The sequence below is a fragment of the Microbacterium sp. che218 genome, assembly GCF_040436305.1.
GTDB classification, from domain to species: domain Bacteria; phylum Actinomycetota; class Actinomycetes; order Actinomycetales; family Microbacteriaceae; genus Microbacterium; species Microbacterium algihabitans.
On the sequence record NZ_AP031501.1, the window covers coordinates 682,688 to 908,124 of the forward strand.

Below are 225,437 nucleotides of genomic sequence, written 5' to 3' on the forward strand. Positions count from 1 at the left end.
CTGGCGGCCGCCGTCGCGAAGGGCGATCGCGCAGCGTTCGCCCGGCTGTACGACCTCACCTCCGCCCGGGTGTTCGGAGTGGTGCTGCGGGTGGTCGTGAATCGCGCTCTGGCCGAAGAGGTGCTCCAGGAGGTGTACGTCTACGTCTGGCAGAACGCGTCGAAGTTCGTCGCCGCGAAGGGCAGTCTGCAGGCGTGGATCAGCACGATCGCGTATCGCCGAGCCGTCGACTGCGTGAGGGCGTCGCAGGCGTCTCACGATCGGGACCGGCACGTGGGATCGAGATCCCTCGTCTGGGACGCCGACGTGGCCTCGGATGCCGTCGACCACTACCTCGAACGCGCGCACCTTCGCGCCGCTCTGGCTCTCCTCTCCCCCGACCAGCGGCTCTGCGTGGAGCTCGCCTATACCGCCGGCCTCACTCAGTCGCAGATCGCGGCCCGCCTGGGCCAGCCCTTGGGGACGGTGAAATCCCGCACGCGAACCGCGCTGAGAGAGCTGCGTCGCGCCCTTCAGGGACGCGCCGGCCTGGGCATGGGCGCGGTGGCGTGACTCCGTCGGTCGGCGTTCTCCGTCAGCGCCGCGTCAGGTTGCCTTCGGCCCACTCGCCGAGCTGACCCAGGATCGGAACCAGTCGGCATCCGGCATCCGTCAGCGCGTACGTCACGGCGACGGGCGGCCCGGCATCGACGCGGCGGTCGACCAGGCCGGTGTCGGCGAGCTCGGTGAGGCGATCCGACAGCACGGCGTCGCTGATGCCGCCCACCGCTCGCCGCAGGCCTGAGAACGACAACTCCCCCTGGCCGAGCACGTCGAGGATCATGCCGTTCCACCGCTTGCCGAGCACCGAGAACGCGTGCGAGACAGCGGCGTCGCACTGTCGCGCGTCATGTTCTTCGGCCATGACTCCATCCTACGTGTGCTAGCTTTCCCGAAGCCACTTTGTTTTTCATAGTCACTCTGATCGGAGAAGCGTATGACCCTGTTCCGTCTCGATGCCAGCATCCTGCCCGCCACCTCTGCCAGCCGCGAGCTCGGCGACCTCGTCGAGGCCGAATGGCTCGCCGCGCACCCGTCGTCGACGGTCGTCCGCCGCGATGTCGCCGCCGACCCGATGCCCGCCACCGCCTGGCGCGACGCGGTGACCTCGGGCTTCACCCCCGCCGACCAGCACACCGAGGGCCAGCGTGAGGCCATCGCCCTGCGCACGCGCCTCGCCGACGAGCTGATCGACGCCGACGCCCTGCTCTTCACCGTTCCGCTGTACAACTACGGCGTCTCGCAGCACGTGAAGACCTGGTTCGACCTGGCCTACACCGACCCGCGTATCGACCCGCAGGGCACCGCGCTCCGCGGCAAGCCGGCCACCCTCGTCACCGTCCTGGGCGGCAACTACGAGCCCGGAAGCCCCAAAGAGGGCTGGGACCACTCGACCGGCTGGCTCCGGCGCGTCTTCGCCGACGTGTGGGGACTCGACCTCACCGTCGTGCACCGCCCCTTCACCCTCGTCGGCGTGAACCCCGCGCTCGACGCCTTCGCCGACGTGGCGGCTGGACTGAAGACGGATGCCGAGCAGGCCGCCGTCACCGCCGGACGCACCCTCGCCGCGTCCCGCGCCGCCTGACGCCTGCACGTCGCGCTTCGCCCGCCACGAACCGCTCGTACGCACCGTGGCGGGCGTGCGCCTGACCTCTCACGCATGAACGCGCTTTCCACGTGCATAAACACGTGGAGAGCGCGTTCATGCACGTAGAGCGCGTTGATGCGTGAGATTCGGGCCCACACCTGAGCGCGATGCGCGCGGTACGCCCCGGCACCGCGGCCTCGCACAAGGGCGCGCCGCGGTCACGCGCGGGGTTCGAACACCTCCGCGAGGAACGCCTTCATCGCGGCCCAGCTGCGCCGCTCGGCGGTCGCCTGGAACTGCGCGCCCTGCGCGGGGGCGTCGGCATCCGGAAGCGTGAAGGCGTGCATCGCATTCGCGTACGACACGAGCTGCCAGTCGACAGCCGGCGCGGTGCGCAGGTCGTTCTCGAAGGCGAGCATCGCGTCATCGGGCGCGACCGGATCGGCGGCTCCGTGCAGCACGAGCAGCTTCGCGGTGATCTGCTGCGCCTCGCCTTCGGGTCCGGTGAGCAGGCCGCCGTGGAAGCTGACGACCGCGTCGACGTCCGCGCCGGTGCGCGCGAGTTCGAGCACCGACGACCCGCCGAAGCAGTAGCCGATCGCCGCGGTCCGGTCGGCGTCGACCGACGGCTGCTCGCGCATGTACGCGAAGGCCTCGGTCAGGCGCTTCCTCCACAGCGGGCGATCCTGGTAGAAACCGCCGACCACACCGGCCGCGTCCTGCGGCGCCGGGCGCACGTCGGCGCCGTAGACATCCGCTGCGAAGGCCGTGTAGCCGAGGCGGGCGAGCATGTCGCAGCGCATGCGCACGTAGTCGGTGACGCCGAGCCAGTCGTGCACGACCATGATCCCCGGATGCCGCCCCTCCCCCGCCGGGCGCGCGAGGTAGCCGCGATAGGCGACGCCGTCGGCTTCGTAGTCGACGTCGCCGGATTCGATTCCGGGTGCCGGGAGGGGTTCGCGATCGAGGATCTCGGTGAGGTTCGGGGCGTAGGTCGTCATTCCGTGGACGCTAGACCGGAGAGGTATGGACCGGCCGGGTCTTGCGCGCGGATCGCACAGCATGTCCGGTCGTCTCGCTCTCCATCGCTACTCGATACCCCTAGGGGGTATACCATCGTCGGTACCGATCGATGAGGAGCCGACCTGTGAACACCCGATACGCGGCCGCGGCCGCACTCCCCCTGGCGGCGATCCTGGCTCTGGCCGGCTGCTCCGCCGGCTCCGGTTCCATGCCCGGCATGGACCACGGCGCCGCGCCCATGTCCAGCGCGACGACGGCCGCATCGGCATCCGAGGCCGACATCATGTTCGTCACGATGATGATCCCGCACCACGAGCAGGCCATCGAGATGTCGGACACCCTGCTATCGAAGTCCGGTGTCGACGAGCGCGTCACCGCCCTCGCCGAGAAGATCAAGGCCGCCCAGCAGCCCGAGATCGACACGATGAAGGGCTGGTTGTCGGACTGGGGCGTCTCGATGAGCGAGGGCATGAGCGGCATGGATCACGGCGGCATGATGTCGGAGTCCGACATGCAGGCCCTCGAATCCGCCGACGGCGGCGACGCCGCCCGTCTCTACCTCGAGCAGATGATCGAGCACCACCAGGGCGCGATCGACAGGGCGAAGGAGGAGATCGACGGCGGCACCGACGCCGAGGTCGTCTCCCTCGCGCAGTCGATCGTCGACAGCCAGACCGCCGAGATCAGCACGATGAAGGATCTGATGGGCTCGCTATGAGGGCGCGGGGGTCGGCTCGCCTGCGGTCGGCCCCCGAACTCTGCGCCCTACACTCGGCCCTGACGGCGATCGCCGTCGCCTCCGGCCGGAGAGGAGCGCCAGGTGCGCGAACGGGTGATGGATCTCGTCTTCCTCATCGGCGTCGCCCTGAAGGGCATCGACGGTCTGATGGAGCTGGTCGGCGCGATCGTGCTGCTCGTGACGACCCCCGGCCAGTTGCTGCACGTCGCCCAGCGGCTGACCGCGCATGAGCTGGCGCAGGACCCGAACGACTTCGTCGCCAACGCGCTGCTGCACAGCATCAAGCAGCTCGGATCGGGCACGGTCGTCTTCCTCGCCGTGTACCTCTTGCTGCACGGCGTCGTGAAGCTGGCCATCGTCGTCGCCCTGATGCTCGGGACCCGGCGCGTGTATCCGTGGGCGATCGCCGCGATCGGCGCCTTCCTCGTCTACCAGGTGTACGAGTTGTTCGTCTCGCCGAGCATCGGGCTCGTGCTGCTCACGGTGTTCGACCTGATCATCCTGCTGCTCACCTGGCGCGAATGGCGGCGCGGCCGACCCCTGCGCCAGACCTGGCATTCGACGCTCGACTGGATCCTGCGCCGCCCCCAGCCGCAGCACTAGGCGTCGTGCCCCGGCGTCAGCGCCCGCTCTCGCTCGCATTCCGCTGCGAGGCACGCTTGAGTCGGCTGTCGACGAAGAGGTACGCGAGCGCCCAGGCCGACAGGCCCAGACCCCACAGCGCGGGCCCGCGCTGGTCGGTCAGAAGCGCCCACAATCCGCCAGACAGCAGCACGACCGCGACGACGCTGTAGACGACCAGGCTGATCCGCCGAGCCGTGTCCATCTCGTGCCATCTCCGGCGCACCGTCACTCCCGTCTCCGCGTGCCACACGCTCCCTGCGACGCTGTTCACCCACGATCGCAGTTTGCAGCGTTTCACAGCGCGCCCTTGCGCCGCGATCCCCGGCGCACCTCCGCGGCATCCGCCCCCGTCATTCCCACCCCTGCTCCCCCGCTACGCTCGAACCGATGACTCCCTACAGCGCTCCCCCGAAACGGCCGAGCGCGTGAGCGGGATCTTCACCGGCTTCGCGGTCGTCGGCCTCGCCGTGGTGGTGGGCTACATCATCGCCCGCATCGACCTGCTCGGGCCCCACGCGCGCCATGTGCTGAGCCGCCTGACGTTCTTCGTGCTGTCGCCGTTCCTGCTGTTCACGGTGCTGGCGAAAGCCGATGTGGCGACGCTGTTCTCGGCGCTGCTGCCGGTGTCGATGATCACCGCGGCGGGCGTCATCCTGGTCTCGGTCCTGGTGTCCGGGCTGATCCTGCGCCGGCCCGTGGGCGAGACCGTGATCGGCGCACTGTCGGCCGGGCAGGTCAACAGCAACAACATCGGCATCCCGATCTCGCTCTACATGCTCGGCAACGCCGCCTACTCCGCGCCCGTGATCCTGTTCCAGCTGCTGATCCTCATGCCGATCGCCCTGTCGATCCTGGATGCCGCGACGTCTGGCTCGCGCAACATCGGACGCATCCTGCTGCAGACGGCGAAGAACCCGATGCTCATCGGCTCGGCCCTCGGCGTGCTGGTGGCGCTGCTGGGCATCGACCTGCCGCCGATCGTCTTCGACCCGCTCCAGTTGATCGCGGGCGCCTGCGTGCCGGTGCTGCTGATGTCGTACGGCATGTCGCTGTACGGCCAGCGGGTGCTCACCGAACCGGGGCGCCGCGTCGACGTCGTCATCGCCTCGGCTCTCAAGCTCGTGGCGATGCCCGCACTGGCGTGGCTCGTCGCGACGCTGTTCGGTCTGCCGGCCGACCAGGTGTTCATCGTCGTGGTGCTCGCGGCGCTGCCGACCGCGCAGAACGTGTTCAACTTCGCCCAGCGGTACGGGGTGGGCGAGATCCTCTCGCGCGACGTCGTGTTCATTTCGACCATCGGCTGCCTGCCGGTGCTGTTCGCGGTCGCGTTGCTGCTCGAGCACTCCCCCGCCTGACGTCCGCGCGGGGCGTGACGGCGTGCGTCGACCGACCCGCGAAGTTTCACCTTCGGGTCTAAGGTGAGCACTGTTCCCAGCGTTCGCACAGAAAGGCTCGCCATGTCGCCCTCGTCAACGACCAACCCCGCCGTCGGAGCCGTGCGCACCGCGCTCGCCGTCAGCGGAGCCCTCTCGCTCGTGATCGGCCTGATCATCCTCATCTGGCCGGGTCGCACCGCCCAGGTGGCCGTCGGCATCATCGCCGTGTACGTCATCATCGCCGGCCTCGTGAACATCGGCATCGGCCTGTTCTGGCGCTCGGGCTGGGCGCGCATCGGCTACATCGTGCTCGGCGTGCTGTTCATCGTCGCGGGCATCTTCTCGTTCGCGAACCTCCCCGCGACCACCGCGTGGCTCGGGGTCTTCATCGGCACGCTCGTCGGCATCCTGTGGATCATCGAGGGCGTCGTCTCGCTCACCACCGCGAGCCACCAGTCGAAGGCCCGGGCGTGGACGATCTTCTTCGCGATCATCAGCATCGTCGCCGGCATCGTGCTGCTGTTCTCGCCGCTGCTCGGCGCCGTCACGCTGTTCATCCTGATCGGCTTCTCGCTGATCGTGCTCGGCGTCTTCCAGATCGTCCGGGCGATCCAGTTCGGCAAAGCGGTCTGACGCGGAACGACGAGGGCCCGGATGCCATGGCATCCGGGCCCTTCCCGATTCACGCGACCGGCAGGTACCGCCGCCACCAGTCGAGCACCGCATCGAAGCGCTGCACGCGGTGCTGCGGGCGACCGGAGCGCGTGAGCTCGTGGTCTTCGCCGGGGAAGACGAGCATCTCGGCGTCGACGCCGTTGCGCTTCAGCGCCGCGTAGTAGCGCGTCGCCTGATCGAGCGGGCACCGGTAGTCGAGCTCGGAATGCAACACCAGCGTGGGCGTGCGCACCCGGTCGACCACGGCCATGGGGCTCTGCGCCGCGATGAGCTGCGGGTCGGTGCCGACGTACTCGTCGCCGAAGAACGAGCCGATGTCGCTCGAGCCCGGGAAGGCCGCCGGGTCGAGGAAGCCGCGCTCGACGATCGAGGCCGCGAAGCGGTGCTCGTGCGCGATGATCCAGGCGGTGAGGTATCCGCCGTACGAGCCGCCCATGACCCCGACGCGGTCCGCGTCGAGGCGCGGGTCGGCCGCGATCACGCCGTCGAAGAAGTCCATGACGTCGAAGAAGTCGAGCGTTCCCATGCGGCGGCGGATCGCGCGCCCGTGTGCGCGACCGTAGCCGGCGCTGCCACGGGGATTGCTGTAGACGACGGCGTATCCAGCGTCGACGAGCACCTGCGTCTCGTCGAACAGGTGCACGCCGTACGAGGCGTAGGGCCCGCCGTGGATCTGTAGGATCACGGGGAACGGCCCCTCACCCTCGGGAACGGCGACCCAGCCGTGCACGGGAGAACCGTCGCGGCCCGTGACCTCGTGCTCGACGGGCACGACGACTCCGCGTTCGGCGGCGCCCGCGCCGAAGCGAGTCAGCGCCCGCACCTCGCGTCCCTCGACGAGCACCAGTTCGCCCGCCGACTCGGGGGAGGCGACGGATGCCACGACCCGGCCGTGCGCGACGGCGTGGCCGTTCACCTCGAGGTCTCCGCCCAGCACCTCGGTCACCGCGCCGGTGCGCGTGACGCGCAGCAGGCGGACCCGACCGCGGGTGCGATCCTGCACGAGCACGTCGTCGCCGTCGAACGAGAGGTGGCTGCCCACCTCGCCGAGGTCGATTGACTCGGCATCCGTCAGCGCGCGGGGTCCGTCGGGCTCGATGACGAAGAGGGCGACGCCGGGTGCCACGAAGTCGGCCCCGCTCTCCCCCACGTCGTGCGCGAGCAGGAACACCGCTCCGTCCGGAGCGACCGACACCTCCGACACCGACAGGTTCTCGGCCGTGCTGAGCACCTCGCGCTGCTCTCCGCTGTCGACGGCCACGGCGACCACGCGGTCGCGCAGGTCGCGCCGCGCGGTCTCGATCACGTCGGGGACGCTCAGCAGCTCCGCACCGTCGGCGCTCCACGCCACACCGCCCCAGCTCGTCTCGCCGTGGGTGAGCTGCGCCGCGGGCTCGGGCACGATGCGCTTCTCGGGCGTCTCGAGGGTCGGCGCCGGCGGGTAGAACGGCTCGGCGTCGGTCGCGGGCACGTCGACGACGAACAGCTGCGCGGGACGATCGAGGTAGCCGAGCCCGTTGGCGTGCCAGCGGATGCCGGTGATGCGGCGCGGCGGCTCGGCCGCGGCATCCCGCCCCTCCACCGTGCCGTAGCGGCCCGGTTCGGGCACGCGCGCGGTGAAGGCGAGGCGGCTGCCGTCGGGCGAGAACGCGAGAGCGGTCACTCCCCCGGGCTGATCGGTGACCTGCAGGGGCTCGCCCCCGGTCGCGGCGACCACGAAGACCTGCGCGCGGCCCTTGTCGTCGGCGCGCAGGAACGCGATCGTCGCGTCGTCGGGCGACAGGTGCGGAGCCTTGTCGGCGACACCGCGCGTGAGACGGCGGGGCGAGCCGGCGGGCAGGTCGACCCGCCAGAGCTGCCCGACCGTGCGGTCGGCGGCGAGGTCGGGGCGCGAGGTCGCGAAGACCGCGAAGGCCCCGGAGGCGGCGATCGTGGGCCGACCGACCCCGATCAGTGTCTCGATGTCGGTCGGCCGCATGCTTACTCGCCTCCGAACGAACCCGTGTCTCCGACGAGGCGGGTGTTGTCGGCGGGCACCGGGTCGACGGCGGCGCGGGCCACCTCGGCAGCGAACTCCGACACGTTGTAGAGCTTGCCGGCGTCTTCGCGGCGCGCCGAGATGGCACCGGGGTTCGCCCGCTCGAGCAGGGTGGCCGTGATGGTGCCCTCGATCATGTCGCCCGAAACGACGGTGAAGCCGATGCCGCGCTCTTCGAGGGCGGGGATCTTCTCGCGCAGGGCGTCTTCGCCGGCGCGCTTCGACAGGGCGACCGGCTCGTACTCGGGCATGGTCGGGGTGGTGCGGATGAAGTGCGCCTGGTGGCTGGTGACGAAGACCACGCGCGCGTCGTCCTTCAACAGCGGCAGGGCCGTCTCGAGCACGTTCACCTGCGCATCGCGGTTGAGCAGCAGCGCGTAGTCCTCGGCCATGCCCGATTCCATGCCGCCCGAGGCGTTGAGCACGAGGATGTCGAGGCCGCCGAAGGTGCGCTCGACCTCGTCGAACATCGCCTTCACCGATTCGGGATCGGTCAGGTCGGCGCCGACCACCAGGGCCTCGACGCCGAGCTCGCGCAGCTGCGTGGCGAGCTTCTCGGCGCGGGGCGCCTTGTTGCGGAAGTTGATGACGACGTTCGCGCCGGCCTCCGCGAAGTAGCGGACGGTGTCGGCGCCGATGCCGCGCGACGAACCGGTGACGAGGGCGGTCTTGCCGCTCAGCGAGCCGGACGGGAGGGTCTGAGACACGGAAGTACTCCTGACGATTCGAAAGATCGACTCCCCAGCCTACCGACCGCCTCGCCACCGTTTCGGGTGACGCAGTCTGTGGGGTGGTTGAGAAGCGGCCCCGGTGTCGTACCCCGGTGCTACGTTCGGGCTCAGGAGGTGCGACATGGACGTTCTCTCCACTTTCGACACGTGGGCCTGGATCGCCTGGCTCGTGTTGATCCTGGTCTTCCTGGTCGTCGAGATGCTCACCGGTGAGCTGACGTTCCTCATGCTGTCCGTGGGCAGCGTGGTGGGTCTGGCCGCCGACCTGGTGGGCGCACCGCTGTGGCTCCAGGTGGTTCTGGCCGCCCTCGCCGCCGGTGCGCTGCTGACGTTCCTGCGGCCGCCGCTGCTGCGACGCCTGCACCGCGGCGCCGACACCCGCCCGTCCAACGTCGAGGCCCTGCTCGGCCTCGAGGGTCTCGTGCTCTCGCGTATGTCACCGTCGGTCGCGGGGCAGGTCAAGCTCGCCAACGGCGACGTCTGGACCGCGCGGGCCGAGACCGACACCCGGATCGACCCCGCCACGCGCGTCGAGGTCGTCCGCATCGACGGCGCCACCGCCGTCGTGCGCCCCAAGGATCAGCGCTCCCACGACACCGCCAGCGACTAGGAGGCCGCGATGAACATCGACACTCTCATCCCCGTCACGATCGGCTGGGTGCTCGCGATCGTGGTGGCGGTCTTCGTCATCGTGGTGCTCTTCCGCTCGATCCGCATCATCCCGCAGGCCCGCGCGGGGGTGGTCGAGCGCCTCGGCAAATACCACAAGACGCTCTCGCCCGGCCTGAACCTCGTCGTCCCCCTCGTCGACCGCGTGCGGCCGCTTCTCGACATGCGCGAGCAGGTCGTGTCGTTCCCGCCGCAGCCGGTGATCACCGAAGACAACCTGGTCGTTTCGATCGACACGGTCGTCTACTTCCAGGTCACCGATGCGCGCGCGGCGACCTACGAGATCGCCAACTACCTCGGCGCGGTCGAGCAGCTGACCACCACGACGCTGCGCAATGTCGTGGGTGGCCTCAACCTCGAGCAGGCGTTGACCAGCCGTGACAACATCAACGGCCAGTTGCGCGTCGTCCTCGACGAAGCCACGGGAAAATGGGGCATCCGGGTAGGACGCGTCGAGCTCAAGGCGATCGATCCTCCCCTCTCGATCCAGGACTCGATGGAGAAGCAGATGAGGGCCGAACGCGACCGCCGTGCCGCGATCCTGACCGCCGAGGGCTCGAAGCAGTCTCAGATCCTCGAGGCCGAGGGCCGGCGTCAAGCCGCGATCCTCGAGGCCGAGGGCGACAAGCAGGCCGCGGTCCTGCGCGCGCAGGGTGAGGCCGAGGCCATCCACTCGGTGTTCACGGCGATCCACGAGGGGCGGCCCGACGACAAGCTGCTCGCTTATCAGTACCTTCAGACGCTGCCGAAGATCAGCGACAGCGCCTCGAGCAAGCTGTGGATCATCCCGAGCGAGTTCACCGAGGCCCTCAAGGGCATCTCGGGGGCGTTCGCCTCGCGCACCGGTGACGGCGACTCCCCCGCGGTCGGCCCGCGCCCCTCCGCACCCTGATGACGCGGCATCCCTACCTCTCCCCCGACGCTCCGCGCGTGCTGGCCCACCGCGGTCTGGTGACTCCGGATGCCGCCGCCCTCGGCATCGCCGAAAACTCCTTCGCGGCGGTGGCCGAGGCGCACGCCGCCGGCGCGGTGTACGTCGAGTCGGACTGCCACCTGACCGCGGATGGCGTGGTCGTGCTGTTCCACGACGACGACCTGCAGCGCGTCGCGGGCGACCCGCGGGCGATCGCCGACGTGCGGGTGTACGAGCTCGAGGAGCTGATGGCCGACCGCGGCGGCTTGATCACCCTGGCGCAGGCGCTCGAGGCGTTCCCCGACGTGAGGTTCAACCTCGACGTGAAGGCTGCGGCGGCGGCCGAGGGCGTCGGTCGACTCGTCGCCCCTCACGCGGAGCGCGTGCTCGTCACGAGTTTCTCCGACGAGCGACGCCTCGAGGCACTGCGCGCCGCCGCCACGGCCGGAGCCGCCCGCCGCCCGGCCACCTCCCCCGGTTCGGCGACGGTCGCGCGCCTGGTCGCGGCACGCGCACTGCACCAGACCCGCCGTGTGCGGGCACTGCTGGCCGATGTCGACGCCCTGCAGATCCCCGAGAAACAGGGGCCGCTGCGGCTCGTGACACCGGGTCTGCTGCGCGACGCGCACGCGTCCGGCGTCGAGGTGCACGTGTGGACGGTCAATGACGAGTCCGACATGGCGCGGCTGCTCGACGCGGGTGTCGACGGCCTCGTGACCGACCGCGCCGACGCTGCTCTGGCGCTGGTGAACGAACGAGGAACGGCGACTGTCTGAGCATCCTCTGTGAAAGCTGCCACGACGCCCGCTCTTCGAATAAAGCGCACAGGTGCGAACGTTATACATGGGGACCGACGAGAGGACCACAAAATGGCAGACCGCAGTCTCCGCGGCATCCGACTCGGCGCCCAAAGCCTCCAGAGCGAAGACGGCGTCGTGTTCCACGACCGTGCACAACACACCTATGTCTGCAGCACCTGCGGACGCGAGACCGTCCTGACCTTCGCGGCTGACGCCGAGGTTCCCGACGCCTGGGAATGCCGCACGTGCGGCGCCGAGGCGCTTCTGCGTGTCGGCGACAACATCGCGACCGTCGACCACTCGGGCGACAAGGCCGCCCGCACGCACTGGGACATGCTCCTGGAGCGTCGTACGCTGCCCGAGCTCGAGGAGCTGCTCGAAGAGCGCCTCGCCTTCGTGCGCGCCCGACGTGGCGCAGGCAACGAGAAGCTCAGCGCGTAACCCGCTGCGCGACGAAGATTCAGACGCCGGTCCCCTCGGGGGCCGGCGTCTTCGTCGTTGCACGGTGGCGGGCACGCGAGCGCCGCAACGGCGACGTCCGACGTCGTTCCCGGATGCGTGCTGCTCAGGCCTGCGGGCGACGGCGACGCACCGCGACCACGAGGCCCGCCGCGAGCAACGCGACGATGCTCCCCCAGCCGACCACGATCTTCACGGCGGGACCGATGACGACCGCGGGGGTGAGGCCGGTGCGCAGCGGCACCTCGGTGAGCATGTGCCCGGCGGTGTCGATGGGCAGGGCGTCGAGGGTCGCCCCATCGGGAGCGATCACCTGGCTCGTGCCGACGGTCGAGAGGTTGACCACCGAGCGCCCGGTCTCGATCGCGCGCATCTGCGCGAAGGCCAGCTGCTGCAGGTTCTCGTCGGTGCCGCGGAAGTCGGCGTTATTCGTCTGGAACATGTAGACCTCGGCGCCCTCGTTCGCGCCGTCCCACACGACGTCGTCGTAGATGACGTCGAAGCAGATCGCGAGGCCCACGCCGATGCCGTTCAGGTCGATCAGCGGGCGCGCGGTGCCGGGCGTGTACTCGCGCCCGATGAGGCCGATGAGGTCGGGCGCGAAGGGCTCCCAGAACGCGCGATCGGGCACGTACTCGCCGAACGGCACCGGGTGCCTCTTGTCGTAGGTCTCACCGGTCTGCCCGTCGGCGGTCCACAGCAGCGAGGAGTTGAACAGCTCCGACCCGCGCTCGGTCACCGCCGAGACCAGCAGCGGCGCATCGAGGCGGCGCGACAGCTCGGACAGCGCCGCGGAGGTCTGCGCGTTCGCGGTCGGGTCGGAGTCGACCCCGCCCTCCGGCCACAGCACGACGTCCATGTCTTCACCGAAGAGGGGGGCGGATGCCGCGAGCTGCGCATTCAGCACCGCGTTGCGCGCGCGCTGGTCGAAGTACCCCGCCGGGCCGTTGCCCTGCACCGATCCGACGCGCAGCGACCCCGCGGCGGTCGTGGGGAACTGCGGCAGCACGAGCAGCACGGCCAAGAGCGCCGCGACCGGGATCGCGCGCACCGCGCAACGCACGCGCCCGCCCCGCACGACCTCGATGAGCATCGCGCACGCGAGCACGACGAGGAACGACAGCCCCGACATGCCCACCCACGACGCGACCTCGGCGAACGGTCCGTTGACCTGCGAGACGCCGATGCGCCCCCAGGGGAACCCGCCGTAGGGCCACGAGCCCACGATCTGCTCGCGCAGGGTCCACAGCCCCGCCACGAGCGCCGGGAGCAGCAGTAGGCGCCCCGCACGCCCCGGGACCACCCGCGGTATCCACCGGTACGCGAGGGCGATCGGCGCCGCGAGCACCGCCGTGAGCAGCGCCTCGAGCACCGACAGGGCGAGCCACGGGATCGGGCCGAGGTAGCGCGCCGTGAACAGCAGGTTGACCGAGAAGAACGCCGCCCCGAAGAGGAAGCCGATCAGCACGGCCGACCAGAAGCGCCGTCCGATCAGCACGACGAGGGCGAGCACGACCGCGGGGAAGGCCATCGGCCACCACGCCAGGGCGGGGAAGGCGGTGACGAGCAGGAGGCCGGCGACGACCGACAGCGGCGCGGCGAACGCGAGCCGCACCAACGGCGCCCGGGTCGGGGCCACCGCGGCGGCGGTGGTCGTCGATGCCGCGCTCACGCCGACGTGTAGGCGACGATGCCGCGGCGCACCGCGTCGAGCGCGGTGCGGGCGGTTCCGGCCAGCTTGGGCTCGGCCACGAGCGAGATCTGGTCGAGAAGGTCGATCGTCTGCTTCGCCCAGCGCACGAAGTCTCCGGCGGCCATGTCGGCGAGGGTCAGCACGCTGTCGAGTGGGAGCCCCTTCGCCCACGCGTGCATCGCCGGTGCGAGGCCGGAGGCGGGCGACTCCGAGCCCGGCAGCCGGTGGTCTCGTTCGAGGTCGTCGAGCTCCTGCCAAAGCGTCTGCGTGGCGTCCAGGGCCCCCCGGAAGGCACCACGCGGCAGACCGCGCTCCCCCGGACCCGCCTCGTCGCGCCGCGGTTCGTACACGAGACAGCACGCGAGGGCGGCGAGCGAGGGGGCGTCCAGCCCCTCCCACAGCCCCTGACGCAGCGACTCGGCCACGAGCAGGTCGCGCTCGCCGTAAATGCGGCGCATCGTGCGCCCGGCGCGCGTGAGCACCGTGGCGCCGTCGTCTTCGATGGCCACGTACTCCAGCGCCGCGAGCACCTCGACCACGCGGTCGAACACGCGCGCGACGGTGCCGGTGCGCTGGTCGATCTGCTGGCGGGTCTTGTCGGTGCTGCGCTTCAGCTTCCAATAGCGCTCCGCCCAGCGGGCGTGGGCCTCGCGGTCGGGGCACGACTGGCACGGGTGCCGCTGCATGCGCTTGCGCAGCGACTGGATCTGCTGCTGCCGCTCATCGCGCAGACGGCGGGGCGCCGTGGCATCCCGTCGATTGATCTTCTCGAGATCGCTCAACTCGCGGCGGATGGTGGAGTACTCGCGGAAGTCGCCGCGGTCGCACGTCATGGCCTTCTCGTAGCCGGCGAGCGATTCCTCGGCCTCTTTCACCTGGCGGGCGAGGCCCACCACCGAGCGGTCGGCCTGGAACTGCGCGAACGACGACTCGAGGATCTCGCGCGCCCGCGCCCGACCGAACTGGTCGATGAGGTTCACGGCCATGTTGTACGTGGGCCGGAAGCTCGAGTTGAGCGGGTACGTGCGGCGCGAGGCGAGGGCGGCGACCGACTGCGGGTCGAGCCCCTCGGTGAACTGCACGACGGCGTGGCCCTCGACGTCGATGCCGCGGCGACCGGCGCGGCCGGTCAGCTGCGTGTACTCCCCCGACGTGATCGCGACGCGGGCCTCACCGTTGAACTTCTCGAGCTTCTCGAGCACGACGGTGCGCGCCGGCATGTTGATGCCGAGCGCGAGCGTCTCGGTCGCGAAGACGACCTTGACCAGCTTGCGGCGGAACAGCTCTTCGACGACCTCTTTGAACGCCGGCAGCAGACCCGCGTGGTGTGCGGCTACCCCGCGCTCGAGGTTCTCCCGCCACTCCCAGAAGTGCAGCACGGCGAGGTCTTCGTCTTTGAGGGTGAAGGTCAGCTCGTCGACGATCTGGCGGATCTCGACGCGCTCCTCGGCGGAGGTGAGCCGCACGTTCGCCCGGCGCAGCTGCTGCACGGCGGCGTCGCAGCCGGCCCGGCTGAAGATGAAGAAGATCGCGGGCAGCAGGTGGTTGCGCTGCAGCAGCTCGACGACCTCGGGTCGGTCGATGCGCTCGATGCGCGGGCCCTGCTGGGCGCGCAGCGGCTTGTGCCCGCCGCGCCGCTGGTGCGCGTGACGCGGGCCGCCCGCGTGACGCTGCGAGCGGTACTCCTGCGCGCGCCGGTTGTTCTCGTACCCGCCGGCGTTGCCGCCGCGGATGCGCAGCAGCTCCTGGTTGACCTGCGCGGTGGCGACTCCGGCCCGGTCGTCGAACAGCGGCAGCAGGTCGCCGCGCACGAGCACGTGCTGCTCGAGCGGCACCGGCCGAGTCTCCGACACGATCACCTCGGTGTCGCCGCGCACGGTGTCGAGCCAGTCGCCGAACTCCTCGGCGTTCGACACGGTCGCCGATAGCGACACGAGCTTGACCGACGGCGGGAGGTGGATGATCACTTCCTCCCACACCGCCCCGCGGAAGCGGTCGGCGAGGTAGTGCACCTCGTCCATCACGACGAACCGCAGTCCGCGCAGCGCCGGGGAGTCGGCGTAGAGCATGTTGCGCAGCACTTCGGTGGTCATCACGACGATGCGCGCCGAGGCGTTGATGTTGGTGTCGCCGGTGAGCAGGCCGACCTCGTCGTCGCCGTAGATCTCCTGCAGCTCGTGGAACTTCTGGTTCGACAGCGCCTTGATGGGCGTGGTGTAGAACGCCTTGTCGCCGGGCTCGAGCATCGCGAGGTGGATCGCGAACTCGCCGACGATCGTCTTGCCGGCACCGGTGGGAGCAGCCACCAGCACGCTCCTGCCGTCCTCGAGGGCGTGGCATCCGGCGATCTGGAAATCATCGAGCTCGAAGCGCTGCATCTCGGCGAAATCCGCCGTGTGCGGGTGCGTGGAACGGGCGGAGGCGCGCGCGAAACGCTCGGCCGGACTCGGCGAACTCACGCGAGAGGCCCCGTGGGCATCTCGGCTGCGGCGAGTCGGCGAGCCTTTCGCCGGTCGAACAGCATCGAGACGCCGGCGGCCGCGAAGAACAGCACGGTGAGGATGCCGGCGAGCAGGAACATGCTGATGATGTCGGCCGCGGGGGTGGCGAGGGCCGAGAACAGGGTCGCGATGAGGATGGCCACGCGCCAGCCCTTGAGGATCGCCTTGCCGCTCATGACGCCGGCCACGTTGAGGGCGACGAGGAACACCGGCAGCACGAACGCGACGCCCACCACGATCAGCAGCTTGAACACGAAGTCGTAGTAATCGACGGCGTTGTAGAAGTTGACGCCGCCCTCGGGGGTGAAGCCCCACATGAGTTCGATCACGTGCGGGACGATCAGCAGGCCCACCCAGCAGCCCAGGAAGAAGAGCGGGACGGCGGATGCCACGAACCCGACCGTGTAGCGGATCTCTTTGCGCGTGAGCCCGGGCATGATGAACGCCCAGATCTGCCAGAGCCAGACCGGCGCCGAGAGGAAGATGCCGATCGTGAAGGCGATGCGCATGCGCAGATCGAACGCCGAGGTTACCGAGGTGAAGTTCAGCGCCGAGAAGTCGTCACCACGCCTCTCGGCGATCACGCGGATCGGCTCGGTGATGAGGTGGATGATCGGGTCGGTGATGACGAAGGCCACCACCATGCCGACGACGAGCGCCAGCGCCGCGATCATGAGCCGCTTGCGCAGCTCGACCAGGTGCGCCCCGATCGACATGCGCTTGTCACGCCGCGGCCCTTCGGGCACGTCGATGCGCGGCGGACCTGCCGTCACCACGGGTTAGACGGTGGGGTCGGTCGACCTGCGCGGCTCGGGGGCGACGGACGGCGCAGTGCCGGCGTCGGTGGCGCGCGGGGCTTCGGGGGCGGCAGCGACCTCGTCGTCGCGCTTCATCTCTTTCATCTCGCTCTTGAACACGCGGGCCGACTGGCCCATGCTCTTCGCGAGCGCCGGCAGCTTGGCAGCACCGAAAAGAAGGAGGATCACAGCGAGAACGGCGAGCAGGTGCCATCCGGTCAGACCTTGCAACATGAGGACTCCTCGACTCGTTCGTGCGGAGCTTCAGTCTAACCCGCGTGGTTGCAGCGGGCTTCAGCCACGGCGCGCGGTCGGAAAACGGCCGCGATCAGCGGTACTGGGCCAGACCGGCCGCGGCCCAGGCGGCCGCCGCGCGGCGTGCTCCGGCCGGTTCGAGCAGTTCCACCTCTCCCCCGCGGCGGGCGGCGAGGCGTTTGAGGCTCTGCTCGTCGGCGAGGCGGAGGGATGCCACGGCGGTGCCGTCGTCATCGTCGTCGACCTCGGCGCGCTCGAGGTAGTCGGCCAACAGCGGCGCGACCGCGCGGGGGAACCGGAAACGCGCGACCACCTCGTCGTCGCTCGGGGCGAACAGCTCGGGCACCGGGTCGGCGCCGTGGACCGCCGGAGTGTCGGTCACGCTCGGCGCGCTCACGCGGTCGAGGTGGAACGTGCGCACCGCCTGCCGCAGGTGGTCCCAGCCCTGCAGGTACCACTGGTCGTTGGCGATGTGCACCTTGATCGGATCCACCGTGCGGGTGGTCGGCTCGGCCCCCGGCGCGCGGTAGGTGAAGGTCACGGCCACGCGGGCGCGCAGCGCGCGGTCGACCACGTCGCGCACGCCGTCGACCGGTCCGGGCGCCACGATCACCGGCGGCGGCGCGGTGGCGGCCCCTCGCGCGAGCTTGGCGAGCAGCGCCGTGACGAGCTCGCTGTCGCCGAAGCCCGGCAGGCTGCGCGCCAGCTGGAGCCCGGCGAGCAGAGCAGCGGCCTCGCGGGCCGTCAGCCGCGGCGACCGCTCGAGGCCCACGGTGTTGGTGATGGCGATGACGTCGTCGCGGTCGAGCAGGTCCCAGTCGATGTCGAACAGGTCGTGCGGCAGCTGCCAGTAGCCGCGTTCTCCGGGAAGACCGATCACGGTGAGCCGCTCGACCATCGCGCGCATCTCGTCGGGGGTCACGTCAAAGTCGGCCGCGGCCTCGGCCACGGGCACCTCGCCCTTGCCGAGCAGGTAGGGCACGAGCTGCAGCAGCAGGGCCGCCCGGTCGAGGGCGGCGACGGGGCGCTCGGGGATCACGCGGCACCCCCGTGCAGCACGACGGTCGCCTCGAGGCGGCCGATGACCTCGGCCCGCAGGTCGGCGGGCTCGACCACGCGCACCTCCGGTCCGTACGAGGCGAGTTCGTCGGCGAAGACGTGCAGGTCGACGTAGGGCACGACGATCCCCTGCGGGACGTCCTGCGGCGCCTCCTGGGCACGACGCGCGAGACGCAGCGAGGCCTCCGTGCCGGGGTGCACCTCCAGCAGGGCCCGCTGACGGGCGGCGACCGCACGGAGCCCCGCCACCGCGCGCTCGCCCGCGCCCTCGAGCAGCTCGGGGGCGAACTTCTCGCGGCGCACGGTCACGTCGCCGACGATGCGCGAGAGCAGGAACGTGCGATCGGCGTCCATGTTGAGGTCGAACCCGTACACGTGCCAGCGCGCCTCGTACTCGACGAGGGCGAGGGGGCGGATGCGCCGCTCCCGCGGCTGCGCCTCGCCCGGGCGCAGGTAGGTGAAGGTGACGACGCGGTTCTGCTCGATCGCGCGCTGCAACGTCGGGAACGAGGCATCGCGCACGCGGATGCGCGGGGCGTAGCCGATGATCGGCTCGTCGACGGCGATGCCGAGCGCGCGGATCTTGCGCAGGCCGCTGCGGGCGTCGGCCGAGAGCGACTCGCTCCCCCACACCCCGCCGGCGATGTTCAGCAGCGCGACCTCGACCGGGCTGAACACGATGTCGTCGGGGAGCGCGTACTCCGCCGTGGGCACGCGGTAGCGCGCCTCGCGCAGGTCGTCGGGGTCGGCGCGGTTGCCGATCGTCTCGATCGGGACGCCGAGTCCGCGGAGGTTCTCTTTGTCGCGCTCGAACATCTTCTCGAGCGCGTCCTTGGAGGCTCCGGCCTCGAGCTGCTCGCGATACCCGGTGACCGACGACAGGATCGTGTCCTTCGTGAGCCCCTGCTCGGTCGCCATGAGCGCGACCACGAGGTTCACCAGGCGCTCCTCGGGAGCGCTACGAGACGCAGTGGCGGACACTCGCCCATCCTAGGCGCGGTTGCGCGACCCGCCGCGGTGCCGCGGCAGGCGGATCGTCCGGCTCAGCCGACGGTGCCGAGGATGTCGACCACGTAGACCAGCGCGCTGCCGGCCGGCGCCTTGAGGATCTGCTGATCCTGGTCGGTCTGATCTGCGGGGACGACGACGAGCACCTGGGAGCCGACGGTCTGACCCTCGAGGGCGCTCGCGAGCGCCGGCGGCAGGCCCGAGACCCTCGCCTGCCCGGGCGCGCCGTTCTTCCAGGTCGACGCGAACGTCGTCTTGGCGCCCCACGCGACACCCTGCAGGTGGATGATCACCGAGGAGTCGGCGGTGACGGTCTCGCCGTCGCCCTCCTCGATCGTCTGCGAGCGCTCCTGGGTGGGCGCGTCTCCTGCGGGCATGACCACACCGGGCGTGCCGTCGGGTGCGCGCACGACCGAGGGCATGCCCGAATCGGCGTTGTACTGGTCGGCGCCGTCGGCGGCGGGCAGGAACACCTTACGCACGTCGAAGACGAAGATCGCGCTGTCGCCCTCGTTGATGCCGAGCGCCTGCGCCCCCTGCGCGCCGAGCTGGTCGCCCGGGAGGGCCACGGCCACGCGGGAGCCCTCGGCAACGCACTTCAGCATCGGGGACAGCGAGGGGATCGCCTGCGTGAGACGCACGATCGGCGTCGCCGAGGCCACGTCGGAGGGGTACTGCGTCGCGATGACCTGCGCGCCGGTGGTCGCGTCGAGCACGGTCACGTCGACGAACGCCAGCTGGTTCTCGGTCGTGATGCGCTGCCCGTCACCCTCGATGAGGGTCTGCGTCCCGGCCTGCGAGGGGACGAAGGGCGAGCGCACCGAGACGGTGGGCGCGGAGCCGAAGTCGCCACTGGCGTCGACCACCGAGGCGATCGAGCTGTCGGTGGGGGTCGGGCACGACGAGGCGGCGGATGCCGAGCACCCGACGAGGCCCATTCCGGCCAGGGCGGTCACGGCAACGAGAGCGGGGAGTCTGCGCACCGGAACAGTTTAGGCGGTCGAACCTGTGTCCTCCGACGCAGCCCCCGCGACGGACTGCCGCACGCCCTCGGCCGACTTCTGCGCCTCGCGCACGCGCTTGCGCAGGTTCTTGTCGGTGATCTCGCGATCGCCCACCGCGCCGGGGGTCCACAGCTCCACGTCTTCGTCGCCGTAGCTCGACTTCGACGCGCGGCGCTTGACCTCGGGCGGGATCGCTCCGGGCGCGAGGCGCCGGGCCGTGATGAGGAAGCCCGTGTGCGCGACCATGCGGTGGTCGGGGCGCACCGCGAGACCCTCGACGTGCCATCCGCGCACCATCGTCTCGCTGGCATCCGGTTCGGTGAACAGCCCCGTCGCGCGGATGTACTCCGCCACGCGGCTGAGCTGCGTCGCGGTGGCGATGTAGCAGAGCACGACGCCGCCGGGGGTGAGCGCGTCGGCGACGGCGTCGATGCACTCCCACGGGGCGAGCATGTCGAGCACGACACGATCGACGGATGCCGGCTCCACAGCATCCGGAAGGCTCTGCACCAGGTCGCCCACGACGACCTCCCACGTGGCCGGGGCCTCTCCGTGGAACGTCTCGACGTTGGCCCGGGCGACCTCGGCGAACTCCTCTCGGCGCTCGAACGACAGCAGGCGGCCGGCCGGTCCGATCGCGCGCAGCAGCCACAGCGAGAGGGCGCCGGAGCCGACGCCGGCCTCGACGACCGTGGCCCCGGGAAAGATGTCGGCCTGCGCGAGGATCTGCGCGGCGTCCTTGGGGTAGACGATCGCCGCCCCGCGCGGCATCGACATCACGAAGTCGCGCAGCAGCGGGCGCACGGCGAGGTAGTCGTGGCCCGAGCTGTTGGTGACGACGCTGCCGTCGGGCTGGCCGACGAGCAGCTCGTGCTTCAGCACGCCGTTGTGGGTGTGCAGCTCGCCCGCCTCGCGCAGGGTGATGGTGTGCATGCGGCCCTTGGGGCCGGTCAGCTGCACCCGGTCGCCGACCCGGAAGGGGCCGCTCAGGTGGGGGGTCTCGCTCATCGGGTGGTCCGCGTCTCGTCGGGGTGGGTGGGGGTGCGCGCGGCGTGCAGCGCGCGGAGGTCGGAGGTGGTGCGTCCGGAGAGGCTGGGCCACAGCTGCGCGGCCCCGACGCCCTCGAGCGACACCATGTGCGGCACGCCGAGGCTCACGGCGCCGCTGGCGATGGCCGAGCGCAGTCCGTTGGGCGAGTCCTCGATCGCGACGGTGTCGGCGATGTCGACGCCGAGCGCCGCGGCCGCCTGCAGGTAGGGGTCGGGGAAGGGCTTGGGGCGTTCGACGTCATCGCCGGCGACCACGACGTCGAACGCCGGGAAGTCGATCAGGTCGGCGACCGTCAGCGCCATGCGGCGCATCGACATGGTCACCAGCCCCGTCTTCACGCCCGCCGCGCGCAGGTCGGCAAGCAGTTCGTACGCGCCCGGGCGGAACGGCACACCGACGGTCGCGAGCTGGCGCAGCACCTCGTCGGTCAGGTACGCGATGATCTCGTCGACGCTCCACGGCACTCCGGCGTTCTGCAGGAGCCCGGCCGAGTCTTCGAGTGCGAGGCCGACCATGCCGAGGGCCTGTTCGTGCGACCACGTGCCGCCGAAGCGCTCCACGAGCGGGGTCTCCGCGGCCATCCAGTACGGCTCGGTGTCGACGAGCGTGCCGTCCATGTCCCACAGGACCGCGGCGAGGGCGGGAGAAGTCATCGTTCCATCGTATCGAGCGCGGGTGTCGCGCCCGCACCCGCTCCCCACCGCCGTCGGCGCCGGAGGTCGGCCCCTCCGGCCGCCGTCTCGCCCGTACGCCTATCCTGGAAGTCAGCCCCGACGGGGCAGAGGAGGTTGCGTGGACGCACTGGGTCGCCGGATCATCGTCGCCGCTTTCGACGGCTGGAACGACGCCGGAGAAGCCGCGTCGGCCGCCGCCGCGATGCTGCGGGCGGATGCCGAGTACGAGGTCGTGCACACGGTCGACCCCGAGCTCTACTTCGACTACCAGTACACGCGCCCGCAGGTCGGACTCGACGCCGAGGGGCGTCGCACCCTGACCTGGCCGGAGGCGAAACTGCTGCGCCCCGTCGAACGCTCCGACGACGCCGAGATCTGGCTGCTCGTCGGAGTGGAGCCCGCCCGCGCGTGGCAGGCCTTCGCCGCCGAGTTCATCGACGTCGCGCTGCGTGAAGACGTCACCGGCTTCGTCGCGCTCGGCTCGATGATGTCCGACGTGCCGCACACCCGGCCCATCTCGGTCTTCGCCGGCAGCGACAACGAGGTGGTCCGGCAGGAGCTCGGCCTGGAGCGGAGCCTGTACGAAGGGCCCGTCGGCATCCTGAGCGCCATCGGCGTGGTCTCCGAGACCGTGGGCATTCCCACCGCCAGCCTCTGGGCGAGCGTGCCGCACTACGTCGCCGGTCACACCCCTTCACCCAAGGCCACTCTCGCCCTTCTCGAGAAGCTCGAGGCGGTCACCGGCATCACCGTGCCGCGCGGCGATCTCGAGGTCGAGTCGCGGGCGTGGGAGGCCTCGATCGACGCCGCCGCCGCGGACGACGAGGAGATGACCGAGTACATCCACCAGCTCGAGCAGACCCGCGACACGTGGGACTCCCCCGAGGCCTCGGGAGACGCGATCGCCCAGGAGTTCGAGCGGTACCTGCGCCGGGGCGGCGACGGCCCGACCAAGCCCGGCCGCGACGACCCGCCGCGTCGCTGAACGCCTGGTCCCGGCCCTTCGACAAGCTCAGGGACCTCGCGCTGCAAGGTGGCTGAACCTGTCGAAGCCACCGCAACCCGCCGCCCCGCCCGGCCCCTTCGACAAGCTCAGGGACCCCTCCACCGCACACGACGACGGCGCCGCCCCGATCGGGACGGCGCCGTCGTGGCATCCGGGATCAACTCGCGATGATCGTCGATTCCGCGGGGATGACGCCGAGCACCAGCAGCACCATGATCAGCACGCCGAGCGCGACGCGGTAGATCACGAACGGCAGGAAGCTGCCGCGCTTGAGGTACTGCATGAGGAACGCGATGACGACGTAGCCCACGACGAACGCGATGATCGTCGCGATGGCCGTCTCGCCGAGCGTGTACGGGCCCGTGCCCTCGTCGAAGCTCTTGTAGAGCTCGAACAGACCGCTGGCGAACACCGCGGGCACGGCGAGCAGGAACGAGTACTCCGCGGCGGCGGTGCGCTTGTATCCGAGCGCGCGGCCGAGCGTCGTGGTGGCACCCGAGCGCGAGACGCCGGGCACGAGCGCGAGGGCCTGGGCGAAGCCGTAGGCGATGCCGTGCGGGTAGGTGAGGTCGTCGAGCTCGCGGCGACGCTTTCCGTAGTGGTCGGCGAGGCCGAGCAGGATGCCGAAGACGATGAGCACGACGGCTGTGATCCACAGGCTCCGGAAGTTGTCGCGGATGAGGCTCTGCAGCAGCACGCCCAGGAGGGCGATGGGGATCGTGCCGATGATCACGAGCCAGCCCATGCGGGCGTCGGGGTCGTTGCGCGGCACCTTCCCGGTGAGGGAGCCGAACCACCGCGAGATCACGCGGGCGATCTTCTTGCGGAAGTAGATCAGCACGGCGAGCTCGGTGCCGATCTGGGTGATGGCGGTGAAGGTCGCACCCGGGTCGGTCTGCGACGGGAGGAACTCGCCCACGATGCGCAGGTGCGCACTGGAGGAGATGGGGAGGAACTCGGTCAGGCCCTGGACGAGCCCGAGGATGATCACCTCGAAGATGTGCATTCGGTCCTTCAGTACGTTCGGAGGAGGTCGGCGAGAACTCGTCGACCGAACTCGAGCGCGTCGACGGGGACGCGCTCATCAACACCGTGGAACATCCCGGTGAAGTCGAGGTCGGCGGGGAGTCGCAGTGGCGCGAATCCGTAGCCGGCGATGCCGAGGGCCGACAGTGCCTTGTTGTCGGTGCCGCCGCCCATCAGGTACGGCAGCACGGGCACGCCGGGGTCGTGGCGGCCGAGCTGGGCGACCATGGCGTCGACGAGGTCGCCCGAGAAGGGCACCTCGAGCCCGATGTCCTGGTGCACGATCTCGATGTCGACGTCGGGTCCGACGATGCGGCGGATGTCGGCGAGGGCGGCCTCTTCGGTCCCCGGCAGCACGCGCACGTCGATCAGCGCCTCGGCGCGGTCGGGGATGACGTTGTGCTTGTAACCGGCGGTGAGCCCGGTGGGGTTGGTGGTGGTCCGCAGCGTGGAGCGGATGAACGCGGATGCCGCGCCCGTGCGCAACGCGAGGGCGTCGGGGTCGCCCGCGTCGTCGCCGGTGATGTCGGCGAGGCCCGCCAGCAGCTGGGAGGTCGTGTCGGTGAGGCGGACCGGCCACTCGGTGCGGCCGAGGGCGGCGACGGCCTCGGCGAGCTTCGTCACGGCGTTGTCGGGGTGCAGGCCGCTGCCGTGGCCGGCGCGACCGCGGGCGACGAGCTTGAGCCACACGAGGGCCTTCTCCCCGACCTGCAGCAGGTAGGCACGGCGACCGCCGACGGCGATCGAGTAGCCGCCGACCTCGCTGATGGCCTCGGTCGCTCCCGCGAACCACTCGGGGCGGTCGCGGATGACCAGGGCCGAACCTTCGACCCCGCCGTTCTCCTCGTCGGCGAAGAAGGTCACGATGATGTCGCGCTCGGGCTGCTCCCCCGCGCGCACGAGGTCGGCCACCGCGGTGAGGATCATGGCGTCCATGTCCTTCATGTCGACCGCGCCGCGGCCCCACAGCACGCCGTCGCGGATCTCTCCCGCGAACGGGTCGACGCTCCAGTCCTCGGCGACGGCGGGCACGACGTCGAGGTGCCCGTGCAGCACGAGGGCCGGCTTGTCGCGGTTGCGCCCCGGGATGCGCGCGCACACGTTGGTGCGGCGCTCGATCGGCTCGTAGTACTCGGTCTTGAGGCCGAGGTTCTCGAGGTAGGCCCCGACGTACTCGGCGGCTTCGCGTTCGCCGTTCGCCCGCCCCCCGCCGTAGTTGGAGGTGTCGAACCGGATGAGGTCGGATGCGACGTGCGCGACCTCGGGCAGGTAGGGGACGACCGTGGGCATGGCCACTACGGTACCTGCGGCGGGGCCGCTCCCCCGACGAGTGACGCTCCGCGACGCGCTCCGTCGGTGCGCGGGACGCGCCCGGGCTGCTCCACCGGTTCGAGGCGCGGCTCCGCGCGTGGTAATGTCGTTCCTCGTTGCGAAAGCGACAAATCACCCAGATGCGCGGGTGGCGGAATAGGTAGACGCGCTAGCTTGAGGTGCTAGTGCCCTTTAACGGGCGTGGGGGTTCAAGTCCCCCCTCGCGCACACATGAGAAAGACCCCCGGGTTCATCCCGGGGGTCTTTCTCATTTCTGCGCGAGGGGAGGGCTCGGACCCATGCGGGGTTGGGCCCCTGGCGCCCGAGAGGCTCCGCTCGGCTCAGGCCATGCGCCCGAAGGTCGCGTCGATGTCGGCCATCTCCATCGCGGCGGTGGCCTCGATCAGCTCACGCAGGTCGGCGTCGGCTCCGGGAGAGAACTCCTCGAGGCGTTCGGGCGAGATCGTCATCGGCGCTCCCGCGGGAGCCTGCTCGCTGGCGTCCAGCTGCGTCCCGTCGTTCGAGGGCGAAGCGCCCTGGAAGATCCTGCCGGCTTCGGACTGGTTGCCGAGGTCGAACGAGTACTGCTTGCTCTGGAGTCCCAGATCAACCAGCCGCTTGACCTCCGGGAATCGCTCGGCGTTGGTCTTCGGGATCGGCAGCGAGGTGCGCCAATTGACCCCGAGTGTCTCGAGCGCCTTGGCGTAGGCGTTCTCGTGAGCCTGATCGCGGACGATGAGGTACGAGATCGTGCTGCGCGCCATCTTGTTGTCGGTCATCTCGTAGAGGCGGCACTTCTGCAGACGGCCGGTCGATTCGAGCATCAGGTTGTACAGCAGGTCGAGGACGAGATTGCCCGAGTTGTACACGTAGCTCCCCGACCAGGGGTTGCCGACGGAGTCGACCGGAAGCGCGCCCTGCGCCCCGACCAGGTAGTGGTGGATGTTGCCGTGGTCCACGGCGATGCTCAGCGGGGTGGCTCCGCCCGCCCCGGGCTGGTCGACGGGGTCGGCGGGCGTGCCGTGGTAGCCGGGCGAACCGTCGAGAAGGCGCGAGATCGTGGTGCCGATCAACTCGACGTGGCTGATCTCCTCCGTGCCGATCCCCTGGATGAGGTCCTTGTAGGCCTTTCCCGACGGACCGCGGAAGTTCATGCTCTGGAAGAGGTACTGCATCATGGTGCGCATCTCGCCGAACTGTCCGCCGAGCCCTTCCTGAAGCGCGTTCGCGGCGGCCGGGTCCGGCTCGTCCTGAGCGATGTCGTTGATGAATTCCTGCAGGTGAAAGTACATGTTTCCTCCAAGGGGGTGGGTGGCCGACAGTGCGCCCGAAACGCTCCGTCGCCGAGCCCGTAGCCATGGCGGGCGTCGGCGACTACCCTGCCCGGTGGCCAGCGGCGCCATCCGCTCCCCCACCCCCGCGGCATCCGGAACCCCCGCCCCCGATCCCGTGACGCTGCGGAAACACCGATGTGACATCACGCACTTAGCGTCGAGCCATGGCTTCTTTCCACGTGCCCACGATCGACATCTCGGCGTGGGTGGGTCCCGGTCCTGACCATGCCCGCGCGGCGGTGGTCGCGGCGGTCGACCACGCGTGCCGCACCGTGGGATTCATGCAGATCGTGGGGCACGGGGTTCCGGATGCCGTGATGCACGACCTCGAGGAGGCACTGGATGAGTTCTTCGGCCTCCCGCTCGAGGCGAAGAAGGCGTACGTGCGGCCGGCGGGCGAGAACCGCGGGTACAGCCCGCCCAAGAGCGAGTCACTGAGCTACAGCCTCGGGGTGGATCCGGTGACGCGGATGAACGACTTCTTCGAGGCGTTCAACGTCGGCACGTCGTGGCAGGAGTATCCGGCGGCGTCGGTCTCGCCCGACGATTACGCGATGAATACCTGGCCGATCGAGACGGCGCTGTTCGAGCCGGCCGTGCGCACGTACTACGACGAGGCGCGACGGGTCGCCCACACGCTCACCCGCATCTTCGCGGCGGCGTTGCGCGTGCGCGACGACTTCTTCGACGGGCTCACCGACCACTCCATCGACGTGCTGCGGATGAACAACTACGCCCTGCCGCCGGGGTCGATCGAGCTCGGCGCCGAATTGACGGGCATGGGCGAGCACACCGACTTCGGACTGGTCACGGTGCTGTGGGCCGATCAGGTCGCAGGCCTTCAGGTGCTCGGGCTCGACGGCTCGTGGAACGACGTCGCGCCCGCCGACGGCGCGCTGCTGGTCAATCTCGGCGACGTCGCCGCGCGACTCACCAACGACAAGTGGCTCTCGACCCTGCACCGCGTGAAGCCGCCGGTGATCGACGGCACGATCGAGCGGCGGCGCTCGGCGGCGTTCTTCCACGACGGCAACGCGGATGCCGTGGTGGGACCCCTGCCGCACTTCGTCACCGCCGAGGCTCCCGCGCTGTATGAGCCGGTCACGGTGAGCGAGCACATCGCCGCGAAGTTGGCGGGCTCGCGCGCGGGACGCAAGAACGTCTCGGCCGTGCGCGAGGCCGCGAGAGTGGCCGCGGCGAGCCGGGCCTGAGCGCGGGAGCCGTGCCGGGCGGCGTCTCAGCAAATCGCCGCAGCGCGGGGGCTCCTCACGCATAAACGCTTTTCACGCGCAGAAACGCGATCTGCTCGCGTTCATGCGCGCAGATGGCGTTTATGCGTGAGTCAGCCCGGCCGGACCGGCACGAGCGCTACCCGAGGGCAGCGCTTCTCCCCCCGCGTCAGGCCGACACGCCGAACAGCAGACCGAGCACGTAGGTGACGGCGGCGGCGCCGAAGCCGATCGCGAGCTGGCGCAGACCCCGCTTCAGCGGCGAGGCACCCGAGAGCAGGCCGACCATGGCGCCGGTGCCGAGCAGCGCGATGCCGACGAGCCCCAGCGCGAGGGCGACGGCCGGGAAGCCGGCCATGCCGAAGATCCACGGCAGCACCGGGATGATCGCGCCCGACGCGAAGAACAGGAAGCTCGACAGGGCCGCTCCCCAGGCGCTGCCGACCACGTCGTGCGAGTTCTCGCCCGGGGCGGCGGCGACCGGCGCCGAGCCCGCCTGCGCGGCCGTGACGACCTCGCGGGCCTTGTCGAACGCGGCATCCGGATCCATTCCGCGCGTGCGGTAGACCAGGGCGAGCTCGTTGGCGTCGAGGTCGAGGTGCGGCAGGGCCGAGTCGGCGAAGTCGCTCTCTTCGGTGGCCTCGAGCAGTTCGCGCTGCGAACGCACCGAGACGAACTCCCCCGCGCCCATCGACAGGGCGCCGGCGAGCAGGCCGGCGATCCCGCTGAAGAGCACGAAGCTCGGCGCGACGCCGGTCGCCCCGACCCCCATCACGAGGGCGAGGTTCGAAACGAGTCCGTCGTTGGCGCCGAACACGGCGGCGCGGAAGGTTCCCGACAGTCGGCGGCGGCCGCGCGCGGCGAGTCCGCGGACGACCTCGTGGTGCACGCGCTCGTCGGCGGCCATCGCGGCCGTGGCGTAGGGCTCGTCGGCGTAGGGCGAGCGCGCTTCGGCGTTCTGCGCGAGGGCGAGCACGAAGATCGAGCCGAAACGGCGGGCCATCCAGGAGAGCAGGCGTGTTCCGATGCCGGGCGACGGCAGGCGCTTCGGCGTCTCGCCGAGGAGGTCGATCCAGTGCTGCTCGTGCCGGCCTTCGGCTTCGGCGAGTTCGAGCAGGATGTCGCGCTCCTCGCCGGTGCGGCGCGACGCGAGCTCGCGGTACACGCGCGCTTCGGCGCGTTCGTCGACGAGATAGCGCGCCCAGCGGCGACGATCGCGGGCGGTGGGTGTGGCGAGGTTCGTCACGAGGCTCCTTCAGGTCGTCCCCCACCGTAATGAGGGCGATCCGGGCCTCCGGGCGCGTCGGTCGATACTGACAGCATTTCGGCTCCCCGAAGCCCGGAAAGACGCGGATGCCGAGGGCCCGATGCCAGCATTTCGGGGTCGCGAAACCCGGGGTCGCGAGCGGGAGGCAGACCGCCCCGACGAGACCCGCAACCCGCCAGGATCAGGAGTGCACGCGCCGGCGCAGCACGTCGATGCGCGCCTGCAGCTGCGCGACGGTGGCGTGCGAGACGGCGGGGCCCCCGCAGATGCGGCGGAGCTCGGCGTGCACGAGGCCGTGCGGCTCGCCGGTCTGGCGGGCGTAGAGCCCGACCATGGTGTTCAGCAGCTGACGCTGCTCCTTGAGCGTGCGGTGGAGAGGGGCCGGGAGCCCGCCCTCATCGACCGAGGCCGGTTCGACGCCGCTCTCCTTCTCGGTCGCCTCGCGGGTCGAGCGGTGGCGCGACTGCCGCGTCGCGCGCGACATGAGCACCTCGTGCACCTGCTCGGGTTCGAGAAGGCCCGGGATGCCGAGGAACTCCTCCTCCTCGATGGTTCCCGGAACGGCGAGCTGGCCGAACTCCTGCCCGTCGAACAGCACACGGTCGAAGTGCGCGAGCGAGCCGAGCGCCTGGTACTCGAACTCCTGCTCGAGCGCGTCGGAGGCTTTGTCCTCGCGCTCGGCAGCGTCCATCATGTCTTCTTCGGCGTTCCACTGGTCTTCCGCGTCGCTGTCGCGGTCGAGGGCGTGGTCGCGCTGCGCCTCCATCTCGCCGGCGAGGGCGAGCAGCTGCGGCACGTTCGGCAGGAAGACGCTCGCGGTCTCACCGCGACGACGCGCGCGCACGAAACGGCCGATCGCCTGGGCGAAGAACAGCGGGGTCGAGGCGCTCGTGGCGTACACGCCGACGGCGAGGCGCGGCACGTCGACGCCCTCCGACACCATGCGCACGGCGACCATCCAACGGGTCGTCCCCTTCGAGAACGTCTCGATGCGTCCCGAGGCCTCCGCCTCGTCGGAGAGCACGACGGTGACCTTCTCGCCGCTGATGTCCTCGAGGATGGCGGCGTAGGCGCGCGCGGCGGTCTGATCGGTCGCGATGACCAGGCCACCGGCATCCGGAACCGTCTCGCGCACCTCGGTGAGACGGCGATCGGCGGAACGGAGCACCGCGGGGATCCAGTCGCCGTTGGGGTCGAGCGCGGTGCGCCACGCCTGCGAGGTGATGTCCTTGGTGTTGTCCTGCCCGAGCTGAGCCTCCATCTCCTCGCCCGCCTTGGTGCGCCAGCGCATCTGACCGGCGTAGACGAGGAAGAAGACGGGGCGCACGACGCCGTCGTCGAGGGCGCGGCGGTAGCCGTAGGCGTAGTCGGTGCGCGAGAGGCGGATGCCCTTCGAGTTCGGGTGGTACTCCACGAACGGGATGGGCGCGGTGTCGCTGCGGAACGGGGTACCCGACAGCAGCAGGCGGCGCGTCGCGCGGTTGTACGCCTCGCGGAGGGCGTCTCCCCAGCTGAGGGCGTCACCGCCGTGGTGCACCTCGTCGAGGATCACGAGGGTCCGGGCATCCATCGTCAGGCGCTGGTGCACCTCGGCCTTCACCGCGACCTGCGCGTAGGTCACCGCGACGCCGTGGTACTGCCGCGAGGGCGTGGCGTGCCGGTTGGAGAAGAAGGGATCGAGACGGATGCCGACGCGCGCGGCCGCCTCCGCCCACTGGGTCTTCAAGTGCTCGGTGGGAGCGACGACGACGATGCGTTCGATCACGCGACGACGCATGAGCTCGGAGGCGAGGCGGAGGGCGAATGTCGTCTTGCCTGCGCCGGGGGTGGCCGCCGCCAGGAAGTCGCGCGGACCCTTGCCGACGCCGTCGGGCCCGTCGGAGCCGAAGTACTGATCCAGCGCTTCGGCCTGCCATGCGCGCAGGCGCTGGGCGGTTCCCCACGGGGCGCGCTGCGGGAACGACGGCGACAGATGCTCGGCGGCGAACGAACCGAAGTGCGGCTCGGTGCCGTCGAGCGATCCGTCGATCTGCGGGTCGGCGATCGCCCCGGGCGCCGGTTCGTCGGCGACGGGCGCGGTGGCGTGCGCCGGGTCGACGGGGGCGTCGGGGGCGGATGCCGGGGACGCGGCATCCGGATTCGTTCGGGGAGCCGCGGGGGCGGCGGGGGCGGGGGTCGCGAGAGGGCCGGGGCTGGCGACCGGGCCGGGACTCGCGACCGGGCCGGGACTCGCGACCGGGCCGGGACTCGCGACCGGGCCGCGGCTCGCGACCGGGCTGGGACTCGCGACCTGCCCGGGACTCGCAACCTGCCCGGGACTTGCGATCGGGCCGGGACTTGCGATCGGGCCGGGAGAGGCGATGCGGGGAGTCGCCGTTTCGGCGGCGGGGCTCGTGTGCGGGAGGGCCGAGGTGCGGGCTTCTTCTTCCAGCATCGAACCTCCATCCTTCGCGAGCGCGAACATCCACGATAGGCGACGACGGAGCCCGCCACGCCCGGGCCGTGGACGGATACATCACGCCACCGGCCATAAACGCGATCCGCGATCGGAAACGCGAGCAGCACGCGTTTCTGCGAGCAGATCGCGTTTATACCCGACGACCGGCGGCGGATGCCGCGGCCTCCGACTCCGCCTCGCTCGCAGTGTCGGAGGCCGGGGGTACCGTGGAAGACGGAGGTTTCGATGACACTCGATCCGCACTCGCCCCGCACCTCGCCCACGCCCGACAACCCCGGCCCCCACCCGTGGCGCCGCTTCGTCGCCCTAGGCGACTCGTTCACTGAGGGCATCGGCGATCCGCTGCCCGACGGCGGCCATCGCGGGTGGGCCGATCGCGTCGCCGAGGTGCTCGGTGCGCAGGTCGACGACTTCGCCTACGCCAACCTCGCCGTGCGCGGAAAGCTCATCGCGCAGATCGTGGCCGACCAGATCGAGCCCGCGCTCGCGCTCAAGCCCGACCTGATCACCATCTCGGCGGGCGGAAACGACGTCATCCGGCCCGGCAGCGACCCCGACGCGGTGTCGCGGCAGTTCGAAGACGCCATCGCGCGCCTCAGCACCAGCGGGGCGACCGTCGTCGTGTTCACCGCGATCGACACGGAGTTCACGCCGGTGTTCCGCGGCATCCGGGGCAAGGTCGCGATCTACAACGAGAACATCCGCTCGATCGCCGACCGTTACGACTGCGTCGTCGCCGATCAGTGGGGCCTGAAAGAGGTGCAGGACATGCGCTTCTTCGACGACGACCGCCTGCACTACAACTCCCTCGGTCACCACGAGGTCGCCCGCATGGTGTTGCGGGCGCTCAACGTGCCGAACGACCTCGAGCCGATGAAGGCCGAGACCATGGCCATCACCACCTGGCGCGCCGCTCGCGAGAAAGACTTCGTGTGGGCGCGCGAGTACCTCGTTCCGTGGGTGCTGCGGCGCCTGCGTCACCAGTCGTCGGGCGATCACATCCAGGCCAAGCGACCCGAGCCGCTCCCGATGGTGACGCTCGCCCCGGGTCCGGATGCCGCGGGCTCCCGCGAGACGCAGGTCTGACGCCCGTGCGCGCCCTTCCCGACGAGGTTGCCGCTCTGCTGCGAGCGGCTGACGCCGACACCCTGCTGCCCGACGCCGACGCGCTCGCCGAGGCTCTCGCCGACGCCGGCTGGGCTCCCGAGGTCGAGAGCGGTCGCTTCAGCGCCGACGGATGGGACGTCGTGTCGTCGGCCTGGCCGCCGAACCTGTCGGTGTTCCGCGACGGCGACCTGCTCGACGTGCGTCGAGACGCGCTCGCGATCGCCGCGGCATTGAACGCCGAGCCGCAGCGGTGGGCCTTCGAGACCGAGGGACCCGACTGGTCGGGCTTCACCGCCGACGACGCGCGGTGGGACGACGAGCAGATCGACTGGCTTCTCTGGCACGGGCAGGGCGTCGTCGTCGAGCTGTTCACCGCGCCCGCGGTTCCGGGTGAGGTGCCCGCACACCTGCACCTCGCGATCGAGCGTGCCGACTCCCCGCCCGAGGGGCTGCCGCGAGACGATGCGCGCGACCTCCGCGTGGCATCCGAGGGGAGCATCGTCGAACGGTGGTTCCTCGTGGGTGAAAGCGACCTGCCCGACGAACTGCTTGCCACGCTCGAGGCCGACCCCGACCAGCGCGTCAGCGCCGCCGCCGCCTCGGAGCGTCGGATGCGCGAGGGCGGGTTCGACGACCCGACCGGCTGAGCCGGTACGCGGGTCTCCGACTCAGACCCGTCGCCCCCGCCCGAGCTCCCACAGTGCCACCGCGCTGGCCGCGGCGACGTTGAGCGAGTCCACTCCCCCGGCCATCGGGATCGTCACGACGGTGTCGGCCGCGGCGAGCGCGTGACGGCTGAGTCCATCGCCCTCGGATCCCATCAGCAGGGCGACGCGTTCGTGCCCGGCGGCCGAGAAGGTGTCGAGGGTGACGGCGTCGTCCGACAGGGCGAGGGCCGCGAGGTGGAATCCGGCGTCGTGCAGCAGGGGGGCGGCATCCGTCCATTCCGGAAGGCGCGTCCACGGCACCTGGAAGACGGTGCCCATGCTCACGCGGACGCTCCGCCGGTAGAGCGGATCGGCGCAGCGCGGCGTGACGAGCACCGCGTCGGCGCCGAGTGCGGCTGCGGAGCGGAACGCCGCGCCGATGTTGGTGTGGTCGACGATGTCTTCGAGCACGACGACGAGTCGCGCATCGCGCACGATGTCTTCGACGGATGCCAGGGCGGGGCGATGCATGGAGGCGAGGAGCCCGCGGTGCACGGTGTATCCGGTCACCTGCTCGGCGATCTCGGCCGCGACCACGTAGACCTCGGCGTCGTCGCCGACCAGGGCGAGGGCGTCGGCGAGGAACTTCTCCTGCACGAGCACCGATCGCGGGCGGTGCCCGGCACGCAGCGCGCGGTCGAGCACCTTGGCGGACTCGGCGATGTACAGCCCACCCGCGGGCTCGCTCACCCGGCGCAGCGAGACATCGGTGAGGTCGCGATAGTCGGCGAGGCGCGGGTCGTCGGCGGAGTCGAGCGGGATCACGGGCATCCCCCCATCCTCCCAGCACGCCCCGTCCGCGCGTTGAGCGTCCACAACACCCTGACGGATCCCGAGGACATCCGGGTGTCTTGGACACTCAACAGAGCCCGCACACCGCCCAGAACACTGAGCGTCCACAACACCCGAACCGATCCCGAAACCGGCCGGGGGTCATGGACACTCAGCACGGAAACCCCGCCCCGCGCGGACGACATCCTCACGCGACGTGCAGCGCGCGGCCTCCCGCGATCACCAGCGCGCGTTCGGGTTGACGCACGAGTGCGTCCATGGGGTTCTCGGCATCCACCAGCACGATGTCGGCGCGAGCGCCCTCGACGAGGTCGTGCACCTCGCGACCGACCGCCCACGCTCCCGCGCTCGTGGCCAGCTTCACCACGCGCAGCAGGTCGTCGTCGCGCACGAGTCCTCCGGCGCGGGCGTACTGCCAGGCGATGCCGAGCGTGTCTCCGGTGCCGTAGGGGCTCCACAGATCGCGGATGCCGTCGGTGCCGAGCCCCAGCGCGACTCCGGCCGCGTCGAGTTCGGCGAGGGGCAGCTGCACGTTCCGCAGCGGCGCGACGGTGGTCATGCTGACTCCCGCCTCACCCATCGCCGCGAGGAGGTCGCGGCGGCGGGCGGGCGCGAGGTCGGCGACGGCGAATCCGTGCGCGATGTTCACGCGTCCGCCGAGCCCGTGCCGCTGGGTGCGTTCGACGAGCAGCTCGATCTGGAACGCCCCGAGCTCGGCGGGGTCGTGGAGGTGGATGTCGATGCCGACGCCCGTGTCGGCGGCGAGCGCGACGAGGGCGTCGATCTGGCCCACGGGGTCGCGGTCGATCGTGGCGGGGTCGAGTCCGCCCACCCAGTTCACGCTGTCTCGCCCCGCGGCCTGGCGCAGCAGGTCGAGCACTCCCGGGCGGCGCAGGATCCCGTCTTGGGGGAACGCGACGATCTGCACGTCGAGTGCGCCCTCGTATCGCGCGGCCGCCTGCTCGACCGCCTCGATCCCGCGCAGGCCCACGCCGAGGTCGACGTCGACGTGCGAGCGGATCGCCGTGGTGCCGTGACGCACGAGTTCGCGCAGCACGACGGCCGAGCGCTCGATCGACGGGATGCCGAGGGCGTCGCGCTGAGCGCGCTCGTGGCGGATGCGTCCGTCGGTGCCGCCCTCTCCCCCGTACGACTGCCACGGCAGGCCCCACCACGACTTGTCGAGGTGCGCGTGCGCGTTCACGATGCCCGGGAGGGCGAGCAGCCCACGTCCGTCGAACTCGCGCACACCGATCGGATCGGTCGCCGCGGGCCGAATCGCGGTGATGCGACCGTCGACGATGTCGATGTCGACGGCATCCGCTCCCCACGGCCGTACGCGGCGGAGACAGGTGACGTCGAGCATGGCCGGAGGCGACAGGGGGGTCATGGCCCCAGTATCCGTGGGCGAGCGTGCGGCTCGGGGGTGCCGCGCTCGACGAGCGGTGATCCGGATGCCACGACCCCCGGGCACCCCGCTGACCCCTCGCCGCGCGAGCCGGGGTCGGCGGCCCGCCATAGACTCGATACGACGGAGGTGCGCATGACCGACACGGTGCAGGATGCCGAGTTCTCGGCATCCGTCGATCGTGCCGTCGAGGTTCTGGCCGGCCGCCGCGTGGCCGTGCTGACGGGCGCAGGGGTGTCGACCGATTCGGGGATCCCCGACTATCGCGGCAAGGGTGCCCCCACGCGCACCCCGATGACGGCGCAGCAGTTCCTCTCGAACGCCGACGCGCGTCGGCGGTACTGGGTGGGCAGCCACCTCGGCTGGAAGGTGTTCGCCGCCGCCGAGCCGAACGACGGCCACCGCGCGCTCGCCGCGCTCGAGACGGCCGGTGTCGCCAACGGCGTCATCACGCAGAACGTCGACGGACTCCACGTGCGCGCCGGCAGCGGACGCGTCGTCGAGCTGCACGGCACGATGCGCCGCGTCGGGTGCCTGCAGTGCGGGCAGGTGTTCGACCGCCGCGACCTGGCCGAGCGCGTCGAGGCCGACAACCCCTGGATCTCGCTCCCCGAGAACGTCGAGCTCGGCCCCGACGGCGATGTCACCCCGGCGAGCGCCGACGGGTTCGTCGTTCCCGTGTGCTCGGTGTGCGGGGGCACGCTCAAGCCCGACGTCGTGTTCTTCGGCGAGTACATCCCGGTCGAGAAGTTCCGCGAGGCCGAGCAGCTGGTGCACGCCAGTGATGCGCTCGTCGTGGCGGGGTCGTCGCTGGTGGTCAATTCCGGCATCCGGCTCGTCGAGCGGGCACGGCGCAAGCGTCTTCCGGTCGTGATCGTCAACCGCGGGGCCACGCGCGCCGATCAACGCGCGGCCGTGAAGATCGACGGCGGCACGAGCGACGTGCTGAAGGCCTTCGCCGAGCGGCTGCCCGGACTGCTCTGACGTCAACGATGCCTGCGGCGGCACGCGCGACGTGCTCCGCGCGTTCGCCGATCGGCTGCCCGGACTCCTCTGACGGCCCGATGCCTCTCGGCATCCGGTCATCCCGCGCCGGTTAGGCTCGAACCGTGACGATTCTGACTCTGGTGCGGCATGGCGAGACGGCGTGGAACTACGAGGGACGCATCCAGGGGTCGACCGACATCCCCCTGAACGACACGGGTCGTCTGCAGGCGCGCGGCATCGCCGACACCCTCGCCGCGGAGTACGCCGGCCGTGAGGTCGTCGTCGTCTCGAGCGACCTGGGCCGTGCCGCCGAGACGGCCGACATCATCGCCGCCGCCCTCGGCACCGAGGTCGCGCGCCGTTTCCCCGGCCTGCAGGAGCGCTCGTACGGAGAGGCCGAGGGCATGGACGCGCCCACCTTCTACGACACCTACGGCCCGTGGCACGCGGCCGATGTGCCCGGCGCCGAGACCTGGCCGGTCGTGCGCGAGCGTGCGCTGGCCGCGCTCGCCGAGGCCGTGGCATCCGCGCCGGACGGCGTCGACGTGATCGCCGTCGCGCACGGAGCGCTCATCCGCGAGGTCATCATGTTCGCCACCGACGGCGAGTTCCCCCGCGAGGGCGAGCGTCTGCCGAACTGCTCGGCGACGACGTTCCGCCTCGACGGCGACCGTTGGGAGATGCTGGCCTACGCCGGCGTCGCGAGCTGACCCGAATCCAGGTCCCTGAGCCCGTCGAAGGGACCGGAACCCGCGGACACCCCGAAACCCAGGCCCCTGAGCCCGTCGAAGGGACCGGAACCCGCGGACACCCCGAAACCCAGGCCCCTGAGCCCGTCGAAGGGACCGGAACCCGCGGACACCCCGAAACCCAGGCCCCTGAGCCCGTCGAAGGGACCGGAACCCGCGGACACCCCGAAACCCAGGCCCCTGAGCCCGTCGAAGGGACCGGAACCCGCGGACACCCCGGTGGCTTCGACAAGCTCAGCCACCTCGCACGCGCGAATCCCGGCCGCTGACCGCGGTGGCTTCGACAAGCTCAGCCACCTCGCGCACGAAACCAGGCCGCTGGCCCCGGTGGCTTCGACAAGCTCAGCCACCTCGCGCACGAAACCAGGCCGCTGGCCCCGGTGGCTTCGACAAGCTCAGCCACCTCGCACGCGCGAATCCCGGTCGCTGGCCCCGGTGGCTTCGACAAGCTCAGCCACCTCACCCGCTTACCCCGCCCGTGCGATGAGCGAGCGGGCGTGGCGCAGGATCGGCTCGTCGATCATTCGCCCCTCGTGGCGGAACACTCCCCGCTCGCCCTTTGCCGCGGCGAGCACTCCGCGCGCCCACTCCACCTGCTCGGGGGGCGGGGCGTACGCCTCGCGGATCGTCGCAACCTGCCCGGGGTGGATGCACGCGGTGGCCGTAAATCCGGATGCCACGGCATCCCGCGCCTCGTCCGAGAGTCCATCCAGGTCGGCGATGTCGACGTGCACGGCGTCGATCGCCCTCTTGCCGAAGGCCCCGGCGGCGAGCAGCACCCGAGCCCGTGACGCGCGTGCGATGTCGCGGTACGAGCCGTCGTCGTGGCGGCTCGAGGTTCCGCCGAGGCTCGCCACGAGGTCTTCGGCACCCCACATGAGCGCGACGACCTGCGGGAGCGCGGCGATCCGCGGGGCGAAGAGCACTCCCTTCGCGGTCTCGCACAGGGCGATGACCTCGTACCCCTCGAGAGGGGCGAGCGCGGCCGGGTCCTCGGCCTTCGCGACCATCACGCGCCGCACGCGGGTCTGCGCGAGGGAGTCGAGGTCGAGCGCGAAGTCCGGCGTCTCGGGTCCGTTGACCCGCACGATGACGCGTTCGGGGTCGGGATCGGCGGCGATCAGCTGCGCGCGGGCGTCGGCCTTGGCATCCGGGGCCACGGCGTCTTCGAGGTCGAGGATCGCGGCATCCGCCCTCTCGAGCGCTTTCGACAGCCGCTCCGGCCGGTCGCCGGGCACGAACAGAAGGGCGGGACCGAGCGAGAATGACCCGCTCACGCCGCCCACCCCCGCAGCACCGCGGAGATCCCCGCCGGACCAAGCGAGAACGACGCGCTCACGCGGAACCCCTGTCGAACGCGCCGCGCATCTCCGGACACGACCCGCTCACGCCGCCGCCTCCTGCGCCCACACCAGCACCGTGCGGGTCGCGGTGGCGACCACCTCGTCGTTCTGCGAGCGTCCGGTGTGCTCCATGACGACGATCCCCTGCCCGGGGCGCGACGCCGACGGCCGCACCGAGACGATCCCGGTCTCGGCGATCAGCGTGTCGCCGACGAACAGCGGGGCCGGAAAGCTCACGTCGGCCAGCCCGAGCTGCGCGACGAGCGTGCCCTGGGTGAGCTGCGCCACCGACAGGCCCACGAGGGTCGACAGCGTCCACATCGAATTCACCAGCGGGCGCCCGAACGGCTGGGTCGCCGCGTAGGCGGCATCGAGGTGCAGCGCCTGCGGATTCATCGTCAGGGTCGTGAACACGACGTTGTCGGCATCCGTCACCGTCCGCCCGGGCCGGTGCGCGTACCTCTCACCGACGACGAACTCCTCCAGATACAGGCCGCGCTGCTCGATCATGCCGCCACGGTACCCGTGAGCCCCAGCGCGCGCGAGATCACCATGAGCTGCACCTCGGTCGTGCCCTCACCGATCTCGAGGATCTTCGAGTCGCGGTAATGACGCGCCACGGAGTACTCGTTGATGAACCCGTTGCCGCCGAACACCTGTGTCGCATCGCGAGCGTTCGCCATGGCGGCGTCGCTCGCCGTCATCTTCGCGACGGCGGCATCGACGGTGAACGGCTTCCCGGCGTCGCATAGGCGCGCGGCGTGCACCCACGCGAGGCGGGCGGTGTGCACGCGGGCGTGCATGCGCGCGAGCAGGAACTGCATGTTCTGGCGCGTCGACAAGCGTTCGCCGAAGACGGTGCGGCTGCGGGCGTAGTCGACGGCGGCCTCGAGGCAGCCCTCGGCGGCTCCGGTGGCGAGGGCGGCGATCGCGACGCGTCCTTCGTCGAGCGTGCGGAGGAAGTTCTTGAACCCGTGCCCGCGCTGGCCCAGAAGGTTCACCTCGGGAACCCGCACGCCGTCGAAGGTGAGCGGATGCGTGTCGGAGGCGTTCCAGCCGACCTTGTCGTACGCGGGACCCACGGTGAAGCCCGGTGTGCCGTTGGGCACGATGATCGTCGAGATCTCGGGGCGGCCCGCGTCGGTTCGCCCGGTGACCGCGGTGACGGTTACGAAGCGGGTGATGTCGGTGCCGGAGTTGGTGATGAACTGCTTCGACCCGTCGATCACCCACTCGCCGCCCTCGAGCCACGCGGTCGTGCGAGTGGCGCCGGCGTCGCTGCCGGCCTCGGCCTCGGTGAGCCCGAATCCGGCGAGCGCGCGACCGGCCACGAGGTCGGGCAGGTACTCCGCCTTCTGCGCGTCGGTGCCGTAGCGGTAGATCGGCATGGCGCCCAGGCCCACGCCCGCTTCGAGGGTGATGGCCATCGACTGGTCGACGCGCGCGACGCCCTCGATCGCGACGCACAGGCTCGCGTAGTCGCCGCCCTGCCCGCCGACCTCCTCGGGGAACGGCAGGCCGAAGAGCCCCAGGTCGCCCATCTGCTCGACCAGGTCGAGGGGCAGCTGGTGGGCGCGGTCGGCTTCGTACGAGCGCGGCGCGATGACCTCGTCGGCGAACTCGCGCACCATCGCGCTCAGTTCGCGCTCGTCGTCGGTGAAGGCCTGCTGGCTGTCGATGCTCACGAGAGGGACTCCTTGTGGGAAGGGATGGGGGCGGATGCCGGGATGCCGGCGGAATCGTGCGGTTCGGGGTGGGAGGAGGGTGAGGTGGCCGGGCCAGCGACGGTGGCTGAGCCTGTCGAAGCCTCCGGCGCGGGAGTGCTGCGGGTTCCGGGCCCTTCGACAAGCTCAGGGACCTCGGCACCACCGGTGGCTGAACCTGTCGAAGCCTCCGGTGCGGGAGCACTGCGGGTCCCGGGCCCTTCGGCAAGCTCAAGGACCTGGGCACCACCGGTGGCTGAGCCTGTCGAAGCCTCCGGCGCGGGAGCACTGCGGGTCCCGGGCCCTTCGACAAGCTCAGGGACCTGGGCACCACCGGTGGCTGAGCCTGTCGAAGCCTCCGGCGCGGGAGTGCTGCGGGTCCCGGGCCCTTCGACAAGCTCAGGGACCTGGGCAGCACCGGTGGCTGAACCTGTCGAAGCCTCCGGCGCGGGAGTGCTGCGGGTCCCGGGCCCTTCGACAAGCTCAGGGACCTGGGCAGCACCGGTGGCTGAGCCCGTCGAAGCCTCCGGCGCGGGAGTGCTGCGGGTTCCGGGCCCTTCGACAAGCTCAGGGACCTGCGTTACGGGCGTCACCGTCGCCACCACCGCGTCTCGCGCGACCTGCGCGCCGGCCGCGGTACGCAGCCGCACCGTCCCCGCGTGCGGGCTCACGACCGTGTGCTCCATCTTCATCGCCTCGATCGTGACGAGCCGGGCGCCCGCGTCGACGGCGTCTCCGTCGGCGACGTGCACGGCGACCACGGTGCCGGGAAGGGGTGCGACGAGGTCGGGGTCGACGGCTCCGGGCGCGCGGCCGGCGGCGGTTCGGCGACGCTCGGCGGCATCCCGCCGCGACACCACTCGCAACCGGTGCGCTCCCCCGTCGGCGTGCACCCAGTACTCGACCGGTCCGCCCGTCACGACCGCCTCCCCAGCGGTACCCGGCGCGACAGCGTGCACCTGCCCGGCGTCGTCTTCCAGCGACACCGTGCGAGCAGCCACCGCTCCGCCGGCACGCCACGCCCCGACGCGTCCCCAGACCGAGCCGTCGGCCGGGGTCCCGGCATCCGCGACTCTCTGCGCCACGGCGGCGAGCGCGGCCTGCGACGGTTCCGGAGCCTCCGGAGTCCCCCGCCGATCGAGCAGCCTCGTGTCGAGGTCGCCCGCGCGCACGGCCGGATCGGCGAGCAGGGCCCGCAGGTCGGCGATGTTCGTGTCGACGCCGAGCACTATCGTGTCGGCGAGCGCGGCGTCGAGTCGCGCGAGGGCCGTCTCGCGGTCGGGTCCGTGCGCGATGACCTTGGCGATCATCGGGTCGTACAGCGAGCTGATGACGCTGCCGGTCTCGACGGCGCTGTCGACGCGGGCGGATCCCGGACGCCACAGGCTCACGGTCCCGGTCGCCGGAAGGTATCCGCGGGCGGGCGTCTCGGCGTACACGCGCGCCTCGATCGCGTGTCCGTCGAGGCGGATCTCGCCGAGCTCGAGCGCGAAGCCCGCCGCGACCCGCAGCTGCTGCTCGACGAGGTCGATGCCGGTGACCATCTCGGTCACGGGGTGCTCGACCTGCAGGCGCGTGTTCATCTCGATGAAGAACGGCTCGTCGAGCCGGTCGCCCGCGACGAGGAACTCCACGGTTCCCGCACCGAGGTAGCCGACGCTGCGGGCGGCGGCGACGGCGGCCTCGCCCAGGCGGGCACGGGCGGCTGGATCGACGACGGGTGAGGGGGCCTCTTCGATCACCTTCTGGTGCCGCCGCTGCAGGGTGCACTCGCGCTCGCCGAGCGAGAGGGTCGTGCCGTGCGCGTCGGCGAGCACCTGCACCTCGATGTGGCGCGGGCGCTCCAGCAGCCGCTCGAGCAGCAGGGTGTCGTCGCCGAAGGCCGCGGCGGCGACGCGGCGGGCGGTCGCGAGGGCCTCGGTGAGGTCGTCGGGTCCGGTGGCCACGGTCATGCCCTTGCCGCCCCCACCGGCGGAGGGCTTCACGAGCAGGGGGTATCCGGCGCGGTCGGCCTCGGCGGCGATCTCGGCGTCGGAGAGACCGGTCGCCGAGAACCCCGGCACGGTCGGCACGTCGTGGGCCGCGACGTGCTCCTTGGCGCGGATCTTGTCGCCCATCACCTCGAGCGCCTCGACGCCCGGGCCGACGAACACGATCCCGGCCGCGGCGCACGCGCGGGCGAAGCCGGCGTTCTCGCTGAGGAAGCCGTAGCCCGGGTGCACGGCATCCGCCCCCGACGACACCGCGGCGGCGACCACGGCGTCGATGTCGAGGTACGAGGGCACGCGCACGGCGTGATCGGCTTCGCGGGTGTGGGGCGCATCGGCATCCGCGTCGGTGAAGACGGCGACCGATCGGATGCCGAGACGCCGCAGCGTCCGGAACACGCGACGCGCGATCTCGCCGCGGTTGGCGACGAGAACGGTGGAGAAGGGGGGAATGCTCATGTTCACATCCGGAAGAGGCCGAAGCCCCGGTCGGCCAGGGGCGCGCGGCTGACGACGTCGAGCGCGAGCCCGAGCATCGTGCGGGTGTCGGCGGGGTCGATGACGCCGTCGTCCCAGAGCCGGGCGGTGGCGTAGTACGGGCTGCCCTGCTCGTCGTAACGGTCGCGTATGGGCTTCTGGAAGGCCTGCTCATCGGCATCCGTCCACTGCTCTCCGCGCGCGGCGCGCTGGTCGCGCGTGACGGTCGAGAGGACGGATGCCGCTTGCGCCCCGCCCATGACCGAAATGCGGCTCGAGGGCCAGGTCCAGAGGAACCGCGGGTCGTACGCGCGACCGCACATGGCGTAATTGCCGGCGCCGTACGAGCCGCCGACGAGCACCGTCAGCTTGGGGACGCGCGTGGTGGCGACGGCGGTGACCATCTTGGCGCCGTCTTTCGCGATGCCTCCGGCCTCGGCATCCCGACCCACCATGAACCCGGTGATGTTCTGCAGGAAGAGCAGGGGGATGCCGCGCTGATCGGCGAGCTCGATGAAGTGCGCGGCCTTGAGCGCCGACTCGCTGAAGAGCACGCCGTCGTTCGCGACGATCGCGACCGGGTGACCGTGCAGGCGCGCGAAGGTCGTGATGACGCTCTCGCCGTACAGCGCCTTGAACTCGTGCAGGGTGCCGGCGTCGACGAGGGTGTCGATGATCGCGCGCATGTCGACGGGCTGGGCGACGTCGGCGGGGACGATGTCGTAGAGCTCCTGCGGGTCACGTGCGGGGTCGGTGGGCGCCTCGACCTGCCAGATGGGCGCGGGGGTCGGCGGGAGGGTCGCGACGATGTCGCGGACGATCTCGAGCGCGTGCTCGTCGTCGTCGGCGAGGTGGTCGACGACTCCCGAGCGGCGGGCGTGCAGGTCGCCGCCGCCGAGCTGTTCGGCGGTGACGTCTTCGCCGATCGCGGCCTTGACCAGGGGCGGTCCGCCGAGGAACACCGTTCCCTGGTTGCGCACGATCACGCTCTCGTCGCTCATCGCGGGGACGTAGGCCCCACCCGCGGTGCACGAGCCCATGACGGCGGCGATCTGCGGGATGCCGCGGGCCGACAGCTGCGCCTGATTGCGGAAGATCCGGCCGAAGTGCTCGCGGTCGGGGAACACCTCGTCCTGCATCGGCAGGAACGCCCCGCCCGAGTCGACGAGGTAGACGCAGGGCAGGCGGTTGTCGAGGGCGATCTCCTGCGCGCGCAGGTGCTTCTTCACCGTCAGGGGGAAGTACGCGCCGCCCTTCACGGTGGCGTCGTTGGCGACGACCATCACGTGGCGCCCGTGCACGAGGCCGATCCCGGCGACGACCCCGGCCCCGGGAGCCCCGCCGTCGTACAGGCCGTGGGCGGCGAGGGGCGCGACCTCGAGGAAGGGACTGCCCTCGTCGAGCAGCCGGTCGACGCGGTCGCGGGCGAGGAGCTTGCCGCGCGCGGTGTGGCGCTCTCGCGCGGCGTCGGAACCTCCGCGGGCGGCCGTGGCGAGCGTGCTGCGGAGCTGTTCCGCGAGGTCGCGCTGGGTGGGCGGCGCGGGGGTGGCGTGCGCGGCGTTCGGTGACGTCTTGGGCGCTGGCGCGGTGACCGGTGCTGTGCTCATGGCGGCTCCGTCTCGGGGCCGCATCGTCGACGGCACCGTCGTTCCGGTCGGGGTCGTTCCCGCCGGAGGGGTTTTCAGTTAATGTTGGCTAACTGAGATTCCAGGCTAGCCCGAGCGGATGCCGATGACAAGAGCGAACGACGAGCCTCCAGGGGCCGACGGCGAGACGCGCGCTCACGCGGCGACCGCAGTCGCCCCCGCTCGCGTCGACGTCTCGCCGGACGACGCCTCCGGCACGGCCCGCGACCGCGCGACGGGCCCGACGCCTGACCCCACGTTGCGCCCGACGCCTGACCCCGCTTCCGGCACCGCTCGCGACCGCGCGAAGGCCGACCGCCGCACCGCCCTGCTTGCCGCCGCCGCCCGCCTGTTCGCCGAGCGCGGGTTCGACGGCGTGACCCTCGGCGACATCGGCGAAGCGGCCGGAGTGAGCGGACCCGCGGTGTACCGCCACGTCTCGGGCAAGCAGGCGTTGCTGGGCGCGATCCTCGTCGACGTCAGCGAACGGTTGCTCGAGGGCGGGCGCCGGGTCGCCGGGTCGTCCGTCGCGCCCACAACCGCGGAGATCCCGCCCAACACGCCATCCCCCCGCGATCGTGCACACACGGCATCCGCCCCCGACCGTCCTGCGGATCGCAGCGCCGACGCGCCGATTCCCGCAGCGTCGCGCCCGCGTGTCGCCTCCGACGTCCGCACGACGGCGACACCCGCCGACACGCTCCGCGCGCTCGTCGACTTCCACGTCGCGTTCGCGCTCGCCGAGGCCGATGTGATCCGCGTGCAGGACCGTGACCTCGACCGCCTCTCCCCCGACGACCGCCGCACGGTGCGCCGCCTGCAGAACGCGTACGTCGCGGTGTGGACCGAGGCACTCGCCGCCGCGCATCCGGATGCCGAGACCCCCGCCGAGCGGCGCGTGCGAGCGCTGGCGTGCTTCGGTCTGATCAACTCGACGCCTCACAGCGTGCGCGGCGTGCCTGCGGCTCGCGTGCGCCCGACGCTGACCCGCATGGCGCTGGCGGCCTTGACGGCCTGAGTCCCCGGCATCCGCCCCGCAGCCGGCGCCCAGCGAGGCGCCCGCCCCGCGACCGCGGCAGAACAAAGGTGCCGAGGGCGACCACTCCCCCGGCACCCCGTCCGTTCACCGCGCGACGACAACGGCGCCGCGGGTCGCTCAGCGCAGCAGCATCGCGCGCCCGGGCTCGCGCAGCACGCCGGCGACGTCGGTGAGGAATCGCGCCGCCTCGGCCCCGTCGACCAGCCGGTGGTCGAACGAGAGGCTGAGGGTGAGCACGTCGCGCAGGGCGATCTCGCCGTGGTGTTCCCACGGCGTTCGCCGCAGAGCGCCGACCGCGAGGATGCCCGCTTCGCCGGGATTCAGGATGGGCGTTCCGGCATCGACGCCGAACACGCCGACGTTGGTGATCGAGAACGTTCCGCCGGTCATCGCGGCAGGAGCAGTGCGTCCGACGCGGGCCGTCGCGGCGAGCTCGGCGATCGCGTCGGCGAGGTCGACGAGGTCGAGCCGGTCGGCATCCGGGATCACGGGAACCACGAGACCGCGGTCGGTCGCGGCGGCGATCCCCAGGTTCACGTAGTGGTGCTCGACGATCTCACCCGCCGCTTCGTCCCACTTGGCGTTGAGCGCGCGAGTGCGCCCGAGCGCGAGGCACACGGCCTTCGCGACGATCGCGAGCACGCCGATACGGTGCCCGTCGAGCGCGCGGTCGGTTTTGAGCGACGCGAGCAACTCCGTGGTCGCGGTGACGTCGAGGGTGAGGAACGTCGTCGCGTGCGGGGCCGTGAACGCGCTCTGCACCATCGCCGCGGCCGTGTGCTTGCGCACCCCGCGGATCGGCGTGCGTGTCACCCGGTCGCCGGACCGGCCGGCCGGGGAAACCGTCGACGTCGGAGCAGGGGCGGATGCCGTGACCTCAGGCATCGCCGGAGTGCGCGCGGCGAACTCCTCGACGTGGCCGCGCGTGACCATCTCACCCGGGTGGGCTGCGGCGACCAGCACGAGGTCGACCCCGAGGTCTTTCGCGAGCTTGCGCACCGGCGGGGTCGAGCGCGGACGCTCGAGGGGCAGGTCGATCGGACCGGTCTTGACGACGTCGTGGGGAGCGGCCTCGCGCACGGCGTGGTCGGAGTCGATCACCGCGGTCCCACCGCCTCGGGCCCGTCGCTTCGGACGGTTGCCGGATGCCGGGGCGGCGCCGTACCCGACGAGGTTCGGGGTCGCGCGGGCGGCGATGTCGTCGGCGGGGGCCTCGAGCGGCGCCTCGGCGATCGTCTCGACGGCGACGCCGGCCCCGGCCTCTCGAGTCGCCTCAGCAGAGGGGGCCGCCGGGGTGCCGGCATCCGTTCCGCCGAGGTCGAACGACACCAGGGGTGAGCCGACCTCGACGACGTCTCCGGCCGCCGCGTGCAGACCCTGCACGGTGCCGGCGTACGGCGAGGGGATCTCGACGATCGCCTTCGCCGTCTCGACCTCGGCGATCGTCTGGTTGAGGGTGACGGTGTCACCCTCGGCCACATGCCACTGCACGATCTCGGCCTCGGGAAGCCCCTCGCCGAGGTCGGGAAGCAGGAACTCGGCGATCATCTCTGGGCCCCCTCTGCGGTCGACGCGCTCGCGCTCCCGACCGCACCACTCGTGACATCTCGATCCAGCACCAGATCCACCGCGTGCAGGATCCGGTCCAGATCGGGCACGTGGTGCTTCTCGAGCTTCGAGGGCGGATAGGGGATGTCGTGCCCGGTGACGCGCCGCGGCGGCGTCTCGAGGTAGTGGAAGCACTCCTCGGTGATGCTCGCGATGAGCTCCGCGCCGACTCCCGCTTCGCGCGCGGCCTCGTGCGTGACGACGACGCGTCCGGTCTTGCGGACGGATGCCGCGACGGTGTTCATGTCGATCGGCGAGAGCGAGCGCAGGTCGATGACCTCGAGCGAGATCCCGTCGTCTTCGGCGGCGACGGCGGCGTCGAGGGCCGTGCGCACCTGGGCGCCGTAGGTGACGATCGTGGCATCCGTGCCCTCACGGGCAACGCGCGCGAGATGCATCGGCGGAGCGTCGGCGAGGTCGGCGTCGAGATCGACCTCGCCCTTCGAGTGGTACAGGCGCTTGGGCTCGAAGAAGATCACCGGGTCGTCGGAGGCGATCGCCTGCTGCAGCATGACGTACGCGTCCTGCGGGTTCGAGGCCGCGATCACGCGGAGTCCGGCGGTGTGCACGAAGTACGCCTCGGGCGACTCGGAGTGGTGCTCGGCCGCGCCCACGCCCCCGGCCCACGGGATGCGGATGACCAGCGGCATCCGGATGCGACCATTGCTGCGGTAGTGCAGCTTGGCGACCTGGCAGACGATCTGGTCGAACGCGGGGTAGACGAAGCCGTCGAACTGGATCTCGACGACGGGCCGGTAGCCGCGCAGGGCGAGACCCACCGCGGTGCCGACGATGCCGGCCTCGGCGAGCGGGGTGTCGACGACGCGCTGCGCGCCGAAGCGCTTCTGCAGGCCGTCGGTGACGCGGAAGACGCCGCCGAGCTTGCCGATGTCCTCGCCCATGAGCAGGACTTTGTCGTCGTTCTCGAGTGCCTTCGACAGGCCCGCGTTGATCGCGGAACCGAGAGTGAGGGCGGTCATCGCGACATCTCGTTCTCGTCGCTGTGGGGAGCTTCGGGCACTGCCGCGTTGATCGCGGAGCCGAGAGTGAGGGCGGTCATTTCTCGAACCCCGCCAGGTACTCGCTGTACTCCGCCTTCTGCCGGGCGAGGCCGGCGTGCGGCTCCGCGTAGACGTTGTCGAAGATCGTCTCGGGAGCACGCGTGGTCGCGCCGATGCACGCGGCGCGCACGTCGGCGGCGAGGGCGTCGGCGGCCCGAGCCACCTCGTCGAGCCCTCCGTCGTCGAGCATGCCCTCGGCCCGCAGGTACGCCTCAAGGCGCGCGATCGGGTCGCGACCGGCCCACCGCTCGACCTCGTCGGCGTCGCGGTAGCGGGTGGGGTCGTCGCTCGTGGTGTGCGGACCCATGCGGTAGGTCACGGCCTCGATGAACGAGGGTCCTTCGCCGCGGCGGGCACGGTCGAGGGCCCAGCGCATGGCGGCGACGCAGGTGAGGGCGTCGTTGCCGTCGATGCGGAGGCTCGGGATGCCGAACCCCGGCGCACGGCCCGCGATGGGGTACTTGGCCTGCACGGTGACGGGCTCGGAGATGGCCCACTGGTTGTTCGAGCACACGAACACCACGGGGGCGCCGTACGACGAGGCGAACACCATCGCCTCGTTGACGTCGCCCTGGCTGGTGGCGCCGTCGCCGAAATAGGCGACGGCCACATCGGTCGAGCCGTCGCGCTGAGCACCCATGGCCCAGCCCGTCGCGTGCAGAGAGTGGGCGCCGATGATGATCTGGGGCGGGGCGACGTTGATCGAGGCGTGGTCGTAGGCGGAGTGCTCTTCGCCGCGCCAGGCGAGCACGTAGCCCTCGGGCTTGGCGCCGCGGGCGAGCAGCACGCCGTGCTCGCGGTAGCTGGGGAAGGCGAAGTCACCGGGAGCCATCGCCTGGGCGGTGCCGACCTGCACGGCCTCCTGGCCGCGGCAGGGCGCCCACAGGGCGAGCTGGCCCTGGCGCTGCAGGGCGACGCCCTCGGCGTCGAGACGACGGGTGAGCACCATGTCGCGGTGGAGGGCGCGGAGTTCGTGCGGCGAGAGGTCGGCGATCCAGGGATCGAGCTCGGCGTCGGCGACACGAGTGCCGTCCGGCTCGAGCAGGCGGAGGACGTCGTCGACGTCGTCCTGGGAGTCGTGGTCGTCGGCTCTTCCGGTCGAAGAGTCTCGCGTCTGGGTGTACGTCATCGTCATCCCTCCAGGTGCGGCCCGTGGCTCCTCGTGAGAGCCGGGGCGATCCGGGTGTCGGCAACAGCGCCGACGTGGCCGACCGTACGCGCGGAATGCACCCCGCTCAAGACCTCGTCGTCATATTGAGCACAGTGCGCATTGCGGACGACCCCGGCGCTGCTAATGTTTCGCAGCATGAGCAAGCTCGACGCGGTCGACCTCGACCTCCTCCGCGCCCTGTCCGCCGATCCGCGCGCCACCGTCGTCGCGCTCGCCGAGAAGCTCGGCCTCTCGCGCAACACCGTTCAGGCGCGAATGAGCCGCCTCGAACGCGGTGGGGTGTTCCTGTCGTACGAGCGGACGCTGTCGGCGGAGGCGCTGGGCTTTCCGATCGAGGCGTTCCTGCAGGTGACCGTGCGCCAGGCCGAGCTGCCGATCATCCGCGAAGAACTGGCCCAGGTTCCCGAGGTGCTGCAGGCGCACGGGCTGAGCGGTCAGGTCGACCTGCTCGTGCGCGTCGCGTGCCGTGACACTCAGCACCTGTTCGACACCGATGCGCGCATCCTCGCGATCGAGGGCGTCGAGCGCACCGAGACGTCGCTGGTGATGGGCGAAGTGATCGGCTACCGCGTGGGCCCGCTGATGCAGCTGGCGCGCGAGGAGAACTAGCCCGCGAGGTCCCTGAGCCTGTCGAAGGGACCGGAACCCCTGAGAGACCGGTGGCTTCGACAGGCTCAGCCACCTGCGAACCGAAAGCCCCAGAGCCCGCGAGGTCCCTGAGCCTGCCGAAGGGACCGGAACCCGCGCCGGCCTACGGCGCCGGCACCACCGGGATGCTCGCCGTCTCGGTCTTCTCCTCGACCGCGCCGCCGGCGTCGAGCCGCACGAGCACCACGCCGACCAGGATCAGCGCACCGCCGACGAACTGCACGGGGGCGGGCGTCTCGCCGAGCAGCAGCCAGGCGAACCCGAGGGCGAACAGCACTTCGCTGAGCCCGACGAACGACGCGAGGCGCGAGCCGATGAGCGGCACCGCGATCACCCCGAGCGCGTAACCGACGGTGGTGGCGACGCCGCCCACCCAGAGTAGGGGCAGGATGCCGGGAACCTCGAGCCCCGCGAGCGACACCGTGATCGAGGGCGCGGCGAAGGGCAGGATCCCGGTGGCGACGAGGATGCCCATCAGCACGGTTCCGGTGATCAGGCCTCCCGCGGCGAGAGCGAGCGGCGGGAGGTCGTCGCCCGCGCGCCCGGCGATGACGAAGTAGGCGGCCGCGCACACGGCGGCGCACAGCGCGAAGATCGTCCCCAACAGGTCGAAGCGCGCCCCGCTGATATCGACCACGAGCACGAGGCCGACCATCGCCACGACGGAGCCGATCAGCACCGCCTTCGACGGAGCCGTGCGGGTGCGCACCCAGACCGCGAGCACGAGCAGCACCGGCGCGATGTACTGGATGAGCAGGGCGACGGCCACCGGCATCCGCTGCATCGCGGCGAAGTAGAACAACTGGCATCCGGCGACGGCCGTGAGGCCGAAGGCGAGGATGAGCAGTCCGTGTCGGCGGATGAAGCCGCGCTGCCGGCGGATCGCGAGGATCAGCGCGGGCGACAGCAGGATCGCCGCGACCCCCATCCGCACGAGCAGGACCGCACCGAGCGACCAGCCCCCGTCGAGCAGGGGCTTCACGAACGGGCCGCTCGACGAGAACGCCAGGGCGGAGGCGACGGCGATCACGAGCCCGGTGACGGCTCCGGAGCCGGGTCGGGTGGGGCGCGGAAGGGTGACGGACGACGTGGTCATACGGGCCTGCTGTCAGGAGTGAAGAACGTTTACACTCGTGACAGTACGACCCGCACCTGTCAGGAGTCAACATGGTCTTCATCCGTGACACCGAACTGGTGCTGCGCGCTGCCGTCGAGCTGGTCAACACCCTGCCGCAGACCGATGTCAGCGGCGTCGACACCCTCGAGGAAGTCGAGGCCCTCGAGGCCTTCACCGAGCGTCACGGCTACACCGGGTCGCGCACGCGCGACGCGCGTGAACTCGCGGCGGTCCGCGGCATCCGCCCCCGCCTTCTCGAGCTGTGGAGCACGGATCGCGACGGGGCGGTGCCCCTCGTGAACGCCATGCTCGCCGACGGTCGGGCGCTCCCCCAGTTGGTGCGGCACGACGGGCTCGACTGGCACATCCACGCGAGCGATCCGGCCGACCCGTTGGCGACGCGCATCCTCGTCGAGTCGGCATTGGCGTTCGTCGACGTCATCCGTGCGGACGAATACGCGCGCGTTCGCGTCTGCGAAGCGGACGACTGCGCGGGCGTCTACGTCGACTTCTCGAAGAACGGCTCGAAACGCTACTGCGACGCCGGCAACTGCGGAAACCGCATGAACGTCAACGCCTATCGTCGTCGCAAGGCCGAGGCTCCGGCCTCGGGATCTTTCCCCTCTCGTGCGGCGTTGACACCTGCCGGTGGGTGACTCGCCGACCTGATACCGATCGCGTGCGGACCGACGTTCGCCGTATGGATCGCCGCGCCGTGGTGTGTGAATCGTGGGCGGATGCCGAGAACCCGCCCGACCTTCCCCTCGGGCGCTCCGTCTCGACGCCGTCGGCGCCCGGCCGTCGCGCGCTCTCGTCTACGGTCGAGTCATGAGCAGCACCGCGACGGTCCGTCCGGCCACCCTCGACGATGCGGACGCGATCGCCGCGGTCCATGTCGACACGTGGCGTGAGACCTACACGGGTCTCATGCCCGACGAGATGTTCGACGACGCCGCCCTCGAGCGCCGGCGTGGGGCGTGGGCCTTCATGCTCGGATCCGACGCGCCCCCGCTGACCATCGTGGTCGCCGAACGCGACGCGCGGATCGTCGGATTCGCCCTCGCCGGAGCCTCGAAGGGCGCCGACGCGACGAAGGGATTCGAGCCGGCGCGCGATCTCACCCTCTTCGCGATCTACCTGCTGGCCGCGGAGCACGGCTCCGGTGTCGGCCACGCCCTGCTCACGGGGGCCATCGCCGACCGTCCCGCTCAGCTGTGGGTCGCGAGCGCGAATCAGCGCGCGCGGACGTTCTACGAACGGCACGGCTTCCGCGAAGACGGGGTGTCGTTCGAGGATGCCCACATCGGCGGCATCGTCGAACTGCGCATGGCGCGGTAGCGAGCCGAAAGCCCGCTTCTGCCCGCACGCCGGCGGGTTCTCGCCGGCGCCCGAGCACCCCTCCGGCACAAGTCGCCGCGCCGACTCCCCGGCCCGACTCCCGCCCCAACTGCCCGCGCCGACTGCCCGGCCCAAGTCCCCGCGCCGACTCCCCGGCCCGGCTCCCGCCCCAACTGCCCGGCCCAAGTCCCCGCGCCGACTCCCCGGCCCGACTCCCGCCCCAACTGCCCGCGCCGACTGCCCGGCCCAAGTCCCCGCGCCGACTGCCCGGCCCGGCTCTCCGCCCCCACTCACTCCGCTCCCACGAACCCCCGAATCGCCGCCGCCGCCGCCTGCGGCGTCTCGTAATGGATGAGGTGCCCGACGTCGGGGATCTCGACGAGCTCGGCCCGCGGGAACAGCGTCGCGAGCTGTCGTTCCGCTTCGATCGGCGTGATGTCGTCTTTCTGCGCGGCGATGAGCAGCGTGGGTTGCGCGATGCGCGGCGCGAACTCGCGCACGTCGTGCGAGACGCTCGTCACGAAGGCCTCGTGCAGCACGTCGCGGTCGGCGAACCGCGAGAAGTACTCGTCGTGCTGCTCGTGCACGAACCGTCGCAGCTGCGGGTCGCGCGTCTTCGCCATGGCGTTGCTCATGACTCGGACGATGAGTCCGTTGCGCAGAAGCCCTTCGCCGATCGCGCGCGGCAGCTTCGCCCCGGCCAGGTAGTAGAAGACGGCGAGCCGGGTCAGAATGCCTCGCGGTCCCTCGAGGGCGGGCGCTCCGATCGGGTTGACGAGAATCAGCCTGGGCGTCGAGAGACCTCCGGCGACAGCGGCCGCCGACACGATCGAGCCGAACGAGTGCCCGAGGATCACGGGATCCGGAGCGACGTCTTCGACGAAGGCACGCAGCCACGCGGCGTAGGTGTCGAGGTCGTGCGGGCGTCCGACGAGAGGGGCCGTCTCGCCGAACCCGGGAAGATCGGGCGAGATGACCCGGATGCCGGGAAGGTGCGCCACGACGGGATCGAGCCCGTGGTGCTCGCCGCGGAAGCCGTGCACCGCGACGATCGTCGTCGCTGCGGAGTCGTCACCGTAGACCCAGTACGCGGTCGTGCCGCCGAGCACGTGCGCCTCGCGTCGCGTGACGGGGATCGCGGCGAGCAGTTCGGCGTACGGATTCGGCATGGGTCGAGTCTAGGAGGGGGTTCCGACATCGACCTGGACGCTGCGACGAGACCCGTTCCGCACCCCGCGCGAACGCGTCCGGCCCGCACCCCCACGTCCGCGCACCCGCGCGCCGCAAAGACCCGCTCCGCACTCCCGCGCGAGCGCGGGTCCGGCCCCCGACCGAGCCGCGGCATCCGCCTGTGTCCTCCCCCATCGACCCCGGTGCCTGCGCGCCTGGGCGCCCATGTCGGAACCCCGCTCTACCGTGATCGCATGACCACGTGGCAGGCCGAGCCGCTCCCCTTGTTCCAGACGCCCGAGTGGGCGCGCCTCATCGGCGTGTTCGACCTCGAGACCACCGGGATCGACGTCGAGAACGACCGCATCGTCACCGCGCACGTCGGCGTGCTCGACGTCGACGGACACGTCGTCGACGCCCGAGACTGGCTGGCCGATCCGGGTGTCGAGATCCCACCCGGGGCGGCCGCCATCCACGGCATCAGCACGGAACGCGCTCGCGCCGAGGGCGCCCCGGCGCCGCGCGTGGTGAGCGAGGTCGTCGAGGCGCTGTCAGCGCTGTTCGCGGCGGGGATCCCGGTCGTCGCCTACAACGCGCCGTTCGACTTCTCGCTGTTGAAGAACGAGGCAATCCGGCACGGCGTCGAGCCAATCGCCGCCCCGTCGCCGGTCATCGATCCGCTGGTCGTCGACAAGACGTACGACCGCTATCGGCGCGGAAAGCGCACGCTGTCGGTCGTCGCCGAGCACTATTCGGTGCCGCTCGAGTCGGCGCACGAGGCCTGTGCCGATGCCGTCGCGGCGGGTCGGCTCGCCCTCGCGCTGGCCGAGAAGTTCGGCCCCTGGATGCCGTCCACTCTCGACGAACTCCACACCCGCCAGATCGGGTGGGCCCGCGCGCAGGCGGCGAGCCTCACCGAGTACTTCATCAAGATCGGGCGCTTGGATGCCACGGCTCCCCCGGTCGACGGAGCGTGGCCGATCCGCTGAGTGGTGCTGGCCGGGATTTCTGCGACGCGAGCAGTTGCCTCATGCGCTGAGCGGGACCACGACGGACCTGCCCACCGCTCCCTTCTCGATGAAGCGTCAGTGGCGCCGTGAGCGGTCAGGGCCCTGATCTCGTGAGGCTGCCCAGTCGACGGTGTCTGGCGGAGCTCCTGCGCGACCTCGACTCGACTCCCCCGGTTGGCCGCGTCGAGTAGACCACTACGCGACCCCGAATCAACTCCCCCGTGGACCGCGTCCGGCCGATCCAGAACGCGACCCCGACTCGACCCGCCGGTCGACCGCGTCGGGCCGACCCCTCCCGCGATCGTCCGGGCCTGTCCGACCCTGCCGAGCGTCCCTGCCGCTGATTCAGCCTGACTCTCAAGGTCGGTGGCTCATGGCCACTTCCCGTCCCCGATACCGCTTCTGGCCTGGACTTCTCCCGACCACGAACCCAATGTCGGAGGTCCCCGATACCGTTCTTCCATGACCAGCACCGCCCCTTCCGAAGACCGGCCGCGACCGGTGTTCCGCGAGAGCGACGGTGCGCCCTGGCCCAGCGACGACGAGCTCGAGGTCGAGGCCCGATGGGCGGCGATACGTGAGTCCGCAGACGTCGACTGGTGGCCCTACGATCAGCCCACGCACCTCGCTGACGCGCTCAGCGCAGCACCCGAGGTCGAATGGTGGGCGGATGCCGACGACGACGCCCCCTGCGCCGTGAACGGTGTGGTCATTCCGCTCCTCGTCGGCGGCTCGCCCGCGTCCGAGTGGGCGGATATCGCGGACGCTCTGTCGGAAGTCCCCGGCGAGGCGTCGAGCGAGACCGCCCGGCAGAACGCCGTCGATCCGTTCGACGAGTTTCTGTCCGCTGATGCCGATGACGGCGACGTCGATGCCCCTCTCCATCGGCTGAAGGCCGTCGCGCTGCTGCGCCAACGGGCGACCGCAGAGGAGTACCGGCTCATCGCGTCCATCCTGCAGGCGGCTGCCGAAGACCCCACTCACTGGGCGGGACCCGATCCGACCCGAGACCCCTCGTGGAACGACGCACGTCGGCGCACCATTCGCGCCGTTCGTCGCGATCGCGCGGACATGGCCGAACGCGCCGCCGTCGCCGAGATCGCCGTGCGTCTCCGTCTGTCCGAGCAGACCGTCCGCACGCGCGCGGCGCACGCCCGCACCCTCGACGAGCGCACGCCTGCCGTCTGGCGGGAGTTCAGCGAAGGGCGGATCTCGGAGCGCCACGCGGTCGAGGTCGCTCGACTGGCGTCGTCCCTGCCCGACGAGCCCGAGCCGTTGCAGCGTTTCGATGAGCAGGTCTGCGAGCGAGCCGTGGTGCTCACACCCGCGAAGTTCGCCGTCGCGGCGCGCGTCATCCGCGAGCGCGTCCACGCGGAGTCCCTCGAAGAGCGCCATCGTCGCGCCGCGGCAGATCGCGGCGTCTGGATGTCCGCTGAACTCGACGGCATGGCCTCGCTCAGCGCCCTCCTCCCTGCCGATCGGGCTCGTGCCGTCATGGCGCGCCTTGACGGAGTGGCTCGCTCTCTCCGCAATCTCCCCGACGAAGACCGCACTCTCGCTCAGCTGCGCGCCGATGCTCTGGCCGATCTCGTCGCGACGGTCTCCTCCGACGCACCCGATCCGGCGCGAGCGGAGGCCGCCACCCCGGACTCCCCGTCGACAGGGGCCTCGATGTCGCCCCAGCCCGCGGTCTCTTCGCCGCACGTCGCTTGGTCCCCGGTCGATGCACCGCCGGTCGATTCGCCCCCGGTCGATTCGCCCCCGGTTTCTTCGGGCCCGGTCTCTTCGCCCCGGGTCGCTTCGCCACCCGCCACCACCGCACCGCGTTCCACGCCTCCCGCAACGGTGATCGTCACCGTCCCCGCGCTGACGCTGCTCGGCGCATCCGACGAACCCGCCACTTTGGAGGGTTACGGCCCCATCGATCTCGACACGGCCCGGCGCCTCGCCGGCAATGCGACCTCGTGGATCCGTCTGCTCACCGACCCCGTAACCGGCGCGCCCCTCGCTCTCGACCGCAAGACCTACCGAGTGCCGCTCGCGCTTCGTCGTTGGCTCGGCGTGACGCGCCCCACGTGCGTCTTCCCCGGATGCAATCGCGCCGCGCGCGAATGCGACATCGATCACCGCACGGCGTGGGCCGAAGGCGGAACGACCGACGAAGACAACCTCGACCCGAAGTGCCGCCATCACCATCGACTAAGACACGAAACGCTGTGGGAGCCGTCCGCAGCACCCGACGGTGACCTGACCTGGCGTTCGCCCCGGGGCGAGATCTTCGACGCGGATCCGCCGCCGTTCTAGGACTCACGGCCGGATCCGGGGAAAGCTCACGCCCGCGGTCGAGCCCGGTGCGTCGGGTCCACCCGGTGGAGCCCACACGGGCGAGCCCACAGCGTCGAGCCCACCCGGTCGAGCCGACAGTGTCGAGCCCACAGCGTCGTGCCCACAGCGTCGTGCCCACAGCGCCGAGCCCACAGCGCCGAGTTCGAAGGGGCATGTCCGACATATGCACCACGCCCCATCGAGCACTCCCGCACTCATGATCGGACCCTGCACCCGCATCCCTACGCGTGCACCACGGCCCCGATCGAGCACTCCCGCACTCATGGTGGGGCCCGCACCGGCATCCGTCTCCAAACCCGCCAGGTCGGCTCATTCCGCCTGCAGCGACCGCCGCCAGGCGACTTCCCGCTCCAATTGCCCCGTCCGACGGAACATCTGCACCTGATGCGTATCCGCGAGAACGCTCGCGAGCTCGTCCCGATCCGCGGGCACGAACCCGAGGTTCTGCCAGAAGCCTCCCGACCGACGGCTGAAGAGCCAGGCCGTGTGCGCACCCTCGGCGGCTGCGCGCTCGAGAGCGAAGACGGCCAATGCGCGGCCGTGGCCCATCGATCGTCGCTCCGGGGCGACGGCGACGCTCCTTATCAACACATGCCTCCCGTCCGCGCTGACTTCCCATCCCGTGCTGCCGAGAATCCGACCGGCACCAGCCCGATCGGCGCCAGCTCGACCAGCACCAACACGACCAAAGCCAACCTCCTCGGCGCCAGCCTGACCGGCACCGACCTGACCCGCGCCGACCCCACCGGCGCCGACCCCACCTCCGCCAGTCCGACCAGCACCAACCCGAACAGCGCCAACCTGACCCGCACCAACGGCACCGGTCCCCTCCCCGTCGACGCCCTCGCGCTCGACCCAGAGGCGTACCGTCGGCGCAGCGAGGCCGGCCACGGTCAGATCCGCCTCGCGCAGAAAGGCCTCGACCTCCGCGATCTCCTCCGCCGTCCGGCACCGCTGCAACTCCACCGCTCCAGCTAACCAGTCCGGCGCAGACGCCGACCACACGCCCCACCACCCACCTCCGACCACTCGCCCCACCACCCACCTACGGCCTCACGCCCCTGCCCGATGCCCTGCCACAATGATCCGGTGACCGTCCGCATCGCCACCGTGCAGGCCGAAGCCCGCCCCGGAGCCCTGCTCCACAACGTCTCGCGAGCGACGCACCTCATCGCCGAAGCGGCGGACGCGGATGCCGATGTGGTGGTGTTCCCCGAAGCGTTCCTCACCGGCTACACCGACGAGGTTTTCGCGGCGCCCCTTCCCGACCTCGACGACCCGCAGTGGCAGGATCCTCTCCGACGCATCGTCGACGAGACCGGTGTCATCGCCATCGTGAACACCGCCCTGCAGTCGAGCGGCAGACGGACCCTCACCGACGTGGTGTTCGCTCCCGGACGTGCTCCGTTCGCCGCCTACGCCAAACAGCACCTCCACGCCCCCGAACGCGAGATCTTCGACGCCGGCGAGCGGGGCTTCTCGTTCGAGGTGAAGGGCGTCCGCGTGGCGTTATCGGTCTGTTACGACGCGAACTTCCCGGAGCATGCGGCCGCCGCCGCGGCATCCGGCGCTCTCGTGTACGTGAACAGCGGCGCCTACTTCCCCGGGGGCGCGCGGCGACGCGACCTGCACTACGCCTCGCGAGCCCTCGACAACGGCATGTACGTCGTCTTCAGCGGACTCGTGGGCGCGCCCAGCGATTTCATCGGCGGTTCCGCCGTCTTCGACCCGCTCGGCCGCCGCATCGCGCACGTCGAAGGTCGCGAGGGGATCGCGATCGCCGACATCGACCCTGCCGTCGTCGCCGACGCGCGCGCCGAGCAGCGCATGTGGCGAGACCGTCGCGATGACCTCGGAAAATGCGAGAGCGCGGGAAAGCTCACGCCAAGGGTGTGAGGGCGGAAGCGCATTCATTTCGCCACACACGCGGCGACGGGGCAGCGGGCGCAGTCGATCATGACCGGCGCTCATCGCCAGGACGGACCCTGAAGGATGCGAGACCGCGCCACCCCGCGCCCTCCGTCAGCTGCACCGCGCCGCCGAGCCCGACGCCCCGCGCGCACCCGACGCACCCACCAACCCGGAAAAGCGAAAGCCCCCCGTCCCGAAGGACGAGGGGCTTTCGCTGCGAGAACCGCTGCGGATCAACGACCGCCGAAGTTCTTGAAGCGCTGGTTGAACTTCTCGACGCGACCGGCGGAGTCCATGATGCGCTGCTTGCCCGTGTAGAAGGGGTGCGAAGCGGACGAGATCTCCACGTCGATGACGGGGTACTCCACGCCGTCGAGCTCGATCGTCTTGTCGCTCGAGACGGTCGAACGGGTGAGGAAGGTGTCGCCCGAACCGAGGTCGCGGAAGACGACGGCCTTGTACGTGGGGTGAATGTCAGTCTGCATGGGAGGTCCTTTGAGAAGTGGTGTCCTGGATTCTGCCAGGACGTCAAAGTCTGCGGCGCCGAAGGCACCAACGTCAGAGTCTATCAGGCCGAAGCACTGCCCTGACACGAGGGCGCCGACTCGCCCGACGCCTCGAGGCGAAGCGCCTCAGACCGCGCGCGCCGCGTACCGCCCGGCTTCGCGCGACAGCGAGATCTCGAGCCCGAACGTCTTCGTGAGGTTCTCGGCCGTGAGGGCCTCCTCGAGAGGACCGGATGCCACGACCTCGCCGTCGCGCAGCAGCAGCACGTGCGTGAACCCAACCGGGATCTCCTCCACGTGGTGGGTCACCATCACCATCGCGGGGGTGGTCGGCGCCTGCGCGTAGCCCGACAGCAGGGTGAGCAGCTCCTCGCGCGCACCCAGGTCGAGGCTCGCGGTGGGCTCGTCGAGCAGCAGCAGCTCGGGGTCGGTCATGACCGCTCGAGCGATCTGCACGCGCTTCTGCTCGCCGTCGCTGAGGGTGCCGAAGGTGCGGTCGGCGAGGTGGTCGAGCTTCCACTCGGCGAGCACGCGCAGCGCACGACGCTCGTCGATGTCGTCGTAGTCCTCACGCCAGCGACCCACGACCGAGAACGCGGCCGTCAGCACGACGTCGAGCACCGTCTCTTCCGGCGGCACGCGACGCGCCATCGCCGACGAGGCGAAACCGATGCGCGGACGCAGCTCGAACACGTCGGTGCGACCGAGACGCTCCCCGAGGATCGTCACCGAACCAGACGTGGGGTGCAGCAGGGTGTCAGCGAGCTGGAGCACCGTCGTCTTGCCGGCGCCGTTCGGCCCGAGCACGACCCAACGCTGGTCGTCCGACACCTCCCAGTCGAGGTGGGACACGATGTCCCGCGCGTTCCGGCGGACGACGACGTCGGAGAACTCGAGCACCTGGGGCATGGCTCTAGCCTACTGTCCGAGACAGGGGCTCCCGGATGCCACGCGGCCCCTGTGGAGAGTGCCGGAGCGCCCCCGCGCGAGTCGTGCGCGGCGATCCCCGAGACCTACCCCGATCGTCGTGGCGCGCCGCGCGGAGACGAACGCCCTACTTCCCCGCGACCTCCGCGTAGAGCGCCGCGGTGGTCTCCGCGATGGCCGCCCAGCTGAAGTCCTCGACGGCTCGCGTGCGACCGGCTTCTCCGTAGGCCCGGGCGGTGTCGGCATCCGAAACGACCTCCGTCAGCACACGGGCGAGATCGTCGACGAACCGCTCGGGATCGACGGGCGTTCCGGTCCCGTCCTGCACTTGCTCGATCGGCACGAGTCGCCCGGTCACTCCGTCGACGACGACCTCGGGGATGCCGCCGGTCGCCGTTCCGACGACCGCTGCACCGCACGCCATGGCCTCGAGGTTCACGATGCCCAGCGGCTCGTACACGGAGGGACAGACGAACGTCGTGGCCGAGGTGAGGATCGCGCTGAGCTCGTTGCGGGGCAGCAGCTTCTCGATCCACACGACCCCGTCGCGGGTGGCCTGGAGCCCGCGGACGAGCTCCTGCACCTCGGCCATGATCTGCGGGGTGTCGGGGGCGCCGGCGCACAGGATCAGCTGCACCTCGGGCGGCAGCTGCTCGGCCGCGCGCAGCAGGTACGGCAGCCCCTTCTGACGGGTGATGCGACCGACGAAGACGACCGAGGGGCGCGACGGATCGATCCCCTGCGACGCCAGGAACGCGTCATCCGACACCGGATGCCACGACTCGGTGTCGATGCCGTTGTAGATGACCCGCACCTTGGCGGGATCGAGCGCCGGGTAGCTGCGCAGGATGTCGTCGCGCATGCCGGAGCTCACCGCGACGACCGCGGCAGCGCCCTCGTAGGCGGTCTTCTCGATGTAGCTCGAGACGGCGTAACCGCCCCCGAGCTGCTCGGCCTTCCAGGGGCGCAGCGGTTCGAGGCTGTGCGCGGTGACGACGTGCGGGATGCCGTGCAGCAGAGAGGCGAGGTGCCCGGCGAAGTTCGCATACCACGTGTGCGAGTGCACGACGTCGGCGCCGGCGATGTCGGACACGATCTCGAGATCGGTGCCGAGGGTCTGAATGGCGCCGTTCGCGGATGCCAATTCCGCGGGCACTCCATAGGAGGTGACGTCCACTTCGTCACGGTCGGCGCCGAACGCGCGGACCTGCACTTCGGTACCCTCGGCGCGCAGGGCCTTGACGAGCTCTGTGGCGTGGACTCCGGCTCCGCCGTAGATCTCCGGCGGGTATTCCTTGGTCACGATGTCGACGCGCATGACACGAACCGTAGTACAGCGAAAGGCGCGCCGCAGACGTGTTTCCGCAGCCGCATCCGCCCCTTAGTGTGGTGCCATGCCTGCAGCGCCGAAGGTCTTCGGAATCATCCTCGCCGGCGGCGAGGGAAAGCGACTCATGCCCCTCACGGCCGATCGCGCCAAACCCGCCGTTCCGTTCGGCGGCCAGTACCGCCTGATCGACTTCGCCATCTCGAACCTCATCAACTCGGGGCTGCGGCAGCTGGTCGTGCTCACGCAGTACAAGTCGCACAGCCTCGACCGCCACATCTCGCAGACGTGGCGCATGTCGCCGATGCTCGGCTCGTACGTCGCGTCGGTCCCCGCCCAGCAGCGACTCGGCAAGCGCTGGTTCTCGGGCTCGGCCGACGCGATCCTGCAGTCGATGAACCTCATCCGCGATGAGAAGCCCGACATCGTCGTCGTCATCGGTGCCGACCACGTGTACCGCATGGACTTCAAGCAGATGCTCGACGCCCACATCGCCTCGGACGCGAAGGCCACCGTCGCCGGCATCCGTCAGCCGATCTCGCTCGCGAACCAGTTCGGCGTCATCGACACCGACCCCAGCGACCCGACGAAGATCCGCGCCTTCCTCGAGAAGCCGCAGAGCCCGGCGGGCCTCGCCGACTCGCCGCACGAGGTGCTCGCCTCGATGGGCAACTACATCTTCGACGCCGACGCCCTCGTCGACGCCGTCACGCACGACGGTGAACTGCCGACCTCGGCCCACGACATGGGCGGCGACATCGTCCCCTACTTCGTCGACCGCGGCGAGGCGGCCGTCTACGACTTCCAGCGCAACGACGTGCCCGGGTCCACGCCCCGCGACCGGTCGTACTGGCGCGACGTCGGCACGATCGAGTCGTTCTACGACGCGCACATGGATCTGATCTCGACCCTGCCGATCTTCAACCTCTACAACAACGACTGGCCGATCTTCTCGCAGACCTTCAACGCCCCTCCGGCGAAGTTCGTGCGCGACTCGGTCGGGCGCATCGGCAACGCGATCGACTCGATCGTCTCGCTCGGCTCGGTGCTGTCGGGAACCCACCTCGAGCGCAGCGTCGTCGGCCCGTGGGCCCTCGCGGGCGGCGGATCGACGATCACCGACTCCGTGCTGTTCGACAGCGTCCAGGTGGGTGCGGGAGCGCGGATCCACCGCGCGATCCTCGACAAGAACGTGGTCCTCGAGCCCGAGGCGACCATCGGCGTCGATCGCGAGCGCGACCTCGCCCGCGGTTTCACCGTCACCGAGACGGGCATCACCGTCGTCGGCAAGGACGTGCACGTCCACGCCTAGTCGTGACGTGCGGCTCCGGATGCCGAGAAGCTCCGGATGCGAAGAGGGGGCGGTGACCGCGAAGGTCGCCGCCCCCTCTCGCTCAAAGAGGTGAAAGGTCAGGAGCTATCAGCCCCGCGGCAGACACCCACGCGCTCGCACGCGTCGCGCGACACTCGGCCTGCCCGGTACCCGTTCAGCTCCGCGTCAGACGCCCACGCGCTCGAACGCGTCGCGCGAGATGCCCTTCTCGAGCACGACCTTCGACCACTCCTTGGCCGTGTGCAGGCTGTGGTCGCGGTAGTTGCCGCAGCTGAACGCGTCGGTTCCGGGGACGTCGTCCCACTGGACGTCGTCGACGATCGCGCGCAGCGAGTCGCTGATCGCATCGACCAGGGCGCCGACCTCGGGTTCGCCCCACATGATGACGTGGAAACCGGTGCGGCATCCGAAAGGCGAGATGTCGATGAGGCCGTCGATGCGGTCGCGCACGAGGCTCGCGAGCAGGTGCTCGATGGTGTGGAGTCCGGCCGTCGGGATCTCCTGCTCGTTGGGCTGCACCAGACGCAGATCGAAGTTGGAAATGACGTCGCCGCGCGGGCCCGACTCCGTGCCGATCAGGCGGACGTACGGCGCCAAGACGGCGGTGTGGTCGAGGGTGAAGCTTTCGACATCGGCCATGAGGGGGTCCCTTCTCAGGAGTCGGCGGTGCGAAAAGCCTACGCGGGGCCTCCGACATCGCCGCCGCGCATGACGCCGTGCGACGGGAGCGACGTCGCGCTGAGGCGACCGGCCGTGGACCGCACGACCCCCGACTCACCCGCTAGGGTCGAGCGCGTGCCTGCGCCCGCTCGTTTCCTCGTCGTGCTCGACGCCGACTCCACTCTGATCCGCAACGAGGTCATCGAACTCCTCGCCGACGAAGCCGGCCGCGGTGCCGAGGTCGCCGCGGCGACCGAGGCGGCCATGCGCGGCGAGGTCGACTTCGCAACCAGCCTGCGCTCGCGCGTCGAAGCTCTCGCCGGCGTCTCGACCGAGGCCTTCGCCCGCGCGATCGCACGCATCGAGCCGACCCCCGGCGTGCGCGAACTCATCGAGGCGGTGCACGAACGCGGAGGGACCGTCGGAGTCGTCTCCGGAGGCTTCCACGAGGTGCTCGACACCATCGCGCCCGACCTGGGGGTCGACGTCTGGCGCGCGAACCGGCTCGTCGCCGATGACGGTCGCCTCACCGGCGAGGTCGACGGCGAGATCGTGGATGCCACGGCCAAGGCCGACACGCTCCGCCGCTGGGCCGAGGAGCACGGCGTCCCCCTGCGGTCGACGTTCGCGATCGGCGATGGGGCGAACGACCTCGAGATGATGAAGACGGCCGGCCTCGGTCTGGCGTTCAATGCGAAGCCCGCCGTGCGCGAGTGCGCCGATCTGGTCGTCGGCGACGTGGATCTGGCGCAGGTCATCGCGCTCCTCCCCCGCTGACGCACGGATCCTGCGCGGACCCACGGCGCGCGGATGCCGTGAGGCTCTTTGCCCGCGGGGAGGACAGGAGCGCGCGAACTGACGCCTGATCTGCCGTTTCTCGGGAGCACTGGCCGATGTCGGAACCCCGCCCTACGCTCGGAACATGGACGTCATCCTCGTACCCGGACTCTGGCTCACCGCGTCGTCGTGGGACGACATCGTTCCCGCTCTGGAGGCGGCAGGGCATCGCCCGCACCCCCTCAGCATGCCCGGCCCCGCGGTCGGCGACCTCGTGACCGACGACTGGGTCGACGCCGTCGTCACCGAGATCGACCGTCTCGATCAGAGCGTCGTGCTCGTCGGACACTCCGGCGGGGGCAACGTCGTCTGGGGCGCTGCAGACCGACGCCCCGACCGCGTCGCACGGGTCGTCCTCGTCGACACGATCGTGCCCCACCCCGGCGCGATGATCTCGGAGTTCCCCGTCGAAGACGGCGTCGTACACTTCCCCGGATGGGAGTTCTTCGATGCCGACGACACCGCCGACATCGACCAAGAGACCCGAACCCGCACGGCGACGCAGGTTGTCGACGTACCGGGCCGTGTGCCGACCTCGCCCCTCACCCTCAGCGACGAACGGCGCTTCGAGGTGCCCGTGACGGTGCTCTCGGGCCAGCTCGACGCCGAGTCGCTGCCCCGCGTGCTTGCCGATTGGGGCGCGTATGCCGACGAGTTCGGCAAAATCCGCGATGTCGACATCGTGCGGCTCGGGTCGGGTCACTGGCCGCAGTTCTCGCAGCCCCAGAAGTTTGCCGAGAAGCTGGTCGCCGCCATGCGCTGAGAGGCGCATCGGCTCGAGAAGCCGACCGACCGAGCGTCCCTCCAGCCGCGCCAGGGTTAGTGCCCCACGCCGACGCGGTGGGGCGTCGGGTTCGGGGACCGTCGCCCTGGGGCGTCGGGGTCAGTGACCCATGCCGAGGCCGCCGTCGACGGGGATGACCGCGCCCGAGATGTAGGCGGCGTCATCTCCGGCGAGCCAGGTGACGACGCCCGCGACCTCGTCGGGCGAGGCGAAACGACCGGCGGGGATGTTCTTCTTGTACTCCGCCTGCGTGTCGGCGGGGAGCTCGGCCGTCATGTCGGTCTCGATGAATCCGGGAGCGACGACATTGGCGGTGATTCCGCGACCGCCCAGCTCGCGCGTGAGCGAACGGGCGAAGCCGACGAGGGCGCTCTTGGACGCTGCGTAGTTGATCTGTCCGGCCGAGCCGTAGAGGCCCACGACGCTCGAGATGAGGATGACGCGACCCCACCGCGCCTTCAGCATGCCCTTCGAGGCGCGCTTGACGACGCGGAACGCTCCGCCGAGGTTGGTGTTGACCACGCTGTCGAAGTCGTCCTCGCTCATGCGCAACAGCAGGGTGTCCTTGGTCACCCCGGCGTTGGCGACGACGACGGCGATCGGTCCGAGCTCGGCCTCGACCTGCGAGAACGCCGCGTCGACAGCAGCAGCATCGGTGACGTCGGCGCGCACGGTCAGTGTTCCCTCGGGGCCCTCGCCCGAACGGGCGGTGACGGCGACCTTCCAGCCCTCCGCCACGAAGCGCTCGGCGATGGCGCGACCGATCCCCCGGTTTCCTCCGGTGACGACGACGACGCGGTCCTGAGACATGGTGAGACTCCTGCGCTTGCGGGTGACGGAACCGGCCCAGCCTACCGACGACCGGGCCGGGACACCGCGAGCACACCGAAGCAACGACAGCCCGCCCGACATCTCGCCGCCCAGCCGTTCTCGACTCAGCCGTTTGACACGGGTGGAGACGCGCTGGAACGCTGGGGAAGACCGCGACGAAAGGGACTCCCGTGAGCGACGACCGCACGACCGATCCGAACCAGCCCGGATACACCGACGGCTCCTCGCCCTCGAACGACGCCCCCTCCGCGTCGCCCTACGCCCCGCAGAGCGACACCGACTCCACGAGCGCCACCGCGAGCGGCGACAGCGACGCGACAGCATCCGGAACCACGGCATCCGGGACCACGGACTCCGGACACACGGCATCCGCAACCACGACTCCCGACGCCCCCGCCTACGGCGCTCCCCCGGCTCCGCCGTACGGCGCCCCCGATGCCCCGTCGGCACCTCCCGCGCCGCCCTACGGCTCGGCCTACGACGCTCCCGCGCCCGACGCCGCGGCATCCGCTTACGGCTCGGCCCCCGCGGCACCGGCCTACGACCAGCAGGGGTACGGGCAGCCGGCGTACGGCCAGCAGGCCTACGGGCAGCAGGCTTACGGTCAGCCCGCCTACGGCCAGGCGTACGGTCAGCAGGCCTACGGACAGCAGTACGGCTACACCGCGGCGCCGAAAACCAATCTGCTCGCGATCCTGTCGCTGATCGCCTCGATCGTCGGTTTCGTCATGTTCCTGCCCGTGATCGGACAGATCGCCGGCGTCATCATGGGGCACATCTCGCTCAAGCAGATCAAGACCACCGGAGAGCGCGGCCACGGCATGGCCCTCGCCGGTCTGCTGATCGGCTACATCAGTCTCGTTCTGATCGTCCTGTTCATCATCGGCATCTCGATCCTGGTCGCCTCGACCGCGAACTCGACCAGCTCGGGCTACGGCGTCTGACACCCCCGTCGCGCATGACGAGCCGCCGAACGCGCTGCGTTCGGCGGCTTGTCATGACGTCGAACAACCGGTACCGCAACCCCGCCCCGTGACCTTCCTGCGGGCGTACCCTGAGACCACTGTGAAGACATCGCATCGAGCCCAATCCGCGACGTCGCTTCCCCAGGCTCCCCGGGATGACGCCGACACCCGTTTCGCCAAGTACATGGTGATGATGGGTATCCGTATCGCGTGCTTCATCGCCATGGCGGTCATCACCCCGTACGGCTGGTACACCTTCGTCTTCGCCGCCGGGGCGATTTTCCTCCCCTACCTCGCCGTCATCGTCGCCAACGTCGGCCAGGACGCCTCCGACCGGACCGTCATCAACCCCGAACGCGCGATCGAGGCCCCGGTGCCGCCCACGGCGACCGTGGCCCCCGCCGAGGGCCCGATGGTCATCCGCATCGCCGAGACCCCGCGTCAGGATCCCCCGCGAGACGACCGCCCGTGACCGCGTCGACGTCAGCGGGAAGCGCGCGCGTCGAATGCTCTCGAGCCGGATGCCGTGACGACGCCGTCTGGGCTGTGCACTGGCGCAACCCGCGCATCCATGCCGCCGACCGCCGCAAGACCTGGGTCGCCTGCGACGCGCACGTCTCGTACCTGCGCGAGTTCCTGAGCGCCCGCGACTTCCCCGTGCGGGTGGAGGCCCTGTCGAACGAACCGGCGTGAGCGCCGCGCCGACCGACGTACCCTGGATGATGTGACCGGAGGATTCGACGACGCAGCGCGAGACGGTGCCGGGTGGTCGATCGTCAGCCGGTCGTCGGACTCCCGCGGCACCCGGGGCGTTCTCGATCTCGCCGGTCGTCGAGGACACCTCTCATGAGCCGTCGCGAGACCCCCGCCGCCGCACGCTGGGCGATGTATGTCGGCGTGGCCATTCTCTTCGCGATCGCCTGCGGATTCCTCTCCAACTGGCAGTTCTCCCGCAACGCCGAGCGCACCGAGCAGCTCGAGCTCGTCGCGAACAACTACGACGCCCCGCCCGTCGCCCTCGGAGACCTGCTCGCCCCCGGGGCGCAGCTGACGCCATCCGACGAGTGGCGCCCGGTGCGCATGCAGGGCAAGTACCTCACCGACGAGCAGCTCCTCGTGCGCAACCGCGCGCACGGCGGCTCGGCCGCGTTCGAGCAGCTCGTGCCGTTCCGCCTCGTCGACGGGCGCACCTTCCTCGTGGATCGGGGATGGCTTCCGCCGGGAAACCAGCAGTCCGTCCCCGACGTGATCCCGGACCCGCCGTCGGGTCAGGTGACCGTCGAAGTACGCCTCCGTCCCGAAGAGGCCGCACCCACCTCGGGTCGCAGCGCCGACCCGGGTCAGGTGCCGACCATCAACCTGGGCCTCGTCGCCGAGCAGACCGGCCCCCTCGAGCCCGGCGCCTACGGCCTGCTCATGTCGGAGACGCCCGCACCCGCGACCGCGCCGAACACGGTGGATCCGCCCAGCAACGACCCCGGCCCCTACCTGTCGTACGCGGTGCAGTGGATTCTGTTCGCCGTCATGGGCTTCGGCTTCATCACCTACGTCATCGTCAACGAACGCAAACTGCGCCGCGAAGAAGCGGAAGACGCTGAAGAAGAGGGTATCGAGCTGATCGAGACGACCCCCGAGCCCGAGAGCGTTATGACCGAGAAGCGACGCGTCGACCCCGTGGCCCTGCACCGCGCCCGCAAGCGCCCGCGCGACCGCGACGCCGACGACGAAGACGCGCTCCTCGACCAGCGCTGAGCAGAACCGGCAGGATGACGACATGCCCGTCATCGTCCGTCCTGCGAACCCCGACGACCTCGCCGCGGTCCGACTGATCGGGATCCTGAGCTGGCCACCCACTTACGGCCCCGCGCGCGGCGCGGAGCACGTCGTCGCCGGACTCGACCGGTACTGGAACGAAGAGGTCATCGGGTCCGCGATCAGCGAGGGACGCATCGATGTCGCGTCCGATGAGGGCGACGTCGCCGGAATGGCGGAGGTCGACCGTCTGGGCAGCGACCTCGTCCTCTGGAAGCTCTACGTCGCGCCGGATCACCAGCATCGTGGGATCGGTCGCCTTCTCATCGCGTCGGCGAAGGCGCGCGCTCGCGCGAACGGCGGCGACCTCGTCACCGAATACGACGTCAGCAACCCGACGGTGCGCGGCTTCTATCTGCGCGAGGGGTTCACGGACGATGTCGCACCGTGGCCCGGCACCGACGCCGTGTGGATGCGTTGGGCGCCTCGCTCCACACCAGCCTGATCGGATCCGCGTCGCCCCTGCTCCAGATGACCGCGACAGCGCCCACCGCGAGGACGAGCCCGGTTACGCCAGCGTGATCAGATCCGCGTAATCGCGGCCCCAGATGTCTTCGACACCGTCGGGCAGGATCAGCACGCGCTCGGGGTTGAGCGCCTCGACCGCCCCCTCGTCGTGCGAGACGAGGACGACGGCACCCTCGTAGTGCGACAGGGCGCCGAGGATCTCTTCGCGCGAGGCGGGGTCGAGGTTGTTCGTGGGCTCGTCGAGCAGCAGCATATTGGCCGACGACACCACGAGCGTCGCGAGCGACAGGCGCGTCTTCTCTCCACCCGAGAGCACACCGGCGGGCTTCAGCACGTCATCCCCGACGAAGAGGAACGACCCGAGCACCTTGCGGGCCTCGGTCGCGGTGATGTGCGGCGCCGACGACATCATGTTCTCGAGCACCGAGCGATCGACGTCGAGGTTCTCGTGCTCCTGCGCGTAGTAACCGATCTTGAGTCCGTGACCGGGCTCGAGCTGTCCGGTGTCGGGCTGGTCGACGCCGGCGAGGATGCGCAGCAGCGTCGTCTTCCCGGCACCGTTGAGGCCCAGGATGACCACGCGCGACCCGCGGTCGATCGCGAGGTCGACGTCGGTGAAGATCTCGAGCGAGCCGTACGACTTCGACAGACCAGATGCCATGAGCGGGGTCTTGCCGCACGGTGCGGGCTTCGGGAAACGGAGCTTGGCGACGCGCTCGTCCTGACGCACGTCGTCGAGGCCCGACAGCATCTTCTCGGCGCGCGCGACCATCTGGTGCGCGGCCGCGGCCTTCGAGGCCTTCGCGCCGAAGCGCGCGGCCTGCAGCTGCAGCGCCGTGGCCTTCTTCTCGACGTTGACGCGCTCCTTCTTGCGGCGCTCCTCGTCGGCCACCCGCTGGCGCAGGTAGTTCTTCCAGTTCATGTTGTAGACGTCGATGACCTGGCGGTTCGCGTCGAGGTAGAACACGCGGTTGACGGTCTCGCCCACGAGCTCGACGTCGTGCGAGATCACGATGAGCCCGCCCTTGTAGCCCTTGAGGAACTCGCGCAGCCACACGACGCTGTCGGCGTCGAGGTGGTTGGTCGGCTCGTCGAGGATCATCGTCTGCGCGTCGGAGAAGAGGATGCGCGCGAGCTCGATACGGCGACGCTGACCACCCGAGAGGGTCTTCAGCGGCTGGTCGAGGATGCGGTCGGGAAGCGACAGGTTGTGCGCGATCGACGCCGCTTCGGCCTCGGCCGCGTATCCGCCGGCCGATTCGAACTCCTCGGTGAGGCGGCCGTACTTCTTCATCGCCTTCGCCGCGACGGCGGGGTTGTCGTCGCCCATCGCCATCGACGCCTCGTGCATGCCGAGGGCGAGCGAGCCCAGCCCGCGGGCGTCGAGGATGCGCGTGCGCGCGAGCATCTCGGGGTCGCCCGAGCGGGGATCCTGGGGCAGGTAGCCGAGCTCACCGGAGCGGTCGACGCCCCCGTTGGAGGGCAGCAGGTCGCCGGCGAGCACCTTGGTGAGGGTGGTCTTTCCGGCGCCGTTGCGTCCGACGAGGCCGATCTTGTCGCCGTCGGAGACGCGGAACGCCACGTCTGACATGAGCACGCGGGCACCCACGCGGATCTCGAGGTCGTGCACGGCGAGCACAGCGAACGTCCGTTCTTCGGGGATGGGGAAGCAGGCCGACATGGCCAGCCACCCAGTATAAGACGCGCCCCTGCATGCCCGCCGACAGCCGAATCCCCCGAGCCCGCTCCCGCCCGCGGGAGGGGGCGCAAGGGTCGACGAACATCCCGGATGCCGTTGTCTCGGCGTCGAGACGAAGGCCCGGGTCCAGCGGCATCCGGGTTTGCGTTCTCACCCGAGGTCTGACCTAAACTAAGCCTATCCTTACCTAACACGCAGGAGGCTCTTCGTGTCCCGATTCCGCGCTCTGGCGGCACTCGCCGTCGGTTCCGCCCTCGTCCTCACCGGCTGCGCCGGCACCTCGGCCGCCCCCGGAGACGAGGCGGCGCAAGGCTCCGACGACGTCTTCCCCGTCACCGTCGACAGCGCTCTCGGCCAAGCGGTCATCGAGAAAAAGCCCGAGCGCGTGGCCACCGTCGCGTGGTCGAACCAGGAGGTCCCCCTCGCTCTCGGCATCGTGCCGGTCGGCATGGCGAAGGCCACGTGGGGCGACGACGACGGAGACGGCATCCTCCCCTGGGTCGAAGACAAGCTGACCGAGCTCGGCGGCGAGACCCCCGTGCTCTTCGACGAGACCGACGGCATCGACTTCGAGGCCGTGGCCGACACGCAGCCCGACGTCATCCTCGCCGCCTACTCGGGACTCACGCAGGAGGACTACGACACGCTGTCGAAGATCGCGCCCGTCGTCGCCTACCCCGACGCCGCGTGGGGCACCACCCTCGACCAGATGATCCAGCTCAACTCCAAGGCCCTCGGTCTCGAGAGCGAGGGTGAGGCCCTCATCGAGCAGATCAAGACCGAGTCGCAGGCGGCCTTCGACGCCCACCCCGCTCTCGCCGAGGTCGCGCCCCTGTTCGCGTTCACCGACCCCACCGACCTCAGCACCATCACCTACTACACCTCGCACGACCCCCGCGCGGGGTACCTGCATGAGTTCGGCATGCCCGAGCCCGAGCAGGTGACCAAGACCTCGAGCGAGATCGACGCGTTCTACAGCGACATCTCCTCGGAGCAGGCCGACGTCTTCAACGATGTGGGGCTGTGGATCACCTACGGCAACACCGACGGCTCGACCCTCGCGCAGCTCCAGGCCGACCCGCTCCTGTCGAAGATCCCCGCCGTGGCCGCCGGCCACGTCGCGGTGCTCGAAGACGGCACGCCTCTCGCGGCCTCGGCGAACCCCTCTCCCCTCTCGGTGAGCTGGGGCCTGTCGAAGTACCTCGACGTGCTGACCGCCGCCCTCGGCTGATCCCCGCCCCCGGACACCTCGAATCGCGCCCACCGTGAACTCCCGCACCGCCGTCGCCGACGCCCCACCCGACACCGCTGATCTGCGGCGATCGTCGGGCCGTCGACTCGGCTGGCTGCTGGCGCTCACGGTGGGCGTGGTCGTGATGTGCGCGGCATCCATCGCCTTCGGCACGCGTGACGTGTCGATCGGCGAGATCTTCTCGGCGTTCTCGGGGGGCACCGGGGTCGGTGAGGCAGTGGTCGCCACCCGCATTCCGCGCACGGTGCTCGGGCTGCTCGTCGGGGCAGCCCTCGCGATGGCCGGGCTCACCATGCAGGCGGTCACCCGCAATCCGCTCGCCGACCCCGGCATCCTCGGCGTCTCCGCCGGAGCGTCGCTGGCCGTCGTCACGGGCATCGCGTTCTTCGGCCTGTCGAGCTCGCTCGGATACATGGGATTCGCCGTCGTGGGAGCGGCCGTGGCCGCGGTGTTCGTCTACACGGTCGGCTCGCTTGGGCGCGGCGGCGCCACTCCCCTCAAGCTCGCCCTCGCCGGGGCGGCCACCACCGCCGCGTTCGGCTCACTGTCGAGCGCGATCCTGCTGCCGCGCGTCGACCTTCTCGAGGTGTTCCGCTTCTGGCAGATCGGTGGCATCGGCGGTGCCACGTGGGACCGTGTGCAGATCGTGCTGCCGGTGCTCGCCGCCGGAGCCCTCGTGTGCATCCTCTGCTCACGCGGCATGAACTCCCTCGCCCTCGGCGACGACGTCGCGACCGGGCTCGGCGAGCACGTCGGACGCACGCGCCTCATCGCCTCCGCGGGTGCGGTCGTGCTGGTGGGCGCCGCCACCGCCGTCGCCGGCCCCATCGCGTTCGTCGGTCTCGTCATCCCGCACATCTGCCGACTGCTCATCGGGACCGATCACCGGTGGCTCGTGCCGTTCTCGGCGCTCGGAGGCGCGATGCTCCTCGTGGGAGCCGACGTCGTCGGTCGCCTCGTCGCGCGCCCCACCGAGATCGAGGTCGGCATCCTCACCGCCCTCATCGGCGCCCCCTTCTTCATCTGGATCGTCCGCCGGCAGAAGGTGCGTGAACTGTGAGCATCGTCCTGCAGCGCCCGGCCGCGGTCGGCGCCCTCGCCCGCGGACGCCGAGCCCGCACCCGGCGCCGGATCGGCGTGACCACCGTGCTCGCCGTCGCCGTCGTCGTCGTCTTCGCGGTGACGCTCATGGTCGGCAACACCTTCTACACCCCCGATCAGGTACTCCGCGTCCTGCTGGGCCAGACGGTCCCGGGCGCCTCGTTCACCATCGGCGAGCTGCGCCTGCCGCGCGCGAGCCTGGGCCTGCTGTCGGGACTCGCCTTCGGCATGGCCGGAGTCACGTTCCAGACGATGCTGCGCAACCCCCTCGCCTCCCCCGACATCATCGGCATCTCCTCCGGGGCGAGCGCGGCCGCCGTCATCGCGATCATCGGCTTCTCGCTGTCGGACGCCCTCGTCTCGACCTTCGCCCTCGTCGGCGCCCTCGCCACCGCCGGCGCGATCTACCTGCTCTCGCGAAAAGGCGCCTTCACCGGCACGCGACTCGTGCTCATCGGCATCGGCGTCGCCGCCATGCTCGACAGCGTCACGACGTACATGCTGAGCCGCGCCGCCAACTGGGACCTCCAGACGGCGATGCAGTGGCTGACGGGAAGCCTCAACAACGCCTCCTGGGGTCGGGTGCTCCCCTTGGCCCTCGCGGTCGTCGTCATCGTCCCGCTCATGATCGGCAACACCCGCTCGCTCTCGGTCCTCCGCCTCGGCGACGACTCCGCCGCGGGTCTCGGCGTCCGTGTGGAACGCACGCGTCTGCTCCTGATCGTCGGGGCGGTCGTGCTGCTGGCCGTGGCGACGGCCGGTGCCGGGCCCATCGCCTTCGTGGCCTTCATGGCCGGTCCGATCGCCGCGCGCCTCATCGGCCCCGGCGGATCCCTCCTGGTGCCGGCCGGGCTCGTCGGCGCCCTGCTGGTCATGTTGTCCGACCTCGTCGGCCAGTTCGCCTTCGACAACCGCTACCCGGTGGGTGTCGTCACGGGCGTGCTCGGCGCGCCGTATCTCATCTACCTGCTCATCAGGACCAATCGCTCCGGAGGCTCGCTATGACCGCGAACCGCACTCTGTCGGCCGAGGGTCTCACCCTCGCCTACGCCGACCGCACCATCGTCGACGACCTCGATCTCGTGCTCCCCGCCGGGCGGATCACCGCGATCGTCGGCGCGAACGGGTGCGGCAAGTCGACGCTGCTGCGCGCGCTCGCTCGCCTGCTCCCGCCGAAGGCCGGTCGCGTGATCCTCGACGGCAAGGCGCTGCACGAGCGGCCCACGAAAGAGGTCGCGCGCATCCTGGGGCTGCTTCCGCAGAGCCCCATCGCTCCCGAGGGCATCGCCGTCGCCGACCTCGTCGGCCGTGGTCGCCACCCGCACCAGCGTGCCCTCGCCCGCTGGAGCGCCCGCGATTACGAGGTCGTGGCCGAGGCGCTCGCCGCCACGGGGATCAGCGACCTCGCCGACCGCGCGGTCGACGAGCTGTCGGGCGGCCAGCGGCAACGCGTGTGGATCGCCATGGCGCTCGCTCAGGAGACCGACATTCTGCTGCTCGACGAGCCGACCACCTTCCTCGACGTCGCCCACCAGGTCGATGTGCTCGACCTGCTCACCGACCTCAACCGCGACCGGGGAACGACCACCGTCATGGTGCTGCACGACATGAACATGGCGGCCCGCTACGCCGACCATCTCGTGGCCCTGCGCGACGGACGTGTCGTGGCCGCCGGCGACCCGAGCGCCGTCATGACCAGCGAGCTCATCGCCGAGGTGTTCGGGCTCGACGCTCTGGTCGTGCCCGACCCCGTGTCGGGAACCCCCCTCGTCCTTCCGCGCGGACGCCACCACGTCAGCGTCCGCACGCCGTCCGTCGCCACCACCCGGGAGCCCCACGATGTCGTCCCCTCTTGAGACTTCGCGGTTCTTCCGCGTCCGCGTCGCCCGCATCACCGACCTGACCCCGAGCTTCCGCCGCTTCACGTTCGTCGGCGATGACCTGCACGAATACGGCAACCCCGGTTTCGATCAGCGCGTGAAGATCGTCTTCCCCACCGCCACGGCCGATCTCGACACGATGCCGACCGGCGGCGACTGGTGGACGGCGTGGCGCGAGCTCCCCAATGATGCGCGCCCGCCGTTCCGCACCTACACGACCCGCGCCGTGCGTCGCGCCGAGCGGGAGGTCGACATCGACATGGTCGCCCACGAGGTGCTCGGCCCGGCATCGGCGTGGATCGAGAACGCACGGCCGGGCGACGAGGTGCTCATCTTCGCCCCCACGGTCGCGCTCACCGACGTGAGCTTCGGCGTCGACTTCGTCCCGCCCGCGCAGACCGGCGACTACCTCCTGGCGGGCGACGAGACCGCCGCCCCCGCGATCGCCGTCATCCTCGAGCAGCTCCCCCCGGAGGCCACCGGAACCGTCGTGCTCGAGGTCCCCACCCCCGAGGACTGCGCCTATCTCCCCCGGCATCCGGGATTCGACTTCCGTCTGGCCGCGCGGTCCGCGGGCGACCGCCACGCGCACCTCGTCACGGCCACGCGCGACGCCGCGTTCGCCCTCACCCCCGACGGCCACGGCGACGAGGTCGAAGAGGTCGACATCGACGAGGGCATGCTGTGGGAGGTCCCGCGCACCGCCAAGGGCGGAGCCGCGCTGAAGAAGGCGCCGCTGTACGCCTGGCTCGCCGGCGAGGCCTCGGCGATCAAGACCCTCCGACGCCACCTCGTCACCGAGCGCGGGGTCGACCGTCGCGCGGTCGCGTTCATGGGCTACTGGCGCACCGGACGAGCCGAGGTCTGATTCCGGATGCCGTGACCCGGTGTCACCCCTCGGTCGCGCCCCGCGTTCTCTCGACGCGCCGACCGCTCATCTTTGTCGAGCCAGCGCGCCGATGCGCGCGATCGCCTCACGCAGCACCTCGGGTGCGCACCCGACGTTGATGCGCACGTGTCCGATGCCCTGCTCCCCGAAGAGGGGGCCGTGGTGCAGCGCGACCTTCGCCTCGCGGCGGATGTGCGGCGACGGATTGTCGCCCCACCCGTAGGCCGAGACGTCGACCCACGCGAGGAAGCCCGCATCGGGCAGACGGTACCGCGCGAGCGGCAGGTGTTCGGCGAGCAGCTCGGCGAGCAGACGGCGGTTGTCGTCGAGCGCGACGAGCAGCGAGGCAAGCCAGTCGTCGCTCTCGGCGGCGAAGGCCGCGCGGTTGGCGATCACGCCGAACAGGCCCGCGCGCCACTCGACCTCCCACGGCAGCGATCGCACCACCGTCGCCGTCTCCTCCGACCCGGTCACGATGACCGCGCACTTGAGGCCGGCGAGGTTGTAGGTCTTGCTCGCACTCGTCACCGCGTAGCCGACGGCGGCGGCCGCGGGCGCGGCATCCAGGAACGGCGTGAAGACCGCGGGCGCGTGCGTGAGCGGAGCGTGAATCTCATCGCTCACGACACTCGCCCCGTACCGCTCGGCCAGGCGGGCGAGGTCGGCGAGAGACTCGCGCGAGTGCACAGTGCCGGTCGGGTTGTGCGGATTGCAGAGCAGGATCGCCCGGGCACCCCCGGCGAAGGCACGCTCGATCCCGGCGAGGTCGAGGCTCCACCTCTCGCCGTCGTCGACGAGGGGAACGCGCTCGACGACGGCGCCCGCCTCTTCGACGGTGTCGTAGAACGGCGGGTACACCGGCGGCGTCACGATCACACGGTCGCCGGGCGAGGTCACGGCCCGCAGCACCTCGACGACGCCCATCATCACGTCGCCGGTCCACCGGATGCGCGACGGGTGGATCGTCCAGTCCCACATCCGCTCGGCGTACGCGGCGAAGTCGACGTCGATGCCGGGTCGCGGCGGGGTGTACCCGGTGTCGCCGATCTCGACGGCACGATGCAGTGCCGCGGTGATCGCCGGCGCGAGCGGGAAGTCGGTCTCGGCGACGAACATCGGGATCACGTCGTCGTCGTACGAGCGCCACTTGGTGCTGGAGCGCTGACGCAGAAGGTCGAGAGGCAGGGCCTGCAACGGGGTGACGCTCATCCGGAAAGCCTAATCAGGGCACCGGATGCCGCGGAACCCGGCCGTCAGAGGAAGACACACGGGCGCGGGCACGCGTTCGTCGCGGTGCTCGACGCTCGCGAGGCGCCGGGACCTCGGCATCCGAAAACCACGAACGCCCACCCCGTGAGGGATGGGCGTTCGAAGGAATCTTTCGTTCAGATCGCGAAGCCGAGGGCGCGCATCATGTCGCGGCCGTCGTCGGTGATCCGCTCGGGGCCCCACGGCGGCATCCACACCCAGTTGATGCGGAAGCGATCCACGACGTTGTCGAGGGCCTGGGCCGTCTGCTCTTCGAGCACGTCGGTCAGCGGGCAGCCTGCCGAGGTGAGGGTCATGTGGATGACGAGCGCGTCGTTCTCGTCGTCCCACGCGAGATCGTAGATGAGGCCGAGGTCGACGACGTTGATCCCCAGTTCGGGGTCCATGACGTCTTTGAGAGCCTCGGTGACCTCGTCGTACTTCTCGGGAGCGAGGGTTGCGGTCATGTAACGATCCTACGCGTCGATCGGGGTACCGGCCTCGAGGAAGCGGTCGTAACCCTCTTCTTCGAGTCGGTCGGCGAGCTCGGAGCCGCCCTCTTCGACGATCCGGCCCTTGACGACGACGTGCACGAAGTCGGGGCGGATGTAGCGGAGGATGCGCGTGTAGTGCGTGATCAGCAGCACACCGAGGTCGGTCTGCTCCTTGGCGCGGTTGACGCCCTCCGACACGATCTTCAGCGCATCGACGTCGAGGCCGGAGTCGGTCTCGTCGAGCACGGCGATCTTCGGCTTGAGCAGCTCGAGCTGGAGGATCTCGTGGCGCTTCTTCTCGCCGCCCGAGAAGCCCTCGTTCACGTTGCGCGCGGCGAACTTCGGGTCCATGCGGAGGTTCTCCATGGCGCCCTTGACGTCCTTCGTCCACGAGCGGATGGCCGGAGCCTCGCCGTCGATGGCCGTCTTGGCCGTGCGGAGGAAGTTCGTCACGGTGACGCCGGGGATCTCGACTGGGTACTGCATGGCGAGGAAGAGGCCCGCGCGGGCGCGCTCGTCGACGCTCATCGCGAGCACGTCTTCGCCGTCGAGGGTGATCGAGCCGCTCGTCACGGTGTACTTGGGGTGACCGGCGATCGTGTACGCCAGGGTCGACTTGCCGGAGCCGTTGGGGCCCATGATGGCGTGGGTCTCACCGGTGCGCATGGTCAGCGTCACGCCGTTGAGGATCGGGGTCGTACCGTTCTCCGTCTCGACCGTCACGTGGAGGTCGCGGATCTCGAGGACAGACATGGTGTTCCTTACTCGTAAGTCTTCAGGTCGTGGGCGTTGTCGTGAGCGGCGCTCAGGCCGTCGCCTTGGTGACGGCGGGATCGATGAGCACGTCGTCTCCGTCGATCACGACCTCGTACACGGGGACCGGCTCGTAGGCCGGGAGGTTCAGGGGGCGACCGGTCTTCAGCGAGAAGGCCGAGCCGTGCGCCCAGCACTCCAGCGTCTCGCCCTCGACGAAACCGTCCGAGAGCGAGATGTCGCCGTGGGTGCAGACGTCGCCGATCGCGTGGACCTCGCCGTTGCCGTCGAGCACGACCGCCATCGCAACGCCGTCGATCTCGACGCGACGGGCTTCGTCCTGCACGAGTTCACTGAGGGCGCAGGCGCGCGAGGCGCTCACGCGTCGGCCCCTTCGGCCAGCTCGTGCTCGATGGCCTCGATGAGCTCGGTCTCGAGCTCGGGGATGCCGATGCGCTGCACGATCTCGGTGAGGAAGCCGAGCACGACGAGGCGACGGGCCTCGTCTTCGGTGATGCCGCGAGCCTGCAGGTAGAACAGCTGCTCGTCGTCGAAGCGACCCGTCGCGCTGGCGTGGCCGGCGCCCTGGATGTCACCGGTCTCGATCTCGAGGTTCGGGATCGAGTCGGCGCGGGCGCCGTCGGTGAGCACGAGGTTGCGGTTTGCCTCGTACGAGTCGGTGCCCGTGGCATCCGGTCCGATGAGCACGTCGCCGATCCAGACGCTGCGCGCGCTCTGGCCCTGCAGCGCACCCTTGTAGAGCACGTCGCCGACGGTGTGCGGACCCTTGTGGTGCAGGTAGACCTGCGACTCGAGGTGCTGACCGGCATCAGCGAACGACAGGCCGTACAGGCGCCCCTCGGCGCCGGGGCCCGAGAGCTCGACCGAGGGGTTCACGCGCACGACGCCGCCGCCGAAGCTGACCACGACGTGCGTCAGCTTGGCGTCGCGGTCGACGCGGGCCTGGTGCGACGCCGCGTGCACGGCGTCGTCGTTCCAGCGCTGCACCGACACGACCGTGAGGTCGGCACCGTCGCGCACGATGATCTCGACGTTCTGGGCGTGGTCGGCGGTGCCCTCGTGACGCAGCACCACAGTGCCGCGCGAGTTGGGCTGCGCGTCTATCACGACGTGGGCATGCGCGAGGCCGCCCGTGCCGGTCAGGCGCACCACGACGGGCTCGTCGAGCTCGACGTTCGCGGGGATCCGCAGCAGCGGAGCCTCGGTCTCGTGGGTCCAGGCCAGAGCCGCGGGCAGGTCTTCGGGGCGGAAGTGCTCACCGCGCGGCGCGTCGCCGGCCGCGAGGCGCAGCTGCTCCACGGCATCCGGCGCCTGCACGTCGACGGTGATGACGCCGGTCGGGCCGGCCTCGTCGACGAACAGCGGAGCCAGGCGCGCGATCGGGCTGAGCTTCCAGTTGACCTCGCGCCCCGTGGGGGTGCCGAAGTCGGCCGGGTCGAACGAGGTCAGACGCTCCGAGCGCGTCTGCACCGGAACGACGGATGCCACGAGGGCTGCCGGGTCGATGTGACCCTCGGCGGCTGCGGGAGTTTCGGTCGCAGTCGTCATTTAGCCTACGGATCCTTCCATGCCCATTTCGATGAGCTTGTTGAGTTCGAGCGCGTACTCCATGGGGAGCTCCCGCGCGATGGGCTCGATGAACCCGCGAACGATCATGGCCATGGCCTCGTCTTCGGGCATGCCACGCGACTGCAGGTAGAACAGCTGCTCTTCGCTGACCTTCGAGACCGTGGCCTCGTGACCGAGCTGCACGTCGTCGACGCGGATGTCGATCGCGGGGTACGTGTCGCTGCGCGAGATCGCGTCGACCAGCAGCGCGTCGCAGCGCACGGTGTTGGCGGAGTGGTGCGCGTTGGCGTCCACCCGCACCTCGCCGCGGTATCCGGCACGACCGCCACCGCGGGCGATCGACTTCGAGACGATCGACGACTGCGTGTACGGAGCCATGTGGATCATCTTCGCGCCGGCGTCCTGGTGCTGACCGGGACCGGCGAAGGCGACCGAGAGGGTCTCGCCCTTGGCGTGCTCGCCCATCAGGTAGATGGAGGGGTACTTCATCGTCACCTTGGAGCCGATGTTGCCGTCGACCCATTCCATGGTCGCGCCCTCGTGGGCGACGGCGCGCTTGGTGACGAGGTTGTACACGTTGTTCGACCAGTTCTGGATCGTCGTGTAGCGAACGCGGGCGTTCTTCTTCACGATGATCTCGACCACGGCCGAGTGCAGCGAGTCGCTCTTGTAGATCGGAGCGGTGCAGCCTTCGATGTAGTGGACGTAGCTGTCCTCGTCGGCGATGATCAGCGTCCGCTCGAACTGACCCATGTTCTCGGTGTTGATGCGGAAGTACGCCTGCAGGGGGATCTCGACGTGCACGCCCTTGGGGACGTAGACGAACGAGCCGCCCGACCAGACGGCCGTGTTCAGCGCCGCGAACTTGTTGTCACCGGCGGGGATGACCGTGCCGAAGTACTCCTCGAAGAACTCCGGGTGCTCGCGCAGAGCGGTGTCGGTGTCCATGAAGATGACACCCTGCTGCTCGAGGTCTTCGCGGATCTGGTGGTAGACCACCTCGGACTCGTACTGCGCGGCGACGCCGGCGACGAGGCGCTGGCGCTCGGCCTCGGGGATGCCCAGCTTCTCGTAGGTGTTGCGGATCTCTTCCGGGAGGTCTTCCCAGGTCTGCGCCTGCTTCTCGGTCGAGCGCACGAAGTACTTGATGTTGTCGAAGTCGATGTCCGACAGGTCGGCACCCCACGTGGGCATGGGCTTCTTGCCGAAGAGCTGGTAGCCCTTGAGGCGCGTCTTGAGCATCCATTCGGGCTCGGACTTCAGGGCCGAGATGCCGCGCACGACGTCTTCGTTGATGCCGCGCTGGGCGAGGGCACCCGCCGCGTCGGTGTCGTGCCAGCCGAACTCGTATTGCCCCAGGCTTTCGAGCTCTGGTCGGTCGATGAGGACATCGGACATGGTGATCACTCTCCTTCTCGGGCCACAACGGTGTCATCCGCCCCGACATTCCGGACTCCGGTCGAAGTCCCAGGAATGTCGCTGGTGGGCCCGCTCGAAGGCGCTGGCTGCGCGCCTAGACTGTCGTGGGTGCGGTTCGCGCGAGCGCTGCACCCGGACCCTTCGATTCTACAGGCAACACCCGCTCCCGGCATGGCACCCCCGCTCTCCCGACGGCCCGGAGCACTTCGACGCCAGGAAGCCGTACGCATGCCCTCCGCCTCGTCCCCCACCGCTTCGACCGACGCCGCCGCGTCCCGTGTGCCGGCCCCTCTGCGCCGCTTCGTCGCGTGGCTCCCGTCCGAGGTCGACGCCCGCGTGCGCGTCTTCGCGTGGCTGTCGTTCGTGGCCGAGGTGCTCATCATCGGCACCGGCGGCGCGGTGCGTCTGACGGGGTCGGGCCTGGGCTGCCCCACGTGGCCGCGCTGCACCCCCGACTCCCTCGTGAACACCCCCGAGATGGGCATCCACGGCATCATCGAGTTCGGCAACCGCACGCTGACCGGACTCGTCGGCATCCTGGCCCTCGCCGTCGTCGTGCTGGTGTGGCGCATGCGTCACGAGCGCCGGGTGCTGTTCGTCCTCTCGCTCATCGTGCTCGTCGGGATCGTCGCGCAGGCGGTCGTGGGCGGCATCACGGTGCTCACCGGCCTGAACCCCTTCATCGTCGGCTTCCACTACATCGCCTCGGTGTCGATAGTGGCGGTGTGCGCGGCATTCCTCGTCTTCATGAACCAGCCGGCCGGCCCCCGCGCCCTCGCCGTGCCGCGCGGCTTCGCCGCCCTCGTGCACGCGACCACCGGCGTGCTCGCCCTCACGATCGTGTTCGGCGTGCTCACCACCGGCGCCGGCCCCCACTCGGGAGACGCCGCCGCGGGCCGCAACGGCTTCGACGCCGAGGTGCTCGAGCACGTGCACTCGTGGCCCGGATACGCCCTGTTCGTGCTGACGCTGGCGATCGTCGTGCTCGCCTGGCGCCTGCGTCTCGACGTCCGCCGCTGGGCCGTCGCGCTGCTGGCCGTCGAGCTCGTGCAGATCGCCGTCGGGCTGTACCAGGCCCGCAACGGCCTGCCCGAGATCGCCGTCGGCACCCACATGGTGCTCGCCGCCCTGGCCGCCGCGACGATGACCGTCGTCGTGCTGCGTCTGAAGCGCCCCGCCGTCGCCGAGGCGCCCGCCGCGCGTCGCTCTACGGCATCCGCCCGCAGCTGACCCGGCGACACCGGATGCCGCGAACCCGGCGCACCGCCGGGCGCCAGCCAGCGCACCCACCCTTATACGCTCATAGGCCATTCATCGGCGACCCCTATCTCGCGCACCGACGGGTGGGTCATGGTTGACCGTGGCACCTTCGTGCCCGCCGTCCCGTCGTCCCCCGCTTCGGGACCCGTACCCGACACCCCCTGTCGGAACGACAAGGAGTACTCCCCATGAAGACCCGTCCCCGCCTGGTGACCAGCATCCCGTTCTGGGTGCTCGTCGTCGCATCCCTGGCCGCCGTCGCCGGCGGACTCGCGATCGTCCTGAACGGGATCGACGCGATGGAGCAGGTGCTCAACGATCCCAACGCCACCGTCGTGCAGGTCTACGTCGGCCAGTCGTGGGTCGTCGTGGGCGCCGCGGTGCTCGGTGCCGGCGCGATCGGCATCGCCCTGGCGCTCGCGCTCGGTGCCGCCGCCACGCTCACCCGCCGTCCCGACGTCGCGATCGAGACCATCGACTGGAACAGCGACGACGAGACCGTCGCCGAGAGTTCCGCGGCTCCCGGCGCTCCGTTCGCCCCGGCCACCACCGCCACCCCCCTCGCGGTGGAGGATGCCGACATCGAGACCCCCTCGACCGCGACCGCTCCCCCGCAGGCCGCGGCCTCAGCGAACCACGACGCCCCCAAGCTCGACACGGGAGACGACGCCGCGCGTCGCTGACCCCGCGAAACAGAGAACGCCCGCTCCCGTTATGGGGGCGGGCGTTCTCGCGTGTGGACGGGGGCGGGGCGAGAACGAGCGGTGGTGCCACGGGGGTAGGGGTTTCTCGTGCATGGCTGGGGCTGCGGGCGTGCGGCGGGCGGTGCAGGTTCATGGGGCGGATGCCGGGGTGTTGGTCCTCCGCTGCCCGGAACACCTCCACGACCGTTCACGGACCGCCATCGAGCACGCCGCGAAGTCGGGTCGCGCCTCGCGGCCCCTCGAGGTCACGGAATCCGGAAACGTGAACGCCCGCCCCGCGAACGGGACGGGCGTCGACGAGACGGATCAGAAGGGCAGCAGCGGGTCGACCGCGATGGCCACGAACAGCAGCGTCAGGTAGGTGATCGAGGCGTGGAACACGCGCATCGGCCGCGGCTCGCCCCCGCGCACGGCGCGGGAGTAGAGGCGGTGCGACTCGTAGATGAACCAGCCGCCGAAGACGAGGGCCGACACGGTGTACACCAGGCCCATCGGTGCGACGGGGATGAGCAGCAGCGAGCACGCCACGGTCGCCCACGCGTACAGGATGACCTGCAGGCCCACCTGCGAGCCGCTGCGCGTGGCACCGAGCATCGGCACGTCGACCTCGTCGTACTGGGCGGCGTACTTCATCGACAGCGGCCAGTAGTGCGGCGGCGTCCACAGGAACACCAGCGCGAACAGGATGAACGGCACGAGCGAGAGCGAACCGGTGACCGCCGACCAGCCGATCAGCACCGGGAAGCAGCCCGCGATGCCGCCCCACACGATGTTCTGCTCGGTGCGGCGCTTGAGGATCATCGTGTAGATCACGACGTAGAAGAAGATCGCGGTCGCCGACAGGGCGGCGGCGAGTAGGTTGGTGAAGGCCCACAACCAGATCGTCGAGACCGCCGCGAGCGTCCACGCGAACGTCAGCGCGCCGCGCGGCGAGACCTCGCCCGTGACGAGGGGGCGGTTGACCGTGCGCTGCATATGCGCGTCGATGTCGCGGTCGAGGTACATGTTGAACGCCGCGGCTGAGCCCGCACTGAGGGAGCCGCCGATGACCGTGGCGAAGATGAGCCACAGGTTGGGCAGACCCTGCTGCGCGAGGATCATCACCGGCACGGTGGTGACCAGCAGAAGCTCGAGGACGCGGGGCTTCGTCAGAGCGACGTAGGCCCGGAGGGTGCGTCCGACGGAGCGGCGATCGGTCGTCGCAATGACGTGCGACGTCGTCGAGATGTCCATCGTCCCCCGGGGTAAGCGCGTATAGAACCTCAACGATTCTAAGCCATCCCCACCACAGGTCCGGCCGCCTGTCGACCCCCGTCACAGACGGCAACCGCGACGGGCGATCTCGCTATGCTGGCCAATGAACGCGCGCCCCGCGCCGACACCCCACCCCACTCCCACTCCTACGGTGGTGAGCGCGACGTCGGATCGTGAACAGGGCGCTCAGTATCGAGAAAGGCGACCCTGTTGTCGGACTTCGAATGGGATGACATCGATCGGCGCGCGGTTGACACCGCACGCATCCTGGCGGCTGACGCCGTCGAGAAGGTGGGCAACGGCCACCCGGGGACGGCCATGTCGCTGGCCCCCGCCGCCTACCTGCTCTACCAGCGGGTGCTGCGCCACGACCCGGCCGACACGCACTGGCCCGGCCGCGACCGCTTCATCCTCTCCGCCGGACACTCCTCGCTCACGCAGTACGTGCAGCTCTACCTCGGTGGCTTCGGCCTCGAGAAGAAGGACCTCGAGGAGCTGCGCACCTGGGGCTCCCTGACCCCCGGCCACCCCGAGTACGGCCACACCGACGGCGTCGAGATCACGACCGGACCGCTCGGCCAGGGCCTGGCCTCGTCCGTCGGCTTCGCCTACGCCGCCCGCTACGAGCGCGGCCTCTTCGACGCCGAGACCCCGGCCGGCGAGAGCCCGTTCGACCACTTCGTCTACGTGATCGCCGGTGACGGCGACCTCCAGGAGGGCGTGACCAGCGAGGCCTCCTCGCTCGCCGGCCACCAGGAGCTCGGCAACCTCATCGCGATCTACGACTCCAACCAGATCTCGATCGAAGACGACACCAACGTCGCCTTCACGGAAGACGTCCAGAAGCGCTACGAGGCCTACGGCTGGCACGTGCAGACGGTCGACTGGAAGAAGACCGGCCAGTACGTCGAAGACGTCGCCGAACTGCACTCCGCGATCGAGGCCGCCAAGGGCGAGACGAGCAAGCCCTCGCTCATCATCCTCAAGACGATCATCGGCTGGCCCTCGCCCGGCAAGCAGAACTCCGGCAAGATCCACGGCTCCGCCCTCGGCGCCGACGAGCTCAAGGCGACGAAGGAGGTGCTCGGCTTCGACCCCGAGCAGCACTTCGCCGTCGCCGACGACGTGCTCTCGCACACGCGCAAGCTCGTCGAGCGCGGCGAGGCCGAGAAGGCCGCCTGGCAGGAGAAGTTCGACGCGTGGGCCGAGGCCCACCCCGAGCGCAAGCAGCTGTGGGACCGCCTGCAGGCCCGCGAGCTGCCCGGCGACATCGCCGACGCGCTGCCCGCCTTCGAGGCCGGCAAAGACGTCTCGACCCGCGCCGCCAGCGGCACGGTGATCAACGCGCTCGCCGCCGAGCTCCCCGAGCTCTGGGGCGGTTCGGCCGACCTCGCCGAGTCGAACCTCACCACGATCAAGGATGCCAAGTCGTTCATCCCCTCGTCGTGGTCGACGCACGAGTGGTCGGGCGACCCCTACGGCCGCGTGCTGCACTTCGGCATCCGCGAGCACGCCATGGGCGCGATCCTCAACGGCATCGTGCTGCACGGTCCCACGCGTCCGTTCGGCGGCACGTTCCTCATCTTCAGCGACTACATGCGCCCGCCGGTGCGTCTGGCCGCCCTGATGAACATCCCCACGATCTTCGTCTGGACGCACGACTCCGTCGCCCTCGGTGAGGACGGCCCCACGCACCAGCCGATCGAGCAGCTCGCGACCCTTCGCGCCATCCCGAACTTCGCCCTCGTGCGTCCCGCGGATGCCAACGAGACCTCGGTCGTGTGGCTCGAGATGCTGCGTCGCACCGCCGGCCCCGCCGGCATCGCGCTCACCCGCCAGAACATCCCCGTCTTCGCCCGCGGCGAGGGCGAGGCGTCCGGCGACGAGTTCGCCTCCGCGGCGAACGCCGTCAAGGGTGCCTACGTGCTGGCCGAGGCCGCGAACGGCGAGCCCGACGTGATCCTCATCGCCACCGGCTCCGAGGTGCAGCTGGCCGTCGAGGCGCGCGAGAAGCTCGCCGCCGAGGGCGTGCACGCTCGCGTCGTGTCGGCTCCCTCGCTCGAGTGGTTCGCCGAGCAGGACGAGGCCTACCGCGAGTCGGTGCTGCCGTCGTCGGTGAAGGCGCGCGTGTCGGTCGAGGCCGGCTCCGCCCTCAGCTGGGCGGGCATCGTCGGCGACGCCGGCCGCTCGGTCGCGATCGACCACTTCGGTGCGTCGGCCGACTACAAGACCCTGTTCCAGAAGTTCGGCATCACCACCGAGCACGTCGTCGAGGCCGCGCGCGAGTCGCTGGCCGCCGCGAAGAAGTAATCAGAGGAGAACCAGAATCATGAGCACTCCCACCGCCGACCTCGCCGCCCAGGGCGTCAGCATCTGGCTCGACGACCTGTCGCGTCAGCGCATCCAGTCCGGCAACCTCGCCGAGCTCATCGAGTCGCGCAACGTCTCGGGTGTCACCACGAACCCGACCATCTTCGCCGGCGCCCTCTCGAAGGGCGAGGCCTACGAGGGTCAGGTCAAGGAGCTCGCGGCCGCCGACGCCACCGTCGACGAGGCGATCTTCTCGATCACCACCGACGACGTGCGCGACGCGTGCGACATCTTCACCCCGGTCTTCGACGCCACCAACGGCATCGACGGCCGCGTGTCGATCGAGGTCTCCCCCGACCTCGCCCACGACACCGAGGGCACCGTCGCGCAGGCGAAGGACCTCTCGGCCCGCGTCGACCGCAAGAACGTGCTGATCAAGATCCCCGCGACCAAGGCGGGCCTGCCCGCGATCACCGAGGTCATCGGCGCCGGCATCTCCGTCAACGTCACGCTCATCTTCAGCCTCGAGCGCTACGAAGAGGTCATCGACGCCTACCTCGCCGGTGTCGAGAAGGCGCAGGCCGCCGGCCACGACATCTCGACCCTGCAGTCGGTGGCGTCGTTCTTCGTCTCGCGCGTCGACACCGAGATCGACAAGCGTCTGGCCGCCATCGGCACCGACGAGGCCGCCGCGCTCAAGGGCAAGGCCGGCATCGCCAATGCGCGCCTGGCCTACGAGCTGTACGAGAAGAAGTTCTCGGAGGACCGCGCCAAGAAGCTGCTGGATGCCGGCGCCACGGTGCAGCGTCCGCTCTGGGCCTCGACCGGCGTCAAAGACCCGGCGCTGCCCGACACGCTCTACGTCACCGAGCTCGTCGCCCCCGGCACCGTGAACACGATGCCGGAGAAGACCCTCGAGGCCACCTTCGACCACGGTGTGATCGAGGGTGACACCGTGACCGGTGCCTACGCCGACGCGCACGACGTGTTCGACCGCCTGGCCGCGGCCGGCGTCGACGTCGCCGACGCGACGCAGGTGCTCGAAGACGAGGGCGTCGAGAAGTTCATCGCCTCGTGGCACGAGCTGCAGGACACCGTGAAGACCGCTCTGCAGGCCGGAAGCGCCCAGGCCGCGAAGTGAGCTTCGCCGTCAAGGTCACCGGCCACGTCAAGTCGGTCGTCGACGCCGAGCTGCCGGGACTCACCGGCTCGCTCATCGCGTCGGGAATCACGGCGTCCGACCCCACGCTGTGGGGAACGGCCGCCGAAGACGAGGCGTCGCGTCGGTTGGGGTGGGTGCGGGCGGTCACCGTCTCGCGCCCCCTCGTGCCCGAGATCACGGCCCTGCGCGACGAGCTCGTCGCGCAGGGCGTGACCCGCGTCGTACTGGCGGGCATGGGCGGATCCTCGCTCGCCCCCGAGGTCATCGCGCAGTCGGCCGGTGTGCCGCTCGTCATCCTCGACTCGACCGCTCCGGGCCAGGTGCTCGCCGCGATCGACGGCGACGCCGAGTCCGGCGGCCTCGAGAAGACCGTGCTCGTCGTGTCGAGCAAGTCGGGCTCGACCATCGAGACCGACTCCGCCAAGCGTGCGTTCGAGGCAGCCTTCCGCGACCTCGGCATCGACCCGGTGCAGCGCATCGTCGTGGTCACCGACCCCGGTTCGCCGCTCGAGCAGTCGGCTCGCGCCGACGGCTACCGCGTCTTCACTGCCGACCCCACGGTCGGCGGTCGCTACTCGGCGCTCACCGCCTTCGGCCTCGTCCCGGCCGGCCTCGCCGGCGTCGACATCGACGATCTGCTCGACGAGGCGGACGCCACGCTGCTCGAGGTCGCGATCGACTCCCCCGAGAACCCGGCGCTCGTTCTGGCCGCGGCCATCGCGGGCGGCGGGGAGCTGCGCCGCGACAAGCTCGGCCTCGTCACTGACGGCAGCCACCTGATCGGCCTGCCCGACTGGATCGAGCAGCTGATCGCCGAGTCCACCGGCAAGCAGGGCACCGGCATCCTGCCCGTCGTCCTGCTCCCGGTCTCGCCCGAGCTCGAGTCGACGCCCGACGACCTGCAGGTCGTGCGCTTCGTCGACGACGCGGATGCCTTCCACCTGTTCGACCGCCACACCGGCGAGGTGCTCGTGAGCGGCTCGCTCGGTGCGCAGTTCGTCGTGTGGGAGTACGCCACCGCGATCGCCGGTCGTCTGCTCGGCATCGACCCCTTCGATCAGCCCGACGTCGAATCGGCGAAGGAGGCCACGCGCGGTCTGCTCGACGCGCAGCCCGCCCCCACCGCCCCGGCGTTCGTCGTCGACGGCGTCGAGGTGCGCGTGTCCGACCCGGCCCTGTCCGCCGGCGGCACCATCGCGGGCGTGCTCGACGCGCTGTGGCGCACGGTGCCCGCGGACGGCTACGTCAGCGTGCAGGCGTACGTGAACCGACTCGACCTCGCGCAGCTCGCGGGGTTGCGCGAACTCGTCGCCGCCGACTCCGGTCGACCGACGACCTTCGGGTGGGGACCGCGCTTCCTGCACTCCACCGGGCAGTACCACAAGGGAGGACCCGCGAACGGCGTGTTCCTCCAGATCATCGAACGCACCGACGTCGACCTCGAGATCCCGGGGCGACCGTTCACGTTCGGACAACTCATCCAGGCACAGGCCGCGGGCGACGCGAGCGTGTTGGCGGAGGGCCACGGCCGTCCGGTCGTCACGCTGACGCTGACCGACCCGCAGGTCGACGTGCTCTCACTCTTCGAGGCGGCACAGTAAGCATGGTCGTAGAGATCACACCGGGTCACAATCCCCTCCGCGATCCCGAGGATCGCCGACTGAACCGGATCGCCGGGCCCAGCGCCCTCGTGATCTTCGGCGTCACCGGCGACCTCTCGCGCAAGAAGCTCATGCCGGCGGTCTACGACCTCGCCAATCGCGGCCTGCTCCCTCCCGGCTTCGCGCTCGTGGGCTTCGCCCGCCGCGACTGGGAGGACCAGGACTTCGCGAAGGTCGTGTACGAATCGGTCAAGCAGCACGCGCGCACGGAGTTCCGCGAGGAGACGTGGAAGGAGCTGCTCGAGGGCATCCGCTTCGTGCAAGGCGAGTTCGACGACCCCGAGGCGTTCGCGCGCCTGCGCGAGACCGTCGACAAGCTCGACGTCGAACGCGGCACCATGGGCAACCACGCCTACTACCTCTCGATCCCGCCGAAGGCGTTCCCCCTCGTCACCACGCAGCTGAAGGCGTCGGGACTCGTGGGCGACAAGGCCGACGGCGTCAACGGCTGGCGACGCGTCGTCATCGAGAAGCCGTTCGGTCACGACCTGGCATCCGCCCGCGAGCTGAACGAGGTCGTCGAGAGCGCGTTCCCCGCCGACTCGATCTTCCGCATCGACCACTACCTCGGCAAGGAGACGGTGCAGAACATCCTCGCGCTGCGCTTCGCCAACGAGCTGTACGAGCCGATCTGGAACCGCAACTACGTCGACCACGTGCAGATCACCATGGCCGAGGACATCGGCGTGGGCGGTCGCGCCGGGTACTACGACGGCATCGGCGCGGCGCGCGACGTCATCCAGAACCACCTCCTGCAGCTGCTCGCGCTGACCGCGATGGAGGAGCCGATCAGCTTCAACGCCGCCGACCTGCGCGCCGAGAAGGAGAAGGTCCTCGCCGCGGTGCGCCTGCCCGAGAACCTCGCCGAGGCGACCGCCCGCGGGCAGTACGCCGGCGGATGGCAGGGCGGCGAGAAGGTGCTCGGCTTCCTCGAGGACGACGGGATGAACCCCGACTCGGTCACCGAGACGTACGCGGCCATCAAGCTCGAGATCAACACGCGCCGCTGGTCGGGCGTGCCGTTCTACGTGCGCAGCGGAAAGCGGCTCGGACGCCGCGTGACCGAGGTCGCCGTGGTGTTCAAGCGCGCTCCCCAGCAGCTGTTCTCACACAGCCAGACGCAGGAGCTCGGCCAGAACGCCCTGGTCATCCGCGTGCAGCCCGACGAGGGCGTCACGATCCGCTTCGGTTCGAAGGTCCCCGGCGACGGAACGCAGGTGCGCGACGTCACCATGGACTTCGGCTACGGGCACGCCTTCACCGAGGCGAGCCCCGAGGCCTACGAGCGCCTCATCCTCGACGTGCTGCTCGGCGACCCGCCGCTGTTCCCGCGTCACGAGGAGGTCGAGCTCAGCTGGAAGATCCTCGATCCCATCGAGGAGTTCTGGGCCGCTCAGGGCGGTCCGCTCGAACAGTATTCGCCCGGGTCGTGGGGGCCGGCATCCGCCGACGAACTCCTCGCCCGTGACGGCCGCACCTGGAGGCGCCCGTGATCATCGATCTGCCCGACACCACCGTCAGCGCGATCTCGAAGAGTCTCGTCAGCGTGCGCGAAGAGGGCGGCGCCGTCGCCCTCGGTCGCGTGCTGACGCTCATCATCGTGACGCACCACGGCGCCGAAGAAGAGGTCATCGCCGCCGCGAATGATGCCTCGCGCGAGCACCCCATGCGGGTGATCGCGGTCTCCCTCGGCGACAGCGACGAGGAGCCGCGTCTCGACGCGCAGATCCGCGTGGGCGGCGACGCCGGCGCGAGCGAGGTCGTGGTGCTGCGCGCACACGGCCCCGCGGGATCGAACGCCGAAAGCCTCGTGACCGGTCTTCTGCTTCCCGACGCCCCCGTGGTGGCGTGGTGGCCCGCCGACGCTCCCGAGACCCCGTCGACCTCCGCGATCGGTCGCATCGCGCAGCGTCGCATCACGGATGCCTCGTCGCAGGCCGATCCGGCGGCGTGGGTCGCGCAGCTCGGCGAGCACTACGCGCCCGGCGACACCGACTTCTCGTGGACTCGCGTGACGCGCTGGCGCGAACAGCTGGCCGCCGTCCTCGACCAGCCGCCGTTCGAGCCCGTCACCGCGATCGAGGTGCGCGGCGCGGCGGACTCCCCGTCGACCGCTCTGCTGGCGGCCTGGCTCGGCATGAAGCTCGACGCCCCCATCGACTACGCCTACCTGCCCGCCGACGAGTGGGCCAGCGGCATCAAGTCGGTGCGCCTCACCCGCCCGAGCGGCGACACGCTCCTCGAGCGGCCCGAGTCCGGCGTCGCGGTGCTCACGCAGCCCGGTCAGCCCACGCACGACCTGGCTTTCCCGCGGCGCACGCTGCGCGAGTGCCTCGCCGAAGAACTGCGCCGCCTCGACCCCGACCTGCTGTACGGGCGGGTCATCACCGAGGGTCACGACCTGCTCCTCGCCGCGAGCGAGCGGAGTGCATCGTGACCGAGAACGGCGCTGTCAAGCAGGTCATCATCAAGGCGGATGCCGACACCTTGGCGTCCTATGTGGCGACGCGATTCGTGAACCGCATCGTCAAGCGCGTCGCCGAGGGCAAGCGCATGCACGTCTGCCTCACCGGCGGCACGATGGGCGGTGCCGTGCTGCGCACCGCGGCGAAGGACGCGCGGGTCGGCGAGATCGACTGGTCGCTCGTGCACTTCTGGTTCGGTGACGAGCGGTTCGTGCCGCGCGACTCCGACGACCGCAACGAGAAGCAGGCACGCGAGGCGTTCCTCGACCACCTCGACATCCCGGCCGAGAACATCCACGTCGTCGCCTCGAGCGATGACGGGCTCGACCTCGACGCCGCCGCGATCGCCTACGCCGACGAGCTCGCGCAGTTCGCCCCCTCGGACCGCAGCGAAACCGGCCCCTGGCCGTCGTTCGACATCTGCTTCCTGGGCGTGGGTCCCGATGCGCACATCGCGTCGCTGTTCCCCGACCGGCCCGAGATCTCGGTCACCGACCGGGCGACCGTGCCGGTGCGCAACTCCCCCAAGCCGCCGAGCGACCGCGTCTCGCTGACGCGGCCGGTCATCAACTCGTCGAAGCGCGTGTGGATGGTCGTGGCGGGAGCCGACAAGGCCGCCGCCCTCGGCCTCGCCCTCGCGGGCGCGAGCTACCAGAGCGTCCCGGCCGCCGGCGCAAAGGGCCGCCGTCGCACGGCGTTCTTCGTCGACGAGGTCGCCGCCGATCAGGTGCCCCCGCAGCTCATCGACCGCGAGTACTGAGCCTCGACCCTTCTGCGGAGACCGGATGCCACGGCATCCGGTCTCCGCTTTTTGCTGGGTGTACTCACGGCTGACCTCTCTTGTCGTCGGCGGCCCGTGCCCGTACGCTTCGGGTGGGGGGCATCCCGATTCGCGCGAGGGAGCGTTCGGATGCCATTTGTGGGACGTGAGCGAGAAGTACGGGTCGCGTCGGACCTGATCGGGTCGGGCACGGGATCCGCCGGCCTGTTCATCGGCGAGAGCGGGTCGGGCAAGACGGCTCTGGCTCGAGAGCTCGCCGCTCGGCACGGGGCCGTCATGGTCACCGTCAGCCCCAACGAGCGCATGTGGCCGCTGTCGGGCCTCACCGCGGTGGCCGCGGCCCTCGACGACGGACGGGGGGCTGCTGTCGACGGTGTGCTGGCGCGCGGTCGCGATTGGCCCGAGCACCTCATCGCCGAGGAGATCAGCCGCGCCCTGCACCTCGTGCGCGGCGGACCGTGCGTCGTGGTGATCGACGATCTCGACGACATGGACAGCGCGAGCATCACGGTGCTGTCGTACGTGTTCGGGCGCCTCCGCGGCACGGGCGTGAGCGTGGTGGCCACGAGTGGGGCGATGGAGGAACGCCACGACTTCGCGGGGATGATGCAGACGCGCATCCGCCGGCTGTCGTTCGACGAGTCGGTGGATCTGGCCCACGCCGCGCTCGGCGACGCCTCGGCGCCCGCCGTGCTGCGCATCGTGGCCGAGCTGTCGGCAGGAGATCCGGGCGTGCTCGCGGGGCTGCGCCTGAGCGCCGCGGAAGTGAGCGGCGACGAACCGCTGAGCGTGCCCGTGCGCCTGCGCGATCAGGCACCCAGCCGCCGGCAGCGGCGCGAGGTCCGGGCGCTGGATCCGCGGTGGGGCGAGCTTCTCGACCTGCTCGCGGTCGGACCGGTGTACGGCACCGACCGTCTGCGGCGCGCAGCGCGCGAGAGCGGCGCCGACGTCGACGACCTCGTCGAAGAGGGACTCGTCGTCGTCCGTGGCCAGCTCGCCCGCATCGCAGACCCCGCGCGCCGCCTGCGCCGCCACGCCGGCCTCGGAGCCGACGACCGGCGGCGCCTGCACGCGCGCGCAGCCGGCGACCACGCGGGGGCGTACCCCGCCATCCGTGGGTGGCATGGAAGCTTCCTCGAGCCGCATGCCGACCGCGAGCCCCTCCTCGCGGGAGCCGTCCTGCTGGCCCGCGAGGGCGAGGCGATGGCGGCCGTCGAATTCGCCGAGCGGGCACTGGCCGGTCACATCGACGAGGCCCTGCGCTCGAGGCGGCTCGTCGACCTCGGCGAGGCCCTCGTGTTCGGTGGCCACGACGAGCTCGGTCAGCACTACCTGCGCCGCGCCGGGTCGAGCTCCGACCCCGACACGCGCGCCCGCGGGGCGATGGCGCGGCTGCGCGCGCTCTCGGTGGTCGACCACGTCGTCGACGACAGCGTCCTGACGCACGTCGGACCCGGCGTCGGCGCCGAGGCCGCGGCATCCGAGAGACTCCTCTGCGAGAGCGCGGCCCTGCACCTGCACCGCGGCGAGGTGCACCTGGCGGCCGAGCGCCTCTCGACCTCCGTCGAGATCGGCGTCGCCTCCACCCGCACGGCGCTGCTGGCCCACATGACGCGGGAGATGGGCGGGCACTGTCCGGAGGTGTCCCCCGTGCACCTCATCGAGGCGGGCGAACCCCCGGCCGACGAAGCGATCCTGACCGCCGGGGTGCAGCTGCTGCGGGAGGACTATGCAGCGGCGCGACAGACGATCCGTGCCCAGCTCGATCGCCGGCCGCGGCTCGCTCCGCTGTGGCGCGAGCACCTCCTGCGTCAACTGGTCACCGCCGAGGTGCGCGCCGGCGACCCGACCGCCGCGCGCGAGGCGGTCGCGGCCTGGCAGCGCGAATGGCTGCCCGGTCGTCGGCCCGACGCGGCGAGCACGTTGATTCTCGCCGCAGCGGCACTGATGGAGACTCCTCCCTCGCTTACCGCCGAGTTCGTCCGCCAGGGACGCGAGCGCGCGCGTCGCGAGCGGGCGACGGATCTGCTGCCGTGGTTCTGCGCCGTCGACGGACTCCTCGCCCTCAGAGAGGGACGACCCGCGGACGCCGTCGACCAGCTCCGCACCGCGCAGGCGACGGCCCCCGACGCCGACCCCGCCGTCATGCGCATCGCCGCCGACCTCGTCGAAGCCTTGTGGCTCGCCGGACGCCGCGCCGAGGCCCTGCACGAACGGGACCGCCTCGAGCGGCTCGCCGCCGCCTCTCCCCGACGGTGGACGCAGCTCGCGCTCGCCCGCGCCCGCGCCGTGTGCCGCTCGGCGCACGACGGGGCCGACGCGTTCTCCGAGGTCGCCGCCCTGTTCCGCCCCGACGACGCCCCCTTCGAGCGCGAGAGCCTGCGCCTCGCCCGACTGCGCTGCCTGTCCGACGACCGCACCGGCGTGGTCCGCGCGCTCACCCCTCAGCCCGAGGGTTCCCTCGACGCGGGTGCCCTGTCACCGAACGAACAGGAGATCGTCGCTCTCGTGGAGCGCGGCCTGCGCAATCGCGAGATCGCCGCCGCACTGTACATCTCGCTGCGCACCGTCGAGCTGCGCCTGACCGGGATCTACCGCAAGCTCGGGATCACCTCACGCGTGCAGCTGATCGCGCATCTGCGCGGGGCGGTGGGCTGAGCGGGAGGTCCTGCACGCTCGAGGTCACCGCACGCGCGCGAGGCGGTGGGCTGACCACGAACTCCTGCGCGCTCCCGGCCACCGCACGTGCACGGCCGATCGCGCACCTGCCCGGGGCGGCGGGCTCCCGCACGATCGGGATTACCTCGCGTGCACGGCCGATCGCGCATCCGCGGGCAGCGCGAGACGCGCCGTCGCCGCCGGGGCCGCGGCGGGACGCCGGTCGGGACTGCGCCAGCGACCGTCGGAGGGCCGCCCGAGCGCCGCGGTGAGCGCACGCAGGCACAGGGCCGCATCCCAGACCCGCATGAGCGGATACAGCAGCATCACCACGCGCGGCCGCGTTCCCGACACCAGGCAGACGAAGGCGCTCATCGTGAGGTCGACGAGCAGGAATCCCAGCAGCAGCGGGCCCACCGGCAGCACGGCGGCGACCTCGGCGGCCGTGGCGGCGACCTCCCCGCTGCCGAGCGCGCCCACCAGCGCCGCTGCGCCCGCGACGATCAGCACCGGCAGCATGGCCACGAGCACGAGGCTCGACACGACCGTCTCGAGGGCGAAGAGGCCGACCGACGCCCAGAACACCCCGCGGTGGGGACCGTGACGGCGCATCGTCTGCCAGAAACCGAGGCTCCAGCGCCGCACCTGGGCCGAGTAATCGCGCAGCACCCCGGGGTCCTGGGTCTCGGCGATCGCGCACTCGGGGTGGAAGGCGATGCGTCCGAGCTTCTTGGCGTGCACCTCGAAAGTCATGTTGAAGTCTTCGATCGACAACCCGGGCGCGTCGATGTCGATCCGGTCGAGCACATCCGTGCGGTACAGGCTGGCGAAGCCGGGCACGATCGCCACGGCATCCGCCCCTTGGGCCGCCTGGCCGAACTTGTGCAGATACTGCGTGCACACGTAGGTGCGCTCGCGGTACGAGGTGAGGAAGCGCCCCATGCGCGTGGCAGGAGCCTCCGTCGACGTCGTCGCACGCCCCGCGACGGCCGCGACGCCGTCGTCGGTGAACTGCGGCAGGGCCGTGCGCAGGTAGTCGGGGCGCGGGCGGGAGTCGGCGTCGAGCAGCAGCAGCAGCGCGAAGCGCTCGGCGATGCGGAAGTGCTCGAGTCCGGCGCGGATCGCCCCGGCCTTGCCGCGATTGGGCCGCAGGTCCCACGCCATGGCCCCCGCGTCGCGCGCGCGGGCGACGGTGGCATCGCCCGAACCGTCCGAGACGACGAACACGTTCCCCTCCGGCACGAGTCGACGGGCGGCGTGCACGGCGTCGGCGATGACGAGCTCCTCGTCGTGCGCCGCGATGAGCACGGCGACATCGCCGCTGCGGTAGTACATCGACGGCGTCAGCAGGGTCGCGGTGGGCCGACGCTCCGAGACGAGGCGGCAGAGCGCCGCCAGGCCCCAGACGAGCGTGGACACGCCCACCGTGCAGACGGCGACGAGCACGACGAGCGTGGAGGTCATGGCATCCCACCTCTTCGGGTCTTCGGGGCGAGGGTTCGAGTCGCGGTGTCGGGTCGCGGTTTCGGGTCGCAGGGTCGCGGCGGCATCCGGATCGGGCGGACGAGTCGGGCGAGCGGATGCCGTGTCGAGCCCGACCGTACGCGAGCAGGGCCCCGCTGCGACCGCGTCGGCCCGCACTCGCGGTTGCGGGTTCCCGCATATCCGGTTGCGGTCCGCGGGACCCCGCATGATCGCCCCGGATTCCTTGACCCGCCCGGGCCCGGCGCAGCACTGTGAACCGCGGATCAGCTCCGATACCACCTCGCCAGCTGACGCACCACCCGATTCGTCCGAGGGGGCGCCGCATTTCCCCCGCCGCCCTCTCGGACCCGCTGTTGGAGGATGAAGATGTCCACGATCGATGTCCGCGCTGAGGAACTCGCCCCGTCTCAGCAGCGTGCTCACGACACCACCCCGCTCACCCCCGCCACGCCGGCGTTCGACTTCGACGTCGCGATCGTCGGGCTCGGCTACGTCGGACTCCCGACCGCCCTGGCCTACCACGCGAGCGGCTCGCGGGTCCTGGCGCTCGACGTCTCCCCCCGTCGGCTGCGCACCATCGCCGCGCGCGGCGCCGATCTCATCGACACCGACCGCGAACGCCTCGACACGGCGCTGCGGACGCCCGCCGCGTTCCGCCTCACCAGCGACACCACCGAGCTCTCGCGGGCCGCCGCGATCATCGTGTGCGTACCGACTCCGGTCGACCACCAGCAGGTCCCCGATCTCGCCCCGCTGCGGGCGGCATGCGCCACCGTCGTCGCGGCCGCCCGCCCCGGTCAGCTCGTCATGCTCACCTCGACCACCTACGTCGGCTGCACGCACGACCTCGTCGAGGCGCCCCTGCGCGAGCGCGGTTTCGAGATCGGTCGCGACGTGTTCGTCACCTTCAGCGCCGAGCGCATCGACCCCGGCAACATCGGCTTCGCGCAAGAGATCGTCCCCCGCGTCGTGGGCGGCGCCACCCCGCAGTGCGAAGAGGAGGGAGCACGCCTGCTCGCCCGCTACGCGGCGCGGGTGCACCGGGTGTCGAGCCTGGCCACCGCCGAGATGACGAAGCTGCTCGAGAACACCTTCCGCGCCGTCAACATCGCCCTCGCCAACGAGTTCGCCGACATCTGCGGAGCACTCGACGTGCCCGTCACCGAGGTGATCGAGGCCGCGAGCACCAAGCCCTACGGCTTCATGGCGTTCTACCCGGGTCCAGGGGTCGGCGGGCACTGCATCCCGTGCGATCCGCACTACCTGCTCTGGCAGCTCAAGGCGCTGCACGTCGACGCGGGGGTCATCACCGAGGCGATGACGCGCATCGCCGCACGCCCGCGCCGGGTGGTCGACCGCATCCGCGACGTGCTCGGTCGCGCCGGCAAGGGCACGCTCGGCGCCCGCGTGCTCGTCGTCGGCGTCACCTACAAGCCCGACGTCGCCGACCTGCGCGAGTCCCCCGCCCTCGAGATTATCGACCACCTCATCGACGTCGGCGCCGAGGTGCAGTACGTCGACACGCACGCCCCGCACATCCACCTCGATTCCGGTCGCGAGCGCGACTCGCTGCCCGACCCGGCGGCGTTCCACCCCGACATCGTGCTCGTGCACACCCGCCACCACGACGCCGACCTGGCGTGGCTCGACGGCGACGCGGTCGTCGTCGACGGCACCTACCGCAGCTCCGACATCGCCGGGCGGGTGCTCCTGTGAACGGCGTCACCGTCTATCCCGCATCCGGAGGATCGCACATGAAGACACTCGTCACCGGCGGCGCCGGCTTCGTCGGCAGTCACCTCGTCGAGCACCTGCTCGACCGCGGCGACGAGGTCGTCGTGCTCGACGACCTGTCCACCGGGTCCGCCCGCAACCTCGCGGGAGTGGCCCACGACCCGCGGCTCGAGATGATCCACGGCTCGATCCTCAACGCCAAGACCGTCGACACCGCCATCCGCGGCTGCGATCGCGTGTTCCACCTGGCCGCCGCGGTGGGCGTCAAACTCATCGTCGAGCAGCCGTTGCGGGGTCTGCGCATCAACATCCACGGCACCGAGAACGTGCTGACCGCCGCGATCGAGCATCAGGCCTCGGTCCTCCTGGTGTCCACCAGCGAGGTGTACGGCAAGAACACCGCCGACCGGCTGCGCGAGGACTCCGACCGCATCCTCGGCGACCCGCTGCTCTCGCGCTGGACCTACGCCGGAGCCAAGGGCATCGACGAAGCGTTCGCGAAGGCCTACTGCGACCAGGAGGGTCTCGACGTCGCGATCGTGCGCCTGTTCAACACCGTCGGACCGCGCCAGACCGGGCGCTACGGCATGGTGCTGCCCAACCTCGTGGGCCAGGCGCTGCGCGGGCACCCGCTGACGGTGTTCGGCGACGGCCTGCAGACGCGGTGCTTCTCGGCCGTCGAAGACGTCGTCCCTGCGATGGTCCAGATCGAGCGCGACCCGCGGGCGCGCGGGCAGGCCTACAACCTCGGCGGGGCGCGCGAGATCTCGATCCTCGATCTGGCGCGCGAGATCATCGAGACCCTCGACAGCCGCAGCGAGATCGCGCTGGTGCCGTACGAGCAGGCCTACGCCGCCGGGTTCGAAGACATGCGCCGGCGGGTGCCCGACAACACCAAGGCCCACGACCTGGTGGGCTACGAGCCGCACACCTCCCTGACCTCGACGATCATGCGCGTCGCCGCCGATCTGCTCGCCCGCGAGAGGCTGGGGTCGGATGCCATGCCCCTGGCCGGCGCGGGGACGTTCCGGGGCGTGGTCTGATGTGCGGGATCACCGCGTACTGCGGCCCGTCCGCCGCCGCGTCGCGGGCGCGCGCCGCCCTCGAGCGGCTCGAGTACCGCGGGTACGACTCGGCGGGCGTCGCCGCACGTCACCCCGACGGGTCCCGCGTGCACCTGCGCACCCTCGACGGCGTCGCGGCGCTCGCGGGGCCCGTGGGCGAGAGGGCGGCGGATGCCACGACCGCGGCGATCGGCCACACCCGCTGGGCCACGCACGGTGGGGTGACCGAATCGAACGCCCATCCGATCGAGGACTGCGGCGGGCAGCTGTTCATCGTGCACAACGGCATCGTCGAGAACGCCGACGTGCTGCGGGCGCACCTGATCGCGGCGGGGCATCGCTTCGCCAGCGAGGTCGACAGCGAGGTCATCGTGCACCTCGTCGAGCAGGCCCACCGCCCGGGTGTCGGCCTCGGCGACGCGCTGGCCGACGCCGTCACGCGCCTCGAGGGAACGTGGGCCGTCGTCGCCCTCGACACCCGCACGGGCGCTCTGGCCGCGACCGCGCACGGCTCTCCGCTCGTGTTCGCCGAGGGCGACGAGGGCGCGTACTTCGCGAGCGACGTCGGCGCGATCACGCCGGTCGTGTCGGCCTTCCGCGTGCTCGAAGACGACGACGTCGTCGAGGTGTCGGCCGAGGGCATGCGGTGGCATCGCGCGGGCGGCAGCTGTCGTCCGCGGGGCCTCTGGCCCGTGCCGAAGACCGCTCTGTTGTCGAGCAAGGGGCGTCACCGCGACCACATGGGCAACGAGATCGACGAGCAGCCGCTGGTCGCCCAGCGGGTGGTCGACGCTCTCGCCCCTGCGATCACCGACGGACTGCTGTGGCGCGGGCTCGGCCTGCCGCCCCTCGATGAGATCGACCGCGTCACCATCATCGGCTGCGGCACCTCGCTGCACGCGGGGCGCGCCATCGCGGGTGTCTTCGCGCGCGTCGGCGGTCTGCCCACGCGCGCCCTCGTCGCCAGCGAGGCCGCGCACGAGGTGTGGGAGCCCCGCACGCTGGTGATCGCCATCAGCCAGTCCGGAGAGACCGCCGACGTGCTGCGGGCCCTGCAGGGGCTTCCTGCCGAGCACGGGACGGTGCTGGCCCTGACCAACAACCCGTCGTCGTCACTGGCCCGGCGCGCCGACGCCGTGATCGACTGCCTCGCCGGTCCCGAGATCGGGGTCGCGGCGACCAAGACCTTCGTCGCGCAGGTGCTCACGGGGGTCTGCGTCGCGCTGTCGGGGCTGACCGTCTCGCATCGGGCGGATGCCACCCTGCTCGACGCCGACGTCCGTGCCCTCACCGCGACCCCCGAGTCGCTGTCGACGGCGCGCGACACGTGGCGGGGCCCGGCCGCGACCCTCGCGGCCGAGTTCGCCCGGGCGTCGGGCTTCCTCTTCCTCGGCCGTGGCGTGGGACTCGTCTACGCCGCGGAGGGCGCGCTCAAGCTCAAGGAGCTGTCGTACCGCTGGGCCGAGCACCAGCCGGCGGGCGAGCTCAAGCACGGGCCGTTGGCGTTGGTGGATGCCGGCACCCCGGTGTTCGTGGTCGACGACGGCGACCCGCGCCTCGAGGTCGACATCGCCGAGGTGACGGCGCGCGGGGGCCGCGTCATCCGTCTCGGTGAACGCATCCTCCGGGTGGGCGGACTCCCCCTCCACCTCCCCCGCACCGGCCCGTCGTGGGGGCCGCTCGAGACCGTCGTGCCCCTGCAGATGTTCGCCCGAGAACTCGCCCTGCGCCTGCACCGCGACGTCGACAAGCCCCGCAACCTGGCCAAGTCGGTGACGGTGTCCTGAGCCTCCCTCCCCCCCACCTCGCCCCGCACGAAAGGCAGTCCCCCATGACCCGACGAGACCTCCGCATCGCCCGGCGGCGCCCACCCACGTCTCCACACCGACCGTGGGTGCGCGCCCTCGCGGTGCTCGCGACCCTCGGGGTGGCGGTGGCGGGCTCTGTCGCGCTGGCTCCCGCCCCCGCAGAGGCGGCCACCCGCACCGTCGTCAGCCTCACGTTCGACGACGGCAACGCCGATCAGCTGAATGCGCTGCCCGCGCTGCAGGCCAACGGCATGAAGGCGACCTTCTACATCCCCTCCGGCTACATCGGCGCGTCGACCTACATGACCCGTAGCGATCTGACGAACCTCAAGAACCTCGGCATGGAGATCGGCGGGCACACCGTCAACCACGCCGATCTGACGGCGGTCAGTCTCGACGAGGCCACGCGGCAGATCTGCCAGGATCGCAAGAACCTCACCTCGTGGGGCTTCACCGTCCGCAGCTTCGCCTATCCCTTCGCCGACGCGAACGCCGACGTCGAGAAGGCCGTCGCGGCGTGCGGCTACAACAGCGGCCGCTTGCTGGGCGACATCAAGAGCCGCTTCGGCTGCTCCGACTGCGGGTACGCCGAGAGCATCCCGCCCGCCGACCCGTACGCCCTCGCCGCCCTCGACCAGGTCGACTCGACGTGGACCCTCGCCGACCTGCAGCAGGGCGTGACGAACGCCGAGAAGAACGGCGGCGGATGGGTGCAGTACACCTTCCATCACGTCTGCGACAACGCGTGCGACGATCTGGCGGTCTCCACGTCGGTGTTCGGGCAGTTCCTGTCGTGGCTCAAGACCCGGCAGGCGGCGGGCACCGTCGTCAAGACGATCGGCAGTGTCGTCGGAGGTACCACGAAGCCCGTCGTGAACGGTCCGTCGGTGCCGGCGGCGACCGGATCGACCAACGGCATCGTCAACCCGAGCATGGAGACCGGCGCCCCCGACTGCTGGATGCGCGGGGGCTACGGCGACAACACCGCCGCCTTCAGCACCGGCTCCCCCGCGCACACGGGCACCATCGCCAGCGGGATCACGATGAGCAACTACGTCGACGGCGACGCCAAACTCCTGCCGCAGTTCGATCTCGGCCAGTGTTCGCCGACGGTGACACCGGGGCGCACCTACGCGCTGCGCGAGTGGTACCAAGCCAGCGGACCGACGCAGTTCGCGGTCTATCTGCGCTCGACGACGGGCACGTGGTCGTACTGGACCTCGAGCCCCTGGTTCGCCTCGGCGACGGCGTGGACCGAGGCCGACTGGACGACCGCGGCGATCCCCGCCGGGTACAACGGCATCAGCTTCGCCCTGAACATCTTCGGCAACGGAACGCTGCGCACCGACGACCTCGGTCTGTACGACAGCGCGAGCGCCCCGCCGGTGACCGCCCTGACGAAGACCGCCCCGCTCGCGGTGACCGCTCCGGGCACCCCTCAGGGTCCGGTCGAGACCGTGCACCCGACCGAGAGCGACGTCAGCGGATGACGCGACTCCCTCGCCGAACGGCGGCGATCACCCTCGCGGTGGTCGCCGCCGTCGGCGGGGTGGGACCACGATCCCGGATGCCGCGCCGGCACCGACCCGCCACGGCGATCACTCTCGCTGTCGTCGCCGTCGTCGGCGTGACGGCGTGCGCCCCCGCGCAGCCCGACCGTCCGCAGACCGGATACCCCTGGCACACCGACATCGTCTCGACGACGTTCTGGGTGGGCGAGGTCTTCGACCCGAACGCCTCCGACGGCAGCCAGCGCATCTCGACCTACGACTCCGACTGGCTGGGGTCGTACGGCGGATGCGACGGCGTCGTCGACGGCGACACGTGCCGCACCGAGGCCCGCACCGCGGCCGACGACTACTTCCCCACGCGCATGACACCGCGCGAGAACCCCTTCTACCTCGACCTGCCCTTCGACGACGTCAACGACGACGAGGGCTTCGCGACCCGCGGAGAGGTGGTCCCGTGGGCGGACAGCGCCCCGTACGCGGCGATCGCCGACGACCCGACGCAGAGCCTGATGAAGAACCGTTGGGTGGTCCTGCGCAAGGGCGGGCGCACCTGCTACGGCCAGATCGAAGACGCCGGTCCCGGCGAATACCGAGACGCCGCCTACGTCTTCGGCGCCGACGACCGGCGCCCCGCGAACGCCCGCTACAACGGCGCGGGCCTCGACGTGTCCCCCGCTCTGAACGGCTGCCTCGGCTTCACCGAGCTCGACGGCGACGGCGACACGGTCGACTGGGCCTTCGTCGACGACGCCGACGTGCCCGACGGGCCGTGGACCAGGATCGTCACGGATTCCCCCGTCCGCTGAGCGGATGCCGTGCACGAGGGCGTACGCTCGCCGGACGCCGAGAACACAGAAGGGCCGGATGCCATGGCATCCGGCCCTTCTGTGAGATCAGGCGCGTCGGGTCACTGTCCGCGGCGGTCGCGCAGCTGCTGCAGCGCGTCGTCGAGGAGCGAGGCCGCCTCTTCGTCGGAGCGGCGCTCCTTCACGTACGCGAGGTGCGTCTTGTAGGGCTCCGCCTTGGCGAGCGCCGGCGGGTTGGCCTTGTCGCGTCCGGCGGGAAGGCCGGAGTGCGGGGAGTCGATCGTCTCGGGGATCTCGTCGTCGGGGATGCCGGCGGCGAAGTAGCGCACCGTCTCGTTGCCGAGGGCGTCCCAGTACGACACGGCCACGCGATCCGCGTGGAAGCCGTGATCCTGCTCGCCCATGGGGCCCGCGCCGACGCGCGAACCACGGATGGCATTGCCGCCACTGGCCATGTCAGATCTCCGCGAACTTGGTGAGGAGACCGAGACCGACGATGGTGACGAACCACACCAGCGCCAGCACGATCGTGAATCGGTTGAGGTTGCGTTCAGCCAGGCCCGACGAACCGAGGGCGGAGCTCATGCCGCCGCCGAACATGTCGGACAGACCGCCACCGCGACCCTTGTGAAGCAGGATGAGCAGGGTCAGCAGGAGGCTGGTGATGCCCAAAAGCACCTGCAGGACGAACTCGAGAATCTGCACTGTCGAAAGCCTTTCGCGAGCGGCCAGTCGACCGCACAAGCGTCAAGTATACGGGGACGCGTCTCAGACGCACGGATGCCCGCGGCGGTGAGCCGCGGGCACCCGAGAAGGCGTCAGACGCCGACGTGCTTCTGGAAGCGGATGATCGCCGCGAACTCGTCGACGACGAGGCTCGCGCCACCCACCAGGGCACCGTCGACATCGGGCTCGCGCATGAAGCCGGCGATGTTACCCGACTTCACCGAACCGCCGTAGAGCACGCGCGTGCGTGCTGCGGCATCCGCACCGAGCTTGTCGGCGACGACCGCGCGGAGCTTCGCGCAGACCTCCTGGGCCTGATCGGGCGTCGCGGCCTGACCCGAGCCGATGGCCCAGACCGGCTCGTACGCCACGACGATGTCGGCGTCAGACGACACGCCCTCGAGAGCGACCTCGAGCTGACCCACGGGAACGGCGCTCGCGCCGAACTTCTCGAGGTCTTCCGAGGTCTCACCGACGCAGATGACCGGGACGAGACCGTGGCGGAGGGCCGCCTGGGTCTTCGCCGCGATGACCTCGTCGGTCTCGTGGTGGAACTGCCGGCGCTCGGAGTGCCCGATGATCACGTACTTCGCGTCGAGCTTGGCCAGGAACTGACCGGAGATCTCGCCGGTGTACGCGCCGGAGTCGTGGGCCGAGAGGTCCTGACCGCCGAGGGCGAACTCGATCTTGTCGGCGTCGAGCAGCGTCTGCACGGTGCGCAGGTCGGTGTACGGCGGGAACACCGCGACCTCGACACTGCCGTTCTCGTGCTTGGCTTCCTTCAGCGTCCAGTGCAGCTTCTGAACGAACGCGACCGCCTGCAGGTGGTCGAGGTTCATCTTCCAGTTGCCGGCGATGAGGGGGGTTCTGGTCACTGCCATCCGAGGACCTCCAGTCCGGGGAGCTTCTTACCTTCGAGGAACTCCAGGCTGGCGCCGCCACCCGTGGAGATGTGACCGAACGCTTCGTCGGCGAATCCGAGCTGACGCACGGCCGCCGCGGAGTCGCCGCCGCCGACGACGCTGAGGCCGTCGACCTCGGTGAGCGCCTGGGCGACGGTCTTGGTACCGGCCTCGAACGCCTTCATCTCGAACACGCCCATCGGGCCGTTCCAGAAGACGGTGCGCGAACCGCGGACGGCCTCGGCGAAGATCTCCGCGGTGCGGGGTCCGATGTCGAGGCCGAGACCGGACGCACCAAAGGCGGTGTCTTCGAGGGCGTCCGCGTCGGCGACCACGTGGTCGGCGTCCGCCGAGAACGAGGCTGCGACGACGGCGTCCACCGGCAGCACGATCTCGACGCCGCGCTCCTTCGCCGAAGCGATGTAGCCCTTCACGGTGTCGATCTGGTCCTGCTCGAGCAAGCTCGCGCCGACCTTGTGCCCTTCGGCCACGAGGAAGGTGAACATCATGCCGCCACCGACGAGGAGCTTGTCCACGCGCGGCAGCAGGTGCTCGATGACGCCCAGCTTGTCGCTGACCTTCGAGCCGCCGAGCACGACCGTGTAGGGGCGCTCGGGGTTCTCGGTGAGACGGTCGAGGACCTCGAGCTCCTTCTGGATGAGGAGGCCGGCGGCCGAGGGCACGAGCTGAGCGAGGTCGTAGACGCTCGCCTGCTTGCGGTGCACGACGCCGAAGCCGTCCGACACGAGGGCGTCGCCGAGACCGGCGAGCTCCCGCGCGAAGGCCTGGCGCTCGGACTCGTCCTTCGAGGTCTCCCCCGCGTTGAAGCGGAGGTTCTCGATGACGGCGACCTCACCGTTCTCGAGCGAGGCCACGGCTTCCTGAGCCGACTCGCCCACCGTGTCGCGCGCGAACGCGACCGGCTGGCCGAGAAGCTCGGACAGGCGCTGCGCGACCGGCTCGAGGGAGTACTTCGGGTCGGGGGCCCCGTCGGGGCGGCCCAGGTGCGAGCACACGACCACACGCGCGCCGGCGTTGATCAGTGCGTTGAGGGTCGGCAGCGACGCGCGCACGCGGCCATCGTCCGTGATGATCCCGTCCTTGAGAGGAACGTTGAGATCACAACGGACGATGACGCGCGTGCCGGCCAGCGACCCCAGCGAATCGAGGGTGCGCAGAGCCATGGAGGGTCAGAGACGCTCGGCGACGTACTCGGTCAGGTCGACGAGACGGTTCGAGTAGCCCCACTCGTTGTCGTACCACGACGACACCTTGACGAGGTTGCCGCTGACGTTGGTCAGCTCGGCGTCGAAGATCGACGAGTGCGGGTTGCCCTGGATGTCGCTCGAGACGATCGGGTCTTCGGTGTACTGCAGGATACCGTTGAGGCGACCCTCGGCAGCGGCCTTCTTGTAGACCTCGTTGACCTGGTCGACGGTCAGACCCTCGGTGGGGGTGACGATCGTGAGGTCGACGATCGAGCCGGTGGGAACCGGAACGCGGTACGACGAGCCGCTGAGCTTGCCGTTGAGCTCGGGCAGCACCAGGCCGATGGCCTTGGCGGCACCGGTCGAGGCGGGGACGATGTTGATCGCCGCACCGCGCGCGCGACGCAGGTCGCTGTGCGGGCCGTCCTGGAGGTTCTGGTCGGCGGTGTAGGCGTGAGCGGTCATCATGAAGCCGCGCTCGATGCCGAAGGCCTCGTTGAACACCTGGGCGAGGGGCGCCAGGCAGTTCGTGGTGCACGACGCGTTCGAGATGATGACGTCGGTCTCGGGGTTGTAGGTCTCTTCGTTGACGCCCATGACGATGGTCGCGTCGTCGCCCGTGGCGGGAGCCGAGATGAGGACCTTCTTGGCACCACCGGTGATGTGCTTCTTGGCGTCTTCGGCCTTGGTGAAGCGACCGGTCGACTCGATGACGATGTCGACGCCCAGCTCGCCCCAGGGGAGGTTGGCGGGGTCGCGCTCTTCGAAGACCTTGATGGTCTTGTCGCCGACGGTGATGGAGTCTGCGGTGTACGAGACGTCCTCGGTCAGCACGCCGCCGACGGAGTCGTACTTGAGGAGGTGCGCCAGCGACTTGTTGTCGGTGAGGTCGTTCACCGCCACGATTTCGAGGTCGGCACCCTGCGCGAGAGCCGCGCGGAGGTAGTTGCGTCCGATACGGCCGAAGCCGTTGATTCCGATCTTGACGGTCACGGAATATCTCCTGAATCAGTTGTGCGCGAGAAGCGCGTGATTGCGGTGTTCGCTGGCGGACAACGGCGTCCCGGTGAGGTGTCCCACCGGGACGCCGCACCGTTTACGACAGTACCAGCAGACCCGCGGTCTTCTCTCGGGCGGCGGCGAAGCGCTGCTGGGCGTCATCCCAGTTCGCGATGTTCCAGAACGCCTTCACGTAGTCGGCGCGCACGTTCTTGTAGTCGAGGTAGTACGCGTGCTCCCAGACGTCGAGCAGGAGGATCGGCACGGTGCCCGCGACGATCTGACCCTGCTGGTCGAAGAACTGCTGGATGACGAGGTTCTCGCCGATCGAGTCCCAGAACAGACCCGCCCAGCCCGAACCCTGCACGCCGAGGGCGGCAGCGGTGAACTGCGCGCGGAACGCGTCGAACGAACCGAACTGGTCGTCGATGGCCGACTCGAGGTCGCCGGTGGGCTTGTCGCCACCGTTGGGCGAGAGGTTCGTCCAGAAGATCGAGTGGTTCGTGTGGCCGCCGAGGTTGAACGCGAGGTCCTTCTGCAGGCGGTTGATGTTGGCGAAATCGTTCTTCTCGCGCGCTTCGGCGAGAAGGTCGAGAGTGGTGTTGGCGCCGTTGACGTAGGTCTGGTGGTGCTTGCTGTGATGCAGCTCCATGATCGTCGCGCTGATGTGCGGCTCCAGCGCCGAGTAGTCGTAGGGCAGTTCGGGCAGCGTGTACTTCGCCATGTTCTCTACTTCCGAATCGGGCGCTGCCCCAGACCTCTGTTTCGAGACGACTTGCCGATACGACGTGCCGAGACGACGGTCGAGGAATCGAGCAGCGAGGGTGACGTCTTCATCCTATTGAGGGTCAACGCCGCACCCCCAGGGTTGCTTCCCCGAATGACGGAGAGTAGACGACCCGGGCGCGTCGCGAAGGGCTGGCCGGAGGTCGCGAGACCCTGACGGCGGCAGGACCATCGGGCGCGGATGCCGCGGAACCGGTGGCAGCGCGAACTCGCGGATGCCGTGAGCTCACGGCATCCGGGAAGATCTTCTCTCAGTGGTCGGCGCCGACGGGCACGGCGGCCTCGGTGCCGGGGATCCCGTCGACCTCGGCAGGTCTGATCCGGGTCAGTCGTCGGCGCCGACGGGCACGGCGGCCTCGGTACCCGGGATCCCGTCGACTTCGGCTTTCTTGTCGGCCATCGCGAGCAGGCGGCGGATGCGGCCGGCGACGGCGTCCTTCGTGAGGGGCGGGTCGGCGTGGTGGCCGAGCTCGTCGAGGCTCGCGTCGCGGTGGGCGAGGCGGAGCTCGCCCGCCTGCTGCAGGTGCGGGGGAACCTCGTCGCCGAGGATCTCGAGCGCACGCTCGACGCGGGCGCATGCGGCGACGGCCGCCTGGGCGGAACGCCGTAGGTTCGCGTCGTCGAAGTTCACGAGGCGGTTGACCCCCGCGCGCACCTCGCGGCGCTGACGCATCTGGTCCCACTCCCCCGCGGTGCGACGCGCGCCCATCTCGTAGAGGGCGCCGCGGATCGCCTCACCGTCGCGCACGACGACACGCGGCACTCCGCGCACCTCGCGGGCCTTGGCCGGGATGCCGATGCGGTGGCCCGCGCCGACGAGGGCCATCGCGGCCTCCGACGAGGGGCACGAGATCTCGAGAGCTGCGGAGCGGCCCGGGTCGCTGAGGGTTCCGGCGGCCAGGAACGCGCCGCGCCAGATCGCGCTCAGATCGGAACGCGAGCCGGTCGTGAGCTTGTTCGGCAGCCCGCGGACGGGGCGACGGCGCTGGTCGAGAAGACCCGTCTGACGTGCGAGGGTTTCGCCGGCTTCGATGACCCGCACCGCGAACAACCCGCCCGTGCGTCCGCCGGAGCCCTGCACGTGATGCAGCTCGGGGCGCACGCCGTAGAGCTCCATGAGGTCGCGGGCGACACGGCGCGCGAGCACGTCGGAGTCGAGTTCGGCCTCCACGGCGACGCGGTTGGCGATGGAGTGCAGACCCCCGGAGAAGCGCAGGAGGGCCGTGAGCTCGGCGACGCGCGCGGTCGGGCGCGGGTCACGGACGGTGATGAGCTCGGCCTTCACGTCGGCGGTCAGGGGCACGGTTCTCCTCGGGTGGGGGGCGGCGGGGACGACGTTACAGCCTACTCGCGACCGAGGTCGCGGTGAGCCACCCGCACGGCCACCCCGGGCACATCGGCCAGACGTGCAGCGAGCTCGCGCGCCATCACCACCGATCTGTGCTTACCCCCCGTGCAGCCCACGGCCACCACGGAATGACGCTTGTTCTCGCGCTGATATCCCTCGAGCACGGGGCGCAGCGCCGCCGCGTACGACCCCAGGAACTCCTCGGCGCCCTGCTGGCCCAGCACATATTCCCGCACGCGGGGATCCTCACCGGTGAGCGGGCGCAACTCGTCGTTCCAGAACGGGTTCGGCAGGAACCGCATGTCGGCGACCAGGTCGACGTCGGGCGGCAGCCCGTACTTGAACCCGAAGCTCATGAGCGTCACGGTGTGACGCGCCGCGCCCTCTTCGCCGAACAGCTCGACGGTGCGCAGCGACAGCTGGTGCACGTTGAGGGCCGAGGTGTCGATGACGACGTCGGCGGCCTCGCGCACCGGGGCCAGACGCTCCCGCTCGCGCCGGATGCCGTCGAGGATCGTGCCGTCGTGCTGCAGGGGGTGCGGACGGCGGACCGCCTCGAAGCGCCGCACGAGCACCGCATCGGAGGCGTCGAGGAACACCACGCGCACCTGCCGACCGGCCTGCAGGGTGCGCATCGCCTCGGGGAGGTCGCCGAACAGCGTGCGTCCGCGCACGTCGACGACCACGGCCACGCGGGGCACGGCACCGCCGGCGAGCTCGGTGAGTTCGAGCAGGGGCCGCAGCATGCGCGGGGGCAGATTGTCGACCACGTACCAGTCGAGGTCTTCGAGTGAGTTCGCGACGGTGGATCGCCCGGCGCCCGACATGCCCGTGACGATCAGCACCTCACCTGGCTCGTCTCGTGCCGGTTCCATGGGTGACCGCCTCCCGTCGTGTCGGTCCAGCCTACCGAGCCAGATGGGTGTGGATGTTCTCAGCGAGGGTCGGTCCGATGCCGGGGAGCTCCATGATCTCGTCGGGTGTGGCGTTCTTCAGCGCCGACACCGAGCCGAAATGCCGCAGCAGCGCCTTGATCCGCGAATCACCCAGGCCGGGGACCTCGGCGAGGACGCTCGTGATGTCGCGCTTTCGGCGTTTGCGCTGATGCACGATCGCGAAGCGGTGGGCCTCGTCGCGCAGGCGTTGCAGCAGGTACAGGGCCTCGGAGGTGCGCGGCAGGATCACGGGATACTCCTCCCCCGGCAGCCACACCTCTTCGAGTCGCTTCGCGATGCCGCACAGCGCGATCTCCTCGTGTCCGGCGTCGGCGAGGGCGCGCGCGGCGGCGGCGACCTGCGGCTGACCGCCGTCGACCACGAGCAGCTGCGGGCGATAGGCGAAGCGCGGACGCTTGCGCGCCGTGACGACCTCGCCGTCGGCCGTGGCCTCCTCCGAGTCGGGGGCGGTGACGATCGCTCCGCCCATCGTCTCCGGCTCGATCTCTTCGGGCCGGTCGAGGTAGGCGAGACGCCGCGTGAGAACCTGGTACATCGAGTCGGTGTCGTCCGTGGTCTCGGCGACGCCGAACGAGCGGTACTGGTCTTTGCGCGGGAGGCCGTCTTCGAAGACGACCATGGATGCCACGACGTTGGTGCCCGCGAGGTGCGAGATGTCGAAGCACTCGATGCGCAGGGGCGCCTCGGTCATGCCGAGGGCCTCCTGCAGGTCGGTCAGGGCCTGCGACCGCGCCACGTAGTCGCTCGTGCGGCGGGTCTTGTGCAGCATGAGGGCCTGCTGGGCGTTGAGGGTCGCGGTCTTCAGCAGATCGGCTTTGCGTCCGCGCTGGGCGACCTGCAGCGTCACGGGCCGGCCGCGGCGCTCGCGCAGCCAGTCCTCGAGCTGTTCGGCGTCGTCGGGCAGCTCGGGCACGAGCACCTGACGCGGGATGTCGGTGGCATCCGCGTCGCCGTAGGTGCGCTGCAGCACCTGATCGACGAGCTCGGCGCCCGAGATGTCGATCTCCTTCTCGATCGTCGTCGCGCGCACACCGCGCACGCGCCCGCCGCGCACGACGAAGTGCTGGACGGTCGCGGCGAGCTCGTCCTCCGCGATGCCGAAGAGGTCGGCATCCGTGTCGGAGGCCAGCACGAGGGCGCTCTTGCCGAGCACAGCGTCGATGGCCTGCAGGCGGTCGCGGTAGTGCGCGGCCGACTCGTAGTCCATCGCCGCCGAGGCCTCTTTCATGCGGGCGGTGAGCTCTCGCGCGAAGCGCTGGTCGCCGCCCGACATGAAGGAGACGAAGTCGTTGACGATCGCGCGGTGCTCCTCGATCGTCACCTTCATCGAGCAGGGGCCGCCGCAGCGCCCGATCTGGCCCGGGAAGCAGGGTCGTCCGGATGCCATCGCCTTCTTGTACGACGAGTCGCTGCACGTGCGGATCGGGAAGACCTTGATCATCAGGTCGATGGTGTCGTGCACCGCCCAGACCTTGGGGTACGGACCGAAGTACTTCGCCCCGCGGATCTTCGGGTTGCGCGTGACGATGACCCGCGGCGCCTCGTCGGCGAGGGTGATCGCCATGAAGGGATAGGACTTGTCGTCTTTGTAGCGGACGTTGAAGGGCGGATCGAACTCCTTGATCCACATGTACTCCAGCTGCAGCGAGTCGACGTCGCTCGGCACGACCGTCCACTCCACGCTCGCGGCCGTCGTGACCATGCGGCGCGTGCGCTCGTGCAGCGAGTGCAGCGGAGCGAAGTAGTTCGACAGACGCGCGCGGAGGTTCTTCGCCTTGCCGACGTACAGCACGCGCCCGTCGGCATCGCGGAACCGGTAGACCCCCGGGTTGGTGGGGATCTCTCCGGCCTTCGGTCGGTACGGGAGCTGCGACATCCGTTCTCGGGATGCCACGGCTCAGCCCGCCGCGCCCACGAGCTCCCGCTCGGCGCTTCCGGCGTCCGTCGCGGTGTTGCGCTGCGCGCCCGTGCGGCCGGTCTCGAGCAACTCGGCGAGGAACGCGCCGGTGTGGCTCTCCGCCACCTTGGCGACCTGCTCGGGGGTGCCCGTCGCGACGATCGTGCCGCCACCCGCGCCGCCCTCGGGGCCGAGGTCGATGACCCAGTCGGAGCTCTTGATCACGTCGAGGTTGTGCTCGATCACGATGACCGTGTTGCCCTTGTCGACGAGACCGTTGAGCACCTTGAGCAGCAGCGAGACGTCTTCGAAGTGCAGGCCGGTCGTGGGCTCGTCGAGCACGTAGATCGATCGACCGTTGCTGCGGCGCTGGAGCTCGGTCGCGAGCTTGACGCGCTGCGCCTCGCCACCCGACAGGGTGGTCGCGGACTGGCCCAGGCGCACGTATCCGAGGCCCACGTCGACGAGGGTCTTGAGGTAGCGGTGGATCGCCTGGATCGGCTCGAAGAACTCGGCGGCCTCGGAGATGGGCATCTCGAGTACCTCGGCGATGTTCTTGCCCTTGTAGTGCACCGACAGGGTGTCGCGGTTGTACCGCTTGCCGTGGCAGACCTCGCAGTCGACGTAGACGTCGGGCAGGAAGTTCATCTCGATCTTCAGCGTGCCGTCGCCCGAGCAGGCCTCGCAGCGTCCGCCCTTGACGTTGAAGCTGAAGCGCCCGGCCTGGTAGCCGCGCACCTTCGCCTCGGGCGTCTCGGCGAAGAGGCTGCGGATGCGGTCGAACACTCCGGTGTAGGTCGCGGGGTTCGAGCGCGGGGTGCGGCCGATGGGCGCCTGGTCGACGTGCACGACCTTGTCGAGGTTGTCGAGGCCCGTGACGCGGGTGTGCTTGCCCGGCACGCGCCGCGCGCCGTTGAGCTTGGAGGCGAGGACTTCGTACAGGATGCCGTTGACCAGGGTCGACTTGCCCGAGCCGCTCACGCCGGTGACGGCGGTGAGCACGCCGAGCGGGAAGTCGGCGGTGACGTTCTGCAGGTTGTTCTCGCGCGCACCGACCACGCTCACCTGGCGCTTCTTGTCGATCTTGCGACGCTTCTTGGGCGCCTCGATCGAGCGGCGGCCCGAGAGGTAGGCCCCGGTGAGCGAAGCCTCGTCGTCGAGGAGCCCGGCCAGCGGACCGGAGTGCACGACGTTGCCGCCGTCGACGCCGGCGCGGGGTCCGATGTCGACGACCCAGTCGGCGGCGTGGATCGTCTCTTCGTCGTGCTCGACGACGATGAGGGTGTTTCCGAGGTCGCGCAGCGTCTCGAGGGTCTGGATGAGACGGCGGTTGTCGCGCTGGTGCAGGCCGATCGAGGGCTCGTCGAGCACGTACAGCACGCCCGTGAGTCCGGAGCCGATCTGCGTGGCCAGGCGAATGCGCTGCGCCTCACCGCCCGAGAGCGTGCCCGCCGCGCGCCCGAGGCTGAGGTAGTTGAGTCCGACCTGGAGCAGGAAGTCGAGTCGCGCGCGGATCTCGCGCAGCACCGCCGCGGCGATGGTCGCTTCGCGGTCGGTGAGCGTGAGGTTCGAGAAGAACTCGCGCGCGTCGGCCAGGCTCATGCGCGAGGCCGCGGCGATCGAGGTGTCGTCGACGAGCACGGCGAGCACCTCGGGCTTCAGGCGATCGCCGTCGCACACGGCGCAGGGCACCTCGCGCAGGTACTCCGACCAGCGCTGGCGCTGCGTGTCGGACTCGGCCTGCAGGTACTGGCGCTCGATGTAGGGGACGACGCCCTCGAAGCCGGAGGCGTACCGCATCTCGCGACCGTAGCGGTTCTTCCACTTGACGGTGACCTTGTAGTTCTCACCGCGCAGCACCGCCTGCTGGACGTCGTGCGAGAGGTCTCTCCACGGGGTGTCGAGCGAGAAGTCGAGGTCGCGCGCGAGGCCCTCGAGGAGGCGCTCGTAGTACTGGAACAGTCCCTTGCCCTGCGTGGTCCAGGGCAGGATCGCGCCCTCGCGGATCGAGAGCTCCTCGTCGCCGAGCATGAGGTCGACGTCGACCGACATGCGGGTGCCGAGGCCGGAGCAGACGGGGCAGGCGCCGAACGGCGCGTTGAACGAGAACGTGCGGGGCTCGATCTCGGTCAGCTGCAGCGGGTGCCCATTGGGGCACGCGAGCTTCTCGGAGAACGACTGCCATGCGTCGTCGCCCTCTTCGTCGACGTAATTGACCTGCATGATGCCGCCGGCGAGGCCCATCGCCGTCTCGACGGAGTCGGTGACGCGGCTGAGGTTGTCTCCGGATGCCACGAGTCGGTCGACCACCACGGCGATGTCGTGCTTGTAGCTCTTCTTGAGCGTCGGGGGCTCCGACAGCTGCACGAGCTCACCGTCGACGACCGCACGGGCGTAGCCCTTGGCGCTCAGCTCCTTGAAGAGGTCGACGAACTCGCCCTTCTTCTGCGTGACGACGGGGGCGACGATCTGGTAGCGCGTGCGCTCGGGCAGCTCCATGAGCTGGTCGGCGATCTGCTGCACCGTCTGACGCTGGATGCGTGCGCCGCAGTCGGGGCAGTGCGGCACGCCGATGCGCGCCCAGAGCAGACGCATGTAGTCGTGGATCTCGGTGATGGTGCCCACCGTCGACCGAGGGTTGCGGTTGGTCGACTTCTGGTCGATCGACACCGCGGGGCTGAGACCCTCGATGAAGTCCACGTCGGGGCGGTCGACCTGGCCGAGGAACTGACGCGCGTAAGCGCTCAGCGATTCCACGTACCGACGCTGACCCTCGGCGAAGATCGTGTCGAACGCGAGGCTCGACTTGCCCGAACCCGACAGACCCGTGAAGACGACGAGGGAGTCGCGCGGGATGTCGAGGTCGACGTTCTTCAGATTGTGGACGCGGGCACCCCGGACACTCAGCTTTCCGCTGGAGCCGGAATTCGCCGCAGAGGAGGGCGAGGAGACGGGAACGATGGGCACCTGTTAAGTCTAGGTCGGACCTCCGACATCGGCCCCGGGTTCGCCCCGGGCGCACGAATGTGCGAAGGTGCGAGCCCTTCGATCACTGCCTCGGATCCGCCGCGAAGGGGGCGAGCCCGTCGCGCAACGCGCGCAACGCGCGCTCGTCGACGCCCACGCGCTGCATGATCTTGCCCGGGACCTCGAGGGCCGCCTCGCGCAGCGCCCGGCCCTCATCGGTCAGGTCGATGTCGAGCACGCGCTCGTCGTCGCTGCGGCGGGAGCGCACCACGCGCCCTTGCGCTTCGAGGCGCTTGACCAGCGGCGAGAGCGTCGCGGGTTCCATCGCGAGCTCTGCGGCCAGCGCACCCAGGGAGCGCGGCGCCTGCTCCCACAGAGCGAGCATCACGAGGTACTGCGGGTGGGTGAGCCCCAGCGGCTCGAGCACCGGCCGGTAGATGGACACCACGTTGCGCGCGGCGGTGACGAGCGCGAAGCACACCTGGTTCTCGAGCTTCAGTGGATCGTCCACGCACCCTCCCAAATACTTAGTACACTAATGATCATGACACGAAAGGATCCGGAACGCCCGCCACTGCGCGAGCGCGTCCGCGAAGCCGGGGGCTGGTACCAGTACCTCAACACGCGACTGATCCGCGTCGCCGGGCCGGCGTCGGTCGGCCCGTACGAGACCACGCCCGAACCCGTGCGCACGGGTCGCCCCTGCCCCCTGTGCGGTCACGCGATGACCGAGCACAGCGTCGACCGGTCGAGACCCAAGCCCCTGCTGCACTGCCCCTGAGCCACCCAGCGCCGGTGGGCTGACGCGCAGGACTACTCGTGCGACGCCGCCACCGGTGGACCGGAGGACCTCGGCGCTGCACTCAGCGCACGGGTCCGCGGGCGGCGGCGAGGCGCTCAGCGCAGACCCGAGAGCCACCGCGGCCTCAGCACACAGGCCCCAAGGCTTCGGCGCTGCGCTCAGCACACACTTCCGGCGCCACACGCGACGCTCAGCGCACGGACCCGAGCGCCTCGGCGCTGCGCCCCGCGTCCAGCCCACGGCGGCCCGTTCAGTCGAGGTCGGGCCTGCCCTGCTCGTCCAAGGGCCAGCCGGGGTTGACGGCGATCTCCCACGGGTGCCCATCGGGATCCACGAACACTCCGGAGTAGCCGCCCCACGGCGTCTCCGCACCGAGGCGCGCGAGCCGCGCCCCGGCCGCTTCGGCGCTCGCCAGAATGGCATCGACCTCGGCGGTGTCAGCGACGTTGTGGGCCAAGGTCACCCCGCCCCATCCTCCGCCGTCCACGACTCCCGAGTCCGCGGCGAGTTCTGCGCGACCCCACAGCGCGAGCACCTGGCCGCCGGTGTCGAAGAACGCCACCTCGCCGGCGACCGACGAGCGGTGCTCCCGCCATCCGAGCGCGCGGTAGAACGCGACAGCGCGATCGAGATCGGCCACTCCGAGCGTGACGAGCGTGAGGCGCTGCTCCATGACGACCCTCCCGGTCTCAGGCGTGACCCGCGCGTTCCATGGCGCGCAGCTCCTTCTTCATGTCCTGCACCTCGTCGCGAAGGCGTCCGGCGAGCTCGAACTTCAGCTCCGACGCGGCCGCCAGCATCTGCTGCGTCAGGTCGGCGATCGTCGACTCGAGCTGGTCGGCACCCTCGGCCGCGATCCCGGTCCGGCGCAGCGACGGTGTGGGCGACTTGCCCTTGCCCGCCTTGTCGTTGCGTGCCAGCAGCTTCTTCGTATCGGAGGCCTCGCGGTTCAGCACCTCGGTGATGTCGGCGATCTTCTTGCGCAGCGGCTGCGGGTCGATGCCGTGCTCGGTGTTGTAGGCGATCTGCTTCTCGCGGCGACGCTCGGTCTCTTCGATGGCCTTCGCCATCGAGTCGGTCATCTTGTCGGCGTACATGTGCACCTCGCCCGACACGTTTCGAGCGGCGCGGCCGATGGTCTGGATGAGGGACGTGCCGCTGCGGAGGAATCCCTCTTTGTCGGCGTCGAGGATCGCGACCAGTGAGACCTCGGGGAGGTCGAGACCCTCGCGGAGCAGGTTGATGCCCACCAGCACGTCGTACACACCGGCGCGCAGCTCGGTGAGCAGCTCGACGCGGCGGAGCGTGTCGACGTCGGAGTGCAGGTAGCGCACGCGCACCCCGTGCTCACCGAGGAAGTCGGTGAGCTCCTCGGCCATCTTCTTGGTCAGGGTGGTCACCAGCACGCGTTCGTCTTTCTCGACGCGGATGCGGATCTCTTCGAGCAGGTCGTCGATCTGCCCCTTCGAGGGCTTCACGATGATCTCGGGGTCGACGAGTCCGGTGGGGCGGATGATCTGCTCGACGACGCCGTCGGCGATACCCATCTCGTAGCGCCCCGGGGTCGCCGACAGGTAGACCGTCTGCCCGACGCGCTCCTTGAACTCGTCCCACCGCAGCGGGCGGTTGTCCATGGCGCTGGGCAGGCGGAAGCCGTGCTCGACGAGCGTGCGCTTGCGCGACGCGTCTCCCTCGTACATGGCGCCGATCTGCGGCACCGTCACGTGCGACTCGTCGATGACGAGGAGGAAGTCGTCGGGGAAGAAGTCGAGCAGCGTGTGCGGCGGATCGCCGGGCATGCGGCCGTCCATGTGCCGGGAGTAGTTCTCGATGCCCGAGCAGAAGCCGAGCTGCTGCAGCATCTCGAGATCGAACGACGTGCGCATGCGGAGTCGCTGGGCCTCGAGGAGCTTGCCCTGCATCTCGAACTCTTTGAGGCGCTCCTCGAGCTCATGCTCGATCGTGCCGATCGCGCGCTGCACGGTCTCGGTGCCCGCGACGTAGTGCGACGCCGGGAAGATCGGCACCGAGGCCATCTTCTCGATCACGTCGCCGGTGAGCGGATGCAGTGTGTAGAGCGCCTCGATCTCGTCGCCGAACATCTCGATGCGGATGGCGTACTCCTCGTACACCGGGATGATCTCGATCGTGTCGCCGCGCACGCGGAAGTTGCCCCGCGAGAAATCGACGTCGTTGCGGTTGTACTGCATCGAGATGAACTTGCGGATGAGCGCGTCACGGTCGTAGCGCTCCCCCACCTGCAGCGCGACCATCGCGCGCAGGTACTCCTCGGGCGCGCCGAGACCGTAGATGCACGACACGGTCGACACCACCACCACGTCGCGGCGCGAGAGCAGCGAGTTCGTGGTCGAGTGGCGCAGACGCTCGACCTCGGCGTTGATCGAGCTGTCCTTCTCGATGAAGGTGTCCGTCTGCGGCACGTAGGCCTCGGGCTGGTAGTAGTCGTAGTACGACACGAAGTACTCGACCGCGTTGTTGGGCATGAGCTCTCGGAACTCGTTCGCGAGCTGCGCCGCGAGGGTCTTGTTGTGGGCGAGCACGAGCGTGGGCCGCTGCACCTGCTCGACGAGCCAGGCCGTCGTCGCCGACTTTCCGGTACCCGTGGCACCGAGCAGCACGACGTCGGTCTCACCCGCGTTAATGCGCCCGGCGAGCTCGGCGATCGCCTGCGGCTGATCACCGGACGGGGTGTACTCGCTGATGACCTCGAAGGGACGGACGGAACGCGTGGCCTGCATGATTCCAGCGTAGGCGGGACCTCCGACATCGGGGTCGGCTTGCGTTCGCCCAGCGCGAGCGCGACCGCCCCGACGAACCGGTGAGCGGTCTCAGCGGGCGGTGATCCGCTCCCAGAGCCGGTCGACCTGCGCGCGGGTGTCGTCCATCGTCGTCGCCGTGTCGATCACCACGTCGGCCAGCGCGAGACGCTCCTCGTCGCCGACCTGCGAGCCGATGCGGGCTCGGGCGTCGGCATCCGTCATCCCGCGCTCGTGCACGAGGCGGTGCACCCGCTGCTCGGCCGGGGCGTGGGCGACCACGACGAGGTCCCAGGCGTCGCCACCGCGTGCTTCCGCGAGCAAGGGCACGTCGTAGACGACCACCGCAGCGGGATCCACAGCGAACGCCTCGCGGAAGCGTCGCTCCGACTCGGCGCGCACCGCGGGATGCACGAGGGCGTTCAACGCCGCAAGCCGCTCGGGATGCCCGAACACGCGCGCGCCGAGGGCAGGACGATCCAGCGATCCGTCGGGGCGGATGACCTCGGCCCCGAACTCGCGCTCGATCTCGGCGAGCACCGGGGATGCCGGGGCCTGCACCTCGCGCACGATGGCGTCGGCGTCGACCACGACGGCTCCGTGGGCGGCGAAGAGGGAGGCGATGGTCGACTTGCCCGAGGCGATGCCGCCGGTCAGCGCGAGAAGAGGCACCCGACGAGGATGCCACACGCGCCACCCCCCAGCGGCTATCCGTCGCGTCGTCTAGCATTCGAGAAGGCCGCCGCCCGCTCGGCCCTGAAAGCTCCGCCATGTCCACCACGCGCACCACCGTCGTCATCGAAGACGACCTCGACATCCGTCTTCTCGTGTCGACGGTGCTCGAGGGAGCCGGGTTCGTCGTGCATGCGGCCGCGACCGGTCTCGACGGCATCGAGCTGGTCCGTCGATACGACCCGTCCGTGGTCACGCTCGACGTGAGCATGCCCGGGATCGACGGGTTCGAGACCGCCCGCCGCATCCGCGCGTTCAGCACGACGCGCATCCTGATGGTCAGTGCCCGTGCCGACGACGCCGAGCAGCGTGCCGGACGCGAGGCCGGCGCCGACGATTACCTCACCAAGCCGTTCCGCCCTCGTGAGCTGCGCCAACGCGTCGAGTCGCTCCTCGACGCCTCCGCCTGAGCGCTCAGACCAGTCCGAAGGGCTGCGTGCCGGTCGCGGCGGCGTGCGAGGCAGCCTCGTCCGCGCGTGCGATGAGCGCCGCGGCATCGAACCCGTGGTCGGCGGTGAGCGCCATGCCGATGCCCACCACCGGAACGACCGACGGCCCCAGACGGGCGAGGTCGGCGACGACCCGCTCGTGCAGGATGCGCGCGACCCGCCTCACGTCGGTGGTCGCCGTGGTGGTGAACGCCACCGCGACTCCGGCGGCGTCGACCTCTCCCACCAGCGCCATGGTGGGCGCGTGACGGCGCACCGATGCGCGGAACTCGCCCGCGATCGAGTCCGCCTCGTCGGGCCCGAAAGCCACGGCGACGCGCCGCAGGTCGTCGATGCGCACGCCGATCAGACCGACACCCTCGTCGGCTCCCTCGGCACGCGCGCAGACGATGGTCATCGTCGCCTCGAACGATTCGCGGAAGAGCACGCCGTCGGCATCCACCGACAACGACTTCGCCGTGCCCGGCCCGCGTAGCGCGGACTCGTTGGCCCGCAGGGCCGAGGTCACCACGACTGCCGCGATCACCAGCGTGATCGTGAGCAGCGATGACACCCGCGTGTCGAACACCATCCGGAACAGCTCGCTGTCGGGCCCCAGGCTGACGAAGACGACCGTGCGCACCGCGAACCAGACCGCCTCGATCCCCAGCACCAACGTCAACCCGGTGGAACTCCACCGTCGTCGGATCGCGCCGCGACGGGTCTCGACGGCACCGACCACGGCGAGGGCGGCGTTGCCGAGGAAGAGCGCCACCGCTCCCGCCCAGTCCCCGCCGTCTGGACCCGCGGCAAGGGCCGCGACGACGACGATCAGCCCGACGGCCGCCACGATCAACGAGGGGAGGCGCACGGGGCGCCCGTTGAAGGCGACGCATCCGAGCCAGATGAACCCCGTCGCCGCGACAAAGGCGCCGTTGCCGAGCGCGATCGCGAGGTAGACGTCGGGCAGCAGGAGCCAGCCTAGATAGCAGAGGGCCGAGAACGTGCCCGCCAGATACGCACTCGCCCAGAGGCGGCCGGGGAGGCCGTCCTTGAGCATGAGCGTGTCGAGCAGGTACATCGCGGCCGACACGACGATGACCACCGATGCGGCGGTCTGCAGGCTGAGCAGGTCGAGGTTCATGCGCCCTCCTTCGGGTCGCGCGGCAGCCGCACGGTGAATGTGGCGCCTTCGCCCGGGGCGGTGCGCACGGTGATCTCCCCGCCGTGCGCGCGCGCGAGGTCGCGACTGATGGCGAGCCCGAGGCCGCTGCCGTGCGTCGAGGTCTTGCGTACCGCGTCTCCGCGGAAGAACCTTTCGAACAGGCGCGCCTGCTCGCTGGGCGAGATCCCCGGTCCGTCGTCCGCGACCACGATCGACAGCGACTGCACGTCGGCGGTCACCGCCACGGTGATCGAGGCGCCGCGGGGAATGTACTTGACGGCGTTCGAGAGCAGGTTGTCGACGATCTGACGCACGCGTCGGGCGTCGACGACGGCGCGGACCCCGGCGATCTCACCGGTGATGATCCGGATGCCGTGGTCCCGGGCACGCGGTTGGATCGACTCGATCGCGGCGCGGACCAGCGCGGCGATGTCGGTGGGGCTGCGGTCGAGTTCGACGGCATTCCCCCCTCCCGGGGCCGTGGACTGCGCGAGGATGTCGGCCACGAGTTCGAGCAGCCGGGAGGCGTTCCGCTCCGCGATCTCGAGGCGGTCGCGCGCGGCGTCGTCGAGGGTGTCGTCGTCGAGCACCAGATCGAGGTAGCCGATGATCGAGGTCAGCGGGGTGCGGAGCTCGTGCGAGACGCTCGCGACGAGGTCCTCGCGCGCACGGCGGGCCTGCTCCTCGACGGTGACGTCGCGCGAGACGACCACTCCCCCGGCGTCGACCCCATCGGGCGCGGGAAGGCGGCGCGCGGTGACGCTGAGGGCGCGCCGGTCCTCACCGGGGAGCCCGTACCAGACCATCTCGCTCTCGAACACCTCGCCGGCGCGCGCGCGGGCGAGGGGGCTCGCCGAGGCGGCGATGGCCGTCGAGCCGTCGGCGGCGAAGACCGCAATCTCGTGCCCGAACGCATCCGTGGTGTTGAGCAGCAGCCCGTGCGCGGTGTTCGTCACGGCGAACTCGCCCGTCGCGGTGATGCGCGTCACACCGAAGTCGACGGCGTCGAGTACTTCCGTCACGAGGTCTTCCTGGCGTTGCGCCCGCGCGACCGCGCGACGCAGCTCGGCCGACTGCTTCTCGAGCAGGGCCCGCTGCGCTCTCGCCCGGCGCGCGGTCAGATGCGCCATCGACGACAGCGCCGCGATGATGAACGGCAGGATGAACGTCGACGACGCGAAGCGCTGCTCGTTGTCCGTGATGGTCTGGTGCAGCAGCAGGATGCTGACGACGCTCGAGACCCCGACCACGCCCCGCAGTCCGAACGACCCGCCGATCCACAGCGCCGGGAACGCCCACAGCAGCCCGAGGCCCGCGACGGGGGCGCTCTCGCGCATCAGGGCGATGACGACCACGTCGGCGCCGGGCAGGAGCAGGAGCGCCCAGCGCGGCAGCGCCTCCCAGCGCACCAGCACGGCCGCGATCGTGCCCGCGTAGACGACGGCCGCGCCGACGAAGAACAACGACGGATCGCGCACCTGGCCGAGCACGATCGACACGATCACACCGATCGTGGCCGCCGCTGCGAGCAGCGATTGGTTCGAGACGATGCTGCGCCGCAGGCCGAGACCTTCGCTCGGGTTGAAGGGCGCCATGGCCTCGACCATAGCGTTCTCCCAGGCGCCGCCGCGGGAGGTGGGAGCGGTTTCTCGCGCGGATCCTCCGGCGAGGCGCCGTCTCGGTCCCGCCGGCCGGCTCAGAACCCGAAGTCGCCCCCACCGAAATCGCCGCCACCGAAGTCGCCGCCGAACCCGCCTCCGGCGTCGCCGCCGAATCCTCCGCCGATGTCGCCACCGGCATCCGCTCCGCCGGCATCCGTCGGCGAGGCATCGGCAGCGCCCGCGTCGCCGGCGGCGTCATCCGCCGCTGCACCGTCGGCGTACCCCGCCCCGTACCCCGGGTCGAAGAGGGCCCCGACCAACGCGGATCCGACGACGTACCCGCCGATCGTGCCGAGCATCGACGCCCCGAGCATCGAGCCGAACCCGGGGCCGTTCGAGAACGAACGGCCGGCGAACGTGCGCTCCATGAAGCCCGGCTGCCGGTACTCGGCGCGGGTGGCGGCTCGCGCCAGCGCGTCGGGGTCGTCGGTGCGGGGTCGCTCCGCGGGGTCGAGGCCCGATGACAACTCCTGCAGCACCTGCTGACGCTGCTCCGGGGAGAGCTTGCCGAACGCCTCGGCGTGCACCTGCTCGACGGTCTCGGGCGGAGCGGTGCGCAGCAGATAGCGGTAGCGCTCGATCGCCTGCTCGTCGGCGGATGATCCGGATGCCGCCGGGGCAGCGCCCTGCGTGGCCTGAGCCTGCGGCGGAGGCGGCGCGTACCGGCCGTCGGTGTCGCGCAGCTCGCTCGCGGTCCCGCGGGGCGCGGGAGGGACGTCGGCGCGTCGGGAGTCGTCACCGGAACCGAAGAGTCGATCGAGGAAGCCCATGCTGGTCGCCTTTCTGCGGGTGTGCGCCCACGTTACGGGCACGGACACGGCCGAGACAGGGCTTGCGTCCGCCCCCTCATCCGCGCCGCGCGATGGCCTCGCTCACCCAACGTGCGTACCGCGCCCACGGGTCGTCGACACCGGCGGCAAGGCCCGCGATGTGCGCGTCGAGCGCGGGACTGCGACGGAACCACTCGGTCCGCCCGAACCTCTCGGCGGCGAACAGCGCGTGGCGCCGACGTTCGACGAGCCGGTCCCCCGGTTCGAACGCGAGGAGCTCGTCGTGCCAGATCGCGGCGAGGCGGCGGCGCGGGTGGGCCGTGGTGCCGATCTTCACGCGGTCGTCGAAGCGCAGGTAGTAGACGACGTCGACCCGCGGAGCGGGGAGTTCGTCGTCGAGGGGTTCTCCGTGCCGCCACTCGCACACCGCGCACAGCCATCCCGACGGCCAACGGACGCCGAGGCGCGATCCGCACACGAGGCACGGGGTGGGCAGAACGTCGGTGACGCCCTCGTGGGCAACCGACCAGTCGGCGCTCACCGCGAGGTGCCAGGCGCACAGGGCGATCGGCGCGTCGGGCGCTGCAACGCCGACGCAGCCGACGACCAGACAGGGAGGAGAGGGGGGCACGGCGTCAGGCTACGCGCGGCCTCCGACATCGCGGGCGGCCACCGTCCGTCACCGGTGGCGGCCGCCCGCGGGCGTCAGTCCTCGACGGCCGGCGCCTCGAGCAGCAGGAACAGGCCCGCGTAGGGGCCGAGCTCGAGCGAGAAGCTCTGCAGCTCGTCGACCCGCCCGACCGTCTCGCCGGTGGAGGCGTCGACGGCGGTGCTCTGCGGCACGAGCCACTCCGAGCGCACGGTGCCCTCGATCGTCTCGTTCGAGAAGTTCAGCACCGTGATCTGCAGCGGCGCAGTCTCGTCGCGTCGATCGCCCCCGTCGAGCCGATGCACCATGACGAGCATGCTCGGGTGCCCGACCTGCGGGATGTCGACCTGCGACGCGACGGCGATGCCGTTCTCACTGCGGATGCGGAGCACTTCGCGCAGTCCCGAGAGGAACGACTCGGGGTCGTTCTGCTGCGTGCCGAGCGACCCGTACAGCGACCGCGCGCGCGGGATCCCCGACATCGACGACGACGCCTCGGGCGCGACGTCGAGCAGATCGTGCCCTCCGCGCTCGATCCACCGGGTGTCCCCCGACGAGATCAGGTGCCGCACGTCGTCGGCGGGGAGCGTCAGCGACCCGGTGAGGTCCCAACCCGAGAGGGCGAACACACCGGGCTGCCAGGAGTTGTACTTGGCGAGCAGCAGGTGCGCATCGCGGATCGCCGGGATGTCGGCTTCGGTGATGTCGTCGAGCGTCGCCTTGCCCTGGGTGGCCGCGATCAGCGAGGCCGAGGTGCACGCGATCCCGTTCTGCGTGAAGACGAGGTTGTAGTCGGCCTCGACCGTCAGCTTCTCGGTGAGGTCGGCGCGCACCATCTCGGCGATCTCTCCGCCGCTGTACTCCTCGTGTCGGAAGGGGTACAGGGTGTCGCGATGCGTGGTCGCCCAGTGCACGAGCTCGTACGTCAGCTCGTCGTGGTTCTGCAGACCGTGCACGAGCTGCACCGGCTCCACGCCCGTCTCGAGGGCCGTGTTCAGCGCGAGGCGGAGGAACTCGGTGTTCGCCGTCGCGAGGGCGTGGTGATACCCGGGCCGGGTCACGAAGTCGTAAGAGAGGTCGGCGCCCACTGCTCCGGTGTCGCGGATGTCCTCCATCGTGAGGTTCAGCTCCTGGAAGGTGAACCCGCCCACTTTGCGGACCATGCCCGCGATGATGTGGTTTGCCGCGTGCGAGAGCGGATGGCCTTCCGACCATGCCGGGAGCCCCTCCGCGCTCTTCTCGACACCGAGGAAGCCGTTCGCGTCGAGACGCAGGGCGCTCGTGCCGAGGTCGCCCAGCGAGTGCAGGGCATCGCCGATGACGAGGCGCATGCCCGCGAACGTGGGGTCGAGCCAGTTGATGGAGGGCTGTCCCTCCTTGAAGTAGTGCAGGTAGACCCATCGGCGCTCGAGGCCGTCGGTGCCCACGACCGGAGCGGTGGTGCTCCAGTTGGTTTCCTTGACGCCGGGGGTGTAGAAGATCACGCGCTGCAGCTCGCCGATGATGTAGCCACGGGCGCTGAGCTCGCGCTCGGTCTCGGAGTCGAGGTTGACCGAGTCGCGACCGGCGGGCACCTCGGGCAGCAGGTCCCAGTCCTCACGCGGGATCTCGACCATGTGGTAGATGCCCGGGTAATCCTTGTACGCCATCTCGGCGAGGCGGAAGTCGGCGCCCTTGCCCGTGTGACCGGGCACGATGTCGTCGATGACGCTGCCGCCGTGGGACTCCGCCACGTCGGCGACGCGGCGGAAGGCGTTCTCGTCACCGAACTCGGGGTCGATCTGCGTACTGATGCGGTCGAAGTGGCCGTCGACGCTGGGCGTCTCCTGCCAGCCCGTGATGCCGCCGGCTCGCTTGACGGGACCCGTGTGGATGCCGTTGATCCCGACCCACTCGAAGGCCTCCCACAGCGCCTCGTCGCCGAGGGCTTCGAGGAACGACTCCCCCGGACGCGTGATCAGCGAGATGGGGTAGGCCGTGAACCAGACGTCGGTCGACTCGATGGCGCGGCGCGCATCGGGCCGGGCGTACGGGTTGCGCCACATCGACGGCTGACCCGACAGCTGCCGGCTCAACACGTCGGCATCTTTCAGCATCGACTGGCGGACCAGCCACTCCACGTAGGAGGGGTTGCCGCCGTTGGCGTTGCGCGGATCCGTCAGGAAGCGACGCAGCGTGCCGCCGCGGAACTGATCCCGCGGGCGAAGGCGCCGCGGCCGCGCCGGATAGCGCTGCTCGTCGTAACTGATCTCGGTCGTGGCCTCCGCCACGTCGTCGGCCTCGACACGCTCCGCGTCGAAGTGATCCGCATCGACCACGGCGTCATCCGCCATGGTCCGCTCGTCGGCGTCATCCACGCGCGACCTCCCTCTCACGTCACCATCGACGCTAGTCGGTTCCCCCGACATCGAAGGTGGCCATTGACCTCGCCCCTCGGTGTGTCGATGAATCCGTGGCTCACGGAGCCCCGCGCGGCGCGCGAAGAGCCGCCACAGCGAGCACGAACGCCGCACCGCACATGACCAGGACCGCTCCGACGAACGGCGCCCACCCGAGCGAGCCGAACAGCAGTCCCAGCGCCCAGCCGAACACGCTGGAGCCGGCGTAGTAGCCGAGGTAATACAGAGACGACGCCTGGGCGCGCGCGCTCGGCTCGGCGGCCACGGGTGTCCATCCGGATGCCACGGCGTGGGCGCCGAAGAAGCCGGCGGTGAACAGCAGCAGGCCGGGGATCACGGCGACGAGCGTCGGCACGAACATCAGTGCGGCGCCCGCGCTCATCACCCCGATGCTCGAGAGCAGGACGGGGAGCCGGCCGTGCCGGACAGCCAGGGCGCCCGCGCGCGGCGATGACGCCGTCCCGGCGAGGTAGGCGAGGAACAGCAAGGCCACCAGCGCCGGCGCGAGGGCGAACGGCGGAGCCGTCAGATGAAAGCCGAGGTAGTTGTACACCGCGACGAAGGCCCCCATCAGCAGGAAGCCCTGCGCGTAGAGCGCGAGTTGCACGGGCGACCGCAAGTTGGGGGCCAGTCGCGCGCGGATCGTCGGTCCCCGCTCCCGCCGGGCGCGGCCGGGGACGAATCCGCGTGCCTTCGGGACGAGGCCGAGGAACAGTACGGCCGCGAGCACGCAGAGCAGAACGACGGATGCCACTCCCCACCGCCACCCGGCGAGTTCACCGACCCATCCCGAGAAGACGCGTCCCGACAATCCGCCGACCGTCGTTCCCGCGATGTACGAGCCCGCGGCCGCGGCGACGTGGCGTGGCGACACCTCCTCGCTGAGGTAGGCGAGAGCCACGGCGGGGACTGCGCCGAGCGCGGCTCCCTCGAGCAGGCGGAGCGCCAGCAGCACACCCATGTCGCCGGCGAACGGGGTGAGCGCCCCCAGGAGGGTGGCGACCAGGAGGCCGATCGTCATCGCCGGGACCCGACCGATGCGATCCGCGACGATCGACCACGGGATGACGGCCGCCGCGAGACCCAGCGTCGACGCCGACACCGTCAGCGCGGCCGCCGCGGGCCCACCACCGACGTCGGCGGCGATGGCCGGGAGGACGGCCTGTGTGGCGTACAGCTGCGCGAAGGTCGCGACTCCTCCGAAGAAGAGTCCGATGAGAAGACGCCGGTACTCGCGGCTCCCCGGTACGTGCCCCGAGAACCCGCTCACGGTCTCGACCCTACCCGGCCCGGATACGACGAAACGCCGCCGCATCCCCTCCTCTCGGTGGGGTGCGACGGCGTCATGCCGAATGCGGCGCGCGAGCACGCCTGTAAATGCGAAATGGCCACCCAGCTTTGGGTGGCCATTTCGACTTAAAGGAAGTCCGGCGGTGTCCTACTCTCCCACAGGGTCCCCCCTGCAGTACCATCGGCGCTGAGAGGCTTAGCTTCCGGGTTCGGAATGTGACCGGGCGTTTCCCTCTCGCTATGGCCGCCGAAACACTATTGATGTTTCAAAAACCAACAACGATATTTCATTGTTGTGTTCCCGACCGTACATCGAGAACCACTCAGTGGACGCAAGCACCAAAAACGGTGTGTTATCAAGTCATCGGCTTATTAGTACCGGTCAGCTTCACGTATTACTACGCTTCCACATCCGGCCTATCAACCCAGTAGTCTGGCTGGGAGCCTCTCACCATAAATGGTATGGAAGTCTCATCTTGAGGCCGGCTTCCCGCTTAGATGCTTTCAGCGGTTATCCATCCCGAACGTAGCTAATCAGCGGTGCTCCTGGCGGAACAACTGACACACCAGAGGTTCGTCCAACCCGGTCCTCTCGTACTAGGGTCAGATCCTCTCAAACTTCCTACGCGCGCAGCGGATAGGGACCGAACTGTCTCACGACGTTCTAAACCCAGCTCGCGTACCGCTTTAATGGGCGAACAGCCCAACCCTTGGGACCTACTCCAGCCCCAGGATGCGACGAGCCGACATCGAGGTGCCAAACCATGCCGTCGATATGGACTCTTGGGCAAGATCAGCCTGTTATCCCCGAGGTACCTTTTATCCGTTGAGCGACAGCGCTTCCACAAGCCACTGCCGGATCACTAGTCCCGACTTTCGTCCCTGCTCGACCTGTCAGTCTCACAGTCAAGCTCCCTTGTGCACTTACACTCGCCACCTGATTGCCAACCAGGTTGAGGGAACCTTTGGGCGCCTCCGTTACATTTTGGGAGGCAACCGCCCCAGTTAAACTACCCACCAGGCACTGTCCCTGAACCGGATCACGGTCCTAAGTTAGATATCCAGAGTGACCAGAGTGGTATTTCAACAATGACTCCACACTCACTGGCGTGAATGCTTCACCGTCTCCCACCTATCCTACACAAGCCACACCGAACACCAATACCAAGCTGTAGTAAAGGTCACGGGGTCTTTCCGTCCTGCTGCGCGTAACGAGCATCTTTACTCGTAATGCAATTTCGCCGAGTTCGCGGTTGAGACAGTTGGGAAGTCGTTACGCCATTCGTGCAGGTCGGAACTTACCCGACAAGGAATTTCGCTACCTTAGGATGGTTATAGTTACCACCGCCGTTTACTGGGGCTTAAATTCTCAGCTTCGCCTTGCGGCTAACCGGTCCTCTTAACCTTCCAGCACCGGGCAGGCGTCAGTCCGTATACATCGTCTTGCGACTTGGCACGGACCTGTGTTTTTAGTAAACAGTCGCTACCCACTAGTCTCTGCGGCCACCACACCCTTTCGGAGCAAGTCCTAATAAGTGGATGGCCCCCCTTCTCCCGAAGTTACGGGGGCATTTTGCCGAGTTCCTTAACCACGATTCTCTCGATCTCCTTGGTATTCTCTACCTGACCACCTGAGTCGGTTTGGGGTACGGGCGGCTTGAACCTCGCGTCGATGCTTTTCTTGGCAGCATAGGATCACCCACTTTTTATCCGCATCGTGTCTCAGCCTTAATAAGTGACGGATTTGCCTATCACTTGGCCTACGCACTTGCACCAGGACTACCATCGCCTGGCTTGGGCTACCTTCCTGCGTCACACCTGTTAATACGCTAGCCGCACCAGCATGGGGTCGAGCGTTCACACGGACGTGCCTTCACCCCGAAGGGATCAACAACATTCCGAGCTAGGACTCTTAGCACCACTGGATTAGCTTGGGCGGTTCTTCGCCGGTACGGGAATATCAACCCGTTGTCCATCGACTACGCCTGTCGGCCTCGCCTTAGGTCCCGACTTACCCAGGGAAGATTAGCTTGACCCTGGAACCCTTGGTCTTTCGGAGGACGTGTTTCTCACACGTCTTTCGCTACTCATGCCTGCATTCTCACTCGTGTAGCGTCCACGGCTGGGTCACCCCGCCGCTTCACTCGCCACACGACGCTCTCCTACCCATCAACACGGCTGGACCACGAAGGCCTACCAAAAATGTCAATGCCACAACTTCGGTGGCGTGCTTGAGCCCCGTTACATTGTCGGCGCGGAATCACTTGACCAGTGAGCTATTACGCACTCTTTCAAGGGTGGCTGCTTCTAAGCCAACCTCCTGGTTGTCAAAGCAACTCCACATCCTTTCCCACTTAGCACGCGCTTAGGGACCTTAGTTGGTGGTCTGGGTTGTTTCCCTCTCGACTATGAAGCTTATCCCCCACAGTCTCACTGCTGCGCTCTCACTTACCGGCATTCGGAGTTTGGCTGACGTCAGTAACCTTGTAGGGCCCATCGGCCATCCAGTAGCTCTACCTCCGGCAAGAAACACGCAACGCTGCACCTAAATGCATTTCGGAGAGAACCAGCTATCACGAAGTTTGATTGGCCTTTCACCCCTATCCACAGCTCATCCCCTCAGTTTTCAACCTAAGTGGGTTCGGTCCTCCACGACGTCTTACCGTCGCTTCAACCTGGCCATGGATAGATCACTTCGCTTCGGGTCTAGGACACGCGACTGAATCGCCCTATTCAGACTCGCTTTCGCTACGGCTACCCCACACGGGTTAACCTCGCCACGTATCGCTAACTCGCAGGCTCATTCTTCAAAAGGCACGCTGTCACCCCTACTAAGGAGGCTCCAACGGTTTGTAAGCAAACGGTTTCAGGTACTATTTCACTCCCCTCCCGGGGTACTTTTCACCTTTCCCTCACGGTACTTGTCCGCTATCGGTCATCTGGGAGTATTTAGGCTTATCAGGTGGTCCTGACAGATTCACACGGGATTTCTCGGGCCCCGTGCTACTTGGGATACTCTTCACGCCAAGAACAAGCATTTCGACTACGGGGTTCGCACCCTCTATGACCGGCCGTTCAAAACCGTTCGTCTATACTCTCTTGTCACGTCGATCATTCGGCAGAACAATCCGAAAAGTCCCACAACCCCCAACATGCAACGCCTGCCGGCTATCACACACGCTAGGTTTAGCCTCTTCCGATTTCGCTCGCCACTACTGACGGAATCGCTTTTGCTTTCTCTTCCTGTGGGTACTGAGATGTTTCACTTCCCCACGTTCCCTCTACCCGCCCTATATATTCAGGCGGGAGTCACCAGGTACGCACGCGCCCTGGCGGGGTTTCCCCATTCGGACACCCTCGGATCAAAACTCGCTTATCAGTTCCCCGAGGCTTATCGCAGATTGCTACGTCCTTCTTCGGCTCCAGATGCCAAGGCATCCACCGTTTGCTCTTAAAGACTTGAAATCACATGAGTTGAATCGTCAAAAAATTGACTAATGATCTTTAAGATCATCTTCACGACACAAACCCGAAGGCTCATGTCGAAGATGCTCGCGTCCACTGTGTAGTTCTCAAAGTACGGGCGGTACCCCTCCCCGACGCCACAACCGTGACACCAGAAAAAGGCCCTCGAGGAACAGCCACCAACAACGAATCCGAAGACCCCCGTCAGCGCCCGGCCCCTCAGGACCCAACAGCGTGCATGTGCCCACCCCTTTGGACCGAACCGTTCCCACAGACAAGCTGCGTACTAGATCCAAACCATCAGATATGAGCACCAAGTCAAATGTTCCACCCATGAGCTAACCGGCAGACACATTCGGTCTGATCCGGCGCCTGAACAACCCCATTACAGGGCGTCAGATGCTCCTTAGAAAGGAGGTGATCCAGCCGCACCTTCCGGTACGGCTACCTTGTTACGACTTAGTCCTAATTACCGATCCCACCTTCGACGGCTCCCTCCACAAGGGTTGGGCCACCGGCTTCAGGTGTTACCGACTTTCATGACTTGACGGGCGGTGTGTACAAGACCCGGGAACGTATTCACCGCAGCGTTGCTGATCTGCGATTACTAGCGACTCCGACTTCATGAGGTCGAGTTGCAGACCTCAATCCGAACTGGGACCGGCTTTTTGGGATTCGCTCCACCTCACGGTATTGCAGCCCTTTGTACCGGCCATTGTAGCATGCGTGAAGCCCAAGACATAAGGGGCATGATGATTTGACGTCATCCCCACCTTCCTCCGAGTTGACCCCGGCAGTATCCCATGAGTTCCCACCATTACGTGCTGGCAACATAGAACGAGGGTTGCGCTCGTTGCGGGACTTAACCCAACATCTCACGACACGAGCTGACGACAACCATGCACCACCTGTTTACGAGTGTCCAAAGAGTTGACCATTTCTGGCCCGTTCTCGTATATGTCAAGCCTTGGTAAGGTTCTTCGCGTTGCATCGAATTAATCCGCATGCTCCGCCGCTTGTGCGGGTCCCCGTCAATTCCTTTGAGTTTTAGCCTTGCGGCCGTACTCCCCAGGCGGGGAACTTAATGCGTTAGCTGCGTCACGGAAACCGTGGAATGGTCCCCACAACTAGTTCCCAACGTTTACGGGGTGGACTACCAGGGTATCTAAGCCTGTTTGCTCCCCACCCTTTCGCTCCTCAGCGTCAGTTACGGCCCAGAGATCTGCCTTCGCCATCGGTGTTCCTCCTGATATCTGCGCATTCCACCGCTACACCAGGAATTCCAATCTCCCCTACCGCACTCTAGTCTGCCCGTACCCACTGCAGGCCCGAGGTTGAGCCTCGGGATTTCACAGCAGACGCGACAAACCGCCTACGAGCTCTTTACGCCCAATAATTCCGGATAACGCTTGCGCCCTACGTATTACCGCGGCTGCTGGCACGTAGTTAGCCGGCGCTTTTTCTGCAGGTACCGTCACTTTCGCTTCTTCCCTGCTAAAAGAGGTTTACAACCCGAAGGCCGTCATCCCTCACGCGGCGTTGCTGCATCAGGCTTTCGCCCATTGTGCAATATTCCCCACTGCTGCCTCCCGTAGGAGTCTGGGCCGTGTCTCAGTCCCAGTGTGGCCGGTCACCCTCTCAGGCCGGCTACCCGTCGACGCCTTGGTGAGCCATTACCTCACCAACAAGCTGATAGGCCGCGAGCCCATCCCAGACCAAAAAATCTTTCCAACCCCCACCATGCGATAGGGGCTCATATCCAGTATTAGACGCCGTTTCCAGCGCTTATCCCAGAGTCCAGGGCAGGTTGCTCACGTGTTACTCACCCGTTCGCCACTGATCCACCAAGCAAGCTTGGCTTCACCGTTCGACTTGCATGTGTTAAGCACGCCGCCAGCGTTCATCCTGAGCCAGGATCAAACTCTCCGTAAAAAAGAAATGCATACAACCACCGGGAAAACGGGGCCGCAGCGAGTTTGAAACTGACCAAAGAGAAACATCATTACTGACGTATCCATATGCCAACCCCCGAAAGGGCTGGTCTTTGATCCAAAGGAATTTCTCGCAATCCGAATACACGGACCGACGAGGAATAAATTGGCATTTGACAAGTGCACGCTGTTGAGTTCTCAAGGAACGGACGCACCCACAGGAAACAGTCTTCCGACCTACCCGTGAAGCAGTTCACTACCTTCACCGGCCACTCAGCACTCGATTCCGCAGTGGGACCTCACGAAGAGATCGCCCTCGGGAACCGGCCGAACGGCCAGAACCAAAACCTTACACCATTTGGTGGGGTTCTGGGTAATTCACCGCTTGAGAGGAAGCGTGGCCTTCCGGCCCCTCCGCTCTCCCCTGTGGGGCGAACAAGTAATAAGTTACGCGGGAGCCGCCGACCCGTCGAATCCAGGCGCTCCCCGGGCGTGTCGGGGGCCCGGAACCGCGGAATCCTCCGGAAACGACGATGGGCCCGTGCGACGGTGTCGTCGCTCGGGCCCTTCCGCATCGCGGGTCAGGCGGCGAGGTGCAACGTCGCCACCGAGGACGCCGCCTCGGAAAGGCCGCCGTAGAACTCGATGCCCCCGAAGAACATCGCGCCGATCACGAGGGCGAAGACGAACAGGATCGAGAGGAACAGCACGGCGACGCCGGCGAGGGTGATGAGAAGCGGAAGTCGAGAGGCCATGCCACCATCTTGCCCTGCTCCCCCACCTCGCGCGGGGGGTTGCACCCGGAAACGACCGAAGGCCGGCACCTCCGAAGAGGTACCGGCCTTCGATGCGGGACGGATCAGCGGCCAGAGAGCTTCTCGCGAAGCGCAGCCAGCGACTCGTCGTCGGCGAGGGTGCCCTGGGCGGGCGTCTCCGACGAGAACGATCCACCGAACGAACCGGCGTCCGTCGGGTTGGCGGCCTCGGCCTCGAGGGCCTTGGCGACGGCAGCCTTGTGGGCTTCCCAGCGACCCTGAGCAGCGGCGTACTCCTGCTCCCAGGCCTCGCGCTGAGTGTCGAAGCCCTCGAGCCATGCACCCGACTCGGGGTCGAAGCCCTCGGGGTACTTGTACTCGCCACGCTCGTCGTACTCAGTTGCCATGCCGTACAGCGCCGGGTCGAACTCGGTGCCGTTGGGGTCGACCGACTCGTTGGCCTGCTTGAGCGACAGCGAGATGCGGCGACGCTCGAGGTCGATGTCGATGATCTTGACGAACACCTCTTCGCCGACCGACACGACCTGCTCGGCGAGCTCGACGTGCTTGCCCGACAGCTCGGAGATGTGCACGAGGCCCTCGATGCCGTCGGCCACGCGGACGAACGCACCGAAGGGAACGAGCTTGGTGACCTTGCCCGGAGCGATCTGACCGATCGCGTGGGTACGGGCGAACACCTGCCACGGGTCTTCCTGCGTCGCCTTGAGCGAGAGCGACACGCGCTCGCGGTCGAGGTCGACCTCGAGGATCTCGACGGTGACCTCCTGGCCCACCTCGACGACCTCGGAGGCGTGCTCGATGTGCTTCCAGGACAGCTCGGAGACGTGGACGAGACCGTCGACGCCACCCAGGTCGACGAACGCACCGAAGTTGACGATCGACGAGACCGTGCCCTTGCGGACCTGGCCCTTGTGGAGGTTGTTGAGGAACGTGGTGCGCGACTCGGACTGCGTCTGCTCAAGCAGGGCGCGGCGCGACAGCACGACGTTGTTGCGGTTCTTGTCGAGCTCGAGGATCTTGGCCTCGATCTCCTGGCCGAGGTACGGCGTGAGGTCGCGGACGCGGCGCAGCTCGATGAGCGAAGCCGGGAGGAAGCCGCGGAGGCCGATGTCGACGATGAGACCACCCTTGACGACCTCGATCACGGAACCGGTGACAACACCGTCGTTCTCCTTGATCTTCTCGACGTCGCCCCACGCACGCTCGTACTGCGCGCGCTTCTTGGACAGGATGAGGCGGCCTTCCTTGTCCTCCTTCTGGAGAACGAGGGCCTCGACGTGGTCGCCGACGTTGACGACCTCGTTGGGGTCGACGTCGTGCTTGATCGAGAGCTCGCGGGAGGGGATGACACCCTCGGTCTTGTAGCCGACGTCGAGGAGGACCTCGTCGCGGTCGATCTTCACGACGGTGCCTTCGATGAGGTCTCCGTCGTTGAAGAACTTGAGCGTCTTCTCGACCGCGGCCAGGAAGTCTTCGGCCGAGCCGATGTCGTTGATCGCGACCTGCTTGGTAGCCGGGGCGGTCGTTGCGGTAGTCATGTAGTGGGTTGTCCTAGTTGGGTGTGGTGTCGGGCTCCGACTCCTGTGCCAGTGGTCCGGCGGACCATGGCCTTCGGGCATTCGGACGCCCATGGGCGAACGGATACCGCGAGTCGAAGCGAAGCGGATTTGTTCGTGCGATGCCACGGGCTCACTCGGGAAACGAGCAGAGCCATACGTGTGACACCTCAGTTTAGCGCACTGACCGCCCGCACCGCTCCGTGGGCCGGCGTGCACCCGCCCTGGGGATCGTCGTCGTTCGCGCGCGTGGGACGCACGGCATCCGGATGCGAGGAATCGGCGGGATCGATTCGCCCCGGATCGGCACTTTTCTCGGGCCGATCGAGAGCGGTACGCCCAGGTGGCATCCAGACTGCCGTGCCAGGCTCCCGATTTCGTACCCGCCGTGCGCGGGCCGGACGGTGACACCCGCACCGTCCTCCCTCACGTGAAACCGGTTCTATGCGCTCTGATTCGACGCCCCTTACCAATCGTCGCGCCCGTCGCCTGGCCACCCGTCGCACCCGTCGTCGTCCTCTGACGGCCATGGGCGCCCTCGTGGTCGGAGTCGTCGCGGCAGCGGCCCTCACCGGCACCGTCCCGGCAGCGACGGCCTCCCCCGCCGACCTGTCGACCGCCACCTTCTCGCTCGCCTCGGCGACCACCCCCGTCGCCCTCGCGGCCTCCGCCGGACCCCAGATCTCCGAGGCGCGCGCGGCCACCGCCGCCGCCTCGACCTCTCTCAGCGCCGCCACGCAGGTGCAGGGCGACATCGCGGCATCCGGTCTCGACATCGGCCAGCCCGCCACGGTCGACACCACGGCCCTCGAGGCCGCGACCGACCGTCTCGAGAAGGCGTACGTGCTGCCCGAGACCTTCCTGCCCGCGCTCACCGAGAACGTCACCGCCGCCTCGGCGACGGTCGACCAGCGCGTGTCGGAGCTGCGCGGCGGCCTCGACGCCGCCGTCGCCAAGAAGGCCGAAGAGGAAGCCGCCGCCGAGAAGGCGCGCCAGGAGGCCGAAGCGGCCGCCGCCGCAGCCGCCGCCGAGAAGGCCGCCGCCGAGCAGCAGGCCGCCAAGAGCTCCAGCAGCTCCAACAGCGGAAGCAGCAGCAGCAACAAGAGCAGTGGGGGCGGCGGCACGTCGTCGGCTCCCCCGGCCTCGAGCGGCGGCGGATCGGGCGACAACAGCCCCGCCGGTGCCCAGGCGACCGCCCGCGGCATGCTCGCAGGTTGGGGATGGGGCGACTACCAGTTCAGCTGCCTCGTCTCGCTCTGGAACAAGGAGTCGGGCTGGAACTACAAGGCCTACAACGCCGGCAGCGGCGCCACGGGCATTCCGCAGGCCCTTCCCGGCAGCAAGATGGCGTCGGCCGGCGCCGACTGGCAGACCAACGCCGCCACGCAGATCGCCTGGGGCTTCGGCTACATCTCGGGCCGCTACGGCACCCCCTGCGCCGCGTGGGGTCACTCGCAGTCGACCGGCTGGTACTGACCCCTCAGTCCCAGCGCATCACGGAGCGCGCCGCCTCGGAGAATCCTCCGGAGCGGCGCGCTTCGCTCATGAGGGCGAGGTGTTCGACTCCTGAGACCTCGCGGAGGGCTGCGGGACCGACCTGCGTCCGCCACAGCGCGGCGAAGCGGACGGCGTCGTCGCGTCGGCGACCGATCTCGGCGGGGACGGCGACGAACGTCCGCGGGCGGTCGCGACCGGCCCGGCCCAGCACCGCGCGCACGAGGATCGACCCTGCGCCGCGATCGATCTCGAGGACGAACCGCGGGGAGCGGATCGGCGCGGTGAGCTCCTCGAGCGCTGCGCCGAACGAGCGCTGAGCGGACACCGGGGCGCTGGGCATGCGGATCCGGGCGCGCACGCGACCGCCCTCGAGCGGCTCGGTCTCGACGATCGGGCGATTCGGCACCGGGGCGACCCGGCCGGCGGCGACGAGGGCGTCCCACACCACGCCCGCGATGCGGCGGAGCGTCTCGGGGGCGTCGTTCGCCTGCCGACGTGTGCGGACCCAGGCGCGGCCGAACGGGACGGCGGCGACAGCCCCGCACAGCGCGACGAGCGCGGCGACGGGCGAGCCCACCGGGTGCGGCAGGAGCACCGCCGCCCCCAGCCCCAGCACGACCAGCGCGACCGCGGCGCCCAGGCTCGACCCCAGCGCCCGCGCGGCGACGACCGAGGTCGAGAACGTCGGGGCGCTGCGCGGACGTTCGATGACGGATGCCGCTTCTTCACGGTCGACGTAGGGCGTGCCGACGCGCCAGTCGGCGCGCGTCTGCGCCCGCGGCGGCACGGCCTCGAGACCGGACAGGGGCGCGAGCGAGGCTCCGGCGGTCTTCTCGCGCACCGCGTCGAGAGCCCGCCGGCGCTCCGCACCCAGCGCCGCGCCGATCCCGCGGACCACCTCGGCCGTTCGGTCGACGTCGAGCCCCCAGAGGCGGTCGTGCTTGGGGGTCAGGCGCGCGGCATCCGGCTGCGCCTGCAACGACGACGAGGGAGGCAGCATCGCGGTGATCGTCCAGTTGTGCGCGACCTTCTCGGGCCACGCGGGGTCGAGACGGAGCGTGCGCCCGCGCAGCTGCTGCGTCGCCGACGCCGTGGCCACCGCCGTCAGGTCGATCAGCGTGTTGACCGCCGGGCAGTCCCACCCCTCGCCGAACAGTCCCCGCGTGCCGACGACCACGTCGACGGCTCCCGAGGCGAGCAGTCGCGCCGCCACGCGGACGATGCCCGCGCCTGCGATCCCCCGCACCTCGAGGGCGGCGGGGTCGTCGTCGCAGGGCGCTGTCGTCGCCTCGACCCCTAGCTCGGCGGAGAGGACCGGCAGCAGGAGATCGGCGTCGACGGCCGCGATGCGCACCGTCGACGAGGTGACCAGCACGGCCCGCAGGCCTTGGGTCGCGGCATCCGTGATGACGACCGAGAACGTGCGCACGGCGCCCGCGCTGCCGAGCAGACCCCCGTGCGTGTTGCCGTGGGTGACGAAGTCGGTCACGACCAGGGCCCGCAGGCGCGTGCCCAGCTCCGCGCGCTCGCGGGCGAGCACGTCGCAGGCTCCGCGGTCCTTCGCGAGCGACGATGACAGCACCGTGTCGATCGCGTCGCGGGAGCGGCGCACGCCCCGGTCGGTCAAGGCGTATCCGAAGTCGGCGAGCAGGCGCTTCAGCCGCTGCCAGTCGGGTTCGCGCGAGGGGTCGGGCAGCACGCGTTCGAGGGCGTAGCGCCCGATCAGACGCACCGTCTCGTCGGTCGAGGGAGCGCGACGCGCGACGGCGGGCATCCGCGCGACCACCGGATGCCCGGGCGCGGTGAGCGCGAGCATCGCGGCGGCGGCCTCGGCGCCGGCGAAATCCGCCGCGAACGCCAGGGCGAGGCGGCGGTCGATCGCGGCGGCTTCGGCGTCGCGGTCGTCCGGCGCGGCTGCGGGTGGGGGCGCGAACGGGTCGGAGGGCGTCTCGGTGGCGGTGCGCGCGGGCGTGCCCGCCGGCGGGGGCTCGAGGGGATCGAGGGTCCCCGCGGGCGCCTCGGGAGGCTGCAGGGCGCGGACCAGGAAGTCGCGGCCCTCGCCGACCGAGAAGGTCGTGTGCAGGGCGACCTGCAGCGCCTCGGCGTGGGCGCCGAGGAACGCCTGCTCCTCGGCGGTGGGGGCGACAACGTGCACGAGGTCGCGGTACGGCGCGAGGTCGCCCTCGCGCACCACCGCCGGGACCGGAACCTCGAGATCGACGTCTCCGAGCAGCGAGACGTAGTTGTCGTACTCGTCGGCGTCGTCGGGCGAGGGAAGCGTCGCGGTCAGGCCGATCACGAGCGGGGCGCGCCCCGCCGCGCGCAGCCGCGCCAGCAGGGCCGCCACGACCAGCGCCCAGTGGTCGAGCAGGTGGTGGCACTCGTCGAGGATCACCGTCTCGACCCCGGCGTCGACGAGCCGGTCGATCAGCTCACGGGCGTGCGGGTGCAGCGACGCCATGAGCGCCTCGGCGTCGTACCGCGCGAGCGAGCGTCGCAGCGCACGGGAGCGGGACCGGATGCCGCGGCGGTGCGCCGGCGGGTTGCTCGACGCGAGAGCGTCGAGCCAGCGCTCGGCCTCGTCGGGCGTGCGCGCATCGGCCTCGAGTTCGTCGAGCCAACGCCGTCGGGCGAGACCGGCGAACGGGTCGGCGGAGTCGACGACGCTGATCGCCTGGTAGGTCAGCGCGGTGAGGGCGGCCGGGCTGTCGGGGTCGTCGGAGACGGCGGCGGTGTCGTGAGCGAGCCCCCGGGCGGCCGAGGCCCACTGCGCGCGGATCGCCGTGGTCGGGGCGAACACCACCGCGCGACCGCCGCGGCGCATCGCCAGCAGCAGACCGAGCAGGGTCTTGCCCGCCCCGGGCGGGGCGACGAGGTGCAGCGGCTCGCCGGCATCGACGTCGACACGGTCGAGGGCGTCGGCCTGGTACGCGCGGAGCGTCCCGTCGAACCGCCACGCCGACAGGGGACGCTGCGGATCGGTCGACACCGCGCCAGTCTAGGGAGGCACTGCGCCGCGACACGGCACAGGCCCGAGAGGACGTGCACGTGGACCTGAGGTGGCTCGACGCCCCCGCCGACGAGGTGGCCGCCGCCCTGGCATCCGCCGCTCCCCGCCCCCGACCGGACTGGGTGCCCACGGGACGCCAGGTGCTGCTGCACGTGAACAACACCATGCTGCTGTGGGCGCTGTTCGTGGTCTTCTTCTCGATCGGCGTCGCGGTCGACGGTTACGGCGACGGGACCGTGGGCCCGGGCGAGGCCACCGCGTTCTGGTGGGCCGTCGGCGTCTTCGTCGGGTGGTTCGCCCTCACCGTCGCGCTCTGGCGCTGGTCTCTGCAGCCTCGCGCGACCCGCGCGCGACTGCGGCAGGGGCGGCGCGAGCTCACGGCGCTCGCCAACGGCTTCCGCCCCGACGCGAGCGGACACGCGACCTTCACCTCGCTGGTGACCGACCACAGCGTCGGCGTCCGGGAGTATCCGCGGTTCGTCGCGGCCGGCGCCGAGTTCGGGACCGTGCGGGCGCGGGTTCCACGGGCGCGCCCATGGCAGTACCTCCTCGTGCGGCTCGCCTCGCCGCTCCCCCACCTGGTGCTGGACTCCCGCAGCAACGACGGCTGGGGCGCGGGCCTTCCGGCCGCGGTCGCCCGTCATCAGCAGCTCTCGCTCGAGGGCGACTTCGACCGGTCGTTCCGCACCTTCGCCCCCGACGGGTACGGCCCCGACGCGCTCTACGTGCTCACCCCCGACGTCATGGGCGCCCTCGTCGATCACGCGGCGGAGTTCGACGTCGAGATGCGCGACGACACCGTGGTCTTCTTCCGGCAGCTCGACGCGGACTACACCCGCGCAGCGGACTGGGAGCGAGTGGATGCCGCGCTGACGCACGTCGTTCCGCGTCTCGCCGCGCTCTCGCGCCGCTACGTCGACGAGCGCGTGCCCGGGCAAGGCGCGGTGGAGATCGCCGCCGCCGCGCGCGAGGTCGCGACCTGGCGACCGCCGTCGCCGCTGATCGGCCGCGACGGCAGACGCCTCGACGCGCGCACGCCCCAGACGGGACGACTCCCGGTCATCGCGAAGATCACGTGGATCGTCGTGCGCACGGGGCTCTACGTCGTTCCGGGGCTGTTCGCGTTCGCCGGCTTCATGTCGATCGTCGACGGACGCTGAGCCCGGCGGCATCCGGAACCGTCTTCACCGCCGCTCGCAGCGCCTGCTCCCGCGGGTCAGAGGCCGTTGCGGCGAGCGACCCACCCCGCGAGCAACGCGTGCGAGAGCGGCGCGATCGACACGATCATGAGGATCGTGCCCAGCACCGCCTGCTCGGCCTGCAGCAGCACGCCGCCGATGAGCAGGCCCGTGAACAGCACCGACGAGACGACCCGGCGCACCATGCGCTCGAGATCGCGCATGCGGCGCTCGATGCGCGGCGTCTGCACCGAGACCGAGCCATCTTCGAAGCGCGAGATGAGGTTGTCGGCGCGACGCGGGAGGCGCGCGGTGACGGCTGCCACCGCTCCGACTTCGCGCACGAAGGCCTGCGCGGTGTTGCCGCTCTCTTCGCGGATCAGGCGCTGGGCGTAGGGCTCGACGGCATCCCAGATGTTGAAGGCGGGATCGAGCGCGCTGCACATGCCACTGGTGAGCGACATCGCGCGCACGATCAGGAGGAAGTTCTCGGGCAGCTGGAACGGCAGCGATCGCACGACGTCGCCGAACTCGATCGCGAACGCGCGGAACTCGCGCGGATCGACCTCTTGCAGCTCGGCGAAGCCCATTCCGCCGAAGCGCGAGAACAGGCCCGTCATCGCGCGCTCCAGCTGCACGGTGTCGGCCGAGGGCAGCAGCACGCCGACATCGCGGATGCCGTCGACCAGGCCCTTCCCGTCGCGCGAGGCGGCGGCGATGAGCACGCGGCGGAGCCCCCGGCGCAGGCTCGGCGGGACCTCGCCCATCATGCCGAAGTCGATGAAGGTGAAGCGCCAGGCCGGGGTGCCGGCCTCGGTCGTGCCCTCGAGGGGCGTGACGAAGACGTTGCCGGGGTGCGGGTCGGCGTGGAAGAAGCCGTCGTCGAACAGCTGGTCGAACATCACCCGCGCGAAGCGGGCGGCGACCTCGGAGGGGTCGATGCCAGCGGCACGGAGGGCGTCGACGTCGTTGATCTTGATCGCGGTGACGTCTTGAAGGGTCAGCACGCGGCGGGTGGTGCGCTCCCACACGACCTCGGGCACGGCCACGCCGTCGGGTCCGCCGAAGTCGGCGGCGAAGCGCTCGGAGTTGGCCGCCTCGTGCAGGTAGTCGATCTCTTCGAGGCTCGTGATCGCGAACTCCTCGACGAGCGAGGGCATGTCGACGCGATCGCGGACCAGGGCGACCTTGCTGAGCCACACACCGACCTTGCGGAGGGCGCGCAGATCGACGTCGACGATCCGGTCGATGCCCGGGCGCTGGATCTTCAGCACGACGGCGCTCAGTCCGGTCTCGGCCGCCAGGTCGTCGGTGAGCACGGCGCGGTGCGCCTGGCCCAGCGACGCCGCCGCGAGGGGCCGCTCGTCGACGCTCGCGAACGCGCGCTCCAGCGGCATGCCGAGCTCTGCTTCGGCACGGGCGCGCATCTGCACGAACGGAACCGCGGGCACCTCGTCTTGCAGGCCCTCGAGCTGTTTGGTGATCGAGGGCGGCAGCACGTCGAGGCGCGACGACATGAACTGCCCGACCTTGATCATGAGACCGCCGAGGTCGACCGCGAGCACGTGGAAGCGCTGCGCGATGCGCTCGAGCCGGCGGGTGCGGCCCCGGGCGGAGATCCACCCGAGGCCGAACCGCGGCAGGAACAGCTCGTACCACCACGCCTGCACGAGGTAACGTGCGGCGAAACGCGTGATGCGGCGGTAACGGGCCTTCATGAGGGCGTCGTCGGTCATCGAATCTCCTGGATGCCGACGTGCGCCCCGCACGCGTCGAACGCGGTGAACCTCACCCCTGGGCGAGGATGGAGTAGAGCTTACGGCGCGCCTCTTCGATGATCTCGACCGCTTGCGCGATCTGCTCCTTGTCGCCCGTGCGGCCGACCTGCGCCGCCGCCTGAGCCAGCTCGATGCCGGCCTTGGGCAGCGCGGTCATGCGACCGCCGTCGCGGGATCCGGCCGACTCCCACGGCGCGGTGCGCTCGGTGGTCTCGTCGCCGGCCGCGGCGCGGCCCTCGGCGGTGAGCGAGTAGGTCTTGCGACCGTTCGACTCCTCGGCCTGCACGAGACCCTCGTCGGTCAGCAGCTGCAGCGTGGGGTACACCGAGCCGGGGCTCGGCTTCCACGAGCCGCCGCTGCGGTCTTCGATCTCGCGGATGATCTGGTAGCCGTGCATCGGCTGCTCGAGCAGCAGCGAGAGCACGGCCGAACGCACGTCGCCCTTGTTCATGCGGGGCGTCGTCGAGGCCTTCTGCTCGAACTGCGTGCGCAGCTGCTCGAGACCCTCGAGGATGTTGGACATCGGCCAGCCGGGGGTGTTGTTACCGCCGCGTCCGCCGAACGCGTCTCCCAGGAATGAACCACTCATGACGACCTCCTTCGCGCGGACCCGACCTGAGTCAGCGATACATAACGATATATCGCTGAGGGCCCCTGGAGGCTGGGAATCGGCCCGCGATCGCTCGACGTCGAGGCACCGCCGAAACGAACGCTGCGCTCCCCCGATGACGGGGAAGCGCAGCGAAAGTGCGGAGAGACTCAGTACCAGTTCATCGCTTGCGAGTGGCTCCAGGCGCTGCAGGGAGCGCCGTAGGCGCGATCGATGTAGTCGAGACCCCACTGGATCTGCGTGGCGGCGTTGGTCTGCCAGTCGGCGCCGAAGGTCGCCATCTTGCTCCCGGGGAGCGACTGCGGGATGCCGGTGGCACCGCCGTCGTTGTTGTAGGCCTTGTAGTTCCAGCCCGACTCCTTGTTCCACAGCGACGACAGGCACGAGAACTGGTCGCTGCCCCAGCCGTACTTCTCGGCCATGAACTGCTGGGCGTACGCGCGGGCACCCTCGGGGGTGTTGACGCGGGCGAGCGCGGCGGCGGCATCGGCCTGACGCTGCGCCTCGGCAGCCGCGGCGGCCTCAGCCTGCCGCTGCGCCTCGGCCGCGGCATCCGCCGCCGCCTTCTCGGTCTTCGCCTGCTCGAGGCTGCCCTTGACCTCGGCGACACGGGCCGAGACGCGCTCGGTCTCGGTCTGCGCGTTCTGGCTGAGCGCGGGCACGAGCAGCACGGGCAGCATGTCGCGCGAGTCGAGGCGGGTGACCGCGTCTTGCAGGGCCGAGGTGTCGACCGTCGCGTCGCCGATCGAGAGCGGCAGGCCGGTCGCGGCGACGTCGGCCTGCACGGCCTCGGCATTCGACAACGTCGACTGCGCGTCGTCGAGAGCGGAGGTCGCGCCGGTCACGACGGCGTCGATCGTGGGGGCGTTCGCCACCGAGAGCGTCGCGGCCGGAGCGGGGAAGGTCGCGGCCGAGGCGTCGGGCAACGACACCGGCGCGGCGATGGCTAGACCCGTGGTGGCGACGAGGCCGAGGGCGAGACCCGCACAGGTGGCGGCGGTGACGAGGGTGCGCCGGGCGCGGTTGACGTGGGTGATCTTGAGGTCGGAACGCAGCAAAAGTAATGGTCTTTCGTCGGGGGCACGCTCGTCGGGTTCGAGCGAGAGCTGTGTCGTTCGGGTCGACACAAGTCCCCGAGTGTGGGGGCCGGTTCTGAGCGTTATCTCTTCGTTACCTGAAAGGCCCGTGAGAGCGGGGCGCGTCGGGCGGGGTGCGCAGACACGCGGATGACCGGGTAATCGGCATCCGGGGACCCCCTGCGCTCACATGCGACAAAATATCCTCTGAACTGGTCTTTCTCTGGGGTCGCGACCCGCGCGGTGACCCTTCACCCGACGCGGCGCCCGCGGGCCTCCCCGCCGCAGAAACGAAAAGGCCGATCCGGCGGAGAAAAAATCCGCCGAATCGGCCCTCCGAGCCCCCAGGAGGCTCTGATCCGTCAGCCCCGGTGGGCGCGGTAGTAGTCCAGCAGCGCGCGCGTCGAGGCGTCCTGAGACGCCAGGGCGTCGGCGTCGCCCTCGATCGCGGGCGCGATCTGCAGGGCGAGCTGCTTGCCCAGCTCGACGCCCCACTGGTCGAAGGAGTTGATGCCCCAGATCGTGCCCTGCGTGAACACGATGTGCTCGTACAGCGCGATGAGCTGCCCCAGCACCGACGGGGTCAGCGAGGGCGCGAAGATCGACGTCGTCGGGCGGTTGCCCGGGAACGTGCGCGCGGCGACGAGGGCTCCGGTCGTGCCCTCGGCCTCGACCTCTTCGGCCGTCTTGCCGAAGGCGAGCGCCTTGGTCTGCGCGAGGAAGTTGGCCAGGAACAGCCCGTGCACATCGCGCCCGTCGTCGGCCAGCGGGTACGCGGGGTTCACGAAGGCGATGAAGTCGGCCGGGATCAGGCGCGTGCCCTGGTGGATGAGCTGGTAGAACGCGTGCTGGCCGTTGGTGCCGGGCTCCCCCCAGAACACCTCTCCGGTGTCGGTGGTGACGGGCGAGCCGTCCCACCGCACGGACTTGCCGTTCGACTCCATCGTGAGCTGCTGCAGGTACGCGGCGAAGCGGTGCAGCTGCTGGGCGTAGGGCAGCACGGCGTGCGACTGCGCGCCGAGGAAGTTCGTGTACCAGACGTTGAGGAGTCCCATCAGGACCGGCACGTTCTGTTCGAGCGGGGTGGATGCCACGTGCTCGTCGACCGTGTGGAAGCCGGCCAGCAGCTCGCGGAAGACGTCGGGTCCGAGGGCGATCGCCAGCGACAGGCCGATCGCGGAGTCGACGGAGTAGCGCCCGCCCACCCAGTCCCAGAAGCCGAACGCGTTGGTCGGGTCGATGCCGAACGCCTCGACCTTGTCGAGAGCGGTGGACACGGCGACGAAGTGGTGGGCCACGGCGTCGGTGCGGGCCTCGTCGGAGTCGGCGATGGCCCCCTTCTCGGCGAGCTGCGCCCACAGCCAGTCGCGCGCGAGGCGGGCGTTGGTCAGCGTCTCGAGGGTGGTGAACGTCTTCGACGCGACGATGAACAGCGTCGTCTCGGGGTCGAGGTCGGCGGTCTTCTGCGCGATGTCGGTGGGGTCGATGTTCGACACGAACCGCGCGTGGATGCCGGCGTCGGCGTACGGGAGCAGGGCCTCGTAGACCATGACGGGGCCGAGGTCGCTGCCGCCGATGCCGATGTTGACGACGTGCGTGACCTTCTTGCCGGTGACGCCGCGCCACTCGCCCGAGCGCACGCGGTCGGCGAAGGCGCTCAACCGGTCAAGCACCTCGTGAACGTCGTGGTCGATCTGCTGACCGTCGACGACGAGGGCGGGCGCGGCGCCGGCCGGGCGACGAAGGGCGGTGTGCAGCACGGCCCGGTCTTCGCTGGTGTTGAGGTGCACGCCGCGGAGCATGTCGGCGAAGCGCTCGCGCACGCCCGTCTCGTCGGCGAGCGCGAGGAGGGCCTCGAGCACCTCGGGGGTGACGAGGTTCTTCGACAGGTCGACGTGCAGGTCGCCCATCGTGCGGGTGAGGGTCGCGGCACGGTCGGCGTCGGCGGCGAACCAGCCGCGCAGGTCGGGCTCGAACCCGTCGCGCAGAGCGGTGAGGCGGGACCAGGCGGAGGTGGAGGTGGGGTCGATAGGCGCAGTCACAGACCCCACGCTAGCGAGCATCGGGCCGGCGCGCGGGCCGGATGACGAACACCGCGCGACGCGCTAGGCGCGCTCGACCGACGGGGGCACCGGGAGGGCGATCTCGCGCGCGTCGTCCCACGGTTCGGTCCACCCGAGCCGGTCGAAGAGTCCGTCGAGGAGCATCGCGGTGAAGCCCCAGACGGTCTGCGGTCCGCGCGGCGTCTCGAGCGAGAACGCGGGGCCCCGCCACTCCCGGCCGTCGCGGCGGATCACGGTGACCCCGCGCCGGTCGGGGTCGAGCAGGTCGGCGACGGGGGCGCGGAACACCTCGGCCGATTCGGCGGCGTCGACCGCGCGCACGGGCGTCGGGCGCGTCCACCATCCCAGCACCGGGGTCACCTCGTGACGGGAGAACGCCAGGGGGACGTTCTCGAGCGTCCCCAGCACGTCGACTCCGCTCGGGTCGAGCCCCGTCTCTTCGCGCGCTTCGCGCAGCGCCGCCGCCACGGCATCCGCGTCTTCCGGATCGAGCCGCCCCCCGGGGAACGCGACCTGCCCGGGGTGGGCGCGCAGGGTGCTCGCTCGCGCGAGCAGGAGGACGTCGAGGTCGCTCGGGACGGTGCTCGACGCCCGGCGGCTGGGCACCCCGTCGAGCACGCCGAAGAGGATGAGCACCGCCGCCGCGCGCGCCTCGCCCTCGACCGGCAGCGCCTGCAACGCCGGAGAGACGTCGCCGAGGCCGCGCGCGAGCAGGGCTTCGAGCTGGGCGCGGGGCGAGGACATGCTCCGAGGCTATGCCGTGACGGCGGACCGCGCGGTCGCCTCCCCGGCGGCGGGTGCATCGGAGGCGGGAGCGTCGGGACCGGACGCGTCGGGCACGTCGATCCAGCGGGGGTGGGCGGAGCTTCCGACCCGCACGCGACGCATCGGGGCACTCGGGGGCTCGGGCGTGACGGGACCGGCGGGGTCCGCGGCATCCGCAACCGACTGCTCGATCGGGACGGGGACGGATGCCGTGTCGGCGGCGATCGCCACGGGCGGTGCCGCGAGGGCCTCGGCGATGATGCGACGCGGGTCGTACCGCCGGGGGTCGAGGGCGCGCCATTCGGTCGCGTCGGCGGGGACCCCGAGCTCGGTCGCGGCGCGGTGCCGCGCGGCATCCACCATTCCGCGAAGCGCGCGAAGGAGGGACGCGAGGCGCGCGACCACCGCGGGCAGCCGCTGCGGACCGATCACCACCGCGGCGATGAGCCCCACGAGCAGGAGCTTCTCGAGGGTCAGGCCGAACATGAGGTCTCCTCCGACGCCGACGCCCGGGCGAGGGCGCGGTCGTGCAGGGCGGCGATCGCGAGCGCCGCGGCGTACAGGGCGGTCATCGGAACGGCGACGACGAACATCGACATCACATCGGCCGACGGCGTCGCGAGGGCGCTGAAGAGCACGATCGCCACGACCGCGTACCGCCAGCTGTGCGCGAGAGCGCGGGCCGAGACGATGCCCGCGAGGTTCAGCACCACCAGCACGACCGGCAGGACGAAGGCGAGGCCCGTCGCGATGACGATCTTGAGGGCGAAGTCGATGTAGGCGCCCGCGTCGAGGATCGTGGAGTCGTCGCTCGAGGCGAAGCCCGCCAGCACCGACACCATGTGCGGGAACAGCAGCAGTCCCGTCGCGCACCCGGCGGCGAACAGCGGAACCGCGGCCCCGACCGAGCCGAGGACGTAGCGCCGCTCGCGCCGCGTGAGCCCCGGGAGCACGAACGCGAAGAGCTCGTACAGCCAGACCGGGCTCGACAGGACGAACCCGGCGATCAGGGCCACGCGAAGGCGCAGGTCGAAGGCTCCGGTGACGCTGTCGAAGTTGAGGCTCGCGTTGCGCTCGGCCGCGATCTGCGCGATCGGCGCGCGGACCAGGTCCATCACCGGTTCGTACAGGAACCAGCCGGCGAGGGCGCAGACCGCGAGGGCGACCGCCGCCCGCACCGCGCGCCGCGTCGCCTCGTCGAGGTGCGCCGCGACGGGCATGGCGGCCGACCGGGGAGTCTCGGATCGAGGGGACGCGACGGTGGGAGCGGCGGCGGAGGTCACGGCGCGCTCGGGGGTGCGAGGACGGATGCCGAAGCGGACGCGCCCTGCGCCCGGGCCGGGGCCTGCGGGTCGGGCTCGGCGGCGGCGTCCGCGCGGGACTCGCTCACCTCGGTCTTGAGGATGCGCACCGACTGACCGAGGCTGCGGGCGAGGGCGGGGAGCTTGGCGGCTCCGAAGATGAGGACGATGACCGCCAGCACGATCAGCGCGTGCCAGCCGGTGAGGTTCTGCAGCATGGGAGGGGTTCCTTTCGAGGGAGGGGTCAGCGCCCGCCGGGCGCACCGCCGGGCATCGCGCCCGCGGTCGGGGTGGTGGCGGTGTCGACGCGGACGCCGAGGGCCACCGTCCACCCGGTGGTGTTGTCGCCGGTGGCGGTGGCGAGCTCGAGGGCTCCCCCGTCGTCGCCGAAGACGTTGTCGCTCTCAAGCGACACCCGGGTGAGGTTGGATGCCGAGGAGGGGTACGCCGCGTCGGCGTAGACCACGTCGCACGCGGCCTGCGGCAGGGCGACCTGCGAGGTGGCGATCGCGTTCGAGGCGTCGGTGATGGCATCCACGTTCGGGTACACCTCGAAGTGGATGTGCGGCCACCGGCCGTCGTAGCAGCCGGGGAAGATCGAGGTGAACGACACGACGCCGTCGCTGCCGACGACCTGGACGCCGCGGAGGTAGCTCTCGTTCTCGATCCCCGAGGAGTACATCGAGTAGCGGCCCTGGTCGTCGCAGTGCCAGACGTAGACGGCGGCACCCGCGAAGGGCACGTCGCCGTTGGCGGAGTCGAAGATCGTGAGGTTCAGGGTCATCGGAACGCCCGAGGCCGTGGCTCCGCCGTCGAGGCTCGAGCGGAGGTCGCTGCGGACGATGCCGGACTGCTCGAGGATGTCGGGGCCGTTCGAGCCGTCGCCCGGGTAGGGGCCGGCGGTCTCGTCGGGGATCTCGCCCGAGGGGAGGGCGGCGGCCGCGCTCGTCGCGGTGGCGCTCGGGGTCGCGCTCGCCGTGGGCGTCGCGGTCGGGGTCACCGTCGCGGTTGTCGTGGCGGCGCCGGAAGCCGAGGGAGCGCACGCGGCCAGCGTGGCGGTTCCGGCGCCCAGCACGACCAGGCCCAGGATGCCGCGCCGCGAGACCAGCGTGCGGATGTCGAAGGGCGCGCCCTGGTCGACGACGGGTTCGTCGGCGCGGTCGAGCAGACGGCCCTCGTAGGCGGGGCCGTCGGGGGTCATCTGGGTGTCGGGGATTCTGCTCACGGTGTGCTCCATCGGTCGAGGCGGGTGTCGATGAAGCGACGATGACGCAGGGACCCTGCCCCCTCCCTCACCGAATCTATGGACTGGCTATGCGCGCCGGATCCGCCCGGGATCCGCCGTCCCCGCCCCTGGTGCACGTGTCAGGATGAACGAGGGAGGTACGCGATGACCGGAACACTGCACGCCGTGACCCTCGTCGTGAACATGCCGATCACCAAGATCGACGCCCTCGACGCGATCGCCTTCGCCGCCGACGGGGGTGTCGACGGTGCGGGCACGATGAGCCCGCGCGTCTGGCTCGCCCCGCACGCGTGGGCAGAGGTCGAGATCCCCAAGTTCGCCGATCCCCCGCCGTTCGCGATCGACGTGTACTCCGACGTGTCGGGCGCGGTGGCGTGGGCGCAGGCCCGGCGCCTGTTCGACGCCCTCGAGCGCTTCGGCTGGAACGTGAGCCCGCCGCGCGCGGGGGTGCAGTGAGCGAGACCGCCGCGCCGCGGCCGCGTCTGCTCTACGTCGAGGACGACGCCGAGATCGCCGCGATGACGCTCGAGGTGCTCCGCGAGACCTATGACGTCGTGCACGAGGCCGACGGGCTGGCGGGTCGCGACCGGGCGCTGCGCGAGAGTTTCGAGGTGATCCTGCTCGACCGCCGTCTTCCCGGCCGCGACGGCGCCGAGATCGTGCGCGACCTGCGCACCGCCCACATCACGACCCCCGTGCTGCTGCTCACGGCGCTGGGTGCCGTCGCCGACCGCGTCGAGGGGCTGGATGCCGGTGCGAACGACTACCTCCTCAAGCCCTTCGACTTCGACGAGCTGCTCGCGCGGCTGCGCGCGCTGCGGCGCGGCTTCCGCGCCGAGGGGCGTCGACGCGCGGTCGCCTACTGGACCTACCTCCCCGACACGGCCGTGGTCTACGGCCCCTCCGGCGAGCGCATCGCCCTCACCTCGACCGAGAACGCCGTACTCGAGCTGCTCACCCGGAGCCCCGACCACGTCTTCTCGCGCGAGGAGATCGCCCGCGCGGTGTTCTCGTCTCCGGATGCCGTGACCACCGTCGACACGTACGTGCACTACCTACGCCGCAAGACCGCGACCGATCTCGTTGAGACCGTGCGCGGGCGCGGGTATCGCGCGGGGGCCGAGCGGTGAGCGCCGACGACGACCGGCAGGTCGTCCGCCGGGCCGCGCTGAGGGTGGGCACGCTCGTCGCGGGCGCGTCGGCGGTCGCGATCGCCGTGGGTGTCGGCATCCTCGTCGCCGTTCTGGTGGCGCAGGCGCGCACCGAGGGCGGGGGTCGGCGCGTCCCGGGCGGCGCACCGATGGGCGACCGCTTCGTCGTCGACCTCGACGACGTGCTGCCGTGGATCCTCGGCCTGGGTCTCGTCGGGGTCGTGGTGCTCGGGCTGGTCGGCTGGGCCGCGGCCCGCTGGTCGGTTCGACCGCTGGACGAGGCGCTGCGCCGGCAGCGCGCGTTCGTCTCCGACGCGAGCCACGAGCTGCGCACGCCGCTGACCGCTCTGACGAGTCGCATCCAGATCGTGCAGCGACGCCTGCACCGCGGCGAACCCGCCGACGAGCCGCTTGATCAGCTGCGGCGCGACGCCCAGATCATGGACGACGTGCTGGCCGACATGCTGCTGACCGCCGAGGGCGAGGTGCACACGGGCACCGCGCGGGTCGACGACAGCGTGCGGGCGGCGACCGACGCCCTCGCCTCTCTCGCGGACGACGCGGGAGTGCACCTGCGTCCGGGCGAGCTGACGATCGCGACCGTCGCGGTCCCCGCGGTCACCGTCGTGCGCATGTGCACGTCCCTGCTCGACAACGCCATCGGGCACACGCCCGCGGGCTCCGAGGTCACGGTCACCGCCGACGCCAACGAACGCGAGGTCGTCGTCCGCGTGGAGGACGGGGGAAGCGGCATCCGCGACGACGATCTGCCCCGCATCTTCGAACGCTTCGCGCGCGGGGCGGAGTCGGGCCGCCGCCGGGGGTTCGGTCTGGGCCTGGCGCTCGTGCGCGAGGCGGCGACCCGCTACGGCGGCAGCATCGAGGTCGAGCGCACCTCACCCGCGGGCACGGTGTTCGCCCTGCGTCTCCCCCGCGCCCGCTGACCGCCCGGACTCAGCCGACCAGCGCGTCGTGGAACGCCGACACCTCGACCCGACCGGCGAAGCGGCGCGTGCGGCCGTGCTCCCACACGATCCCGGATGCCACGGGGGCCACCGGCATCCAGTCGAGGTCGTCGATCCCGGCGATGGCCGCCACGGTGGCCCAGGCGTCGGCGGTGGTGAGGTCGTCGGCGATGATCGTCGCGCTCACGGGACCCGCGAGGTGCACGCCCGTGCGCGGATCGACGAGGTGCGCGCCGCGCTCGGACGTGCCCGAGGTGGCGACGGCCCCGTCGACGACCTCGACCGTGGCCAGCAACTCGCCCTCGTGGGTCGGGTGCGCGATGCCGATGCGCCACACGTGGTCGCTCGTCGCGGCCGTGCGGAGGCGCATGTCTCCGCCCACGTTGACGCCGACCGCCTCGATCGCGCCGTCGGCGAGCATCTCGTCGAAAGCCCGGGTCGCGGCATCCGTCGACCATCCCTTCACATAGCCGGTCGGATCGAACCAGCCCCGCCAGTGCGCGTCGAAGCGGCCGCCGCCGCGCTCCCGCAGAACGCGGCAGTCCGCTGCCACCTCGGCCACCCGCGGATCGACGTCGCCGAGCTCGAGCCCCTCGTCGCGCAGCCGCGAGATGTCGGAGTCGTCACGGTAGGTCGAGAACACCCGCTCGTCGTCGCGCAGGCGCGCCACGCATGCGGCGATCGCCCGCTCCACGCGGTCGGTGCGCTCGCCGACGACGGTGATCGAGGCGACCGTTCCCATCACGGGTTCGACGACGGTGAACGCTCCGGTCATGCGCGGGCCTGATCGAGGGCGGACTGCAGCGAGGTGCGGTACCCGGTGCTGGTGTAGGTGGCGCCCGAGACCATGTCGACCTGGGCGCTCTGCGCCTGCACGGTCTCTTTCACCAGCACGGGCAGGGCGCGCGAGTTGATCTGCTGGTCGCGTCCGCTCTCGGAGGGGTACTGCGGCACCTGCACGTCGGTGATCGCGCCGCCCGACACGGTGATCTGCACCTGCACGGGACCGAAGCGGGTGTTCGCCGCCTGGCCGGTGAAGGTGCCGTCGGCGAGGCCGCTCGAGGAGGTCTGCGCGCCCGAGGTCGAGCCGCTCGAAGTCGAACCGGAGGAGGCGGATGCCGAGGGGCTCGGCGTGGTCGTCGTGGTCTTCGGAGCCGTGGCGACCCCCGACGAGGGGGCATCGGCGAGCGCACTCGTCGACTCGGGGACCGTCGAGGTGCGGTAGCTGAACAGCAGCACGAGGCCGGTGACGGTCGCCATGAGGGCGTAGACGATCTTCTTCATCGGATTCTCCTCAGACGGTGAAGGCTTCGAGGTGGACGCGCTCCGCGGGAACGCCGGCGCGGCGGAGGTCGGCGCGCACGGCATCCATCCACGGCTGGGGGCCGCAGAGGAACACGTCGGTGTCGGCGGGTCGCGGGGCGACGTAGCGGACGAGGTCGGCCCCCGCCCACTGCGCGTGGGAGGTCGGCAACCACGACGAGGTGGTCAGGGCTCGACGGCCGGGCAGCGGCGCGTGGCGCAGGCCCCGCTCCCGCACGAGGCGGTCGATCGCGTCGGCGCGCAGGGCGTCGGCGGCGGTGTGGTCGCGCACGATGAGCGTCGCCTCCCCCGGGGCCCAGTCGGCCTCTTCGAGCATCGCGACCAGCGGCGCGACTCCCGCACCGGCGCCGATCATGAGCAGGTGTCCGCCGCGGCGTTCGTCGGCGGTCATCGTGCCGTACGGGCCCTCGATGAGCACGCGCGTGCCGGGGCGGAGCGCGGCGAGACGCTGCGTGCCGTCGCCGACGAAGCGGGCCGAGATGACGAGCTCGCCATCGGCCGGGTCGGTGGCGAGCGAGAAGGGGTGCCCGCGCGTCCAGCCCGCCCCATCGAGGAAACGCCAGATGAAGAACTGTCCGCCGCGGGCCTTCAGCGCGTCGATCCGGCGCCCGGTCATGCGCACCGAGACGCCGCTCTGGCCGTCGCGTTCGACGGCGCTGACCCGGATGCCGTGGCGCAGCGACGTCGCCAGCGGAAGCCCGAGGCGGAAGACGACGACCGTCGCCACGGTCACGCCCCACATCGCCCACCAGTACACGGTGGCGGCGGAAGAGACGGTGAAGTCGGCACCCGTCCACAGCATGTGCGGAATGGCGAGGCCGACGCCGAGGTAGCCGTACAGGTGCAGCAGGTGCCACGACTCGTACCGCAGGCGCTTGCGGGCCTTGTGCACCGACGTCACGACGACCAGCAGCAGCAAGCCGGTTCCCGCGGTCGCCAGCAGCATGCCCAGGTAGTCCCACACGAACTGCCACGCCTGCACCACGGGGTTGATGCCCGCCTGCACCGCGTAGCCGAGGATCTGCAGCCCGATGTGCGCCGTGAACAGCGCGAACGACCAGAATCCGACGACGCGGTGCATGCGGGTGATGCCGTCGCGGCCGAACCCCCGCTCGAACAGCGGCACGCGCGCCATCAGCAGCACCTGGTAGAAGAGCAGGTTCGCGGATGCCAGGCCCGCGGCGCGACTGAGGGAGTTGAGCGAGTCGGCTCCCCCGGCCAGCAGCGACTGCACTTCGCCGCCCGCGACCCACACGGCCACGACGACGAGGCTCGTCGCCCAGATGACCACGATCGCGGCGAGGTTCCACAGCGGCCGCGTGTGCGGCCTTCTCCGCGCTACCCGGCGAGCGCGGCGCACGGTGGCGGCGGGCGGGGCGGCGAGGGCGGGTGCTGCGGTCATGCGCTCAGCGTGCCCGCGCGCTCCCCAGACGGCTCCAAGAATGGGACGCCCGGGGTCGATGCATAGCAAACACGTAGTTTCGTGTCTCGCCCGGCGCGACCCCCCTCCGCCCGGCACGCGCCGGTGCGCAGGAGGATCAGCTCGCCGAGGGCGTCTCGCCGTGAGGGGGCAGGCTCGCGTAGTACTCGTCGGTGACGGGCTCGAGCCACTCGTTCCTCACGCCCTCGCCGGGGGTGAGGAAGGCCAGGTGCGAGAACCACGAGTCGACCTTCGCACCGTGCCAGTGCTTCGTTCCGGCCGGAACACGGATCGCGGTGCCGGGGACCATGCTGATGGGCTCTTCGCCTTCGGCCTGGAACCAGCCGGACCCGGCGGTGCACAGCAGGATCTGATCGCCGCCACCGGCCTCGCCGTGGTGGATGTGCCAGTTGTTGCGGCACGACGGCTCGAACGAGATGTTGGCGACCGGAACGGCGCCGTCGACGATCGGGGCGTTGAAGCTGCGCCCGGTGAAGTACTGCGCATAGGCGTCGTTGCTCGGACCGAGCGGGAAGATCTGCTCGAAGGGGGTGTCTGACATGGTGTCTCCTCGGGAGTTCGTGCCCGCCGTCGGGGCTGATCCCATGAGACATCTTCTCGGCGGGTGCCGGGAGGGGTCTGCCGAGACGGGTTACCGCAGGGCCTCTCACTGTGCGGCACGTCGGTCGTACCGTGGGGACATGACCAGTCGAGACGAAGTCCGGGACTTCCTGATCTCTCGGCGCGCCCAGATCACCCCCGAACAAGCGGGTATCGAGTCCGTGGGGCGTCGCCGTGTGGAGGGTCTGCGCCGTGACGAGGTCGCACGTCTCGCCGGGGTGAGCGTCGACTATTACACGCGTCTGGAGCGAGGCAACCTGGCCGGTGCGTCCGACAGCGTCCTCGACGCGATCGCCCGGGCGCTGGATCTCGACCGGGCGGAGCACGACCACCTCTACGACCTCGCCCGCGCCTCCGTCGCATCGCCCCGGAACACGCCGAAGGCCCCCGCCGCCACCGCCGTGCAGCCCACCATCCAGCACGTGCTCGACAGCATCACCGGCGCGCCCGCCTTCGTGAAGAACACGCGCATGGACATCATCGCCGCGAACACCCTCGGATTCGCGATGTACTCCGACATGTACCTCGGCACCTTCCGGCCCGGAAACCATTCGCGCTTCATCTTCTTGGATCCCCGCGCGCACGACTTCTACCCCGACTGGGAGCGGGCCGCCAGCACCAACGTGCAGATCCTCCGGCGCGACGCCGGGCGCAACCCGCACGACAAGGGCATCGCCGAACTCGTCGGCGAGCTGTCGATCCGGAGCGAGGAGTTCCGCTCCCGGTGGGCCGCGCACGACGTGAGGCGGCACTACTCGGGCGCGAAGTCGTTCCGGCATCGCGCGGTCGGCCTGCTCGAGTTGAACTACCTCGTGATGGACCTCGAAGACGACCCGGGCCACTCCCTCACCGTCTACACGGCTGCGCCGGGCAGTCCGTCCGAGGACGCGCTGCGTCTGCTCGCGTCGTGGGCCGCCACCGAAGAGATCGTCACCAAGGCGCGCCTGGCCACCGCGGCCCGCTGAGCCCCCGACATCCGCTGAAGCCGCGGATCACTCGCAATTCCCCGCCACGTCGCGTGCGCCTTCGGCGTGCCTCGACGAGCGCTCGAAGGAGAAGAAGTGGCCCCCACCACGGCATCCACCCCCCTGCCCGACACGGCCGCGGTCCGCCCGCGCCTCCCGCTCGCCGCACTGATCGTGCTGGCGCTCATGGGATTCATCCTGATCGCCGCCGAGACCATGCCCGCCGGGCTCCTCCCCGACATCGCCGACGGCATGGACGTCAGCGAAGGGACCGTCGGCCTCTTCATCAGCGCGTACGCGCTCGGCACGGTCGTCGTCACGATCCCCGCGATCACCCTCACCAGCTCGTACCGTCGCCGCCCTCTGCTGCTCATCGGCACGCTCGGCCTCATCGTGGCCAACACCGTCACCGCCGTCTCCGCCGACGTCACGCTCTCTCTGGTGTCGCGATTCGTCGCCGGAGGATTCTCCGGGATCATCTGGGGGATGCTCGCGATGTACGCGATCCGCATCAGCCCGCCCGAACGCGCCGGCGTCGCCCTGTCGATCATGTCGACGGGAGCTCCTCTCGGTTTCGCCTTCGGCACCCCCCTGGCCGCATTCATCGGCATCAGCACCGACTGGCGCTGGTCGTTCGTCGCCTTCAGCATCCTGGGACTCATCGTCGCCGCGCTCACACTGATCGTGGTCCTCGACGCTCCCGGGCAGCCGCCGACAGAGCGCCTCCCCCTCTGGAAGGTGTTCCGCCTGCGCGGAGTGCCGGTCGTCCTCGGCGTGATCGCCGTGTGGATGCTCGCCCACAACACCATCTACACCTACATCGCGCCCTACCTCCGCGCCACCGGCACGGGGATCACGCCCGACCTGCTGCTCTTCGTCTACGGGGTGGCCTCGCTCGGCGGCGTCGCGACCACCGGGGTACTGCTCGATCGGCACCCCCGCGCCCTGCTGCACGGCAGCGTCGGCATCTTCGTCGTCGCAGCGCTCGTCCTGCTGATCGGGCACACCTCCCCCGCCGCCGTCGTCGTCGCGACCGCGATGTGGGGTCTCGGCTTCGGTGGCGCGCCGGCGCAACTGCAAGCGGCCCTCACCCGAGCCGGTGGAGCCAACTCCGACGTGGCCAACTCATTCTTGCCGGTCGCCTTCAACATCGCGATCTTCGCCGCGGGGATTCTCGGGGCCGCCCTGCTCACCACCTTCGACCCGCTGATCCTGCCGGTCGTCATGATCGCTCTCGGCGCCGCCGCCTTCGTCCTGACCGTCTCCGCACGCCGCTCCGCGTTCTCGGGAGCGTGACCCTTTCTCCCACCCACCGCACCCCCACAGAAGAAAGAGGAACCATGCGCGCAACACTCATGTACGCCGCCGGAGACGTCCGCGTCGTCGAGGTGGCCGAACCCACCCTCATCGACCCGACCGACGCCATCATCCGCGTCACCTACGCCTGCGTCTGCGGGTCGGACCTGCATCCGTACCACGACCTCGACGACACCCCCGAAGGTCGCCGCATGGGTCACGAAGCGATCGGTGTGATCGAGCAGATCGGCGGCGACGTCACGACCCTCGCCGTCGGCGACACCGTGATCGTGCCGTTCGCGTGGTCCGACGGCACGTGCGCGTTCTGCCGCGACGGCATGACCACCTCGTGCGTGCACGGCGGGTTCTTCGACGGCGCCGCCTCCGCCACCCAGGCGGAGAAGCTGCGCGTTCCCTTCGCGGACGGAACGGCCGTCGCCCTCCCGGCCGGCACCGATGAAGCGCTGATGCCCTCGCTCCTGACCCTCTCGGACGTGTACCTCACCGGCTACCACGCGGCAGTGCGCGGAGGAGTCGAGGCGGGCAAGACCGTCGTCGTGATCGGAGACGGCGCGGTCGGCCTGTCCGCGGTTCTGGCAGCTCGACAGCTCGGGGCGGAGACGATCGTGCTGATGGGCCGCCACGCCGCGCGTACGGATCTCGGTCGGGAGTTCGGCGCGACCCACGTCGTGGCCGAACGTGGAGACGAGGGCGTCGAGAAGGTTCTCGAGCTCACCGGAGGCGAGGGGGCGCACGTCGTGCTCGAAGCCGTCGGCCACATGCCCGCCTACGAGCAGGCCTACGGCGTCGTCCGCCCTGGCGGCGTGATCTCGCGCGTCGGCGTCCCCCAGTACGAAGACGCCGCCGTCGGCTTCTCGTCGCTGTTCGGCAAGAACGCCACGCTGACCGGCGGACCCGCCACCGTGCGGGCGTACCTCGAAGCCGCCATCCCCCAGGTGATCGACGGGACGATCACGCCCGGGAGGGTCTTCGACCGCGAGCTGCCCCTCGACGACATCGCGGAGGCGTACCGTCTCATGGACACCCGCGAAGCGCTCAAGGTCCTCATCCGGCCATGACCCGGATCCGCGCACCACGGCGCTGGATCCGCCTCGGGGCGATGTGCGCAGGCGGTGTCCTTCTCACCGCCTGCGCGGGGCCGGCGCTCCCCGAAGCGACACCGGCGACCGTCCCCGCGCCGACTGTCACCGCTCCCCTTCCCCCCACGGCCAGCGCCCCCTCGACGCAGGAGTCTCAGATGGACACCACGACCATCGTCATCACGATCGCCGGCACCGCGGTCCGCGGCACCCTTCGCGACAATGCCGCCACCGCATCGCTGCTGTCCCAGCTGCCGCTCGACCTGGACTTCGCCGACTTCGGCGGGCAGGAGAAGATTGCCAGGCTCCCCGCAGCCCTCGCCCTCGACGGGATGCCCGGCGGCAGCAGCGCCGAAGCCGGCACGATCGGGTACTACGCACCCAATCGAAGTCTCGTGCTGTACTACGAGCCCGTGGGGTACTACGACGGGATCATTCCCATCGGAACCTTCGACGACCTCGAGTTCGTCAGAGATGCCCCGCCGTCGACGGGAACGGTCAGCCTCGAGTGAGGTGACGGCGGCGCGCCGCCGTGACCGCCGAGCGGCAGCCCGGGGCCAACGCTCCGCTACGCCTCCCTCGCGACGGGCGGGCTGAAGAGGTTCACGACGTTGCCGTCGGGGTCGCGGACCAGCGCGGATCGGTTGCCCCAGGGCATGGTCGTCGGTTCGAGGACGACGTGTTCGCGTGCGAGCGGGAGCCCGGCGAACGCGACGTCGACGTCGTCGACCTCGAACTCGATGAACACCGATCGGTTGGTCGCGGGGAGGAGAGCCCCGTTCAGCATGGCGACGGTGTCCGTGCTCGCGATCGCGAGGGTCGCGCCGGGGCCGCGGAACTGGGCGAAGACGGGGGCGGGCCGTTCGGCCTGCTGGCCGGTGACGCGCTCGTAGAAGGCGACGAGGGCGTCGAGGTCAGCGGTCACGATGCGGAGGGAGGCGAACGACATGGGTTTCCTTCGGTGGAGTCGACGGGATGAGATCTCCAGCCTCACCGGGCACCGCGACACCGTCCTGTCGGTGTTTCGCGAAGTCCTCGAAATCAGTCCTCGACGACCGACCGCAACCGTCCGTACGGAATCGCGAGGTCGGCGGCACGCAGAGCCCGCTGCGGGGGTCGCTCCTCGGTCACCTCCATCGACAGCATCCGGTCTCCCCGGAACGCCCGCACCCCGTCGCGCAGACGGCACCACGCGATGAGGTACCACTGCCCGTCTTTGCCGATCGATCCCAAGGGTTCGACGTCACGGCTCGACTCGGCGCCCTCAGCGTCCTGATAACGGATGCGCACGACACGATCCGCGCGAAGGGCTGCGGCGAACTCCGGGGGCACGACGGTCTCGTCCTCGCTCTCGAGGACGTGCACGCGGGAGGCGAGCGCTCGGGCACGCGCGGCCTCCCCCTCCGGCATGACCGCGAGCATCTTGCGGGCCGCCGTGCGCGCGGACTGCCGGAACGGGCTGCGCCCGAGGGTGCCGAGCCCGATCAGCACCGCGAGCGCCTCGTCAAGGGTGAACCCCGCTGGCCCCAGCGTCGCGGATGCGTCGATGACGTATCCGCCGCTCCGGCCGGGCTCCGCCCAGATCGGCATGCCCGCCTCCTGCAACGCCGAGAGGTCCCTCTCGATGGTGCGCACCGACACCTCGAACCGCTCCGCGAGACGACGAGCACTGCGCGGTCGCGGCGAGACGGCCCGCAGTTCCTCCACCAATCCGTAGAGACGATCGGTGCGGTTCACGTTCCCATCATCCGGCACGTCTTCACGCGGATCCCTCCGGGCACGTCTCCTGCGTCCCCGCGCCGCGGCATCCGGGGCTACTATCTTCGTGTGCACGTAGATAAGCAGATAAGCGGGCTCGGCCCGGATTCCGAGTACGTCGAGCTCGCCGTCGAGGTGTTCGCGATGCTCGCGGACGCCACCCGGGTGAAGATCATCCTCGCGCTGCGCAACGAGGGCGAAGCGAGCGTGAACCACCTCGCCGAGATGGTCGACAAGAGTGCGGCCGGGGTGTCGCAGCATCTCGCGAAGCTGCGCATGGCGCGAATGGTGTCGACCCGACGTGACGGCACGACGGTGTTCTACCGCTTGACCGACGAGCACGCGTCGGAACTCGTGATGGATGCCGTGAAGCAGGCCGAACACGTGCTGGGGCACCCGTCGCACCACACCGCGACGGAGGCCCTGTCATGACCAGGAACGTGCACCCGCACACGCACGGTCACGAGGACGGACACGCGCACGACCACGACCACGACCACGACCACGACCACGACCACGACCACGACCATCATCACGACCACGCGCACGCGCACCCGCACGGAGGCGTGAAGGGCTTCCTGTACGACCTGTTCGTGCCGCACACCCACGACTCCGCCGACTCGATCGACGACGCGATGGAGGCCAGCACCGCCGGCATCCGGGCGCTGAAGATCAGTCTGCTGATCCTGCTGGCCACGACCGTTCTCCAGGCGATCGTCGTGGGTTTCACCGGGTCGGTCGCGCTGCTGGCCGACACGATCCACAACTTCGCCGACGCGCTCACCGCCGTGCCCCTGTGGATCGCGTTCGTTCTCGGCCGCCGGGTCGCCGATCGCCGCCACACCTACGGGTTCGGCCGCGCGGAAGACCTGGCCGGCATGTTCATCGTGTTCGTCGTCGCCCTCTCCGCCGTCGTGGCGGGGTGGCAGGCGATCGACCGGTTCGTGAATCCCCGCCCCATCGATTTCCCGTGGTTGCTCATCGCGGCCGGTCTGATCGGGTTCGCCGGCAACGAAGCGGTCGCGATCTACCGCATCCGCGTCGGGCGCAAGATCGGCTCCGCGGCGCTCGTGGCCGACGGCGTGCACGCTCGACTCGACGGGTTCACGTCGCTGTCGGTCGTCCTGGGCGCGATCGGCGTGCTGCTCGGCTTCCCCCTCGCCGACCCCCTCATCGGCCTGTTGATCTCCGCGTCGATCATGGTCCTGCTCTGGGGCACGGTGAAGTCGATCGGTGCCCGCCTGATGGATGCCATCGACCCCGCCCTCGTGAACACCGCGGAGCACGCACTCGCCCGCACCGCGGGCGTCGAGGCGATCCGCGATCTGCGGCTGCGGTGGGTCGGACATCGCTTGACCGGCTCGGCCACCGTCGAGGTCGATACGACCGATCTGCACGCCGCCGAACACGTCGCCGCGCACGCGGCCGGGGCCGTGCGCGCAGCCATCGGCAATGTCGACGTCTTCACCGTCACCCCCACCTCCTCTGTCGCTCATGTCGCGCCGCACTGACTCCCGCGCCCCCCGCGATCCGCGGCTCGACCCCCGGCCCCGGCTGGGGCCGCTGTATCTCGCCGGCTTCACCACGGCGTTCGGAGCTCACGGCGTCGCCGCGGCACTCGGAACCGAATTCGAGAACATCGGGCTCACCCTGTGGGGGCTCGGGCTCATCCTGGCGCTCTACGACATCGCCGAGGTCGTTCTGAAGCCCGTTTTCGGCGCCCTCAGCGACCGCATCGGCACCAAGCCGGTGATCGTCGGCGGACTCCTCGTGTTCGCCGCCGCCTCGGCGCTGGGGGTCTTCGCGGCCAGCCCTGCTCTGCTCGCCCTCGCGCGCCTCGCGCAGGGCGGCGCGGCTGCGGCCTTCTCCCCCGCGTCGTCGTCGGCCGTGGCTCGGATGGTCGGACCCGGGCAAGCGGGTCGGTACTTCGGCAAGTACGGCTCGTGGAAAAGCCTCGGCTACGCCGGCGGGCCGCTCATCGGCGGAGCGTTGATCCTCTGGCTGGGGTTGCCGGCGCTCTTCGTCGTGCTCGCCGTGCTCGCCGCCGTCGCCGCGATCGCGACCGCGTGGCGCGTGCCCGCTCTCCCCGTGCTCCCCAAGCAGCGGGTCACCGTCGTCGAGCTGTTCCGACAGTCCACCGCACCGGCCTTCCTCGGCCCGGTCGTCCTCCTCGCCGTCGCCACCTCCACCCTCGGCATCGCGGTCGGGTTCTTCCCCCTCATCGGAGCCCAGCTGGGCCTGAACCCCATCGTGGGGATGGGCCTCGTCAGCGTCATCGCGGTCATCTCCGCCGCCGTCCAGCCGCGCATCGGTCGGCTGCACGACGAAGCCGCTCACCGGGCCGGTCCGCTGATGGCGGCGGGATCCGTGGCGCTGGTGCTGTCGCTCGTGCTCGCGGGGGCGGTCCCGGCCCTGCCGATTCTGGTCATCGCGGCGGTGCTCGTCGGAGCAGGGGTGGGCATCGTCACGCCCCTGGGCTTCGCCCGCCTGGCCGCCACCACCCCGCCCGATCGGATGGGCCGGACGATGGGCAGCGCCGAACTCGGGAGGGAGATCGGAGACGCCGGCGGCCCGATCCTCGTCGGCGCGGTCGCGGCCGCAGCGAGCCTCCCGATCGCTCTCATCGTCGTGTCGATCGCGACAGCGGCCTCGGCCGCGCTGGGGGCGACCTGGGCGGGACGAGGCACACCGGCCGCGGCCGAGGACGACCGAGGGTGACGCACCCGGGGGCGAGACCGATCGCCTCGCCCCGGGTCGCGGGGTCGGGGCGGGAAACCGCCCGAGCCGCCGCTCAGTCGTCGAGACCGACCAGCGCCGCGCTCCGCTCCCACAGCACCTTCGCCACGGCCGGGTCGTCGGCGATGCGGTTGGTCTTCGCGGGCTTGTTGTTGGAATAGAAACCGCCGCGCTCCCAGTCGACGCCGGGCTTACCGAGCGCGAGCCAGGTCAGACGCGCGCCGCCCACGGCGGTCGAGGTCATGAGGCTCTTGGCGAGCGGGCCGCCGTAGAGGAACTTCCAGGGGCCGTCGCTCGACGATCCGAAGTTCGAGGCGATCACGCCCGGGTGGAACGCCACGGCCGACACGCCCTGGTCGCCGAAGCGCCGGTTGAGCTCCTTCGTGAACAGCACGTTCGCGAGCTTCGCGTTGCCGTAGGCCGCGGTCGAGGAGTAGCGCCGCTCGCCCTGCAGGTCGTTCAGGTCGAAACGCGGGAACAGCTTCGCGGCGGCGCTCGAAGTCTGGATGACCGAGGCGTCCGACTCGATGAGGCGCTCGCGCAGCAGATTGGTGAGCAGGAACGGCGCGAGGTGGTTCACCTGGAACGTCGTCTCGTAGCCGTCCTTCGTCAGGGTGCGCTCGCCGAAGACGCCGCCGGCGTTGTTGACGAGCACGTCGATGCGCGGGTATTTCTCGAGGAGGGATGCCGCGAGCTCCCGCACCTGCGCCAGGTCGCTGAAGTCGGCGACGAACGAGTCCACCCCCAGCGAGCGCGCGACGCGGGCGGTCTTGTCGGGGTTGCGGCCAACGACGACCACCTCTTCGCCCACCTGGGTGAGCTGCTTCGCGGACGCGGCGCCGATGCCGTCGCTGGCTCCGGTGATGACGATGGTGCGGGTCATGCGAACCTCCCTGGGTCGAAGAGCGCCACGCTACTGCGGGCACCGATGTGAACGTCGGGGCTTGCCCGTGGCATCCGGTACCGAAAAGAACTCACAGCCCGCTCCCAGCCCCACGGGACCAAATCCGACGGCCCCCGCGTTCTCCTCACTGACGCCCGACACAGGGCGACATGACGAAGGGATACGCACGTGAGCACGGAGTACCGGAAGACGTCGGAGGCGCTCAGCCGCCTCACCGACCGCCAGTTCGCCGTCACGCAGGACGACGCCACCGAACCGCCGTTCCGCAACGAGTACTGGGACAACCACGAAGACGGCATCTACGTCGATGTCGTGTCGGGACAGCCGCTGTTCTCCTCGACCGACAAGTTCGAGAGCGGATCGGGCTGGCCGAGCTTCACCAAGCCCATCGACGACGCCGCCGTCGTGAACAAGACCGACCGCTCGCTGTGGATGACGCGCACCGAAGTCCGCTCGGCCGGAGCCGACAGCCACCTCGGACACCTGTTCGACGACGGCCCGCGCGACGCCGGCGGGCTGAGATACTGCATGAACTCGGCGGCGATGCGCTTCGTGCCCGTCAGCGAGCTCGAGGCCCAGGGGTACGGCGCGTACCTCCCCCTGTTCCGCGAAAGCCGAGCCTCATGAACCTCTTCTCTTTCCTCACCCGCAGCAGCGTCAACCGCAGAAGGAGCACCACCATGACCAGCGGATCCACCGACACCGGCGAGATCACCCGTCGCCCCGGCACCGAGACCGCCGTCCTCGCAGGCGGATGCTTCTGGGGCGTCGAAGACCTCATCCGCCGCCAGCCCGGCGTGCTCGACACGCGCGTCGGCTACACCGGCGGTCAGAACGACCACGCGACGTACCGCAACCACCCCGGTCACGCGGAGGCCGTCGAGATCGTCTTCGACCCCACGCAGACCTCGTACCGCGACATCCTGGCGTTCTTCTTCCAGATCCACGACCCGTCGACCCTGAACCGTCAGGGCAACGACATCGGCACGAGCTACCGCTCCGCGATCTTCCCACTCTCGCCCGAGCAGGAGAAGGTCGCGCGCGACACGATCGCCGACGTCGACGCGTCGGGCATCTGGCCCGCGAAGGTCGTCACCACGATCGAGCCCGAGGCGCCCTTCTGGGAGGCCGAGCCCGAGCACCAGGACTACCTGATCCGCATCCCCCACGGTTACACGTGCCACTTCGTGCGTCCCGGTTGGGTGCTGCCCAAGCGCGAGCAGGCCTCCGCGTAATCGATAAGAGGGCCCGGATGCCACGGCATCCGGGCCCTTTCTCGTGTCAGGCGAGCAGCTCGTCGAGCAGGCGCTGCACCCGCTGCTTGATGTCATCGCGGATGGGACGCACCTCGTCGAGGCCCTTGCCCGCCGGGTCGGTCAGCTCCCAGTCCTCGTACCTCTTGCCGGGGAAGATCGGGCACGCGTCTCCGCAGCCCATCGTGATGACCGCGTCGGAGGCACGCACGTCGTCGGTGAGCAGCAGCTGCGGCACCTCCGCGCTGATGTCGATCCCCTCTTCGGCCATCGCGGCCACCGCCATCGGGTTGAGGGCGGCGCCCGGGGCGCTTCCGCCCGACAGCACGGTGACGCGGTCGCCGCCGAGCGCCCGGGCGTAGCCGGCGGCCATCTGCGAGCGACCGGCGTTGTGGACGCAGACGAAGAGGATCGTGGCGGAGGTCATCCGCTCATTCTGACGTGCATCGGTGAACGGCGGGTGCCACCCGTCGAGCGTCCAGAAGACGCCGCTACCCCGGCGCCGATGCGGCGTGTCGGGGACGCTCGACCGGCGTCCGCGGCGCGCAAGCCCCGCAGAACCCCGGGCTGACGTATCTAGGCTCGCGGCATGAGCGAGTACGACGTCGTCGTGGTGGGAGCAGGGCTTGCCGGACTCCGCGCCGCGACCCGCCTGGCCGAGGCCGGGCGCGACGTCGTGGTGCTCGAGGCGAACGACGCGGTCGGCGGGCGCGAGCGCACCGACATCGTCGACGGATTCCGCCTCGACCTCGGCTTCCACGTGCTGAACCCGGCGTATCCGGCCGTACGGCGCTGGGTCGACGTCGACGCCCTCGCGCTGCGGCGCTTCCCCGTCGCGGTCGGCGTGCGGCTCGACGACCGGGTCGCGCGCCTGGCGCATCCGCTGCGGCATCCGGGATCTCTTCCGATGACGTTGCGCTCAGGCCTGGTGCGGCCCGCCGACCTCGCGGCGCTGATCCGATGGGCCGCGCCGACGGTGCTCAACGCCCGGGCTGCCAAGAGGGGCCGCGACTTCTCGCTCGACGAGGGCTGGGACCGGGCGGGCCTGCGCGGCCCCCTCCGCGAGGCGGTGCTCGAGCCGTTCCTCGCCGGAGTGATCGCCGACGACCGGCAAGAGACCTCCGACGCCTTCGTGCGTCTTCTCATCCGCAGTTTCGCGCTCGGGCGCCCGGGTGTCCCCGCCGCGGGGATCGGCGCCCTTCCCGCGCAGCTCGCCGACTCCGCGCGGCGTGCGGGTGTCGGCATCCGTCTCTCGCACCGCGTCGTGTCGACCCGGCGGCGCGCGCACGGCTGGCACCTCGGGGTGGAGGGTCGGGATGCCGTGACCGCCCGCACCCTCGTGCTCGCGAGCGGCCTGGACCACGCCCTCGACGCACCGCACCCTCGCACGCGCGGCCTTCAGACCTGGTGGTTCGCCGCCGACCAGGCCCCCTCGGCCGATGCCGCCCTGCGCGTCGACGGCCGCCGCCGCGGGCCGATCGTGAACACCGCGGTCATGACGAACACCGCCCCCACGTACGCCCCGCGCGGGCAGCACCTCATCCAGGCGACGTGCGTGCTGCCGTCCGACGCCACCGAGAACGACGTGCGGCGTCAGCTCGGCGAGGTGTGGGAGGCCGACACCCGGCCGTGGCGCCTGCTGCGGCGTGACGACATCGCCCACGCGCTCCCCGTGCAGGATCCGCCGTTGCGTCTGCGCCGCCCCGTGCGGCTCGACGACGGCCGCTACCTCGCCGGCGACCACCGCGACACCGCGTCGATCCAGGGCGCGCTGGTGTCGGGGCAGCGCGCCGCCGAGGCGGTGCTGGCCGACCTCGCGCGGTGAGCGGGCGGCGTCGCGACCCGTCTGAGACCGCGAGACGGCAACCCGCTGACAGCCCCGTTGCAGCCTGACGCGGGTTCGTCAGCGAGATGCAGTCTCGGCGCCGCCGGGCGGCGTGACGCTACCCCCGCGCCGCCAGCGCCGTCAGCGCCTCGCCCGTGACGCGGCGGGTCGTCCACTCCTCCATCGCCTCGGCGCCGAGCACGCGGTAGAAGCCGATCGCGGGCTCGTTCCAGTCGAGCACCGTCCACTCGAGGCGCGAATAGCCCTTGTCGACGCACTCGGCGGCGAGCGCGGCCAGCAGGGCCACGCCATAGCCGTTCGCGCGGTACTGCTCGTGCACGTACAGGTCTTCGAGCCAGATGCCGTGGCGCCCAGTCCAGGTCGAGTAGGTGAGGAACCAGATCGCGATGGCCCGGATGCCGCCGTCGGGGCCCTCCACGACGAAGGCGAACGCGCGGGGGTCGTCGCCGAACAGCGTGTCGTTGAGCATCGCGGCGGTGTTGTCCACGGCATCCGGCTCGCGTTCGTATTCGGCGAGCGCCTGGATGCACGCGAGGATGCCCCCTTCGTCGCCGGGGCGGGCGGGGCGCAGTAGGGCGCCGTCGCGGAGTTCGGTCATGGTCGGCACTCCTCATGAGCGTCGGGGGTGTGGGTCATGAAGGAGCCTCCCAGCTCTCCCGCGCGACGCGGCGGAAGTTGCCGCCGGTCACCGCCGCGATGTTGGAATCGTTCCACCCGCGCGCGGCGAGCGCCGCACCGATGCCGATGAAGGTCTCGGGCGGCATCCATTCCACGGGTCCCCACGCGGTGTAGCTGGCGTCGTAGAGCGCCGGGGTGTCGGCCAGGGCGACGCGGAACGTCTCCCAATCGAACGAGAAGTCGGTGCTGACCCCCACGTGGCGGATGCCGACGACCTCGACCGCGTGCTCGATGTGGCGCACCATGGCCTCGAGGGTCGGGGTGTTCGGCCCGAGGAAGATGCCGACCCCGGTCACGCCCACCACTCCCCCGGTGTCGGCGACCGCGCGGGCCTGGTCGTCGGTGATGTTGCGGGGGTGCTCCCACACGGCGCGCAGGTTCGAGTGGCTGAACACGACCGGCCGGGTCGACGCGGCGCACATGTCGAAGGTGGTGCGGGCGCCCACGTGCGAGCCGTCGGGCACCATGCCGCGCGCGTTCATCTCGGCGACGAGGTCGCGGCCCCACGCCGTGAGTCCCTCGTCGACAGCGTCGAGGCATCCGCCGCCGGCGGCGTTGGCGTGGTTGTACACGGGCCCGAGAGTGCGCACGCCCTGCGAGACGAGCCGCGCGACGGCGTCGAGGTCGCCGCCGAGGGGGGCGATGTCTTCGAGGTCGAACACGACGGCGGTGTCTCCGGCCGCCGCGATCCGGTCGACGTCGTCGACGGATGCCGCGAGCGCGAGCCCCTCGATCGCCTCGACCTGGGCGCGGAAGGAGCGCAGGACGGATGCCGCGACCTCGGGCCCGTGTGGGGCGAAGCCGACGTTGAGCGAGACGAGCCCGCCCCCGGCCGGACGGTAACGGTGCAGTTCGCGGAGGTCGGCGGTCTCGACGAGCTCGGCGCAGGCGTGCTGGTCCCAGAGCACGTCAGGCCCCGGCCCGCGCGGCGAGCTCCGCGTCGAGCGCCTCGCGCTCGTCGAACACGAACAGGTCGCCGTCCCAGTGCGCGCCGCCCTGCGCGGCGAACCACCCGAGGATCCCGCCCTCGAGCTGGTACGCGTCGACGCCCTCGTCGCGCAGGTACAGCGCCGCCTTCTCGCAGCGGATGCCGCCGGTGCAGAAGCTCACCACGGTCTTTCCCTCGAGCTCGTCGCGGTGGGAGTCCGCGGCATCCGGGAACTGCGTGAACCTCTCGATGCGCCAATCCTTCGCGCCGGCGAAGGTGCCGTAGTCGACCTCGAAGGCGTTGCGCGTGTCGACGAGCACGACCTCGCGACCCGCGTCGTCGACGCCCGAATCGAGCCAGCGGCGCAGGGTGTCGGGGGTGACGGCGGGCGCCCGACCGTCCTGGGGGCGCACCTCGGGCCGGTCCATGCGGATGATCTCGCGCTTGACCTTCACGAGCAGCTTGCCGAAGGGCACGGCACCCGACCAGCTCTCCTTCGTCTGCAGGGCGGCGAAGCGCGCGTCGGCGCGCAGGGCGTCGACGAAGCCGCGCACCGCGGTGGGGGTACCCGCGAGGAAGAGGTTGATGCCCTCCTCGGCCAGCAGGATCGTCCCGCGCAGCCCCGCGGCGCCCGCCCGCTCGCGCAGCACGACCCGCAGGGCGGCCGGGTCGTCGATGCGCGTGAACAGGTACGCCGAGACGTTGAGGACGGATGCCATGACCTCCACGATACGAAAGCCGAGCGGTGTCAGCCGACGGCGCAGGCGTCAAGCCGGGAAACGCGGCGCGCGCATCGCCTAGCGTGAAAGCACTCGTCCCCGGGAGGACCCCCGCTGTGCCCACCCCCGCCGCACCCGCCTCGGCCACCGTCTCCGTCGTCATCCCCGTGCGAAACGACGGCCCGCATCTCTGGCGCTGCCTACGCGCTCTCGCCGCGCAGACCCTCGCCCCCACCGAGATCGTCGTGGTCGACAACGACTCGAGCGACGACAGCGCCGAGATCGCCCGCGCGGCCGGGGCACGCGTCGTCTTCTGCGGCGAGCGCGGCATCCCCGCCGCCGCGGCCGCCGGCTACGACGCCGCGCGCGGCGACCTGATCCTGCGGCTCGACGCCGACAGCCTCCCCTCCCCGCAGTGGGTGCGGTCGATGGTCGACGCCCTCGCCGATCCCGAGACGGATGCCGTGACCGGCGGCGCCGTGTTCCACGACGGTCCTGCGCGGGGCCGTGTCGGCCTGGCGCGGGCCTTCCTCGGCACCTATGCCGCGTTCGCGACCCCCGCTCTCGGACACGTTCCGCTGTGGGGCTCGAACATGGCGTTCCGCCGCAGCGCCTGGGATGCGGTGCGCGGCGACGTGCACCTCGATCCTGAACTTCACGACGACCTCGATCTGGCGTACCACCTCGGCCGGGCCCACCGGATCCGCCGGGTGTCGGGCGAGCACATGCGCGTGTCGTCGCGCACGGTGGAGCCCGGCCGGTTCGTCCGGTGCTTCCGCCGCGGGGCGGGCACCGTGTTCGCGCACTGGCCGGGCGACGTGCCGCCCGTGCGCTGGTGGCGGCTCGCGCGCGAGCGCCGCGACGGGGCGGGGGCGCGGTCGTGACCGGCGTGTTGTTCGGCGAGGTCGACGCGCCCGACCTGCACGTGATGAGCTTCAACATCCGCCGGCGGTTCGACCGCATCACGTGGCCGCCCGCCGACCGGTGGCCCCTGCGCAAGCAGCGCCTGCGCACCTTCCTCGAGGCCAACCGCCCGCACCTGCTCGGCACGCAGGAGGCGATGCCCGACCAGGCGCAGTGGGTGCAGTCCGCGCTCGGGTCGAACTACGGCCGCATCGGACTCGGTCGGGGTCCGCGCCTCGACGGCGAGGGCACTCCCCTGTTCTACGACCGCGACCGCCTCGAGGTCGAGAGCTGGGAGCAGGTCGCCCTCTCCGACACCCCGCACACCCCGGCATCCACCGGATGGGGCAACACGATCCCGCGCATCGCGGTGATCGCCCAGATGCGCGATCGCGCGACCGACGCGCGCTTCACGTTCGTCAACACGCACTTCGACGCGTTCTCGCGCCGGGCCCGCCGCCGCTCGGCGACGTGGCTGCACGACCTCGTCGCCGCCCGCACACGCCCGCTGCTGTTCACCGCCGACGTCAACGCCCACGTCCGCTCGGCGGAGCTGTCCGACATGTTCGCCGACGGCCTGCTCGTCGACACGTGGTCGTACGCGCCGGCCCGCCGCACGGCGAAGTGGGGCACGTTCAACAACTACGCCAGCCCGCGCGTGGGCGCGCGCCGCATCGACGCCCTGCTCGCGACCCCCGACGTGGGAGTCCGTGCGGTGGGCATCGACCCGCGCCCGACCGGCACGCAGTGGCCCAGCGATCACCTGCCGGTGCAGGCGGTCGTGCGCATCCATCCGGTGGCGACCCCGTGACGGGCGGATGCCGATGATCCGGGCGATGTACGCCAACCTCAAGCGGCCGCCGCGCAGCGCCACCGACTGGCTGGCCGACGTCGTGCGCGCGGTGGCGATCGTGATCGTCATCGTGTCGCTGTTCACCCTGCCGTTCACCGACTTCGCCGTGCTGTCGATGTCGCTGCCGGCGGTGATGCTCTCGCGCATGATCGGCCTGCGCTCGGGACTCGACCTCGTCACGTGCGTCACCGTGTTCGTCGCCGCGGGAAGCAACGTCATCGACCTGTACCGCGCGTGGACCGGGTGGGACCTGATCGTCCATGCCGTCTGCACGGGCGTGCTCGCCGCCGTCGCCCTGGTGCTGCTCGACGACGCGCGCGTGATCGAGCCGACCGGCCGTCGCCGCACGCCCATCGTCGTCGCCACGATGGCGGGTCTCGCCCTGAGCGCCGTGTGGGAGATGGTCGAGTGGTTCGGCTACCGCTTCATCACCGACGCGATCTTCGTCACCTACGACGACACGATCGGCGACATGATCGCGGGAGGCGCGGGCGCGCTGCTGCTGGGCGTCGTGGCATCCCGGTTCCGCCTGACGCGCGCGGACCGCGCGGCGCTGTAGACGTCGCGGTCAGCGACCGCGCGTCTCGCGCTCCGGCCCCGTCGTCACCGCGATGACGACACCGCCGACGACGAGCGCGACGGCGAGAAGCCCCACCAGACCCGGGAGGATGATCGTCGGGGCCTCGGGGGCTGCGCTCGGGTCGTCGATGAACGGGCCGATCTCATCGAGCCACGTGCCGTAGGCCGTACCCCACGCCACGAGCAGCCCGATCATGAGCACGCCGATGCCCGCCGTCACGATCCCCCACACAGGTCCTCTCATGACGGCAGCTTCGCAGACGGTCGCGCGACATCCCGGCATCCGGATGCCGCGTCGCCATGCCGAGGACGAGTGTGAGCGGAACCGTCATCGCGATGTCGGCCACGGTGTCGATCCCGTGGAACGGCACGTTGACGAGCGCACCGGGCGTGGAAGAACACCGGCGACACCCGCACTTGCGGATGCCGCCGGCCCCTTCACGCTGATCTCAGACGCGTCCCGCCACGTCGCGGCCGACGAGGTCGCCGTCGGGGTTCGGCTCGCTGAGCTGCTCGCCGGGAGCCGTCGACCCCTCGAGCGGCGGGAGCCCGGCTTCGACGCGGGAGCCGATCTCGGCATCCACGTTCTTCCAGTACTGCACGGCGCGGTCGCGCACGTCGGCGCGGGTCACTCCCCCGACGTGGCCGGTGATCGTCTCGACCAGGCGGTCGCGCTGCTCGGCCGACATCACCTCTCGCACGAGGGTTCCGGCCTGACCCCAGTCGTCGTCCTCCGGGTGCAGGGTCGCGGCCGAGCGCACGAGCTCGCCGTCGCTCTGCCACCCGCCGTGCCCGGCGCGCTGCGGCTCGGCCGCGGGACCGCCCACCGAGTTCGGCGCGTAGACCGGCACCTCGGGCGGGTTGTACTCGTAGCGCATCGCGCCTTCCTTCGAGTACGAGTGCACTTCGGTGTGCGGGCGGTTGACCGGCAGCTGCTGGTAGTTCGTTCCCACGCGGTACCGGTGCGCGTCGGCGTAGCTGAAGATGCGCGCCTGCAGCATCTTGTCGGGGCTGCCGTCGATGCCGGGCACGAAGTTCGACGGCTCGAACGCCGCCTGCTCGATCTCGGCGAAGTAGTTGCCCGGGTTGCGGTTGAGCTCCATGGTGCCGACCTCGATCTCGGGGTAGTCGCTGTGCGGCCACACCTTCGTCAGGTCGAACGGGTTGAAGCGGTACGTCTTGGCATCGTCGTAGGGCATGATCTGCACCTTGAGCGTCCACGTGGGGAACTCCTGCCGCTCGATCGCGGCGTACAGGTCGCGGATGTGGAAGTCGGCGTCCTGCCCCGCGATCTGGTCGGCCTCGTCCTGCGTGAGGGTCTTGTGACCGAGGTCGGTGTGGAAGTGGTACTTCACCCAGAACCGCTCGCCCTCGGCGTTGATCCACTGGTAGGTGTGCGAGCCGTAGCCGTTCATGTGCCGCCACGACGCCGGGATGCCGCGGTCGCCCATGAGCCAGGTGACCTGGTGCGCGCTCTCGGGAGACAGCGTCCAGAAATCCCACTGCATCGTGTTGTCGCGCAGGTGGCTGCCGGGCAGGCGCTTCTGCGAGCGGATGAAGTCGGGGAATTTGATGCCGTCCTTCACGAAGAAGACGGGGGTGTTGTTGCCGACCAGGTCGTAGTTGCCCTCGGTCGTGTAGAACTTCAGCGAGAAACCGCGCGGGTCGCGCCAGGTGTCGGGGCTGCCCTGCTCGCCGGCGACCGACGAGAAGCGCGCGAGCATCTCGGTCTCGACCCCGGGCTGGAAGAGCGCCGCGCGCGTGTACGCCGACACGTCGCCGGTGGTGCGGAAGGTGCCGAACGCCCCGCCGCCCTTGGCGTGGACCACGCGCTCGGGGACGCGCTCGCGATTGAACTGCGCGAGCTTCTCGATCAGGTAGTGGTCGGTGAGCGCGATGGAGCCGTCGGCCCCCACGCTCTGGGAGTGCTCGTCGCTGGCGACGGGAGCTCCGTTGTTCTGGGTGGACGGCTCGGTCATGGCTCTCCTCGCATCTCGGGCCGCGGGGGCGACCCGTCTCCGACGCTACGCACGACCTCCGACATCGAAGAGGCATTGCGGATCTCCCCCGGGCGACGTACCGTCCCGCGGCTGTCAATCCCCCGAAGCCCGCTCCCGCTGCTCGACAGCATGGGCGCACACCAACGGAAGGAAGCGTCATGTCGAAGGATCTGTCGAAGGGCGACCGCGTCAGCTGGGACACCCCTCAGGGCCGCACCCAGGGTGAGGTCGTGGAGAAGAAGACGAAGGATTTCCAGCACGACGGCCAGAAGTTCACGGCATCCGACGACGACCCGGCCTACATCGTGAAGTCGGAGAAGACCGACGCGACCGCCGCGCACAAGGGCTCGGCGCTGAACAAGCTGAAGAGCTGAGCCAGGTCCCTGAGCCTGTCGAAGGGACCGGAACCAACGCGAAACCGGCGGCCCGCCCAGGTCCCTGAGCCTGTCGAAGGGACCGCAACCCACGGGAACCGGTGGCTTCGACAAGCTCAGCCACCTCCGCCACCCAGGTCCCTGAGCCAGTCGAAGGGACCGCAACCCACGGGAACCGGTGGCTTCGACAAGCTCAGCCACCTCCGCCACCCAGGTCCCTGAGCCTGTCGAAGGGACCGCAACCCACGGGAACCGGTGGCTTCGACAAGCTCAGCCACCTCCGCCACCCAGGTCCCTGAGCCAGTTGAAGGGACCGCAACCCATGGGAACCGGTGGCTTCGACAAGCTCAGCCACCTCCGCCACCCAGGTCCCTGAGCCAGTCGAAGGGACCGCAACCCACGGGAACCGGTGGCTTCGACAAGCTCAGCCACCTCCGAACCCAGGTCCCTGAGCCTGTCGAAGGGACCGGAACCGACAAGCTCAGCCACCTCCCCGCGCCCTACCCCTGCCCGTCGCGCCGCTTGCGCATCTGCGCCAGCGCGAGACTCAGCCGGTGGTTGCCGGCCAGCACGTCCTCGTGCCGTTCGAGGAATGCCCAGTACGCGTCGGTGAAGACCGAGTCCTTGGCCTCCTGCGCGGAGGGCCACCACGACCCCATCTTCTGCAGGTACGCGCCGCCCGAGACGTACGGCTTGGTCGCGACGAACCCGCCGTCGGCGAACTGGCTCATGCCCATGACGTTGGGCACCATGACCCAGTCGTACGCGTCGACGAACAGCGCGAGGAACCAGTCGTTGACCCGCCGGGGCGCGTAGCCCTGCAGCAGGAACCAGTTGCCGAGCACCATCAGACGTTCGATGTGGTGCGCATAGCCCCACTCGTGCACGCGTTCCAGGACCGTGCGCACGGGGATCGGCAGGTCACTCGGCATCCGCTCACCCGAGTACCAGTACTTCTCGATCCTCTTCTCGAGGTGCAGCGCGTTGACGTGCTCGAGCTTCGGGTGCGCCCGGTACATGCCGCGCATGTACTCGCGCCATCCGATCACCTGACGGATGAACCCCTCGACGGATGCCAGGGGCGCATCGGTCCGCGTGGCTGCGGCGACCACTTCTTCGACGGTGAGCAGGCCGATGTTGAGCATCGGCGAGATGATCGCGTGGAAGAGGAACGGCTCGTCGGCCTTCATCGCGTCTTCGTAGCGGCCGAAGTCGTGCAGGCGCTCGGCGACGAAGACGTCGAGCCAGTCGCGGGAGTCCGCGGGAGTCACGGGGAGCCAGAAGTCGGCCGCGCTGCCGGGGTGCTCGGGGTAACGCTCGTCGACCTCGGCGATCACCGCGCGGGTGATCTCGTCGTGCTCGAGCTGCGGCAGCGGGGGGATCTCAATCCCCTTCTTCGGCAGCGCCTTGCGGTTGTCGGCGTCGAAGTTCCAGCGACGCCCCGCCGGCGTGCCGCCGTCCATCAGGATGCCGGTGCGCCGGCGCTGCCAGTGGTAGAAGTCCTCCATGAGCGGCGTCGGATGCTCGGAGAACCAGGCGTCGACGTCGTCTTCGGGGGTGAGGAAGAGTCCGTCCGACAGCACGTCGGTCTCGACGTCGTGCGCTTGGCAGATGCGCGCGATGCGCTCGTCGACGGGGCGGTTGGGGTCGCTCATCCACGTCAGCTCGGTGACCCGGTGCTTTTTCATCAGCTTCTCGAGCCCGGCCTTGAAGGTGAAGTCGTCGTCGAGCGTGATGCGACGCACGGTCTTGCCCTCGGCCTCGAGACGTGCAGCGGTGTGCCGCATCGCCGAGACGAGCAGCACGATCTTGTGGCGGTGGTACGGGAGCTTGGCGAAGCGGGGCGCCGACTCGATGAAGAAGAATTCCTCGATGCCGTCGTCGGCGTACGCGGGGTGCTCGTCGAACTGCTGCGTCGCGAGGATCAGGGCGGCCCTCATGCGTGACGCCTCTGGGCGGCCGCTTTCGCCCGGCAGCCCCGCGAGCAGTAGAGCACCTGGTCCCACTGGTCGCGTCCGCTCCAGCGCTTGCGGTCGGTGAAGGGCCGTCCGCAGTAGGCGCAGGGCTTGGAGCGGACCTCGGGTCGTGACATGCCGTCATCGTCGCAAAGCGGGCATCCGGCATCCGGGGGCTTGCGCTGCACAGCACACGGGTGCGCGCAAGGCCCGCGCGCGGAGGCGGCGGATCGTGGTCGGGTGTCGGCATGGACACCACACACGACCGCAGCAACGACACCGCCGACGAGCCCGATGAGCTCGAGACGGCCGATGCGCCCGTCATCCCCGACACCACCGACGACGACGATGCGCCCGTCGACAACCCTTCGGGCGGATGACCTCGCGGCACGGCGCGGCCGCGAGGTCCGCGCCGTGCTCAGTCGGTCAGGTCGAAGGTCTGCTTCTCGCCCCCGCGCGGCCGGTCGCCGGTGACCTTCGAGGTGACGAGGGCGATCGCGGTGGCGAGACGTCCGCCGACGCTCCCCCAGTACTCGCCGGTGAGGGTCGAGACCTTCAGCAGCGTGACACCCGGCGACTCGGGGCCGTCGGGGAACCATGCCTCGACCGTGGTCGACCACAGCTCCTTCAACTTCGCGAGGTCGTCGACCACTTCGGCCTCTCCCGCGAGCGACAGCCACGTGCCGTCGGTGCTGAAAGACAGCCCGACCTTGGGGTCGCGCCGCACGTGTTCGACAGCCGAGGCGTGGGTGCCGACGATGAACCAGAGGTCGCCGTCCGACTCCTTCTCCTGCACGGTCAGCGGGTGCGCGTGCAGTGCGCCGTTTTCGGCGCGGGTGGTGACCATGGCGAAGCGGAACTTCTTGAGCAGGTCGTTGAGCGTCTCGAGCTCGGTGGCGGTGGATGACATGGGGCTCCCCCTCGTTTCGTGGACCTTCAGCCCACCGCCTCCTCGCGTCCGGCGCTACGCGTTGACGCCGTCGCCGCCGTCTGCTCTCGGCGGCGCGATCGTGTCGAGTTCGTCGAGTGCCTCTTCGGCGCGGCCCACGCGCGCCGCGACCTCGTCGTCCCACCATCGCGGCCCGCGCTCCCCCAGCCCGTGCTTGGCCAGGCCCACCCGGCGCCTCGCGGCCGCCACCGCCTCGTCGTCGCCGGCCCTCTTCGCGGTGCCGACCGCCGACCGTGCGCGACCCAGGTGCGAGCGCAGGCGCTCGGCGATCGGCGCGGGCAGGGCGGGGTCGGTGCGACGCCACCGCCGTCCGTCGATCACCAGCCATCGGTCGTCGTCGTCTGCGGATGCCATGTGCCCAGTGCAGCGCAGCGACCGTCCCCGCGACATCGCCCGGGCGTTTCGCAGACTTCCGTGCTACGGTGAGGCTATTCGTTCTGGGACTTGCTTCATCGACGCCCGCCTCATCGCTGAGATGCCGGGCGCACGGCGCCGAGCCGTTTACGAAGGCAATCCCTCCCTCAATCATCGCGTGCACCGCTTGATGGCATCCGCCACCGCATCGCACTCGCGGAAAGTTTCTGTGTCCCTGCTTCACCCTTCGCCACTCGCGTGGCGCCAGGCCGATCTCGACGTGTTCGTCGCGATGGCCGGATCCGACTACGCCGGTTTCGTCGGCGCGGCCACCTCGGGCTATGAAGCCCAAGGTCCGCTCGGCGAGAATCTCGGCGTCCACGCGTCCGTCGTGGCGGCTCAGGCCGCCGTCGACGGGCATCGCGTACGCGACACCTTCCCGGTGTTGCGGCGTCCCCGTCCGCTCCGCATGCGTCGGAGCGGCGCCCACGGCCGCGTCTGCGGCCCAACATGAATAAAGGAAGAACACGATGGCCACTGGCACCGTGAAATGGTTCAACTCCGAAAAGGGCTACGGCTTCATCGCTCCCGATGACGGCTCGGCCGACCTGTTCGCGCACTTCAGCGCGATCCAGGGCAACGGCTTCAAGGAGCTCGCAGAGGCCCAGAAGGTCGAGTTCGACGCTGAGCAGGGCCCCAAGGGCATGCAGGCTGCGAACATTCGCCCCCTCTGAGCATCGCTCCGCACCGCGAGGGCCGGTGCGTCGCTGACGCGACGCGCCGGCCTTCGCCGTTCGAGGCCGGAAAGCCGGGTGCGTCGCTTCGGCGACGCCCCGGCTTTCGTCGTCTTTCCGCGGGTTTTCACGGTCGCGGACGAACGCTCGCGTTTCCGTTTCCCGTGAGCCTCCTGGACGTGTGCTCGTATGCCGAGCCCTCCATACATCGCCCGATAATGTGGGCCCGAGCCGCGGAAGCCGCCCTGGCTCGAGAACCTGGTCACCCCCGATCCGAGGAGCAGAGCATCGCTTCCACCATCGTCGAGTCCCGCCTCGGCCCCGTTCGTCAGACGTACTCCGGCACGAAGGAGTTCCCCCCGCTCACGAAGGCCTACACGGAGCTGTCTCAGGTCGTCCGTGAGAGCGGACTCCTCGTGCGCACGCCGGTCTTCTACTCCGTCGTCGCCGGAGCGATCGTGCTCGGCTTCGCCGGGTGCGTGACCGCCTTCATCCTGCTCGGCGACAGCTGGTTCCAGCTGATCGTCGCGGCGGTGCTCGGCATCCTGTTCACGCAGGTCGCCTTCCTCGCCCACGAGGCCGCGCACCGCCAGATCTTCGCCTCCGGTCCCGCCAACGACCGACTCGGACTGCTCATCGGCAACGGCATCGTCGGCATGAGCCGCTCGTGGTGGGCGTCGAAGCACACGCGTCACCACGCCAACCCCAACCGCGTCGACAAAGACCCCGACATCGAGATCGACACGATCTCGTTCCTCGACGTCGACGCGGCCAAGGCCCGCGGCGTCCAGCGCTGGATCACCCAGCGCCAGGGCTACCTGTTCTTCCCCCTGCTGGCGTTCGAGGGCATCAACCTCTACGTCCTCGCCTTCCGCCACCTGTTCTCGCGCGGCGAGGTCAAGGGCCGCTGGGGCGAGATCGCGCTGCTGACGCTGCGTCACGCCCTCTTCATCGCGCCGATCTTCATCTTCCTGCCGGTGGGTCTCGCGTTCGCGTTCTTCGGCGTCTCGGTCGCGGTCTTCGGCATCTACATGGGCGCGTCCTTCGCTCCCAACCACAAGGGCATGCCGATCATCGAGCCCGGAGCCAAGCTCGACTTCTTCAGCAAGCAGGTGCGCACCTCGCGCAACGTCTCCGGCGGCTGGTGGGCCACGTGGCTCATGGGCGGTCTGAACTACCAGATCGAGCACCACCTGTTCCCGAACATGCCGCGCCCGCACCTCAGCAAGGCCCGCGCCATCGTCCGCGAGCAGTGCGCGACGCTGGACGTCCCCTACGTCGAGACGACCCTGTTCCAGTCGTACGGCATCGTCATCGCGTATCTGAACCGTGTGGGCCTCGCCGCCCGCGACCCGTTCGACTGCCCGCTGACCTCACCCACCCGGCAACTGAACGTCGAGTGAGATCGTTCGACGGCGCCGCACCCGAAAGGGGCGGCGCCGTCGTCGTTTCATCCCCGCGCGTCGGCCATCGGTTCGGGGCACTCGCCCCCGGCATCCGTCGCCTTCTCGAAGTGCCAGCGCTCGTTGGCGTAGGTCTGGCACAGGCCCCATTCGCGGCCGTGTTCGATGATCCACAGCTGCGCGTCGAGCGATCCGATGTCGACGGCGTTGCCCGTGACATGGCTCGAGCCCTCGGGTGAGGCGACGTACTGCCGCGCGATCGCCTCGGTGCCGTAGGTGCGGATCGCGTCGCCGAGCAGCCAGCGCTGGTAGTCGGCACTGCGCCACCCGCTGGTGACGTCGAACACGACCCCGTCGTCCGCGGCCGCCGCCTGTGCGGAGCGCAGCGCCTCGCGCAGCTCGCCGTCGAGTCCGGTCATCGCCGGATGACGCTCGTCGTCGACCGTGAGCGGCGACTCGGCCGGGATCATGCCGTCGGCCTCGGCGGGGGCGAACGGCGCGTGGGCGGCGACCCCCGCCGCGAACGACGAGGCGGTGCTCGCCGCGAGCAGGGCGGCCAGCACGGTCAGGGCGACCGCGATCGCTGCGGCGATCGCGAGCAGAGCGAGTCGCCGACGGGAGGGTGAGGGGATGAGGGATGCCGAAGGAGCCATGACCCCAGTCGAGCGGGAGCCGCGTTGCCACGGCGTATGGCCGCGACCATACGGCGGCGATAACCCGGTCGGGACCGCTTTCAGTCGCGCGAGACCTCGTGCAGCACGACGTCGCGCACCGCACCGCCGTCGAGCGTGGCGGTCATCAGCGTGCACGCCGGCTGCCGTCGTCGGTCGGTCGGCGAACCGGGGTTGAGAAGACGCAGGCCGTTCGGGGTCACGGCGTCCCACGGGATGTGACTGTGCCCGAACACGAGCAGGTCGGTGTCGGGGTACGCGGCATCCATCCTCTTCTCGCGCCCGGTCGCCGCCCCCGTCTCGTGCACGACCGCCACCCGCACCCCGTCGATCTCGGCGCGGGCGACCTCGGGCAGACGCGGACGCAGATCGTCGCCGTCGTTGTTGCCCCACACTCCGAGCACGGGGCCGAGCGTTTCGAGTTCGTCGAGCACGCTCGCGCTCACCCAGTCGCCCGCGTGCACGATGAGGTCGACTCCGGATGCCGCGTGCCGGACCGCCTCGGGAAGCACGCGCGCCCGCTTCGGCACGTGCGTGTCGGCCACGAGGAGCAGTCTGGTCGCCATGTCTCCACGCTACCCACGCGAGTGGGGATGCGCGCCGGGCATACGTCGGCGATATGCCGCCCCGCCTACGATGACGGGATGCGCGTGCTGATCGTCGAGGACGAACCCTTCCTCGCCGAGGCGATCCGCGACGGGCTCCGCCTCGAAGCGATCGCCGCCGACATCGCCGGCGACGGCGACACCGCGCTCGAGCTGCTGGGGTACACCTCCTACGACGTCGTGGTGCTCGACCGCGACATCCCGGGGCCGAACGGCGACGAGATCGCCCGCCACCTCAGCGCGCAGCCCGCCGCCCCGCGCGTGCTCATGCTGACCGCCGCCGACCGCCTCGACGACAAGGCGAGCGGTTTCGAGAGCGGCGCCGACGACTACCTGACCAAGCCCTTCGTGCTGCGCGAGCTCGTGATGCGCCTGCACGCCCTTGCCCGCCGCCCCGCGGCCTCGACCCCGCCGGTGCTCGAGCAGCACGGCATCCGTCTCGATCCCTTCCGCCGCGAGGTCTACCGCGACGGGAGATACGTCTCGCTCACCCGCAAGCAGTTCGCGGTGCTACAGGTGCTCATGGGAGCGGGCGGCGGCGTCGTCAGCGCCGAGAACCTGCTCGAGCGCGCGTGGGACGAGAACGCCGACCCGTTCACCAATGCGGTGCGCATCACGATCTCGACGCTGCGCAAGCGCCTCGGTGAGCCGTGGCTGATCCAGACGGTCGCGGGAGTGGGCTACCGCATGGGGCTCGCCGATGCGTGAGCGCGCCGCGGGACTCTCGATCCGCCTCAAACTCACGCTGAGCTACGCGGCGTTCGTCGTGATCGTGGGGATCGCGGTGTTCGTCGTCGGGTTCCTCGTGCTGCGGTTCGTGCCCGACGGCAACCTGTACTCCGAGAGCGGGACGTTCACGCCCGGTCGGGGCGATCTGATCGACGTGTTCGTCCGGTACGCCTGGTACGCGGTGCTCGCCCTCGCCGTCATCGGCCTCGGCGGCGGATGGGTCGTCTCGGGGCTCATGCTGCGGCCCCTGCACCGCATCACCGATGCCGCGCGCGCCGTGCGCGGCGGAGACCTGGCCCACCGCGTCGCTCTGCCCGGGCGTCGCGACGAGCTGACCGAGCTCGCCGACACCTTCGACGCGATGCTCGCGCGGGTCGAGCTGACCCTCGACGAACAGCAGCGGTTCGCCGCCAACGCCTCGCACGAGCTGCGCACCCCGCACGCGACGATGCGCACGCTGCTCGAGGTGGCGCGCGCCGATCCCGACGGCATCGACCTCGAGCGCCTGCTGCACCGGCTCGACCTCACCAACGAACGCGCGATCCGTCTGACCGAGGCCCTCCTGGCCCTCGCCCGCTCGACCCGCGCGGGCGAGCTCTCGCGCGAGCCGGTCGACGTCGACGCCGTCATCGCCGCGGTCGCCGACGAGGCGCGCCCCGACGCCGACGCCGCGCGACTCGACCTCGTTGTGCTCCCGGGCACCGGCGGCATCGCGCGCGTCGACGAGACGTTGATGCGTCAGGCCGTCGCGAACCTCGTGCGCAACGCGCTCGTGCACAACATCGACGGCGGGTGGGTGCGCGTGACCGTGACCGGGAGCGACGACGAGGTGATCGTCGACGTCGACAACTCGGGCGAGGTGCTCTCGCGAGAACTCGTGGCCACCCTGCCCGAGCCGTTCGTGCGCGGCGCGGGACGCACGCGCGGGCGCGCCGACGGCACGGGACTCGGGCTCGCGATCGTCGCCTCGATCGCCCGCGCGCACGGCGGGCACCTCGAGCTGTGGCCCGGCGATGCCGGAGGGCTGCGCGCCCGGCTGCGCCTGCCGCGCTGACCCCCCCTCCGCTCCGGCGGCGTGATCCCCCTCGCCGGCGTCGGCCCCACGCCGGGAAGCGGGCGCGAGGCGACGCGCCACTCAGCGCCGGCCTCACGCCGAGCAGCGGGCGCCAGACCGACGCCCGGCTCAGCGCCGAGCGATCAGCCGGATCACGAGGACGACGACCGTGCCGATCAGGGCGCCGAGGGTGTTGGACGCCACGTCGTCGGCATCCGGAACCCGACCCGGGATCAGCGTCTGCGCGATCTCGACGGTGAGCGACACGGCGGCTCCCACGAGAACGGATGCCGGCGCCCACCGCAGCGGCAGCAGAAGGGCGACGGCGGCTCCCAGCGGAACGAAGAACAGGACGTTGAGCGCCACGTCGGCGCCCGCACCGAACAGCAGGGCGCTCCCCCACGGCGGGAGATGATCGAGGGCGTCGAGCACCAGCGTCCGCGCCGGCCACGCGATCGTGCGCGGAGCGAGGGTCAGGGCGGCCACGGCGGCCAGCACGGCGCCGGCGACCAGCAGGCGCGGGGCGGAGAAGACGGAAGCGGATCGATCGGACACGGTGACCTCCAGGGTGCGGAGATCCCATCCCACCGACCCGCCTGTTGTCCCGACGTCTCGCGACCGCGATACACGGACGATACGTCGCCGCGCGGCCCGCAGAATGGAGGCGTGTCCTCTTCGCGTCGCTCCCCCGCCCTCGCCCTGCTCCTCGACATCGTGCTGGTCGTCGTCTTCGCGGCGATCGGGCGGGCGACCCACGACGGCGACGTGCTGGGCCCGTTCGGTTCCGGACTCGCCACCACCGCGTGGCCCTTCGTCGCGGCGCTGCTGATCGGGTGGCTCGTCACGCGCGCGTGGCGTCGGCCGACGGCCGTGATGCGCACGGGTCTGCCGGTGTGGGCGATCACCGTCGCGCTCGGCATGGTGCTGCGTGCGCTCAGCGGTCAGGGCGTGGCGGTGGCGTTCATCATCGTCGCGACGATCACCCTCGCGGTGTTCCTGCTCGGGTGGCGCGGCATCGCGCGTCTCGCGGCGCGGCGACGTCGGGCCTGACGCGCGTCGCTCGTCCGCGCGACCGCCGCTCCGGCCTCAGTCGGCGAGCGTGACGTCGACCTGGATCTCGGCGGCGAGGCGCTCGAGCTCGGCCACCAGGTCGTCGACCTCGACGTCGGCGGCCACCGTCGCCGTGATCGACGCCTCGAACAGGCGCCCGCCGGCCATCGCGGCATCCGTCGTCTGCGTCGACATGCGCTCGATGCTCGCCCCGTGCGCGCTGAGCGCCGCCGACACCTCGCGGACGATGCCCGGCCGATCGTTGCCGACCACGTCGAAGGTGACCGAGCGCGGCGCCGCGTCGGCGAGCGAGCCGCTGCCCGCGTGCACCGTGACGGTGAGGGTGCCCGCGAGCCCCTCGAGGGCGGCGCGCAGGTCGTCGGCGCGCTCAGGCGTCACCGATACCTCGACGATGCCGGCGAACGCGCCCGCCAGTTCGGCGAGTTCGCTGTTCTCCCAGTTGCCGCCGTGGGCGTCGACGATGTCGGCGACCGCGGACACGAGGCCCGCGCGGTCATCGCCGACGACGGTGAGGACGAGGGTGGTCATGGCGACAGCGTACCCACGGCCGCGCTGATACCGTGAGGTTTCCGATCCGACAGGAGGTGACCGCATGATCGCGTCGATCATCGCAACGATCAACCTCCTGCTCGCGTTCGCCGAGCTGTCGCTCACCCCCGGTTCCGACGCCCCGCTGCTGGCGGTCGTGCTGGCCGCCGCGGTCGTCGTCACGGTCGCGGTCGTGCTGCTCGTCGTGCCCGGGCTCGTGGCATCCGCCCCTCGGCCCTCGCCGCGTCCGATCGACCCCTCCGCGCTGGTGGCGCAGAGCGATCCGGATGCCGCGGGGCACCCGCGCCCGCGCGCTCCGGGGCTCGCGATCCCGGTCGCGTAGCCCGCCGTCCGCCGCCCTCGCGGCATCCGGTGCCCTCACGCGACCACCGGTCGTTCGTGCGCGCTCGCGCCGGCGACCGGTCCTGCCGTGATCGCCGCACCGATTGGACGCCCCGTTGGACCTCTTCGCCTTCCCTCCCCTCGCCCTTCTCCTCGACCTGACCACCCGAGCCCTGCTCGCCCTCACCACCGCGCTCGAACCCGTCACCGCGGGGGCGGCCGCCGCTGTGGCGGTGGTCGTCGTGACGCTGCTCGTGCGCCTCGTGCTGATCCCCGTCGGGGTCTCGCAGGCCCGCGCCGAGCAGACCCGTGCCCGTCTCGCTCCGCGCCTGCGCGCCCTGCAGCAGCGGTGGAAGGGCAACACCGAACGCCTGCAGCGCGAGACGATGCAGCTGTACCGCGACGAGGGGGCGTCGCCGGTGGCGGGATGCCTGCCTCTGCTGGCCCAGGCCCCTGTGGTGGGGCTGCTCTACGCCGTCTTCCTGCACCCGACCGTGGGCGGCCAGGCCAACGCCCTGCTCGCACACGATCTGCTGGGCGCACCGCTCGGGCGAAGCCTCGTGGCCGCCGTCACGACCGGGACCGCGGATGCCGGGACCCTGGCAGTCTTCGCGGTGCTGGTGGCCGTCATCGTCGCCGCCGCCGAGCTGACCCGTCGTCTGCTGCGGCCGGCGGTCGACCCGGCCGCCCCCGCGTGGACGACGCCCCTCTTCGGCGCGCTGCAGTTCACGACGGCGGTGGTGGCGCTGTTCGTGCCTCTCGCCGCCGCGCTCTACCTCACGGTGACGACGGTGTGGACGCTCGTGCAGCGGGTGGTGCTCAGGCGGCGGTACCCGCTGCCGGCGTGAGCGCCGAGCGGGCGTCCCACCGCTTCGACCACGACGCGTTCACCGCGGCCATCGCGAGCACCAGCAGCGCGGCCGCGGCCGGGAAGAGCAGCGCGGTCTCGACCGAGTCGTTCTCGGCGACCGCTCCGGTGACCGCCGACGACAGTGCCTGGGCGAGCGTGAGGGCCGACGCGAGGATCGTCATCGTCGAGGCGGTGCGCCCGCGCGGCGCGCGGTGGCCGGCGAGGCTGAACAACGTCACGAGCGAGGGGCCGACGCCGATGCCCATCAGGCACAGCACCAGCGTCACCGTCTGCACCGATCCGCCGACCGAGTACGCCCCCGCCGACGCGGTGAGGATCGCGGCGAACACCACCAGGCGCCAACGCAAAACGAACCGCTCGGGGATCACCGCGACGGCGAGGGCCAGCACAGCCGAGCCGACGCCCATGACGCCGTACAGCAACGCGCCCGCCTCGGGAGCGCCCTGCGCCTCCATGAACGCGGTCAGCGAGGTGAGGGTCGACCCGAAGAACAGCCCGACACCGAAGACGGCCGCCACCAGCACGAGCATGCGCGGGTGGAGCAGTTCGCGGAACGGCGCCATCGCGGTGCGCTCCGACCGCTCCGGGACCGCCCGCCCGGTGGGGTGCAGCGCGAAGGCCGTGACGAAGACGAAACTCAACAGGGCGGCGCCCGCGATGGGAGCCCACGGTGCGATGAGCGCCGCCAGCACACCGACCACGAACGGGCCGATCACGAAGGCCGTCTCGTCCGCCGCCGACTCGTACGCCATCGCCCGCGAGAAGGTGCGCTCGCGACGCGTGGGGTGCACGCGATCGCCGATGAGGGCCATGACGCGACTGCGCGACATCGCCGCCGTCTGCGGGCCGGTGAGGCCGATCGCGGCGGCCGCCCCCAGCAGCAGCGCCTCGGAGCTCGCGGCCTGCACGACGAGGGGGAAGAGGGCGAGCAGGATGCCGTTCGCCAGCCCCACGGGCACGAGCACGCGCCGCTGCCCGAAGCGGTCGGCGAGGTCGCCGAGCACGGGGCCCGCGACGACGACGCCGAGGCCGACGGCGGCGGCGGTCAGGCCGCCGAGGGCGACCGAACCGCGCTCGGCGACGACGATGGCCAGCACCCCCACCGTCATCATCGCGAACGGCAGACGGGCGATGAAGGCGACGGGGAAATACCAGAACCCCGTGTGGTGGATCAGGGAGCGGTGGGCGACGGCCGGGGAGGCGGGTGGGCGTGCGGGCGCAGACATGGAGCGGTCTCTCGGAGGCGATGGAACGTGCCGCCTTGCCGGGTCCGGTAGGTAGTTGCACAGCGTGCGGCGGGCGAACCCGCTCGACGATTCTACCGCGGGGCGCTGAAGAGCGCCCGGGAAGCTCAGCTCACGAGGGCGGCGATCGCCGCGATCACGGATGCCAGGGCCAGCACCAGCGCGACGGCGATGAGCACCGTGTGCACGATCAGGAACGGCGTCGGCTTTCCGGCGGCGTCCCGCGCGCGCGGGTCTTTCGCGATGCGCGGGTAGAAGCGGGGCCAGACGACGGCGTTGAACACGGCGTTGGCGAAGAGCAGCACGATCAGCAGGGGTTCCACGCGTCGAGCCTACGCGCGGGTGCCTTCTCGGCCGGCCCTCACGCGGCACACGCGATGCACCGACGCGCGAACGGGCGCACCTCGAGCCGGGCGTCGGCGATCGGTCGGCCGCACACCTCGCACACCCCGAAGGTTCCGGAGGCCACGCGCTCGCGCGCCGCGCGGATCTCGGCCCGCTCGGCCTCGGCGCCGCGCCGCAGCGCGTCGACCTGCGCCCACTCCCCCGACAGCGTCGAGCCCTCGGGGTCGTGCTCGTCGTCGGCGGTGCCGTCGGCGCGGTCGTGGCGGAGGCTCTCCTCGTCGTCGTGCAACCGCGCGAGACGGTGCTCCACCTCGCGCTCGAGGTGGTCGAGCATGCGCCCCGCGGTCACGGCATCCATGCTTCGACGCTAGCCCCCACCACCGACACCGGCGCTGCGGCAGGATCGGCTTATGAGCGAGCTTCGACGACACTGGACCCCGACCGCTGTGGTGTTCCTCGCACTCGCGGTCGCGGGACTCATCGGCACCTGGACCTTCAACGTCTTCGCGATCGTGCAGATGCGCGACTTCATCGGAGACCTCGTCACGAGCGGGCCGGCGGTGTCGTCGATCACCGTCGATCTGCTGGTCGTCGCGATCGCCGGCAGCGTGTTCATCATCGTCGAGGCGCGCCGGCTCGGCATGCGCTTCGCGTGGCTGTACATCGTGCTGTCGGGGATCACGGCGTTCGCGTTCACGTTCCCGCTGTTCCTCGCGATGCGGCAGCGGCACCTGACCGCGCGGCGGTCCTCCCCCACCCACCCCGCGTGAGAGGTCGCTTCTTGTCGCCTCAGAGGGGCTGCAAGCGACAGAAGATGACCCCTCACGCGAGGGCGTCGGGCTCAGCGCGAGGCGAGACCCGCGCGCAGTCCCTCGACCAGCGGAGTCGTCGGGCGACCGATGATGCGGGCGAGCGACCCGTCGGTCTCCGACAGCGCCCCGCGTGCGATCGCGTCGTCGATGCCCGCGACGAAGGCCGCGGTCCCGGCGTCGAGCCCCGCGGCCTCGAGTCCGGCGGTCAGCTGCGCGAGCGAGACGCGCGTGTAGGTGACAGGGCGACCGAGCACCTCGGTCGCTGCGGCCGCGAGCTCGTCGTACGTCCACGCGACGTCTCCGCCGATCTCGATCGTCTGTCCCGCCAGGTCGTCGGTGGTCAGCGCGACGGCGGCGGCCTCGGCGTAGTCGCGACGGCTGGCGCTCGCCACCCGCGCGTCACCCACGGCGGCGACGATCTCGCCGGTGTCGGCCGCGCGCGCCACGGAGTCGAGGTAGTTCTCGGTGTACCAGTTGTTGCGCAGGATCGTGGCGCTCACGCCGGAGGCGGCGATCGCCTGCTCGGTCGCCTTGTGGTCGGCGCCGAGCGCGTAGTCCACCTCGTCGACGCGCGGGGCGCTGGTGTACACGAGACGCTCGATGCCGGCCGCGCGTGCGGCGTCGATGACGTTGCGGTGGCCCGAGACGCGGTCGGCGTCGGTGCCCGAGATGAGCAGCACGCGCGTGACGCCCTCGAGGGCGGAGGCGAGCGTCTCGGGGCGGGCGTAGTCGAGCTCGACCACGTTCACCCCGCTGTCGGCGAGGTCGGCGGCCTTGGCCGGCGTGCGGACGCCGGCGACGATGTCGGATGCCGCGACGCCGCGCTCGCGCAGGGCGTCGACGACGAGGCGGCCGAGGTGGCCGGTGGCGGCGGTGACGAGAATGGTCATGGGGTGGTCCTTTCGACGGGTTCCGCCGGTGCAACCGCCCGTGCGGGAGCGCATTCCGGAATGCCGGTACCCACTTTCTGGTTAGGTACTTACATGAGCGTCAGTCTTAGCGACCTGCGAGGACGCAACCCCGAGATCTTCGCCGACGGGTGCCCCACCCGCACGGTGCTCGATCACGTGATGGGCAAGTGGGGCATCCTCGTGCTCGTCGCCCTGTCCGACGGGACGCAGCGATGGGGAGCCCTCCGGCGTAACATCGCCGGGATCAGCGAGAAGATGCTGGCGAGCACCCTCAAGACGCTCGAGGCCGACGGGCTGGTCGCGCGCACCGCCTACCCCGAGGTGCCGCCGCGCGTCGAGTACGCGCTCACCGACCGCGGCCGCGACCTCATGATCCGCGTCATCCCGCTCATGGAGTGGGTCGCCGACAACGCCGACGACATCGTCGCGCGGCGGAGCTGACCATGCGCCTGCCGTCGACGCGTGCCATGCGCGACTCGCTCACCGTCCGCGCACCCCGGCGCGTCCCGCTGCTGCAGGTGACCAAGTCGGCCATCGCGATCGTGGCGGCGTGGCTGATCGCCGGGTGGCTCGTGCAGGGGCCGCCGCCCATCTTCGCCGCCATCGCCGCCCTGCTCGTCGTGCAGCCGAGCATCAACCAGTCGTTCACGCGCGCCGTCGAACGCAGCGTGGGAGTCATCGTCGGCGTGGTCATCGCGGCCCTGCTCGGCCTGGCCTTCGGGTCGCAACCGTGGGTCGCGCTGCTGTCGGCCGGCGTCGCGCTCGTCGTCGCGTGGGCGGCGCGCATCTCGCCCGGTGCGACCAACCAGATCGCGATCAGCGCTCTGCTGGTGCTCGCCCTGGGCACCGCGACCCCCAACTACGCGCTCGACCGCGTGCTCGAGACCCTCATCGGCGCGGCGATCGGCATCGTCGTCAACGCCGTGCTCGTGCCGCCCGTGCTGGTTCCGAGCGCGCGCGAGAAGGTGCAGGTGCTGGGCCGTGAACTGGCCGAGGCGCTCGAGCGTCTCGCCGCCGCCCTCGAGACCCCGCAGACGCCCGCCTCGCTCGAGGGGCTGCTGCTCGAAGCCCGCCTGCTCCGCCCCGTGCGCGACGCCGCGGCGACGGCGATCACCGACGCCACCGACTCTCTTGCCCTCAACCCGCGCAGCGGGAGACACCGCAGCGACCTCGTCGAGATGCGCGACCTGCTCGAACGCTTCTCGCCCGTCGTGACGCAGACGATCGGCATGACCCGCGCCGTCTACGACGGCTACGAGGCCACGATCGCCGACGAACCCGCGGTGCGCGCCATCGCCGAACAACTGCACCGCGCGGCCCACGACGTGCGTCTCGCCTTCGCGGTGGATGCCGGCCCCGAACGCCTCGTCGAGGAGGAGCCGGCACTGACCCGGCCCCTGCAGATCCAGACCCCCTCGACCGCGCACTGGGTGCTCGTCGGGTCGTTGCTGATGGACCTGCACCGCGTGCACGAGACGCTGCGCGACGCCGCCGACTGACCGACGAAAACACGGCATGCGGATGCCGACACCCCGGCCGAACCGCGTGCCGCACCGCCGACGCAGCCGGCGCGCTGTGGATTCGCCGCACGCGGCCCGCGCCGTGCCCCGCGCTGGTTGACTGGGCGCATGGGTACCGCGATGTTCCCCCTCGGCGCCGTCCTCTTCCCGCACACGCCTCTGGCTCTGCGGATCTTCGAGGAGCGCTACCTCGTGATGCTCGGTCGTCTGCTCGACGAGACCGACCCCTCGTTCGGCGTCGTGCTCATCGAACGCGGGACCGAGACGGGCGGCGGCGACCAGCGCTTCGCTCTGGGCACGATGGCCCAGCTCAGCCAGGTCGTGCCCCTCGCCGACCAGATGCAGGTCCTCGCGCACGGAACGCAGCGCTTCGAGATCGTCGAGTGGCTCGACGACGCGCCCTATCCCCGCGCCGACCTCCGCGCCCTGCCCGACCTCGAGTGGAACGACGCGCTCTCCCCTATGCTCGACGAGGCCGAACGCATCGTGCGCCGTGTGCTCGGCAAGGCCCAGCAGTTCGGCGGCACGCGGTGGGATCCCGAGGTCGAACTCGCCGAAGAACCGCTGCCGCGCGCGTGGCAGGTGGCCGCGATCGCCCCGCTCGGCGAACTCGACCAGATGGAGTTGCTGCGCTCGAAGACGCTCGGAGGACTCCTGCGCGCGACGATCGATCTGACCCTCGCCGCCGAGCCGCTGCTCGGCGACCCCGTCCCCGACGGCGTGATCGTCGTCACCGACGACGACCCCACCCCCGGGGACGAGGACTGACCGTCCGGACTCAGTTCAGCGCGCGCACCGACGAGGGGATCACGCCGTCGCCGTACAGGTCGATGGCGAGGTCCTGCAGAGCGGTCAGCGCCACGCGCTGGGTCTGCGGGCCGTACGAGATGCGGGCGACGCCGAGAGCCTCGTACTCCGCGGCCGTGAGCGCCCCGGGCACACCGATGACACTGAGCCGACGTTCGCCGAGGCCCTCCACGAGGCGACGCGTCGTCTCGGCGTCGAGCAGCCCCGGGACGAACACCGAGGTGGCACCCGCCGCGAGGAAGGCACGGCCGCGCTCGACGGCATCCGCCACCTTGTCGTCGAGGGGCCGATCGGCACCCTTGAGGAACACGTCGGTGCGCGCGTTCAGCACGAACGGCACACCCTCCGCCTCACCGGCCGCGATGACCGCTTCGACGGCCGCGATGGCCTCGGCCAGCGGCTTGACGCGGTCCTCGACGTTCGCTCCCACGACTCCCACGCCGATCGCGCGCCGCGTGGTCTCGCCGGGGTTTCCGAAGCCCGAGTCGAGGTCGGCCGTGACAGGCACGTCGACGGCGGCGACGATGCGACCGACCATGTCGAGCATGACGTCGAGGGGGATGTTCTCGCCGTCCTCGTAGCCGAAGGTCGCGGCGATCGAGTGACCGGCCGTGGCGAGCGCCTTGGTCTCGGGCAGCGCCGCGACGGCGGTGGCCGACACGACGTCCCAGATGTTGACGACCCGAAGGATCTCGGGAGCGGTGTGGAGCTGGGCGAAGGCCTGGGCCTTGTCGCTGAGGGCGGTCATGCGTGGTCTCCTGTCGTGCGCGTCTCGTCGTCGACGATGGCCTCGGCGATCAGCGTATCGCCCGCACCGAAGCGGATGAAGCGACCGATCGTCGCGGGCTGGATCAGCACCGCGGCGGCGACGGCGGCGACGTCGGCGCGCGACACCTCGCCCTTGCCCTGCGGAGCCGTGGTGATGCGACCGGTCGGCGGGTCGAGCGTCAGCGTGCCGGGGCCGAGGATGGTCCAGTCGAGCTCGCTCGCGCGCAGGTGGTCGTCGGCCGCGAGCTTCGCGTCGGCGTAGGCGAAGAACGAGTCGTCGGGGTCGATGCCGTGGTCGGGGGTCGAACCGATCCACGACACCATGACGAAGCGACGCACGCCCGCCTGCGCGGCGGCATCGACGGCCCGCTGCGCGCCGTCGCGGTCGACCGCGTACGTGCGCTCGGCGCTCCCGCCGCCCGCTCCGGCCGACCACACGATCGCGTCGGCGCCCGCGAACGCCTCGGCCATCTGATCGACGTCGGCGCTTTCGACGTCGAGCACGAGGGGCGTGCCGCCCGCCTGCTCGATGTCGTCCTTCTGCTCGGGCTTGCGGATGACCGAGGTGGCCTCGTCTCCGCGGTCCGCCAGCAGCCGCGCCAGGTGCAGGGCCACCTTGCCGTGGCCTCCGATGATCACTACACGTTCCATGTCACTGTCCTCCGACTTTCTCGATCGACATCTTCAGGATCACGCGGTCGGCGCTGTCCGGTGGCGCCTCCTGTTCCGCGTTGCCGTAACGCTTTCCGAGGTGCACGTAGAACGCGCCCGTCGGATCGGGCTCGGCCTCGACGAGCCGGCCGCGCACTTCGATGTAGCGGTAGGGCTGCGCCGGGTCGAAGACCATCAGGCTCATCGAGGGGTTCTGCTGCAGGTTGCGGAACTTCTGCCGCGTGGTCGTGTGCGTGAACAGCAGGTGCTCGCCGTCGAAGTCGAACCACATCGGATTCACCTGCACCGTTCCGTCGGGACGGACGGTGCCGAGGCTTCCGTAGTTCGGGTTCTCGAGCAGGTCGCGGTGCGCGTCGGGGATCATGCGTGTCCTTTCGCCGAGGATCCGCTCACGACCGTACGCCGAACCTCCGACACGCCCGTTCGGGCTTGACGCCTCGCCCCGGGCCGCTCGTCCGCCGCGCTAGTCCACGTCGCCGTCGACGTAGACCCAGCGGCCCGCGCGGCGCACGAACCGGCTGCGCTCGCGCAGTTCGCCCGCGTCGTTCCCGTGCCGCCAGCGCGCGCGAAAGCTCACCTCCGCGGCATCCGCCCCCTCCTCCGCCGACATGATGTCGAGGCCGATCCACTGGGTGCCGTCGCCGACCTCGATCTCGTCGGGACGGGTGCGCGGATGCCACGAGCGCGCGAGGTGAGCCGCATCGCCGATCGCGAAGGCGGTGTAGCGCGACCGCATCAACCGCTCGGCCCCGGGCGCCGGCTCTCCGTCGAGGAGGGGGCCGCAGTGCGTCCCGAACTCTCCCTCGCCGCACGGGCACGCGTCGGTGGCGGAGGGGCGGACGGATGCCGAGCCGAAAGACATCCCGCCACTCTAGGTCGCGGTGTCGGACCCCCGTGCCAGGATCAGGGTGTGACCGACCGCCTCATGCTCCTCGACACCGCGTCGCTGTACTTTTGCGCGGATAGCGCCGCGTTGGGCTAGGCCCGCCATTTCGTCAGCAGGGCGCGCACCGTCGTCTCGTACTGCACTCGATCGAAACGCAGAGTGAATGCCGGGGCATCCGGTAGCACGTCGCCGGTCGATCCATCTTGGTACGCGACATCTCGCCATTCGACCGTGCTTTCCGTCACACGCACCTCGGCAGTGACGGCGCCGCAGTCCAAGCCGCCACATGTGGGGCAGAAGAGCAGGCCAGTGCGACCGTCGCTGAAGCGGAGCGAGGAGTCCATGCCGGGTGTGTCCTCGGAGAGGAGCGCTCGCAGGCTCTCGATCGCGTACTGGTCGCCTGAAGAATGGTCTGCGAGAAGGGTGATGTCCTCACACGCCCGACCATCGGAGGACGTCAGGCGGTCGCGAAGCGGCCGACCGTCGATGGTCCAGTCGAGAAACCTCACCGGCGCGACGGCGACGATCTCCGCACGCGGTCGGAGGAATCCCCGCCACGCGGTCTCCCATCGTTCACGCTCCGCCCACTGCGCGCCGAGCACGGCGAGAGGGTCGGTTGGAGAAGCCATGGGCGCGAGCCTATCGACGTCGTAGCGACGGAGAGCGGGTCGCTGGAGTGGCGAGGCTGTCGGTCGAGCTTCAGGTGAATATCAGAGGCAGTGCAAAGAGATAGAAGACGGCGGCCACACCAGAGACGAGGAGGGAGCCGACGCTCAGCGAGAGCGCCGCTCCGCGACGCGCAGCCGGCGCAGACCGACTAGCGCGCACGCAGAAGATCGAACCGACGACGGCGAGCACGCCGGACAACACGCCGCAAAACCAGGAGGAGAACGCGCCCATTCCCTCAACGGGATTGCTGTGCGCCTCCGCAATAGCAGCCCACAGAGCCAATCCGCCGACCCCAGTGGCCAGGATTGAGGCGGCGGACCCCGCGGCGATGCCGATGAACGATGCCCGCCTGCCCGACACTCTGCCCGCTGACATGACGAGAGCCTACAAGCGCACCGCTGACCGCAGACTTCCTTCGCGTCCCGATCCCGGATGCTCCCCGATACGCTGGCGGCGTGCCCCACCGCTCTGAGAAACTGCTTTTGCTCGACACCGCGTCGCTGTACTTCCGCGCCTTTTACGGGGTGCCCGACAAGGTGAAGGCCCCCGACGGCACCTCGGTCAATGCGGCGCGGGGTCTGCTCGACATGATCGCCAAGCTCGTCACCACCTACGAGCCCACGCGCCTCGTCGCCTGCTGGGACGACGACTGGCGTCCCGCGTGGCGCGTCGACCTCCTGCCGACTTACAAGGCGCACCGCGTCGTCGAGGCGGTCGCGACCGGCCCCGACGTCGAAGAGGTGCCCGACCCGCTCGAGGCGCAGCTGCCGGTCATCCGTGCGGCGCTCGAGGTGCTCGGCATCCCGATCTCGGGGGCGAGCGACCACGAGGCCGACGACGTGATCGGCACCCTCGCGACCCGCGCCGACGTGCCGGTCGACATCGTCACGGGCGACCGCGACCTGTTCCAGCTCGTCGACGACGACCGCGGCATCCGCGTCGTGTACACGGCGCGCGGCATGAGCAACCTCGAGATCGTCGACGATGCGGCCGTCGTCTCCAAGTACGGGGTGCACGCCGCGCAGTACGCCGATTTCGCGGCTCTGCGAGGCGACCCCTCCGACGGACTGCCCGGTGTCACCGGCATCGGCGAGAAGTCCGCGGCGTCGCTGCTCGCGGCCTGCGCGACCCTCGACGGCATCCGCGCGGCCGCCGCCGACGGCAGTGCCGGCACGCCCGCCCAGCGCGCGAAGATCCTCGCCGCCTCCGACTACCTCGACGTCGCGCCGACGGTCGTGCGCGTCGCGCGCGATCTCGACCTCGCGCCCTTCGACGACCGACTGCGTCCCGTCGACCACGACGCCGCGGTGGCTCTCGCCGACACCTGGAACCTCGGATCGTCGATGACCCGCGTGCTCGCCGCGCTGCCGCACTGAGCCTCAGCGGGTGCGCTCGAGCCACTCCTTCAGCTTCTCGAGCGGCCACGTCGTGACGATCCGGTCGACCGGAACCCCGAGCGCCTCGGCACGTGCGGCGCCGTGATCGAGCAGTGAGAGCTGTCCGGGCGCGTGCGCGTCGGAATCGATGGAGAACAGGCACCCGGCCTCGATCGCCATCGCCAGCAGCTCGTCGGGCGGATCCTGCCGCTCGGGCCGCGAGTTGATCTCGACCGCGACACCAGACTCCGCGCACGCGGCGAACACGGCCGCCGCGTCGAACTCCGACGGAGGGCGCGTGCCCCGCGCTCCCTCGACCAGTCGGCCGGTGACGTGTCCGAGCACGTCGACCCGCGGATCCCCCGCCGCCGCCACCAGACGCTTCGTCATGGGGGCGCGGTCCATGCGCAGTTTCGAATGGGCGGATGCCACGACCACATCGAGCGCGTGCAGCAGCTCGTCCTCCTGGTCGAGCGCGCCGTCGTCGAGGATGTCGACCTCGATGCCCGTCAGCAGCGTGAAGCCGTCGCCGCGGTGCCCGCGCACGATGTCCATCTGCGCGCGCAGGCGTTCGGGCGACAGCCCGTTCGCCACCGTCAGGCGGGGCGAGTGGTCGGTGAGGGCGAGGTACTCGTGCCCCAGCCCGCGGGCGGCGTCGACCATCGCCTCGATCGGGGTGAGCCCGTCCGACCAGTCGCTGTGGCTGTGCAGGTCGCCCCGCAGGCGCGCACGCAGCTCGGCTCCGCCGACGGGCGCCGCCTCGGCGCGGAGCGTCGCGAGACGCTCGGGCACCTCACCCGCGAGGGCCTGGGTGATCACCGCGTACGTCGAATCACCGATGCCCGCGCGGCGTCGCAGGGCGGGATCGCGCAGTTCGGCGTCGCTGAGCCCGTCGATCGCGGCGGCGGCGGTACGGAACGCTTTGCTCTTATAGCGCGACGACCTCTCCCGCTCGAGCAGATACGCGATCTCGGTGAGGGCGTCGAGCGGGTTCACGATCTACTCCGCCAGAGCCTTCGACGTGTCGACCCACGCGTCGAGCTTGGCCTCGGCGCGCCCGTCGTCGATCGCGGCGGCGGCGTCGGCCATCGCCTCGGCCAGGCGCTCGAGGATGGGGCGCTGTACCTGGGTCGCGTCGCGGAACAGCCGGAACGAGACCAGTCCCGCCGCCGCGTTCAACAGCACGATGTCGCGAACGGGACCCGACTCGCCGCCGAGCACGCGGCGCACGACGGTGGCGTTGTGGTCGGGAGTCCCGCCCAGCAGGTCGTCCATGTCGGCGAGAGGAAGGCCGAGGTCGCGCGGGTCGAGGTCGTGCTCGTGCACGTCGCCGCGGCTGATCTCCCACACGCGGCTGTGGCCGGTGGTGGTCAGCTCGTCGAGACCGTCGTCGCCGCGGAACACCAGCGCGGTCGCGCCGCGCGTGCGGAACACGCCCGTGATCAGCGGCACGCGGTCGAGGTGCGCGACGCCGACGGCGTTCGCTTCGGCGCGCGCGGGGTTGCACAGCGGGCCGAGGAAGTTGAAGACCGTCGGCACGCCGAGCTCCGACCGCGTAGCGGCCGCGTGGCGGAAGCCGGGGTGGAACGCGGAGGCGAAGGCGAAGGTGATGCCCGTGCGGTCAAGGATCTCGGCGACCTTCTCGGGCGACAGCGTCAGCGCGATGCCCAACGACGACAACACGTCGGATGATCCGGATGCCGAGCTGGCGGCGCGATTGCCGTGCTTGACGACGGGGACTCCGGATGCCGCGGCCACCACGGCCGCCATCGTCGAGATGTTGACGGTGCCGTAGCGGTCCCCGCCGGTACCGACGATGTCGAGCACGTCCGCGCGGACGGGGAGGGGCACCGCCGCCTCGAGGATGGCGTCGCGGAAGCCGACGATCTCCTCGACGGTCTCGCCCTTGGCTCGCAGCGCCATGAGGAATCCGGCCAGTTGAGAGGGCGTCGCGCGCCCCGCCATGACCTCGCGCATCGCCCACGTGGACTCCGACACGCTGAGGTCGTCGCCGGCGAGCAGCGAGGCGAGAAGATCGGGCCAGGTGAAGCGTTCCGCCATGCGGCAATCCTTTCACAGCGACCTGTCCTCGCGTGTCGCGTTCGAGCGCCGCGGACGGTCGCCGCGGAACACCCGTCGCACCGGGGATTATCCGCAGATTCTGAGGCTTCCCTAAGTCTCGACGATGGAATATCTCAAGTTGGGGATGGGAATATCCCGTCGCAGGATCGCGCATAATGGGATGGTGACGACCTCAGCGACGTATTCCCAGGCCGTGCGTGCCGTGAAGCGACCCGACCCGGTCGCCGTTGGCACCATCGTGTGGCTGGGCAGCGAGGTCATGTTCTTCGCCGGCCTGTTCGCGATCTACTTCACCCTGCGCAGCACCTCGGCCTCCCTGTGGGCTGACGAGACGCAGCTGCTCAACGTCCCCTTCGCGACCGTCAACACGATCATCCTCGTGCTGTCCTCGGTCACGTGCCAGATGGGCGTGTTCGCCGCCGAGCGGTACCAGCCGTACCGCACCGGTGCGCGGGCCGGCATCCTCAAGTGGGGCATGGTCGAGTGGTTCTACCTCACCTTCATCCTCGGCGCGGTCTTCGTGTCGGGCCAGGTGTGGGAGTACGCGACGCTGGTTGCCGAGGGCATGCCCATCAGCGCCAACCCCTACGCATCTGCCTTCTATCTCACCACCGGCTTCCACGCCCTGCACGTGACGGGTGGCCTCATCGCCTTCCTTCTCGTGATCGGCCGCGCGTACGCCGTGAAGAACTTCGGCCGCAAAGAGATGACCACCTCGATCGTCGTGTCGTACTACTGGCACTTCGTCGACGTCGTCTGGATCGCCCTGTTCTTCGTCATCTACTTCCTCAAGTAAGAGAGCTGTACTCACATGGCACGCGAGAAGAAGACTCGTCGGGCGTCCGGGCGTCGTAGCCCCCTGGCCGCCGCCGCGCTGATCGGAATCGGACTCCTCCTCACCGGAGGCGTCTACGCCGGCGCATCGGCCGCGATGGCCGCCACCTCCGACACCCCCGTCAGCGAAGCCAACTCGGCGACGGCGGTCGAAGAGGGCCAGAAGCTGTTCCAGGCCAACTGCGCCACCTGTCACGGTCTCGACCTGCAGGGCAGCGACCAGGGTCCCTCGCTCTTCGGCGTCGGCGAGCTGTCGGTGCACTTCCAGGTGTCGACCGGCCGCATGCCCCTGCAGGCGCAGGGCCCGCAGGCTCCGGTCAAGCCGGTGCAGTTCACGGAAGAGCAGACCAACGCGATCGCCGCCTACGTGCAGTCCGCGGCCCCCGGTCCGTCGTACCCGTCGAACGAACTCCTCGACGGCGAGGGCGACCTCTCGCACGGTGCAGAGCTGTTCCGCATCAACTGCGCCATGTGCCACAACGTCGCCGGCGCCGGCGGCGCGCTGACCGAGGGCAAGTACGCCCCCGATCTGCACAGCACGACCCCGGTCAACATCTACGCGGCAATGGTCACGGGCCCGCAGAACATGCCCGTCTTCAACGACCTCAACCTCACCCCCGAAGACAAGCGCGACGTCATCTCGTACCTGATGTACCTCCAGAAGACGGACTCCCCCGGCGGCTACGCCCTGGGCTCGCTCGGACCGGTGTCGGAGGGTCTGTTCATCTGGATCTTCGGAATCGGGGCGCTCATCGCCCTCACCGTCTGGATCACGGCGAAGTCCAACTGACCGTCGTCTTCGACATCACGTAAACGCACGAGGAGCACCATGGCACACGAGGACGACGCACTCGAGCACGAGAGGGCTTCCTGGAAGCCCGGCTCGGGCCTCGCCGTCGCGGTTCCGGACGCCGCGGCGAATCCGGGACTCCCCGGCCACCGTCAGCGCATGACGGACAAAGACCCGCAGGAGATGAAGCGCGCGGTCCGCACGGTCTACACGCTGTTCTACATCTCGGTCGCGGCGAGCATCTGGGCGAGCATCGCCTACATGATCTTCCCGATCGAGTCGGGGTCGATGATCGACATCCGGTACAACAACCTCTTCATCGGACTCGGCATCGCCTTCGCGCTGCTCGCGATCGGCATCGGCACCATTCACTGGGGCAAGTCGGTCATGTCCGACAAGGAGTTCATCGAAGACCGTCACGGCACGCGTGGTCGCGACGAGGTCCGCGAGGGCGCGGTCAACGTCTTCGTCGAGGCCGAGAAGGACTCCGGCTTCGGCCGTCGCGAAATCATTCGCAACTCGCTCTTCGCCGCCCTCGCGGCGTCGATCATCCCCGGCATCACCCTGTTCCGCGGTCTCGCCCCGCAGGACGTCGACCCGGTGACCGCGCTCAGCCACACCATGTGGAAGCAGGGCATGCGCCTGGCCCACGACCCCTCCGGTCGTCCCATCCGCGCCGCCGACGTCACCCTCGGTTCCGCGTTCCACGTCATCCCCGAAGAACTCGCCGGCCTGGGCCACGACGAGGGCTACCTCGAGGAGAAGGCCAAGGCGATCGTCCTGCTCATGCGCATGCAGCCCGAGCAGCTCAATCCCGAGACCAACAAGCTGGACTGGTCGTACGACGGCATCATCGCGTACTCGAAGGTCTGCACCCACGTCGGTTGCCCCGTGGCACTGTACGAGCAGCAGACCCACCACCTCCTGTGCCCCTGCCACCAGTCGCAGTTCGACGTCGCCAACGGCGCGGCCGTCATCTTCGGCCCGGCCGCCCGTCCTTTGCCGCAGCTCCCCATCACCGTCGACGCCGAGGGTTACCTCGTCGCCCAGAGTGACTTCCAGGAGCCCGTCGGCCCCAGCTTCTGGGAGCGCTCATGAGCACCGGTACCCATCCCACCGAAAACGTCGTCACCGAGCCGGCCGTCTACTCCGGTCCGCCGCAGGCGCCCGCCGGCCGTGACGGCAAGCCGCTCGGCGGCAAGTTCGTCGGTGCCGCCGCGAACTACCTCGACGAGCGCACGAGCATGTCGGGTCTGGTCAAGGAGCTGGGTCGCAAGATCTTCCCCGACCACTGGTCGTTCATGCTCGGCGAGATCGCGCTGTGGAGCTTCGTCGTCGTGCTGCTCTCGGGCACATTCCTGACGTTCTTCTTCCAGGCCTCCATGGTCGAGACGCACTACAACGGTGCGTACGAGCCCATGCGCGGTATCGCGATGTCGGCCGCCATGGAGTCGGCGTTGCACATCTCGTTCGATCTGCGCGGCGGTCTGCTCGTACGCCAGATCCACCACTGGGCGGCCCTCGTGTTCGTCGCCGGTATCGGCGTGCACATGCTGCGCGTGTTCTTCACCGGCGCGTTCCGCAAGCCCCGCGAGCTCAACTGGGTGGTCGGCTTCATCCTCTTCATCCTCGCGATGGCCGAGGGCTTCACCGGCTATTCGCTCCCCGACGACCTGCTGTCGGGCAACGGCCTCCGCATCATCGACGGCATGATCAAGGGTCTGCCGATCATCGGCACCTGGACCTCGTTCCTCCTCTTCGGTGGCGAGTTCCCGGGCACCGCGATCGTCGGTCGTCTCTACACGCTGCACATCCTCCTGCTGCCCGCGATCCTCGTGGCGCTGCTGGCCGTGCACCTCATGCTGATGATCATCAACAAGCACACGCAGTTCGCCGGGCCCGCCCGCACGAACAGCAACGTCGTGGGCTACCCGATCCTCCCGGTGTACGCCTCCAAGATGGGTGGCTTCTTCTTCATCACGTTCGGTGTGATCGTCCTGATCGCCGCGCTCGTGACGATCAACCCGATCTGGAACTACGGCCCCTACGACCCGTCTCCGGTGTCGGCCGGTACCCAGCCCGACTGGTACATCGGCTTCGCCGACGGCATGCTGCGCCTGATCCCGCCGCACCTCGAGTTCGTCCTCTGGGACCGCACGTTCTCGTGGAACATCATCATCCCGGTCGGCGTGCTCGGACTGTTCATCGTCCTCGTGCTGGTCTACCCCTTCATCGAGGCGTGGGTCACGGGTGACAAGCGCGAGCACCACATCGCTCAGCGTCCGCGCAACGCCGCGACGCGTACCGCGATCGGTGCGGCCGGCGTCACGTTCTACGCCGTCATGTGGGCTGCCGCCTCGTCGGACATCATCGCCACGCACTTCCACCTCACGATGGAGGGCGTCATCCACGCCCTGCAGGCGTTGCTCATCCTCGGGCCGATCCTGGCGTACTTCGTCACCAAGCGCATTTGCATCGCGCTTCAGAAGAAGGACCGCGAGATCGCGCTCCACGGCTACGAGTCGGGTCGCATCGTCCGCCTTCCCGGTGGCGAGTACATCGAGGTCCACCAGCCGGTCGACGAGTTCGAGCGCTGGAAGCTCGTGGACAACGAGACCTACGAGCCGCTTGTCGTGCGTCCCAACGACCAGGGTCAGATCCCCTGGCACGAGAACTTCCGCGCCTCGGTGTCGCGTTGGTTCTTTGAGGACCGTCTTGCTCCCCTCACCCAGGCCGAGCTCGACGCCGCGGTCGCCCACCAGCACCACGAGCTCGATCACATCGACCACGAAGAGGCCGACGAGATCGCCGGTGCGAATGCTCGCGCCGACGAAGACGGCCGTCCGCGCAACGCCATCGGCGAGCGTGTCGAGGTCGAGATCCCCGCTCCGAAGGGACTCGAGGAGCGCAACCGCCCCTCCGGTGACAAGAGCGAGTAATCACTCCGCAGGAATCACGAGACCCCGGTGCTTCGGCACCGGGGTCTCGTCGTTCGTGCGAGGGGGTGACCTGGCAGAGATCGGTGCTCTCGTGGCATCCGGGGTCGTGGCTCCCCGTCGCAACCCGATCTAGCGTGTGGGTCATGTCAGACGCCACCCTGTTCTTCTCCGCACGACTCGCCCACGAGACGGACCCCTCCGACGTGTACGCCGCTCAGAAAGCCGGAGAGCGCTTCGTGTTGGTCGACGTACGCGGCGACGAGGCATGGCAGCAGGGGCGCATCAGCGGCGCCATGCACATGCCGTACCGCTTCATCTCCGACCGTGCACCGGACGAGATCCCGATCGACATGCCGGTGGTCGTGTACTGCTGGAGCCCGGGGTGCAACGCGGGCGTGAAGGGCGCCCTCGCGTTCGCCCAGCTGGGGTACGAGGTGCGGGAGATGATCGGCGGCTACGAGTACTGGGTGCGCGAAGGTCAGCCATTCGAAAACGACCGTGGGCCCTGCGACCGCGTCTTCGACCCCACGGTGATGGTCGTCCGCACCTGATCGTTAGGCTGTCGGGACGCGCCGCGAAGGAGTCCCCGATGCAGCATCCCCCGATCGAGCCGTTCGCCTCAGGTCACCTCGAGCGCCCCGACGGCGCTCGTCTGTACTGGGAGACGTCGGGCAACCCGCAGGGACGGCCGGCGCTCTACCTCCACGGCGGCCCGGGCGGTGGGCTCGGCAAGCGAGGCTATCGACGTCGCTTCGACCCGGCGCTGCATCTGATCATCGGCATCGATCAGCGCGGGTGCGGCCTCAGCACGCCGTGGGCGAGCGACGACCTGTCAACACTCCGCTTCCAGACCATGACGCACCTCATCGACGACCTCGAGGCGGTGCGCGCCTTCCTCGGCGTCGAGCGATGGTTGCTGCACGGGGTGTCGTGGGGATCGACGCTCGCCCTCGCGTACGCACTCGAGCATCCCGACCGCGTCAGCGAGATCGTCAACCTCGCCGTCACCACGGGCCGGCGGTGGGAGATCGACTGGATCACCGACGGCATCGCGCCGGTCTTCCCCGAGGCGCACGAGGCGCTCAGAGAACCGCTCGAGCCGGGAGAACGCACCATCGAGGGGTACGCGCGGCTCCTGACCGATCCGCGAAAGGACGTCCGCCGCGATGCCGCGGAGCGGTGGGACGCCTGGGAGGTCGCGCACATGTCCCTCGGTCCCCTCGCCGCACCAGGCCCGTTGCACGACGACGCCCGTCATCGACTCAATTTCGCCACTCTGACCTCCCACTATTGGGCCAACGACTGCTTCCTCCCCGGTGATCAGTCAGTGCTGTCGCGCGTCCACGATCTCGCCGGCATCCCCGGCGTCCTGGTGCACGGGCGCCGCGACATCAGCGGTCCCGTCGAGACACCGTGGCGACTCCACCGCGAGTGGCCTGGGAGCAGGCTCGAGATCGTCGAGGAAGACGGCCACGGGGGCCCTCGAAGCGCCGGACTGACCCAGGAGGCGATGGACGCGTTCGCGCGCGGCGACCGGTGACCGACACCGACGACCCCGACCGCTCTCCGGACTGACAGCGTGCGCTCGTGCTGGTCGGTGCCGGAATCATCGTGGTCGCGGCGTTCGCGTCGGTTCTGGTGCTGTGGCTGTGCGGGCGTGACGTCATCCCTCGCAACCGCGTCGTCGGTATCCGGCTGCCGGCCCTTCTCGCGTCGGATGCCGCCTGGCGGGCGGGGCATTCGGCGGCTGTCGGACCGGCCGGTGCCGGAGCTCTTGTCGGCGCGCTCGTGTTCGCCGTTTCAGCGCTCGGACGATCCGACTCCGTGGTGGAGCCCATCCTGGTCGTGATCGTCATGATCGGCGCCCTCGGGTGGGCCGCAGTCGTCGCCGTTCGCGCTGCGCGCCACGCTCCCTCCGACTCCCAGCGCGAAGCGGTCGATCACACGCGTGACGCTCGAGCACTGGCGTCGGTGGAGATCACGCGTTCCGGCGGCCTGATCCTGGCGGCGATCGTGGCCTGGGCTCCCCCGGTCATCGTGGCCGTCCATCGGCTACTGCATCCGATTCTGCCGACGCGGGTGCCGAGCCATTGCACCTTCGACGGCCGCATCGACGACTCGGTGCCCGCTGTCACGGCGTTCTGGGTGTGCCTGGGAGTGGAGCCCTGGGCGCCGCAGCCGTCACGGCCTTCGTCGTGTTCGTCGGCGATGACATCGGACGGGTTTCCGGCAGCATCGGACTCGGGAGTCTGACGGTGCTCACCGGTTCGTTCGCACTCATGTGAATCACCGCTGTGACCGCCGCGGAAACGCCCTCGACGTCCGTGTTCCTGCTGGTGCCGGTCGGGGTGCTGATCGGCGCTCTCGTCTTCGTCCTTGCCTCGATCCGACGTCCGGTGTAGCGGCCGCCACAACGCCGTCCGCGTGACGAGGCACAGCGTCGCTCGCCGGGGGTCGTGCCGAATGCGTGTCACCGCACGGCCGGGCCCACGTCCGTCAGGCGGTCTCGACGTCTTCGGCGAACCACCGCGCGGCTGAGCCGAAGAAGATCGGGTCGAGCCCACTCGGCTCGTCGTCGTCGACGACGTCGCACACCACGACGGTGACGTTGTCGCGGGTGCCCGCTTCAAGGGCGAGAGCGACCGCAGAGGCGGCAGCGGTGCGAGGATCCGCGGCTTCGGCGACGAGCCGAGCGACGTCAGCCTCGGGGACGTAGTCCGTCAGACCGTCGCTGCAGAGCACCCACCGATCGCCGACGACCGGCGGACGCTCGGCGACCGAGACGACATCGCCCTCCGCACCCCCGAGAGAGGCGGTGATGATGTTGCGACGCGGGTGCGCCTGCGCCGCCTCAGGCGGAATGATGCCGTGGTCGACGAGAGCCTGCACGTAGGAGTCGTCACGCGTCTCGCGCGTGAAGTCCCCATCGCGCAGCAGATACGCGCGCGAGTCTCCCGTATGCGCGAGAAGGAGTTCGCCACCCGTGCTGAGGAAGAGCCCCGTGAAGGTGGTCGCCATCCCCTGCAGGGCGGGATCGCGCTCGACGTGAGCACGGATGTCCCAGTTCGCCTCGCGGATGCGGACGAGCAGACCATCGGCATCCATCCCACCACCGCTGGTGGCGACGAGCCGATGAAGGAGAGCGGCGGAGGCGAGGTCTCCCGAAGGGCCTCCCCCCACACCATCTGCCACCGCCGCACCCCAGGACGCCGCGAAAGCGGCGTCCTGGTTAGTGGGACGGTGGGCGCCGGCGTCGGAGACGGCGGCCGCATTCAACCGAATGGGCACAGGATCAGCGCGCGAAGTACCCGCGGTAGTACTCGTACACCCAGCCGACGATCGCGATCGCGAACACGACGAAGCCCACGGGCACGAGCCAGCTGCCGACCGCGAGGCCGATCACCGCGATCGCAGCCGAACCGGCGAGAATGATGGGCCACCACGACCACGGGCTGAACTCGCCCATCTCGGGGTCGCCGTCGTCGATGTCGGCCGTCAGCAGGTCTTCGGGCAGCTCACCGCGCTGCGACTTGTGCACGCGGCCGATGTAGAACGCGATCATCGACGACATCAGGCCGAGGAAGGCCAGGGCGACGGTGCCGACCCACTCGACCCCACCGTGCTGGATGAGGCTCCAGACGGTGTACACGGCCGAGATGAGGAACGCGAAGACCGCGAGGATCCACCAGAGGTTGACGTTGGTACGCATGTTCTTACTTGACCTCTCCGGCTGCGTGATCCACGACGGGGGCGTCGGGTGCGTCCTTGGCCGGACCCACACCGACCGGGATGCCGGCCTCGGGGTGGTTCAGGTCGAACGCGGGACGCTCGCTGCGGATACGCGGGATGGAGGTGAAGTTGTGACGCGGCGGCGGGCACGACGTCGCCCACTCGAGCGAGGCTCCGTAGCCCCACGGGTCGTCGACCGTCACCCGGGGCGCCTTGCGGGCGGTGATCCAGACGTTCAGCAGGAACGGGATCATCGAGGCGCCGAGGATCATCGATCCCACCGTGGACAGCTGGTTCTCCCAGGTCCATCCATCCGCTGCTGCGTAGTCGGCGTAGCGACGGACCATGCCGTCGACACCCAGCCAGTGCTGGATGAGGAACGTCATGTGGAAGCCGACGAACAGCATCCAGAAGTGCACCATGCCCAGACGCTCGTTGAGCATCTTGCCGGTCCACTTCGGCCACCAGAAGTAGAAGCCCGCGAACATCGCGAACACGACGGTTCCGAAGACCACGTAGTGGAAGTGCGCCACGACGAAGTACGAGTCCGAGAGGTGGAAGTCGAGCGGGGGCGACGCGAGGATGACACCGGTCAGACCACCGAAGACGAACGACACGAGGAAGCCGAGGGCGAAGACCATCGGGGTCTCGAACGTCACCGAACCGCGCCAGAGGGTTCCGATCCAGTTGAAGATCTTCACACCTGTCGGCACCGCGATGAGCATCGTCATCAGGGCGAAGAACGGCAGGAGCACTCCACCCGTGACGTACATGTGGTGGGCCCACACCGCGACCGACAGCGCCGCGATGGCGATGGTCGCGTAGACGAGGGTCTTGTACCCGAAGATCGGCTTGCGGCTGAACACCGGGAAGATCTCGGAGACGATGCCGAAGAACGGCAGCGCGATGATGTACACCTCGGGGTGACCGAAGAACCAGAACAGGTGCTGCCAGAGCAGGACTCCGCCGTTCTCGGGGCTGTAGATGTGCGAGCCCAGCACGCGGTCGGCGGCGGCGGCGAAGATGGCCGCGGCCAGCACGGGGAACGCGAGCAGGATCAGGATGCTCGTGATGAGCGTGTTCCACGAGAAGATCGGCATGCGCCACATGGTCATGCCCGGGGCACGCATCGTCAGGATCGTGGTGATGAAGTTGACCGCACCGAGGATCGTGCCGAAACCGCTGATGCCGAGACCCAGCATCCAGAGGTTTCCGCCGACGCCCGGCGAGAAGCTCGCATTGGCGAGGGGCTGATACGCGAACCAGCCGAAGCCTGCCGCACCCTGCGGGGTGAGGAAGCCGGACACCGCGATCGTGGAGCCGAAGAGGAACAGCCAGAAGGCGAAGGCGTTCAGACGCGGGAAGGCGACGTCGGGCGCGCCGATCTGCAGCGGCAGAAGGGCGTTGGCGAAGCCGGCGAACAGGGGCGTCGCGAACATCAGCAGCATGATCGTGCCGTGCATCGTGAACAGCTGGTTGTACTGCTCTTTGGTCGGGATGATCTGCATGCCGGGCTCGAAGAGCTCCGCACGGATGATCAGCGCCATGACGCCACCGAGCATGAAGAAGATGACGGAGGCGATCAGGTACATGTACCCGATGGTCTTGTGGTCGGTGGAGGTGATCCACTTGACGACCAGGTTGCCCTTCTGCTCGACACGCGAGGTGCTCAGCAGAGCGGCTTGACGCGGCGGGAGAGTCGTCGGGCGCGAGGGCCCTGTCCCCTGGAGCGGAAGCGTCGTGGCCATGATCACTCGTTCCCTTCGGCGGTACCGGTCGTCGTGAGGTTCTGCAGACGGGTCAGGTCGCTGATGTCGCCCGTGTTGCCGGCCTCGCGGAGCGAGCCGAGGTATGCCTCGTACTCGTCGTCGCTGACGACCTTCACGTTGAAGAGCATCGCGGAGTGGTATTCACCGCAAAGCTCGGCGCACTTGCCCTCGTACGTGCCCTTACGGGTGGGCGTGAACGACCACTCGTTGTCACGACCGATGTACATGTCTTTCTTGTAGAGGAAGTCGATGATCCAGAAGGAGTGGATGACGTCGCGCGAGCGGAGGTCGATCTTCACCGTCTTGTTCACCGGCAGGTAGAGGGTGGGCACGTCCTGAAGGTCGTAACCGTCGGACGTGGCCTTGGCCTGCACACCCATGGAGTACACGGCGTCGGAGTTGTCCTCCTGCTCGCCGTTGTACTGGAAGTCCCACGCCCACTGCTTGCCGTAGGCGGTGATCGAGACGTCGGGGTCGTCGTACTGCGTCTCGAGCGTGTTCTGGTCACGCGCGGTGAACGCGAAGAACCCGACCACGAGGATCAGCGGGACGATCGTGTAGAAGATCTCGACCGGCATGTTGTAGCGCAGCTGCACCGGAAGGCCGGACTGGCCCTTGCGGCGGCGGTACGCGATGACCGACCACAGCATGAGGCCCCACGTGATGACACCGACCGCAAGGAGGACGATCCAGGAGTTGACCCACAGACCGGCGACCATGTCGGTGTGGTTCGTGGCAGGCGTGCCGTCATCGACGAAGCCGGGCAGGAAGCCGTGGAGCTGAGTCGTGGTGCAGCCCGAGAGAGCGGCGACGGAGGCGATTCCGAGGGGAAGCGCTGCCCAGCGAAGGCGACGTTTGGAGGGCACAATGCACCTTTCCGGGTCGTGGATGAAGCTCTGACAGTCTAGAGCAACCTCTCACCACTCTCAGGCCATTCGTCCAGTGCCGAGACATCGAGAACCCCCGATTTCCATAGGAAGTTCCAGGAAATCGGGGGCTCTCGTGTCGGCGCCGTCGAACGGCGTCGGGAGTCAGTGGAAGCTGTCGCCGCAGGCGCAGGAGCCCTGGGCGTTGGGGTTGTCGATCGTGAACCCCTGCTCCGAGATCGTGTCCTTGAAGTCGATGTTCGCACCGTCGAGGTACGGGACGCTCATGTCGTCGACGATGACCTCGACGCCGTCGAAGTCGACGACCTTGTCGCCGTCGAGATAGCGCTCGTCGAAGTAGAGCTGGTAGATGAGGCCGGAGCATCCGCCGGGCTGAACGGCGACGCGCAGGCGCAGATCGTCGCGGCCTTCCTGGGAGAGAAGGCTCTTGACCTTGTCGGAGGCGGCCGCGGTCAGGCCCACGCCGTGCTCGCGGGTCTCGGCGGAGGACGACAGAGTGGTGTCGGTCATGGCGATGCCCTTCGGGTTGATCGGTCGCGGGGACGTCATGAGTCTACGCCCGTCGCGCCCCCGCGGATCCGATCAGACCGTGCGGCCGTTCAGACGAGTGAGCAGCAGCGCCTCGGACACCAGGGCGTTGCGGAACGTGTCGAGGTGCAGCGACTCGTTCGGGCTGTGCGCACGCGCGTGCGGGTCTTCGACGCCGGTCACGAGGATCTGCGCCCAGGGGAACTCGCGCACGAGGTCGGAGATGAACGGGATCGATCCGCCGATGCCGACGTCGACCGAGTCGACGCCGTACCCGTCGGCGAAGGCCGCGCGGGCCTCCGCCACCGCCCATCCACTGGTGTCGACGAGGAAGGAGTCGCCGCAGTCGACGTCGGTGAACTCCAGCTGCGCACCGAACGGCGCGTGCGCGCGCAGGTGCTTCTCGACCGCCGCGAAGGCCTCCTCGGCATCCTGCCCCGGGGCGACCCGCGCGCTGATGACGACGCTCGTCTGCGGCGCCAGCGTGTTCGACGCGGCCTCGACGGGCGTGGCATCCCAGCCGGTGATGGTGACCGAGGGCTTGTTCCAGATCCGGCTGAGGATCGAGTCGCGCCCGATCGGGCTGACGCCCTCGAGCAGGCCCGACTCCGCGCGCAGCGTCGCCTCGTCGTAGGCGGGGGTCTCGGCGTCACGCACGGCGAGGCCCTCCACCGCGACCGCGCCGTCGTCGTCCCACAGGGTCGCGAGCAGCTTGACGGTGGCGAGCATGGCATCCGGAACCGCGCCGCCCATCATGCCCGAGTGCGACGCGTGCTCGAGGGTGCGGACGGTCAGGGTGAAGCGGGCGTTCCCCCGCAGCGAGACGGTGAGCCCGGGCGTGCGCTCGTCCCAGTTGCCCGAGTCGGCCACGACGATCACGTCGGCGCGCAGCACGTCGGCGTTGTCGGCGAGGAACTGGGCGAACGAGCGCGAGCCGTACTCCTCTTCACCTTCGATGAAGACGGCGATGCCGAGGTCGAGGTCGTCACCGAGCACCTCGGCGACCGCGCGGATCGCACCGACGTGCGCCATGATCCCGGCCTTGTCGTCGGCGGCGCCGCGACCGTAGAGGCGACCGTCGCGGACGGTGGGCTCGAACGGCGGCGAGTCCCACAGCGCCTCGTCGCCCGGAGGCTGCACGTCGTGGTGGGCGTAGAGCAGCACGGTGGGCCGCCCGTTGCGCGCGGCGCGCGTGGCGAGCACGGCGGGCTGGCCGAACTCGTCGGTTCCGGGGATCGCGGCGCGCTTCACCTCGACCGAGTCGAAGACGCCGGTGCCCTCGAGGAGGGCGGCCACGGCATCCGCACTCTTCACGAGGGCCGATTGGTCGAACGCCGGCCAGGCGATCGAGGGGATGCGCACGAGGGAGCCGAGATCGGCCAGGGCGGAGGGGATGCCGGCGTCCGCTGCTTTTTGCACAGCGTCCTGCCGGGACAGGTCGAGGGTCATGCGGGTAATCTTAAATCTCCCGATCAGCGAAGCACCGAGGTTTCCCGTGGCCAAGTCCCCCGCCCCCGCCCCCAACGACACCCCCGTCGACCCGACGGTGAGTGGATTCGGCAAGGGCCGCGCCACCCCGTCGCGCGCCGAGCAGGAGGCCGCCCGCAAGCGTCCGCTAGTGCCCGACACGAAAGAGGCTAAGGCCCGGGCGCGTGCAGAGCTCGCCGCGCAGCGCGAGAAGGCCCGCATCGGCATGGCCGCCGGCGAGGAGAAGTACCTCCCGGTCCGCGATCGCGGCCCGCAGCGCCGGTTCGCGCGCGACTTCGTCGACGCCGGCTGGCACCTCGGCGAGGGCGTCATGCCCTTCATGGTGCTCGTGATCGTGGCGACGCTGATCCCCGTCGCGTTCTTCCAGTACTGGTCGTTCGTGGCGCTGTGGATCTTCATCCTCTTCGTCGTCGGCGACATGATCATCACCTCGATCCGCGTCAAGCGCGCGGCGAAGGAGAAGTTCGGCGAGACGCGTCTCGAGAAGGGCCTGGGCTGGTATGCCGCGATGCGCACCGTGCAGATGCGCTTCATGCGCCTGCCCAAGGCACAGGTCAAGCGCGGGCAGTACCCCGTCTGATCCGACCGATGTGACCGAGCGGCGTGCCTCCGGGCGCGCCGCTTCGTCGTTCGCGGGGTCGCCTCGCGCCGCGCACGTCGAAACCCGCTCCCGCGTTGACCGTCCAAGACACGCCGTTCGACCCGACCGGGCGCGGCGTGTCTTGGACACTCGACGTGCGGTGGCGGGGCGGCCCGTACGCGAGGACCCCGACGGTCAGCGACCGCGCGCGAGACCCCGGTTGATCTGGCGAGCCCAGAGCGGACCGCGGTACAGGAACCCGGTGTATCCCTGCACGAGGGTGGCTCCGGCGTCGATGCGCTCGCGCACGTCGTCGGCCGTCTCCACTCCCCCGGCGGAGATCACGACGAACTCCGCGGGCACCGCCGCGCGCACGAGGCGCAGCACGTCGAGCGAACGCTGCTTCAGCGGTGCTCCCGAGAGCCCGCCCGCCCCGGCCGCCTCGACCGTCGCCGCCGGCGTACGCAGCCCGGCGCGCTCGATGGTCGTGTTCGTGGCGATGAGACCCGAAAGCTCCGTGTCGACGGCGAGCCGCGCGATCTGCTGCACCTCGTCGTCGGCGAGGTCGGGCGCGATCTTGACCAACAGGGGCGTGTCGCCGGCGGCGTCCTTCACGGCGGTCAGCAGCGGGCGCAGCGTCTCGACCGCCTGCAGACCCCGCAGGCCGGGAGTGTTCGGCGACGAGACGTTGACGACGAGGTAGTCGGCGAGCGGGGCGAGCAGGCGGGCGGAGCGGACGTAGTCGGTCGTGGCGTCGTCGACGGCGACCACGCGGCTCTTGCCGATGTTGACCCCGATGACCGGGCGACGTCGCGCTCGGCGCAGGCGCCGCAGGCGGGCGGCGGCGACGGCGGCTCCCTCGTTGTTGAAGCCCATCCGGTTGACGACGGCACGGTCGGCGACGAGCCGGAACAACCGCGGCTTGGGGTTGCCGGGCTGCGGCAGGGCGGTGACGGTACCCACCTCGACGTGACCGAACCCGAGCGCACCCAGGCCGCGGCCCATGGTGACGTTCTTGTCGAACCCGGCGGCGACGCCGAACGGCGACTCGAAGGTCAGCCCGAGCGCGTGCACGCGCTGGTCGGGTGCCGGGGCGGTGAGACGACGCAGCACGGATGCCACCGGCTCGACACCCGCGACACGGATGACGAGGGCGCCCAGGTGATGGGCGAACTCGGGATCGAAGCGGGTGAGAACCGTGCGGAAGAGGAGGGGATACATCCCGGCCAGATTACTGGACCGAGTCGTGCTCGCTCGTCCGCTCCGGATCCGACGCCGCATCGGCATCCGTCCGGCCGGCGTGATCGGCGCGGAGCTGGGCGATGGCCGCCTCGAAGTCTTCGAGCGAGTCGAAGGCCTGGTACACGCTCGCGAAGCGCAGGTACGCGACCTCGTCGAGCTCGCGAAGGGGGCCGAGGATCGACAGGCCGATCTCGTTCGCCTCGATCTGCGACGACCCGGTCTGGCGGATGGCCTCTTCGACCTTCTGCGCGAGGACGGCGAGGTCGGCGTCGGTCACGGGACGCCCCTGGCACGCCTTGCGCGCACCCGACATGACCTTCTCGCGGCTGAACGGCTCGACGACGCCCGAGCGCTTGATGACGTTCAGACCCGCGGTTTCGACGGTCGAGAAGCGGCCGCCGCACTTCGGGCACTGACGACGACGACGGATGCTGAGGCCGTCATCGCTCGTGCGGGAGTCGATGACGCGCGAGTCGGGGTTGCGGCAGAAAGGACAGTGCATGACGACTCCGGCCTACGCGTCGAACCGCGCGGTGACAGCCTCGCCGTGCGCGGGCAGAGCCTCGGCGTCGGCGAGGGTGACGATGGCCTCGTGCACGGCGGCGAGGGCCGCACGGTCGTATTCGACGACCTGCTGAGGGCGGAGGAAGGTCGCGGCGGACAGCCCGGCGCCGTAGCGCGCCTGTCCCCCGGTGGGCAGCACGTGGTTGCTGCCGGCGAGGTAGTCGCCGAGGCTGACCGGCGTGTACGGCCCGACGAACACGGCACCCGCGTTGACGAAGTCTTCGGGCCGGGGGTCGGCCAGGTGCAGTTCGAGATGCTCCGGCGCGTACGCGTTGCTGAACGCGGTCGCCTGAGCGATGTCGTCGACGAGCACGACGGCGGACTGCGGTCCGTGGAATGCGGCGGTGACGCGCTCGGTGTGGCGGGTCGCCTCGACCCGGGCGGGAAGCGCGGCGCCGACCGCGTCGGCCAGGGCGACCGAGTCGGTGACGAGGACCGCAGAGGCCTGTTCGTCGTGCTCGGCCTGACTGACGAGGTCGGCCGCCACCAGGGCCGGAACCGCGCTGTCGTCGGCGACGACGAGGATCTCGGTGGCACCCGCCTCGGAGTCGGTGCCCACGCGACCGGCGACGGCGCGCTTGGCCGAGGCGACGAAGTTGTTGCCCGGCCCCGTGACGACGTCGACAGGGTCGAGTCCGATCTCGGCCACGCCGTAGGCGAAGGCGCCGATGGCCCCGGCGCCGCCCATCGCGTAGACCTCGGTGACGCCGAGCAGCTTGGCCGCGGCGAGGATGACGGGGTGCACGCGACCGCCGAACTCCGATTGCGGCGGGGAGGCGAGCGCGACCTCGCGCACCCCGGCGACCTGCGCGGGCACGACGTTCATCACCACGCTGGAGGGGTAGACGGCCTTGCCGCCCGGCACGTAGAGACCGACCCGGCGCACGGGCTGCCAGCGCTGCGTCACACGCGCGCCCTCACCGAGTTCGGTGACGACCGGGGCGGGCACCTGAGCCGCCGAGGCCCGACGCACGCGCGCGATCGCCTCGTCGAGAGCGGAACGGATGCCGGGATCGAGGTCGCGCAACGCCTCGTCGAGGTGGTCGGCGGGGACGCGCAGCGCGTGGTCGTTCACCCGGTCGAAGCGCGCAGCCTGCTCCCGCAGAGCTTCTTCACCCCGACGGGCGACGTCGTCGACGAGTCGCGCGGCCGTGGCGAGGGCCTCGTCACGGGCGGCGTCGGCGCGGGGGACGACGGCGAGGAGCTCGGCCGGCGAGAGCACGCGGCCGCGGAGATCGATCGTGCGGAGCATGCGTCCAGGCTACCGGCGGCCCGCGGACGCCCTCGCGCGCCCGCGTGGGCTCGCAGCGTGTGCTCAGGCGGGCGGCGCGGCAGTCAGCTCGATGCGGGGAGGGCATCGAAGCCCACCGCGCAGGATGGTGGCACCGTGGTCCTCCCGATCCGACCGGGGAACGACGGAAGGGGCCGCCGCGGACGTACGCGGCGACCCCTTCACATCGGCCTCAGCCGCGGGTGACTCCCGAGACGTCGTGCAGGTAACCGATGCGGCCGTCGTCGTGGCGGACGACGAACGCCTCTCCGCGGTCCTCGATGACGAGGGCCCACGCGGTGGGTCCGATGCGGAAGATCGGCGAGCCGTAATCGTCGACCACGTCGCGCTCCTCGGGGACCAGCGCCCAGAACGCCTTCGCGTGCGGGTGCGCCTCGTGCTCGTCGTGTGCGTGCTCGTCGTGATCGCGGTCGCCCGGCTGCCCCGAGAGCGCGGTGTGGGCGTCGCCGCTGCGACGCGCGTAGCCGGTGCGGTGCTCGTCGGCGTCGTGGTCGTCGCGCAACGACGCGAACACGTCGGTGTCGTTGTCGTCGTGCGCGGCGGGCATCACGCTCGTGCGCGGGTGCGCCTCGGCCTCGCCGTGCGGCAGATCGGTCGAACCCGTGTAGCTGCCGGGCGTCGGCGCCTCCTCGACGGGAGCCGGGTGCGTCGTCGCCGCGGTACGGGCCGGTCGCGGCGTGCGCGGACGCGTGGTGACGGGGCGGATCGGGCGCGCGTTGCGGTGCGCGGCGACCTCCTCGCGGCCGCGGAAGTCGGCCGAGAACGGAGGGATGAAGGGGGCGAAGACCGTCAGCACGACCCCGGCGAGGAGGAGGACCGCCTCGACCCAAATGACCCACGAGCGCGTCCAGATACCCGTCTCGTTGAACACGGCGACGGTGTCCCACACCCATGCGACCCAGACGAGGGCCGAGACCGTGAATGCGACGGAGGCGAACTGATCGATGCCGAGCGATCCGACGCGGCGGATGCCCTGCGGCGACAGACGACGCAGCACGAGGAGCCCGACCGCGACGGTGGGCAGCGCGACCGTCGGGATCCACCACAGCCCCGAAAGCCAGACGTTCTGCCCGCCGATCAATACTCCCGACGGCGAGTCGAGGATGTTGGTGCGGAAGAACGAGACGAAGAACGCCACGACCCAGATGCCCAGCAGGCTGACCTCGCGGATCGAGAACGGACCGACGCCGTACTGCACGTCGCCCGAGGGGCGCTCGCGGTCGCGGTCGTGCGTTGCGGCGTTGGCGTGCGATGCCGCGGGGACGGATGACACGGGGGTGTGCTCGGCGTGCGAGGAGCGTGCGCTCGCGGCGGCCGCGTAGCCAGCCGAGGACGAGGAATCGTCGTCGAGCATGTCGGCGTCGGCCGAACGGGTGCCGATGTGCGGGAAGGTGTCGCGTTCCGCGGCTTCGTGCGCGGAGACATCGGGGACGACGGGGGCGACGGTGTCGCGCTCGTCGGGGGCATCGGGAGACGTGACGCCGTCGTGGGGGTTCTGATCGGTCACGGTGGTCCTTTCGACAGAGGCGCCGAAGCGCCCGGTCATCCTAACCAGGTGGTCTACGGCATCCGCTGGGCTTGCGGCGGAAGCAGGAGGGAGAGGCGGCGGCGACCTCAGCCGAGGCAGTTGGGGCCGAGCAGGCCCTTGAGCTCTCCGAAGAGGTCGGCCGTCACGCGCACGGGCATCGGCACTTCGAAGACCTTCGCCGTGCCGCCCTTGTGGAGCTTGAGCTGCACCTCGGTCGAGCCGGCGTGGCGACGGAGCATCTGCGCGAGCTCGCCGACGAGCGCTTCGTTGGCCCGCTGCTCGGGGACGACCAGCGTGAGTCCCCCGGTCTCGTCGAGTCCTTCGAGATCGGGGGCGAAAGCGCTCTGGGCGTGCAGATTCAGCCCGTCGTCTCGACGCGACACGCGCCCGCGCACGACCATGATCGAGTCGGCGACCAACGCCGGGGCGAACTCGGCGTAGGTCTTGCCCATGAACATCACGGTCACCTCGCCGTTGAAGTCCTCGACGGTGACCATGCCGTAGGGATTGCCGCTCTGCTTGGCGACGCGGTGCTGCACGCTCGTGAGCAGACCCGCCACGGTCACCTGATCGCCGTCCTGCACGTCTTCGGACGCCAGCAGATCGTGGATGGAGGTGGACGCGTGCTTCGCCAACGGCACCTCGAGACCCGCCAGAGGGTGGTCGGAGACGTAGAGGCCGAGCATCTCGCGCTCGAACGCGAGCTTGTCCTTCTTGGTCCACTCGGGTCGCTCGGGCACCTTGACGACCTGTTGCGGTTCGTCCCACAGCGAGTCGAAGTCGAAGCCGACCTCGCCGTTCGCCTCGCGCTTCTTGTCGATCACGGCGCCCTCGCAGGCGTCTTCGTGCACCTCGATGAGCGCGCGACGCGTGGATCCGAGCGAGTCGAACGCCCCCGCCTTGATGAGGGACTCCACGGTGCGCTTGTTCGCCGCGTGCGCGGGAACCTTCGCGAGGAAGTCGTGGAACGACGTGTACTTGACGTCCTGCCGTGACGCGACGATCCCCTCGACGACGTTGGTGCCCACGTTGCGGACGGCGCCGAGGCCGAAACGGATGTCTTCGCCGACGGCAGCGAAGTACCGGATCGACTCGTTGACGTCGGGCGGCAGCACCTTGATGCCCATGCGGCGGCACTCGTTGAGGTACACCGCCATCTTGTCTTTGGAGTCGCCGACGCTGGTGAGCAGGGCGGCCATGTATTCGGCCGGGTAGTGCGCCTTGAGGTAGGCCGTCCAGTACGACACGAGACCGTAGGCCGCGGTGTGCGCCTTGTTGAAGGCGTAGTCGGCGAACGACTCGAGCACCTTCCACAGCGTCTGCTGCGCGACGTCGCCGAAGCCGCGCTCGGTCATGCCGCCGAAGAAGATCTCTTTCTGCTTGTCGAGCTCGCTCTTCTTCTTCTTGCCCATCGCGCGGCGCAGCAGGTCGGCTTGGCCGAGGGTGTATCCGGCGACGCGCTGGGCGACGGCCATCACCTGCTCCTGGTAGACGATGAGGCCGTAGGTGGTGTCGAGGATGTCGGCCAGCGGCTCTTCGAGCTCGGGGTGGATCGGCTCGATCTCCTGCTGCTTGTTCTTTCGCAGCGCGTAGTTGATGTGCGAGTTCACGCCCATGGGGCCCGGGCGGTACAGCGCGAGCACTGCCGAGATGTCCTCGAAGTTGTCGGGGCGCATCAGGCGCAGAAGCGAGCGCATCGGCCCGCCGTCGAGCTGGAACACGCCCAGCGTGTCGCCGCGAGCGAGCAGCTCGTACGACGCGGGGTCGTCGAGCTCGAGCTCCTCGAGCACGAGGGGGTGGCCGCGGTTGGCCTCGATGTTGTCGAGCGCGTCGTTGATGATCGTGAGGTTGCGCAACCCCAGGAAGTCCATCTTGATCAGGCCGAGCGACTCGCAGGCCGGGTAGTCGAACTGCGTGACGATCTGACCGTCCTGCTCGCGGCGCATGATCGGGATGATGTCGATCAGCGGCTCGCTCGACATGATCACACCGGCCGCGTGCACGCCCCACTGGCGCTTGAGGTTCTCGAGACCGAGCGCCGTGTCGAACACCGTCTTGGCCTCGGCGTCGGTCTCGATGAGCGTGCGGAACTCGCTCGCCTCTTTGTAGCGCGGGTGCTCGGGGTTGAACATGCCGTCGAGCGGCATGTCCTTGCCCATCACCGCGGGCGGCATGGCCTTGGTGAGCTTGTCGCCCATGCTGAAGGGGAAGCCGAGCACACGGCCGGCGTCTTTGAGCGCCTGCTTGGCCTTGATGGTGCCGTACGTCACGATCTGCGCGACGCGCTCGTCGCCGTACTTCTCGGTGACGTACTGGATGACCTCGCCACGACGACGGTCGTCGAAGTCGACGTCGAAGTCGGGCATGGAGACGCGGTCGGGGTTGAGGAAGCGCTCGAAGATGAGACCGTGCTGCAGGGGGTCGAGGTCGGTGATCTTCATCGCGTAGGCGACCATCGAGCCGGCACCCGAACCGCGACCGGGTCCGACGCGGATGCCGTTGCGCTTGGCCCAGTTGATGAAGTCGGCGACGACGAGGAAGTAGCCCGGGAACCCCATCTGCAGGATGACGTCGGTCTCGTACTCGGCCTGCTTGCGCACGGCATCCGGGATGCCGTCGGGATAGCGGTCGTTCAGGCCGTTCTCGACCTCTTTGATCATCCAGCTGCCCTCGGTCTCGCCCTCGGGGACGGGGAAGCGGGGCATGTAGTTGGCCGAGGTGTCGAACTCGACCTCGCAGCGCTCGGCGATCAGCAGGGTGTTGTCGCAGGCCTCGGGATGGTCGCGGAAGACCTGCCGCATCTCGGCGGGCGACTTGACGTAGTAGCCGTCTCCGTCGAACTTGAAGCGCTTCGGATCGTCGAGGGTCGAACCCGACTGCACGCAGAGCAGCGCCGCGTGACTGGTCGCGTCGTGCTGGTGCGTGTAGTGGAGGTCGTTCGTGCCGAGGAGCGGGATGTCGAGGTCTTTCGACAACTTGAGCAGGTCGCTCATGACCCGGCGTTCGATCGACAGCCCGTGGTCCATGATCTCGGCGAAGTAGTTGTCTTTGCCGAAGATGTCCTGGAACTCCGCCGCCGCGGCGCGCGCGGCCTCGTACTGCCCGAGGCGCAGGCGCGTCTGCACCTCGCCCGAGGGGCAACCGGTCGTCGCGATCAGGCCCTTGCTGTAGGTCTGCAGCAGTTCGCGGTCCATGCGGGGCTTGAAGTAGTAGCCCTCCATGCTCGCCTTGGACGACAGGCGGAACAGGTTGTGCATGCCCTGCGTCGTCTCGGACAGCAGCGTCATGTGGGTGTACGCGCCCGAACCCGACACGTCGTCGCTCTGCTGCTCGGGGGTGCCCCAGCGCACGCGGGTCTTGTCGGAGCGGTGGGTTCCGGGGGTGACGTAGGCCTCGATGCCGATGATCGGCTTGATGCCGGCGTCTTTCGCGGTCTTATAGAACTCGTACGCCGCGAAGGTGTTGCCGTGGTCGGTCACGGCGATCGCGGGCATGCCCTGTTTGACGGCCTCTTGGACCATCGGACCGATGCGCGCCGCGCCGTCGAGCATCGAATACTCGCTGTGCACGTGAAGGTGAACGAAGGAGTCTGCTGCCACGGATCGAGTCTACGTTCGGCCTCCGACATCGGCCCCTCGATGTTCGCGGCGGACTCCCTGCTCGCGGGTGTTCACCGGGCGCGTCGGACTGCGTCGCGTCAGCGCCGGCGGCGTGTCGGCGCCGGTCGAGCGGGGATCAGACGCCGTCGCCGAGAAGGTCGAGCGCGTGCGCGAGGTCGGCCGGGTAGGGCGACTCGAACTCGACCCGCTCCCCCGTGCCCGGGTGCGTGAAAGCCAGCCGATGCGCGTGCAGCCACTGGCGGGTGAGGCCGAGGCGCGCGGACAGCGTCGGATCGGCGCCGTAGAGCGGATCGCCCGCGCACGGATGCCGGTGCGCGGCCATGTGCACGCGGATCTGGTGCGTGCGCCCGGTCTCGAGGTGGATCTCGAGCAGAGATGCGCGCGGGAAAGCCTCGAGGGTCTCGTAGTGGGTGATCGAGTCCTTGCCGTCGGGGGTCACGGCGAACTTCCACGAGTGGTGCGGATGCCGTCCGATCGGCGCGTCGATCGTGCCGGCGAGAGGATCGGGGTGCCCCTGCACCACGGCGTGGTAGATCTTGTCGACCTCGCGCTCCTTGAACGCGCTCTTGAGGAGCGTGTAGGCGCGCTCGGTCTTGGCCACCACCATCAGACCGCTCGTGCCGGCGTCGAGCCGGTGCACGATGCCGCGGCGCTCGGCCGGGCCGCTCGTGGCGATGCGGAATCCGGCGGCGGCGAGGGCGCCGAGCACGGTCGGGCCCTCCCACCCCACGGAGGGGTGAGCGGCGACACCCGCGGGCTTGTCGACCACGACGATTTCGTCGTCGTCGTGCACGATGCCCAGGTCGGGCACCTCCACCGGAACGATCTCGGGGTCGCGCTTGGGCTCCCACTCGACGCTCAACCACGCGCCCGCGTGCAGGCGGTCGCTGCGGCCGGCGACGCGTCCGTCGACGCTCACTCCCCCGGCGTCGGCGACCTCGGCCGCGAATGTGCGCGAGAAGCCGAGCATCTTGGCGAGCGCCTGGTCGATGCGCGTTCCCTCGAGCCCGTCGGGGACGGGCAGGCTCCGCGACTCCATGTCAGCGGGTGCCCGGGTCGTATGGCGCGGCGACGTCGTCGGACGCGTCGGCTTCGGCGGCGCGCGAGGCACGGGTCTCGCGGGTGCCGTCGAGACGCAGGCCGAACAGCACGAGCAGCGCGACCGAGATCATCATCGTGACGATGAACATGTCGGCCACGTTGTAGATGGCGGGCATCATCCACGGCGTGGAGATGAAGTCGACGACGTGTCCGACCGGGAAACCGGGCTCGCGTACGAGCCGGTCGGTCAGGTTGCCGAGCACGCCGCCCAGCAGAAGGCCGAGCACGACGGCCCACAGGCGCGAGCGCACGCGCCGGATGCCGAGGTAGATGATCACGCAGGCCACGACGGCCAGCGCGATGGTGAACAACCACGTGACGCTCTCGCCGAGCGAGAACGCCGCTCCGGGGTTGCGGACGAGGTAGAACTGCAGGAATTCGCCGATGACCGGCACGACGCGCTCAGCGGGGAGCGAGGCAATCGCGGCGGTCTTCGCCAACTGGTCGGCGGCCAGCACCAGCACCGCGAGGATCGCGATGATGATGCCGGCCGCCGCCGAACGCAGGGGTGATCGACTGCGCAAAGAGTCGGCCTACAGACCGATCGCCGACACCGGCGTCGAGCCCGAGGAAGACGCGTTGGTGTCGAGGTCGCGGAGCTGGCCCTCGATGTACGAACGCAGCTGCGAGCGGTAGTCGCGCTCGAAGTTGCGCAGCTCGGTGATGCGGGCCTCGAGGGTCACGCGCTCCTTCTCGAGACGCGAACGCTCTTCGCGGCCCTTCTGCTCGGCCTCGGCGACGATCGAGGCTGCCTGGGCCTGCGCCTCGCCGATGAGCTGGTCGCGCTGGGCCTTGCCCTCGGCGACGTGCTCGTCGTGCAGACGCTGCGCGAGCTCGATGATGCCGGCGCTCTGCGCGGCGGGCTCGACGTCCGACGACGCGGGAGCCGAGACCGGAGCGGCGACGGGGGCCGGAGCGGCCTCTTCGGCCTTGGGCTCCTCGGCCTTGGGGGCCTCGGCGACGGGGGCCTCGGTGGTGGCGGGGGCGGCCTCGCCCGACTCGTACGCCGCGAGCTTGGTCTTCAGCTCATCGTTCTCGGCGATGGTCTTGCGCCACTCCACGACGATCTCGTCGAGGAAGTCATCGACCTCATCGGGGTCGAAACCCTCCTTGAAGCGAACGTGCTGGAACTGCTTGGTGACGACGTCATCGGGGGTCAGTGCCATGGTGTTTCCTCTTTCGAGAGCTCTGAATCGGAACTGTATGGGGGTGTCGCACCGGGGCGTACCGCTTCGGAACAGCATAGCCGCCGCCCTCCGTCGGTGTCGAAGGGCACGGACGAAGGGCGGCGGTGAGGGCGTTACGCGGCCGCGAGGGACCGCGTGACGCTCAGCAGCAGGAAGCAGACGAACATCACGATCGCGAAACCGAAGTCGATCGCGATCCCCCCGATGCGCAGGGGTGGGACGACGCGACGGATCAGCTTGATGGGCGGATCGGTCACGGTGTAGACGATCTCGGCGATCACGAGGGTGGCGCCACGGGGACGCCACTCACGGTTGAACATCGGGATGTACTCGAGCACCAGGCGCGCGAGCAGGAACACGATGTAGACGAACAGGATCGCACTGAGGATGGAGCCGATGAGGCTCAGGACGGCCACTGTTACTGGGACGCGAAGGGCGCACCCTCGGGGTCGGCCTGCGCGATCGCACCGTCGCCGGACACGGCGATGTTCTCGGGCGAGAGCAGGAACACCTTGCTCGTCACCCGCTCGATGCGGCCGTACAGTCCGAGCGAGAGTCCGCTCGCGAAGTCGATCAAGCGACGCGCGTCGGCGTCGCTCATCTGCGACAGGTTGATGATGACCGGGATTCCCTCGCGGAAGTTCTCGGCGATCAGCTGCGCGTCGCGGTACTGCTTGGGGTGCACCGTGAGGATCTCGCTCACGGGTCCGACCGAGGGCTGGCGCACCACGGTGGGACGGTGCAGGGGGGTCACCGGCGCGGCCTTCTCGACCGGAGCTGCCGGCGCTGCCTGCTTGCGCGCGATGGGCTGCGGCGCGGTCTCCTCATAGGTCTCTTCCTCGTCGGCGAGGCCCAGGTACACCATGGTCTTCTTCAGGGGGTTCGACATCGCATCCTCCGTTCGCTCGTCTGGTTCGAGGCTACTGGCGCGCGGGTCTCGGGCCCGTGATTGCAGAGCCGATCCGCAGGTGTGTCGCGCCCATCTCGATCGCTTCGGGGAAGTCGCCGGTCATGCCGGCCGAGATCCACGTCGCGTCGCTCACGACCGCGCGTGTCGCGTCGGCGCAGCGACGGAGGCGCTCGAACGCCCGCGCGGGTTCTTCGTCGAGGGGGGCGACGGCCATCACGCCCCGCAGTCGCAGGCTCGACAGGCCCGCCACGTGCGTCGCGAGCGCACTGACGCCGTCGGGGTCGACCCCGCCACGGCCCGGGTCGTCGGTCAGGTTGACCTGCACGAGCACGTCGAGGGGGGCGGCATCCGGATCCGCTGCGTGCAGCGCGTCGGCGATGCGCGCGCGGTCGACCGAGTGCACGGCATCCGCCGACGCCCGCACCGCGCGGGCCTTGTTCGTCTGCGCCTGGCCGATGAAGTGCCAGGTGAGATCCCGGATGCCGTCGAGCTCGGCGCGCTTGGCGGTGAGCTCCTGCTGTCGGTTCTCGCCGACGTGTCGCACGCCCAGCTCGTACAGATCGGTGACCAGCGCGGCGGGGTGGAACTTCGTCACGACGATGCGCGTGATCTCGTCGAGGTCGCGTCCGGCCGCGCGGGCGGCGTCGCGGATGCGCTCGTCGACGGCGGCGAGGCGGTCGGCCAGGGCGGTGTCCATGGGGCTCCTTCGACGACGAGAGCGGGCCCGGTGAGACCGGACCCGCTCGCGTCGAGGCGGTCGTGCTTACTTGAGGAAGTCCGGAACGTCGAGGTCGTCGTCGGCGTAGCCGGCGTCGTACGAGGTCTCGGGCACGCGGGCGGTGACCGGCGCGGGCTCGGGGCGACGCTCGGGCGCGCGCTCGGTCGAGCCCTTCTGCTCCTCGGCCGCGTCGAGGTCGCGCGCGACCTCTTCGGCGGGGATGACGGGGACGACCGGGGCGGATGCCGGACGCTGGGCGCCGACCGCGTCGATGCGCAGCGAGGGCTCGCCGCCGTCGAAGCCGGCCGCGATCACGGTCACGCGCACCTCGTCGCCGAGGGTGTCGTCGATGACCGTACCGAAGATGATGTTGGCCTCGGGGTGAGCCGCTTCCTTCACCAGCTGGGCGGCGTCGTTGATCTCGAAGATGCCGAGGTTCGAGCCGCCCTGGATCGACAGCAGCACGCCGTGCGCACCCTCGATCGAGGCCTCGAGCAGCGGGGACTCGACGGCGAGCTCGGCGGCCTTGATGGCGCGATCCGCCCCGCGGGACGAGCCGATGCCCATGAGGGCGGAGCCGGCGCCCTGCATGACCGACTTGACGTCGGCGAAGTCGAGGTTGATGAGACCGGGGGTCGTGATGAGGTCGGTGATGCCCTGGACACCGGCGAGCAGCACCTGGTCGGCCGTGGCGAACGCCTCGATCATCGAGATGCCGCGGTCGCTGATCTCGAGCAGGCGGTCGTTCGGGACGACGATGAGGGTGTCGACCTCTTCTTTCAGTCGGCCCACACCCGCCTCGGCCTGGCTCTGACGACGACGACCCTCGAACGAGAAGGGCTTGGTGACGACACCGATGGTCAGTGCGCCGATCGACTTGGCGATCTTGGCGACGACGGGAGCACCGCCGGTGCCCGTTCCGCCGCCCTCACCCGCGGTGACGAAGACCATGTCGGCGCCGCGCAGGGCCTCTTCGATCTCCTCCGCGTGGTCCTCTGCGGCGCGTCGGCCGACCTCGGGGTCGGCGCCGGCACCCAGGCCGCGCGTCAGTTCACGACCGACGTCGAGCTTGACGTCGGCGTCGCTCATGAGCAGCGCCTGCGCGTCGGTGTTGATCGCGATGAACTCCACGCCGCGCAGGCCGAGCTCGATCATGCGGTTGACGGCGTTGACGCCGCCCCCGCCCACACCGACGACCT

The 225,437-nt window shown here is 70.1% G+C and carries 222 protein-coding genes, 1 tRNA gene and 3 rRNA genes (2 of these 226 running past the window's edge); 94 read left to right on the forward strand and 132 right to left on the reverse strand.

The features are described from left to right. A protein-coding gene (locus ABXS86_RS03245; protein WP_353665601.1) for a sigma-70 family RNA polymerase sigma factor crosses the window boundary here: on the forward strand, positions 1–552 show its 3' portion. 63 nt of this gene lie to the left of the window's left edge; 552 of the gene's 615 nt are visible here — the last part of the coding sequence; the start codon falls outside the window, past its left edge; it ends in the stop codon at positions 550–552. Between the two features lie 22 nt (positions 553–574). On the opposite strand, the gene ABXS86_RS03250 is transcribed toward ABXS86_RS03245, so the two are convergent. Continuing rightward, entirely contained in the window at positions 575–904 is a 330-nt protein-coding gene (locus ABXS86_RS03250; protein WP_144784901.1) for a winged helix-turn-helix transcriptional regulator, read from the reverse strand. 72 nt (positions 905–976) lie between these two features. On the opposite strand from ABXS86_RS03250, the gene ABXS86_RS03255 reads away from it, so the two are divergent. Further along, positions 977–1,624, forward strand: a complete 648-nt coding sequence (locus tag ABXS86_RS03255) for an FMN-dependent NADH-azoreductase (protein WP_353665602.1) — start codon at positions 977–979, stop codon at positions 1,622–1,624. A 221-nt stretch (positions 1,625–1,845) separates the two neighbouring features. Here ABXS86_RS03255 and ABXS86_RS03260 read toward each other — a convergent pair whose 3' ends face one another. Further along, entirely contained in the window at positions 1,846–2,628 is a 783-nt protein-coding gene (locus tag ABXS86_RS03260) for a dienelactone hydrolase family protein (RefSeq protein WP_353665603.1), read from the reverse strand. 146 nt (positions 2,629–2,774) lie between these two features. On the opposite strand from ABXS86_RS03260, the gene ABXS86_RS03265 reads away from it, so the two are divergent. Further along, positions 2,775–3,368, forward strand: coding sequence for a DUF305 domain-containing protein (locus ABXS86_RS03265; protein ID WP_353665604.1), 594 nt, complete (start codon positions 2,775–2,777; stop codon positions 3,366–3,368). Positions 3,369–3,470: 102 nt separating this feature from the next. Then, complete coding sequence (locus ABXS86_RS03270; RefSeq protein WP_353665605.1) at positions 3,471–3,992, forward strand: DUF2127 domain-containing protein; 522 nt, start codon at positions 3,471–3,473, stop codon at positions 3,990–3,992. A 16-nt stretch (positions 3,993–4,008) separates the two neighbouring features. Here ABXS86_RS03270 and ABXS86_RS03275 read toward each other — a convergent pair whose 3' ends face one another. Then, on the reverse strand, positions 4,009–4,215 hold the full coding sequence (locus ABXS86_RS03275; protein WP_307210920.1) for a hypothetical protein: 207 nt from the start codon (positions 4,213–4,215) through the stop codon (positions 4,009–4,011). 223 nt (positions 4,216–4,438) lie between these two features. On the opposite strand from ABXS86_RS03275, the gene ABXS86_RS03280 reads away from it, so the two are divergent. Together ABXS86_RS03280 and ABXS86_RS03285 are read left to right on the forward strand one after the other, a co-directional pair. Then, entirely contained in the window at positions 4,439–5,368 is a 930-nt protein-coding gene (locus tag ABXS86_RS03280; protein ID WP_353665606.1) for an AEC family transporter, read from the forward strand. Between the two features lie 102 nt (positions 5,369–5,470). After that, on the forward strand, positions 5,471–6,022 hold the full coding sequence (locus ABXS86_RS03285) for an HdeD family acid-resistance protein (protein ID WP_307210916.1): 552 nt from the start codon (positions 5,471–5,473) through the stop codon (positions 6,020–6,022). Between the two features lie 49 nt (positions 6,023–6,071). Here the strand turns inward: ABXS86_RS03285 and ABXS86_RS03290 are convergent, their stop codons facing one another. Together ABXS86_RS03290 and ABXS86_RS03295 are read right to left on the reverse strand one after the other, a co-directional pair. Continuing rightward, positions 6,072–8,042 (reverse strand): S9 family peptidase, encoded by a 1,971-nt coding sequence (locus ABXS86_RS03290; protein WP_353665607.1) that lies wholly within the window; start codon positions 8,040–8,042, stop codon positions 6,072–6,074. Positions 8,043–8,044: 2 nt separating this feature from the next. Beyond that, on the reverse strand, positions 8,045–8,809 hold the full coding sequence (locus ABXS86_RS03295; protein WP_144833343.1) for an SDR family oxidoreductase: 765 nt from the start codon (positions 8,807–8,809) through the stop codon (positions 8,045–8,047). A 145-nt stretch (positions 8,810–8,954) separates the two neighbouring features. On the opposite strand from ABXS86_RS03295, the gene ABXS86_RS03300 reads away from it, so the two are divergent. The 4 genes from ABXS86_RS03300 to ABXS86_RS03315 all read left to right on the forward strand — a co-directional run bounded on the left by ABXS86_RS03300 (position 8,955) and on the right by ABXS86_RS03315 (position 11,656). Continuing rightward, entirely contained in the window at positions 8,955–9,443 is a 489-nt protein-coding gene (locus tag ABXS86_RS03300; RefSeq protein WP_353665608.1) for an NfeD family protein, read from the forward strand. A gap of 9 nt (positions 9,444–9,452) precedes the next feature. Then, entirely contained in the window at positions 9,453–10,394 is a 942-nt protein-coding gene (locus ABXS86_RS03305) for an SPFH domain-containing protein (protein ID WP_307210908.1), read from the forward strand. Next, entirely contained in the window at positions 10,394–11,191 is a 798-nt protein-coding gene (locus tag ABXS86_RS03310) for a glycerophosphodiester phosphodiesterase family protein (protein WP_353665609.1), read from the forward strand. Before ABXS86_RS03305 ends, ABXS86_RS03310 begins: the two co-directional genes overlap by 1 nt. A gap of 93 nt (positions 11,192–11,284) precedes the next feature. Then, on the forward strand, positions 11,285–11,656 hold the full coding sequence (locus ABXS86_RS03315) for an RNA polymerase-binding protein RbpA (protein WP_144833335.1): 372 nt from the start codon (positions 11,285–11,287) through the stop codon (positions 11,654–11,656). A gap of 124 nt (positions 11,657–11,780) precedes the next feature. On the opposite strand, the gene lnt is transcribed toward ABXS86_RS03315, so the two are convergent. From lnt to ABXS86_RS03360, 9 genes are all read right to left on the reverse strand, one after another. Continuing rightward, complete coding sequence (lnt, locus tag ABXS86_RS03320; RefSeq protein WP_353665610.1) at positions 11,781–13,346, reverse strand: apolipoprotein N-acyltransferase; 1,566 nt, start codon at positions 13,344–13,346, stop codon at positions 11,781–11,783. After that, a complete protein-coding gene (locus ABXS86_RS03325) occupies positions 13,343–15,826 on the reverse strand; it encodes a DEAD/DEAH box helicase (protein ID WP_353665611.1) in 2,484 nt (827 codons plus the stop codon). The genes lnt and ABXS86_RS03325 overlap by 4 nt, the downstream gene beginning before the upstream one ends. Further along, the gene (tatC, locus tag ABXS86_RS03330) at positions 15,823–16,584 is read right to left on the reverse strand and encodes a twin-arginine translocase subunit TatC (RefSeq protein WP_307214061.1); all 762 of its coding nucleotides are present in this window, start codon (positions 16,582–16,584) and stop codon (positions 15,823–15,825) included. Before tatC (ABXS86_RS03330) ends, ABXS86_RS03325 begins: the two co-directional genes overlap by 4 nt. A gap of 63 nt (positions 16,585–16,647) precedes the next feature. After that, positions 16,648–16,899: a Sec-independent protein translocase subunit TatA gene (tatA, locus tag ABXS86_RS03335; RefSeq protein WP_144833330.1), complete on the reverse strand. Its 252-nt coding sequence runs from the start codon at positions 16,897–16,899 to the stop codon at positions 16,648–16,650. Between the two features lie 94 nt (positions 16,900–16,993). Further along, a complete protein-coding gene (locus ABXS86_RS03340; RefSeq protein WP_409988245.1) occupies positions 16,994–17,956 on the reverse strand; it encodes a helix-turn-helix transcriptional regulator in 963 nt (320 codons plus the stop codon). Then, entirely contained in the window at positions 17,956–18,960 is a 1,005-nt protein-coding gene (locus ABXS86_RS03345) for a helix-turn-helix transcriptional regulator (RefSeq protein ID WP_353665613.1), read from the reverse strand. Before ABXS86_RS03345 ends, ABXS86_RS03340 begins: the two co-directional genes overlap by 1 nt. Before the next feature lie 62 nt (positions 18,961–19,022). Further along, on the reverse strand, positions 19,023–19,970 hold the full coding sequence (locus ABXS86_RS03350; RefSeq protein WP_353665614.1) for an FKBP-type peptidyl-prolyl cis-trans isomerase: 948 nt from the start codon (positions 19,968–19,970) through the stop codon (positions 19,023–19,025). A gap of 9 nt (positions 19,971–19,979) precedes the next feature. Further along, entirely contained in the window at positions 19,980–20,999 is a 1,020-nt protein-coding gene (locus ABXS86_RS03355; protein WP_251507371.1) for a tRNA (adenine-N1)-methyltransferase, read from the reverse strand. Next, a complete protein-coding gene (locus ABXS86_RS03360) occupies positions 20,996–21,694 on the reverse strand; it encodes an HAD family hydrolase (protein ID WP_353665615.1) in 699 nt (232 codons plus the stop codon). Before ABXS86_RS03360 ends, ABXS86_RS03355 begins: the two co-directional genes overlap by 4 nt. Positions 21,695–21,833: 139 nt before the next feature. Between ABXS86_RS03360 and ABXS86_RS03365 the strand changes: the two genes are divergently transcribed. Continuing rightward, positions 21,834–22,700: a PAC2 family protein gene (locus ABXS86_RS03365; RefSeq protein WP_144833320.1), complete on the forward strand. Its 867-nt coding sequence runs from the start codon at positions 21,834–21,836 to the stop codon at positions 22,698–22,700. A 178-nt stretch (positions 22,701–22,878) separates the two neighbouring features. On the opposite strand, the gene ABXS86_RS03370 is transcribed toward ABXS86_RS03365, so the two are convergent. After that, positions 22,879–23,727, reverse strand: a complete 849-nt coding sequence (locus tag ABXS86_RS03370; RefSeq protein WP_353665616.1) for an undecaprenyl-diphosphate phosphatase — start codon at positions 23,725–23,727, stop codon at positions 22,879–22,881. 8 nt (positions 23,728–23,735) lie between these two features. Then, positions 23,736–25,037: a M20/M25/M40 family metallo-hydrolase gene (locus ABXS86_RS03375; protein WP_353665617.1), complete on the reverse strand. Its 1,302-nt coding sequence runs from the start codon at positions 25,035–25,037 to the stop codon at positions 23,736–23,738. Positions 25,038–25,200: 163 nt separating this feature from the next. Between ABXS86_RS03375 and ABXS86_RS03380 the strand changes: the two genes are divergently transcribed. Beyond that, a tRNA-Leu gene (locus tag ABXS86_RS03380) sits at positions 25,201–25,286 on the forward strand. A 113-nt stretch (positions 25,287–25,399) separates the two neighbouring features. On the opposite strand, the gene ABXS86_RS03385 is transcribed toward ABXS86_RS03380, so the two are convergent. Next, on the reverse strand, positions 25,400–26,350 hold the full coding sequence (locus tag ABXS86_RS03385; protein WP_353665618.1) for a manganese catalase family protein: 951 nt from the start codon (positions 26,348–26,350) through the stop codon (positions 25,400–25,402). 206 nt (positions 26,351–26,556) lie between these two features. On the opposite strand from ABXS86_RS03385, the gene ABXS86_RS03390 reads away from it, so the two are divergent. Next, a complete protein-coding gene (locus ABXS86_RS03390) occupies positions 26,557–27,603 on the forward strand; it encodes an isopenicillin N synthase family dioxygenase (RefSeq protein ID WP_353665619.1) in 1,047 nt (348 codons plus the stop codon). Positions 27,604–27,790: 187 nt separating this feature from the next. Here the strand turns inward: ABXS86_RS03390 and ABXS86_RS03395 are convergent, their stop codons facing one another. Both ABXS86_RS03395 and ABXS86_RS03400 read right to left on the reverse strand, forming a co-directional pair. Further along, the gene (locus ABXS86_RS03395; RefSeq protein WP_307210882.1) at positions 27,791–28,867 is read right to left on the reverse strand and encodes a VIT1/CCC1 transporter family protein; all 1,077 of its coding nucleotides are present in this window, start codon (positions 28,865–28,867) and stop codon (positions 27,791–27,793) included. 202 nt (positions 28,868–29,069) lie between these two features. Beyond that, positions 29,070–31,322: a DEAD/DEAH box helicase family protein gene (locus tag ABXS86_RS03400; RefSeq protein WP_409988236.1), complete on the reverse strand. Its 2,253-nt coding sequence runs from the start codon at positions 31,320–31,322 to the stop codon at positions 29,070–29,072. Between the two features lie 249 nt (positions 31,323–31,571). Here ABXS86_RS03400 and ABXS86_RS03405 point away from each other — a divergent pair, with 249 nt between their 5' ends. Further along, positions 31,572–32,432: an SGNH/GDSL hydrolase family protein gene (locus tag ABXS86_RS03405; RefSeq protein ID WP_353665620.1), complete on the forward strand. Its 861-nt coding sequence runs from the start codon at positions 31,572–31,574 to the stop codon at positions 32,430–32,432. Positions 32,433–32,437: 5 nt separating this feature from the next. Further along, complete coding sequence (locus ABXS86_RS03410) at positions 32,438–33,100, forward strand: hypothetical protein (protein ID WP_353665621.1); 663 nt, start codon at positions 32,438–32,440, stop codon at positions 33,098–33,100. 21 nt (positions 33,101–33,121) lie between these two features. Here the strand turns inward: ABXS86_RS03410 and ABXS86_RS03415 are convergent, their stop codons facing one another. Both ABXS86_RS03415 and ABXS86_RS03420 read right to left on the reverse strand, forming a co-directional pair. Beyond that, positions 33,122–33,931 carry a TrmH family RNA methyltransferase gene (locus ABXS86_RS03415; RefSeq protein ID WP_353665622.1) on the reverse strand — a complete coding sequence of 270 codons (810 nt, stop codon included), beginning with the start codon at positions 33,929–33,931 and terminating at the stop codon, positions 33,122–33,124. 208 nt (positions 33,932–34,139) lie between these two features. Further along, positions 34,140–35,342 carry an amidohydrolase family protein gene (locus ABXS86_RS03420; protein WP_353665623.1) on the reverse strand — a complete coding sequence of 401 codons (1,203 nt, stop codon included), beginning with the start codon at positions 35,340–35,342 and terminating at the stop codon, positions 34,140–34,142. Between the two features lie 153 nt (positions 35,343–35,495). On the opposite strand from ABXS86_RS03420, the gene ABXS86_RS03425 reads away from it, so the two are divergent. Both ABXS86_RS03425 and ABXS86_RS03430 read left to right on the forward strand, forming a co-directional pair. Next, complete coding sequence (locus ABXS86_RS03425; protein ID WP_144833300.1) at positions 35,496–36,344, forward strand: Sir2 family NAD-dependent protein deacetylase; 849 nt, start codon at positions 35,496–35,498, stop codon at positions 36,342–36,344. Positions 36,345–36,469: 125 nt separating this feature from the next. Further along, positions 36,470–37,057: a histidine phosphatase family protein gene (locus tag ABXS86_RS03430; protein ID WP_307210872.1), complete on the forward strand. Its 588-nt coding sequence runs from the start codon at positions 36,470–36,472 to the stop codon at positions 37,055–37,057. 506 nt (positions 37,058–37,563) lie between these two features. On the opposite strand, the gene ABXS86_RS03435 is transcribed toward ABXS86_RS03430, so the two are convergent. The 5 genes from ABXS86_RS03435 to ABXS86_RS03455 form a co-directional block, all read right to left on the reverse strand. Next, the gene (locus ABXS86_RS03435) at positions 37,564–38,373 is read right to left on the reverse strand and encodes an HpcH/HpaI aldolase/citrate lyase family protein (RefSeq protein ID WP_353665624.1); all 810 of its coding nucleotides are present in this window, start codon (positions 38,371–38,373) and stop codon (positions 37,564–37,566) included. Between the two features lie 108 nt (positions 38,374–38,481). Then, entirely contained in the window at positions 38,482–38,949 is a 468-nt protein-coding gene (locus ABXS86_RS03440; protein ID WP_353665625.1) for a MaoC family dehydratase, read from the reverse strand. Beyond that, positions 38,946–40,124, reverse strand: coding sequence for an acyl-CoA dehydrogenase family protein (locus tag ABXS86_RS03445; RefSeq protein WP_353665626.1), 1,179 nt, complete (start codon positions 40,122–40,124; stop codon positions 38,946–38,948). Before ABXS86_RS03445 ends, ABXS86_RS03440 begins: the two co-directional genes overlap by 4 nt. After that, positions 40,121–42,589, reverse strand: coding sequence for a biotin carboxylase N-terminal domain-containing protein (locus ABXS86_RS03450; protein WP_353665627.1), 2,469 nt, complete (start codon positions 42,587–42,589; stop codon positions 40,121–40,123). Before ABXS86_RS03450 ends, ABXS86_RS03445 begins: the two co-directional genes overlap by 4 nt. A 2-nt stretch (positions 42,590–42,591) precedes the next feature. Further along, complete coding sequence (locus ABXS86_RS03455) at positions 42,592–44,214, reverse strand: carboxyl transferase domain-containing protein (protein ID WP_353665628.1); 1,623 nt, start codon at positions 44,212–44,214, stop codon at positions 42,592–42,594. 124 nt (positions 44,215–44,338) lie between these two features. Here ABXS86_RS03455 and ABXS86_RS03460 point away from each other — a divergent pair, with 124 nt between their 5' ends. Next, entirely contained in the window at positions 44,339–45,250 is a 912-nt protein-coding gene (locus ABXS86_RS03460) for a TetR/AcrR family transcriptional regulator (protein WP_353665629.1), read from the forward strand. Positions 45,251–45,388: 138 nt separating this feature from the next. Here the strand turns inward: ABXS86_RS03460 and ABXS86_RS03465 are convergent, their stop codons facing one another. The 3 genes from ABXS86_RS03465 to pdhA all read right to left on the reverse strand — a co-directional run bounded on the left by ABXS86_RS03465 (position 45,389) and on the right by pdhA (position 49,075). Then, a complete protein-coding gene (locus tag ABXS86_RS03465; protein WP_353665630.1) occupies positions 45,389–46,819 on the reverse strand; it encodes a dihydrolipoamide acetyltransferase family protein in 1,431 nt (476 codons plus the stop codon). Next, positions 46,816–47,859, reverse strand: a complete 1,044-nt coding sequence (locus tag ABXS86_RS03470) for an alpha-ketoacid dehydrogenase subunit beta (protein WP_353665631.1) — start codon at positions 47,857–47,859, stop codon at positions 46,816–46,818. Before ABXS86_RS03470 ends, ABXS86_RS03465 begins: the two co-directional genes overlap by 4 nt. Before the next feature lie 76 nt (positions 47,860–47,935). After that, positions 47,936–49,075, reverse strand: a complete 1,140-nt coding sequence (pdhA, locus tag ABXS86_RS03475; protein WP_409988237.1) for a pyruvate dehydrogenase (acetyl-transferring) E1 component subunit alpha — start codon at positions 49,073–49,075, stop codon at positions 47,936–47,938. 171 nt (positions 49,076–49,246) lie between these two features. On the opposite strand from pdhA, the gene ABXS86_RS03480 reads away from it, so the two are divergent. Continuing rightward, positions 49,247–49,720, forward strand: a complete 474-nt coding sequence (locus tag ABXS86_RS03480; RefSeq protein WP_307210855.1) for an Lrp/AsnC family transcriptional regulator — start codon at positions 49,247–49,249, stop codon at positions 49,718–49,720. A gap of 142 nt (positions 49,721–49,862) precedes the next feature. Here ABXS86_RS03480 and ABXS86_RS03485 read toward each other — a convergent pair whose 3' ends face one another. Further along, the gene (locus tag ABXS86_RS03485; RefSeq protein WP_353665633.1) at positions 49,863–50,855 is read right to left on the reverse strand and encodes an EamA family transporter; all 993 of its coding nucleotides are present in this window, start codon (positions 50,853–50,855) and stop codon (positions 49,863–49,865) included. A gap of 71 nt (positions 50,856–50,926) precedes the next feature. Here ABXS86_RS03485 and ABXS86_RS03490 point away from each other — a divergent pair, with 71 nt between their 5' ends. Together ABXS86_RS03490 and ABXS86_RS03495 are read left to right on the forward strand one after the other, a co-directional pair. Beyond that, on the forward strand, positions 50,927–51,532 hold the full coding sequence (locus ABXS86_RS03490; RefSeq protein WP_353665634.1) for a CGNR zinc finger domain-containing protein: 606 nt from the start codon (positions 50,927–50,929) through the stop codon (positions 51,530–51,532). 172 nt (positions 51,533–51,704) lie between these two features. Continuing rightward, entirely contained in the window at positions 51,705–52,214 is a 510-nt protein-coding gene (locus tag ABXS86_RS03495; protein ID WP_353665635.1) for a GNAT family N-acetyltransferase, read from the forward strand. A 290-nt stretch (positions 52,215–52,504) separates the two neighbouring features. On the opposite strand, the gene ABXS86_RS03500 is transcribed toward ABXS86_RS03495, so the two are convergent. Further along, positions 52,505–53,383: an alpha/beta fold hydrolase gene (locus ABXS86_RS03500; RefSeq protein ID WP_353665636.1), complete on the reverse strand. Its 879-nt coding sequence runs from the start codon at positions 53,381–53,383 to the stop codon at positions 52,505–52,507. 255 nt (positions 53,384–53,638) lie between these two features. Here ABXS86_RS03500 and ABXS86_RS03505 point away from each other — a divergent pair, with 255 nt between their 5' ends. Together ABXS86_RS03505 and ABXS86_RS03510 are read left to right on the forward strand one after the other, a co-directional pair. Further along, positions 53,639–54,373 carry an exonuclease domain-containing protein gene (locus ABXS86_RS03505; RefSeq protein WP_353665637.1) on the forward strand — a complete coding sequence of 245 codons (735 nt, stop codon included), beginning with the start codon at positions 53,639–53,641 and terminating at the stop codon, positions 54,371–54,373. A 483-nt stretch (positions 54,374–54,856) separates the two neighbouring features. Then, positions 54,857–56,698, forward strand: a complete 1,842-nt coding sequence (locus tag ABXS86_RS03510; protein WP_353665638.1) for an HNH endonuclease signature motif containing protein — start codon at positions 54,857–54,859, stop codon at positions 56,696–56,698. A 351-nt stretch (positions 56,699–57,049) separates the two neighbouring features. On the opposite strand, the gene ABXS86_RS03515 is transcribed toward ABXS86_RS03510, so the two are convergent. Further along, entirely contained in the window at positions 57,050–57,781 is a 732-nt protein-coding gene (locus tag ABXS86_RS03515; RefSeq protein WP_353665639.1) for a GNAT family N-acetyltransferase, read from the reverse strand. Between the two features lie 48 nt (positions 57,782–57,829). Between ABXS86_RS03515 and ABXS86_RS03520 the strand changes: the two genes are divergently transcribed. Continuing rightward, positions 57,830–58,636 carry a carbon-nitrogen hydrolase family protein gene (locus ABXS86_RS03520; RefSeq protein WP_353665640.1) on the forward strand — a complete coding sequence of 269 codons (807 nt, stop codon included), beginning with the start codon at positions 57,830–57,832 and terminating at the stop codon, positions 58,634–58,636. 248 nt (positions 58,637–58,884) lie between these two features. Here ABXS86_RS03520 and ABXS86_RS03525 read toward each other — a convergent pair whose 3' ends face one another. From ABXS86_RS03525 to glgA, 3 genes are all read right to left on the reverse strand, one after another. Then, positions 58,885–59,136: a type B 50S ribosomal protein L31 gene (locus ABXS86_RS03525; protein WP_055837630.1), complete on the reverse strand. Its 252-nt coding sequence runs from the start codon at positions 59,134–59,136 to the stop codon at positions 58,885–58,887. A gap of 147 nt (positions 59,137–59,283) precedes the next feature. Continuing rightward, positions 59,284–60,066: an ABC transporter ATP-binding protein gene (locus tag ABXS86_RS03530; RefSeq protein ID WP_251507425.1), complete on the reverse strand. Its 783-nt coding sequence runs from the start codon at positions 60,064–60,066 to the stop codon at positions 59,284–59,286. Between the two features lie 145 nt (positions 60,067–60,211). After that, positions 60,212–61,402, reverse strand: coding sequence for a glycogen synthase (glgA, locus tag ABXS86_RS03535; protein ID WP_353665641.1), 1,191 nt, complete (start codon positions 61,400–61,402; stop codon positions 60,212–60,214). Positions 61,403–61,478: 76 nt separating this feature from the next. Here glgA and glgC point away from each other — a divergent pair, with 76 nt between their 5' ends. Then, entirely contained in the window at positions 61,479–62,723 is a 1,245-nt protein-coding gene (gene glgC / locus ABXS86_RS03540) for a glucose-1-phosphate adenylyltransferase (protein WP_353665642.1), read from the forward strand. A gap of 186 nt (positions 62,724–62,909) precedes the next feature. Here glgC and ABXS86_RS03545 read toward each other — a convergent pair whose 3' ends face one another. Then, the gene (locus ABXS86_RS03545; protein ID WP_251507429.1) at positions 62,910–63,383 is read right to left on the reverse strand and encodes an S-ribosylhomocysteine lyase; all 474 of its coding nucleotides are present in this window, start codon (positions 63,381–63,383) and stop codon (positions 62,910–62,912) included. Between the two features lie 156 nt (positions 63,384–63,539). Here ABXS86_RS03545 and serB point away from each other — a divergent pair, with 156 nt between their 5' ends. Beyond that, positions 63,540–64,181 carry a phosphoserine phosphatase SerB gene (gene serB, locus ABXS86_RS03550; protein ID WP_353665643.1) on the forward strand — a complete coding sequence of 214 codons (642 nt, stop codon included), beginning with the start codon at positions 63,540–63,542 and terminating at the stop codon, positions 64,179–64,181. A 145-nt stretch (positions 64,182–64,326) separates the two neighbouring features. Further along, positions 64,327–65,004, forward strand: a complete 678-nt coding sequence (locus ABXS86_RS03555) for an alpha/beta fold hydrolase (protein WP_353665644.1) — start codon at positions 64,327–64,329, stop codon at positions 65,002–65,004. A 120-nt stretch (positions 65,005–65,124) separates the two neighbouring features. Here the strand turns inward: ABXS86_RS03555 and fabG are convergent, their stop codons facing one another. Next, complete coding sequence (fabG, locus tag ABXS86_RS03560) at positions 65,125–65,835, reverse strand: 3-oxoacyl-ACP reductase FabG (RefSeq protein ID WP_251507436.1); 711 nt, start codon at positions 65,833–65,835, stop codon at positions 65,125–65,127. A 191-nt stretch (positions 65,836–66,026) separates the two neighbouring features. Between fabG and ABXS86_RS03565 the strand changes: the two genes are divergently transcribed. The 5 genes from ABXS86_RS03565 to ABXS86_RS03585 all read left to right on the forward strand — a co-directional run bounded on the left by ABXS86_RS03565 (position 66,027) and on the right by ABXS86_RS03585 (position 69,078). Further along, entirely contained in the window at positions 66,027–66,800 is a 774-nt protein-coding gene (locus ABXS86_RS03565; RefSeq protein WP_353665645.1) for a DUF4190 domain-containing protein, read from the forward strand. Between the two features lie 211 nt (positions 66,801–67,011). Further along, the gene (locus ABXS86_RS03570) at positions 67,012–67,293 is read left to right on the forward strand and encodes a DUF3099 domain-containing protein (RefSeq protein WP_373459142.1); all 282 of its coding nucleotides are present in this window, start codon (positions 67,012–67,014) and stop codon (positions 67,291–67,293) included. Further along, positions 67,290–67,514, forward strand: coding sequence for a hypothetical protein (locus tag ABXS86_RS03575; RefSeq protein ID WP_307210806.1), 225 nt, complete (start codon positions 67,290–67,292; stop codon positions 67,512–67,514). Before ABXS86_RS03570 ends, ABXS86_RS03575 begins: the two co-directional genes overlap by 4 nt. Positions 67,515–67,667: 153 nt before the next feature. Continuing rightward, positions 67,668–68,573 carry an SURF1 family protein gene (locus ABXS86_RS03580; protein WP_353665647.1) on the forward strand — a complete coding sequence of 302 codons (906 nt, stop codon included), beginning with the start codon at positions 67,668–67,670 and terminating at the stop codon, positions 68,571–68,573. Positions 68,574–68,595: 22 nt separating this feature from the next. Beyond that, the gene (locus tag ABXS86_RS03585; RefSeq protein ID WP_353665648.1) at positions 68,596–69,078 is read left to right on the forward strand and encodes a GNAT family N-acetyltransferase; all 483 of its coding nucleotides are present in this window, start codon (positions 68,596–68,598) and stop codon (positions 69,076–69,078) included. Positions 69,079–69,141: 63 nt separating this feature from the next. Here the strand turns inward: ABXS86_RS03585 and ABXS86_RS03590 are convergent, their stop codons facing one another. Further along, on the reverse strand, positions 69,142–70,740 hold the full coding sequence (locus ABXS86_RS03590) for an ABC-F family ATP-binding cassette domain-containing protein (protein WP_353666223.1): 1,599 nt from the start codon (positions 70,738–70,740) through the stop codon (positions 69,142–69,144). A 268-nt stretch (positions 70,741–71,008) separates the two neighbouring features. Here ABXS86_RS03590 and ABXS86_RS03595 point away from each other — a divergent pair, with 268 nt between their 5' ends. The 5 genes from ABXS86_RS03595 to ABXS86_RS03615 are packed head-to-tail and all read left to right on the forward strand — an operon-like array spanning position 71,009 to position 75,901. Next, a complete protein-coding gene (locus ABXS86_RS03595; protein ID WP_154096725.1) occupies positions 71,009–72,031 on the forward strand; it encodes an iron-siderophore ABC transporter substrate-binding protein in 1,023 nt (340 codons plus the stop codon). A gap of 34 nt (positions 72,032–72,065) precedes the next feature. Next, positions 72,066–73,112: a FecCD family ABC transporter permease gene (locus tag ABXS86_RS03600; protein WP_353665649.1), complete on the forward strand. Its 1,047-nt coding sequence runs from the start codon at positions 72,066–72,068 to the stop codon at positions 73,110–73,112. Beyond that, complete coding sequence (locus tag ABXS86_RS03605) at positions 73,109–74,158, forward strand: FecCD family ABC transporter permease (RefSeq protein ID WP_353665650.1); 1,050 nt, start codon at positions 73,109–73,111, stop codon at positions 74,156–74,158. Before ABXS86_RS03600 ends, ABXS86_RS03605 begins: the two co-directional genes overlap by 4 nt. Next, positions 74,155–75,009: an ABC transporter ATP-binding protein gene (locus ABXS86_RS03610; RefSeq protein WP_307210797.1), complete on the forward strand. Its 855-nt coding sequence runs from the start codon at positions 74,155–74,157 to the stop codon at positions 75,007–75,009. Before ABXS86_RS03605 ends, ABXS86_RS03610 begins: the two co-directional genes overlap by 4 nt. Then, entirely contained in the window at positions 74,993–75,901 is a 909-nt protein-coding gene (locus ABXS86_RS03615; RefSeq protein WP_353665651.1) for a siderophore-interacting protein, read from the forward strand. The genes ABXS86_RS03610 and ABXS86_RS03615 overlap by 17 nt, the downstream gene beginning before the upstream one ends. Before the next feature lie 66 nt (positions 75,902–75,967). On the opposite strand, the gene ABXS86_RS03620 is transcribed toward ABXS86_RS03615, so the two are convergent. From ABXS86_RS03620 to sufB, 6 genes are all read right to left on the reverse strand, one after another. After that, on the reverse strand, positions 75,968–77,131 hold the full coding sequence (locus tag ABXS86_RS03620; protein WP_307210793.1) for a MalY/PatB family protein: 1,164 nt from the start codon (positions 77,129–77,131) through the stop codon (positions 75,968–75,970). Positions 77,132–77,307: 176 nt separating this feature from the next. Beyond that, entirely contained in the window at positions 77,308–77,637 is a 330-nt protein-coding gene (locus tag ABXS86_RS03625) for a metal-sulfur cluster assembly factor (protein WP_013586729.1), read from the reverse strand. A gap of 9 nt (positions 77,638–77,646) precedes the next feature. Next, on the reverse strand, positions 77,647–78,417 hold the full coding sequence (gene sufC / locus ABXS86_RS03630; protein WP_144833229.1) for a Fe-S cluster assembly ATPase SufC: 771 nt from the start codon (positions 78,415–78,417) through the stop codon (positions 77,647–77,649). A gap of 52 nt (positions 78,418–78,469) precedes the next feature. Next, entirely contained in the window at positions 78,470–78,799 is a 330-nt protein-coding gene (locus tag ABXS86_RS03635; protein ID WP_144833227.1) for a non-heme iron oxygenase ferredoxin subunit, read from the reverse strand. Further along, complete coding sequence (gene sufD / locus ABXS86_RS03640; RefSeq protein WP_353665652.1) at positions 78,796–79,986, reverse strand: Fe-S cluster assembly protein SufD; 1,191 nt, start codon at positions 79,984–79,986, stop codon at positions 78,796–78,798. Before sufD ends, ABXS86_RS03635 begins: the two co-directional genes overlap by 4 nt. Further along, positions 79,987–81,405: a Fe-S cluster assembly protein SufB gene (sufB, locus tag ABXS86_RS03645; RefSeq protein ID WP_353665653.1), complete on the reverse strand. Its 1,419-nt coding sequence runs from the start codon at positions 81,403–81,405 to the stop codon at positions 79,987–79,989. It abuts the gene before it with no gap. A gap of 249 nt (positions 81,406–81,654) precedes the next feature. Here sufB and ABXS86_RS03650 point away from each other — a divergent pair, with 249 nt between their 5' ends. Both ABXS86_RS03650 and ABXS86_RS03655 read left to right on the forward strand, forming a co-directional pair. Continuing rightward, entirely contained in the window at positions 81,655–82,656 is a 1,002-nt protein-coding gene (locus ABXS86_RS03650; protein WP_307210777.1) for a COX15/CtaA family protein, read from the forward strand. Positions 82,657–82,874: 218 nt separating this feature from the next. Next, complete coding sequence (locus ABXS86_RS03655; protein WP_307210775.1) at positions 82,875–83,369, forward strand: dinucleotide-utilizing enzyme; 495 nt, start codon at positions 82,875–82,877, stop codon at positions 83,367–83,369. 327 nt (positions 83,370–83,696) lie between these two features. Here ABXS86_RS03655 and ABXS86_RS03660 read toward each other — a convergent pair whose 3' ends face one another. After that, the gene (locus tag ABXS86_RS03660) at positions 83,697–84,623 is read right to left on the reverse strand and encodes a heme o synthase (protein WP_144833216.1); all 927 of its coding nucleotides are present in this window, start codon (positions 84,621–84,623) and stop codon (positions 83,697–83,699) included. Between the two features lie 231 nt (positions 84,624–84,854). On the opposite strand from ABXS86_RS03660, the gene tkt reads away from it, so the two are divergent. The 7 genes from tkt to ABXS86_RS03695 all read left to right on the forward strand — a co-directional run bounded on the left by tkt (position 84,855) and on the right by ABXS86_RS03695 (position 95,681). Continuing rightward, on the forward strand, positions 84,855–86,954 hold the full coding sequence (gene tkt, locus ABXS86_RS03665; RefSeq protein ID WP_307210773.1) for a transketolase: 2,100 nt from the start codon (positions 84,855–84,857) through the stop codon (positions 86,952–86,954). Between the two features lie 19 nt (positions 86,955–86,973). After that, positions 86,974–88,095, forward strand: coding sequence for a transaldolase (tal, locus tag ABXS86_RS03670; protein ID WP_307210771.1), 1,122 nt, complete (start codon positions 86,974–86,976; stop codon positions 88,093–88,095). Continuing rightward, on the forward strand, positions 88,092–89,717 hold the full coding sequence (locus ABXS86_RS03675; RefSeq protein ID WP_353665654.1) for a glucose-6-phosphate isomerase: 1,626 nt from the start codon (positions 88,092–88,094) through the stop codon (positions 89,715–89,717). Before tal ends, ABXS86_RS03675 begins: the two co-directional genes overlap by 4 nt. 2 nt (positions 89,718–89,719) lie before the next feature. Next, positions 89,720–91,270 (forward strand): glucose-6-phosphate dehydrogenase, encoded by a 1,551-nt coding sequence (zwf, locus tag ABXS86_RS03680; protein ID WP_144833208.1) that lies wholly within the window; start codon positions 89,720–89,722, stop codon positions 91,268–91,270. Further along, entirely contained in the window at positions 91,267–92,214 is a 948-nt protein-coding gene (locus tag ABXS86_RS03685) for a glucose-6-phosphate dehydrogenase assembly protein OpcA (protein ID WP_353665655.1), read from the forward strand. Before zwf ends, ABXS86_RS03685 begins: the two co-directional genes overlap by 4 nt. Next, positions 92,211–93,002 (forward strand): 6-phosphogluconolactonase, encoded by a 792-nt coding sequence (gene pgl / locus ABXS86_RS03690; protein ID WP_251507468.1) that lies wholly within the window; start codon positions 92,211–92,213, stop codon positions 93,000–93,002. The genes ABXS86_RS03685 and pgl overlap by 4 nt, the downstream gene beginning before the upstream one ends. A 159-nt stretch (positions 93,003–93,161) precedes the next feature. Further along, positions 93,162–95,681: a helix-turn-helix transcriptional regulator gene (locus ABXS86_RS03695; protein ID WP_353665656.1), complete on the forward strand. Its 2,520-nt coding sequence runs from the start codon at positions 93,162–93,164 to the stop codon at positions 95,679–95,681. Between the two features lie 141 nt (positions 95,682–95,822). On the opposite strand, the gene ABXS86_RS03700 is transcribed toward ABXS86_RS03695, so the two are convergent. Then, positions 95,823–97,145 carry a glycosyltransferase family 2 protein gene (locus ABXS86_RS03700; RefSeq protein ID WP_353665657.1) on the reverse strand — a complete coding sequence of 441 codons (1,323 nt, stop codon included), beginning with the start codon at positions 97,143–97,145 and terminating at the stop codon, positions 95,823–95,825. Positions 97,146–97,532: 387 nt separating this feature from the next. Here ABXS86_RS03700 and ABXS86_RS03705 point away from each other — a divergent pair, with 387 nt between their 5' ends. The 5 genes from ABXS86_RS03705 (at position 97,533) to ABXS86_RS03725 (ending at position 104,089) form a co-directional block, all read left to right on the forward strand. Continuing rightward, positions 97,533–98,882 carry a nucleotide sugar dehydrogenase gene (locus tag ABXS86_RS03705; RefSeq protein WP_353665658.1) on the forward strand — a complete coding sequence of 450 codons (1,350 nt, stop codon included), beginning with the start codon at positions 97,533–97,535 and terminating at the stop codon, positions 98,880–98,882. Between the two features lie 38 nt (positions 98,883–98,920). Next, complete coding sequence (locus ABXS86_RS03710; RefSeq protein ID WP_144833196.1) at positions 98,921–99,943, forward strand: NAD-dependent epimerase/dehydratase family protein; 1,023 nt, start codon at positions 98,921–98,923, stop codon at positions 99,941–99,943. Then, a complete protein-coding gene (gene glmS, locus ABXS86_RS03715) occupies positions 99,943–101,751 on the forward strand; it encodes a glutamine--fructose-6-phosphate transaminase (isomerizing) (protein ID WP_353665659.1) in 1,809 nt (602 codons plus the stop codon). Before ABXS86_RS03710 ends, glmS begins: the two co-directional genes overlap by 1 nt. A 44-nt stretch (positions 101,752–101,795) precedes the next feature. Further along, complete coding sequence (locus tag ABXS86_RS03720; RefSeq protein WP_353665660.1) at positions 101,796–103,262, forward strand: polysaccharide deacetylase family protein; 1,467 nt, start codon at positions 101,796–101,798, stop codon at positions 103,260–103,262. Positions 103,263–103,339: 77 nt separating this feature from the next. Then, on the forward strand, positions 103,340–104,089 hold the full coding sequence (locus tag ABXS86_RS03725) for a hypothetical protein (RefSeq protein WP_353665661.1): 750 nt from the start codon (positions 103,340–103,342) through the stop codon (positions 104,087–104,089). 101 nt (positions 104,090–104,190) lie between these two features. On the opposite strand, the gene ABXS86_RS03730 is transcribed toward ABXS86_RS03725, so the two are convergent. From ABXS86_RS03730 to ABXS86_RS03780, 11 genes are all read right to left on the reverse strand, one after another. After that, complete coding sequence (locus tag ABXS86_RS03730; RefSeq protein ID WP_251507484.1) at positions 104,191–104,544, reverse strand: RNA polymerase-binding protein RbpA; 354 nt, start codon at positions 104,542–104,544, stop codon at positions 104,191–104,193. Between the two features lies 1 nt (position 104,545). Next, positions 104,546–104,794: a preprotein translocase subunit SecG gene (gene secG, locus ABXS86_RS03735; protein WP_056232190.1), complete on the reverse strand. Its 249-nt coding sequence runs from the start codon at positions 104,792–104,794 to the stop codon at positions 104,546–104,548. A gap of 113 nt (positions 104,795–104,907) precedes the next feature. Beyond that, on the reverse strand, positions 104,908–105,696 hold the full coding sequence (gene tpiA, locus ABXS86_RS03740; protein ID WP_307210726.1) for a triose-phosphate isomerase: 789 nt from the start codon (positions 105,694–105,696) through the stop codon (positions 104,908–104,910). After that, on the reverse strand, positions 105,687–106,901 hold the full coding sequence (locus tag ABXS86_RS03745) for a phosphoglycerate kinase (RefSeq protein ID WP_353665662.1): 1,215 nt from the start codon (positions 106,899–106,901) through the stop codon (positions 105,687–105,689). Before ABXS86_RS03745 ends, tpiA begins: the two co-directional genes overlap by 10 nt. 6 nt (positions 106,902–106,907) lie before the next feature. Beyond that, positions 106,908–107,918, reverse strand: a complete 1,011-nt coding sequence (gene gap / locus ABXS86_RS03750) for a type I glyceraldehyde-3-phosphate dehydrogenase (RefSeq protein WP_094734144.1) — start codon at positions 107,916–107,918, stop codon at positions 106,908–106,910. 103 nt (positions 107,919–108,021) lie between these two features. Beyond that, positions 108,022–108,648, reverse strand: a complete 627-nt coding sequence (locus ABXS86_RS03755; RefSeq protein WP_307210715.1) for a superoxide dismutase — start codon at positions 108,646–108,648, stop codon at positions 108,022–108,024. Between the two features lie 387 nt (positions 108,649–109,035). Next, positions 109,036–110,013: a DNA-binding protein WhiA gene (gene whiA, locus ABXS86_RS03760; protein WP_144833181.1), complete on the reverse strand. Its 978-nt coding sequence runs from the start codon at positions 110,011–110,013 to the stop codon at positions 109,036–109,038. A gap of 41 nt (positions 110,014–110,054) precedes the next feature. Then, a complete protein-coding gene (rapZ, locus tag ABXS86_RS03765; RefSeq protein WP_144833179.1) occupies positions 110,055–110,933 on the reverse strand; it encodes an RNase adapter RapZ in 879 nt (292 codons plus the stop codon). A gap of 31 nt (positions 110,934–110,964) precedes the next feature. Beyond that, entirely contained in the window at positions 110,965–112,890 is a 1,926-nt protein-coding gene (uvrC, locus tag ABXS86_RS03770; RefSeq protein WP_307210709.1) for an excinuclease ABC subunit UvrC, read from the reverse strand. Positions 112,891–112,911: 21 nt separating this feature from the next. Then, a complete protein-coding gene (gene uvrA / locus ABXS86_RS03775) occupies positions 112,912–115,878 on the reverse strand; it encodes an excinuclease ABC subunit UvrA (protein WP_307210706.1) in 2,967 nt (988 codons plus the stop codon). Positions 115,879–115,960: 82 nt separating this feature from the next. Then, on the reverse strand, positions 115,961–116,389 hold the full coding sequence (locus tag ABXS86_RS03780) for a MarR family winged helix-turn-helix transcriptional regulator (RefSeq protein WP_307210705.1): 429 nt from the start codon (positions 116,387–116,389) through the stop codon (positions 115,961–115,963). 27 nt (positions 116,390–116,416) lie between these two features. Between ABXS86_RS03780 and ABXS86_RS03785 the strand changes: the two genes are divergently transcribed. Beyond that, complete coding sequence (locus tag ABXS86_RS03785; protein ID WP_409988238.1) at positions 116,417–116,659, forward strand: hypothetical protein; 243 nt, start codon at positions 116,417–116,419, stop codon at positions 116,657–116,659. 271 nt (positions 116,660–116,930) lie between these two features. On the opposite strand, the gene ABXS86_RS03790 is transcribed toward ABXS86_RS03785, so the two are convergent. The 3 genes from ABXS86_RS03790 to coaE all read right to left on the reverse strand — a co-directional run bounded on the left by ABXS86_RS03790 (position 116,931) and on the right by coaE (position 120,129). After that, positions 116,931–117,353 (reverse strand): VOC family protein, encoded by a 423-nt coding sequence (locus tag ABXS86_RS03790; protein ID WP_353665664.1) that lies wholly within the window; start codon positions 117,351–117,353, stop codon positions 116,931–116,933. 16 nt (positions 117,354–117,369) lie between these two features. Continuing rightward, positions 117,370–119,439 carry an excinuclease ABC subunit UvrB gene (gene uvrB, locus ABXS86_RS03795; RefSeq protein WP_144833171.1) on the reverse strand — a complete coding sequence of 690 codons (2,070 nt, stop codon included), beginning with the start codon at positions 119,437–119,439 and terminating at the stop codon, positions 117,370–117,372. 90 nt (positions 119,440–119,529) lie between these two features. Continuing rightward, positions 119,530–120,129 carry a dephospho-CoA kinase gene (coaE, locus tag ABXS86_RS03800; protein WP_353665665.1) on the reverse strand — a complete coding sequence of 200 codons (600 nt, stop codon included), beginning with the start codon at positions 120,127–120,129 and terminating at the stop codon, positions 119,530–119,532. Positions 120,130–120,227: 98 nt separating this feature from the next. Here coaE and ABXS86_RS03805 point away from each other — a divergent pair, with 98 nt between their 5' ends. Beyond that, positions 120,228–120,599, forward strand: coding sequence for a response regulator transcription factor (locus ABXS86_RS03805; protein WP_307210689.1), 372 nt, complete (start codon positions 120,228–120,230; stop codon positions 120,597–120,599). Between the two features lie 4 nt (positions 120,600–120,603). Here the strand turns inward: ABXS86_RS03805 and ABXS86_RS03810 are convergent, their stop codons facing one another. The 11 genes from ABXS86_RS03810 to rpsA form a co-directional block, all read right to left on the reverse strand. Beyond that, on the reverse strand, positions 120,604–121,761 hold the full coding sequence (locus ABXS86_RS03810; RefSeq protein ID WP_353665666.1) for a diguanylate cyclase domain-containing protein: 1,158 nt from the start codon (positions 121,759–121,761) through the stop codon (positions 120,604–120,606). Next, complete coding sequence (locus ABXS86_RS03815; protein ID WP_353665667.1) at positions 121,758–123,377, reverse strand: sensor histidine kinase; 1,620 nt, start codon at positions 123,375–123,377, stop codon at positions 121,758–121,760. Before ABXS86_RS03815 ends, ABXS86_RS03810 begins: the two co-directional genes overlap by 4 nt. Before the next feature lie 101 nt (positions 123,378–123,478). Beyond that, the gene (locus ABXS86_RS03820) at positions 123,479–124,213 is read right to left on the reverse strand and encodes a hypothetical protein (protein WP_353665668.1); all 735 of its coding nucleotides are present in this window, start codon (positions 124,211–124,213) and stop codon (positions 123,479–123,481) included. Positions 124,214–124,289: 76 nt separating this feature from the next. After that, on the reverse strand, positions 124,290–124,844 hold the full coding sequence (locus ABXS86_RS03825) for a GIY-YIG nuclease family protein (RefSeq protein WP_353665669.1): 555 nt from the start codon (positions 124,842–124,844) through the stop codon (positions 124,290–124,292). Between the two features lie 74 nt (positions 124,845–124,918). Continuing rightward, positions 124,919–127,195, reverse strand: coding sequence for a maltose alpha-D-glucosyltransferase (treS, locus tag ABXS86_RS03830; RefSeq protein ID WP_409988246.1), 2,277 nt, complete (start codon positions 127,193–127,195; stop codon positions 124,919–124,921). A gap of 124 nt (positions 127,196–127,319) precedes the next feature. After that, entirely contained in the window at positions 127,320–128,576 is a 1,257-nt protein-coding gene (locus ABXS86_RS03835; RefSeq protein ID WP_409988239.1) for an MFS transporter, read from the reverse strand. A gap of 110 nt (positions 128,577–128,686) precedes the next feature. Next, positions 128,687–128,803 (reverse strand): 5S ribosomal RNA (rrf, locus tag ABXS86_RS03840). A 100-nt stretch (positions 128,804–128,903) separates the two neighbouring features. After that, positions 128,904–132,016 (reverse strand): 23S ribosomal RNA (locus ABXS86_RS03845). A 410-nt stretch (positions 132,017–132,426) separates the two neighbouring features. Continuing rightward, positions 132,427–133,948, reverse strand: a 16S ribosomal RNA gene (locus tag ABXS86_RS03850). Together the 16S, 23S and 5S rRNA genes form the textbook arrangement of a ribosomal RNA operon. Before the next feature lie 580 nt (positions 133,949–134,528). Further along, positions 134,529–134,702 (reverse strand): hypothetical protein, encoded by a 174-nt coding sequence (locus tag ABXS86_RS03855; RefSeq protein WP_307210668.1) that lies wholly within the window; start codon positions 134,700–134,702, stop codon positions 134,529–134,531. A 104-nt stretch (positions 134,703–134,806) separates the two neighbouring features. Beyond that, positions 134,807–136,261 (reverse strand): 30S ribosomal protein S1, encoded by a 1,455-nt coding sequence (rpsA, locus tag ABXS86_RS03860; protein ID WP_056227982.1) that lies wholly within the window; start codon positions 136,259–136,261, stop codon positions 134,807–134,809. A 462-nt stretch (positions 136,262–136,723) separates the two neighbouring features. Between rpsA and ABXS86_RS03865 the strand changes: the two genes are divergently transcribed. Further along, complete coding sequence (locus ABXS86_RS03865) at positions 136,724–137,755, forward strand: lytic transglycosylase domain-containing protein (protein ID WP_409988240.1); 1,032 nt, start codon at positions 136,724–136,726, stop codon at positions 137,753–137,755. A gap of 4 nt (positions 137,756–137,759) precedes the next feature. On the opposite strand, the gene ABXS86_RS03870 is transcribed toward ABXS86_RS03865, so the two are convergent. Then, positions 137,760–140,765, reverse strand: coding sequence for a hypothetical protein (locus ABXS86_RS03870; RefSeq protein WP_353665673.1), 3,006 nt, complete (start codon positions 140,763–140,765; stop codon positions 137,760–137,762). Between the two features lie 59 nt (positions 140,766–140,824). Between ABXS86_RS03870 and ABXS86_RS03875 the strand changes: the two genes are divergently transcribed. Next, entirely contained in the window at positions 140,825–141,946 is a 1,122-nt protein-coding gene (locus ABXS86_RS03875; RefSeq protein ID WP_353665674.1) for a hypothetical protein, read from the forward strand. Positions 141,947–142,002: 56 nt separating this feature from the next. On the opposite strand, the gene ABXS86_RS03880 is transcribed toward ABXS86_RS03875, so the two are convergent. The 9 genes from ABXS86_RS03880 to ABXS86_RS03920 form a co-directional block, all read right to left on the reverse strand. Beyond that, complete coding sequence (locus ABXS86_RS03880; protein ID WP_307210657.1) at positions 142,003–143,700, reverse strand: ABC1 kinase family protein; 1,698 nt, start codon at positions 143,698–143,700, stop codon at positions 142,003–142,005. Between the two features lie 52 nt (positions 143,701–143,752). Then, complete coding sequence (locus tag ABXS86_RS03885) at positions 143,753–144,331, reverse strand: PadR family transcriptional regulator (RefSeq protein WP_353665675.1); 579 nt, start codon at positions 144,329–144,331, stop codon at positions 143,753–143,755. Between the two features lie 170 nt (positions 144,332–144,501). Then, entirely contained in the window at positions 144,502–145,479 is a 978-nt protein-coding gene (locus ABXS86_RS03890; RefSeq protein ID WP_353665676.1) for a phospholipase, read from the reverse strand. Between the two features lie 311 nt (positions 145,480–145,790). Further along, positions 145,791–147,491: a glucose-6-phosphate isomerase gene (pgi, locus tag ABXS86_RS03895; protein ID WP_353665677.1), complete on the reverse strand. Its 1,701-nt coding sequence runs from the start codon at positions 147,489–147,491 to the stop codon at positions 145,791–145,793. A 42-nt stretch (positions 147,492–147,533) separates the two neighbouring features. Continuing rightward, a complete protein-coding gene (locus tag ABXS86_RS03900; protein WP_353665678.1) occupies positions 147,534–148,235 on the reverse strand; it encodes an NUDIX hydrolase in 702 nt (233 codons plus the stop codon). Positions 148,236–148,244: 9 nt separating this feature from the next. Further along, on the reverse strand, positions 148,245–148,742 hold the full coding sequence (locus tag ABXS86_RS03905; protein WP_353665679.1) for a Sec-independent protein translocase TatB: 498 nt from the start codon (positions 148,740–148,742) through the stop codon (positions 148,245–148,247). Then, on the reverse strand, positions 148,730–149,539 hold the full coding sequence (gene tatC / locus ABXS86_RS03910) for a twin-arginine translocase subunit TatC (RefSeq protein WP_353665680.1): 810 nt from the start codon (positions 149,537–149,539) through the stop codon (positions 148,730–148,732). The genes ABXS86_RS03905 and tatC (ABXS86_RS03910) overlap by 13 nt, the downstream gene beginning before the upstream one ends. After that, a complete protein-coding gene (locus ABXS86_RS03915) occupies positions 149,536–149,775 on the reverse strand; it encodes a twin-arginine translocase TatA/TatE family subunit (RefSeq protein WP_353665681.1) in 240 nt (79 codons plus the stop codon). Before ABXS86_RS03915 ends, tatC (ABXS86_RS03910) begins: the two co-directional genes overlap by 4 nt. Before the next feature lie 26 nt (positions 149,776–149,801). Then, positions 149,802–150,782: an intradiol ring-cleavage dioxygenase gene (locus tag ABXS86_RS03920; RefSeq protein ID WP_353665682.1), complete on the reverse strand. Its 981-nt coding sequence runs from the start codon at positions 150,780–150,782 to the stop codon at positions 149,802–149,804. A gap of 165 nt (positions 150,783–150,947) precedes the next feature. Between ABXS86_RS03920 and ABXS86_RS03925 the strand changes: the two genes are divergently transcribed. The 3 genes from ABXS86_RS03925 to ABXS86_RS03935 are packed head-to-tail and all read left to right on the forward strand — an operon-like array spanning position 150,948 to position 152,898. Then, on the forward strand, positions 150,948–151,259 hold the full coding sequence (locus ABXS86_RS03925) for a hypothetical protein (RefSeq protein ID WP_056227956.1): 312 nt from the start codon (positions 150,948–150,950) through the stop codon (positions 151,257–151,259). Continuing rightward, positions 151,256–151,933 carry a response regulator transcription factor gene (locus tag ABXS86_RS03930; protein WP_307210632.1) on the forward strand — a complete coding sequence of 226 codons (678 nt, stop codon included), beginning with the start codon at positions 151,256–151,258 and terminating at the stop codon, positions 151,931–151,933. Before ABXS86_RS03925 ends, ABXS86_RS03930 begins: the two co-directional genes overlap by 4 nt. Continuing rightward, positions 151,930–152,898, forward strand: coding sequence for a sensor histidine kinase (locus ABXS86_RS03935; protein ID WP_353665683.1), 969 nt, complete (start codon positions 151,930–151,932; stop codon positions 152,896–152,898). The genes ABXS86_RS03930 and ABXS86_RS03935 overlap by 4 nt, the downstream gene beginning before the upstream one ends. A 10-nt stretch (positions 152,899–152,908) precedes the next feature. On the opposite strand, the gene ABXS86_RS03940 is transcribed toward ABXS86_RS03935, so the two are convergent. From ABXS86_RS03940 to ABXS86_RS03955, 4 genes are all read right to left on the reverse strand, one after another. Continuing rightward, entirely contained in the window at positions 152,909–153,694 is a 786-nt protein-coding gene (locus ABXS86_RS03940) for an FAD:protein FMN transferase (RefSeq protein ID WP_353665684.1), read from the reverse strand. Next, the gene (locus tag ABXS86_RS03945) at positions 153,691–154,203 is read right to left on the reverse strand and encodes an FMN-binding protein (RefSeq protein ID WP_353665685.1); all 513 of its coding nucleotides are present in this window, start codon (positions 154,201–154,203) and stop codon (positions 153,691–153,693) included. The genes ABXS86_RS03940 and ABXS86_RS03945 overlap by 4 nt, the downstream gene beginning before the upstream one ends. A gap of 10 nt (positions 154,204–154,213) precedes the next feature. Further along, the gene (locus tag ABXS86_RS03950; protein WP_353665686.1) at positions 154,214–155,644 is read right to left on the reverse strand and encodes a ferredoxin reductase family protein; all 1,431 of its coding nucleotides are present in this window, start codon (positions 155,642–155,644) and stop codon (positions 154,214–154,216) included. 136 nt (positions 155,645–155,780) lie between these two features. Beyond that, on the reverse strand, positions 155,781–156,224 hold the full coding sequence (locus ABXS86_RS03955; protein ID WP_353665687.1) for a cupin domain-containing protein: 444 nt from the start codon (positions 156,222–156,224) through the stop codon (positions 155,781–155,783). A gap of 139 nt (positions 156,225–156,363) precedes the next feature. On the opposite strand from ABXS86_RS03955, the gene ABXS86_RS03960 reads away from it, so the two are divergent. The 4 genes from ABXS86_RS03960 (at position 156,364) to ABXS86_RS03975 (ending at position 160,156) form a co-directional block, all read left to right on the forward strand. Continuing rightward, complete coding sequence (locus ABXS86_RS03960) at positions 156,364–157,248, forward strand: helix-turn-helix transcriptional regulator (RefSeq protein WP_353665688.1); 885 nt, start codon at positions 156,364–156,366, stop codon at positions 157,246–157,248. 96 nt (positions 157,249–157,344) lie between these two features. Next, positions 157,345–158,544, forward strand: coding sequence for an MFS transporter (locus ABXS86_RS03965; RefSeq protein ID WP_353665689.1), 1,200 nt, complete (start codon positions 157,345–157,347; stop codon positions 158,542–158,544). Positions 158,545–158,588: 44 nt separating this feature from the next. After that, the gene (locus ABXS86_RS03970) at positions 158,589–159,623 is read left to right on the forward strand and encodes a zinc-binding dehydrogenase (RefSeq protein WP_353665690.1); all 1,035 of its coding nucleotides are present in this window, start codon (positions 158,589–158,591) and stop codon (positions 159,621–159,623) included. 179 nt (positions 159,624–159,802) lie between these two features. After that, positions 159,803–160,156 carry a cyclophilin-like fold protein gene (locus tag ABXS86_RS03975; protein ID WP_353665691.1) on the forward strand — a complete coding sequence of 118 codons (354 nt, stop codon included), beginning with the start codon at positions 159,803–159,805 and terminating at the stop codon, positions 160,154–160,156. Positions 160,157–160,212: 56 nt separating this feature from the next. On the opposite strand, the gene ABXS86_RS03980 is transcribed toward ABXS86_RS03975, so the two are convergent. After that, a complete protein-coding gene (locus ABXS86_RS03980) occupies positions 160,213–160,593 on the reverse strand; it encodes a VOC family protein (RefSeq protein WP_353665692.1) in 381 nt (126 codons plus the stop codon). A 92-nt stretch (positions 160,594–160,685) separates the two neighbouring features. After that, complete coding sequence (locus ABXS86_RS03985) at positions 160,686–161,381, reverse strand: helix-turn-helix transcriptional regulator (protein WP_353665693.1); 696 nt, start codon at positions 161,379–161,381, stop codon at positions 160,686–160,688. Between the two features lie 90 nt (positions 161,382–161,471). Here ABXS86_RS03985 and ABXS86_RS03990 point away from each other — a divergent pair, with 90 nt between their 5' ends. From ABXS86_RS03990 to ABXS86_RS04000, 3 genes are read left to right on the forward strand one after another with little or no spacing between them, the layout of a single operon-like run. Then, a complete protein-coding gene (locus ABXS86_RS03990; protein WP_260979650.1) occupies positions 161,472–161,834 on the forward strand; it encodes an ArsR/SmtB family transcription factor in 363 nt (120 codons plus the stop codon). Then, positions 161,831–162,913 (forward strand): cation diffusion facilitator family transporter, encoded by a 1,083-nt coding sequence (locus tag ABXS86_RS03995; RefSeq protein ID WP_353665694.1) that lies wholly within the window; start codon positions 161,831–161,833, stop codon positions 162,911–162,913. Before ABXS86_RS03990 ends, ABXS86_RS03995 begins: the two co-directional genes overlap by 4 nt. Further along, the gene (locus ABXS86_RS04000; RefSeq protein ID WP_353665695.1) at positions 162,897–164,120 is read left to right on the forward strand and encodes an MFS transporter; all 1,224 of its coding nucleotides are present in this window, start codon (positions 162,897–162,899) and stop codon (positions 164,118–164,120) included. The genes ABXS86_RS03995 and ABXS86_RS04000 overlap by 17 nt, the downstream gene beginning before the upstream one ends. Positions 164,121–164,193: 73 nt before the next feature. Here ABXS86_RS04000 and ABXS86_RS04005 read toward each other — a convergent pair whose 3' ends face one another. Continuing rightward, a complete protein-coding gene (locus ABXS86_RS04005) occupies positions 164,194–165,021 on the reverse strand; it encodes an SDR family NAD(P)-dependent oxidoreductase (RefSeq protein WP_353665696.1) in 828 nt (275 codons plus the stop codon). 189 nt (positions 165,022–165,210) lie between these two features. On the opposite strand from ABXS86_RS04005, the gene msrB reads away from it, so the two are divergent. Further along, positions 165,211–165,669 (forward strand): peptide-methionine (R)-S-oxide reductase MsrB, encoded by a 459-nt coding sequence (gene msrB, locus ABXS86_RS04010; RefSeq protein ID WP_144781908.1) that lies wholly within the window; start codon positions 165,211–165,213, stop codon positions 165,667–165,669. Positions 165,670–165,722: 53 nt separating this feature from the next. Then, complete coding sequence (gene msrA, locus ABXS86_RS04015) at positions 165,723–166,277, forward strand: peptide-methionine (S)-S-oxide reductase MsrA (protein ID WP_353666224.1); 555 nt, start codon at positions 165,723–165,725, stop codon at positions 166,275–166,277. 46 nt (positions 166,278–166,323) lie between these two features. Here msrA and ABXS86_RS04020 read toward each other — a convergent pair whose 3' ends face one another. Continuing rightward, positions 166,324–166,722, reverse strand: a complete 399-nt coding sequence (locus ABXS86_RS04020) for an arsenate reductase ArsC (protein ID WP_307210595.1) — start codon at positions 166,720–166,722, stop codon at positions 166,324–166,326. A 162-nt stretch (positions 166,723–166,884) separates the two neighbouring features. Between ABXS86_RS04020 and ABXS86_RS04025 the strand changes: the two genes are divergently transcribed. Then, on the forward strand, positions 166,885–168,120 hold the full coding sequence (locus ABXS86_RS04025) for an NAD(P)/FAD-dependent oxidoreductase (protein ID WP_307210593.1): 1,236 nt from the start codon (positions 166,885–166,887) through the stop codon (positions 168,118–168,120). Positions 168,121–168,238: 118 nt separating this feature from the next. Here ABXS86_RS04025 and ABXS86_RS04030 read toward each other — a convergent pair whose 3' ends face one another. The 3 genes from ABXS86_RS04030 to ABXS86_RS04040 are packed head-to-tail and all read right to left on the reverse strand — an operon-like array spanning position 168,239 to position 170,466. Continuing rightward, complete coding sequence (locus ABXS86_RS04030) at positions 168,239–168,739, reverse strand: GNAT family N-acetyltransferase (protein WP_353665697.1); 501 nt, start codon at positions 168,737–168,739, stop codon at positions 168,239–168,241. Positions 168,740–168,773: 34 nt separating this feature from the next. Then, complete coding sequence (locus tag ABXS86_RS04035) at positions 168,774–169,727, reverse strand: dipeptidase (protein ID WP_353665698.1); 954 nt, start codon at positions 169,725–169,727, stop codon at positions 168,774–168,776. 1 nt (position 169,728) lies between these two features. After that, positions 169,729–170,466 (reverse strand): sulfurtransferase, encoded by a 738-nt coding sequence (locus ABXS86_RS04040; RefSeq protein WP_353665699.1) that lies wholly within the window; start codon positions 170,464–170,466, stop codon positions 169,729–169,731. Between the two features lie 116 nt (positions 170,467–170,582). Between ABXS86_RS04040 and ABXS86_RS04045 the strand changes: the two genes are divergently transcribed. The 3 genes from ABXS86_RS04045 to ABXS86_RS04055 are packed head-to-tail and all read left to right on the forward strand — an operon-like array spanning position 170,583 to position 172,781. Next, positions 170,583–171,350, forward strand: a complete 768-nt coding sequence (locus ABXS86_RS04045; protein ID WP_353665700.1) for a glycosyltransferase family 2 protein — start codon at positions 170,583–170,585, stop codon at positions 171,348–171,350. After that, positions 171,347–172,180, forward strand: coding sequence for an endonuclease/exonuclease/phosphatase family protein (locus ABXS86_RS04050; protein WP_353665701.1), 834 nt, complete (start codon positions 171,347–171,349; stop codon positions 172,178–172,180). Before ABXS86_RS04045 ends, ABXS86_RS04050 begins: the two co-directional genes overlap by 4 nt. A gap of 25 nt (positions 172,181–172,205) precedes the next feature. Then, positions 172,206–172,781: a hypothetical protein gene (locus tag ABXS86_RS04055; protein ID WP_353665702.1), complete on the forward strand. Its 576-nt coding sequence runs from the start codon at positions 172,206–172,208 to the stop codon at positions 172,779–172,781. A gap of 9 nt (positions 172,782–172,790) precedes the next feature. Here ABXS86_RS04055 and ABXS86_RS04060 read toward each other — a convergent pair whose 3' ends face one another. After that, a complete protein-coding gene (locus ABXS86_RS04060; RefSeq protein ID WP_353665703.1) occupies positions 172,791–173,045 on the reverse strand; it encodes a hypothetical protein in 255 nt (84 codons plus the stop codon). A 205-nt stretch (positions 173,046–173,250) separates the two neighbouring features. Continuing rightward, complete coding sequence (locus tag ABXS86_RS04065; protein WP_307210567.1) at positions 173,251–174,780, reverse strand: catalase; 1,530 nt, start codon at positions 174,778–174,780, stop codon at positions 173,251–173,253. Positions 174,781–174,959: 179 nt separating this feature from the next. Here ABXS86_RS04065 and ABXS86_RS04070 point away from each other — a divergent pair, with 179 nt between their 5' ends. Beyond that, a complete protein-coding gene (locus tag ABXS86_RS04070; RefSeq protein WP_154095812.1) occupies positions 174,960–175,175 on the forward strand; it encodes a DUF2945 domain-containing protein in 216 nt (71 codons plus the stop codon). A 500-nt stretch (positions 175,176–175,675) separates the two neighbouring features. Here ABXS86_RS04070 and ABXS86_RS04075 read toward each other — a convergent pair whose 3' ends face one another. Further along, positions 175,676–177,115: a cryptochrome/photolyase family protein gene (locus tag ABXS86_RS04075; RefSeq protein ID WP_353665704.1), complete on the reverse strand. Its 1,440-nt coding sequence runs from the start codon at positions 177,113–177,115 to the stop codon at positions 175,676–175,678. After that, positions 177,112–177,267, reverse strand: coding sequence for a DUF2256 domain-containing protein (locus ABXS86_RS04080; protein ID WP_144827823.1), 156 nt, complete (start codon positions 177,265–177,267; stop codon positions 177,112–177,114). Before ABXS86_RS04080 ends, ABXS86_RS04075 begins: the two co-directional genes overlap by 4 nt. Positions 177,268–177,378: 111 nt before the next feature. On the opposite strand from ABXS86_RS04080, the gene ABXS86_RS04085 reads away from it, so the two are divergent. Continuing rightward, positions 177,379–177,510 (forward strand): hypothetical protein, encoded by a 132-nt coding sequence (locus ABXS86_RS04085; RefSeq protein WP_260979653.1) that lies wholly within the window; start codon positions 177,379–177,381, stop codon positions 177,508–177,510. A gap of 38 nt (positions 177,511–177,548) precedes the next feature. Here ABXS86_RS04085 and ABXS86_RS04090 read toward each other — a convergent pair whose 3' ends face one another. After that, entirely contained in the window at positions 177,549–178,040 is a 492-nt protein-coding gene (locus ABXS86_RS04090; RefSeq protein ID WP_353665705.1) for a pyridoxamine 5'-phosphate oxidase family protein, read from the reverse strand. Between the two features lie 54 nt (positions 178,041–178,094). Next, positions 178,095–178,433, reverse strand: coding sequence for a biopolymer transporter Tol (locus ABXS86_RS04095; protein ID WP_353665706.1), 339 nt, complete (start codon positions 178,431–178,433; stop codon positions 178,095–178,097). A 229-nt stretch (positions 178,434–178,662) separates the two neighbouring features. Here ABXS86_RS04095 and ABXS86_RS04100 point away from each other — a divergent pair, with 229 nt between their 5' ends. The 3 genes from ABXS86_RS04100 to ABXS86_RS04110 all read left to right on the forward strand — a co-directional run bounded on the left by ABXS86_RS04100 (position 178,663) and on the right by ABXS86_RS04110 (position 180,570). Continuing rightward, on the forward strand, positions 178,663–178,947 hold the full coding sequence (locus tag ABXS86_RS04100) for a hypothetical protein (RefSeq protein WP_353665707.1): 285 nt from the start codon (positions 178,663–178,665) through the stop codon (positions 178,945–178,947). 16 nt (positions 178,948–178,963) lie between these two features. Next, positions 178,964–179,167, forward strand: a complete 204-nt coding sequence (locus tag ABXS86_RS04105) for a cold-shock protein (RefSeq protein WP_094733682.1) — start codon at positions 178,964–178,966, stop codon at positions 179,165–179,167. A gap of 218 nt (positions 179,168–179,385) precedes the next feature. Then, positions 179,386–180,570, forward strand: coding sequence for a fatty acid desaturase family protein (locus ABXS86_RS04110; RefSeq protein WP_353665708.1), 1,185 nt, complete (start codon positions 179,386–179,388; stop codon positions 180,568–180,570). 47 nt (positions 180,571–180,617) lie between these two features. Here the strand turns inward: ABXS86_RS04110 and ABXS86_RS04115 are convergent, their stop codons facing one another. Next, positions 180,618–181,223, reverse strand: coding sequence for a M15 family metallopeptidase (locus ABXS86_RS04115; RefSeq protein ID WP_353665709.1), 606 nt, complete (start codon positions 181,221–181,223; stop codon positions 180,618–180,620). A gap of 80 nt (positions 181,224–181,303) precedes the next feature. After that, on the reverse strand, positions 181,304–181,807 hold the full coding sequence (locus tag ABXS86_RS04120) for a metallophosphoesterase family protein (RefSeq protein WP_353665710.1): 504 nt from the start codon (positions 181,805–181,807) through the stop codon (positions 181,304–181,306). Positions 181,808–181,885: 78 nt separating this feature from the next. Here ABXS86_RS04120 and ABXS86_RS04125 point away from each other — a divergent pair, with 78 nt between their 5' ends. Both ABXS86_RS04125 and ABXS86_RS04130 read left to right on the forward strand, forming a co-directional pair. Then, positions 181,886–182,554, forward strand: a complete 669-nt coding sequence (locus ABXS86_RS04125) for a response regulator transcription factor (RefSeq protein ID WP_353665711.1) — start codon at positions 181,886–181,888, stop codon at positions 182,552–182,554. Next, the gene (locus ABXS86_RS04130) at positions 182,547–183,629 is read left to right on the forward strand and encodes a sensor histidine kinase (protein WP_353665712.1); all 1,083 of its coding nucleotides are present in this window, start codon (positions 182,547–182,549) and stop codon (positions 183,627–183,629) included. Before ABXS86_RS04125 ends, ABXS86_RS04130 begins: the two co-directional genes overlap by 8 nt. Before the next feature lie 129 nt (positions 183,630–183,758). Here the strand turns inward: ABXS86_RS04130 and ABXS86_RS04135 are convergent, their stop codons facing one another. Next, complete coding sequence (locus ABXS86_RS04135) at positions 183,759–184,184, reverse strand: VanZ family protein (protein WP_230704473.1); 426 nt, start codon at positions 184,182–184,184, stop codon at positions 183,759–183,761. Positions 184,185–184,295: 111 nt separating this feature from the next. On the opposite strand from ABXS86_RS04135, the gene ABXS86_RS04140 reads away from it, so the two are divergent. Beyond that, positions 184,296–184,679, forward strand: coding sequence for a DUF3054 domain-containing protein (locus tag ABXS86_RS04140; RefSeq protein ID WP_353665713.1), 384 nt, complete (start codon positions 184,296–184,298; stop codon positions 184,677–184,679). 36 nt (positions 184,680–184,715) lie between these two features. Here the strand turns inward: ABXS86_RS04140 and ABXS86_RS04145 are convergent, their stop codons facing one another. After that, positions 184,716–185,228: a glycine cleavage system protein R gene (locus ABXS86_RS04145; RefSeq protein ID WP_353665714.1), complete on the reverse strand. Its 513-nt coding sequence runs from the start codon at positions 185,226–185,228 to the stop codon at positions 184,716–184,718. 64 nt (positions 185,229–185,292) lie between these two features. Between ABXS86_RS04145 and ABXS86_RS04150 the strand changes: the two genes are divergently transcribed. Further along, positions 185,293–185,571, forward strand: a complete 279-nt coding sequence (locus ABXS86_RS04150) for a DUF6412 domain-containing protein (RefSeq protein ID WP_144827854.1) — start codon at positions 185,293–185,295, stop codon at positions 185,569–185,571. 115 nt (positions 185,572–185,686) lie between these two features. Next, the gene (locus ABXS86_RS04155) at positions 185,687–186,418 is read left to right on the forward strand and encodes a YidC/Oxa1 family membrane protein insertase (protein WP_144827856.1); all 732 of its coding nucleotides are present in this window, start codon (positions 185,687–185,689) and stop codon (positions 186,416–186,418) included. Here ABXS86_RS04155 and ABXS86_RS04160 read toward each other — a convergent pair. The 3 genes from ABXS86_RS04160 to ABXS86_RS04170 form a co-directional block, all read right to left on the reverse strand. Further along, positions 186,390–187,667: an MFS transporter gene (locus ABXS86_RS04160; RefSeq protein WP_353665715.1), complete on the reverse strand. Its 1,278-nt coding sequence runs from the start codon at positions 187,665–187,667 to the stop codon at positions 186,390–186,392. The two genes, ABXS86_RS04155 and ABXS86_RS04160, sit on opposite strands and share 29 nt — an antisense overlap. Before the next feature lie 125 nt (positions 187,668–187,792). Further along, complete coding sequence (locus ABXS86_RS04165) at positions 187,793–188,008, reverse strand: SCO4848 family membrane protein (RefSeq protein ID WP_144827862.1); 216 nt, start codon at positions 188,006–188,008, stop codon at positions 187,793–187,795. 38 nt (positions 188,009–188,046) lie between these two features. Beyond that, positions 188,047–188,388 carry a TraR/DksA family transcriptional regulator gene (locus ABXS86_RS04170; protein WP_307210515.1) on the reverse strand — a complete coding sequence of 114 codons (342 nt, stop codon included), beginning with the start codon at positions 188,386–188,388 and terminating at the stop codon, positions 188,047–188,049. A gap of 52 nt (positions 188,389–188,440) precedes the next feature. Between ABXS86_RS04170 and ABXS86_RS04175 the strand changes: the two genes are divergently transcribed. Next, positions 188,441–188,800 (forward strand): DUF2834 domain-containing protein, encoded by a 360-nt coding sequence (locus ABXS86_RS04175; RefSeq protein ID WP_353665716.1) that lies wholly within the window; start codon positions 188,441–188,443, stop codon positions 188,798–188,800. Positions 188,801–188,871: 71 nt separating this feature from the next. On the opposite strand, the gene ABXS86_RS04180 is transcribed toward ABXS86_RS04175, so the two are convergent. Then, a complete protein-coding gene (locus ABXS86_RS04180) occupies positions 188,872–189,732 on the reverse strand; it encodes an SDR family oxidoreductase (RefSeq protein WP_353665717.1) in 861 nt (286 codons plus the stop codon). A 93-nt stretch (positions 189,733–189,825) separates the two neighbouring features. Here ABXS86_RS04180 and ABXS86_RS04185 point away from each other — a divergent pair, with 93 nt between their 5' ends. From ABXS86_RS04185 to ABXS86_RS04195, 3 genes are all read left to right on the forward strand, one after another. After that, positions 189,826–190,194: a winged helix-turn-helix transcriptional regulator gene (locus tag ABXS86_RS04185; protein WP_307210504.1), complete on the forward strand. Its 369-nt coding sequence runs from the start codon at positions 189,826–189,828 to the stop codon at positions 190,192–190,194. Between the two features lie 2 nt (positions 190,195–190,196). Beyond that, on the forward strand, positions 190,197–191,252 hold the full coding sequence (locus tag ABXS86_RS04190; protein WP_353665718.1) for an FUSC family protein: 1,056 nt from the start codon (positions 190,197–190,199) through the stop codon (positions 191,250–191,252). A gap of 129 nt (positions 191,253–191,381) precedes the next feature. Continuing rightward, positions 191,382–192,041, forward strand: a complete 660-nt coding sequence (locus tag ABXS86_RS04195) for an LON peptidase substrate-binding domain-containing protein (RefSeq protein ID WP_353665719.1) — start codon at positions 191,382–191,384, stop codon at positions 192,039–192,041. Between the two features lie 10 nt (positions 192,042–192,051). Here the strand turns inward: ABXS86_RS04195 and ABXS86_RS04200 are convergent, their stop codons facing one another. The 6 genes from ABXS86_RS04200 to ABXS86_RS04225 form a co-directional block, all read right to left on the reverse strand. After that, positions 192,052–192,828: an isocitrate lyase/phosphoenolpyruvate mutase family protein gene (locus ABXS86_RS04200; protein ID WP_353665720.1), complete on the reverse strand. Its 777-nt coding sequence runs from the start codon at positions 192,826–192,828 to the stop codon at positions 192,052–192,054. Further along, positions 192,825–193,499 (reverse strand): SDR family oxidoreductase, encoded by a 675-nt coding sequence (locus tag ABXS86_RS04205; protein WP_353665721.1) that lies wholly within the window; start codon positions 193,497–193,499, stop codon positions 192,825–192,827. The genes ABXS86_RS04200 and ABXS86_RS04205 overlap by 4 nt, the downstream gene beginning before the upstream one ends. A 1-nt stretch (position 193,500) precedes the next feature. Further along, the gene (locus ABXS86_RS04210; protein WP_144831687.1) at positions 193,501–193,884 is read right to left on the reverse strand and encodes a PPOX class F420-dependent oxidoreductase; all 384 of its coding nucleotides are present in this window, start codon (positions 193,882–193,884) and stop codon (positions 193,501–193,503) included. A gap of 99 nt (positions 193,885–193,983) precedes the next feature. Next, on the reverse strand, positions 193,984–194,382 hold the full coding sequence (locus ABXS86_RS04215) for a YchJ family protein (protein ID WP_353665722.1): 399 nt from the start codon (positions 194,380–194,382) through the stop codon (positions 193,984–193,986). A 116-nt stretch (positions 194,383–194,498) separates the two neighbouring features. After that, the gene (locus ABXS86_RS04220) at positions 194,499–195,035 is read right to left on the reverse strand and encodes a hypothetical protein (protein WP_353665723.1); all 537 of its coding nucleotides are present in this window, start codon (positions 195,033–195,035) and stop codon (positions 194,499–194,501) included. 70 nt (positions 195,036–195,105) lie between these two features. Then, entirely contained in the window at positions 195,106–195,450 is a 345-nt protein-coding gene (locus ABXS86_RS04225) for a hypothetical protein (RefSeq protein ID WP_353665724.1), read from the reverse strand. A gap of 80 nt (positions 195,451–195,530) precedes the next feature. On the opposite strand from ABXS86_RS04225, the gene ABXS86_RS04230 reads away from it, so the two are divergent. Continuing rightward, a complete protein-coding gene (locus ABXS86_RS04230; protein WP_353665725.1) occupies positions 195,531–196,451 on the forward strand; it encodes a 5'-3' exonuclease in 921 nt (306 codons plus the stop codon). A 3-nt stretch (positions 196,452–196,454) separates the two neighbouring features. On the opposite strand, the gene ABXS86_RS04235 is transcribed toward ABXS86_RS04230, so the two are convergent. Both ABXS86_RS04235 and trpD read right to left on the reverse strand, forming a co-directional pair. Then, positions 196,455–197,447: a PHP domain-containing protein gene (locus ABXS86_RS04235; RefSeq protein WP_353665726.1), complete on the reverse strand. Its 993-nt coding sequence runs from the start codon at positions 197,445–197,447 to the stop codon at positions 196,455–196,457. A gap of 3 nt (positions 197,448–197,450) precedes the next feature. After that, the gene (gene trpD, locus ABXS86_RS04240) at positions 197,451–198,512 is read right to left on the reverse strand and encodes an anthranilate phosphoribosyltransferase (RefSeq protein ID WP_251503598.1); all 1,062 of its coding nucleotides are present in this window, start codon (positions 198,510–198,512) and stop codon (positions 197,451–197,453) included. A gap of 181 nt (positions 198,513–198,693) precedes the next feature. Between trpD and ABXS86_RS04245 the strand changes: the two genes are divergently transcribed. From ABXS86_RS04245 to ABXS86_RS04275, 7 genes are all read left to right on the forward strand, one after another. After that, positions 198,694–199,329: a heme-copper oxidase subunit III gene (locus tag ABXS86_RS04245; protein WP_144827891.1), complete on the forward strand. Its 636-nt coding sequence runs from the start codon at positions 198,694–198,696 to the stop codon at positions 199,327–199,329. Between the two features lie 15 nt (positions 199,330–199,344). Then, a complete protein-coding gene (locus tag ABXS86_RS04250; protein WP_144827894.1) occupies positions 199,345–200,157 on the forward strand; it encodes a c-type cytochrome in 813 nt (270 codons plus the stop codon). Positions 200,158–200,196: 39 nt separating this feature from the next. Beyond that, positions 200,197–201,255, forward strand: a complete 1,059-nt coding sequence (locus tag ABXS86_RS04255; protein WP_144827897.1) for a ubiquinol-cytochrome c reductase iron-sulfur subunit — start codon at positions 200,197–200,199, stop codon at positions 201,253–201,255. Then, positions 201,252–203,096, forward strand: coding sequence for a cytochrome b (locus tag ABXS86_RS04260; RefSeq protein WP_144827899.1), 1,845 nt, complete (start codon positions 201,252–201,254; stop codon positions 203,094–203,096). The genes ABXS86_RS04255 and ABXS86_RS04260 overlap by 4 nt, the downstream gene beginning before the upstream one ends. Positions 203,097–203,239: 143 nt before the next feature. After that, on the forward strand, positions 203,240–203,647 hold the full coding sequence (locus tag ABXS86_RS04265; RefSeq protein ID WP_353665727.1) for a rhodanese-like domain-containing protein: 408 nt from the start codon (positions 203,240–203,242) through the stop codon (positions 203,645–203,647). 38 nt (positions 203,648–203,685) lie between these two features. Beyond that, complete coding sequence (locus ABXS86_RS04270) at positions 203,686–204,636, forward strand: alpha/beta fold hydrolase (RefSeq protein WP_353665728.1); 951 nt, start codon at positions 203,686–203,688, stop codon at positions 204,634–204,636. Between the two features lie 47 nt (positions 204,637–204,683). Next, a complete protein-coding gene (locus ABXS86_RS04275; RefSeq protein WP_353665729.1) occupies positions 204,684–205,349 on the forward strand; it encodes an SdpI family protein in 666 nt (221 codons plus the stop codon). A gap of 243 nt (positions 205,350–205,592) precedes the next feature. Here the strand turns inward: ABXS86_RS04275 and ABXS86_RS04280 are convergent, their stop codons facing one another. From ABXS86_RS04280 to ABXS86_RS04305, 6 genes are all read right to left on the reverse strand, one after another. Further along, entirely contained in the window at positions 205,593–206,384 is a 792-nt protein-coding gene (locus ABXS86_RS04280; protein ID WP_307210452.1) for a PP2C family protein-serine/threonine phosphatase, read from the reverse strand. Positions 206,385–206,388: 4 nt separating this feature from the next. Continuing rightward, positions 206,389–206,805 (reverse strand): cytochrome c oxidase subunit 4, encoded by a 417-nt coding sequence (locus ABXS86_RS04285; RefSeq protein WP_144827913.1) that lies wholly within the window; start codon positions 206,803–206,805, stop codon positions 206,389–206,391. A gap of 4 nt (positions 206,806–206,809) precedes the next feature. Next, complete coding sequence (gene ctaD / locus ABXS86_RS04290) at positions 206,810–208,573, reverse strand: cytochrome c oxidase subunit I (RefSeq protein WP_144827916.1); 1,764 nt, start codon at positions 208,571–208,573, stop codon at positions 206,810–206,812. 2 nt (positions 208,574–208,575) lie between these two features. After that, positions 208,576–209,460: a cytochrome c oxidase subunit II gene (gene coxB / locus ABXS86_RS04295; RefSeq protein ID WP_353665730.1), complete on the reverse strand. Its 885-nt coding sequence runs from the start codon at positions 209,458–209,460 to the stop codon at positions 208,576–208,578. A 165-nt stretch (positions 209,461–209,625) separates the two neighbouring features. Continuing rightward, on the reverse strand, positions 209,626–209,991 hold the full coding sequence (gene erpA, locus ABXS86_RS04300; RefSeq protein WP_056227791.1) for an iron-sulfur cluster insertion protein ErpA: 366 nt from the start codon (positions 209,989–209,991) through the stop codon (positions 209,626–209,628). Between the two features lie 72 nt (positions 209,992–210,063). Further along, positions 210,064–211,458, reverse strand: coding sequence for a dipeptidase (locus ABXS86_RS04305; RefSeq protein WP_353665731.1), 1,395 nt, complete (start codon positions 211,456–211,458; stop codon positions 210,064–210,066). A 46-nt stretch (positions 211,459–211,504) separates the two neighbouring features. Here ABXS86_RS04305 and ABXS86_RS04310 point away from each other — a divergent pair, with 46 nt between their 5' ends. Next, positions 211,505–212,077, forward strand: coding sequence for a DUF3043 domain-containing protein (locus tag ABXS86_RS04310; RefSeq protein WP_144827925.1), 573 nt, complete (start codon positions 211,505–211,507; stop codon positions 212,075–212,077). Positions 212,078–212,272: 195 nt separating this feature from the next. Here the strand turns inward: ABXS86_RS04310 and ABXS86_RS04315 are convergent, their stop codons facing one another. From ABXS86_RS04315 to ftsZ, 12 genes are all read right to left on the reverse strand, one after another. Next, on the reverse strand, positions 212,273–213,298 hold the full coding sequence (locus ABXS86_RS04315; protein WP_353665732.1) for a quinone-dependent dihydroorotate dehydrogenase: 1,026 nt from the start codon (positions 213,296–213,298) through the stop codon (positions 212,273–212,275). Between the two features lie 10 nt (positions 213,299–213,308). Beyond that, the gene (nrdR, locus tag ABXS86_RS04320) at positions 213,309–213,821 is read right to left on the reverse strand and encodes a transcriptional regulator NrdR (RefSeq protein WP_353665733.1); all 513 of its coding nucleotides are present in this window, start codon (positions 213,819–213,821) and stop codon (positions 213,309–213,311) included. 12 nt (positions 213,822–213,833) lie between these two features. Continuing rightward, entirely contained in the window at positions 213,834–215,135 is a 1,302-nt protein-coding gene (hisD, locus tag ABXS86_RS04325) for a histidinol dehydrogenase (protein ID WP_353665734.1), read from the reverse strand. 211 nt (positions 215,136–215,346) lie between these two features. Next, positions 215,347–216,681, reverse strand: coding sequence for a hypothetical protein (locus ABXS86_RS04330; protein ID WP_353665735.1), 1,335 nt, complete (start codon positions 216,679–216,681; stop codon positions 215,347–215,349). A gap of 107 nt (positions 216,682–216,788) precedes the next feature. Beyond that, positions 216,789–220,253 (reverse strand): DNA polymerase III subunit alpha, encoded by a 3,465-nt coding sequence (gene dnaE, locus ABXS86_RS04335; protein WP_409988247.1) that lies wholly within the window; start codon positions 220,251–220,253, stop codon positions 216,789–216,791. Between the two features lie 184 nt (positions 220,254–220,437). Next, positions 220,438–221,361 (reverse strand): RluA family pseudouridine synthase, encoded by a 924-nt coding sequence (locus tag ABXS86_RS04340; RefSeq protein WP_353665737.1) that lies wholly within the window; start codon positions 221,359–221,361, stop codon positions 220,438–220,440. Between the two features lies 1 nt (position 221,362). Then, positions 221,363–221,947, reverse strand: coding sequence for a signal peptidase II (lspA, locus tag ABXS86_RS04345; RefSeq protein WP_353665738.1), 585 nt, complete (start codon positions 221,945–221,947; stop codon positions 221,363–221,365). A gap of 9 nt (positions 221,948–221,956) precedes the next feature. Next, positions 221,957–222,589, reverse strand: a complete 633-nt coding sequence (locus tag ABXS86_RS04350) for a DivIVA domain-containing protein (RefSeq protein ID WP_353665739.1) — start codon at positions 222,587–222,589, stop codon at positions 221,957–221,959. Between the two features lie 134 nt (positions 222,590–222,723). After that, a complete protein-coding gene (locus ABXS86_RS04355) occupies positions 222,724–223,026 on the reverse strand; it encodes a YggT family protein (RefSeq protein WP_154095839.1) in 303 nt (100 codons plus the stop codon). A 2-nt stretch (positions 223,027–223,028) separates the two neighbouring features. Next, a complete protein-coding gene (locus ABXS86_RS04360; protein WP_144827952.1) occupies positions 223,029–223,499 on the reverse strand; it encodes a cell division protein SepF in 471 nt (156 codons plus the stop codon). A 31-nt stretch (positions 223,500–223,530) separates the two neighbouring features. Next, a complete protein-coding gene (locus ABXS86_RS04365; RefSeq protein WP_307210413.1) occupies positions 223,531–224,217 on the reverse strand; it encodes a YggS family pyridoxal phosphate-dependent enzyme in 687 nt (228 codons plus the stop codon). 66 nt (positions 224,218–224,283) lie between these two features. After that, positions 224,284–225,437, reverse strand: partial view of a cell division protein FtsZ gene (ftsZ, locus tag ABXS86_RS04370; RefSeq protein WP_144827957.1) — the 3' portion only. The gene runs 34 nt beyond the window's last position; only the last 1,154 of its 1,188 coding nucleotides appear in the window; its start codon lies beyond the right edge, outside the window — the gene reads right to left on this strand; its stop codon occupies positions 224,284–224,286.

Excerpts from the sequence above, each read along its gene's own strand:
- ABXS86_RS03835 (WP_409988239.1), bottom strand. The coding sequence starts at position 128,576 with ATGCGGCGGCGTTTCGTCGTATCCGGGCCGGGTAGGGTCGAGACCGTG.
- ABXS86_RS03425 (WP_144833300.1), top strand. The coding sequence starts at position 35,496 with ATGACCGACACGGTGCAGGATGCCGAGTTCTCGGCATCCGTCGATCGT.
- erpA (WP_056227791.1), bottom strand. The coding sequence starts at position 209,991 with ATGACCGACACCACTCTGTCGTCCTCCGCCGAGACCCGCGAGCACGGC.
- ABXS86_RS03360 (WP_353665615.1), bottom strand. The coding sequence starts at position 21,694 with ATGACTTCTCCCGCCCTCGCCGCGGTCCTGTGGGACATGGACGGCACG.
- ABXS86_RS03975 (WP_353665691.1), top strand. The coding sequence starts at position 159,803 with ATGGACACCACGACCATCGTCATCACGATCGCCGGCACCGCGGTCCGC.
- ABXS86_RS04110 (WP_353665708.1), top strand. The coding sequence starts at position 179,386 with ATGTGGGCCCGAGCCGCGGAAGCCGCCCTGGCTCGAGAACCTGGTCAC.
- trpD (WP_251503598.1), bottom strand. The coding sequence starts at position 198,512 with ATGGCGGAACGCTTCACCTGGCCCGATCTTCTCGCCTCGCTGCTCGCC.
- ABXS86_RS03460 (WP_353665629.1), top strand. The coding sequence starts at position 44,339 with ATGACAAGAGCGAACGACGAGCCTCCAGGGGCCGACGGCGAGACGCGC.
- ABXS86_RS03450 (WP_353665627.1), bottom strand. The coding sequence starts at position 42,589 with ATGAGCATTCCCCCCTTCTCCACCGTTCTCGTCGCCAACCGCGGCGAG.
- ABXS86_RS03400 (WP_409988236.1), bottom strand. The coding sequence starts at position 31,322 with ATGCTGGAAGAAGAAGCCCGCACCTCGGCCCTCCCGCACACGAGCCCC.
- ABXS86_RS04160 (WP_353665715.1), bottom strand. The coding sequence starts at position 187,667 with ATGTCTGCGCCCGCACGCCCACCCGCCTCCCCGGCCGTCGCCCACCGC.
- ABXS86_RS04025 (WP_307210593.1), top strand. The coding sequence starts at position 166,885 with ATGAGCGAGTACGACGTCGTCGTGGTGGGAGCAGGGCTTGCCGGACTC.
- ABXS86_RS03510 (WP_353665638.1), top strand. The coding sequence starts at position 54,857 with ATGACCAGCACCGCCCCTTCCGAAGACCGGCCGCGACCGGTGTTCCGC.
- ABXS86_RS04005 (WP_353665696.1), bottom strand. The coding sequence starts at position 165,021 with ATGACCCGCACCATCGTCATCACCGGAGCCAGCGACGGCATCGGCGCC.
- ABXS86_RS04030 (WP_353665697.1), bottom strand. The coding sequence starts at position 168,739 with ATGACCGAACTCCGCGACGGCGCCCTACTGCGCCCCGCCCGCCCCGGC.
- ctaD (WP_144827916.1), bottom strand. The coding sequence starts at position 208,573 with ATGGCCACGACGCTTCCGCTCCAGGGGACAGGGCCCTCGCGCCCGACG.
- ABXS86_RS04195 (WP_353665719.1), top strand. The coding sequence starts at position 191,382 with ATGGGTACCGCGATGTTCCCCCTCGGCGCCGTCCTCTTCCCGCACACG.
- ABXS86_RS04120 (WP_353665710.1), bottom strand. The coding sequence starts at position 181,807 with ATGGCGACCAGACTGCTCCTCGTGGCCGACACGCACGTGCCGAAGCGG.
- ABXS86_RS04285 (WP_144827913.1), bottom strand. The coding sequence starts at position 206,805 with ATGCGTACCAACGTCAACCTCTGGTGGATCCTCGCGGTCTTCGCGTTC.
- glgA (WP_353665641.1), bottom strand. The coding sequence starts at position 61,402 with ATGCGCGTCGACATCGTGACCAAGGAATACCCGCCGGAGATCTACGGC.
- ABXS86_RS04065 (WP_307210567.1), bottom strand. The coding sequence starts at position 174,780 with ATGACCGAGCCGTCCACCCAGAACAACGGAGCTCCCGTCGCCAGCGAC.
- ABXS86_RS03925 (WP_056227956.1), top strand. The coding sequence starts at position 150,948 with ATGACCGGAACACTGCACGCCGTGACCCTCGTCGTGAACATGCCGATC.
- ABXS86_RS04270 (WP_353665728.1), top strand. The coding sequence starts at position 203,686 with ATGCAGCATCCCCCGATCGAGCCGTTCGCCTCAGGTCACCTCGAGCGC.
- ABXS86_RS03980 (WP_353665692.1), bottom strand. The coding sequence starts at position 160,593 with ATGTCGTTCGCCTCCCTCCGCATCGTGACCGCTGACCTCGACGCCCTC.
- nrdR (WP_353665733.1), bottom strand. The coding sequence starts at position 213,821 with ATGCACTGTCCTTTCTGCCGCAACCCCGACTCGCGCGTCATCGACTCC.
- ABXS86_RS03555 (WP_353665644.1), top strand. The coding sequence starts at position 64,327 with ATGGACGTCATCCTCGTACCCGGACTCTGGCTCACCGCGTCGTCGTGG.
- ABXS86_RS03880 (WP_307210657.1), bottom strand. The coding sequence starts at position 143,700 with ATGACCGACGACGCCCTCATGAAGGCCCGTTACCGCCGCATCACGCGT.
- ABXS86_RS04090 (WP_353665705.1), bottom strand. The coding sequence starts at position 178,040 with ATGTCATCCACCGCCACCGAGCTCGAGACGCTCAACGACCTGCTCAAG.
- ABXS86_RS04365 (WP_307210413.1), bottom strand. The coding sequence starts at position 224,217 with ATGGACACCGCCCTGGCCGACCGCCTCGCCGCCGTCGACGAGCGCATC.
- tatA (WP_144833330.1), bottom strand. The coding sequence starts at position 16,899 with ATGTTGCAAGGTCTGACCGGATGGCACCTGCTCGCCGTTCTCGCTGTG.
- glgC (WP_353665642.1), top strand. The coding sequence starts at position 61,479 with ATGCCTGCAGCGCCGAAGGTCTTCGGAATCATCCTCGCCGGCGGCGAG.
- ABXS86_RS04210 (WP_144831687.1), bottom strand. The coding sequence starts at position 193,884 with ATGATCCCCGACGCGCACCGCGACCTGCTCGAGAACCCGAACTACGGA.
- ABXS86_RS03485 (WP_353665633.1), bottom strand. The coding sequence starts at position 50,855 with ATGACCACGTCGTCCGTCACCCTTCCGCGCCCCACCCGACCCGGCTCC.
- ABXS86_RS03405 (WP_353665620.1), top strand. The coding sequence starts at position 31,572 with ATGACACTCGATCCGCACTCGCCCCGCACCTCGCCCACGCCCGACAAC.
- ABXS86_RS03700 (WP_353665657.1), bottom strand. The coding sequence starts at position 97,145 with ATGACCTCCACGCTCGTCGTGCTCGTCGCCGTCTGCACGGTGGGCGTG.
- ABXS86_RS04125 (WP_353665711.1), top strand. The coding sequence starts at position 181,886 with ATGCGCGTGCTGATCGTCGAGGACGAACCCTTCCTCGCCGAGGCGATC.
- ABXS86_RS03415 (WP_353665622.1), bottom strand. The coding sequence starts at position 33,931 with ATGCCCGTGATCCCGCTCGACTCCGCCGACGACCCGCGCCTCGCCGAC.
- ABXS86_RS03705 (WP_353665658.1), top strand. The coding sequence starts at position 97,533 with ATGTCCACGATCGATGTCCGCGCTGAGGAACTCGCCCCGTCTCAGCAG.
- ABXS86_RS03650 (WP_307210777.1), top strand. The coding sequence starts at position 81,655 with ATGCCCTCCGCCTCGTCCCCCACCGCTTCGACCGACGCCGCCGCGTCC.
- ABXS86_RS03545 (WP_251507429.1), bottom strand. The coding sequence starts at position 63,383 with ATGGCCGATGTCGAAAGCTTCACCCTCGACCACACCGCCGTCTTGGCG.
- ABXS86_RS04105 (WP_094733682.1), top strand. The coding sequence starts at position 178,964 with ATGGCCACTGGCACCGTGAAATGGTTCAACTCCGAAAAGGGCTACGGC.
- treS (WP_409988246.1), bottom strand. The coding sequence starts at position 127,195 with ATGGCGGATGACGCCGTGGTCGATGCGGATCACTTCGACGCGGAGCGT.
- ABXS86_RS03355 (WP_251507371.1), bottom strand. The coding sequence starts at position 20,999 with ATGAGCGAGACCCCCCACCTGAGCGGCCCCTTCCGGGTCGGCGACCGG.
- ABXS86_RS03655 (WP_307210775.1), top strand. The coding sequence starts at position 82,875 with ATGAAGACCCGTCCCCGCCTGGTGACCAGCATCCCGTTCTGGGTGCTC.
- ABXS86_RS03710 (WP_144833196.1), top strand. The coding sequence starts at position 98,921 with ATGAAGACACTCGTCACCGGCGGCGCCGGCTTCGTCGGCAGTCACCTC.
- ABXS86_RS03480 (WP_307210855.1), top strand. The coding sequence starts at position 49,247 with ATGAGCAAGCTCGACGCGGTCGACCTCGACCTCCTCCGCGCCCTGTCC.
- pdhA (WP_409988237.1), bottom strand. The coding sequence starts at position 49,075 with ATGACGATGACGTACACCCAGACGCGAGACTCTTCGACCGGAAGAGCC.
- ABXS86_RS03995 (WP_353665694.1), top strand. The coding sequence starts at position 161,831 with ATGACCAGGAACGTGCACCCGCACACGCACGGTCACGAGGACGGACAC.
- ABXS86_RS03940 (WP_353665684.1), bottom strand. The coding sequence starts at position 153,694 with ATGACCGGAGCGTTCACCGTCGTCGAACCCGTGATGGGAACGGTCGCC.
- ABXS86_RS04200 (WP_353665720.1), bottom strand. The coding sequence starts at position 192,828 with ATGACCGCCCTCAGCGACAAGGCCCAGGCCTTCGCCCAGCTCCACACC.
- ABXS86_RS03885 (WP_353665675.1), bottom strand. The coding sequence starts at position 144,331 with ATGAGTGGTTCATTCCTGGGAGACGCGTTCGGCGGACGCGGCGGTAAC.
- ABXS86_RS04360 (WP_144827952.1), bottom strand. The coding sequence starts at position 223,499 with ATGTCGAACCCCCTGAAGAAGACCATGGTGTACCTGGGCCTCGCCGAC.
- ABXS86_RS03570 (WP_373459142.1), top strand. The coding sequence starts at position 67,012 with ATGATGGGTATCCGTATCGCGTGCTTCATCGCCATGGCGGTCATCACC.
- zwf (WP_144833208.1), top strand. The coding sequence starts at position 89,720 with ATGGTCGTAGAGATCACACCGGGTCACAATCCCCTCCGCGATCCCGAG.
- ABXS86_RS04215 (WP_353665722.1), bottom strand. The coding sequence starts at position 194,382 with ATGTCTTTCGGCTCGGCATCCGTCCGCCCCTCCGCCACCGACGCGTGC.
- uvrC (WP_307210709.1), bottom strand. The coding sequence starts at position 112,890 with ATGTCGCAGCTCCCGTACCGACCGAAGGCCGGAGAGATCCCCACCAAC.
- rpsA (WP_056227982.1), bottom strand. The coding sequence starts at position 136,261 with ATGACTACCGCAACGACCGCCCCGGCTACCAAGCAGGTCGCGATCAAC.
- ABXS86_RS04225 (WP_353665724.1), bottom strand. The coding sequence starts at position 195,450 with ATGTCAGCGGGCAGAGTGTCGGGCAGGCGGGCATCGTTCATCGGCATC.
- hisD (WP_353665734.1), bottom strand. The coding sequence starts at position 215,135 with ATGCTCCGCACGATCGATCTCCGCGGCCGCGTGCTCTCGCCGGCCGAG.
- ABXS86_RS04220 (WP_353665723.1), bottom strand. The coding sequence starts at position 195,035 with ATGGCTTCTCCAACCGACCCTCTCGCCGTGCTCGGCGCGCAGTGGGCG.
- ABXS86_RS04175 (WP_353665716.1), top strand. The coding sequence starts at position 188,441 with ATGAGCGAGCTTCGACGACACTGGACCCCGACCGCTGTGGTGTTCCTC.
- ABXS86_RS04185 (WP_307210504.1), top strand. The coding sequence starts at position 189,826 with ATGAGCGTCAGTCTTAGCGACCTGCGAGGACGCAACCCCGAGATCTTC.
- rapZ (WP_144833179.1), bottom strand. The coding sequence starts at position 110,933 with ATGGAACCGGCACGAGACGAGCCAGGTGAGGTGCTGATCGTCACGGGC.
- dnaE (WP_409988247.1), bottom strand. The coding sequence starts at position 220,253 with ATGCTCGACGGCGCGGCGCGCATCGGTCCGATGGTCCAAGAGGCCGTC.
- ABXS86_RS03855 (WP_307210668.1), bottom strand. The coding sequence starts at position 134,702 with ATGGCCTCTCGACTTCCGCTTCTCATCACCCTCGCCGGCGTCGCCGTG.
- msrA (WP_353666224.1), top strand. The coding sequence starts at position 165,723 with ATGACCAGCGGATCCACCGACACCGGCGAGATCACCCGTCGCCCCGGC.
- ABXS86_RS04040 (WP_353665699.1), bottom strand. The coding sequence starts at position 170,466 with ATGGCATCCGTCCTCAACGTCTCGGCGTACCTGTTCACGCGCATCGAC.
- ABXS86_RS03950 (WP_353665686.1), bottom strand. The coding sequence starts at position 155,644 with ATGACCGCAGCACCCGCCCTCGCCGCCCCGCCCGCCGCCACCGTGCGC.
- ABXS86_RS03945 (WP_353665685.1), bottom strand. The coding sequence starts at position 154,203 with ATGAAGAAGATCGTCTACGCCCTCATGGCGACCGTCACCGGCCTCGTG.
- ABXS86_RS04115 (WP_353665709.1), bottom strand. The coding sequence starts at position 181,223 with ATGGCTCCTTCGGCATCCCTCATCCCCTCACCCTCCCGTCGGCGACTC.
- tpiA (WP_307210726.1), bottom strand. The coding sequence starts at position 105,696 with ATGGCAGTGACCAGAACCCCCCTCATCGCCGGCAACTGGAAGATGAAC.
- ABXS86_RS03440 (WP_353665625.1), bottom strand. The coding sequence starts at position 38,949 with ATGATCGAGCAGCGCGGCCTGTATCTGGAGGAGTTCGTCGTCGGTGAG.
- tatC (WP_307214061.1), bottom strand. The coding sequence starts at position 16,584 with ATGTCGATCGGGGCGCACCTGGTCGAGCTGCGCAAGCGGCTCATGATC.
- ABXS86_RS04085 (WP_260979653.1), top strand. The coding sequence starts at position 177,379 with ATGGACACCACACACGACCGCAGCAACGACACCGCCGACGAGCCCGAT.
- ABXS86_RS04340 (WP_353665737.1), bottom strand. The coding sequence starts at position 221,361 with ATGGAGTCGCGGAGCCTGCCCGTCCCCGACGGGCTCGAGGGAACGCGC.
- uvrB (WP_144833171.1), bottom strand. The coding sequence starts at position 119,439 with ATGCAGGCCACGCGTTCCGTCCGTCCCTTCGAGGTCATCAGCGAGTAC.
- sufD (WP_353665652.1), bottom strand. The coding sequence starts at position 79,986 with ATGACGACTGCGACCGAAACTCCCGCAGCCGCCGAGGGTCACATCGAC.
- ABXS86_RS03745 (WP_353665662.1), bottom strand. The coding sequence starts at position 106,901 with ATGGCTCTGCGCACCCTCGATTCGCTGGGGTCGCTGGCCGGCACGCGC.
- ABXS86_RS03585 (WP_353665648.1), top strand. The coding sequence starts at position 68,596 with ATGCCCGTCATCGTCCGTCCTGCGAACCCCGACGACCTCGCCGCGGTC.
- ABXS86_RS04055 (WP_353665702.1), top strand. The coding sequence starts at position 172,206 with ATGTACGCCAACCTCAAGCGGCCGCCGCGCAGCGCCACCGACTGGCTG.
- ABXS86_RS03725 (WP_353665661.1), top strand. The coding sequence starts at position 103,340 with ATGCCGCGCCGGCACCGACCCGCCACGGCGATCACTCTCGCTGTCGTC.
- glmS (WP_353665659.1), top strand. The coding sequence starts at position 99,943 with ATGTGCGGGATCACCGCGTACTGCGGCCCGTCCGCCGCCGCGTCGCGG.
- ABXS86_RS03525 (WP_055837630.1), bottom strand. The coding sequence starts at position 59,136 with ATGCAGACTGACATTCACCCCACGTACAAGGCCGTCGTCTTCCGCGAC.
- ABXS86_RS04095 (WP_353665706.1), bottom strand. The coding sequence starts at position 178,433 with ATGGCATCCGCAGACGACGACGACCGATGGCTGGTGATCGACGGACGG.
- ABXS86_RS03490 (WP_353665634.1), top strand. The coding sequence starts at position 50,927 with ATGGTCTTCATCCGTGACACCGAACTGGTGCTGCGCGCTGCCGTCGAG.
- ABXS86_RS03915 (WP_353665681.1), bottom strand. The coding sequence starts at position 149,775 with ATGCTGCAGAACCTCACCGGCTGGCACGCGCTGATCGTGCTGGCGGTC.
- ABXS86_RS03300 (WP_353665608.1), top strand. The coding sequence starts at position 8,955 with ATGGACGTTCTCTCCACTTTCGACACGTGGGCCTGGATCGCCTGGCTC.
- ABXS86_RS03790 (WP_353665664.1), bottom strand. The coding sequence starts at position 117,353 with ATGGAGCAGCGCCTCACGCTCGTCACGCTCGGAGTGGCCGATCTCGAT.
- ABXS86_RS03420 (WP_353665623.1), bottom strand. The coding sequence starts at position 35,342 with ATGACCCCCCTGTCGCCTCCGGCCATGCTCGACGTCACCTGTCTCCGC.
- ABXS86_RS03755 (WP_307210715.1), bottom strand. The coding sequence starts at position 108,648 with ATGGCGAAGTACACGCTGCCCGAACTGCCCTACGACTACTCGGCGCTG.
- ABXS86_RS04060 (WP_353665703.1), bottom strand. The coding sequence starts at position 173,045 with ATGAGAGGACCTGTGTGGGGGATCGTGACGGCGGGCATCGGCGTGCTC.
- ABXS86_RS04245 (WP_144827891.1), top strand. The coding sequence starts at position 198,694 with ATGGTGACGACCTCAGCGACGTATTCCCAGGCCGTGCGTGCCGTGAAG.
- ABXS86_RS04305 (WP_353665731.1), bottom strand. The coding sequence starts at position 211,458 with ATGACCCTCGACCTGTCCCGGCAGGACGCTGTGCAAAAAGCAGCGGAC.
- ABXS86_RS03465 (WP_353665630.1), bottom strand. The coding sequence starts at position 46,819 with ATGATCGCCGAGTTCCTGCTTCCCGACCTCGGCGAGGGGCTTCCCGAG.
- ABXS86_RS03785 (WP_409988238.1), top strand. The coding sequence starts at position 116,417 with ATGATCATGACACGAAAGGATCCGGAACGCCCGCCACTGCGCGAGCGC.
- ABXS86_RS04255 (WP_144827897.1), top strand. The coding sequence starts at position 200,197 with ATGGCACACGAGGACGACGCACTCGAGCACGAGAGGGCTTCCTGGAAG.
- ABXS86_RS03530 (WP_251507425.1), bottom strand. The coding sequence starts at position 60,066 with ATGCCCCAGGTGCTCGAGTTCTCCGACGTCGTCGTCCGCCGGAACGCG.
- ABXS86_RS03625 (WP_013586729.1), bottom strand. The coding sequence starts at position 77,637 with ATGACCGCAACCCTCGCTCCCGAGAAGTACGACGAGGTCACCGAGGCT.
- ABXS86_RS03375 (WP_353665617.1), bottom strand. The coding sequence starts at position 25,037 with ATGCCCACGGTCGTCCCCTACCTGCCCGAGGTCGCGCACGTCGCATCC.
- ABXS86_RS03470 (WP_353665631.1), bottom strand. The coding sequence starts at position 47,859 with ATGACCGCCCTCACTCTCGGTTCCGCGATCAACGCGGGCCTGTCGAAG.
- ABXS86_RS03505 (WP_353665637.1), top strand. The coding sequence starts at position 53,639 with ATGACCACGTGGCAGGCCGAGCCGCTCCCCTTGTTCCAGACGCCCGAG.
- ABXS86_RS03285 (WP_307210916.1), top strand. The coding sequence starts at position 5,471 with ATGTCGCCCTCGTCAACGACCAACCCCGCCGTCGGAGCCGTGCGCACC.
- ABXS86_RS03720 (WP_353665660.1), top strand. The coding sequence starts at position 101,796 with ATGACCCGACGAGACCTCCGCATCGCCCGGCGGCGCCCACCCACGTCT.
- ABXS86_RS03865 (WP_409988240.1), top strand. The coding sequence starts at position 136,724 with ATGCGCTCTGATTCGACGCCCCTTACCAATCGTCGCGCCCGTCGCCTG.
- fabG (WP_251507436.1), bottom strand. The coding sequence starts at position 65,835 with ATGTCTCAGGACCGCGTCGTCGTCGTCACCGGAGGAAACCGGGGGATC.
- ABXS86_RS03820 (WP_353665668.1), bottom strand. The coding sequence starts at position 124,213 with ATGGGCTTCCTCGATCGACTCTTCGGTTCCGGTGACGACTCCCGACGC.
- ABXS86_RS03370 (WP_353665616.1), bottom strand. The coding sequence starts at position 23,727 with ATGCACATCTTCGAGGTGATCATCCTCGGGCTCGTCCAGGGCCTGACC.
- ABXS86_RS03290 (WP_353665607.1), bottom strand. The coding sequence starts at position 8,042 with ATGCGGCCGACCGACATCGAGACACTGATCGGGGTCGGTCGGCCCACG.
- ABXS86_RS04075 (WP_353665704.1), bottom strand. The coding sequence starts at position 177,115 with ATGAGGGCCGCCCTGATCCTCGCGACGCAGCAGTTCGACGAGCACCCC.
- sufC (WP_144833229.1), bottom strand. The coding sequence starts at position 78,417 with ATGTCTGTCCTCGAGATCCGCGACCTCCACGTGACGGTCGAGACGGAG.
- ABXS86_RS03610 (WP_307210797.1), top strand. The coding sequence starts at position 74,155 with ATGACCGCGAACCGCACTCTGTCGGCCGAGGGTCTCACCCTCGCCTAC.
- ABXS86_RS04180 (WP_353665717.1), bottom strand. The coding sequence starts at position 189,732 with ATGACCATTCTCGTCACCGCCGCCACCGGCCACCTCGGCCGCCTCGTC.
- ABXS86_RS03615 (WP_353665651.1), top strand. The coding sequence starts at position 74,993 with ATGTCGTCCCCTCTTGAGACTTCGCGGTTCTTCCGCGTCCGCGTCGCC.
- tal (WP_307210771.1), top strand. The coding sequence starts at position 86,974 with ATGAGCACTCCCACCGCCGACCTCGCCGCCCAGGGCGTCAGCATCTGG.
- ABXS86_RS04150 (WP_144827854.1), top strand. The coding sequence starts at position 185,293 with ATGATCGCGTCGATCATCGCAACGATCAACCTCCTGCTCGCGTTCGCC.
- ABXS86_RS04145 (WP_353665714.1), bottom strand. The coding sequence starts at position 185,228 with ATGACCACCCTCGTCCTCACCGTCGTCGGCGATGACCGCGCGGGCCTC.
- pgi (WP_353665677.1), bottom strand. The coding sequence starts at position 147,491 with ATGCTCGCTAGCGTGGGGTCTGTGACTGCGCCTATCGACCCCACCTCC.
- ABXS86_RS03260 (WP_353665603.1), bottom strand. The coding sequence starts at position 2,628 with ATGACGACCTACGCCCCGAACCTCACCGAGATCCTCGATCGCGAACCC.
- ABXS86_RS03455 (WP_353665628.1), bottom strand. The coding sequence starts at position 44,214 with ATGAGCACAGCACCGGTCACCGCGCCAGCGCCCAAGACGTCACCGAAC.
- ABXS86_RS03315 (WP_144833335.1), top strand. The coding sequence starts at position 11,285 with ATGGCAGACCGCAGTCTCCGCGGCATCCGACTCGGCGCCCAAAGCCTC.
- ABXS86_RS03255 (WP_353665602.1), top strand. The coding sequence starts at position 977 with ATGACCCTGTTCCGTCTCGATGCCAGCATCCTGCCCGCCACCTCTGCC.
- ABXS86_RS04070 (WP_154095812.1), top strand. The coding sequence starts at position 174,960 with ATGTCGAAGGATCTGTCGAAGGGCGACCGCGTCAGCTGGGACACCCCT.
- ABXS86_RS03495 (WP_353665635.1), top strand. The coding sequence starts at position 51,705 with ATGAGCAGCACCGCGACGGTCCGTCCGGCCACCCTCGACGATGCGGAC.
- ABXS86_RS03390 (WP_353665619.1), top strand. The coding sequence starts at position 26,557 with ATGGCTTCTTTCCACGTGCCCACGATCGACATCTCGGCGTGGGTGGGT.
- ABXS86_RS03955 (WP_353665687.1), bottom strand. The coding sequence starts at position 156,224 with ATGTCAGACACCCCCTTCGAGCAGATCTTCCCGCTCGGTCCGAGCAAC.
- ABXS86_RS04315 (WP_353665732.1), bottom strand. The coding sequence starts at position 213,298 with ATGTATCCCCTCCTCTTCCGCACGGTTCTCACCCGCTTCGATCCCGAG.
- ABXS86_RS03815 (WP_353665667.1), bottom strand. The coding sequence starts at position 123,377 with ATGGCGCCCTTCAACCCGAGCGAAGGTCTCGGCCTGCGGCGCAGCATC.
- ABXS86_RS03580 (WP_353665647.1), top strand. The coding sequence starts at position 67,668 with ATGAGCCGTCGCGAGACCCCCGCCGCCGCACGCTGGGCGATGTATGTC.
- ABXS86_RS04020 (WP_307210595.1), bottom strand. The coding sequence starts at position 166,722 with ATGACCTCCGCCACGATCCTCTTCGTCTGCGTCCACAACGCCGGTCGC.
- ABXS86_RS03970 (WP_353665690.1), top strand. The coding sequence starts at position 158,589 with ATGCGCGCAACACTCATGTACGCCGCCGGAGACGTCCGCGTCGTCGAG.
- ABXS86_RS04265 (WP_353665727.1), top strand. The coding sequence starts at position 203,240 with ATGTCAGACGCCACCCTGTTCTTCTCCGCACGACTCGCCCACGAGACG.
- ABXS86_RS04170 (WP_307210515.1), bottom strand. The coding sequence starts at position 188,388 with ATGGATGCCGTGACCGCGGGGCGCATGCTCGACCACCTCGAGCGCGAG.
- ABXS86_RS03310 (WP_353665609.1), top strand. The coding sequence starts at position 10,394 with ATGACGCGGCATCCCTACCTCTCCCCCGACGCTCCGCGCGTGCTGGCC.
- ABXS86_RS04250 (WP_144827894.1), top strand. The coding sequence starts at position 199,345 with ATGGCACGCGAGAAGAAGACTCGTCGGGCGTCCGGGCGTCGTAGCCCC.
- ABXS86_RS04205 (WP_353665721.1), bottom strand. The coding sequence starts at position 193,499 with ATGGAACGTGTAGTGATCATCGGAGGCCACGGCAAGGTGGCCCTGCAC.
- ABXS86_RS03960 (WP_353665688.1), top strand. The coding sequence starts at position 156,364 with ATGACCAGTCGAGACGAAGTCCGGGACTTCCTGATCTCTCGGCGCGCC.
- ABXS86_RS03305 (WP_307210908.1), top strand. The coding sequence starts at position 9,453 with ATGAACATCGACACTCTCATCCCCGTCACGATCGGCTGGGTGCTCGCG.
- ABXS86_RS03660 (WP_144833216.1), bottom strand. The coding sequence starts at position 84,623 with ATGGACATCTCGACGACGTCGCACGTCATTGCGACGACCGATCGCCGC.
- ABXS86_RS04080 (WP_144827823.1), bottom strand. The coding sequence starts at position 177,267 with ATGTCACGACCCGAGGTCCGCTCCAAGCCCTGCGCCTACTGCGGACGG.
- ABXS86_RS03250 (WP_144784901.1), bottom strand. The coding sequence starts at position 904 with ATGGCCGAAGAACATGACGCGCGACAGTGCGACGCCGCTGTCTCGCAC.
- ABXS86_RS04350 (WP_353665739.1), bottom strand. The coding sequence starts at position 222,589 with ATGGCACTGACCCCCGATGACGTCGTCACCAAGCAGTTCCAGCACGTT.
- ABXS86_RS03620 (WP_307210793.1), bottom strand. The coding sequence starts at position 77,131 with ATGAGCGTCACCCCGTTGCAGGCCCTGCCTCTCGACCTTCTGCGTCAG.
- ABXS86_RS04000 (WP_353665695.1), top strand. The coding sequence starts at position 162,897 with ATGTCGCGCCGCACTGACTCCCGCGCCCCCCGCGATCCGCGGCTCGAC.
- ABXS86_RS04260 (WP_144827899.1), top strand. The coding sequence starts at position 201,252 with ATGAGCACCGGTACCCATCCCACCGAAAACGTCGTCACCGAGCCGGCC.
- ABXS86_RS04190 (WP_353665718.1), top strand. The coding sequence starts at position 190,197 with ATGCGCCTGCCGTCGACGCGTGCCATGCGCGACTCGCTCACCGTCCGC.
- ABXS86_RS03385 (WP_353665618.1), bottom strand. The coding sequence starts at position 26,350 with ATGTACTTTCACCTGCAGGAATTCATCAACGACATCGCTCAGGACGAG.
- ABXS86_RS03730 (WP_251507484.1), bottom strand. The coding sequence starts at position 104,544 with ATGGCCAGTGGCGGCAATGCCATCCGTGGTTCGCGCGTCGGCGCGGGC.
- ABXS86_RS04130 (WP_353665712.1), top strand. The coding sequence starts at position 182,547 with ATGCGTGAGCGCGCCGCGGGACTCTCGATCCGCCTCAAACTCACGCTG.
- sufB (WP_353665653.1), bottom strand. The coding sequence starts at position 81,405 with ATGTCCGATGTCCTCATCGACCGACCAGAGCTCGAAAGCCTGGGGCAA.
- ABXS86_RS03900 (WP_353665678.1), bottom strand. The coding sequence starts at position 148,235 with ATGTCCTCGCCCCGCGCCCAGCTCGAAGCCCTGCTCGCGCGCGGCCTC.
- ABXS86_RS03810 (WP_353665666.1), bottom strand. The coding sequence starts at position 121,761 with ATGAACCTCGACCTGCTCAGCCTGCAGACCGCCGCATCGGTGGTCATC.
- ABXS86_RS03275 (WP_307210920.1), bottom strand. The coding sequence starts at position 4,215 with ATGGACACGGCTCGGCGGATCAGCCTGGTCGTCTACAGCGTCGTCGCG.
- ABXS86_RS03805 (WP_307210689.1), top strand. The coding sequence starts at position 120,228 with ATGTCCACCACGCGCACCACCGTCGTCATCGAAGACGACCTCGACATC.
- ABXS86_RS03905 (WP_353665679.1), bottom strand. The coding sequence starts at position 148,742 with ATGTTCGGCCTGACCCTCGAGAAGCTCCTGCTCGTGGGGCTCATCGCC.
- ABXS86_RS03500 (WP_353665636.1), bottom strand. The coding sequence starts at position 53,383 with ATGCCGAATCCGTACGCCGAACTGCTCGCCGCGATCCCCGTCACGCGA.